The following is a 222,394-nucleotide window of genomic DNA, read 5'->3' as shown; positions in this document are numbered from 1 at the left end:
CCTTTCTGTCCCATCCCTTTTTCCACCGGATGCCGCCCAAATCGCTGGATCGCAACGATTTCCACAGCAGTTTGGACATGGGCAACCTTTCGACCGAAGACGCCGCCGCCACCCTTGCCGCCGCCGTCGCCGCCGCCGTGGCGCGGGGGGCGGAACATTTCCCCGTGCCCGTCACCCGCCTTCTCGTCACTGGGGGCGGACGGCGGAACGCGCGCATCATGGCCGAACTCACCGCCCGCCTGCGGGTTGAGGCGGAACCGATCGAGGCGGCAGGCCTTGATGGCGATATGCTGGAAGCGCAGGCCTTCGCCTATCTCGCCGTCCGCGTCGCGCGCGGCCTGCCCACCTCCGGCCCCGCAACAACCGGCGTCGCCGCGATGGTCGGCGGTGGCAAGGTCAGCAGGCCAGACTGATCTGGCCCCCGTTCCCGCAGTTCGGCGGGGCTCAGCGCTTCAACATCGACCCGGTATAGATCACCAGCGCCGCCCAGATCATCGGGAAGGCCACCGCGCGGGCCGAACCGAATTCCTCGCCAAAGACGAAGACGGCGGTCAGGAAGATCATCGTGGGCGCGATATATTGCAGGATGCCGATGGTCGACAGGCGCAGCAGTTTTGCCCCATTGGCATAGACCATCAGAGGCACCGCCGTCACCACGCCCGCCAACAGCAACAGCCCCGTCAGCCCCGTATCGGCGCCAAAGACCAGCGCCCCCTGCGCCCCTGTCCAGATCAGAAACCCCAGCGCAAGCGGCGTCAGGATCAGCACCTCCAGCATAAAGCCCTGATTGGGGCCAAGCGGCAGGCGCTTTTTCAGATAGGCATAGAACCCCCAGCTGACCGTCAGACCCAGCGCCACCAGCGGCACGCGCCCCGCCTCCCATGTCAGCACGGCGACGGCAGCAGCGGCCAGCGCGATGGCTGCGACTTGTGCCCGGTTCATCCGCTCGCCCAGCAGCACCGCGCCAAGGAAGATGGAGAAGAGCGGGTTGATATAATAGCCCAAGGCGGCCTCCAACGCCTGCCCCGACTGGATCGACCAGACATATATCGCCCAGTTGACCGAGATCAGCCCCGCCGTCAGTGCCGCCATCCCGATCATCCGGGCTGACCGCAACGCCGCCCGCAAATCCGCCGTCCGCCCCAGCCAAATCAGGATCGCCCCCGCCACAGGCACCGACCAGACCACCCGATGCGCCAGCACCTCGAGCACCGGCACCGCCGAAAGGGCCTTCATGTAAAGGGGCAGGAAGCCCCACATCAGATAGGCCGCAATGGCAAGGGCAAGGCCCTTGGGGCTGTCTTCATTCTTCGGGGGCGCGGGGACAGGATCGCTCATGCCGCCTCTGCTAGCCCGTCGCAGTCAAATGCGCCAATGCCGAATTGTGACGGTAGCAATAATGCTGGACTATGACCTGAGATTAACCCATCACATTCGCCGCGCCAGATAGTCCCGCGTGAAGGCGGCATATCCGTCCGCCGTCACGGCAAGATGCGCGCGCATCCGCGCGTGCAGATCGGGCAAGCGGTGGAAAGGCACCGTTGGAGCCACGTGATGTTCCACGTGATAGGGCATGTTCCAGGCCAGAAACCGCACGATCCGGTTGGTGAATGTCGTCCGGGTGTTCAGGAACATATCCGCCACCCTTGGGCAATCGCCATGTTCCGCCAGCAGATACAGCCGAAGGAAAGGCTGGCCTAGCAAGACAGGCACCAGCCAGACCCAAAGCAGAGCATCCGTCCACAGAAACGACAGCGCCCCCAGACCATAGAGCGCCAGCATCCCCCACGCCTCGCGCCGCATCCGGGGCAGGGCGCCCTCTGGCAGATAGGGCGCACGCACCCGGCCAAGGGCAAGGCCCGCAATCAACCGCGCTTCGGATCGCCAATAGGGTATGCCTGACACATGCCAGACCCAACCCGCCCATGACTCGGGCTTGGCCCCCTCAAGTTCGGGGTCCTTGCCTTCAATATTCGTCCAGCGGTGATGAGCCAGATGAAAATAGCGAAACCACAGGAAAGGGAGGAAAAGAAGGAACCCCGACAGATACCCCGCCGCCTCGTTCAGCCAGACCCGCGCAAAGGGCGTCTGATGCGTCGCCTCATGTTCCAGCGTGAACAGAAAGATGATCAGCACACCCTGCACGGGCAACAGCAGCCACCATCCCGGCACGCCCGTCGCAATCAGCGTGCCGCCGGCGATGATCAGCCCCAGATGCAGCGCCAGATGGCGCAGCCCCGCCGCATCGGAACGGGTTGTCAGGTCGGCCTTCACCTCGGAGGGCAACCTTGCCAGCCATGCCTTGTGATCCATACCCTTCCCCCGGAAGCCGACAGGGAAGTTGACGCAAATTCCGCCGCCCGTCACCTGCGCAAAAGGCGCGCAATGCGATCTCTCGCGCCAGATTTCGCCCTACCGCCCGTCGATCATGACTCCCGGCTCCGCCAGTTCGAACCCCTCAAACCGGAACCCCGGCGCGACGCAGCAACTGACCAGCGCCCATCCTGACCTTGCCTCGGCCGCCTGCCACCATCCGGCAGGCACAACCGCCTGCGGGCGTTCCCCTGCCAGCACATCGCCGCCAAGCGCCTGCACCTTCACCGGGCCCGCCACCGTTTCGGCCATAAGCAGATCAAGCGACGCGCCCGCATGCCAAAGCCAGACCTCACCCGCATCGACTCGGTGCCAATGCGACCGCTCCCCCGCCTTCAGCAGGAAATAGATCGCCGTGCCCACCGCGCGCCCCGCAACTTTCGGCCCGGCCCAGGTCTCGCGATACCAGCCGCCTTCGGGATGGGGCGTCAGGTTCAGCGCGGCAATAATCCTTTCTGCATCATCCATGCTTCCCTCCGGCGGCAGACCCTGCCACCATGGGCCAAAGGAGCCGCCATGCAACCCCGTTTCCTTATCATCGGTGCCGGCATCACCGGTGCTGTCCTTGCCCATCGACTTGCGTGCGACGGGGCATCGGTCACGGTGATCGATCAGCAGGCCCCGGCCAGTGCAGCCTCTGGCCGAAGTTTCGGCTGGGTGAATGCCAGCTTCCATCTGTCAGAGGCACATTTCCACCTGCGCCGCGCCGCGATGGAATCACATCGGCGCCTCGCTGAAGATCTGTCGCGATCCTACCAACCCGAAGGGTGCTTGTGGTTCGAAGAAGAGGGTGAGGCCTTTGACCGCCAGCATGACGCGCTTGTCGCGCTGGATTATCCATTACGACTGTTGGATCGCGCCGCCATCTCGGCGCTTGAGCCACGGCTGGCCCACCCTCCGGCCCGTGCGCTGTTCTTTCCTCTCGAATCGGCTGTCGACCTTGCCTTGCTGACGCGCGCCGCTTTCGAGGCGGCGTCATCCCATGGCGCCCATCTGATCTGCGGCCTGACCGTGTCGAGGCTTTTGACCGATGACGGAAGGGTGACCGGCATCCGCACTTCGGCAGGGGATATTGCGGCGGATCATGTGGTGCTTTGCGCCGGAACGGGGACGCCCGCGCTTCTGGCCCCATTGGGCTTGCACCTGCCGATGCTGCATCGCCCCGGCGCGCTTTTGGTCACGCGGCCGCTGCCGCCCCTTTTGCATCATATCCTCGCCACCCCGGATCAGGAGGTGCGGCAGGATCACGAAGGGCGGCTGGTCGCCCCAGCTTCGGCCCATCATCAGGGCGACACGGCCGAGACTCTGCCTTCCCCGCCTGAAATGGAACAGGCCACGCTGATGCGGTTGCGTCACCTCTTTCCCAATGCCTTCATCCGGCCCGACCGCCTGCTGATCTCCGAACGCCCCGTGCCGGGCGATGGGCTGCCAGTGATCGGCGCGGTGCTGCCGGGCTTGTCGATGGCGGTGATGCATTCCGGGGCGACGCTGGCGCCGCTCGTTGCCGAGCTCATGACGCTGGAACTGGGCGGGCAGGGGGAGCAGCCGCTGCTGGCGCCCTTCCGTCCGGCGCGGTTCTTTGGGGCAACAGTGGAGACATAAGGAAAGGCCCCCGCCATGCGACGGGGGCCTTCTCATCAGGTGGCCGTGGCCACAGTTGTGGCCACAGTTTGCTGCACAAAACCCGGCACAAAACAGGGCACAGTCGATTAGCCCTTCAGGATCGACGCGCCCGCATATTCTGCCGTTTCACCCAGCATCTCTTCGATACGGATCAGCTGGTTATATTTCGCCAAACGGTCCGACCGCGACAGCGACCCGGTCTTGATCTGCCCGCAATTCGTGGCGACGGCGAGGTCGGCAATCGTGGCATCCTCCGTCTCGCCGGAACGGTGCGACATGACATTGGTATAGCGCGCACGATGCGCCATCTCGACCGCTTGCAGGGTTTCGGTCAGGGTGCCGATCTGGTTGACCTTCACCAGCATGGAATTGGCGCAACCCTTTGCAATCCCTTCCGAAAGCCGCTTGGGGTTCGTCACGAACAGATCGTCGCCCACCAGTTGGACCTTCGATCCAAGCGTATCGGTCAAAAGCTTCCAACCCGCCCAGTCGTCCTCGGAACAGCCGTCCTCAATGCTGATGATCGGGTAGTCGGCGGCAAGGCCTGCAAGGAAGGCCACGTTTTCTTCGATGGAGAGGGATTTTCCTTCACCCACCATCTCATAGCGGCCGTTCTTGAAGTATTCGGTGGCCGCGCAGTCCAGCGCAAGGAAGATATCCTCGCCGGGGCGATAGCCTGCCTTTTCGATAGATTTCAGAATGAAATCAAGCGCGTCACGGGCAGAGTTCAGGTTAGGCGCAAAGCCACCCTCATCGCCGATACCGGTATTGTGGCCCGCGGCCTGCAGTTCCTTCTTGAGGGTGTGGAACACCTCAGACCCCATGCGCACCGCATCGCGGATATTCTCCGCGCCGACGGGCATGATCATGAATTCCTGAATGTCGATCGGGTTGTCGGCATGTTCCCCGCCATTGATGATATTCATCATAGGCACCGGCAACATCCGGGCAGAAGTGCCTCCAACGTAACGGAAAAGTGGTTGACCCGTCGCCTCTGCTGCAGCCCGCGCAACGGCGAGCGAGACGCCCAGAATGGCATTCGCGCCAAGGCGCGACTTGTTCGGCGTGCCATCCATTTCGATCATGGTGCGGTCGATCCCGACCTGTTCCAGCGCATCGAAGCCGACGATTTCTTCCGCGATCTCGCCATTCACGGCGGCGACCGCCTCTAGCACGCCCTTGCCCTTGTAGCGGGCCTTGTCGCCATCGCGCCGTTCCACCGCCTCATGCGCCCCGGTCGAGGCCCCCGAGGGCACAGCAGCCCGGCCCATAAACCCGCCTTCAAGATGAACATCCACCTCAACGGTGGGGTTGCCGCGGCTGTCAAGAATTTCGCGGGCGTGAATGTCGATGATCGTGCTCATGGGCGGAATGGCCTCCGTGGCAAACGCGTGATGCTCTCGCGCGGGTCTTTACCCCGTGCCGCCCTTCATGGAAAGGGCGCGCTTGCAGGGGGATGCTTAAAGTGGCGGCAGGCAAGCGCCGGTATCGGCAAGCTGTTACGTCCAAGGACCCTAGCGATGGCCACCCGCGTAAATGGTGTTCCCCGTCGCAGCATTGGATGCAGGGGCCAGATGGGCAGAAGTCAGTTCTTTTTTAGCGGAATGCCCAGAAGTTCCAACCGATGGCCGATCAGCTTATAGCCCAGACGCGCCGCAATCTTTTCCTGCAAGGCTTCGATTTCGGGGTCTACAAATTCGATTACATCGCCGGAATTCACATCGATCAGATGGTCGTGGTGATCGCGTTCGGCATCTTCGTACCGCGCGCGCCCATCGCCGAATTCCAGCTTTTCGAGGATGCCCGCCTCTTCGAAAAGCTTCACCGTGCGATAGACCGTCGCAATAGAGATACGCGGATCAATCTTTGCCGAGCGGGCATAAAGCTCTTCGACATCCGGGTGATCGTCGGATTCGTCGATGACGCGGGCGACCACCCGGCGTTGATCTGTCATGCGGAGGCCTTTGGCCTCACAGCGGGCGATGATATCGGCCATCTCCTGCCTCGTTCCTGTTCCCTTTCATGCCGTTTACGTGAATTTCCATGCCCGCATCCAGTGCTAACGATTCGCAAGCTGCTTGTCTTTTCAGCGTGTTGCCCTAGCGACGAGTGGCGGGGCAGTTGACTTCGCCTGACGGCCAACGGAACTGTGGCGCATTGGTCGGGGAGGGGTGGGCTGCATGCGCAAGGAGAGGCTAGATGCCTTCGGTGGGGCGGCGCTTTTGGGGATCACGCTTCTTCTGGCCTTTAACCAGATCATCGTGAAATGGGTGAATGACGGGTTGCAGCCTGTCTTCTTTGCCGGGCTGCGGTCAGTTCTGGCCGTGCTGTTCGTCGGCGCATGGCTTTATTGGCGGGGGAGGCCACCGCAATTGCGGCGCGGCGATCTTGGGGCGGGGCTTCTGATCGGGACGGTGTTTGCGCTGGAATTCCTGTGCTTGTTCCTTGCGCTTGATCTGACGGCGGTCAGTCGCGCGTCCGTCATCTTTTATTCCATGCCGGTCTGGTTCGCGATCATGGCGCATTTCGTGCTGCCGGGGGAGAAGATCACGCCGATCCGAGCGGCGGGTCTGGGGCTGGCCTTCGCGGGCACGGCTTGGGCGATCCTGTCGCGGGCCCCGGACGCGGCGCAGGGCAGTCTTGCGGGCGATCTTTTGGCCTTGGGAGGGGCCTTTGGTTGGGCGGCGACGGCGCTTGTGGCGCGGGCGTCGCGGCTGCGAGAGGCTGGGGCAGAGATGCAGCTTTTTTGGATGGTCCTGGTTTCGGGGCCGATTCTGCTGCTGGCCGCGCCCTTCTTCGGGCCGCTGATCCGCGAGTTGGAGCCTGCGCATATCGGTGGGCTGATCTTTCAATCGTCCCTCGTGGTGGCTGGGGGCTTTATCGGGTGGTTGTGGCTCCTGTCTGTCTATCCAGCGGCGACGGTGGCGAGCTTTTCCTTCCTGACCCCGATCCTTGCCATCCTACTCGGTGTGGTGGTCTATGATGAGTCGCTGACCCTACAGGTGGTCGGTTCCGCCGCGCTGGTTGGGATGGGGATCGTGCTGATCAACCGGCGGCAGAAAGCCGTGAAAGAATCGGCAGCTGCGGGTGGGGCAGGCCGATAACGGCGTCGCCCGCTTTTCACGCATGCCATGAAAGCCCCGCCGCAACCCTAAGCCAAGGCGCGGAAATCCGGGCTTGTCCAAGATTTTTCGGCAGGTTTTCCCCAGAGTTTTCCCCGGAATCTGCCTAGGATCGGCGGCGTCCCGCCGCCCTGTTGCAGGAAAATCGTCAAGCAAAAAATCGCCTGTCAAAGGTTAAAAATGTAATTGATCCTGACGCAGCTTTACGACAGTTTGACGAAGTAAGCGGTGAGGCCACAAGATATAGTGGCGTATCGACAGGCAGGATCTGACCACCACGGAAAAAGGGCATCAACGCTGGTGCCATATTCTTCTGCCCTTGGGCAGTGGGACGGCGCAGCCTTGCCAACCGCACGAGATTTAACACGGATGGGGCGCAGGCCCCGCCAGAATTGGAGACGGGGCAGCAATGAAAATCGAACGCAAATTCACGTCCGAAGCGACCGGTGCCTATGGTGCAATGTCGTTCAGCACGACAACGTCGGAAATCCGCAATCCCGACGGCAAGGTCGTTTTCCGCAACGAGGCGGTTGAGGTTCCGGAGGGCTGGAGCCAGGTTGCCTCGGACGTTCTGGCCCAGAAGTATTTCCGCAAGGCGGGCGTTCCGGCACGGCTGAAGCGCGTGAAGGAAAAGGGCGTGCCGGAGTTTCTGTGGCGGTCGGTGCCCGATGAGGCCGCGCTGGCGGATCTGCCAGAGGGCGATCGTTTCGTAGGCGAAACCTCGGCAAAGCAGGTCTTTGACCGTCTGGCTGGCGCGTGGGCCTATTGGGGCTGGAAGGGCGGCTATTTCACGACCGAAGCCGACGCCCGCGCCTATTATGACGAGATGCGCTTCATGCTGGCCCGCCAGATGGCTGCGCCGAACAGCCCGCAATGGTTCAATACGGGCCTGCACTGGGCCTATGGTATCGACGGCCCGTCGCAAGGGCATTTCTATGTGGATTATCAAACCGGCAAACTGACGAAGTCGGATTCGGCCTATGAACATCCGCAACCGCACGCCTGTTTCATCCAGTCGGTCAGCGATGATCTGGTGAACGAAGGCGGGATCATGGACCTGTGGGTGCGTGAGGCGCGTCTGTTCAAATATGGCTCTGGCACCGGCACCAACTTTTCATCCCTGCGGGGCGAGGGGGAGAAACTGTCGGGCGGCGGCAAGTCGTCTGGCCTGATGGGCTTCCTGAAGATCGGTGACCGCGCGGCGGGGGCGATCAAATCGGGCGGCACGACGCGCCGCGCGGCGAAGATGGTGATCTGCGACATGGATCACCCGGATATCGAGCAGTTCATCAACTGGAAGGTGATTGAAGAGCAGAAGGTCGCCTCTCTTGTCGCGGGCTCGAAAGCGCATGAGCAGAAGCTGAACGAAATTTTCGCCGCCATCCGGCAATGGGACGGGTCGTCCGAAGATGCAGTCGATCCGGCAAAGAACGCCGCGCTGAAGGCGGCGATTCGGTCGGCCAAGAAGGCGATGATCCCCGACACTTATACCAACCGCGTTCTGCAATATGCGCGGCAGGGCTTCACCTCGATCGAATTCCCGACCTATGACACGGATTGGGATAGCGAGGCTTACATCACCGTTTCGGGGCAGAATTCGAACAACTCGGTCCGCGTGACGGATGCCTTCCTCAAGGCCGTGCAGAATGATGAGGATTGGGCCTTGATCCGTCGCACCGACGGCAAGGTATCGAAGACCATCAAGGCGCGCGACCTTTGGGATCAGGTGGGCCATGCCGCATGGGCCTGCGCCGACCCTGGCATCCAGTTCCATGACACGGTGAACGCGTGGCACACCTGCCCGGAGGATGGGCCGATCCGGGGGTCGAACCCCTGTTCGGAATACATGTTCCTTGACGACACGGCCTGCAACCTTGCCTCGATGAACCTGCTGACTTTCTTCAAGGATGGCCGGTTTGACGCGGATGCCTATGTGCATGCAACGCGGCTTTGGACGGTCACGCTGGAAGTTTCGGTGATGATGGCGCAGTTCCCGTCCAAGGAGATTGCCCAACTGTCCTATGACTTCCGCACGCTGGGCCTTGGCTATGCCAATATCGGCGGCCTTTTGATGAATATGGGTCTTGGCTATGACTCGGTCGAGGGCCGCGCACTGTGCGGCGCGTTGACCGCGCTGATGACGGGGATCACCTATGCCACCTCGGCCGAAATGGCTGCGGAACTGGGGGCTTTCCCGGGCTATCAGCGGAACGCCAAGCACATGCTGCGCGTGATCCGCAATCACCGCCGCGCAGCCTATGGCGAGATGTCGGGTTATGAGGCCGTCAACGTCAACCCGGTGGCGCTGGACCACGCGAATTGCCCGGATCAAGCGCTTGTTTCCCTTGCGAAATCGGCTTGGGACGAAGCGCTGGCCCTGGGCGAAAAGCACGGCTATCGCAACGCCCAGACGACGGTGATCGCGCCCACGGGGACCATCGGCCTTGTCATGGATTGCGACACGACGGGGATCGAGCCGGACTTCGCGCTGGTGAAGTTCAAGAAGCTGGCAGGGGGGGGTTATTTCAAGATCATCAACCAGTCTGTCCCTGCAGCGCTGGAAATGCTGGGCTATTCCTCGTCCCAGATCGCCGAAATCGTGGCCTATGCCGTTGGCCATGGGTCCTTGGGCAACTGCCCGGGCATCAACCACACAGCGCTGATCGGCCACGGCTTTGGCCCGCGCGAGTTGGAAAAGATCGAAAGCGCTCTGCCTTCGGCTTTTGACATCCGCTTTGTCTTTAACCAGTGGACGCTGGGGGAAGAGTTCTGCAAGGGCACGCTGGGTATCCCGGCCGAAAAGCTGGCCGATCCGACCTTTGATCTGCTGCGCCATCTTGGGTTCACCAAGGCACAGATCGAAGCGGCGAATGACCATGTCTGCGGGACGATGACGCTGGAAGGCGCGCCTTTCCTGAAGACGGAGCATTACCCGGTCTTCGATTGCGCCAATCCCTGCGGCAAAAAGGGTAAGCGCTTCTTGTCGGTGGAAAGCCATATCCACATGATGGCTGCGGCGCAGTCCTTCATCTCGGGTGCGATTTCCAAGACGATCAACATGCCCAACTCGGCCACGATCGCGGAAACGCTGGCGGCTTATGAACTGTCATGGTCGCTGGGGATCAAGGCAAATGCCCTTTATCGTGACGGGTCCAAGCTGAGCCAGCCGCTGGCTGCGGCGCTGGTCGAGGATGACGAAGAGGCCGAAGAAATTCTCGCCACCGGGTCGGCACAGGAAAAGGCCGCCGTTCTGGCCGAGAAGATCGTCGAGAAGATCGTGGTGAAGGAGATCATCCGCACGCATCGCGAAAAGCTGCCGGAACGCCGGAAGGGCTATACCCAGAAGGCGATCGTGGGGGGCCACAAGGTCTATCTGCGCACCGGGGAATATGGCGATGGCCGTCTGGGCGAGATTTTCATCGACATGCACAAGGAAGGTGCGGGCTTCCGGGCGATGATGAACAACTTCGCCATCGCGGTGTCGGTGGGCCTGCAATATGGCGTGCCGCTGGAAGAGTTTGTGGAAGCCTTCACCTTCACGCGGTTCGAACCGGCGGGGATGGTGCAGGGGAACGATTCGATCAAGAACGCGACCTCGATCCTTGACTATATCTTCCGCGAACTGGCGATCAGTTATCTGGACCGCACCGACCTTGCCCATGTGAAACCGCAGGGCGCGGCCTTTGACGACCTTGGCCGTGGCGATGACGAGGGTAAGCGCAACTTCGGTGAGGTGAGCGATACGGCAGCGTCGAAATCGGTGGAACTGCTGAAGTCGATTTCGTCGACCGGCTATCTGCGCAAGCGCCTGCCACAGGAGCTTGTGGTGTTCCAAGGCGGGATGGGGGCAACGGCCCTTTCGACCGGGACCGATGGCCTTGCCGCGATCAGCGCGATGATGCCCGAAGTGGGCACCTCAACCGCGTTGGGAACCGGGACGGTCAGCATGGATGCCCGCACCAAGGCCAAGATGCAGGGCTATGAAGGCGATCCTTGCGGCGAATGCGGCAACTACACGCTGGTGCGCAACGGGACCTGCATGAAGTGCAACACCTGCGGCGGGACAAGCGGGTGTAGCTGAGGCGGGTTCTAGGAGCTTAGGGTTTGAAAGGGGCGGCATCGGCGACGGTGCCGCCCTTTCCTTTGGGGCATCCCTTGGTCTGCCACCAATCCGCCTTGCCAGCCTGCCCATCCTTGCTGGATCGGTTATACCCTTTGCCATCCGCAACCGGAGGGCGGAACAGATGTCGCGCATCTTTGACCGGGTAACCCTCGCTGCTTCGCTTCTTGCGCCGCATGTGGCGCTGGATTGGACAAGGCCGCGTCGGCGTGGGGCGACCATGATTTCGACGGCCCGGATTGGCGCAGTGTCGGATGTGGTGATCCAGAGTGTTGATCCGCTTGAGGATGCTGGCGATCCCTGTGGTGGCCTGTCGGCCTGGAGCCGTGTGCAGACCGGCGATTTCGATCCCGTTCCCATCCGCTTCTGGGCCTATACGCGCCTGACCGATGCGCAGGCTTGGGCCGGGTTGCGGCAGGCCGTCCATCACCGTCTCCTTGTGCTGGCGCAGGCGCATGTCCTTCTGTCGCGCAGGCCCTTGGACGAGGTGATGTCGGGTCTTCGGTTGACAGATAGCGACAGCGCGCGCCATTCGGTGTCACTTTTGACCGGGCGGGACAGCGTAGCGGGGGATTTGGCCGGGTTGATTGCCGATCTGCATCGCCCGCCAGCAACCGGCCTAGATCGAACTGTAAGGCAAAGTTGACAGTTTATCTGGACGGATTGCTTGTCACGCACTAGCTTTGGCGAGGGGCCAGCCCGGCCCGCAAGCGAGGCGCAGATGCCTGACGGCCCATTTCCCAGTCTTCCCGGCCTTGAGGCCCCGCCTTTGCACGGTGCGGCGCGACCGGGGCTTTGCACCGATTGTGGCGTGTCGCGGATGGGGGATGGCAAGGCCTGCGGAAAGGCCTGCCAATTCATCGCGCCGGACTATCCGGCACGGGAAATTGCTGTGCATGGCCGTGTGGCTGATCCGGGGCAGGGTGAGGAGGGGTTCTTCGGCGTGACGCGGCGGATGCTGCGGGCGCGGATGACCGAACCTTTGCCGGGGGCGCAGTGGACGGGCATCACCACGGCTATTGCGGCGCGGCTTTTGGAATCGGGGGCGGTAACGGCGGTGCTGGCGACGGCGCCGGATCCCGACGATCGCTGGAAGCCGATGCCTGTGATTGTGACTGATCCGGCGGCCCTTGTCGGGGTGCGGGGGATGCGGATGGGCTTTGCGCCGACGCTTGCGCTTCTGGAACCTGCGATGGCGGCGGGGCATCGGCGGATTGCAGTTGTGGGCATTCCTTGCCAGATCCATGCCCTGCGGGTGTTGGAGGCGGAATTGGGGTTGGAGCGGCTTTATGTCATCGGCACGCCCTGTTCGGACAACACGACGACCGAGAATTTCCATCATTTTTTGGCGCAGATCGATCCGCGCCCGGACAGGATCAGCTATCTAGAGTTTCGCGCGGATTATCGGGTGGAATTGCGCTATGACGATGGCCGTGCGACGCGGACGGTGCCCTTCCTGAAACTGCCACTGTCCAAGCTGCCCGCCGATTTCTTTCCAATGACGTGCAAGACCTGTGTCGATTACACCAACCGTCTGGCCGATATCACCGTGGGCTATATGGGCGGGGATGGCGATCAATGGGTGATCGCGCGGAATGCGCGGGGCGAGGAGATGCTGTCGCTGCTGGCCGATCTGCTGACCCTGCGGCCTTTGACGGATAAGGGCAAGCGGCAGGCGGCGGTGAAGGGGTTTCTGGGCAATGTGGCGCGGGCGGCGGGTGGTCTGCCGCTGCGCGCCATGCCCGATTGGGCGCGGCCCATCGCGGCCTTCTTGCAGCCAAGGATCGGGCCGCGCGGATTGGAGTTCGCGCGGGCGCGGGTGGAGATGAAGGCAATCGAGACGGTGCTGCACCTACGCCGCAGCTTTCCGGCGCGGGTCAAGTCCATGGTGCCGGATCATGTCTGGCGACTGGTCGCGCCCTATGGGTTGGAACGGGAGCAGGACGAGGTGCCACATGATGAGCGGTGATCTTGCGGCGCGCTGACGCGCAAGCCTTTCCTGTCGCCTACGCGCAGTTGCGCTTCGGCTCCGCGTGAAGGGGCGTTCGGCCACCTCTTGTCCCGCCTGCAGCGTGCCAATTCACACCTTGAGGGTATTAATGAAGCTGCGTCAGAGGCCGACCATGCGGCGGATGTCCTGCGGGGTGGCCCCGTCGGCGCGGTATTTGACGATGGCACGGGCGTCGTCGCGTTTTGCCAGCCGCTTGCCCTGATCGTCGCGGATCAGGCGGTGGTGGTGGTAAGTCGGGGTGGGTAGGCCGAAGAGGCGTTGGAGGATGACTTGCACAGGCGTGAAGTCGAACAGGTCTTTGCCCCGGATGACATGGCTGATGCCTTGATCGGCGTCGTCAAAGGCAGAGGCGAGGAAATAGGCCACGATATCCTCGCCCTTGCGCGATAGGACGACATCGCCGATCTGGGCCAGGGCGGTGGCACGGTCGATCAGGTGGGTGCCCGCGTGGCGGGGGCCGGTTTCCACGAAAGAAGGGTTTTCTGGCAGGGCGTCGAGTGCGGCGGCAAGGTTCAGGCGCAGCGCATCGCCGGGGCGGCGGTCGGCCATGGGCCGATGGCGGCAGGTGCCGGGATAGACGGCGAAGGCCACGCCTTCCTGCGGGGCGGAAAGAGCCGCGCGGATATCGGCGCGGGTGCAGGAGCAGGGGTAGAGGAGGCCCCGGTCGGCCAGCGGTTCAAGGCGGGCGTTATAGGCGGCGATCTTATCGGATTGGCGGAAGATCGGGCCATCCCATGTGAGGCCAAGCCATGTGAGGTCTTCGACGATCTGCGCCTCCCATTCCGGGCGGCAGCGGTCGAGGTCGGTGTCTTCCATCCGAAGCAGGAACTCCCCCCCGGATGCGCGCGCCATGTCATGGGCGAGGATCGCAGAATAGGCGTGGCCGAGATGCAGGGGGCCGGTTGGCGACGGGGCAAACCGGGTGCGGAAGGTCATTGTGTGGCAAGCCAGTTGCGGAAGCTATCCTTCGCGCGGTCGGTATAGGCCTTGTAGCGGTCCTTGCGGCCCTTGCGCCCGCCCTTTGCATCGATCGGGGGGAAGAGGCCGAAGTTGACGTTCATCGGCTGGAAGGTCTTGGCATCCGCCCCGCCCGTGATGTGGGTGATGAGGGCCCCCATGGCGGTATCAGGGGGCGGGGGCGCAAGGTCGCGGCCAAGGATTTCGGCTGCGGCCATGCGGCCCGCAAGCAGGCCCATGGCGGCGGATTCGACATAGCCTTCGACCCCGGTGACCTGCCCGGCAAAGCGCAAGGACGGGCGGGATTTCAGCCGCATCCTATCATCCAGAAGCGTGGGCGAGTTGATGAAGGTGTTGCGGTGGATGCCGCCAAGGCGCGCGAAAGAGGCATTCTGAAGCCCCGGAATCATTTTAAAGACAGAGGTTTGCGCGCCGTATTTCATCTTGGTTTGAAAGCCCACGATATTGTAGAGCGTGCCAAGCTTGTTGTCGCGCCGCAATTGGACCACGGCATAGGGCTTTACATCCGGGCGATGTGGATTGGTCAGACCAACGGGCTTCATCGGGCCGAAGCGCAGGGTTTCGCGACCGCGTTCGGCCATCACCTCAATCGGGAGGCAGCCATCGAAATAGCCGGCTGTTTCGCCTTCGTGGAACTCGGTCTTTTCGGCGGCCAGCAGGGCGTCGATGAAGGCCTCATATTGGGCCTTGTCCATCGGGCAGTTCATATAGGCGGTTTGTTCTTCCTCTGTCTCGCCCTTGTCATAGCGCGACTGCATCCATGCGACCGACATATCCACGCTTTCGGCATAGACGATGGGGGCGATGGCGTCGAAGAAGGCAAGGTGTTCGGCACCTGTCGCGGCGCGGATGCTTTGTGCCAAGGCGCCGGATGTGAGGGGGCCTGTGGCGATGATCCAGTGGCCGGTCGTGGGAAGGTCGCGGATTTCGCCTTCCTGAATGGTGATCAGGGGGTGGTCGCGCAAGGCGCGGGTCACCGCTTCGGCAAAGGGGTCGCGGTCCACAGCCAGCGCTCCGCCTGCGGGCAGACGATGGGCGCGGGCGGTTTGCATGATGATCCCGTCGGCGGCGCCCATTTCCCAATGGAGAAGGCCCACGGCGTTGCGTTCGTCATCATCAGATCGGAAGGAATTGGAGCAAACCATTTCCGCAAGATGGCCGGTTCGGTGGGCAAAAGTGCCGACCTTGGGGCGCATTTCGTGGATGGTGACGGGCACGCCCATGCGGGCGGCCTGCCATGCGGCCTCGGCCCCGGCCATGCCGCCGCCGATGATGTGGAGTGTCTCGGTCATAGGGCGGATTTAGGGGGTTTGATGGAAATAGAAAAGGGCCGAGGCGGACGCCCCGGCCCTTTGTGTGCGGGATATCTATCAGGCCTTGTCGAGGGCCAGCTTGCCTGGGCCGTGAATGGCGAACATCAGAAGGCCGCCCGCGATGGCGAGGTTCTTCAGGAACATGGCCGCCTGCATCTGATCGGCGAAATTGAAGTGGTAGAGGAGCGCCGCCACCACGCAGAAGGCGGCGGTGGCGAGGGCCACGATCCGGGTCTGGTAGCCGATGATCAAAAGGATGCCGACGGCAAGTTCGAAGATCACCGCAGGCCAAGCGAGGAAGGCGGGAAGGCCGCCTGAGGCGAGATAGCCGGAAAAGCCCGCCACGTCGCCCAGTTTGCCCAAGCCGGCAAGCAGGAAAAGCAGGCCAATGAGGACGCGACCCGCGAGAGGGCCATAGGTGTTGAGTGCTTGCATGATCAGAAGGGTCCTGTCCCTGTGTGTGCTGCCCCGACACAGAACTGCCGGGATGGGAAAGGGCTAACATGAGTCTTTCGCGCACCAAATGGGCAAGGGCGCAAGGGTGATGTGCAACTATGCAGAGATGGCGCGGAGAGCGGCGCGCGTTTCGGCAATATAGGCCGCCTGGTCGGCGGGGGTGAGGCCGAGTTCGGCGAGTTTCAGGAAAAAGCCGGGGGCGGGGAGGCCGCCTGACAGGCGGCCCTCCATCAGGGCGGCGCGTTGGGGGGCGCCTTGGGCGGCATCCTCTTCCATCAGCCGTTCAAGAGCATCTGTCAGATCGGCGACGCGAAGACCCATATCACGGGCCAACGCGCCGTAAGTTATTGTTTTCCCTTGCGCGGCCAGCGTGGCCAGCCGCGCTGCAAGGTCATTCATCGCCCTGTTCGGCCACGCGGGCGACGGAAACGACTTCTTCATCAGCGCCGACATTGAACACCTTCACCCCCCCGGCCGAGCGGGAGCGGAAGCTGATCTGTTCCACCGGCACCCGGATCGATTGGCCGGTGGAGGTGGCGAGCATGATCTGATCCGACATCTCGACGGGGAAGGAGGCGACGAGTTTGCCGCCGCGCATTGCGCCATCCATTGCCTTGACGCCCATGCCGCCCCGGCCCCGGACCGGGTAGCCGTGTGAGGAGGAAAGCTTGCCCGAACCGCCTGCGGTGATCGTGAGGATCAGGTCTTCGGCGGCGGACATTTCGGCGTAGCGTTCGGTGGAAAGCTGGCCGACCGATGTGGTTACGCTTTCTTCATCATCATCGGCCTCGGCATCGTCTTCCACGGCACCGGCCATCAGGCGGCGCTGTTTCAGATAGGCCTCGCGTTCTTCTGGTGTGGCCTCGAAATGGCGGATGATGGCCATGGACACGACCTTGTCGCCCTCCGCCAGACGGATGCCGCGGACACCGGTGGAACCACGGGATTTGAAGACGCGGATATCGGTGGTGGGGAAGCGGATGGCGCGGCCGCCTGCGGTGACGAGCATTACGTCATCGTTTTCATCAGCAATGGCGGCATTCACCAAGCTGACGCCTTCGGGCAGGTTCATCGCGATCTTGCCGTTGCGTTTGACATTGGTGAAATCGGACAGATCGTTCTGGCGCACGTCGCCATCGGAGGTGGCGAAGACGATCTGAAGCTTTTCCCATTCTTCTTCCGGCACATCGACGGGCATCAGGGCCGCGATGGAGACGCCGTTCTGGATGGGCAGGATGTTGACGATGGCCTTGCCCTTAGCGGTGCGGCCTGCCAGCGGCAGGCGCCATGTCTTCATCTTGTAGACCATGCCGTCGGTCGTGAAGAAAAGCAGATGGGTGTGGGTATTGGCGACGAAGAGCGTGGTGACGACGTCATCCTCTTTCGTCTGCATAGAGGCGAGACCCTTGCCGCCCCGGTTCTGGGACCGAAATTCGGCCAGCGGCGTGCGCTTGATATAGCCGCCCGAGGTGATGGTGACGACCATATCTTCGCGTTCGATGAGGTCTTCATCCTCCATATCCCCGGACCAATCCTGAATTTCGGTCCGGCGGGGGACGGCGAAGAGGGCTTTCACCTCGCGCAGCTCGTCCGAGATGATGGTCATTATGCGGTCGCGCGACGACAGGATGTCGAGGTAATCCTTGATCTTGGCGGCGAGTTCTTCGAGTTCGTCGGTCACCTCTTTCACGCCGAGCGCGGTCAGGCGTTGCAGGCGCAGGTCGAGGATGGCGCGGGCCTGTGCTTCGGACAGGTTATAGGTGCCGTCCTCATTCATGGTGTGCGATGGGTCGTCGATCAGGCGGATATAGGCGGCGATGTCGGCGGCGGGCCAGCGGCGGGTCATCAGCTTTTCGCGCGCCTCGGCGGCATCGGCAGAGGCGCGGATGGTGCGGACCACCTCATCCACATTGGAAACGGCGACGGCGAGGCCGCAGAGGATGTGGCTGCGTTCGCGCGCTTTGCGCAGTTCAAAGGCCGTACGGCGGGCGACAACTTCTTCGCGGAAGGTGATGAAATGCGTGAGGAAATCGCGCAAACCGAGTTGTTCCGGGCGGCCGCCATTCAGCGCCAGCATGTTACAGCCGAAGGAGGTTTGCATCGGCGTGAAACGGTAGAGCTGGTTCAAGACGACATCAGGGGTGGCGTCGCGTTTCAGTTCGATCACCACGCGTACGCCGATGCGATCGGATTCGTCGGCAACGCCCGAGATGCCTTCGATCCTTTTCTCGCGCACCATTTCGGCGATTTTCTCGATCATCGACGCCTTGTTCACCTGATAGGGAATCTCGTCGAGGATGATAGCGAAGCGATCCTTACGAATTTCTTCCACCCGCGTTTTGGCACGGATGATGACGCTGCCGCGCCCTTCCAAATAGGCCTTGCGCGCGCCGGAGCGGCCAAGGATCACGCCGCCCGTGGGAAAATCCGGGGCGGGGATGATGTCCATCAGCGCCTCGGTCGAGAGGTCGGGGTTTTCGATAAGCGCAAGGGTGCCGTCAATGACTTCGCCCAAGTTATGGGGCGGGATGTTGGTGGCCATGCCGACCGCGATGCCGCCTGCGCCGTTGACGAGCATGTTGGGAAAACGGGCGGGGAGGACCGTGGGTTCACGGTCCTTGCCATCATAATTGTCCTGAAATTCGACCGTTTCCTTGTCGATATCGGCCAGAAGGAAGGCGGCTGGCTTGTCCATGCGCACTTCGGTGTAGCGCATGGCAGCGGCGGCGTCGCCGTCCATGGAGCCAAAATTCCCTTGTCCATCAAGGAGTTTGAGGGACATGCTGAAGGGCTGCGCCATGCGGACGAGGGCATCGTAGATCGCGCTGTCGCCATGGGGGTGGTATTTCCCCATCGTGTCGCCCACCGGGCGGGCCGATTTGCGATAGGGCTTATCATGCGTGTTGCCGGATTCCTGCATGGCAAAAAGAATGCGGCGGTGGACGGGTTTCAGCCCGTCGCGCAAATCGGGGATGGCGCGGCTGACGATCACGCTCATGGCGTAGTCGAGATAGGCAGTCTTCATCTCATCCGCGATGGAGACCTGGGGGCCGTGCCACGCGGATTTCGGTGCGGAATCGTCTGCGTTTTCAGGGGTTTCCGGGGTATCGTTCACGTGAGCCTCTGACTTCCGGCGCGCGGCCTATATCTTGTTGTCGGCGACCTTACACCATCCTGCATATGGGGTGCAATGCGCGAAGGGCTGGGCAATTGGCAGCATTGTTGTGTGAGTGACAACATATTGAAATCATTGCAAGAAAGTGCGAATCAATGCAGCCTTTCCGCAGGGGGGCAAGCAAGGAGGCGCGCATGGCAACATTGGACGGGCGCAGCGAGACGGAGTTGATGCTGCGGGGATATGGTCTGACGACGGCGGAGTTTTTCTACCGGATGCCAGATTATCGTAATGTTCTCAATACCTTCGTGTGGCAGCACTATGATCTGGCACCGGATTACCCGGAACTGTTCCGGTTCATCGAGTTCTGGCAGGAAAAGATCGAGGGACCGCTGCATTCGGTGCGGTTTACGCATCGGAAAATGATCAGCCCGGGCGAATGGCGGAACGTGGTGGGGGAGTTCCGGCTGCACTGAAAAGGGCTGCAACGGCTGTGCCCTGTTTTGTGCAGCAAACTGTGGGCACGTAGCGCGCGCCTTGTCAGGGTTTTGGTAAGGTGGGGTTTAACCCCACCCTCCGGTAAGTTGTGGGGGGCGGACCCCGGGGGCAGGGCGTTCATAGACGTCAGGCTGCGCGCAGGAGCATCCCGAAGAGGTCGCGCGGGTCGTCTGGGTCGGCGATCATGTCGAGGTCTTCGTAAAGGCCCGTCTCGGCCAGTTTCGACCGGATATAGGTGAGGGCCGAGAAATCCTCGATCGCGAAGCCGACGCTGTCAAAGAGGGTGACCTGCGCCGGGTCCCTGCGGCCGGGGGTGCGACCGGCGATGACTTCCCAGAGTTCGGTCACGGGGTGGTCGGGGGGGAGTTGCTGAATCTCGCCTTCGATGCGGGTCTGGGGTGGGTATTCGACGAAGATGGAGGAGCGCAGCAGGATGTCGCGGTGCAGTTCCGTCTTGCCGGGACAGTCGCCACCCACGCCGTTGATATGAACGCCGCTGCCGACCATGTTGTCGGACAAGATGGTGGCGTTGGTCTTGTCGGCGGTGACGGTGGTGATGATCTGAGCGCCGAGGATGGCGTCTTCGGCCGTGCGGCATTGGGTGATCTTCAGGCCACGGCCCGCAAGGTTCCGGGCGCATTTCGCCGTGGCGGCGGGGTCAATGTCGTAAAGCCTGAGATCGGTGATGCCGCAGACGGATTTGAAGGCCAGCGCCTGAAATTCCGCCTGCGCGCCATTGCCGATCAGGGCCATGGTAGTGGCGCCTTTGGGGGCAAGCCATTTCGCGGCCATGGCGCTTGTGGCTGCTGTCCGCAGGGCGGTGAGGATGGTCATTTCCGACAGAAGGACCGGGTAGCCGGTTTCAACATCGGCCAGAAGGCCGAAAGCGGTGACAGTTTGCAGCCCGCGCTTCATGTTGGAGGGGTGGCCGTTGACATATTTGAACCCGTAGGTTTGTCCGTCCGATGTCGGCATGAGTTCGATCACGCCCACATCGGAATGCGAGGCGATGCGGGGTGTTTTGTCGAATTGGCCCCAGCGGAGGAAATCGGCCTCGATGGCGGCGGCAAGGTCGGTGAGCATCCGTTCCACGCCGATGCGGTGGACGAGTTTCATCATCCGGTCAACGGACACGAAGGGGACGATATTCAGTTTATCTTGGGGGATCAGCATCACAGATGGCCTCTGGTTGGGCGGTCAAAGACCTTGCGACCCATGAGGGAGGCGACGAGGTCGACCATCAGCCGCGCGGTGCGGCCGCGTTCATCAAGGAAAGGGTTCAGTTCCACGAGATCAAGCGAGGTGACGAGGGCGGATTCGTGGAGAAGTTCCATCACCAGATGGGCTTCGCGGAAGGTGGTGCCGCCGGGGACGGTGGTGCCGACGGCGGGGGCGATAGAGGGATCGAGGAAATCCACGTCTAGCGAGACATGCAGCATGCCGCCCGCGTCGCGCACGCGGGTGAGGAAAGCGCGGAGGGGGGCGACGATGCCATTTTCGTCCAAGACGCGCATGTCGTTGATGGCGATGTCATGGGTGAGGAGGGCGGCATGTTCGGCCGGGTCGACCGAGCGGATGCCGTAAAGGCAGATGTTCTGCGGCGGGATCGGGGCCGGGAAGGGGGGGAAGGCGTCGAACCCATCGCGGCCCGCGATATAGGCCACCGGTGTGCCGTGCAGGTTGCCGGAGGTCGTGGTCAGCGGCGTGTGGAAATCGGAATGCGCGTCCAGCCAGAGGAGGAAGAGGGGCCGGCCATTGCGTTTGGCATGGGCGGCGGCACCCGAGACAGAGCCGAGCGCGAGGGAATGATCGCCGCCCATGATGATGGGCAGCCCGCCTTGGGACAGGGCGTCATCGGTGCGGTCGGCGAGCGTTTCCGTCCAGCCGACGGTTTCGGGCAAGGAATGGACGGAAGGGTTGGGGCAGGTGAGGGGTTTGAGGGCGGGGAGGGCCACATCGCCCCAGTCTTCGACACCATGGCCCAGATCGCGGATCGCCTGTGCGATACCCGCCACGCGATAGGCCGAAGGGCCCATCAGGCAGCCGGGATAGCGTTGGCCCGTATCGATGGGGGCGCCGATGAGGATGGTTTTGGACATGCGACTTCTCCTTCGTCGCAAGGGTCTTTCCGGGTTGCGGCAAAATCCAGCGTTGTTATGGTCGATCTGGACAGGGGATTGACCGAAACGGCGGAGAAATTGGCCATGATGGATGAGGTGGATCAGCGGCTGGTGGCGGAGTTGCGCCGGGACGGGCGGGCGGCGCTGTCCGATCTGGCCGATCGCTTGGGGTTGAGCCGGGCAACGGTGCGGGCGCGGATGGAGCGGCTGACGGCGAAGGGCGAGATTGCGGGGTTCACCGTGCTGACGCGGGCGGATGTGAGCGCGTCCCCGGTTCGGGCCTTGATGATGATCGGGATCGAAGGGCGGGGGGGCGAGAAGATCATGGCGCGGTTGGGCGGTCTGCCGCAGGTGCAGGCGGTGCATTCGACGAATGGGCGGTGGGATGTGATCGTGGAATTGGGGACGCAGACCCTGCTGGAGTTGGATGAGACGATCCACCGCATCCGGGCGATGGAAGGGGTGACGGTGTCGGAGACGAACCTTCTTTTATCGACGCGGAAGGCGGGGCGGCGGTAGGGTTGCGGGGGAACCCCCGGCCCCGTCGCCGTGAAGGACGGGGGAGGGGAGGAGGCCCGGTGATGCGGCCTGGCTTGGGTGGTGGCGGGGTGATTTGAGTATTTGGGCCAAGATGAAGGGGCGGGTGGCTTTGCGGCGATCAACCCTTCGTCAGGGGCTGCGACGCGGGGGCGCATCCCCATTGGAGTGGGCGGGATTTGCGCCTATGGTCGGGCCAAGCAATTGGGAGGGGCCGCGATGATCGTGGAGCTTGGGCATTTCGCGCTGATATTGGCGCTGGCGGTGGCCATCATCCAATCAACCGTGCCCCTGATCGGGGCCGAGCGGCGCAATGCGGCATGGATGGCGGTGGGCGATCCGGCGGCGGTGGTGCAGTTCCTGCTGGTGGGCTTTTCCTTTGCGGCGCTGACTTATGCCTTCGTGATGTCTGACTTCTCGCTTTCGCTGGTTGTCAGCAATTCGCACACGCTGAAGCCCATGATCTATAAGATTTCCGGGGTATGGGGGAACCACGAGGGATCGCTGCTGCTGTGGGTCTTGATCCTTGCCTTGTTCGGGGCCTGTGCGGTGTGGTTCGGGGGGAACCTGCCGCCGCAGTTGAAGGCGCGGGTCTTGGCGGTTCAGGGGATGATTGGGGTGGCCTTCCTTCTGTTCATGCTGCTGACATCAAACCCGTTCCTGCGCCTGGCCATTCCGCCGCTCGACGGGCAGGATCTGAACCCGTTGTTGCAGGACCCCGGCCTCGCCTTCCATCCGCCCTTCCTTTATTTGGGCTATGTGGGCCTTTCGATGAGCTTTTCCTTTGCGGTGGCCGCGCTGATCGAGGGGCGGGTGGATGCCGCATGGGGGCGTTGGGTGCGACCTTGGACGCTGGCGGCTTGGGTCTTTTTGACGATCGGCATCGCGCTGGGGTCTTGGTGGGCCTATTACGAGCTTGGCTGGGGCGGGTTCTGGTTCTGGGACCCGGTGGAGAATGCGTCCTTCATGCCATGGCTGATTTCGGCGGCCTTGTTGCATTCGGCCATCGTGGTGGAGAAGCGGGAAAGCCTGAAAGCCTGGACGATCCTTCTGGCCATTCTGGCCTTTGGCTTTTCGCTGGTGGGCACATTCATCGTGCGGTCGGGGGTCATCACCTCGGTCCATGCGTTTGCCAATGACCCGGAACGGGGTGTGTTCATCCTGTTGATCCTTGGCGTCTTCATGGGCGGGGCGCTGACCCTGTTTGCCGCGCGGGCGGGGGTTATGGAGGCGAAGGGTGTGTTCGGCGTGGTCAGCCGCGAAAGCGCCTTGGTGGCCAACAACATCCTGTTGGCCGTGTCAGCCTTTGTGGTGTTCTTTGGGACGATCTGGCCGCTTTTGGCCGAGATGCTGTTTGACCGGAAGTTGAGCGTGGGGGAGCCCTTCTTCAACGCGGCCTTTTCGCCCTTTGTGGTGGCGCTGGCGGTGATCCTGCCTTTGGGCGCAATGATGCCGTGGAAGCGGGGCGATGCGTTGCGGGGGATGCGGCCCCTGTGGCCCGTGCTGGTGCTGGCCTTGTCCTTGGGGGCGCTGGCTTGGGCGATGCAGACGGGGCGTAGCGCCCTTGGTCCGGTGGGTGTGCTGCTGGGGGTCTGGGTTCTGGGCGGCGCGCTGGCGGATTTCTGGACGCGGACGGGGCGCGGGGCCTTTGGGGGCCGGGTGGCGCGGATGGCGCGGCTGCCACGGGCCGATTGGGGGAAGATGGTGGCGCATGGCGGCCTTGGCATCACGATTTTTGCCGTGTCAGCCATGCTGGCCTGGAAGGTGGAGGATATCCGCGTGGTTCAGCCGGGGGAGAGTTTCCCCCTTGGCCCCTATGAGGTGACGCTTGTCGAGGTGCGCGAGGTGGAGGGGCCGAATTACCTATCCACCATGGCCGAGATGCGGGTGACGCAGGACGGTCAAGACGTGGCGCTGCTGTTTCCGGAAAAGCGGGTTTATCCGGTGGCGGGCATGCCAACGACAGAGGCCGCGATTGATTACGGGTTCCTGCGCGACGTCTATCTGGTGATTGGCGACCCGCAGGACAACGGTGGTTGGGCGGTCCGGTCCTATATCGAACCCTTTGCCAATTGGCTGTGGGGCGGGTGCCTTTTAATGGCGCTGGGGGGGGTGCTGAGCCTGTCTGATCGGCGCTATCGCGTGGCGGCGGGGGCGCGGCGCGTGCCTTCGGGGGTGCCTGCGGAATGAGGGCGGTTACTCTTGCGCTGATGCTGGCGGTGGCCTTGCCCGTGGCGGGGCCTGCGCTGGCGGTGCAGCCGCATGAAATGCTGGACGATCCGGCCCTTGAGGCGCGGGCGCGGGCGCTTTCCAAGGGGCTGCGCTGTCTGGTTTGCCGAAACGAGAATATCGATGACAGCGATGCGCAATTGGCCGCAGACCTGCGTGTCCTTTTGCGTGAGAGGTTGGTGGCCGGGGATACGGATGAGGAGGCGGTGGCCTTTCTTGTGGATCGCTATGGCGAATATGTGCTGCTCAATCCCCCGGCGACGGGGGTGAACCTTCTGCTTTGGGTGGCGGGTCCCGCGATGCTTCTGGCGGGGGTTGGGATTGCCTTTGCCACCTTCCGGCGGCGCGGTCAGGTCCGTGCCGAAGAGTTGAGCGAGGCCGAGCGCGCGCGGCTGACGGAAATCCTGAAGGAGTGACGCGCCGTCGGGCTTTTCCTTCCCTGCGGCCCGGATAGGGTGGGCGCAAAGGGGAGGCATGGCATGGCATATGAGACGATCACGGTGGCCGAGGCGGGTGGGGTGGCGACGATCACCCTGAACCGGCCTTCGGTGATGAATGCGCTGTCGTCACGGCTGCGGGGCGAACTTCTGACCGCATGGCGCGAGGTGGAGGCGCGGGCGCGCTGCATTGTGCTGACGGGGGCGGGGCGGGCCTTCTGTTCGGGACAGGATTTGCAGGATGCGATGGCGCTGGGGCAGATGGACCTTGGGCGCGTCCTGGCCGAGGAATATGAGCCGCTTTTGAAAGCGATCTATGATTGCCCGGTGCCGACGATTGCCGCCGTGAATGGGGCGGCGGCGGGAGCAGGGGCAAACCTTGCGCTGGCCTGCGATGTGGTGATCGCCTGCGAAAGCGCCTCATTCATACAGGCCTTTACGCGGATCGGGCTGATCCCTGATGCGGGGGGAACTTATTGGCTGCCACGTCAGGTGGGGATGGCCCGCGCGATGGGGGCGGCGCTGTTTGCCGAAAAGATCAGCGCGGCGCAGGCTGCGGACTGGGGGATGATCTGGGAGGCGGTGCCGGATGAGGGCTTTGCCGCCCATGTGACGGCGCGGGCGGGGGCCTTGGCTGCCGGGCCGACGGTGGCCTATCGGCTGGTCAAGCAGGCGCTGCGGGCGTCGCCGGGGAACGGGTTGGAGGCGCAACTTGCGCTGGAAGCGCGATTGCAGGGCGAGGCGGGGGCGACGGCCGATTTCCGCGAAGGGGTGGCGGCGTTTCTGGAGAAACGCCCGGCGCGGTTCACCGGGGCGTGACACGCAGATAGATTGGATCTTGTGCCGTTTTCGGGTTGTCCTGCCGCCGCCCCAGCCCCACTTTGCAAGGGAACCGGGCGCCGGAAGGGAAACGGATGCGGGATTGGCTGAAAGGTCTGGGGCGGATGCGGTCCTCGCTGGAGGGGAACCGCACGCTGCGGCCCGTGGCGGAATGGCTGCGCGCGCCGTCGATCTGGCATGTCAGCCGCCGCAGCGTGGCGCGCGGGGCGGCGATCGGGCTGTTCAGCGCCTTTGTGCTGCCGGTGGGGCAGGTCTTTCTTGCAGCGCTTATCGCGATCGTGACGCGGGGCAATGTGATTGTGGCCAGTCTGGCCACCCTTGTGACCAACCCCCTTGTGCTGCCTGCGATCTATGTCGCGGCCTGGCGGGTTGGGCGGGAAATCCTTGGCCCTGCGGAGGAAATCCGCGAGGTGCTGGAGGGGGAGCCTGTGGCGGCGGATTTCCTGAGCGGGCTGTCGGATGCATCGCTTTATACCGCGGTCGGGCTTTTGGTCTTTGCCACGGTTTCGGCGGTGATCGGCTATGTGCTGGTGCATGTCGTCTGGTGGGTGACGACCCGGGTCAAGATACGCCAGAGGCGGCGCAGAGCGGTGCAGCGCCGCGCCGCGCGGAGCGAAGTCTGAGGGAATGGTGATTGCCGCGCGGGCGGGGGGCTTGTCAGGCCCCACCCGCGCAGAGGACATCAGGCCCCGCGCGACAGGGCGGCGACGCCAGTGCGGGCCAGTTCGCGCAGGCCAAGGGGGCGCATCAGATCGGCGAAAGCGTCGATCTTTTCCGGCGTGCCGGTGATTTCGAAGACAAAGCTTTCCAGCGTCGAGTCGACGACATTGGCGCGGAAAATCTCGGCCAGACGCAGGGCTTCGATCCGTGCGTCACCCTTGCCTGCGACCTTGAACAGCGCAAGCTCGCGCTGCACGCAGGGGCCTTCCGCCGTCAGGTCATGGACTTCGTAGACGGCAACCAGACGGCCAAGCTGCGCCTCGATCTGGTCGATCACGGCGGGGGTGCCAGAGGTGACGATGGTGATGCGCGAGCGGTGGCCGGTATGATCGACCTCGGCCACGGTGAGGCTGTCGATATTGTAGCCGCGCCCAGAGAAAAGGCCGATGACGCGGGCAAGGACGCCCGGTTCGTTTTCGACGATCACCGCCAGCGTATGGCTTTCGATGACCGTGGCGTTGTGGTCGCGCAGGTCATAGGCGGAATGGCTGGTGGAGCCTTTTTTGATATTGAGCGCGGACATCCGCCACTCCCTTCATTTTCTGTCTAAATTATTTCCCATGCGGGTCCGGGGGCGGGTGAAACCCCCGGTCCGACGCATCACACCAGAACGGCGCCTTTGGCCCCGATGACGCCCTGCGTATCCGCCTCGCCCAGCAGCATTTCATTATGCGGCTTGCCCGAGGGGATCATCGGGAAGCAGTTTTCATGCTTTTCCACGAGGCAGTCAAAGATCACCGGGCCGTCATAGCGGATCATTTCCATGATCGCGTCATCAAGGTCCTTGGGGTGGTCGCATTTGATGCCCTTGCAGCCGAAGGCCTCGGCCAGTTTGACGAAATCAGGCAGGGATTCCGACCAGCTGTGCGAATAGCGTTCGCCATGCAGGAGTTCCTGCCACTGGCGCACCATGCCGAGGCGTTCGTTGTTCAGGATGAACTGCTTGACGGGCGCGCGGAATTGCATCGCGGTGCCCATTTCCTGCATGTTCATGAGCCACGACGCCTCACCCGCCACGTTGATGACCAGTGCCTCAGGATGGGCGATCTGCACGCCGATGGAGGCGGGCAGGCCATAGCCCATGGTGCCAAGCCCGCCCGAGGTCATCCAGCGGTTGGGATCTTCGAACCCAAGGAATTGCGCCGCCCACATCTGGTGCTGACCCACTTCGGTCGTGATGTAGCGATCCATGCCTTTGGTCAGCGCCTCAAGCCGTTGCAGGGCATATTGCGGCTTGATGGTCTTTTCGCTGTTCTTGAAGGACAGGCAATCGACGGCGCGCCATTCGTTGATCTGCTTCCACCACTTGGCAAGGCCGCCCTTGTTGGTCTTGGACCCGCGGGCCTTCCATTGGCGCAGCACCTCTTCCAGCACCAGCGTCACGTCACCGAGGATCGGGACATCGACGCGGATGACCTTGTTGATCGAGGAGGGGTCAATGTCGATATGCGCCTTGCGGGAATGGGGCGAGAAATCCTTGACCCGGCCCGTGATGCGGTCGTCGAAGCGCGCGCCGATATTGATCATCAGGTCGCAGCCATGCATGGCGAGGTTCGCCTCATACAGCCCATGCATGCCAAGCATGCCCAGCCAGTTCTTGCCGGAGGCCGGATAGGAGCCAAGGCCCATCAGGGTGGAGGTGATGGGGAAATCCGTTTCAGCCACCAGTTCGCGCAGGAGCGCACTGGCGCGGGGGCCGGAATTCACAACGCCGCCGCCTGTGTAGAGGATCGGGCGTTCGGCCTGTTCCATCATCTCAACCAGACGGGCGATCTGTTCGGGGTCGCCTTCGCGGCGGGGCTGGTAATGGCTGACGCGGGTCTTTTCCATCGGCGTGTATTCGGCCTGTGCGAATTGCACATCCTTGGGGATGTCGATCAGCACCGGGCCGGGGCGGCCGGAGGTGGCCACATGGAAGGCCTGATGGATGGTTTCCGACAGCTTCGCCGTGTCCTTCACCAACCAGTTATGTTTGGTGCAGGGGCGGGTGATGCCGACGGTGTCGGCTTCTTGGAACCCGTCGGTACCGATCATGAAGGTGGGCACCTGACCCGTCAGAACGACGAGCGGGATCGAATCCATCAGCGCGTCCACCAGACCCGTGACGGCATTGGTGGCACCCGGGCCAGAGGTCACCAGCACGACGCCCGGTTTGCCGGTGGACCGGGCATAACCTTCGGCCATGTGGACCGCGCCCTGTTCGTGGCGCACAAGGATGTGGCGGATGTCGTTCTGCTGGAAGATTTCGTCATAGATCGGCAGCACTGCGCCGCCCGGATAGCCAAAGACCACCTCGACGCCCTGATCCTTGAGCGCCTGCACCACCATCTTCGCGCCGGTCATCTGTTTCGTCATCTGCCATCACCTGTCATTCGGGGCCAAGCCCCCGCCATCGCGCAATAAAAAGCCCCCGGGTTTCGATCCGGGGGCGCATGGGAACCATAGGGTTTGCGTTACCGCCCCATGCGCCAAGACCCTACAAGTACGAGAATGCGGGACATGTCCGTTCCTCTGTTCGTCGCGGCGGACACTAGGGCGGGTGCGCAGGGGCGTCAACCGCAAAAGATGGCCTAAAGTGTCGCTGTGGTGCAAAAAATTGAAACTTCATTTCGTTTGGCGCGCCGTGAGGGCAATAAAAGGAAATCTCTGCGCTGCCGCACAGGGCTATCTGCCAGACTGAGTCGTCTTGCGCGTTGGTTGGCGTGGTGGTTCGGGGTAGATGCTGCCTTGGGGGCGGTTCGCCCCGGATGTAGGAGGGTCACCCATGAAGCTTTACTATTCGCCCGGCGCCTGTTCGCTGGCATCCCATATCGTGCTGGAAGAGGCTGGCGCGACTTATGAGGTGGAACGCGCCGATATCCGTGCCAAGAAAACGGCAGGCGGGGCGGATTTCACCGCGATCAGCCCGCGCGGGGCGGTGCCCGTTCTGGTGCTGGAGGGCGGCGAGGTGCTGACCGAGGGCGTGGCGATCATGCAATATGTGATGGATAGCGCAAAGCCCGGCGCGCTTCCTGCAGTGGGGACCCTGCAAAGGGCGCGGTTGCAGGAGGCGCTGAATTTCATTTCGACCGAGGTGCACAAGACCTATTCCCCCTTCTTCCGCGGGCTGGAGGGGGCCGCGCGCGAGGCGCAGCTGGCGCTCTTGAATGGGCGGCTTGCACTGATCGAAGGGCGGCTGGCGGATGGGCGGGATTACCTGCTGGGGGCGGCGTTTACGCCGGCGGATGCCTATCTCTTCACCGTGACCAATTGGTCGAAGGGGATCGGGCATGATCTTTCCGCCTTCCCGAAACTGGAGGCGCTGCGCGCGCGCATCGCTGCGCGCCCGGCGGTGACGGCGGCCATGAAGGCCGAAGGACTGATCTGAGCGGAAAGGGGGGTGCGGGGGGGCGGTTGCCCCCCCGTTGCCGTCATATCCCGGTCAGGACGATATAGCCACCATAGGCCGCAAGGAGCAGCACACCCGCGATGCGGGGCAGGCCGCCCAGAACGACGGCAAGGATTGTCAGGCCCACGGCGGTGGCGGCGACCCAAGGCATGTCGATTGCGGCAAAGCGCGGATCGGCGGGGATCGGGGTGATCAGAGCGGTGATCCCCAGAATGCTGAAGATGTTGAAAATGTTCGAGCCGACCACGTTGCCCACGGCAATCTCGGTCTGTTTGCGGATGGCGGCGATGGCAGAGGTGGCAAGTTCGGGCAAGGAGGTGCCGACGGCCACGATGGTCAGGCCGATCACCGCCTCGGACACCCCGAAGGCGCGGGCAATTTCGGTGGCGCTGTCCACAAGAAGGCGTGCGCCGATCACGAGGACGACCAGGCCACCCAGCGTCATGGCCCAGGCTTTCCATTGTGGGATATCGCCAAGCGTGGCCTCTTCTTCATCGACCTTGCCCGTCAGGAAGGCGGTGGTCAGGAAGGCGATAAGACCGATGGCAAGGATTGCCCCTTCCATCCGTGTCACCTGACCGTCAAGCAGCATGAACCAGACGGTGGCGGTGGCGGCGAGCATGAAGCCAAGGTCGCGCCAGAGTTTGCGCACCGGGATCAAAAGCGGCGCGATGACAGCGGAGACGCCTAGAATCAGCAGGATATTGGCGATGTTCGAGCCCAGCACATTGCCGATGGCAATGGCGGGTTGTCCGGCCAGCGCGGCCTGAACCGAGACCAGCAATTCCGGGGCGGAGGTGCCGAAACCCACGATGGTGAGGCCGATCACCATGGGCGAGAGGCGGAAATGGCGGGCCACGGCGCTGGCCCCACGGACGAGATATTCGCCGCCAAAGAAGAGGGCGACGAGGCCCACCACAAAAAGGAGATAGGTCATTCTTTTTCCCTGCTGCGGCCGCCAAAGGGGCGGCCCTTGCGCGCCCCCCCTAGGTCGGGTGCGGATTTGCGATGACAAGGGGCAGGGGTGGGAAAAAGCGCATCGTCGAGGCGGATGGACACGCCTGCCGTTGCGCGCCTGCCACTTTGCGGCGTGGTCCGACTGGGTCAGGCGGGCTGGATCAGGTCCCAGCGGTTGCCGAAGGGGTCGCGCCAGATGGCGACGGTGCCGTAGGGTTCATGGCGGGGGGCTTCCTCGAAGACCGCGCCGGCGGTGATCAGGCGGGCGGCGGTGGCCGCGAAATCGTCGGTTTCAAGAAAGAGCCAGACGCGGCCTGCGCCCTGCGCGCCGATGGTGGCCTGTTGTTCGGGGGTGGCGGCACGGGCAAGGACAATGCGGCAGCCGCCCCCCGGCGGTTCCACCGTAACCCAGCGCTTGGTGCCCTGATCGATATCGGCGCTCAGGCGGAAGCCCGCAGCAGTAAAGAAGCGGATGGCGTCGTCATAGTCAGGGACGATGAGGGCGATGGCGCCAAGGCGGGATTGGCCCATCCTTCAGGCGTCGCGGGGAACGCGGGTGTCGGGCAGAGAGATGCGGGCCACCTGTTCCGCGATGGGATCGACCGACAGGGGGTGAAGTTCCGCCCGATGATCGCCGGGCGCCCCGATATCCTGCCAGCGGCCACCCTTGTAAATCTCAAGCGCTGGGAAACTGGCCTTGTAGCCCATCTTGCGGCTGCCCGGCACCCAGTAGCCGAGGTAGACGTAGGGCAGCCCCGCCTCGCGTGCGAGGTCGATATGGTCGAGGATGACATAGGTGCCAAGCGAGAGGTCGGCGAGATCGGGGTCATAAAAGCTGTAGACCATCGAAAGCCCGTCATCGAAGACATCCGTCAGGCAGACGGCGGCCAGCGGACGGCCCGTTTCGCCGGGGCCAGCGGGGCGGCTGTATTCCACCACGCGGGATTTGATCGGCGTTTCCTCGATCATCGCGGCGAATTCGAAGATGTCCATGTCGGCCATCCCGCCATCGGCATGGCGGCGGTCGAGATAGCGCCGGAAAAGCGAAAACTGATCCTCGGTCGCCCAAGGCGAGGTGGCGTTGCGGCGCAGGTCGCCGCCCTTTTTCAGGATGCGACGATGGGTGCGGCGGGGGGCGAAATCGGCCACCCGGATGCGCGCCGACAGGCATGCCGAACATTCCGCGCAGGAGGGGCGGTAAAGCACATTCTGGCTGCGCCGGAAGCCCTGCTTCGACAGGGTGTCGTTCAGTTTCTGCGCATGTTCCCCCTGCAGCGCGGTGAAAAGCTTTCGTTCCATCCGCCCCTCAAGATAGGGGCAGGGTTGCGGAGCCGTCACGTAGAACTGGGGCGCGATGGGGAGGGTGTGGCGCATGGATCGGGATTTATGGTGATAACGTTCAGCGTATCAAGCGGCTTGGCATCCGCCAAGCCGCATTTCGGGCGATTCCGGGGCATTCCTGCGGATTTGACCGGACCTCAGGCGTGGCGATTGATCGCCACGCTGCCCAAGACCATATCGGTCAGGCCTTGCCCGCGCCGGGTGACCAGCATCAGACCCACAGAGAGGATCTGCGGCAGGACGAAGGCCATCGAGAGCGAATAGCCCAAAGTGTGCAGGAAGGCGGTGCCTGCATCGAAGCGCTGGCCGTAGCGATCAAGGAATTCGATCGACATCACCCGCATGCCCCAAGTGGCCGAGCGACCGCTGAGCGTGACCCAGCGGTAGAGGAAGCCCACGGCGAGCCAGACGAGTGGGAAGATGAAAACCGCCGTCAGCGCCGTGAGGAGAAGGACAAGAAGGACGATCGCTGTGACGAAGATCGTGTCGATGATCCATGCCAGTGCGCGCTTGGCCGGGACGCCGGCATAGAATGCGGCATGTCGGTCGGGGTCGGGCAGGGCGTTCAGGCTGTGGTCGGGATACATCTGGCGTGTCCGGTCGGGGATAAAGGGATGAGGTGGCCCCGAAGGGCCACCGGATCAAGGTCTGTGCCGTCAAGCGTTGAGCGCGGGGGGCGATGCCTCGTCATTGCGCGGGCTGCGGGCGCGTTCTTCCATGAAGGCGTCGAACTGCTGTTTGTCCTTCGCTTCGCGCAGGCGGTTCAGGAAACCTTCGAAGGCAGCCTGTTCTTCTTCCAGACGGCGGAGCGTTTCGGCCTTGTAGGCGTCGAAGGCGGTATTGCCCGAGGATTGCTGCACGCGGCTGTTCCAATCGGGGGACCAGGCGGCGCGGCGGGATTTGCGGCAGGACGATCCGAACATGTCTTTGCTCCAACGGTTGGTGACGGTCATATAGACGACGAGGGCAAGGCCCACGGGCCAGAAGAAGATGAAGCCCAGCACCATTGCGGCGATCCAGGCCTTGCGGCCATGGCTGTCAAGCCAGGCTTCGGCCCGGCGGGGCCAGGACAGGAGGCCGCCCGAAATGCGGGGGGCGGCGGCGGGGTAGGTGTTCATCGGCGGTCTCCCTTGTTGCGCGGTGATGTGAATGTCTTTCACATGACGGAAGATGAGGAGGAGGCGGGGCGCATTCAAGAGGGTATGTTAAAATAATTTACATGGAGGTTCCGGGGGCTGGCCGCGGTGATCTCGCGGCGCGCGGGCAAGGGCCCGCGCAAGCCTTTTCTCCGCGCCGCCGCCTTCGGCTTTGGCGCGGGGGGGCGTTGCGCCCCTTTTTGCCCCGCCTGCGGGGGGCCAAGTCACCCCTTGAGGATATTCGAGGACAGAAAATAAGGGGGTAAAGAGGCGTTAGGGTGTCAGTCTTGCAGGCGGCCCATGCGGCCGCCCCGGCGTTTGGCAAGGCGTGGAGCGCGGGAGGGAAGGTCAGCCATGATGGCACCACGTGCCTCATGCGTCAGGCGCGACCAAGCAGAGATTTCCTCGATCGTGCGGTAGCAGCCGACGCAGATGCGTTCCGCGGGATGGATGGTGCAAAGCTTGATGCAAGGCGATTGAACCTCGTCACGCTTCCAAACTTCGTCTTTCAAGACGGCACCCCGTTTCCCAAATGGCCCATACGATCTAGGGCACCTTGCAAGATATAGCCCGCGGCGACGGCGTCGATCACCTCTTTCCGACGTTTTCGCGACGTATCCGCCTCAAGCAGTGCCCTTTCTGCCGCAACTGTGGACAGGCGTTCATCCCAAAACGTGATGGGAAGGTCCGTCAGGCGGGTGAGATTGCGGGCGAAGGCCTGTGTTGCCTGCACGCGCGGACCGCTGGAGCCGTCCATGTTGAGGGGCAGGCCAAGGATGATCCCTGTCACCTCACGCGTGGCAAGAAAGGCGAGGAGGCGGTTGGCGTCTTCGGTGAATTTCACGCGGCGAAGGGTTTCGGCCGGGCTGGCCACGATGCGGCGCAGGTCGGAAATGGCGATGCCGATGGTCTTTTCACCGAAATCCAGCCCGCAGATGGCGCGGTTCGGGGGTAGGGAGGCGATGAAGTCTTCGAGCGTCGCGCAGATCACGGGGTTAGGCCTGCGTTGAGGGCCTGTTCGCGCAAGAAGCTTTGCTGGGACGGGGAGCCTTCGAATTTCGTCAGGGCTTCGGCATAGATTTCCTGCGCGTCCTCCATGCGGTTCAGCACCGCCAGAGAGGAGATGAGACGCGCCCATTCTTCGACCGTGCCGCCTTCGGTGGCAAGGCGTTCGCCCAGTTGCGCGACCATCCCTTCAATCATGGCCTGCCGATCTTCGGTTGACATGTCCTGCGCTGCGGCCATCGCACCGGCATCCGGGCCGGGGAGCGCTGCGGGCAGGGTGAACTGAACGCCCGCCCGCATGGCGACATCTTCGATCTGGGCCCGGATCGGGGCGATCCATGGTGCATCCGCAGGGCCTTCATCGAGGAGGGGACGCCAGAGCGCAAAGGTGCGATCGAAGCGGCCCACTTGCGCGGCCATAAGGCCATAGTAGTAGCGTGCCGTGCCATTGCGGGCATCGAGCGTGAGGGCCCGGGTCAGCTCTGTCTCTGCCTCGGGCGAGACGAGGCCGCCTGCGGCCATGATCATCAGTTCGGCAAGCGCGGCATGGTCGTCGCCTGTGGCCGTGTTGCCCTTGATGCGAAGAAGGTTTTCCATCGCGGCGCGGGCTTCGCCAAGATTGCCAAGGCGCGCTTCATTTGCGGCGAGGAGTTCAAGGCCGCGCGCATCGTCTGGGCGTTCGGCCACCGCTTCGCGCAAGCGATCCATCAGTTCGGCGAATTCCGGTTCGGGCTGCACCGGGGCAGGGCGCGTGGCTGCGGCGGTCAACTCCATCTCGGCCTGAGAGGGGCGGTTGGCGCGCATCTCTTCTGACATGGCAAAACGGGCGGCGAGCGGCAAGTCGGGATAGCCCGGCGCGCCCAGACGCAGATAGAGCCAGTAGCTGCTGCCGATGAGGGCGAGGATCAGGGTCGCGGCAAGGGTGACACCTGCCGTGCTGGCCTTGCGGCTGGCCTGCTGGGCATGGCGGTCCGCGTCCAGAAGGCGGCGCGAGACTTCGGTGCGCAGGCGGTCGGCCTCTTCTGGGGGAAGGGTGCCGCGGGTGAGATCACGGTCAATCTCGGCCAGTTGGTCACGGTAGACCTTGAGGTCGAAATCAGCGGCGGCCGCGATTTCGGCCCGCGCGCGGCGCAGGGCCAAGAGGAATAGGGCGGCCACGGCAAGGCCCATTCCTCCGGCGGCGGCCCAGAAGGCGGCAGTCTCCATCGTGTCTTTCCCGTGTGCAACTTCTGTGGCGGATGTAGCGGCTTGAGGGCTGGATCGGAAGACGGAAACGCGAAAGTGACCTGTGCGACGCCGTCGCAGGCTGGTCATGTCGCATTTTTCCCGATTGTGCCGCTGGAAGGTGGGGCATAAATCGCGCGGCGTTCCAGAAGGGGCGCAGGTTCGCAGCGGGCCACAGGATCGGGGGTTTGCCATGACACGCTATTCGGTTTTCGCCATCGCGCGTGAGGCGCTGCGGCATCACACCGGGTGGGAACGGGCGTGGAAATCGCCAGAGCCCAAGAAGGAATATGATGCCATCATCGTGGGGGCTGGCGGGCATGGTTTGGCCACGGCCTATTACCTTGGCAAGAACCACGGCATTCGCAATGTGGCGATCATCGAAAAGGGCTGGTTGGGGGGCGGCAACACGGGCCGCAACACCACCATCATCCGGTCGAACTATCTTCAGGATTCAAGTGCCGCGATTTATGAGAAATCGCGTTCTCTGTATGAGACGCTGAGTCAGGACCTGAATTACAACGTGATGTTTTCGCCGCGCGGCGTGATGATGCTGGCGCAGACGCATCATGAGGTGCGGGGATATCAGCGCACGGCCCATGCCAATGCCCTGCAAGGGGTGCAGACGGAATTCATCACGCCGCAGCGCGTAAAGGAGTTGTGCCCGATCCTGAATATCGACGGGCCGCGCTATCCGGTGCTGGGGGCGCTGTGGCAGGCGCGCGGGGGCACCGGGCGGCATGATGCGGTGGCGTGGGGCTATGCACGGGCCTGTTCCGACATGGGTATGGACATCATTCAACAATGCGAGGTGAAGGGCGTTCGGTCGGAAAACGGCAAGGTGACGGGGGTCGAGACGACCAAGGGCTTCATCGGTTGCAAGAAGTTGGGCATCGTGGTGGCCGGCCATTCGGGGCAGGTGGCCGATATGGCCGGGTTCCGCCTGCCGGTGGAGGCTGTGGCGCTGCAGGCGCTGGTGTCGGAGCCGATCAAGCCCTGCATGGATATCGTGGTGATGGCCAACACCGTGCATGGCTATATGAGCCAGTCCGACAAGGGCGAAATGGTGATCGGCGGTGGCACGGACGGGTTCAACAACTATACCCAGCGCGGCAGCTTCCATCATATTGAGGAAACGCTGCGGGCGCTGATCGAGACATTCCCGATCATTTCGCGCCTCAAGATGCTGCGGCAATGGGGCGGGATCGTGGATATGACCGGGGACCGGTCGCCCATCATCTCGAAAACCCCGCTGGGCAACTGCTTCATCAATTGCGGCTGGGGGACGGGCGGGTTCAAGGCGATCCCTGGTTCCGGTTGGGCGATGGCGGAGTTGATGGCCAAGGGCGAGCCGGGGCCGCTGGCTGCGGAATTCGACATGTGGCGCTTCAAGGAAGGGCGGTTCATCGACGAGTCGGTGGCCGCCGGGGTGGCGCATTGATGCGGGCGCGCGCAAGGAAGAACGGGGTGCAAAATGCTGCTGCTTGAATGTCCCTATTGCGGCGTGAAGGCCGAAGAGACGGAACTGTCGCCCGGCTATGAGGCGCATCTGAAGCGGTTCGGGCCCGGATCCACGGATGAGGAATTCGAGGCCTATATGTTCGCGCGAAAGAACCCCAAGGGGGTTCATTTCGAACGCTGGCGTCATGCCTATGGCTGCGGGAAGTGGTTCCTTGCCGCCCGTTGCACGGCGACGCTGGAAGTGTTCGGCACCTATCCGGCGCAGGTGGGCGAGCCGCCTGCCGACATCATCGAAAAGATCAAGGCCCGCAGGCCGGACTGGAAGGGTTACAAATGAGCACCCGTCTTGCGAAAGGGGGCCGCCTGATCGACCGATCGGCGGCGATGGAGTTTTCCTTCAACGGCAAGCGGTTGAAGGGGTATCGCGGCGACACGCTGGCGGCGGCACTTTTGGCCAATGACCAGATGCTGGTGGGCCGGTCCTTCAAGTATCACCGCCCGCGCGGGATCGTTGCCGCAGGGCCGGAGGAACCGAACGCGCTTGTCAACCTTGGGTCCGGCGGGCGGTTGGAGCCGAACCAGCGCACGACGGTGACCGAACTTTTCGACGGGCTGGAGGCGACGAGCCAGAACCATTGGCCGTCGTTGGAATTCGACGTGGGCGTGGTGAACAACACGGTCAGCCGGTTCTTGCCCGCGGGCTTCTACTACAAGACCTTCATCCATCCGCGGCCGTTCTGGAAGCACGTCTTCGAACCGGTGATCCGGCATTCGGCCGGTCTGGGCAAGGCGCCTAAAGACCGGGATGCCGACCGCTATGAGCAGGCCTATGCCTTTTGCGATCTGCTGATCGTGGGCGGGGGCATCGCGGGCCTTCAAGCGGCTTTGGTGGCAGGCCGGGCGGGCGCGCGGGTTCTGCTGGTGGAGCAGAACGCCCATTGGGGCGGGCGCGCGCCGGTGGATGGCGATGTGATCGACGGCAAGCCTGCGGGCGAATGGGTCGATGAGGCGGTCATGGCGCTTGAGGGGATGGAGAACGTTACCCTGCGCACGCGCTGCATGGCGGCGGGGGTCTATGACCATGGCTATGTTCTGGCGGATGAAAAGGTCGCCGATCACACGCCCGGCGACGGGCGGCCCAAGCACCGGCTGTGGCGCATCCGGGCGGGCAAGATCCTGACAGCGACGGGGGCGATCGAACGGCCTTTGTCCTTTGCCGGGAACGATATTCCGGGGGTGATGCTGGCCTCGGCGGTGCGGGACTATGTGGTGAACTGGGCGGTGTCGCCGGGGGATCGCACGGTTGTTGTCACGAACAATGACGACGGCTATCGCACGGCGATTGCGCTGCGCGAGGCGGGGTTGGCGGTGCCGGCCATCGTGGATGCGCGGGCCAATCCTGCGGGCGATCTGGTGGCAAAGGCACGCGCCTTGGGCCTGCGGATCGAGGCGGGCCGCGGGATTGCCAAGGTGAAGGGTGGCAAGCGGGTGGCTTCGGTTGCTATCTGCCTTCAGGCAGGCGAGGGCGCGGTGATTGATGAGATCGCTTGTGACGCCGTTGCCATGTCGGGCGGTTGGTCCCCTGTCGTGCATCTCTGGAGCCATTGCGGCGGCAAGCTGGTATGGGATCGGGACAATGCCTGTTTCCGGCCCGATCCGGCGCGGCCCCCGTTGAACCATGATGGCGGCGCGATGGTCATGGCGGCGGGTGCCGCGAACGGTGCGATGAAGGCGGATGCCGCGCTGGCCGATGCGACAGCGCAGGCCGAAGCAGCGCTGGCGGCTGTGGGGATGAAGGCCAAGAAGGCCAAGGCCCCGGTCGCCGAAGCCGTGGCTGAGGGACCGATGGAAGCTGTCTGGATCATGCCGCAGGGGGCTTCGGTCGAGCTGAAGTCAAAGATGTGGCTGGATTACCAGAACGACGTGAAGGTGTCCGACGTGCAGTTGGCTGCGCGTGAAGGCTATGAATCCGTCGAACATACCAAGCGCTATACCACGCTGGGCATGGCGACAGATCAGGGGAAATTGTCTAATATCAATGGCCTTGCGGTTCTTGCTGACGCATTGAATGAAGATATCCCCCAAGTCGGGACGACAACCTTCCGCCCGCCCTACACGCCCGTGACTTTGGGCGCGCTGGCGGGTGAGGCGCGGGGCGAGATATTCCAGCCGCTGCGCCGCACGGCGATGCATGGCTGGCACGAAAAGAATGGCGCCTATTTCGAACCCGTGGGTCTGTGGCGCCGCCCCTATTGCTTCCCCCGCGCGGGAGAGACGCATGAACAGGCGGTTCACCGCGAAGTGGTCAATACCCGCGAACGGTTGGGGCTTTTGGATGCCTCGACCCTTGGCAAGATCATCGTGAAAGGGCCGGATGCGGGGAAATTCCTCGACATGCTTTATACCGGCGTGATGTCGACCTTGCCCGTGGGCAAATGCCGCTACGGCCTGATGTGCAACGAGCAGGGCTTCCTGTCGGATGACGGTGTGGTGGCGCGGATCGATGAAGAGACGTGGCTTTGCCATACGACTTCGGGCGGAGCGGATCGCATCCATGGCTGGATGGAAGACTGGCTGCAATGCGAATGGTGGGATTGGCAGGTCTATACCGCCAATGTGACCGAGCAATATGCGCAGGTCGCCGTTGTTGGGCCGAATGCACGCAAGTTGCTGGAAAAGCTGGGCGGTATGGATGTGTCGAAAGAGGCGCTGCCCTTTATGGGCTGGGCCGATGGCACGCTGGGCGGGTTTGCGGTGCGGGTCTATCGCATCTCATTCTCGGGCGAGTTGTCCTACGAGATCGCGGTGCCGGCGAGCCATGGCGCGGCCTTCTGGGAGGCGCTGCACGAGGCCGGGGCCGAGTTCGGGGCGATGCCCTATGGCACCGAGGCGCTGCATGTGATGCGGGCCGAAAAGGGGTTCATCATGATCGGGGATGAAACGGATGGCACCGTAATCCCGCAAGATTTGAACCTTGACTGGGCGATTTCGAAGAAGAAGGCCGATTTCCTTGGCAAGCGCGGACAACAGCGGAATTTCCTTGCCAGCGCGGATCGCTGGAAACTGGTGGGTTTCGAAACGCTGGACGGCTCGGTGATCCCGGACGGGGCCTATATCGTGGCACCGGGTCGCAATGCGAACGGGCAGGGGAACACGCAGGGGCGCGTGACGTCGACCTATTATTCGCCCACCTTGAAGAAGGGTATCGCGATGGGCCTTCTGTTGCGTGGGCCGGATCGGATGGGCGAGGTGGTGGAGTTCAACACCGTCAAGGGCGGCACCGTGAAGGCAAGGGTCGTTGACCCTGTCTTTTACGACAAAGAAGGGGAGAAGCAGAATGTCTGAACCCGTCAGCGCATTGAACGGTGCGGCATCGGAAGGCTTTGCCACGATCCGTGAGATCGGGCCGCTTGGCATGATCACGCTGCGTTGCAAGGCGGATGTGAAGGCCCTGCCCAAGGCCATCAAGGCGGCGGTGGGGACGGGCGTGCCCGCCCTGCGCCGTGTGGTGGTTGAGGGGGATCGCGCCTGTGGCTGGATGAGCCCGGACGAATATCTGCTGGTCATGCCCTATGTGGACGTGTCTGCATCGCTGTCGGCGATCGCCAAGGCGATGGGCAAAGAGCATCACCTTGCCGTTGACGTGTCAGATGCCCGTGCCGTGTTTCGCATCGAGGGCGCGAAGGCCGAGCAGGTTATGGCCAAGCTTTCTCCCGTAGATTTCGCCGCGTTGGAACCGGGCGAGTTGCGGCGGACACGGGCGGCGCAGGTTGCGGCGGCCTTCTGGAAAGACGGTGAAGGGTATACGCTGGTCTGTTTCCGGTCGGTGGCACGCTATGTCTTTGACCTTCTGGCCAGCAGTGCAACGCCGGGGTCCGAGCTTTTCTGAAGCCGTCGCGCCGTGCAAAGGCCCCGGGGGTTTCCTGCCCCCGGACCCCTGTGGGATATTTATACGGAAAATGAACGGCTTGCCGGGCGTTCTTCAATCTTGGCCGGATTTCATCGGGCGCAATATGCTGCTTTCGGCCTTGACCTTGGCGCGTTGTGCCATCTTATCTGCGGCATTCCGTGAACACGCGAACAGAGAGGATCACTCCCATGGCTTTCACGCTTCCCGACCTTCCCTATGCCCATGATGCGCTTGCCGCACTTGGCATGTCGAAGGAGACGCTGGAATATCACCACGACCTGCACCACAAGGCCTATGTCGACAACGGCAACAAGCTGATCGCCGGGACCGAATGGGAGGCGAAGTCGCTGGAAGAGATCGTCGTCGGCACCTATCAGGCCGGTGCAGTGGCGCAGAACGGCATTTTCAACAATGCCAGCCAGCACTGGAACCATAACCTGTTTTGGGAAGTGATGGGGCCGGGCGAAGACAAGAAGATGCCCGGCAGCCTTGAAAAGGCGCTGGTGGAAGCTTTCGGGTCGGTCGCGAAGTTCAAAGAGGATTTTGCGGCGGCAGGGGCCGGTCAATTCGGGTCGGGCTGGGCTTGGCTGGTGAAGGACAAGGACGGCGCGTTGAAGGTCACCAAGACAGAGAACGGGGTGAACCCGCTTTGCTTTGGTCAGACCGCGCTTCTGGGCTGCGATGTGTGGGAACATTCCTATTACATCGACTTCCGCAACAAGCGCCCGGCCTATCTGACCAACTTCCTTGAAAAGCTGGTGAATTGGGAAGCGGTTGCGGCCAAGCTCTGACCCTTCGCCCGTTGGATTTGGAAGGCCCGTCGCCTGTGTTGCGGCGGGCCTTTTTCTTTGGGCGTGGCGCGGGGGGGGAAAGCCCCGGGGGCGCTTTGCCCCCCGGACCCCCAAAGAGTATTTTTGCCAAGATGAAGGTGCGGCGGCTTGCAGTCGGTTGAGTGGGGTGCAAGGAAGGCGCCGATCGTCGGCGGATGGCGTTCGGGAGGGCGGGCGTGAGCGAGGCGGGCAAGGGCATTTTAGCCATCGTGGCGGCCTGCACGATCTGGGGGCTGGCGACGCTTTACTACAAGGCTTTGGCAGAGGTGCCACCCTTGGAGGTGCTGGCGCATCGCACAGTCTGGACCTTTGTCTTCTTTGGAATCCTATTGGCCTTGCAGGGGCGGTTCGGTGGTGCGGTTACGCTCCTGCGTGGGCCGCTCAGGGGCCGGGTCTGGCTTGCTGCCGGGATCGTTGCGGTGAATTGGGGGTTGTTCATCTGGGCCATACAGACGGGCCATGCGGTTCAGGCGAGCCTTGGATACTACATCTTTCCGTTGGTGTCGGTGGTTCTGGGTGTTTTGGTGCTGGGCGAGCGCTTGACGCGCGGGCAAGGGATGGCGGTCGGTTTGGCGGCAGGGGCGGTTATCCTGTTGACCTATGGTCTGGGGGTGGCGCCTTGGGTGGCGCTGGCGCTGGCCTTCTCATTCGCGCCTTACATGCTGATCAAGAAGCAGATGGCAGCCGCTGCCGCCGTGTCGGTGACGGCTGAGGTGATGCTTTTGCTGCCTTTGGCTGTGCTGTGGCTGGCACTGGCGCATGGGGGCGTGGTGGCAGGGGGCTGGTTCGGACAGGACGCTTTTGTGACTGCGATGCTGCCCTTGTCGGGGCTGATCACCGGGGGGCCGCTGATCCTTTTTTCATGGGGCGCACAGCGGGTTCGCCTCTCGACGCTGGGGTTGGTGCAATATCTGAACCCGACTTTGCAGGCGATTTCGGCCGTTCTGGTCTTTCGTGAGGCCTTCACAGGCTGGCATGTGGCGGCCTTTTCCCTGATCTGGGGGGCGCTTGCCCTTTATTCGCTGGAAGGCTGGCGTCAAGAGAGGGCCTTGCGCAATGCCGTGACAAGTGCGGGTACATCCGGCACGGTGCTGTAGTAATCAAGCATGCTGTTTTCGGCGAAGCCTTCGGCGACGACATGGCGGGCAAGGCTGGCAAGTGGCTGCCAATAACCTTCGGTATCCAGAAGGAAGATCGGCTTTTTGTGCAGGCCGATTTGCCGCCAGGTCAGCACCTCAAAAAACTCGTCCAATGATCCCGCTCCGCCCGGAAGGACCACGATGGCATCCGAGTTCATGAACATCACCTTTTTGCGTTCATGCATGTCTTCCGTGATCACCAGCTGCGACAGGTCGCGCTTGCCCTTTTCGCGCGCCATGAGATGTATCGGGATAACGCCCATGGTGCGCGCGCCAGAGGCTTGGGCAGCGCGTGCCACTTCGCCCATCAGGCCGACATCGCCCGCGCCGTAAACAAGGCGCCACCCTTCGTCGGCGATGGCCTGACCGAAAGCTTTTGCAGCCTCTGCATAAGAAGGGCGGGCACCTGCGCGTGAGCCGCAGAAGACACAGATGGAATGGAAGGCGGACATGGACTTGCTTTCGGGCTATGGGCGGAACGGTTCATCCGTGTTATCGGGCTTGCAGAGTTAAGGGAAGAAGGGGCCGGGAACAGGCCCTGATTTCGGGGAAACGGGATGAAATCTTGGGCGGAAATGGATGCAGCCGGGCGCGGGGGCGTTGTGGCTGTGGTTGGGGCGATTATCGCGCTGCTGTTCTACGGGGCTTGGTCAGTGAACCGCCCACCCGCGGTGGAAGAGGCGGCAGTGACAGCATCTGGGTCGCAGCCTGAGGCCGCGCCTGCGCCTGTCACGACGGAGGCGACGGCGACCAGCGCGGCGGAACCCGCGCCGCAGCCAGAGGAAACGACGGCAGAAGCGGCTGAGTCTGAGGCGGTGGCCGATCCTGCAACCGGGGCCCAGGCATCGGCGCCGGAGACTGTTGCAACCGAGGCTGAGACAGAGGTCGCCGTCACCGAAGCCGCCCCAGACGAAGCTGCCCCTGACGAAGCAGCGGCGGGCGAAACAGCGGCGAATGAGGCCGCGGCGGGGGAAGCGGTGGCCGAACCCGTGACAGAAGTGGCAGACGTGGCGCCTGTGGCGGAAGTTGCTGTTCCTGCCGAAGAGAATGCCGCAGCGGCAGTCGTGGAGGAAGCGGCACCGATCCCGCCGAGCTTTGACCTTGTTCGGGTGGAAAAGGATGGATCTGCGCTGGTGGCTGGGTCGGCCGCAGCCGGATCCACGGTTTCTTTGAGGGTCATTGGCGCGGAACTTGCCGCAGTGCCCGCCGATCCGCAGGGCAAGTTTGTTGCAATGTTCAACCTTGCGCCCAGTGCGGCACCGCGCGTGCTGTCCATGGTCATGCTGCTTGCGGATGGGACAGAGGTGCCGGCAGAGGCGACAGTGGTGATTGGCCCGACCATCGCGCCCGTTGTGGTGGCAGAGGCAGAGGTGCCCGAGGCGCCGACCGAGGCAGCGGAGGCCGCTGCAAGCACGCCAGAGCCTCAGCCCGAGACAGAAGCCCCGGCTGAAGCCGCTCCCGTCGCCGAGGCCCCGGCGGCCTTGCTGGTGACGGATGAAGGGGCGAAAGTGCTGCAATCGGCGGCAGAGATTGCGCCGGAACTCGTGGCCAATGTGACCATCGACACGATCACCTACACCGAGGCAGGTGCGGTGCAATTGGCCGGGCGCGGCACGGCCGGGCGGGTGGTGCGGCTTTACCTTGACAATGCGCAGATGGCCGAAGCGTCGATTTCCGCGGCAGGGGATTGGGCTGTAACGCTCCCTGAGGTGGCACCCGGGGTCTATGTTTTGCGCGCGGATCAGTTGGATGGGGAGGGCAAGGTCACAAGCCGGTTCGAGACGCCCTTCAAGCGGGAGACGGTTGAAGCGCTGGCAGCGGCTGCAGAGGCTGTGGCACCGACGGGCGTAACGCAAGCTGAAGCGGGTGATGGCGGGGCCGATCCGGCCGCAGCTGGGTCTGTGGACGCGGGTGCGAGCAGCGCCGGGCCGACGACTGTCACCGTGCAGCCGGGCTTTACCCTTTGGCGGATCGCAACCGAGAACCTTGGCGCGGGCATCCGCTATGTGCAGGTCTTTGAGGCGAACAAGGACCAGATCCGCGATCCGGACCTGATCTACCCGGGTCAGGTTTTCACGATCCCGGCGGCCGAGTGAACTTGCAGGGACGCACAGAGGGGGCTGCGCCACAGCCTCTGGTGCGTCCCGCCAAAGCGGCTTAGGTAGGGCGTCGAAAGGACGACCCACTATGCGCAAGACACCTGTCCGCACCGCCCAGGATACCGTGGAGAAACCGGCAAGCGGCCTTCACACGATACGGCGGGTGCTGCCCTATCTTTGGCCGGATGGCGAAACATGGGTGAAGCGGCGCGTGGTTGCCGCTTTCCTCATGCTTGTGGCGGCGAAGATCGTTTCAGTCTCGACCCCTTATTTCTACAAACAGGCTGTGGATGCACTGGCGGGTGAGACGCCGGATACTGGCACCTTGCTTGGGCTTACGGCTGTTGGCCTGACGGTGGCCTATGGGATGGCGCGTCTGGGGACGGTGGCTTTTCAGGAATTGCGCGATGCGATCTTTGTGCGCGTGGGGCAGCGGGCGCTGCGAAAGCTGGCGCTGGAGACCTTTACCCATATTCACCGCCTGTCGCTGCGCTATCACATCACGCGCAAGACGGGCGGACTAAGCCGGATCATCGAACGCGGGGTCAAGGGCGTCGACTTCCTTCTGCGCTTCATGCTGTTTTCGATTGGGCCCTTGATCCTTGAACTTGCGATGGTGGCGGTGATCTTCGCCACGGTGTTCGGCCTGTCTTACATGGCCGTCGTCGTCGGGGTGATCACGCTTTATGTCTGGTTCACGCTGGCCGTGACAGAATGGCGGGTGAAAATCCGGCGCGAGATGAACGAGCAGGATACCGATGCGAACCAAAAGGCCATCGACAGCCTGCTGAACTATGAAACGGTAAAGTATTTCAACGCCGAAACCCGCGAGGCGGCGCGCTATGACCACGCGATGCAGCGCTATGAGGCGGCGGCGGTGAAGACGGGGCTGAGCCTGTCTTTCCTGAACGGTGGGCAGGCGCTGTTGATCACGTCGGGGCTGGTGGCCGTGATGGCCATGGCCGCGATGGGGGTGCAGCGTGGCGAATTGACGGTGGGCGATTTCGTCATGGTCAATGCCTATATGATCCAGATCACCATGCCTCTGAACTTCCTTGGCACGGTCTATCGGGAAATCCGGCAGGCACTGGTCGATATGGGCGAGATGTTCGGTCTTTTGGGCCAGCCTGCGGAAGTGGTGGACAAGCCCGGCGCGCCCGCGCTGACCGTGCGGGGCGGCGCGGTGGAGTTTGATCAGGTGGAATTCGGCTATGACGCGGCACGTCCGATCCTGAAGGGGATCAGCTTGAAGGTGCCCGCGGGGCAGCGATATGCGCTGGTCGGGCCATCTGGATCGGGCAAATCGACCATCGGGCGGTTGATGTTCCGGTTCTACGACGTGAACGGGGGGGCAATCCGGATCGACGGGCAGGATTTGCGGGACGTGACGCAAAGTTCAATCCATGCCCAGATCGGGGTTGTGCCGCAGGATACGGTTCTGTTCAACGACACGGTGCGCTACAACATCGCCTATGGCCGCGATAACGCGACCGAGGACGAGATCGTTGCGGCGGCCAAGGCGGCGAAAATCCACGATTTCATCATTTCCCTGCCAGAGGGCTATGAGACGAAGGTCGGCGAACGCGGGCTGAAGCTTTCGGGTGGGGAAAAGCAGCGCGTCGGTATCGCGCGGACGCTTTTGAAAGACCCGCCGATCCTGATCCTTGATGAGGCGACCTCGGCACTGGATACCCAGACAGAGCGGGATATTCAGGACAGTCTGCGCGAGATGGGGCAGGGGCGGACGGTGATCACCATCGCGCATCGCCTGTCGACCATCGCGGATGCCGACCAGATCGTCGTGCTTGAGGCGGGCGTGATTGTAGAGCAGGGGACGCATGAGGATCTGCTGTCGCAGGGCGGCCGGTACGCCGCGATGTGGGCGCGGCAATCCTCCGAAGAGGACGAGACGCTGGCAGCGGAATGATCCTGCCTGACGCGCGCCGAAGGGGGCGGGGCTTGGCAAGCCTTCCCGCTTGCGTGTAAGACGGTGCAAAAGAATGTGGAGCGGCCCGTGAGCAACCCCGACAGCTTTATCGAAGAGGTGACCGAAGAGGTCCGCCGCGACAGGCTGTTTGCCCTGATGCGCAAATATGGCTGGATCGGGGTGCTATTGGTGCTGGCTGTGGTGGGCGGTGCAGGCTGGACCGAATGGCGGCGTGCGCAGGCCGAGGCGCAGGCCGAAGCCTTTGGTGATGCCGTGCTGGATGCCCTTGACCTTGGTGCGCCACAGGATCGGGTTGCTGCCTTAACCGCGACACCGGCGGATGGCGAACAGGCGGCGATCTTGAACCTATTGCTGGCCTCTGATCCGGTTGCGGATCGCGCAGGTGCGATTGCCGCGCTGGAACAGCTGGCCAATGACGCGACGATGCCACCGAGCTATCGGGATCTTGCAGCGCTGCGCAAGGTTGTGATCGCGGGGAGCGAGATGTCGATTTCGGATCGCCGCGCGGTGCTGGATCCGGTGGCCGCGCCGGGGCGGCCCTATCGCACCATGGCCTTGGAACAGATGGCCTATCTTTTGGTGGAAGAGGGCAAGACGGATGAGGCGATTGCCGCGTTGACCGCCCTTTTGAGCGATCAGGAATCGCCGGGTGGTGTGCGGGCGCGGGCGGAACAGATGATCATCGCGCTGGGCGGAGAGGTGGCGCCTGCCACAGTTCCATCTGCCGCGGTGGCCGAGGATGATGCGGGCTGACCGTGCCCCGCAGGGCGGCAAGGAACGACAGATGGGGGCCGGGACTTTGAAGCGCAGCGTTTGGGGAACGATCTCGGGTCTGGCCGTCGTGACGGTGCTGGCCGGGTGCGAGAGGGAACTTATCCTTCCGGGGGAGCGTTTTCCGGTGCGGGCCGATCTGGAGGCCTCGATCCAAGTGGAAGGGGAAGCGGCGCCTGTCGCCCCGCCGGATCGGCCGGAAAACCGGGCGGAGCCGATTTCGCTGCCCGCCGCTGTAAGCAATGCTGATTGGGGGATGCGGGGGGCCTCGGCCAACCATGCGTCGGTGCATGGGGCGCTGTCGCCCGCGCCTGCGCGGGCTTGGTCCGTGTCGATTGGGGCCGGGAACAGCCGAAAGAACCGGGTCAGCGCCGCCCCCGTGGTGGCGGATGGCCGTATCTTCACACTGGATGCGGCATCGGTGGTGCAGGCCACGTCGGCTGCGGGCGCGGTGCTGTGGCGTGCGGACTTGACGGCGACCTTCGACCGGGGCGGTGGTGTTTCCGGTGGTGGTCTGGCGGTAGAGGGCGGGCGCGTCTATGCCGCGACGGCCTATGGCGAATTGGTTGCGTTGGATGCGGCGTCGGGCGGTGTCGTCTGGCGGCAGCGGCTTGATGCCCCGGTGACGGGGGCGCCCGCGGTATCGGGTGGCACGGTCTATGTTTCGGGCCGTGACGGATCGGGTTGGGCGCTTGAGGCCGACAATGGTCGCGTGCGTTGGACGGTGCCGGGGGCTGTTGGTTCGACCGGTGTGGTTGGTTCCGCTGCACCGTCGGTGGGTGAGCAGCTTGTCCTTTTCCCCTTCGCGAATGGATCAATCACAGCAGCGCTGAAAGTGTCGGGTCTGCAGGTCTGGCAAGCACCCGTCACCGGACAACGGGTTGGGCGTGGTTATGCCGGGCTAACGGACATCACGGGGGATGCGGTGGTCCTTGGCGATGTGACCTATGTCGGCACGGCTTCTGGTCGGACGGCCGCGATGGATACCTCGTCTGGGGAACGGATCTGGACGGCCGTGGAAGGCGCGTTGAACCCGCCCTTGGTGGTGGGGGGATCCGTCTTCCTTGTGAATGACGAAAACCGCCTTGTGCGCCTTGATGCAGCGACAGGCGAGGTGATCTGGGCCGTGGATATGCCCTATTTCACAAAGGAAAAACCCAAGCGTCGCATCGCGATCTTCCCGCAATTCGGCCCCGTGCTGGCGGGCGGGCGGCTGGCGGTGGTATCGGGTGACGGGCAGTTGCGGCTGTTCAACCCGGTGGATGGCGCCTTGGTGGGCGGGGCCGAGATTCCGGGCGGGGCATCGGCCCCACCGGCCTTGGCGGGTGGGACGCTGTATGTTGTCTCGGACAATGGACAACTTCACGCTTTCCGTTGACGCAAACCCCGTGTAAGGGGTTCCTCTTCGGAAAACCGGGAGCGGGCGATGAGCTTTACCCTTGCGATTGTGGGGCGGCCCAATGTGGGCAAATCCACGCTGTTCAACCGACTGGTTGGCAAGCGTCTTGCGCTGGTGGATGACCAGCCAGGCGTGACGCGCGACCTGCGTGAAGGGGATGCGAAACTCTTCGACCTGCGCTTTACCGTGATCGACACGGCGGGGCTGGAGGAGGTGACCGATGACAGCCTGCAGGGCAGGATGCGGCGGCTGACCGAACGCGCGGTGGAGATGGCGGATGTTTGCCTTTTCCTGATCGATGGGCGGGTGGGCGTGACGCCTTCGGACGAGGTTTTCGCCGATATCCTGCGTAAAAAGAATGCCCGCGTGATCCTTGGTGTGAACAAGGCCGAAGGGGCGGCAGGGGATAGTGGCGCTTTGGAAGCGTGGAGCCTTGGACTTGGCGAACCTGTCCGACTGTCGGCGGAACATGGTGAAGGGATGGATGACCTTTATCGCATCCTGACCCCCTTCCGCGAGGAGTTTGCCGCGCGTGAGGCCGCCAATACCCCCGAAACGGAAGTGGAAATCGAGGGCGAGATTGGCGAGGATGAGGTTGATCCCGCCGCCCATCGCCCGACCGCCAAGCGCCCCTTGCAGATCGCGGTGATCGGTCGGCCCAATGCAGGAAAATCCACACTTATCAACAAGATCATCGGCGAAGATCGCCTGCTGACGGGGCCGGAGGCCGGGATCACGCGCGATGCGATTTCCGTGCGGGCAGATTGGCAGGGCACGCCGATCCGTATCTTTGACACCGCGGGGATGCGCAAGAAGGCGCGCGTGGTGGAAAAGCTGGAAAAACTGTCGGTCGCGGATGGGCTGCGGGCCGTGCGCTTTGCCGAGGTGGTGGTGGTCCTGCTGGATGTGGAGATCCCCTTCGAAACGCAGGACCTGCGCATTGCGGATTTCGCCGAAACCGAGGGGCGTGCCGTTGTCGTGGCGGTGAACAAGTGGGATTTGGAAGACGAGAAGCAGGAAAAGCTGGCCGAACTCAAAGAGATGTTCGAACGTCTTCTACCTCAGTTGCGCGGGGCGCCTTTGGTGACGGTATCGGCAAAGACGGGGCGGGGTCTGGACCGGCTGCATGATGCCATCTGCCGGGCGCATGACGTTTGGAACAAACGGATCACCACGGCACGGCTGAACAGCTGGCTGGGCGCGATGACCGAGGCGCATCCGCCGCCCGCGCCGGGCGGGCACCGGATCAAGCTGCGTTATATGACGCAGGTAAAGGCGCGGCCCCCGGGCTTCGTGGTGATGTGTTCGCGGCCCGATGAGATGCCGGAAAGCTATAAGCGCTATCTTGTCAATGGGTTGCGCGACCATTTTGAAATGCCGGGCGTGCCGATCCGCATCATGTTTCGCAGCCAATCGGACAAAAACCCATTCAAGGAACGCAAGTTCAATACGCCCTCGCGCCTGCGCAAGCATATCGAAGGGCGGAAGGGGTAATCCAAACCCGGAGCGGCGCTGCATCAGGGCGGCGTCGATTGAGTATTGGGGCCAAGGTGAAATGGCTTAGCGGTTGGCCTTCAACTGTTGCACCAGAGTCAGTGCAAGGGCGGCGATGCCAAGGCCTGCGGCGATCCCCACCGTGGGGTTGAGGCCGGCATTCACCGTAACGATGCCCGCAAGCGCCCAGATCACCGTCAGCCCATAGATTGGCATCGCGGGCTTTTGCCTTTGGACCCAAAGGCTTAAGGCAAGGGTAACAGCAATCATAGCAAGCGCTGAGGCGCTGTCGGAGAGCCAGCCATAGCCCGCGAGGACGACCCCGGTGGAAACTGCGGCGGCGGCAGAGAGCCATCCGGCAAGGATGGCGGTCGGGGCGGAGAGAAGCCAACGGTCGGTCTGTGGATCGGACAGAAGGAAGGCGGCGATGGCGGCGGCGGCCATGACGAGGATCGTCACCGTGGCCGCGATGGGCGCCACGGGCGCGATGGAAAGCCAAGCAGACCCCAGGGCGACGGCAATGATCAAGGGCAGGCGCGTGCGGTCCCATGCCGGATTTTCCGCGCGTTTCCAAAGGCTTGTGACGGCATGCGCGAAAAGCCAGAGGTAGATCACACTCCATATTCCGAAGGCATAGCCTGCGGGCTGGATCGAGGGGCGGGCAATCTGCACCGGGAAGAGGGCCGGGTCATAACCCCGGAAGGGCGGCGTCAGGAAAGGCGCCGCGCCGAAGGCAAGGGTGACAAGAAGGAGGAGGGCGGCGCGCGTCTTCATGCGAGCTGGCCGTCCGCTGTGATGTGGGTCTTGCCACCGAGATAGGGGTGGAGGGCAACAGGCAGGGTGACCGAGCCATCGGCCTGCTGGCCGTTTTCCAAGACCGCGATCAGGGTGCGGCCGACGGCAAGGCCGGACCCGTTAAGCGTATGAACAAATTCGGGTTTTCCGCCGCCCGCGGGCCGGAAACGGGCATTCATTCGGCGGGCCTGAAAGTCCCCGCAGACGGAAACGGAGCTGATCTCGCGATAGCGGTTCTGACCGGGAAGCCAGACTTCGAGATCATGGGTCTTTTGCGCGCCAAAGCCCATGTCGCCCGTGCAGAGGACGATGGTCCGGTAGGGGAGTTCCAGTTTTTCGAGGATGGCTTCGGCGCAGCGGGTCATTCTGTCATGTTCAGCCATGCTCGTGTCGGGGGTGGTGATCGACACCATTTCCACCTTTTCGAACTGGTGCTGACGGAGCATCCCCGTGGTGTCCTTGCCCGCGCTGCCTGCTTCGGACCGGAAGCATTGAGTATGTGCGGTCATGCGGATAGGCAGTTGATTTTCTTCCAGAATATCGCCCGCAACCGTATTCGTCAGGGTGACTTCGGAGGTGGGCACAAGCCACCAGCCATTGGTCGTCTGATAGCTGTCTTCGGCGAATTTGGGCAGTTGGTTGGTGCCATACATGGCGTCTTCCTTCACCAGGACCGGGGTCCAGGTTTCGGTCAGCCCGTGGTCGGTGATGTGGGTGTCGAGCATCAACTGCGCCAAGGCGCGGTGGACGCGGATCACGGCCCCTTTCAGCACCACAAAGCGGGAGCCAGAGAGTTTGGCCGCCGTCTCGAAATCCATCCCCGGCTTCACGGCCGGAATGTCGAAATGTTCCAAGGGCTTGAAGTCAAAAGTTCGGGGCGTGCCCCAACGGCGAAGTTCGACATTCTCTTCTTCATCCCGGCCCTCTGGCACATCGGCATGGGGCAGGTTGGGGATGCGCATCAGCATGTCGCGCAGGGCGGCATCCTGGGCATCCGCCTCGGCCGTAAGGCGGGCGATTTCCGCTTTCTTTTCAGAGACTAAGGCGCGGAGGCGTTCAAACTCGGCATCGTCGCCACGGGCCTTGGCGGCCCCCACGTCCTTGGAGGCGCGGTTCTGGTCGGCGGTGGCGGTTTCGGCGGCGGCGATCTTGGCGCGACGATCGGCATCCAGCGCAAGGATTTCGGGCGAGGCAGGGGACAGGCCACGGCGGCGCAGGCCTTCGTCAAAGGCTGCGGGGTTTTCGCGGATGGCGCGGATATCGTGCATGGGCCTGTCCTTCTGCGGAATGAACGGCGGCAGATATGCCCGTTTTGACGAAGAAGGGAAAGGGGGCGCTAAGCTGTTGATCTGGCTGCAAAGACTGTGCCCTGTTTTGTGCCGGGTTTTGTGCAGCAAAGTGTACATACAAATTTGGAGAGGTATGTGCCGCGCGAATTGGTTAATGGTGCGTGGTTGCACAGGTGGGGGCGATAGGGTGCACCCCCACCCTATGGGCGGAGAGATGCGCGTGCGGAGAGGCTGGTAAATCGGGGGCGGGTTCATATATGGGCCGGGATGGCGGGGTGCGGCGCGGGTGACCGGGCGGCTTCTTGCCTTCCCATGGCCCCGATTATAGGGTGCCCGCAAATTCGCCGGGGCTCTGCCTTGGCCACATCAGACAGTGAGGACGCCACGATGTTCGCAACCCCCGCCTATGCCCAGGCCGCCGGTGCCGGTGCCGGTTCTGCCTTTGCCTCTTTCATCCCTCTGATCCTGATCTTCGCGATCATGTATTTCCTGCTGATCCGTCCGCAGCAGAAGAAGATGAAAGAACATAAGGCGATGGTGGAGGCGCTGCGGCGCGGGGACCAGATCCTGACGCAGGGCGGGATCGTTGGCAAAGTGACCAAGGTGCAGGAGGATGGCCTTCTGGAGGTGGAGATCGCCGAGGGCGTGAAGGTCAAGATCATGCGCCACACCATCGTGCAGGTGATGAGCAAGACCGAACCGGCTGCGGCCTGAGCCGGATCGGACCTGCGTCATGCAATATGTCCCCTTGGTAAAAGCGCCTTTGTGGAAGCGGCTTGTGATCTGGGCGCTGGTTGCGCTGGGGGTGATCCTGTCGGTGCCGAACCTGTTTTACGGGCAGGTGGAGGCGCGCAATGACGCGGCGCTTGCGGTGGAGGCGGCGGGCTTTGCCACGACCGAGCAGCAGGCGGCGCTGGATGCCTGGCCGTCCTGGATGCCGTCGGGTCTGGTGAACCTTGGGCTTGACCTGCGGGGGGGCGCGCATCTGCTGGCCGAGGTGCAGGTCGCGGATGTCTACAAGGCGCGGATGGATGGCTGGTGGCCGGAAGTGCGCGATGCGCTGCGTGAGGTGCGTGATCAGGTGGGCAGCGTGCGGCGGCAGCAGACGCAGCTGCCCTATGAGCTGCGGGTGCAGATCGAGAACCCGGCAGGCATGGCGGCGGCGGTGGATGCGGTGCGGGCGCTGTCGTCCAATATCGTCAGCCTGACGGGTGTGGGGCAGACCGATATCGACGTGACGGCCGAGGGCGATGTGCTGATCGTGCAATTGTCCGAGCCGGAGCGTGAGGCGGTGGATTTGCGGACGATCCAGCAATCCTTGGAGATCATCCGCACGCGGGTTGATCAAGCGGGCACGCGGGAGCCGACGATCCAGCGGCAGGGGGCGGACCGTATCCTGATTCAGGTGCCGGGGATCGGATCGGCGTCGGAGTTGAAGGCGCTGATCGGGACGACGGCGAAGCTGACCTTCAACCCGGTGGTGCGGCGCGGCACGAGCGAGGATCAGGCGCCGGGGCCGGGCAATGTGAGCCTGCCGTCGCTGGACGAGGAAAATGTCTGGTACACGATCGAGGAAGTGCCGGTCGTGTCGGGCGAGGATCTGACCAATGCCAAGGGCGATTTCGACCAGAACGGGCGCCCTGCCGTGGCCTTTCAGTTTGATGCGCGGGGCGCGCGGGCCTTTGGCGATTACACGGCGCAGAATATCGGGGCACCTTTCGCCATCGTATTGGATGGCAAGGTGATCAGCGCGCCGGTGATCCAGAGCCATATTCCGGGCGGGTCGGGGATCATCACCGGGAATTTCACGGTGGAAGAGGCGAACCGTCTGGCAGTTCTGCTGTCGGCGGGTGCTTTGCCTGCCAGCATGATCTTTCTGGAAGAGCGGACGGTCGGGCCGGAACTGGGTCAGGATTCCATCGATGCCGGGCGCGTGGCGGCGGTCATCGCCATGGTGGCGGTCAGTGTGTTCATGATCGCGTCTTATGGGACGTTCGGGGTCTTTGCCGTGCTGTCGCTGGGCCTGAATATGACGATGATCTTCGGCATTCTGTCGGCCATTGGCGGCACGCTGACGCTTCCGGGGATTGCGGGGATCGTGTTGATCATCGGGATGGCGGTGGATGCCAATGTCCTTGTGTTTGAGCGTATCCGCGAGGAATTGCGCAATGCCAAATCGGCGGCGCGGGCGATTGAGATCGGCTATGAGCGGGCGCTTTCGGCCATCATCGACGCGAACCTGACGACGCTGATCACTTCTGCCGTGCTGTTCACGATGGGGGCTGGGCCTGTCCGGGGCTTTGCGGTGACGCTGGCCATCGGGATCGTGACATCGGTCTTCACGGCGCTTTATGTGACGCGGGCGATGGTGGAAACCTGGTATGGGCTGCGAAAGCCCACGACCGTGATCGTGTAAGGAGGGCGACATGGCCTGGCGACTGCGGCTTGCACCGGAAAAGACCAATTTCGATTTCTTTCGCCTGCAATGGATCACCTTTGGCGGGTCGATGGCCCTGATGGTTTTCGCCTTCATCGCTTGGGCGGTGATGGGGTTGAATTTCGGTATCGATTTCAAGGGTGGCACCACGATCCGGACGGAAAGCGCGCAGCCTGTGGATGTGGGGGCCTATCGCGCGGCGCTGTCGGGCCTGCCTTTGGGGGATGTGGCGATCACGGAAGTGTTCGACCCGACCTTTGGGCCGGATCAGAACGTGGCCATGGTGCGCATCGCGGCGCTGGACGCGACCGAGGCGGTGACGCCTGAGACGATCATGGCGGTGGAAGAGGCGCTGCGGACCATCGACCCGGCGATGACCTTTCCCAGTGTGGAAAGTGTGGGGCCAAAGGTTTCGGGCGAGTTGGTCTGGGGATCGATCATCGCGGTCACGCTGACCTCGATTGCGGTGCTGGGCTATATCTGGATGCGGTTCGAATGGCAGTTCGCCTTGGGCGGCGTGCTGGCCTTGCTGCATGACGTGTTCATCACCATCGGCATCTTTGCGCTGTTCCAGATCAAGTTCGATCTGACGATCATCGCGGGCCTGCTGACCATCCTTGGCTATTCGATCAATGACACGGTGGTGGTCTTTGACCGGCTGCGCGAGAATTTGCAGAAATACAAGACCATGCCGCTGCGCGATGTGATGAACCTGTCGGTGAACGAGACGCTGAGCCGGACGCTGATGACATCGGTCACCACGCTGATTGCGGTGGGGATCATGATGGTCTTTGGCGGGGATGTGATCCGGGGGTTCTGTTTCGCCATCTTTATGGGCGTGATTCTTGGCACCTATTCATCGGTCTATGTGGCCAAGAACATCGTTCTGATCATCGGGCTTGATCGCAGCGAGAAACCGAAGAACAAGGGAACCCCGGACGATTTTGCCCATGTGGACGCCTGATGCGGTTGGGTGAAACGGCCGTCTGATGCGAAGACCGGAGGAGGGCGCATGCGCCTGACCGAAATCAGCTATGGCAGCGCGCAGCCCGTCGAGGGCTATGGACCCGGCTTTTTCCGGCTGGGCGGGCATGTGTTGCGCGGGGCCTGCCTGATCACGCCTTGGGATGCGGGGCCTTGGGGTGGGCTGAGCGATACGTCCACGCCTTTGGCGATGGCGGGGCGGATCGATGTGCTGCTGTTGGGGATGGGGGCCGAGATCGGCCATCCGCCGCGCGCCTTTCGTGACGCGATGGAGGCGGCGGGGATCGGGGTCGAGGTGATGTCGTCGCCCGCCGCATGCCGGACCTATAACGTGCTTTTGGGCGAAGGGCGCCGCATTGCAGCGGCGCTTTTGCCCGTGATGCCGCCGGAGGGCGCGGTGTGAGGCGGGGGGACGAAAAGTTTTCTCCGAAAACTTTTCGGGTAAAATCTTCTAGGGAAGATTTTTTCTCCCCGATGCCCGGCGGGGGCATGGGATGGAGATGATCGTCGAGGATCTGGCCGTGGCACGCGGGGGCGTGCCGGTGCTGGAGGGTCTGTCCTTTCGGCTGGCGGCAGGGCAGGCCCTGATCCTGCGGGGGCCGAATGGCGTGGGCAAGACGACGCTTCTGCGCACGCTGGCAGGGCTTCAGCCCGCCTTGGGCGGGCGCGTTTCGCTGCCTGCGGAGAGCCTTGCCTATGCCGCCCATGCCGATGGGTTGAAGGCCGTGCTGAGCGTGGAGGAGAATCTGCGTTTCTGGGCCGCCATTCATGGCACGGGCACAGATGCGGTCGAGGCGGCGCTGGAGGCGATGGACCTGCGGGCCTTGCGGGGCCGGATGGCGGCGAACCTGTCGGCGGGGCAGAAGCGGCGGCTGGGTCTGGCGCGGCTCTTGGTGACGGGGCGGGCGATCTGGCTGCTGGATGAACCCACGGTGTCGCTGGATGCGGGGTCGGTGGCGCTGTTTGGGGCCGTGGTGCGGGCGCATCTGGCGGGCGGGGGCGCGGCGTTGATGGCCACGCATATCGATCTGGGGCTGGCGGAGGCGGGGGTTCTGGACCTTACACCCTTCCGCGCGCGGTCGCCCATGGCGGGCGGGCGCGTTGGGGCCTTTGACGAGGCCTTTGGATGAAGGGGGCGTGCGCTCTTTCCTGCGGCCTTGGCGCGTGCGGCGGCGTCGCGGTTGAGTATTTGGGCCAAGATGAAGCCGGGGGGCGAACATGTGGTCGCTTCTGACGCGGGATTTGCGACTGGCGATGCGGGCGGGCGGCGGGTTCGGGCTGGGTTTGGCCTTTTTCCTTTTGCTGGCCGTGCTGGTGCCTTTGGGTGTGGGGCCGGAGGGGGGCGTGCTGGGGCGGATCGCACCGGGTATCCTATGGGTGGGGGCGTTGCTTTCCTGCCTTCTGTCCTTGGACCGCATCTTTGCGCTGGATTTCGAAGACGGGTCCTTGGACCTGTTGGCGACCAGCCCCATGCCGCTGGAGGCGGTGGTGGCGGTGAAGGCCTTGGCGCATTGGGTGGTGACAGGCTTGCCCTTGACGGCGGTGGCACCTGTGCTGGGCGTGCTGCTTAATCTGCCGGTGGAGGGTTATGGCTGGCTGGTGCTGTCGTTGGCTTTGGGGACGCCCGCGCTTTCGGTGATCGGGGCGTTCGGCGCGGCGCTGGTGGTGGGGGTGAAGCGGGGGGGGCTTTTGCTTTCCTTGCTGGTGCTGCCGCTTTATGTGCCGACGCTGATTTTCGGGGCTGAGGTGGTGAAGCGGGGCGCGGCGGGGCTGGAGGTGGGGGTGCCCCTGCTTCTGCTGGCGGGGATCACGCTGGGGGCGGCGGCGCTGTTGCCCTTTGCGGCGGCTGCGGCAATCCGCGTCAATCTGCGATAGCCGCGCGCGTGATAGTGAATTGAGGCTTTGGGGGCGAGGGTTTAGGGAAGGCGCATGTCGATCTGGGAATATGCCAATCCGAAGAAGTTCATGCAGACATCGGCCTGGGCCCTGCCTTGGGTGATGGGTTTGGCGGTGGTCGCGCTGGTGGCCGGGCTGATCTGGGGGTTCTTCTTCACGCCGGATGATTTCCGGCAAGGGTCTACGGTGAAGATCATCTATCTGCATGTGCCCGCTGCGATGATGGCGATCAATGCTTGGGTGATGATGCTGATCACCAGCCTGATCTGGCTGGTGCGGCGGCATCATGTGAGCGCGCTGGCTGCCAAGGCGGCGGCGCCTGTGGGGCTGACATTCACGGTGATCGCGCTGGTGACCGGAGCCTTCTGGGGGCAGCCGATGTGGGGCACGTGGTGGGCCTGGGACCCGCGGCTGACATCCTTTCTGATCCTGACCTTGTTCTACATGGGCTATATCGCGCTTTGGGAAGCGATTGAGAATCCCGATACCGCGGCGGACCTGACGGCGGTGCTGTGTCTGGTGGGGTCGGTCTTTGCCCTTTTGTCGCGCTATGCGGTGCTGTTCTGGAATCAGGGGCTGCATCAGGGGGCGTCGCTGTCTCTTGATAAGGAGGAGAATGTGGCGGATGTGTTCTGGTTTCCGCTGCTGGTCTGTATTGCGGGGTTCGTGCTGTTGTTCTTGGCGCTGGTTCTGATGCGGACGCGGACCGAGATCAGGGCACGGCGGTTGCAGGCGCTCTTGGCGCGGGAGCGGCTGGCATGATGCCGGATCTGGGGAAATATGCCTTTGCGGTTCTGTCATCCTATGGGGCGTCTCTTGCGCTGCTTGGTCTGATCGTCCTGTTGACGCTGTGGCAGGGGCGGCGGGTGAAGCGGCGACTGGCAGAGGTTGAGGCGCGGGCCGAAACCCGAACGGATGGGGGGCGGGCGGATGGCTAAATGGCTGATGGCGCTGCCGCCGGTGCTGTTTCTGGGCTTGGCGGGGCTGTTTTACACCGGAATGCAGAGGGAAAACCCTGACGAGCTGCAATCGGTCTTTATTGATCGGCAGGCCCCGGCGGTGCCGGGGGCACCCTTGCCGGGCTATGCCTTGCTGACGGATGCCGATCTGCGGACGGGGCAGGTGACGGTGGTGAATTTCTGGGCGAGCTGGTGCCCACCTTGCCGGGCGGAACATCCGGTTCTGCTGGAGATGGCGGCCGATGGCATCCGGGTGGCGGGCATCAATATGCGCGACAAGGCCGAGGATGCGACCGCCTATCTGGAAGAGGAGGGCAATCCCTTCTTTGCATTGGGCTTCGATCCGAACGGGCGGGATCGGGTGGAATGGGGTGTGACCGCGCCGCCCGAGACATTCATCGTGCGGGGGGATGGCACCGTGGCTTTTCGGTTCATCGGTCCGCTTGTGGGCACGGATTACGAGGCTCGGTTCATTCCCGCGCTGAAGGCGGCGCTGGCCGAGGCGACGGGAAGCTGACGCCGGCGACGGTCTTTCGGGGAAAAAAATAGGGGGGGCATGGCCCCCCCTTTTTGATTTCCGGCCCAGAGAGGCCGGAACGGGCAATGCCCCAAGGTAAACGACAGGTTGCCGTCAGAACGAAGACAAGATGAACACAAGAAGAGTGAAGGCAACGAAGAGTTCACCCCAAGGCAGGGTTGCCCCGGATCGAAACAGCGACCGTTCAGGAGGAGGAGCGTGATCGGTTGCTGACATCTGGTTGGACCTGAAGAGAAGGGAAGGAACACTCGTACTCGACGAGATCACCATACCAGAATCGGTACCGGAATCAGCCCGACGATGTGGAAACAATGGGTTTCCAACACCACTCACAGCGCGGAAGGCCCCGTTTCGGGGGCTGCCGCCTTTTGCATGCGGTGTTCATGAACGCGAATTCGGGCAGGAGTTGGGCACAAATGAGAACACCCCGCGGCAAGGCGCGGGGTGTTGCAGATCGTCGGACTTAAGGGAGATCAGGCCGCTGCAAGGTTGCGAAGCACGTAGTGCAGCACGCCGCCATGTTCGACATATTCGATCTCGATCTCGGTATCGATCCGGCATTTGATCTGGATCGTCTTCACGCTGCCATCGGCATAGGTGATGTGGCAAGGCACGGTCGAGAGCGGCTTCAGATCGCCGTCCAGACCTTCGATGCTGACCAGTTCATCGCCTTTCAGACCCAGCGATTTGCGCGTGTCGCCATTCGTGAATTCGAAGGGGATGACGCCCATGCCGACGAGGTTGGAGCGGTGGATGCGTTCAAAGCTTTCCGCGATCACGGCCTTGACGCCCAGAAGCGCCGTGCCTTTGGCCGCCCAGTCGCGCGAGGAGCCTGCACCATATTCGATGCCGCCGAAGATCACCGTGGGCGTGCCCTGTTCCACATAGGCCATGGCGGCGTCGAAGATGGAGGTCTGCGCGCCATCCGGGCCTTTGGTGTAGCCGCCTTCGACGCCATCCAGCATCTCGTTCTTGATGCGGATATTGGCGAAGGTGCCGCGCATCATCACCTCGTGGTTGCCGCGGCGGGCACCGTAGGAGTTGAACTCGGACACCGGGACCTGACGTTCGTTCAGGTATTTCCCGGCCGGGGTCGTGGCCTTGAAGCTGCCTGCGGGCGAGATGTGGTCGGTGGTGATCATGTCACCCAGAAGCGCGAGGATGCGCGCGCCGGAGATGTTCTTGATCGTGCCGGGGGTGGCCGCCATGCCGCGGAAATAGGGCGGGTTCTGGATATAGGTGGACGTGGCGGGCCAATCGTAGGTTTCGGCCTCGGTCACCTGAACGCCTTGCCACTTGGTGTCGCCTTTGAAGACATCGGCGTATTTCTTCAAGAAGGCCTCACGCGTCACGGTGGCGTGGACGAGATCGGCGATTTCCTTGTTGGTGGGCCAGATGTCCTTGAGATAGACGGGCTGGCCGTTCGACCCGGTGCCGAGGGGTTCGGTGGTCAGGTCGATGTTCATGTCGCCCGCCAGCGCATAGGCCACGACGAGCGGCGGCGAGGCGAGGTAGTTGGCGCGCACATCGGGCGAGATGCGGCCTTCGAAGTTGCGGTTGCCCGACAGGACGGCGGTGGCGACGAGGTCACCTTCCGCGATGGCGGCCGAAATCTCGGGTTGCAGCGGGCCGGAATTGCCGATGCAGGTGGTGCAGCCATAGCCCACGAGGTTGAAGCCGACGGCGTCGAGGTCCTCTTGCAGGCCAGCAGCGTTGAGGTATTCGGACACGACCTGCGATCCCGGCGCGAGCGAGGTTTTCACCCAAGGCTTGCGGTTGAGGCCCAAGGCGCGGGCCTTGCGGGCCACCAGACCTGCGCCGATCAGCACATAGGGGTTGGAGGTGTTGGTGCAGGAGGTGATCGAGGCGATCACCACCTTGCCGGAGGAAAGCTTGTAATCCTCGCCCTTCACGGCGACCTCGACGCCCATCGGGCGCTTGAACGAGGCCTCCATTTCTTTGGCGAAAGAGGCTTTCGCGTCGGTCAGCGGCAGATAATCCTGCGGGCGCTTGGGACCCGAAATGGCGGGGACGATTTCCGACATGTCGAGGTGGAGGGTCGAGGTGTAGATCGGATCGTAATCCGGCCCGCGCCACATGCCATTGGCCTTGGCATAGGCTTCGACCAGTGCGATGCGGCCTTCGTCGCGCCCCGTTTGGCGGAGGTAGCGAAGGGTTTCATCATCGATCGGGAAGAAGCCGCAGGTCGCGCCATATTCGGGGGCCATGTTGGCGATGGTGGCACGGTCGGCCAGCGGCAGGTGATCCAGCCCTTCGCCGTAGAATTCCACGAATTTGTTCACCACGCCGTGCTTGCGCAGCATCTGCACCACTTTCAGCACGAGGTCGGTGGCGGTGGTGCCTTCGCGCATGGTGCCCGTCAGCTTGAAGCCCACGACTTCGGGGATCAGCATGGAAACGGGCTGGCCAAGCATCGCGGCCTCGGCCTCGATCCCGCCGACGCCCCAGCCGAGGACGGCAAGGCCGTTGACCATGGTGGTGTGGCTGTCGGTGCCGACGAGCGTGTCGGGATAGGCGACTTCGGCCCCGGTCTGGTCTGTGTCTGTCCAGACGGTCTGGGCAAGGTATTCGAGGTTCACCTGATGGCAGATGCCCGTGCCGGGCGGCACGACGCGGAAGTTGTTAAAGGCCTTCTGGCCCCATTTCAGGAACACGTAGCGTTCCATGTTGCGTTCATATTCGCGGTCCACATTCGCCTGGAAGGCGCGGGGGGTGCCAAATTCGTCGATCATCACCGAATGGTCGATGACGAGGTCGACGGGGACGAGCGGGTTGATCTTGGCCGCCGAGCCTTTCAGCCCGAGGATGCCGTCGCGCATCGCGGCAAGGTCCACGACGGCGGGGACGCCGGTGAAATCCTGCATCAGGACGCGGGCAGGGCGATAGGCGATTTCGCGCGGGTTCTTGCCGCCCAGTTTGGCCCAGTCGCCAAAGGCGCGGATGTCATCAAGGGTGACGGTCTTGCCATCTTCGAAGCGGAGCATGTTTTCCAGCACCACCTTGAGCGCGGCGGGCAGCTTGGAAAAATCGCCCAAACCCGCGGCCTGCGCGGCGGGGATCGAGTAATAGGCGACGGATGCGCCGCCTGCGGAAAGGGTCTGACGGGTCTTTGCGCTGTCATGTCCGACGGTGACGGTCATGGATGCCTCCTGCAAAATGGCTGTCGTCCGGGGGGCCGGAACGGGTGGCGATGCGGTCCCGATGCATCAGGGAATCTTGCGATGCAAGGGGGTCTGCGGTTTTGTATGCAATTGTATGCCGAAAATCCAGCCCTGATTTTCGCGGCGTGGCGGGGCAGGCTGCGGCAGGAAGGCCACGCGAAAGGGTGAAAAGGCGGGGCGGGACACTCGCAAAACCTTGATTGGCGGGGGAGACGTGCTTTTTGTAACAGGGATGAAGAGGAAGACGACCGGGAAGGAACCGATGCGACATTTCGTCAGCGCCCTGTGTGGCGCGACCCTTGCGCTGGCGGTGCCGGCCTTGGCCGAAGAGGCCGCAGGGACAGGTTCGCCCGAGGTTCGCCAGCCGGTGCTGGTGGAGCTTTATACCAGTCAGGGCTGCGCCTCTTGTCCCCCGGCGGATGAGTTTCTGGCGGAACTCGCGGCGCATGAAGAGGTTATCCCCTTGGCGCTGCATGTGGATTACTGGGATTATATCGGCTGGGAGGACAGCTTTGCCCAAGCCGCCTTTACCGAGCGGCAGAAAAGCTATGCCCGCGCGATCAAGAGCCGGATGATCTATACACCGCAGATGATCGTGGGCGGGATTGACCGGGTTGAAGGCAATACGCCCGACGCGGTGGTGCGGTTGATCGGCAAGCATCTGGCGGTGACGCGCACGGTGCATCTGACGCTGGAGCGGCGGGGGGATCAGGTGGTGATCCGGGCCGTGGCAGAGCCGCCTCTGAGCGGTGGGGCAGAGGTGCAATTGGTGCGCTATGTCCCCGAGGCGGTGGTGGAGATCGCGCGGGGCGAGAATGCGGGCAAGACGGTGACCTACCACAATATCGTGACGGAATGGACGAAACTGGCCGATTGGCCGGGGGTGGCGCCTTTGGAATTGACGGCGCAGGCCCCGGGAACGGAGCCAGTGGTGGTGATCGTGCAGGAGCCGGGGCCATCGACAGTGATGGCTGTGGCGCGGTTGAAATAGCGGCTAGGCCTTTCGCCGGGCCTGCGTTTCGCGGTGCCAGACGTAGAGCCCCGCGATCACGATGATCGCGGCGCCGAGCAGGGTCAGGGCGTCGGGCCATTCATCGTAAAGCACGATCCCCCAGCCTGTGGCGAGTATGATCCCTACATAACCGAAAGGCGCGATGGCCCCGGCTTCGGCCAGAGAAAAGGCGCGGATCAGGCAGATCTGGGCGGCGGTGCCAAGGCATCCCACAGTGGCGAAGAGCCACAGATCGCCGGGCGCGATGGGCTGCCAGACGGCAGGCATCAGGGCCGAGGTGACGATGGTGCCAAGAAGCGCACCGTAGAACATGGCGGTCCATGGGCTTTCCGTCATGCCGACCTTGCGGGTGAGCAGGGCCGAAGCCGCGTAGGAGACGGCGCAGGCAAGGGGGAGGAGGGCGGCCGGGGTGAAGACATCCGCGCCGGGGCGGATGATGATCATCGCGCCGATCATCGCGGCAAGGACGCCTGCGATGCGCCGGGGGCCAAGCTTTTCGCCAAGGAAAAGGGCAGCCCCCAGCGTGATCAGGACGGGGTTGATATCGGCAAGCGCCGTCGCCTCGGCGAGGCCAATATAGCTGAGCGAGGCAAAGAAGAAGCCCGTCGCGCCCATCTGGGTGAGGGAGCGCAGCGCGTGAAGTTTCGGGTGGCGCGTGCGCAGGGCGGGGCCGAGTCGGATATTGAGGATCAGGATGACAAGGAACAGCTGGCCCGCAAAGCGCGCCCAGACGACCTGTGCGGTGGGATAGGTCTGCACGAGGCCCTTGGCGAGCGCGTCCATCGCGGTGAAGAGGACGAGTGAGCACAGCATCAGGAGGATGCCGGTGCGGGTCGAGGCTTCGGTCGGGGTCTGCATCGGGCATTCCTAGCTGTGCGCGGACCCTAGGCGTGGGCGGGGGACTGTGCAAGCGGGTGGCAGCGGTGATCTGGCGGCGCGCCGGGGGCTGGCCCCCGATCCTTTCGCTTTCCGCGCGTCCGGCTTTGCCGTCAGGGGGCGTTCTGCCCCCTCTTGTCCCGCCTGTGGAGGGCCAATGCGCCCCCTGAGGATGTTTCAGACAGAAATTGGGGTTCAGCCTTCGTCTTCTTCCTGTTTGAGGGTGAGTTCGCCTGCGGCTTCGAGTTGGCGGATGGCAGTGACAAGGGCGGTATAGGCGGCATCGGCATCTTTCGGGTTGACCTTGCCGCGGGCGGCCATGTCGTCGCGCATTTGTTGCACCATGCGGGGAGAGAGGGCGGCAAGGATCGCCTCGACCACCGGGGCAAGGGCAGGGTCGGCGGTGGCGGCGGCGAAGGCGGTGGTGATCTGGGCCGGGTCTGTGGCGCGCAGGATGCGGGGCAGGTCGCGCGGGGCGACGCGGGCCGGGATATGGGCGAAGGTGAAGATCGCCTTGCGGACCTGTTCGGCGAAGGTGGCATCCCCTTCGTCGAGGCCTGCAAGCACGTCTTCGCGGGTAAGGGTGGGCGAGACGTTGAGGATCGCCCCCATACGGGCCACGGGTCCGTTCTGGAAGGCGCGGGGCGGGCGGGCATCGAGCTGGGCCACGAGGGACAGGCCGATGCGGCGCAGGGTTTCGGGCGCGGTGGCGGCGGTGCGGGACATGGCGAGCGCCACGCGGCGCGCGCGGTCGCCGGGCATTTTGGCAAGGAGGTCGGCAGCGCGGGGGACCGGCAGGCGCGACAGGGCGACGGCGGCGGTTTCGGGTGCCTCATCTGCCAGAAGGGGAAGCAAGTCTTCGGGGGGGAGGGAGGCGATGCGATCCCACGGGTCGGCGCGGGTCTGGCCTGCCGCCATGCGGCGCAGGCGGCTGGCGGCATCGGGGGAGATATGGCCATCGACAAGGGCAAGCGCGCCGGCAAGGCCATCGGGGAAGGTGAGACCGGTGGCATCGAGGGCGGCGAGGAATTCCTCGATCGTGGCCGTCAGGGTGGCGCGGTCGACAAGGCCCATGCGCGCCATCTGTTCGGCAAGGCGCGTCTGATGCTGTTCGGGAAGGTCGGCGAGGGGAAGCGGGATGCCTTCGGACAGGAGAAGGCGGACGATGATTGCCACCTTTTCCAGCGGCGTCGTCGGGCGCGGGACAAGGCGCGGGGCGAAGCCGATCCCGTTTGAGCCTGTGCCGATGGCCGAGGGAGCGGCGAGGAGCGCGTGAGAAACAGGGCTTTCGTCCTGCATGGTATCCCTTCCCGGTTGATCTTTTGGGAAGGGTAGAGGGGGCGGGTTAATCCGGGCTTAGCGCCAGAGGGTCAACCCGCCCGCGCCAATCACGAAGTGGTCTGCGGGATGCAGGTGCCGGTGGCTGCATCGTAGACGGTGCCTTCGATGCAGGAAGAGGCGGAAATCTTGGTCTTTTCGGAATTGCAGCCGCCGCCGGCGAGGGCGAGGGTCGGTGCAAGGGTCAGGGAAAGCGCAATCAGGGTGGTCTTGATCTTCATGGGTCGTCCTTTCTTTCGCGTTGGCTGTGCTGCGGCTGCTTTGGGCAGGGCGACCGGCGGTCGGAAAATCCGCATCCGGTGCGTAGCATGAAGGCTAGCACAGAATCGCGGCGGGCAAGGGCGGAATTTTTCGCCCCTGCGCTGTGACCCCTCACGCTTTCGTGAGGGGTGGGTCAGCTGCCGAAAACGCGGGCGAAGATCGTGTCGACATGTTTGGTGTGATAGCCGAGGTCGAACTTTTCCTCGATCTCTTCGCGGGAGAGGGCGGCGGTGACTTCGGGGTCGGCGAGGAGTTCGGTTTTGAAGTCGGCGCCTTGTTCCCAGACCTTCATCGCGTTGCGTTGGACGAGGCGATAGCTGTCTTCGCGGCTGACGCCTGCCTGCGTTAGCGCGAGGAGGACGCGCTGCGACATGATCAGACCTTTGAATTTGTTCATGTTCTTGAGCATGTTCTCGGGGTAGATCACCAGTTTTTCCACCACGCCTGCAAGGCGGTGAAGCGCGAAGTCGAGGGTGATGGTGGTGTCGGGGCCGATGGCGCGTTCGACGGAGGAATGGGAGATGTCGCGTTCATGCCAGAGCGCCACGTTTTCCAGCGCGGGCGTCACGGACATGCGGACAAGGCGGGCAAGGCCTGTGAGGTTTTCGGTCAGCACTGGGTTGCGTTTATGCGGCATGGCCGAGCTGCCCTTTTGGCCGGGGGAGAAGAATTCCTCTGCCTCCAGCACCTCGGTGCGCTGCATGTGGCGAATCTCGATCGCGATGTTTTCGATGCTGGAGGCGATGACGCCCAGCGTGGCGAAGAACATGGCGTGGCGGTCGCGGGGGATGACTTGGGTGGAGATGGGTTCGGGGGTAAGGCCCATCATCTTGCAAACATGCTCTTCCACCGCCGGGTCGATATTGGCGAAGGTGCCGACCGCGCCGGAGATGGCGCCGGTGGCGATCTCGGCCCGCGCATTCTCGAGGCGGGCGCGGTTGCGGGCCATTTCGGCGTAGAAGCGCGCGAAGGTGAGGCCCATGGTCGTGGGTTCGGCATGGATGCCGTGGCTGCGGCCGATGCGGACCGTGTCCTTGTGTTCATAGGCGCGGGTCTTGAGGGCGGCGAGGACGCGGTCGAGACCTGCCATAAGAAGATCGGCAGCGCGGGTGAGTTGGATGTTCAGCGTGGTGTCGAGGACATCCGACGAAGTCATGCCCTGATGAACGAAGCGCGCCTCGTCATTGCCGATGATTTCGGCGAGGTGGGTCAGGAAGGCGATGACGTCATGTTTGGTGACGGCCTCGATTTCGTCGATCCGGGCGACGTTGAAGGTGACATCCTTGGCCTTCCAGACGGCTTCGGCATTGGCTTTGGGAATGACGCCGAGCGCGGCCTGGGCGTCGCAGGCATGGGCCTCGATCTCGAACCAGATGCGGAAGCGGGTCTGGGGTTCCCAGATGGCGACCATGTCGGGGCGGGAATAACGAGGGATCATCGCGGCGCGGCCTTTGTGCTAGGGTGGCGGGCAAGGGTGAGGCGTGTCGCGCCCCCCTTATGCCGGGATGGGGCGGGTGGCAAGCTTTGGGGAGGTTGGGGTGCGCTGGATCGGGGTCGTGGTGGCGCTGTGGCCGATGGCGGTCGCGGCGGATGGGTGGGAGCGGCTTGACGGTGCGGGCGTGCGGGCCGCGCTGGAGGGGCGGGTGTTGGTCTATGAGAATGGGACCATGCAGGATTTCCGCGCGGATGGCCGGACGCTTTATGGCGCGGAAAGCTGGGGGCGGTGGCGGGTGGAGGGGGACCGCTACTGTTCGGTCTGGCCGCCATCGGACCGTTGGGCCTGTTATGACCTTGAACGGGACGGGGCGAGGCTGCGGTTTCTATCGGATGGCGGGGAGGAGACGGTGGGGGCTTACGGTGATTTGTAAGGAAAAGGCGGGGCCATCCCCGCCTTAGGTGCCGCTTGATGGAAGAGCATTGCCCCCGACCTAGGCCCCCATCAGCGCCTTGTCGAAGGGATAGCTTGTTAAGTTTTCACATCCGGTTTCGGTGATAAGCACCTGATCTTCCAGCTTTATCGAGAAATTTCCACCTTCGGGGCTGACCAGCGCCTCGACGCAGATCGTCATGCCGGGTTCAAGGACGGCATCAAAGGCGCCTTCCATCCAGCCATCGGGATAGGTGACATAGGGCCATTCATCGCAGAGCCCGACGCCGTGCATTTTGCAGGAATATTTCTGTTTCCAATATTGGTCATCCAATTGGTGCCCGCCGAACGTCAGTTCGCGGATCGACACGCCGGGTTTCAGCCGCGCCTGATGGTCGCGGATATGATCCAGCGCGTGGGCATAGGCCGAGATCATCGCATTCGTGGGGCGTTCGTCGCCCACCCACCATGTGCGCGAGATATCGATGCAGAAGCCATAGGCACCGATCAGATCGGTGTCGAAGGCGACAATTTCGTTGTTCTGCACGATGCGCGGCCCGCATTCCTGAAACCAAGGATTGGTGCGGGGGCCTGAGGCAAGAAGGCGGGTTTCGATCCATTCACCGCCACGGCGGATGTTTTCGGCATGCAGCACCGACCAGATGTCATCCTCGGAAATGCCGCCTTTGGGGACATTTTCGCGTGTGAAGGCCTCCATCGCCGCGACCGCGCTTTCGCAGGCATGTGCCGCGCAGCGCATGGCCAGCATATCATCGGGGCCCTTGATGGCGCGGGTGCGTTCGGTGACCTCTTCGCCCTCCATCACCTCAAACCCGATGGCTTCCAAGGCGCGCAGGCCATGCACCATGATCTTGTCCACCGCAAGGCGGCGGTTGGTGCCTGCATGTTCGCGCATCACCTCATCCACCTGTGCGGCGAAGGCCTTTGCGGCAGCCTCGCCCCGGTCGCCGGTGGAGTTGTAAAAGAAGGTCGCGCCGGAGCGGAGTTCCTTGACCAGCGGGTTGAAGGTCACAAGGAAAGGCGAGTTCTTGTATTCCCACATGACCATATGGCCATCGGCGCAGAGAAGGCAGGCGCGGAAGGGGTTGTGGGTGTTCCACAACTGCATGTTGGTCGTGTCGGTGGCGTAGCGGATGTTCAGGGGATCGAACATCAGGAGGCCACCGTAATCGCGGGCATGCAGCGCCTTGACCAGCCGATCCCAGCGGTAATGGCGCATGCGGGCGAGGTCGGGCGGGGTGAGACCTGCCGCCTCCCATTCCTTGAAGGCAAGCTGGGTGGGGCCGATTTCCACCCGGTCATTGTCATTTGGGCTGCCATCGCCAAGGCGCGGGCCGCGGGTCGGGTCGATCTTGCGGCGGTCGGCGTGGTATTGGACGGTCATTGGCGATCCTCCCTTGTCTTCGGGTGATGGTGGCGGGGGGCTGGCGCCTTTGGTTGCCGGGGGGCGACGGGGCGCGTCGGTTTCAGACGCTTGCGGGTCATTTGGCAGGGCGTTAGGCATTGCCTATGCGTGCGCCCGTGCTTCAGGACAGATTGCCTCATGTGCCGTGGCTGGACCCGGCCACCGCCCGCCTGCCGGGGATGCGGCCCTGTGGGGCCGAGGATTGGCTGCGGATGGATGAGGCCTATGCCGGGCAGATGGCCGAGCGGGATTGGTTGATCGCCACACGTCAACCATTGGTCCATGCGCTTTTGCCTGAGGGGCGGGCGGCGGCGGCGGAGCTTTTGGATGCAGCGCTGGAGCTGCTGGCGCGGCGCGCGGGATTTGCCGTGGGGGCGGCGTCTGTGACGCGGCCAGATGGCGTTGTGGTGCCGGTGGATCGGGCCTTTCCCCTGATCACCTTGGGCCGTCTGGTGCAGCAGGACCTGTGCCTGATGCAAAAGCAGGGCGAAGAAAGCGTGCTGACCGGGGCGATCCTGTGCTTTCCGGCAAGCTGGACCTTGGCGCAGAAGATTGGCAAGCCGATGACGGGCATTCATGCCCCGGTGGCGCATTATGACGAGGCCTTGGCGCGAAGGGTGCAGCGGTTGTTTGACATGGTGCGGGTGGGGCAGCCGATGGAGAGGTTCAACGCGCTGGTTTATGATGACCCGACGCTGCACCAGCCCCGGCTAGAGAATGCGCGGCGGCCGCGCCCGGTGGCGCGGACCTATCTGCGATCCGAGCGGCAGGTGGTGTTGCGTCTGCCTGTGACGCAGGCTGTGGTGTTTTCGATCCATACGATCATCGTACCGATGACGGCGTTGGACCCAGAGGCCCTTTCGGCTATGGACGCAGCGGGGATCTGACGGCGGTCAGATCGTCATGCCAACCGGCGTGATCCCGAAGAAATGCGCGATCCCCAGCATCGTGCAGGTCAGCGCCATCACACGGGCAGAGGCGTTCACATCACCGCCGCGCAACAGCGAACAGGTCAGCATGGCGGCCCCCATCGGCAAGTAGACGACCATCAGCGTGACATCCAGCGTCGATGCGGCAAGGCGCATGCGGACGTTTTGCGTCGGGGTTTCCTCGACCGGGTAGAGGGCGGCGCGCACGCGGCTCAGTTCGGGGCCCAGTTCGTGGCTGCGCGTGGCATCGGGGCGCGTGTCATTGGCGGGCTGTGGGGCAGCCGGGCCAGATTGCATGGCGCGGAGGCGTTCGGCCTTGGCGGCGCGGATGGCCATTGCCTTTTCCACGAAGGAGACGGGCATGCCTTCATCCGTTTCGGGGAAGGCGCGGATGGCTTCGGCCGGGGCGGAGCGGCGGGTCATCGGGCGGGGCGTGCCGTTTGACAGATCGGGAAGGCGGTCGAACAGATCATCCACCAGATCGGTGGTGACGGGACCGGCCACCTGATGCCACAGCGTTTCGCGCGGGGCAAAGCGGGCGCGAAGGCGTTCCGCGATAAGACGGCAGAGGCCTTCATAGCGGCGACGGTCGGCGGGGTCATGTTGCCGGTTGGGGCCGGGGCCGACGGAGATCATCAGGCTTGCCGGAAGGCCGACCGCTGCCTCGCCCGTGTAGGACAAGGTAAAGCGCACAGCATCAAGGTCGAGGATGGCGACGTCGTCGCAATCCCAGGTTATGTTGCGCCGTCCTGCACCCGACCGTTCGAGTGCGGCATCCAGTTCCTTGACCAAAAGCGCCAGATTGAGCGCCGGGTCACGATCGAACACGAACTGGGCGATGGTGCTGTCATCGAAAGCCATCGACCAACCCTCCTTTTCCCGTTCTGCCCCCCACGGGCGTCGCGTGTTCTTAAGGATGAAGATGAATTGTGCCGTTTTTCGGATCAGTTTGTGGAAATCGGTCTGATCAGTTGGTGAAGATGCCCAATTGTTGCCCCGATTGACCCCGTTCCGGCGGAAAGCCGCCGATGGGTGGGGCGTTGTGTCGGGAACGAGAACAGAGCAGGCGGCGCAATCATGGGATGAGTCGCGCAGATCTGGATGTTACAAGAAGGGAAGACTGTCGATCGGAATGGCGATGGCCGCCAGCGTTGCCGCCGCCGTGGTAAGGCGCGGGGCGAAGGTGAAGGAGGGGAGGGCCTTGGACAGGGCCTTGGACAGGGCCTTGGACAGGGCCATCGGCAGTGCCATTGGTCGGGCAGCAAGACCTGTGCGCCCGGTCTGACCCGCATTTTGGAAGAGGGCGGAGGCAAGGGCAAGCAAAGGCAAGAGCAGCGCCAGCGCCATGGCATGGATCGGCTTCCGCGCCGGTTTGGCGACGGCGGTGGCCTCTGCCTCGTCAGGGCTGGGGGTGTAAAGGATGTCGCGCAGGTCGCGGAGGCGGTCGCGCAGCGGGTCTTGGATCTGCGGGGCAGGGCGCGGCGTGCGGTTGGCATCCGATGGCGTCAGATGGCGCACGGGGCGGCGCGGCATGGGCACGCCCTCGCCACGGGTGACCACGGTGTCAAGCGCGGCCATGGTCGGGGCGGTTTGGGGGCCTGCGTCGGGCTGCACTGTCGGGGCCGGGGCCACGGCTTCGGGCGCATCATCGTGCCAGAGGTTGCGTTCCACGGGGGAAAGCGTTGCCTCTATCGCAGCAAGACGGGCAAGGGCGCGGGCGCGGCTGCGTTGCAGGCGCGGGTCGACATTCGGCCCGTCAAGCACGCTGTCTTCAAAGACGCCTTCGAAAAGGTCAAAGCTGGGGAGCGAGACAGGGGTTGCCTCATCCGTGCTGCGGGCGGCGGTGAAGCGGAGCGGGCGGCGCGGCGTGACGGGGCGTGCCTCGGCATCTGCTGTGGCATCTGGAATGGACAGGTCAGGGGTGGCCTCGGCCTCTGCCGGGGCGGCGGGCGAGGTGAAATTGCGGGCTGCCTCGGCGCGCAGGTCGGCCAGCGGCGGCACTGGGATCGGCGGCAGATCGCTGGTGGGAAGATGGTCGAAGAAGGCCGGTTGCATGGCGGCGGTAAAGGTTTCGCCATTCTGCCGTTCTGCCTTATGAACGGGGCTGGACCCGGATTTGGCGACGGCGTCCTGCCGCCCGTCGCGCAGGGCGGTTGCGCCCATCAGACTGGCGGGGAGGGAGCGACGGATCGAGGCAAACTCGGGCACCGAAACGAAAGAGGCATCGCAATCAAGCATGGCAGCATTCCCCTGTTGTTTGGGGAAGGCAAACACCGAATCGTGTCCATAATTTGGCCTTTCTGTGGACCGGTTCGCGGCAATACCTGTATTTGTTGGGATCTGAGAGCGATTTAGTGTTCGTTAATGTCAAGAAACCGCCCGTTCGTCGCCCCCCCACTATGTCGGAAAAAAGTAAAGGGCCGCAGATTGCGGCCCTTTTGCGATGATTGTGGCGGCCAATCCGGGGATCAGCAGCTGTAATACATCTGGTATTCCACCGGATGCGGTGTGTGTTCGAAGGCGTAGACCTCTTCCCACTTGAGCGCCATGTAGCCTTCCAGCTGGTCCTTGGTGAACACGTCGCCTGCGAGCAGGAATTCGTGGTCCTTTTCCAACTCTTCCAGCGCCTCGCGGAGCGACCCGCAGACGGTGGGGATGGCGGCCAGTTCTTCCGGCGGCAGATCGTAAAGGTCCTTGTCCGAAGCCGGACCCGGATCGATCTTGTTCTTGATGCCGTCAAGACCAGCCATCAGCAGCGCCGAGAAGGCCAGATAGGGGTTGGCCGACGGATCGGGGAAGCGAGCCTCGACGCGCTTGGCCTTGGGCGATTCCGTCCACGGAATACGGACGCAGCCCGAGCGGTTGCGGGCGGAATAGGCGCGCAGAACCGGGGCTTCGAAGCCGGGGATCAGACGCTTGTAGCTGTTGGTCGAGGGGTTGGTGATCGCGTTCAGCGCCTTGGCATGCTTCAGGATGCCGCCGATGAAATAGAGCGCTTCTTGCGAGAGGTCGGCATATTTGTCGCCCGCGAAGAGCGGCTTGCCGTCCTTCCAGATCGACATGTTGACGTGCATCCCCGAGCCGTTGTCGCCCTTGATGGGCTTGGGCATGAAGGTCACGGTCTTGCCATAGGCGGCCGCAACGTTGTGGATGACGTATTTGTATTTCTGGATGTTGTCGGCCTGCTGGGTCAGCCCACCGAAGATCATGCCGAGTTCGTGCTGGCAGGTGGCCACTTCGTGGTGGTGCTTGTCCACCTTCATGCCCATCCGCTTCATCGTCGAGAGCATCTCGCCGCGGATATCCTGCGCCTCATCGATCGGGTTCACCGGGAAGTAGCCGCCTTTGAAATTGGCGCGGTGGGCGAGGTTGCCCCCTTCCATGACGGTGTCGGTGTTCCAAGCGGCGGCTTCGGCGTCGATCTGGTAGGCCACCTTGTTCGGCGACACGGAATAGCGCACGTCGTCGAAGATGAAGAATTCGGCCTCGGGGCCGAAATAGGCCGCATCGCCGATGCCGGAGGATTTCAGATAGGCCTCGGCCTTGGCGGCGGTGCCGCGCGGGTCACGGCTATAAGCCTCGCCCGTATCGGGTTCGACGACGTTGCAATGCACGCACATCGTCTTTTCGGCATAGAACGGGTCGATATAGACCGAACCCGCATCGGGGATGAGCTTCATGTCGGACTGGTCGATCGACTTCCAGCCAGCGATGGACGAGCCGTCGAACATGAAGCCTTCTTCGAAGAAGTCCTCATCCACGAGGTCGGCCACGAGGGTGACGTGCTGAAGCTTGCCCTTCGGGTCGGTGAAGCGGATGTCGACATATTCGACCTCCTCGTCCTTCATCAGCTTCAGAGCATTCTTAACTGCGCTCATCATGATGCCTTTCGGTTGGTGTGTTGCAGTGGCCTGCCCGCGCGGATGCGGGCGGGTATTCGTGTGACCGCGCCCTTAGACGGCGTCGTCGCCGGTTTCACCGGTGCGGATGCGGATCGCTTGTTCGATGGGCGAGACGAAGATCTTGCCGTCGCCGATCTTGTCGGTGCGGGCTGCGGAAACGATCGCCTCGACGGCGGCGTCGACCATGTCGTCGGTAAGGACGACCTCGATCTTCACCTTGGGCAGGAAGTCGACGACATATTCGGCGCCACGGTAAAGTTCCGTATGGCCCTTCTGGCGGCCGAAGCCTTTGACCTCGGTGACGGAGAGGCCCTGAATGCCGGCTTCCTGAAGGGCTTCCTTCACCTCGTCCAGCTTGAACGGCTTGATGATCGCCTCGATCTTTTTCATGGGCCGACTCTCCCCCCGCGTGGCTTGCCAATGACCTCTCACCATGTTCGCATGGGGGCGACAATTGCAGGCCGTTTGGATGAGACGCTTCGCCACGGGTTTCGGAGTATTGTGATTAAATTTTAAGCAATCTGACGCTCGTTTGGGCGATTTGCGAACGAAATGGGCGGGAAAATGACCGAATTGCTTACCTCTGCTCAAATGCGCGCCATCGAAGCCGCCGCGATTGCCGGCGGCGCGGTGACCGGGCTGGCGCTGATGGAACGCGCCGGGCGGGGCGTGGTGGAGGCGATCTTTGCGGAATGGCCGGATTTGCGGGCGGGGTCTTTCCGGGCGGTGGTGCTGTGCGGGCCGGGCAACAATGGCGGCGACGGGTTCGTGGTGGCGCGGCTGTTGAAGGAATGGGGATGGGAGGTGGAGGTTTTCCTTCACGGCGACCCAGAGCGGATGCCTGCGGATGCACGGGTGAATTACGGGCGGTGGGTGGAGATGGGGGAGGTTCGGCCCCTGTCGGCGTTGCGGGGCGCTGACGCGTCGCTTGCTGCCTTTGGGCCGGATTTGTTTGTCGACGCGCTGTTTGGCACGGGACTGTCGCGGCTGTTGGATGACCAACTTGTGGATATTCAGGAAAAGGTGTCGCTCGGGTGGGATGCGCGCGGGGCAATTCCGCGTTGGGTGGCGGTGGATGTGCCGTCTGGGCTTTGCGCCGATAGCGGGCGGAGTTTGGGGTGCCGTCTGCCCTGCGACCTGACGGTGACCTTCCATGCGCGCAAGCGCGGGCATGTTCTAGCAGAGGGGCCGCATTTCTGTGGTGTGGTGCGGGTCGTCGATATCGGGCTTGAAGGTGCCGGGGGCGGGGATGTGGTCGAGATCACTGCGCCAGGTCTTGGGCTGGGGAAGGGCGGTGGGCACAAGTTCCTTTATGGTCATGCCTTCGTTCTTGGCGGCGCTTCTGGTCGTGGTGGCGCGGCGCGGCTGGCGGCGCGGGGGGCGTTGCGGATGGGGGCGGGGCTGGTGAGTGTGGGCTGTCCGGGGGAGGCCTTGGTCGAGAACGCGGCGCGGCTGGATGCCGTTATGTTGCGGGTTGTGGAGGAGGGGGCTGATCTGGCGCGGGTGCTCGAGGATGGGCGGATCAGGGCTTTGTGCCTTGGGCCGGGGCTGGGGACCGGGGCGCGGGAGGCGGGATTGGTGGCTGCAGCGCTGGGGATCGGGGGCCACGTGGCCAGCGGCGGTGAGGATGTTGTGGGAGGTTCCGGGTCCGGCCCAGGACGCGGTTTGGTTCTGGATGCGGATGCGCTGACGATCCTTGCTCGGGATGGGGACCTGTTCGGGGCGCTGCATGGCGCTTGCGTGCTGACGCCGCATGGCGGGGAGTTTGCGCGGCTTTTCCCCGATATTGCGGAGCGACTGGCCACCCCTGCGGTGGCGGGGCCTGCCTATTCCAAGGTGGATGCGACGCGCGAGGCTGCGGTGCGGGCGGGCTGTGTGATCCTGTTCAAGGGGGCAGATACGGTGATTGCCGCGCCGGATGGGCGATGCGCGGTGCATGCGGCGGCCTATGATCGGGCGGCGCCCTGGCTGGCGACGGCAGGGGCGGGCGATGTGCTGGCGGGGTTCATCGCCGGGCTGATGGCGCGGGGGTATTCCCCTTTCGATGCGGCCTGCGCGGGCGCGTGGCTGCATGTGGAATGCGCGCTGGACTTCGGGCCGGGGCTGATTGCCGAGGACCTGCCCGACATCCTGCCGAATGTCTTTCGGCGGCTGGGGCTTTAAGGGGGCGATTTTTGGCACAAAAATCGCGTCGGAATTTGTCGCAAATTCCGCTTTGGGGCGGTGGCGCGGGGTCCGTTTCCTGTGTCAGGAAACGGCTCGAAATCTGCGTCAGATTTCGCTGGCATTTTCCTCTCGCATCCCCCTTGGGGCTTTGCTAGAAGGGCGCGGAATTTTCAGGGCGCGTGCGGGCCGGACCTGAGGGGACGGACGGGCGCGTTTTGGGCAGTTTGCGGGCGTGGCGGAATTGGCAGACGCACCGGATTTAGGTTCCGGCGCCTTACGGCGTGGGGGTTCAAGTCCCTTCGCCCGCACCAGGGATGAGATGAGAAGGACGAAAGAATGCAGGTCACCGAGACCCTGAACGAAGGTCTGAAGCGCGCCTACACCATCACGGTGACGGCGGCCGAGCTGGACGCGAAAGTGCAGGAAAAGCTGGTCGAGGCGCAGCCCGAGATCGAGATGAAGGGTTTCCGCAAGGGCAAGGTGCCGCTGGCGATTCTGAAAAAGCAGTTCGGGCAGCGTCTGCTGGGCGATGCGATGCAGGATGCCATTGACGGCGCGATGAAGGATCACTTTGACAAGACCGGTGATCGCCCCGCGCTGCAACCCGAAGTGAAGATGGTCGATGGCGAAACCTGGGCCGAGGGCAAGGATGTCATCGTTGAGATGTCCTATGAGGCGCTGCCGCCGATCCCGGATCTGGATTCGGGCAAGATCGTGCTGGAAAAGCTGGTCGTGAAGGCGGCTGACGCCGATATCGAAGAGGCGCTGGCCAATCTTGCGGGCAATGCCAAGAATTTCGAAGACCGCAAGAAGGGCGCGAAGGCCAAGGATGGCGACCAGATCGTGATCGACTTCAAAGGGTCGGTCGATGGCGAGCTGTTCGAGGGTGGCTCGGCGGAGGATTATCCGCTCGTCCTCGGCTCCAATTCCTTTATCCCCGGTTTCGAGGATCAGTTGGTCGGTGCCAAGGTGGGCGACGAGGTTTCGGTCAATGTGACCTTCCCCGAGGAATATGGTGCCAAGCATCTGGCCGGGAAGGCCGCTGTCTTTGCCTGCACCGTGAAAGCGGTGAAAGAACCGAAGCCGGCTGAGATCGATGACGAATTGGCCAAGAAATACGGGGCGGAAGACCTTGCCGCGCTGAAGGGCCAGATCGCCGAGCGTCTGGAATCGGAATACAAGGGCGCGTCGCGCGCCGTGATGAAGCGGGCGCTTCTGGATCAGCTGGACGGGATGGTGAAGTTCGACCTGCCCGCGCGTCTGGTTGAGGCGGAAGCCGCGCAGATCGCGCATCAGCTGTGGCATGAGGAAAACCCGCATGAGCACGGCCACAACCACGGCAATATCGAACCGACGGACGAGCATAAAACGCTGGCCGAGCGTCGGGTGCGTCTGGGCCTGCTGCTGGCCGAGATTGGCCGCAAGGCCGAAGTGACGGTGACGGATGCGGAAATGACGCAGGCCGTGCTGGCGCAGGCCCGCAACTATCCGGGGCAGGAGCGCGCCTATTTCGAATTCGTTCAGAAGAACCAGCAGGTGCAGCAGCAGCTGCGCGCGCCGATCTTTGAAGACAAGGTCGTTGATCACATCGTGGCAGGCGCCAAGGTGACCGAGAAGGAGGTTGCCAAGGACGAGTTGCAGAAGGCCATCGAGGCGCTGGACGAAATGTAAGGTTTTCCCGTTTCGGGAAGGCGGGAAGGGCCGGGGCGATACCCCGGCCCTTTTACTTTTTCAGGGACTCGCGCCAGAGGATGTAGAGACCCGCACCCACGATGATGGCGATGCCAGCCCAATCGCTGCCATTGGGCCAATCCTGCCAGAACACCCAGCCATAGATCACCGACCAGATAAGGCCGGTATATTCAAATGGGGTCACGACCGAGGCTTCGGCCACGCGATAGGCCTGTGTCAGCAGTGTAAGGCCCACGGCGGCGATGACGCCACAGGCCATCATCAGCATCAGGTCATAGCCCGACGGCATGACCCAGCCGCGCAGAAGGAAGGCGAGGGAGGGGTGGGCGTCGCCCTCCCATGCGCCGGGGCCGAAGATCGCGGACAGGATCAGCGCGCCGAGGAGGAAAACCCCATTGCCCCAGAAGGCCAGGGCGGAGGCGGTTTCGGTGCTGCCCAGACGCCGTGCGGCGATCATTGAGATGGCATAGGTGAGGCCGGCAAGGACGGGCAGCAGCGCCGCCCAGTCAAAGAGCGCGCTGCCGGGGCGGACCATGATCAGAACGCCCGCGAAACCCGCCATCAGGGCGATCCAGCGGCGGGGTCCGACCTTTTCGGCCAGAAAGAAGACCGACAGGATCGTGATGAACAGCGGGGCCGAGAAATAAAGCGCCACCGTGGTGGCCATCGGCAGGGCCGCGAGGGCAAGGTAATAGCAGGTATAGGCAAGAAACATCACCACACCGCGCCAGATCATGGCGCGCGTGCCGGGGGTGAAAAGGCTGCGCAGCCCGCCTTCCCAATGCACGAGGATCAGCAGGAAGGGGATCGCGGTGAGCGAGCGCAACAGCATCGCCTGATGCAGCGGATAGGCCCCGGAGAGCAGTTTCAGGATCAGGTCCTGAATGGAAAAGACGGCGATGCCCGCGACGAGGAAGGCGATGCCTTTCGCGGTCTGGCCGGGGAGGGGCTGGGCGATGGTGGAGGTCATTCCTGCAAGCTAGGGCCGTGCGGCGGCGAGGGCTGCTGTGCGGGCGACATGGGCATGTCGTAGGTGGCAGTCAGAGCGCGGCGAGACGGGCTGCCGTTGAGGGCATGCGGGGGAGGCTGGCGTCAAAACGCATCTGCCAATTCGGGCCGCGAGAGCGTGCATCCTTCCACGTATTGGGCGGGTCATCTGGACCGTCTTCGGCAAGGACGCGGATTAGAAATGACGTCAGACCAATTGACGCGGCCGCTCCTATCCTCGCGCGGGGGCGCCCCGGAAATCGCGGCGATCTGTTCTTCCCAGAGAGAAGAGATCGGGTCCAGAACGACGGCATGGGCGAGGTGGCTGTGTCGGTCCATCCTACGATGGGCAACAAACGATTTGTGGTGGTGTCCAAGGCATGTCGTTTCCCGCCAAGGACTATGTCCAACAACAGCTCGTGTTTGTTGTGCAGACTTGAATAACAGAAAAACCGCGCAGGTTGCCCTGCGCGGTTTCTATTGGTTTGATGTCGAAGGACGCTTACGCGTCTTCGGAGGCCGCACCGCCGATATCGTCGAAAAGTTCGGCGATTTCGAAATCGGCTGCGGCATCGGCTTCTGCCGCCAGTTCCTGGATCGACTTGCCCGAGGCTTGCAGTTCGGCCTCTTCGGTCGAACGGGCCACGTTCAGAGTGATACGGACGGTCACTTCGGGGTGCAGCACGACGCTGACGCTGTGCAGGCCCAGATCCTTGATCGGACGGTCCAGCACGACCTGCGCGCGGTTCACGGTGAAGCCTGCGGCGGTGGCGGCATCGGCGGCGTCACGGGTGGTGACAGAGCCGTAAAGCGCGCCCGCGTCGGAGGCAGAACGAATCACCACGAAGGCCTGACCGTCGAGCTTGGTTGCGACGGCATCGGCTTCCTTCTTGGTCTCGAGGTTTTGGGCCTCGAGCTGGGCCTTTTTGGCCTCGAAGGATTTGATGTTCGCCTCATTGGCGCGGAGCGCCTTGCCCTGCGGCAGGAGGAAGTTGCGGGCGTAGCCGTCCTTGACGTTCACGACTTCGCCCATCTGGCCAAGTTTGGCCACGCGCTGAAGGAGGATGACTTGCATGTGGGTCTCTCCTTACTTCACGGCGTAGGGAAGGAGCGCGAGGAAGCGGGCGCGCTTGATCGCCTGCGCCAGTTCACGCTGCTTCTTTGCCGAGACGGCGGTGATGCGGGACGGAACGATCTTGCCACGCTCGGAAATGTAGCGCTGCAGGAGACGGACGTCCTTGTAGTCGATCGCAGGAGCATTGTCGCCCGAGAAGGGGCAGACCTTGCGGCGGCGGAAAAACGGTTTGTTCGCCATGGTTTATGGTCCTTTCCTGGGCCTGATCAACGACGGAAGCCGCCACGGTCGCCCGTGCGTTCCGGACGGTCGCCGAAGCTGCGTTCGCGGCGTTCGCCACCGCCAAAGCCGCCTTCGGACCGTTCGCCACGGTCGCGGTCGTCACGCTTTTGCATTTGGACCGAGGGGCCTTCGCTGTGCTTTTCGACCTTGATGGTCAGCACGCGCATGACATCGTCATGCAGGCGCATCAGACGCTCCATCTCTTGCACGGCGGCAGAGGGGGCATCGGAACGCAGGAAAGCGTAATGGCCCTTGCGGTTCTTGTTGATCTTGTAGGCCATCGTCTTGACGCCCCAGTACTCCGACTCGACGACCTTGCCGCCATTGTCTGCGAGAACCGTGGAGAAATGTTCGATAAGGCCTTCGGCCTGCGCGTTGGAAAGGTCTTGGCGCGCGATGAAGACATGCTCGTAAAGAGCCATGTGCACTCCAGTTCTGACAAGGCGCATTTCATAGGGCGGGCGTTTGGCCTTTCCGCTGCCCGTCCACGAGAGGCTGCGCCGGTTCGTGTGAATGCGGAAAGGATGCGGCCTTATACAGAAAGGGCGCAGGAGTGCAAGGGTTCGCGGGGGAGTGGGGCGGGCGATTTCTGGCGCAGAAATCGCGGAAAATTCTGACACAGAATTTTGCGGGCGCTGCCCGCGAGGCGCGAAATCTTTACCGGCCTTCGTGGTGGTCACATGTCGGAAAACGGCCTAGCGCGCGGAGGCGGGCAGGCCGAAGAGGCGGTCGAAGACCCATGTGAAGGCCCAAGTGTAGATCAGGAAGGCGATGATGAGGGCGGCTTCGTAAGACAGGGCCTGAAGGAGGGTGACGGAGAACCACCACATCGTGAGAGGCAGCAAGAAGAGGACAAGCCCTGCCTCGAAGAGGAGGGCATGCGCCGTGCGGCGGGCAAGGCTGCGGCCTTTGACGGATTGGCGGGCTTCCCATGCCTCAAACCCCGCGTTGAAGGTGACGTTCCAAAGCATGGCGACGGTGGAAGCAAGGACGGAGAAGACGAGGCTGCTGCCCGCAGTGGTTTCTGCCATCAGGAGCAGGAGGATTGTGGAGAGCAGCACGCCGCCGGCTTCGAAGCTGGTGGCGTAGATCACGCGGCGCAGGCGGGGGTGATGGTGCAGGGCCATGTTGTCGGTGTGGCATGGCGGGGGGAAGGCGGCAAGAGGGCGAAAGGGGGGGGACGGTACTGGGATGCGCCCCCCCGTGATCCGACGTCAGACGCGATAGGCCAGCCGCAGGCCGCCCCAGTGGCGGCCCTGCACGAAGATCGGGGCCGAGACATCCTTCATCAGGGCAAAGGTGCCGCCGCCCATGTCGCGGCGGTAGGATTGGAGCAGGAAGGGTTTGGTGTTGCGGCCTGCGGCAAGACCCACGCGATCGTTAAAGATCCGGCGGTTGCGGCAATTGGCAGCGTTCCATGTGGGGTCGCCCGCGCGCTGCGGTTGCGAGAATTTGCGGTTATGGGTGGGCAGGTAGCCATTCACATCCACCGCCGCGCAAAAGACGACGGCCGGGGAGAGGTTCAGCAGCGGTTCTTGAATCGCGGGAAGCAGTCGGTCGGTCACCGGGGTGAAGGCGGCCATGATCTGCGCGGGATCGGTGCCGGGGATGGGGCGATAGCCGTGATCGAAAAGATCGCGGAGGGAGACACGGCCTGCCTCAACCTCGGCCGTGAAGGTGGCGGAGATTTCGGCGGCGGCGCTGCGAACGGCCTCGATATATGGTGTGTCCACGGTTTCCACGCCTAGGCGCGCGGTCGATGACACCAGGCGTTCGCTGGCATTGACGAGGTCGCCAAGGCTGCCCTTGGCGGCGGATAGGCGGCCTGCGGCCTGCGTCACGCCTGCGCCGATGCCATGGAACCCATCTTCGGTCGCGGCAACAAGGCCAGTGGCGGTTTCGGTCGTTTCGGTGATCTGATCCTGACGGTCGGCGATGGCGAGGACGGCTGCGTCAATATCGGTCATCACGCGCGAGACATGATCCGCCTCGCGCCGGACCTTGGCGGCGCGGTCAGCGGCGGCGCGACCGGAGTCGGCGAAGGCGGTGATTTCGCGGGTCAGGTCGGCAAGGTTGCCTTCGATTGTCCGCGTGGCCTCTTGCGTGCGACCGGAAAGCTGTTTGACCTCTTGCGCGACGACCATGAAGCCGCGTCCGGCGGCACCGGCACGCGCCGCCTCGATCGAGGCGTTGAGGGCGAGGAGGTTGGTGGTGCGGGCGATGGCGTCGATATCGCCAGCGGCGCGGGCGACCTTGGTCAGTGCGGTGGTAAGCGCCTCGATCCTTTCGCCGAAAAGGGCCACCTGATTGGCAAGTGCGGTGACATCGGTGAGGGCTGCGTCAATGCGTGTTTGACCGGAGGCGACGGTATTGCGCGCCTCAACCGTGGCGGCAAGCGCGCTGCGGGCGGCATCGCGGATGGCGTCATTGCCGCGGGCCAGAGATTCCGACAGGCCGCGCAGGTCGCGCAGGGTTTCCACCTGGCTATGCATAAGTTTGTCGACATCGTCGACCGCGCCTGACACATCGGCGAGCGAGACGGAGAGCGTCCCCACTTCGACCGCGATATCCTTGATGACGGCGATTTCCAAACCGCCGCCCGGGCCGGATTTGGACTGAAGATGCGTTTCTGGGGGCACTGTGACAGGGAGGGAGCCATGCTCTGCTTCAAGCGGCATTTCGGCGTTGGACACGTCTTTCATGGTAACCTTACATGGGCTGGAGGGCGGCCGACTGTTGGGCCCGGCCGTCAATGCTCATAACGACGATAGCGGCATTTGATTTACCGTTGGTTGAGATGCCTGCAGAGATTGTGCCAGCTTTGGGCCGCTCCGCAGTTATTGCACCGACGGGGCGCTTTGGGTAAGCGGGCCGGGGGCCGGGTGGGCCGAACGATCAGGGAGGGCGGGCGATGAGCCGTGCATTCGTGTTTCCGGGGCAGGGGGCGCAGACCATCGGGATGGGGCGGGCCTTGGCCGAGGCCTATCCTGCGGCGCGGGCCGTCTTTGACGAGGTGGATGCGGCGCTGGGCGAAAAGCTTTCAGCGCTGATCTGGGAGGGCGATATTGCCGAATTGACGCTGACGCAGAATGCCCAGCCTGCGCTGATGGCCACCTCGATCGCGGCGCTGCGGGCACTGGAGGCGGAAGGGATCACGGTGGCGTCGCATGCGGCCTTTGTCGCCGGCCACAGCCTTGGGGAATATTCGGCGTTGTGCGCGGCGGGGGCGTTGAGCCTTTCGGACACGGCGCGGCTGTTGCGCATCAGGGGGCGCGCGATGCAAGAGGCGGTGCCGGTGGGCGTGGGGGCGATGGCGGCGCTGCTTGGCCTTGATTTCGAGGCGGCGGTGGCGGTGGCGGCAGAGGCCGCGCAGGGCGAGGTTTGTCAGGCGGCCAATGACAATGACCCCGCGCAGGTTGTGGTTTCGGGCCATAAGGCGGCGGTGGAGCGGGCAGTGGAGATCGCCAAGGCCAAGGGGGCGAAACGGGCGCTGCTGCTGCCGGTGAGCGCGCCTTTCCATTGCGCGCTGATGCAGCCTGCGGCGCGGGTGATGGCCGAGGCGCTGGCCGCTGTGGTGGTCGAAAAGCCTGCGGTGCCGGTGGTGGTGAATGTGCGGGCCGAGGCGGTGACGGAACCGGACCGCATCCGCGATCTGTTGGTCGCGCAGGTGACGGGATCGGTGCGTTGGCGCGAATCCGTGATCTGGATGGAAGGCGCGGGGGTCGGTGAATTCTGGGAGATTGGCGCGGGGAAGGCGCTGTCTGGGATGATCAAGCGGATCGTTTCGGGTGAGGTCACCTTGCGCGCGGTGGGCACGCCTGAGGATGTGGCGGCGGTGAAGGGCTGATCGGGCTGCAAAGCGGAGCCGCGTGCCGCGGCACGCCTATCCTTTCGCCTTTGCATGCGCTCCGGCTCGGGTCCGGGGGCCTGCGCGGCCCCCGCGGCGACGCGAAGGGGCGGCGCTTTTCCCTGCGGGAAATTTGGAGGCAGAACATGGATGGCGACAGCGTTGAGGTCGAGGGGTTCGGGGTATTGCCTTGCCTTGCCTTTGGGTCCGAGGGGATGCAGGAGCGGCTGGCGGCGCTGGTGATTGCGGGGCGCAAGCGCGCGACGGTCTGGGATGGACGGGAAGAGAACCCGACCGAACCGGGGATGCGCTGGGCGGTGATGGCCGGCGGGCGGGCCGTGGCGGTGATCGAGACGGTGGCTGTCGGGCGGCGGCGGTTTGACGAGGTTGATGCGGATTTCGCCGCGCTGGAGGGCGAGGGCGATGGATCGCTGGCCTTCTGGCAGGCGGCGCATGAGGCATATTTCCGCAAGGCGGGTTTCTATACGCCGGAGATGGCGCTGTGGTGGGAGGAATTCCGTCTGGTTGCCGTAACGGATGCGGCCTTTGCCGCAGAGGCAGCAGGGCATGTGGCGGCGGAAGAGGCGGAGGCGCGCGCCATGTTGGCGGGGCGGGCGTGACGGGTGGCGCGGCGGGCGGGATGCTGCTAGGAGAGCGCGCGGGAATTTGGTGAGAGGGCGGACGATGTTCGATCTGACGGGGAAGGCGGCGCTGGTCACCGGCGCTTCGGGGGGGATCGGGGCCGAGATCGCGCGGGCGCTGCACGCAGCCGGCGCCACGGTCGGGCTTTCTGGCACACGGGTGGAGCCCTTGGAGGCGCTGGCCGCCGAACTGGGGAGCCGTGCGCATGTCCTGCCGTGCAACCTGTCGGTCGCGGAAGAGGTCGAGGGTTTGGTGAAGCGGGCCGCCGAGGCGATGGGGTCAGTGGATGTCCTTGTAAACAATGCCGGAATCACGCGGGATGGCCTTGTGATGCGGATGTCGGACGAGGATTGGGCGAGCGTTCTGGACGTGAACCTGACCGCGACCTTCCGGCTGTGCCGGGCCGCCGTGCGGGGGATGATGAAGGCCCGCTGGGGGCGGATCGTGAATATCGGGTCGGTGGTCGGCACCACCGGGAATGGCGGGCAGGTCAATTATTCGGCGGCCAAGGCCGGTCTTCTGGGCCTGTCGAAATCGCTGGCCGCAGAAGTGGCGAGCCGGGGGATCACCGTGAACGTGGTGGCACCGGGCTTCATCGCCACAGCCATGACCGACAAGCTGAACGAAGAGCAAAAGGCGCGTATCCTGACCGCCGTGCCGGCGGGGCGGATGGGCGCTCCGGAAGAGATTGCGGCGGCGGTGCTGTATCTGGCATCGCAGGAAGCGGCCTATGTGACCGGTGCCACCTTGCATGTGAATGGCGGGATGGACATGGTCTAAGGATCGTGCGCGCCAAAGCGCCATGGAAAGCGTTTGCCTTGCGGGAACGCCCTTGGTATAGGCGCGGCGAAAGGCCCGGGCGAAACCCGGCCGACCCGCCCGAAATGGCGGGGAAGGTGCCCTTCGGGGTAGGGACAAGGGACGGGCGCGCCCGCCACGGAAAAGAGGAAGAGACATGAGCGACATCGCTGCACGCGTGAAGAAGATCGTCGTCGAGCATCTGGGCGTCGAAGAGGACAAGGTGACCGAGAACGCCTCGTTCATCGATGACCTGGGCGCGGATTCGCTTGATACGGTCGAGCTGGTCATGGCTTTCGAGGAAGAGTTCGGGATCGAGATCCCGGATGACGCGGCCGAGACCATCCAGACCTTCGGCGATGCGGTGAAGTTCATCTCGGAAGCCGCCTGATCCACGCATCAGGACTGCTATGACGGGCGTCCCGCAAGGGGTGCCCGTTTTCTTTTGCGTCTCTTGGCAAGCGCTTGTGACGGCAGGTTAATCCGGGGGCGGGGCTGGACAGGGACTGTGCCCTGTTTTGTGCCGTCTTCTGTGCCGCAAACTGTGGCCACGCGCGGTGGGTTTTCGGGGCGTTAAGGATAACCTGCGGGTGGTGCGCGTTATGGTAGTGCGGGTTATGCATAAGTGTAAGTTATGGGTTGGCGTAAGGCCGACCGGGGAATTGTGAACGGCTCTTTCGAGCGGTGATGCGCGGCGTGGATGGCGGCGGGGACGGGGGGCTGTCTGCCCGTCATGACGCGTGGGGCGCCTTTCGCACGGATATCCTTAATCAGAAAATGCAGGGGGGGGCGGATGGAAGGGACGAAAGGGCCTTCTGTGTCAGGGGGACGTGGGTTGTGAGCTTGATGCTGCGCGGCGGTTGATGCGCGGATGATGCAAGGGTGCCACGTGTGGCGCGGGCGGGTCTTTTTGGCGGGGTGGGATTCGGCCGACGGTAAGGTGTGTGGGACTGTGCCGCTTTAGGACAGCCTCCACTCCAGCAGCGGGAGGCGGCGGCCGGGGATGGCGTCGGAGGGGGCGGTGCCGATCTGAACCGCGCCTTGCGATCGGTAGAAGGCGGCGGCGTTGGGGTCTGACAGAACGCGCAGGCGGTGCGCGCCCTCGGCCCTTGCGGTGAGGCGTGCGTGCTGCAACAGCGCCGTGCCGTGGCCTTGGCCCATCGCGGGGGGATCGACGAAGAGGAGGGCGAGATCGATCAGGCCTGTTGCATCGGGTAAGCTTAGCGCCATCACGCCGAGGGGGCGGGGGTCGCCGTCATGGGAGACCCAGACACGGCCCGCAGCAAAAAGGTCGGGGGGAATGGCCAGATGCGGCGCTGCAAGCGCCATGAAGGTGGCATCATAGCCCCAATGCGCCTTGGAACGGATGGCAAGCGCGGTGAGGGCGGCAGCTTCATCAGGGCGGGCGGGGCGGATCGGCATCGCAACAGTCTGTCGGGGGTGGCGGGACTTGGCAAGCGACCCCCTTCTAAGAGAGGGCCCGTGTTGCACGGGCCTGCCCCCCCGTGTATCACCCCTGCGGAAAGCTTTCATCGCGCGGAGGGGCGGCATGCGTCGGGTCGTAGTCACGGGTCTGGGGATGGTCACGCCTTTGGCTTGCGGGGTCGAAGAGACCTGGAGCCGCTTGCTGGCCGGGAAGTCGGGTGCGGGGCCGATCACGCGCTTTGATGCGTCGAATGTCGTCACGCAATATGCCTGCGAGATTCCTTTTGGCGATGGCACGGACGGCACCTTTAATCCGGATGACTGGATGGAGCCGAAAGACCGCCGGAAGGTGGATGATTTCATCCTGTATGGGATGGCGGCGGCGGAGCAGGCGGTGCGGGATTCGGGCTGGATGCCCGAGGAGGAAGAGGGCCGTTTGCGGACGGGCGTGATGATCGGGTCGGGGATCGGGGGGTTGACCTCGATTGCGGAAACGGCGGTCCTGATCAAGGAGAAGGGGCCCAAGCGCGTGTCGCCCTTCTTTATTCCCGGCGCGCTGATCAACCTGATTTCGGGGCAGGTGTCGATCCGCTTTGGCTTTAAGGGGCCGAACCATGCGGTGGTGACGGCCTGTTCGACCGGGGCGCATGCCATCGGGGATGCGGCGCGGCTGATCCAATGGGGCGATGCCGATGTGATGGTGGCAGGCGGGGCGGAAAGCCCGATCAGCGAGATCGGGATTGCCGGGTTCAATGCCTGCAAGGCGCTGTCGACGAAGCGGGCGGATGACCCGACCAAGGCATCGCGCCCCTATGATGCGGATCGCGACGGGTTCGTGATGGGCGAGGGGGCGGGGGTTGTCGTCCTTGAGGAATACGAACATGCCAAGGCGCGCGGGGCGAAGATTTATGCCGAGGTGCTGGGCTATGGCCTGTCGGGCGATGCCTATCACATCACCGCGCCCTCTGAGGATGGCGATGGTGGCTTCCGGTCGATGTCTGCCGCGTTGAAGCGGGCGGGGCTGCGGCCGGATCAGGTGGATTACATCAACGCCCATGGCACCAGCACCATGGCGGATACGATCGAACTGGGCGCGGTGGAGCGGTTGTTGGGCGATGCGGCGGCGGGGGCGACGATGTCTTCGACGAAGTCGAGCATCGGGCATCTGTTGGGGGCTGCGGGCGCGGTGGAGGCGATTTTCTGCGTGCTGGCGATCCGCGATCAGGTGGCACCGCCGACGATCAATCTGGATAATCCGGCGGTTCAGCCGAAGCTGGACCTTGCGCCGAATGCGGCGGTCAAGCGGAAGATCGACGTGGCGCTGTCCAACTCGTTTGGTTTTGGCGGGACGAATGCCAGCCTTGTGCTGGGGCGGGTGGCGGGCTGATGTGGCGGTCCATCGCGTCGAATGCGCTGACGCTGTTCATCGTTGTCTTGGTGCTGGCGGCGGGGCTGCTGGCCTGGGGGCGGGAGCAGTTCGGCGGGCCGGGGCCTTTGGAGCAGGCGATCTGTTTCCGGGTGGAGCGGGGGGATTCCTTGTCCGCCGTCAGCCGCGCCTTGGAAGAGCAGGGCGCGGTGAGCGATGCGCGCATCTTCCGCATCGGGGCGGATTATTCGGGCAAGGCGGATGATCTGAAATTCGGGTCCTACCTCGTGCTGCCGGGGGCAAGCATGGCGCAGGTTCTGGAGGCGATCACGGTGGGCGGGCAATCGACCTGCGGGCGCGAGGTGAATTTCCGCATCTCGGTCGCGCGGGCCGAGGTGGTGCTGCGCCAGTTGGACCCGGCGACGAACCGCTATGTGGAAGTGGTGGCCTTTGATCCGGCAACCGAGGCGGCACCTGCGGAATATGTGGCGGTGGCCGAGGCGGATGATATCCGCTGGCGGGTGACGCTGGCCGAAGGGGTGACAAGCTGGCAGGTGGTGGATGCGCTGCGGCGGGCAGAGTTCATGTCGGGCGAGATTGCCGAAGTGCCACCCGAAGGGACGCTGGCGCCCGACAGCTATGAGGTGACGCGGGGCGCGGATCGGGCGGCCTTGTTGGCCCTGATGGCCGAGCGGCAGGCGGCGACCTTGGCCGAGCTTTGGGCGAACCGGGTGGAGGGGTTGCCCTATGACACGCCGGAAGAGGCGTTGATCATGGCGTCGATCATCGAAAAGGAAACGAGCGTGCCAGAGGAACGGCGGCGCGTGTCGGCGGTCTTTGTGAACCGGCTGGAGCAGGGGATGCGGCTGCAGACGGACCCGACGGTGATTTATGGGGTGACGCGGGGCGAGGGTGTGCTGGGGCGCGGGCTGCGGCAGAGCGAGCTGCGGCGGGAGACGCCGTGGAACACCTATGTGATCGACGGCCTGCCGCCGACGCCGATTGCCAATCCGGGGCGGTTGTCCATCGCTGCGGCGCTGGACCCGGAGGAGAGCGATTACCTTTACTTCGTGGCCGATGGCACGGGCGGGCATGCCTTTGCGCGCACGCTGGCCGAGCATAACGAAAACGTCGCCCGCTGGCGCGCGATTGAGCGGGAACGGGGTGAGGCAGAGGCGTCGGGCGTGCAGGATTGATCCTGCGGCTTGGCCGAATGGTTAATGCGCGGTTAACGGTGCGCGCGGTAAGCCTTTGATACCAATGGGGAAAAAGCTTGACCTGGCGCGCGGTCCGGCGTATAGATTGTTGCATGATGGCACAGGTGGGCAAGCGGCACGGGGGTAACCCCGGCGCCGCTTTTCCTTTTCCGCCGTTCGGGGTGACAGGGGGCGGGCCGTTCAATGCAGGAACGAGATGGGCGGGCCGCCGGACGGCAGGGCACCGAGGCGCTGGACCACGCGCTGGGGGTGATGGACCGGGCCGCGCGGGATCTGGCCACGGCTTTGGCCGGGGTGATGGCGAACCATGGGGATGGCGCGGGGCGGGCACGGCGGGCCGTGATCGAATTGCAGATGGCCCTTGGGGTTGTTCTAGAAGAGAGGGTGAGAGTTGACAGGCTTCGCAACGAAGTGGCCGGTGTCGTCGGAGGGCGTGCCCTCGACCTCGATGCTGCGCGGGTTGAGATCGGGCGCCGTCTGGCTCGCCTCCGCGACGCCGGAAATGGTGAATGAGTTTCTGCACGGGTTGAGCGAGGCGGCCTTTCTGGCGCTGCCTTGGCTGTTCGAATTCTGGGCGCTGCCGCATCAGATCGCGCCGGATGGCGCGTGGCGGACATGGGTGATCATGGGGGGGCGTGGCGCGGGCAAGACGCGCGCCGGGGCGGAATGGGTGCGCGGGCAGGTCGAGGGCGCAGGCCCCGCCGATCCGGGCCGCGCGCGGCGTGTGGCCTTGGTGGGTGAGACGGTCGATCAGGTGCGCGAGGTGATGATCTTTGGCGAAAGCGGGATCATGAATTGCGCGCCGCCCGACCGCAGGCCCGCATGGGAGGCCGGGCGCAAGCGGCTGGTCTGGCCGAATGGGGCCTTGGCGCAGGTGGTTTCTGCGCATGATCCCGAAAGCCTGCGGGGGCCGCAATTCGATGCGGCCTGGGCCGATGAATATGGCTGTCCGGCGATTGACCGGGGAACGAACCAGCCCAACCTGTTCTACGACCCCGCCTCGTCGGAATCGGCGGTGCCGCGGGCATCAAGCGGGCAGCGCGACGATCTGATCCAGATGCAATATGTGCGCGCCTTCAATGCCCATTGGGCCGAAGCGGACGCCAATCCCATATCGCCGCTTTATGGGGGGCGGATGGTGGATATGGGGCATGCCTATCTTTGGGCCTGGGATGCGCGGCCCTATCCGGCCTTTCCGTTGCGGTCGGATGTGTGGACGGATGGGCCGAACTATCAGCTTGGCCATTGGCTGAACGGGCGGGCGACGGCCCAGCCCATGGATGCCGTGATCTGCGAGATCATGGAGCGGGCTGGAATGGCGATGCCGGATGTGACGGGAATGCATGGCCTGGTGCGGGGCTATACATTGACCGATGTGGGGACGGCGCGTTCGGCCATGCAGCCGCTTTTGCTGGCGGGAGGGGTGGATGCGTTGGAGCGGGAGGGTGTCATCCAGTTCCGGTCGCGCAGCGCGAAGGTGGCCGCCGTTCTGGATAAGGCGCGGTTGGTTGCGGATGAGGATGGCGATCTGACCCTGCGCCGCGCGGCAGAGGCAGAGGCCACAGCGCGGCTGCGACTGACCCATGCCGATGCCGAGGGAGACTATCAACGGCTGGTGGTGGAGGCAAAGCGCAGCAGCGATGCCGGAGCCCCGACGATGGATCAGGAGACGCCTGTCGCCCTGTTGCCGGATGAGGCGCGCCATATGGCGGAGCGCTGGCTGTCTGAGGTGCGGGTGGGGCGCGAGGTGGCGGAATTCGTGCTGCCCCGGTCGCGCATCGATCTGGGCGTGGGCGATGTGGTGGCGCTGGCCGGGCAGCGCTGGCGGATCGACCGGATGGAACAGGGCGAGGCGTTGAAGGTAGAGGCGGTGCGAGTGGAGCGCGGCCTTTACCTGCCGGGGCCGGACGGTGGGCTGGGCAGCCGAGTGACGCCTTTCGTGCCGGATGTCCCGGTGGAAGCGGTGTTCATGGACCTGCCATTGATGTCGGGGGATGAGGTCGCGCATGCGCCGCATCTTGCAGTGGCGGCCGATCCTTGGCCGATCCGGGTTGCGGCATGGTCTTCGCTGGATGGGGAAAGCTTTGACCTGAACCGTATCCTTGGGGCGGCGGCGGTGATGGGGGAAAGCCAGAATGCGATGGCCGCTGCGCAAAGCGGATTGTGGGATCGCGGTGCCCCCCTTGTGGTGCGGCTGTCCGGCGGGCAGGTCGCGGGGCGCGCGCCCGATGCGGTGCTGAACGGGGCCAATCTGGCGGCCATCGGCGATGGGCGTGTGGACGGATGGGAACTGTTTCAATTCGCCGGGGCCGAGATGGTGGGGCCGGAGACATGGGCCCTTTCCACGCGCCTGCGGGGGCAGGCGGGGACGGAGGCGGCGATGCCCGCCTTTTGGCCTGCCGGAAGCCGGGTTGTCATCATGTCGGGGGCGGAGGCGCAGCTTGAAATGCCCTTGGCGGCGCGTGGGTTGGAGCGGGTGTGGCGCGTCGGATCGGCGCTGCGTGGGGTGGAGGATGCCGATGCGGTGGAGCAGCGGCTGGCCTTTGCGGGGTTGGGCTTGCGACCCTATGCCGTGGCGCATCTGCGGGCGAGGGCGACGGCAGAAGGCCTGCTGCTGACATGGATCAGGCGGACACGGATCGACGGGGATAGCTGGGCCTCGGTCGATGTGCCTTTGGGCGAGGAGCGCGAGGCCTATCTGGTGCAGGTCTGGCGTGGCGGCGATCTTGTTCGGCAGCTGGAGGTGCAGGTGCCGGAATGGGCCTATCCTGCGGCGTGGCTTCTGGAGGATGGGCCGGGACTGCGGGTCGCGGTGGCGCAGCTGTCGCAGGCCTTTGGTCCGGGGCCGTTCCGGGTGCTGGAGCTGCCCTGATGCGGCGGGTGCTGATCGGGGATGTTCTGGCCTTGGCCGCGCGGATCGGAGGCCTGACCGAGGCCGAGGTGGAGAGCCGCATCGCCGAGGCGCATGCAGCGCATCGTTTCGCCCGACGTATGGGGCGGATGCATCCCGATTGGGGCAATGGCAGCCTGATGTCGCGGTTGGGTCCGGGGGTGTTTCCGGTTGGTTTGGACAGGGCGGCATTGACGGCGCTGGGTGCTGCGTCCTTGGCGCTGGCGCGGTGGAAGGCGAGACGATGGTTGGCCTGTCCAGCGGCGTGCCTATATGATATGGCGTTGCTGAACGATGGAGGGCGCGTCATGGCCGAAGTGAAGGCGAAAGTCACCACGGTTGATCCGGTCTGGTCGCGAGTCTGCGACGAGGCGCGCGAGGCGATTGCGGCCGAGCCGCTTTTGGGTGGGTTGATCCATTCGAGCCTTCTGCACCATTCCAGCATGGAACGCGCGCTGGCTTATCGGTTTTCGCTGAAGCTGGCGTCCGGCGAGATGAGCGAGCAGATCCTGCGCGAGATTGCGGATCGCGCCTATGACAGCGACCCGGAATTGGGGGCGTCGGCGCGGGCGGACCTGATGGCGGTCTATGACCGTGATCCGGCCTGCCATCGGTTCATCCAGCCCATCCTGTTCTTCAAGGGCTATCAGGCGGTGCAGGCCTATCGGATCGGGCATTGGCTGTGGACGCAGGGCCGCAAGGACCTTGCCTATTTCGTGCAGATGCGGGTGTCTGAGGTGTTCGGCGTGGACATCCATCCGGCGGCGCGGGTGGGCAAGGGTCTGATGATCGACCACGCCCATTCCATCGTGATCGGCGAGACGGCGGTGGTGGGCGACAATGTGTCGATGCTGCATTCCGTGACGCTGGGCGGCACGGGCAAGGAAGATGGCGACCGTCACCCGAAGATCGGCAATGGCGTGCTGATCGGGGCGGGGGCGAAGGTTCTGGGGAATATCACGATCGGCAATTGCTCGCGCATCGCGGCGGGGTCTGTGGTGTTGCAAGACATTCCGCCGATGAAGACGGTGGCCGGGGTTCCGGCCAAGATTGTGGGCGAGGCGGGCTGTTCGCAGCCCGCTGTGTCGATGGATCACAAGCTGACGGGTTGCGTTAACTGCGACTGATAGTGTGAATAGAAAAGCCCCCGGAAGCGGTTGCTTCCGGGGGCTTTTTCATTTCCAGACCCGGCTTAGGCCAGCATGGCCATCGGGTTTTCCAAATTGTCCACGATGGCCTGCATAAGTTGCGCACCAAGCGCGCCGTCGATGACGCGGTGATCGACAGAAAGCGTCATGGACATGACCGTGGCCACGCCGATGCTGCCATCCTTCATGACCACCGGCTTTTTGATCCCGGCACCTACGGCAAGGATCGCGCCATGGGGCGGGTTGATGACGGCATCGAAATTCTCGATCCCCATCATGCCGAGGTTCGAGATGGCGAAGCTGCCGCCCTGATATTCATGGGGGGCGAGTTTCTTCGTCTTGGCGCGCGTGGCGAGGTCTTTCATTTCGGCCGACAAGGTCGAGAGCGACTTTTGATCGGCATCCTTGAGGACGGGGGTGAAGAGGCCCCCTTCCACAGCGACGGCCACGGCCACGTCCGACGGTTTCAGCTTCAGCATCCGGTCGCCCGCCCAGACGGCATTGGCATCGGGCACAGCCTGAAGCGCAAGCGCGCAGGCCTTGATGATGAAGTCGTTGACCGACAGTTTCACGCCGCGGGTTTCAAGCTGCTTGTTCAGCTGTTCGCGGAAGGCCATCAGGGCATCGAGACGCACCTCACGCCGCAGGTAGAAATGCGGGATGGTCTGCTTGGCCTCGGTCAGACGTGCGGCGATGGTGCGGCGCATGCCATCAAGCGGCACTTCGGTGAAGGCCCGGCCCTGATACATCTTCAGCACGGTTTCCGCAGCCGGGCCCGTGGGCATTGCGGCGGGGGCTGCTGCCGGGGCGGAAGCTGCGGCAGGGGCCGCGACCGGGGCAGGGGCTGCGGCGGGTTTCGCGCCTTCGACATCAGCCTTCACGATACGGCCATGCGGGCCGGAGCCTTGCACTTGCGTCAGGTCGATGCCCTTTTCCGCCGCGATGCGACGGGCCAGCGGCGAGGCGAAGACGCGCGCACCGCCAACCTTGGGCGCGGCGGGGGCCGGGGCGGCGGCTGCGACCGGTGCGGCAGCAGGAGCGGCTGCCGTGGCAGGGGCTGCCGCCTTGGCCGGGGCAGGAGCGGCATCGGCGGATTCGCCTTCCTCCACCAGAACCGCGATGGGGGTGTTGACCTTTACGCCTGCGGTGCCCTCAGTCACGAGGATGCGGCCAACGATGCCTTCATCCACGGCCTCGAATTCCATCGTGGCCTTGTCGGTTTCAATCTCGGCGAGGATTTGGCCGGATGTGACGGTGTCGCCTTCCTTGACCAGCCATTTCGCAAGCGTGCCTTCCTCCATCGTCGGAGAGAGGGCGGGCATCAGGATTTCGGTTGCCATGTTCCCCTCCCTTACCGGTAGCAGACGGATTTGACGGCGGCGACCACTTCGGCGGTCGTCGTGAGCGCGAGCTTTTCGAGGTTTGCGGCATAGGGCATCGGCACGTCTTTCCCTGTGCAGTTCACCACCGGCGCGTCGAGGTGATCGAAGGCGCGCTGCATGATGGTGGCGGCGATATGGTTGCCGATGGAGCCGACGGGGAAGCCTTCCTCGACCGTGACGCAGCGGTTGGTCTTCATCACGGAAGCCAGCACTGTGTCATAGTCGATGGGGCGCAGGGTGCGGAGGTTGATCACCTCGGCGCTGATGCCGTCTTTCGCCAGTTCGTCAGCGGCTTGCAGCGCATAGGTCAGGCCGATGCCGAAGGAGACGATGGTGACATCGCTGCCCGCGCGCAGGATCGAGGCCTTGCCGAAGGGGATGGTGAAATCGCCCTCGGCCGGGACTTCGAAAGAGCGGCCATAGAGGATTTCGTTTTCAAGGAAGATGACCGGGTTCGGATCGCGGATCGCGGTCTTCAAGAGGCCCTTCGCATCAGCCGCCGAATAGGGCATGGCGACCTTGATGCCGGGGATGGCGGCATACCATGCGGCGTAGTCTTGGCTGTGCTGGGCCGCGACGCGTGCGGCGGCGCCGTTCGGGCCACGGAAGACCATCGGGCTGCCCATCTGACCGCCGGACATGTAGAGCGTTTTGGCGGCAGAGTTGATGATATGGTCGATGGCCTGCATCGCGAAGTTGAAGGTCATGAATTCGACGATGGGCCGCAATCCGCCCCAGCTTGCGCCGACGGCGATACCGGCAAAGCCATGTTCGGTGATGGGCGTATCGACCACGCGGCGGGCACCGAATTCATCCAAGAGCCCTTGGGAAATCTTGTAGGCACCTTGATATTCGCCAACCTCTTCGCCCATCAGGAAGACCGATGGATCGGCGCGCATCTCTTCGGCCATCGCCTCGCGCAAGGCCTCACGCACTGTCATGGTCTTGGTCGGCACGCCTTCGGGCAGGTCGGAATGGGGCCAGCCCTGTGCGGCGGTGGGTGCGGCGATGGGGGCGGACGGGGCGGCGGCCTGTGCGGCGACAGGGGAGGCCGCGGCTGCGGTTGCAGGTGCGGCGGCGGGCGCAGGGGCCGCGTCCGCGGATTCGCCTTCTTCGACCAGAACGGCGATCGGCGTATTCACCTTCACGCTGGCAGTGCCTTCGGCGACCAGCAGTTTCCCGATGATCCCTTCATCGACGGCCTCGAATTCCATCGTGGCCTTGTCGGTTTCAATCTCGGCGATGATCTGGCCGGATTTGACGGTATCGCCTTCCTTGACCAGCCATTTGGCCAAGGTGCCCTCCTCCATCGTCGGGGAAAGCGCGGGCATCAGAACTTGTGTTGCCATGTGTTGGTCCCCCCTTACGCGTAGATATCGGTCCAGAGCTCTTCCAGCGGAGGCTCTGGGCTGTCTTTGGCGAATTCGGCGCTTTCGTTCACAAGCGCCTTGATTTCCTTGTCGATGGCCTTGAGGTCGTCATCCGAGGCAAGGCCGCCTTGCAGGAGAAGATCGCGCACATGTTCGATGGCGTCTTTCTCGCTTCGCATCTTTTCCACCTCTTCCCGGGTCCGATACTTCGCCGGGTCGGACATGGAATGGCCGCGATAGCGATAGGTCATCATTTCAAGGATATAGGGGCCGTTGCCCGCCCGGCAGTGCGCCACGGCCTTTTCGCCCGCAGCCTTGACCGCCAGCACATCCATCCCATCGACCTGTTCGCCCGGGATGCCATAGGCAAGGCCACGACCGAAGAGGGTGGTGGATTTGGTGGAGCGCTTCACGCTTGTGCCCATGGCGTATTGGTTGTTCTCGATCACGAAGATCACGGGAAGCGACCAAAGCTCGGCCATGTTGTAGGTTTCGTAGACTTGGCCCTGATTGGCGGCACCGTCGCCGAAATAGGCGAAGGTGACGTTGTCATTGCCAAGGTATTTGTCGGCAAAGGCAAGACCCGCGCCGAGCGGGACCTGCGCGCCCACGATCCCGTGGCCGCCGTAGAAGTGGCGCTCTTTCGAGAACATGTGCATGGAGCCGCCCTTGCCTTTGGAATAGCCACCGATGCGGCCTGTCAGTTCGGCCATGACACCTTTGGCATCCATCCCGCAGGCGAGCATATGCCCATGATCACGGTATGACGTGATGCGCTTGTCGCCTTCCTTCGAAGCGGCCTCAAGGCCGACGACGACGGCCTCTTGCCCGATATAGAGGTGGCAAAAACCGCCGATCAGGCCCATGCCATAAAGCTGGCCCGCCTTTTCTTCGAAGCGGCGGATGAGAAGCATCTCGCGGTAGTATTTCAGAAGGTCTTCCTTCGACACGTTCGGTCGATCGGCTGGCTTCTTCGCGGCCATCGGCGGTGTCCTCCCCTGGCAGGCTGCAAAAGTAGTTCAACGTTAAACGACCTATACGCCATCGGGGATTGTTGGGTCAAAGCAAAAACGCCGCCCCGGAATGGGGGCGGCGCATGGCTGCCATGCAGCAGAGGAAAGGGTTGATCGGGAGGGCAGGGCCGTTCCGGCCCTGGTTTACTGGATCACGATCTCGTCGGCGCGGACATAGCCCAGCACGCTGCGGGCCTGTTCATCCAGAAGATCGATGTCGAGGAAATCATCCGACAGCCGCTTGGTGCGGTTCTGCATTTCGGCAAGTTCGGTGGCAAGGCGGTCGCGTTCGGCGCGCAGGCCGTCTTTTTCGGCGGCGATTTCGACCTGACGGAAAACACCGTAATCCCCCTGCACGGCAGCAAAGGTGAAATAGCTGCCCAATGTGCAGGCGATCAGGACATAGACCATAGCGCCAAGAGAGGGGCGCGTGGAGGATGGGTTCATCTGCTTTGCCTCAGTTGCCCCTCTGAAGGGGGCTTTGCGATAGTTAACCGCAAAGGCCCAGCTGGACCAAGGGGAAGCGAAGCAGATGCCATAACGCGACGCGGCAGATGGGGCATCCGTGCCACAGCATAGACAAAGGCCGCGCTTGCGGGCGCGGCCTTTGTCCTGCGTGAAGGGAGGGTTCAGCCGCGCCCTTTGTAGATATCGATCAGCTTGGCGAGCATGGCCAGCGCATCGGCGCGCGGGCGCTGGAAGCTGTTCCTGCCGATGATCGAGCCGTTGCCGCCGCCGTCGCGGATGGCGCGGGCGTCGTCATAGACCGCATCCTCGCCCTTGGCTGCACCGCCGGAGAAGACGACGATGCGACGGCCCGCAAAGCAGGCGTCGACGATGTGGCGCACGCGGGCGGCCATGGTCGATCCGTCGATCTGCTGTTTCAGATAGACTTTCTTCGCCTCGTCCTGTTCCAGATGGTCGGTCGGCAGTTTGACCTTGATGATATGCGCGCCCAGCATGGCGGCGATATGGGCGGCATAGGCGGTGACGTCGAAGGCGGTTTCACCTTCCTTCGACAGCGCCTCGCCGCGCGGATAGGACCAGATCACCGTGGCGATGCCGCAGGCGGCGGCTTCGGCGCGGAGTTCCTTGATCTCTTCATACATATCCAGCGCCATGTCGGACCCCGGATAGATCGTGAAACCGATGGCCGAGCAGCCAAGCCGCAGCGCATCCTGCACCGAGGCGACCACCGCCTGATTCTTGCCCGCCGTGTTCGACATCAGGCTATTGGCGTGGTTCATCTTGAGGATCGTTGGGATCTGGCCGGCGAAGGTGTCGGCCCCTGCTTCGAGGTTGGCAAGCGGCGCGGCATAAGCGGAAAGGCCTGCGTCGATGGCGAGTTGATAGTGGTAATGCGGGTCATAGCCTGCCGCATTCACCGCAAAGGACCGGGCCGGGCCGTGTTCAAAGCCCTGATCGACCGGAAGAATGATCATCTTGCCGGTTCCGCCCAGCTTCCCCTCCATCAGCATGCGGGCGAGATTCGCCTTCACGCCGGGGGTTTCGCCTTCGTATTGGCTTAGGATCTTCTGGACGGTCTTGGTGGCGCGCATGATCGGTCATCCCTTTGGGTCGGAACACGGGTTTTTTCCGCTTTAGGCAAGCGGAGCGGGCATTACAAACAGGTTAGCGCAACCAGATGGTGGGTGGCTGCGCTTTTTTCCGGGTCATTGCATCAGGGCCGATACGCCGGGCAATTCCTTGCCTTCCATCCATTCGAGGAAGGCCCCGCCTGCGGTGGAGATGAAGGTGAAGTCGGCGGCGGCACCTGCGGCATTGAGGGCGGCAACCGTATCGCCCCCGCCCGCGACGGAGACGAGCTTGCCCGCTCGGGTCAGCGCAGCGGCCACCTTGGCGGCGGCATTGGTGGCGGCGTCGAAGGGGGTGATTTCGAAGGCACCGAGGGGGCCGTTCCAGATGAGGGTCTTGGACGCCTCGAACACTGCCGTCAGGGCGGCGACGGTGGCGGGGCCTGCATCAAGGATCATGGCATCGGCAGGGCAGGCGGTGGCGGCGACGGTTTCGCTGGCGGCACCGGCCTTGAATTCGCGGGCGACCACGACATCGACGGGCAGGTGGATGGTGCAGCCTGCGGCCTTGGCCTTGCCCAGAATTTCGCGCGCGGTGTCGGCCATGTCGCGTTCGGCGAGCGACTTGCCGACCTCAACCCCTTGGGCGACGAGGAAGGTATTGGCCATGCCGCCGCCGATCACGAGGTGATCGACCTTGGTGACAAGGTTGCCAAGAAGGTCGAGCTTGGTCGACACCTTGGCCCCACCAACAACGGCCACGACGGGCCGGACCGGAGTGCCGAGGGCGGCATCAAGGGCCTTGAGTTCGGCCTCCATCAACCGACCTGCGGCGGCAGGCAGAAGGTGCGCGATTCCGGCGGTTGAGGCATGGGCGCGGTGCGCGGCGGAAAAGGCATCGTTGACATAGATATCGCCCAGCGCAGCCAGATCGGCGGCCAAGGCGGGGTCATTCTTTTCTTCACCCGCGTGGAAACGGGTATTTTCCAGAAGGACGACATCGCCGAGTTCCGCCGCCGCTATGGCCGCTTGGGCAGGTGCGCCAATGCAATCTTCGCCGAAGACCACCTTGCGCGACAAGGCGGCGGCAAGGGCGGGCTGGACATGGCGCAGGCTCATCTCAGGCACGATTTTGCCTTTTGGGCGGTCGAAATGGGCCAGCAGCACGGGCTTGCCACCACGGGCGATGATGTCTTCCACGGTGGGCACGATCTTTTCGATACGGGTCGCGTCGGTGACGCGGCCTGCCTCCATCGGCACGTTGATATCGACGCGCAAAAGCACGGTCTTTCCTGCGAGTGCCACGTCATCAAGCGTCTTCCAGCCCATTGCTGCCTCCATCACCGGGGTCGTGCCCCTCTTTCCGCCGCTTCGGCCCGCCCGTCAACCGTGCCGCAGGGGGGGAATGCCATTCGCCCTTCCCTTGCCGCCCTTGCAACAGTAGGTTCCCGGCCAGACAAAACCGGAAGGACAGCCCTATGGCCGACATCAAGGATCCCGAAAACACGATCATCCTGACGCTGAAGGACGGCGAAGTGGTGATCGAGCTTCTTACCGATATCGCCCCGAAACATTGCGAGCGCATGAAGGTTCTGGCCCGCGAAAAGGCCTATGACAATGTGGCCTTCCACCGTGTGATCGACGGCTTCATGGCGCAGACGGGCGACGTGGAAAACGGGAATATGGAGAAGGATTTCAACCTGCGTCGTGCGGGAACGGGTGGGTCGTCCTATGACGATCTTCCGGCGGAGTTCAGCCGTATCCCGCATGATCGCGGCACCTTGGGTGCGGCGCGGTCGGCCAATCCGAACAGCGCCAACAGCCAGTTCTTCATCAACTTCACCGACAACCATTTCCTGAATGGGCAATACACGGTCTATGGCCGCGTGATTTCGGGGATGGCGCATGTGGACAAGATCACGCGGGGCGAGCCGCCAGCGACTCCCGATCGCATGATCACGGTAAGGGTGGCGGCCGATGTTCTCTGATCGCGTCATTGTTGCCGGGCTGTTTGCCGTTGGTTTGGCTGTGGTTGGCGGCTTTGCCCTGAGCCAAAGCGCTGTGGCGCAGGATGTGGTCGATGGGCCGGGTCCGAATCTGGTGATCGAGGTGGCGGGGTCTGTGACGGGGACTGTCGTGATCGACATGGCCTCGGATGTGGCGCCGAACCATGTGGCCCAGATCACCCAACTTGCCAAAGATGGGGCTTATGACGGCGTCGTGTTCCATCGGGTAATCGACGGGTTCATGGCCCAAACGGGCGATGTGGAATTTGGCAGACAGGGCGGCGATCTGTCGATGGCGGGGATGGGCGGGTCGGCCATGCCCGATCTGGCGGCTGAGTTTTCCTCGATGCCCTTTGATCGGGGCGTTGTGGGCATGGCGCGGTCGATGAACCCCAACAGCGCGAACAGCCAGTTCTTCATCATGTTCGCCCCTGCACCTCATCTGGACGGGCAATATACCGTTGTCGGCCATGTCGTGTCGGGGATGGATGTGGTGGATGCGATCAAGAAGGGCGATCAGGCCGCGAATGGCGCAGTGGATGCACCTGATTACATGGCCAGCGTGACCGTGATCGAATAAGGGCGCGCCCTTTTCGGAAAAGCAAAAGGCCCTGCCGGATGGCAGGGCCTTTCTTCTGATGGGGGGTCCTCAGGCGCGGGCGCGGCGGCCGCCACGGCGGCCACTGGCGGCCTGCGAGGCGGCGGCGGAGGCTTCGGCAAAGCTCAGCCCGCCTTCGACGGCTTCAAGCACTTTGGCAAAACGAATCCATTCGCCGCCGTTCGGATCGTGATTCATCAGGAAGTTTGCAGCGCGGATCGCTTCCATTTCCTGCTGACGCACCGGGTTCATGATGGCGCTGGTCATGCCTGCGCCGATGGCCATGGGCAGGAAGGCCCCGTTGATCCCGTGGCGGTGCGGCAGGCCAAAGCTGATATTCGACGCACCGCAGGTGGTGTTGACGCCCAGTTCGTCACGCAGGCGGCGGACAAGGGCAAAGACCTGCTGACCGGCCGAGGCCATGGCACCAACCGGCATGACCAGCGGATCGACCACGATGTCATGTGCCGGGATGCCGAAATCGGCGGCGCGTTCGACGATCTTCTTGGCCACGGCAAAGCGGACATCCGGGTCGGGCGAGATGCCGGTGTCATCGTTCGAGATGGCGACGACGGGGACGTTGTACTTCTTGACCAGCGGCAGGACGAGTTCGAGGCGCTCTTCCTCACCCGTGACCGAGTTCAGCAGGGGACGGCCTTCGCAGGCGGCAAGGCCTGCCTCCAGTGCGGCGGGGACCGACGAGTCGATGCAAAGCGGCACGTCGACCGTTTGCTGAACGATTTCGATCAGCGCCTTCATCAGCGGGGGTTCGACAAAGTTGTTGTCGGCATAGCGCGGGTCTTCGGCCATCTTGTTGGTGAAGACGGCACCAGAGTTCACGTCGAGCACGGTTGCGCCACAGGCGACCTGTTCCAACGCGTCCTTGATGACGGTGTCGTAATTCCCGGCTTCAAGTTCGGCGGCAAGTTTCTTGCGGCCTGTCGGGTTGATGCGTTCACCGATTACGCAGAAGGGTTCATCAAAGCCGATGATGACGGTTTTCGTTTTGGATTCGAGGACGGTACGGGTCATCGGGGAACCTTTTTTCAAGCGTTGGCCGGACGGCCCGAGGCGCCGCCGTTTTCGGTGGTCCAGGTGGCATTGGTCTTGATGCCGCCGAGGGGGAAGAAGTGGACGGATTCGATCCCGAAATCCGGGTTCTTGGCCTTGTGCGCCGCCAGCGCCCCCACGAATTCGGTGGGTTCATAGGGCAGCAGAAGCTTGGTCACATCCATCGCCCGCTTTTGCAGGACGCGCAGGGACGGGCCGACGCCGCAGGCGATGGCGAATTTGATCAGCGTCTGGAGTTTTGCGGGGCCTGCGACGCCGATATGGACGGGCAGGGCGATCCCTTCCGTCTTGAGCCGATCCACCCAAGCGATGACGGGGTCGGCCTCAAAGCAGAACTGGGTGGCCATGGCCATCTTGGCATCGGTGCGTTCGGCGAAGGCGGATTTCCAGCGCGCAGCTTCCATCACCATGCGGTCCGACCCATCGGGATCGATATCCTTGTTGCCCTCGGGGTGGCCCGCCACATGCAGACGTTCGAACCCGTCAAAGGCACCCGATTCCAGAAGCTGCATGGAGGTGTGGAAATCGCCCACGGGCTGTGCCACGCCCCCGGCAAGGATGAGGCCCTGCTTCACATCCGCCTCGCCCTTGTAGCGGGCGACCCAATCCTGAAGCGTGGCTTTGTCCTTGATGATGCGCGCCGGGAAATGCGGCATCACGGGGAAGCCTTCGGCATTCAGGCGCTTGGCGGTGGCGACCATGTCTTCGATCGGGGTGCCATCGATATGGGCGATGTAGACGCGGGTGCCTTCGGGCAGGATATCGCGGAGGTTTTCCACCTTTTCGGCGGTGCGCGGCATCACCTCGATGGAGAAGCCCTTGAGGAAGGCCTCCAACTCGGAGGGCGCAGTGGCGACAGGGGCAGTGGCTTCGCGACGGAAGTTGAACAGGGCCATCAGGCTCTCCCTCAGGGTCATGGTGTCAGGCTTTCGCCCAACCCTCGGCGTCAATCAGCGCTTTGAGGCGCGCGGTGTCGTATTCGGCTTCCAGCCGCGCCGCTTCGGTCTTGGCGATCTCGTCCTGATCACCCTCAACTTCATACGGTGCGGCTTTGCGCCATTCGGCGAGGTAGCTGTCGGTGTCGCGCGCGCCCACTTTCATGGCGCAGCGGTCGATGGCCTGTTCGAACCGTTCCGTCAGTTGCACCTTGGACCCACGCCGCCCCTTGCCCACGATGACCTGGGCTGGGATGTCGCGCCAATAGACGATGGTGACTTCGGGCATTCGATTCCCTCGCGTTGTGTTGACCCCGTTGATAGCGCCGATCCCCGACAGCCGATGTCGGTTTTCGACATGGTGCGCGCGGAAGGCGACCCGGCCTTCCGGCCAAGCGGAGATAGCGCAAATGCGCCACGCCTGCGACGGGGGCGGTGGGAAAACGGCCTGAAAAGTTTTCATGCAAATCATGAGGCGATGCGAAAGCGTCATCGGACTGTCACCTGTGCTTGCCTTGGGGGGTGAAAGGCGGCTACCATCGGGTCAACCACAGATGGAGGGCGGTTATGACGCCCGAGCGTCCCCGGAGGGCGGACGCGATCCCGCAGCGCAAGGCTGCGCCCGAGGGCGTGTCGCCTGCGGTCGAACCGTCGCCCTCCTTTCCGCTGGGGGCGGGCACGCTTTATGCGGCGCTCGACCTTGGCACGAACAGTTGCCGGATGCTGATTGCCCAACCGAAGGGCAGTCAGTTTCAGGTTGTGGACAGTTTTTCAAAGACTGTCCAATTGGGTGTGGGGCTTGAAGCCTCGGGCCGGTTATCGCGCGCCTCCATGGGGCGCACGGTCCAAGCCTTGCGCATCTGCCAGAAAAAGATCGAAAAACACGGCGTCCGGCGCATGCGGTTGGTGGCGACAGAGGCCTGCCGCCGCGCCCGTAACGCGAAAGAATTCATCCGGCAGGTGCGGCGCGAAACAGGGCTCTCGCTGGAAATCATCGCGCCCGAGGAAGAGGCGCGGCTGGCCGTCATCTCTTGCGCGCCGCTGGTTAGCCCGCGGACAGAGCAGCTTTTGGTCGTGGATATCGGAGGCGGATCGACGGAGTTGGTCTGGATCGACCTGTCTGCCGTGCCGCCAGAAGAACGCGCGCGGTCGATCATGCGGCTGCATCGCGGGTTTCAGCCGCAGGGGGAACAGGCGGCGCGGGTGGTGGACTGGATTTCGGTGCCGCTTGGGGTGGCCACGCTGAAGGACCAGTTCGGTGATGTGGAGGATGACGCCGCGCGCTTTGCTTTGATGTCGTGGTTCTTCGAGGAGAACCTTGCAAGCTTTTCCCCCTATAACGCCCAACAGGCGCGGGACGGGTTTCAGATCATCGGCACCAGCGGGACAGTCACGACGGTGGCGGCCAGCTATCTCAATCTGCGCCGTTATGACCGCACGAAGGTGGACGGGTTGCAGATGACCTCGGACCAGATCGATCTGGTGATCCGGGAATATCTTCAGCTCGGCCCGGAAGGGCGGCGTACCGATCCGCGTATCGGGCGGGACCGGCATGCCTTGATCATGTCGGGGGCGGCTATCCTTCAGGCCCTGATGCGGATATGGCCGACGGATCGCCTTTCGGTGGCCGATCGGGGCCTGCGCGAAGGGCTGCTTTATGCACAGATGAGCGCGGATGGCGTTCTGGAAGATGGGCCTTATGCATGACGACTGGCAAGAACACATCGGGGCGCGGTCAGCGCGAATTGCGGGTCCGGGTGAAGACGGCGAAGGGGCGGAAGCTGTCTTCGACGCTGTGGCTCGAACGGCAGTTGAATGATCCTTACGTGCAGCGGGCCAAGAAGGAAGGCTATCGCGGGCGCGCGGCCTTCAAGATTTTGGAGTTGGATGACAAATACGGCTTTCTAAAGCCGGGCGCGCGGGTCGTGGACCTTGGTTGCGCGCCGGGCGGGTGGTGCCAGGTTGCGGTGGTGCGGGTGAATGCGCTGGGGCAGAATCCGAAGAAACCCGTGGGAACGGTGCTGGGCGTCGACTTGCAAGAGGTGGAGCCGATCCCGGGGGCAGAGCTGCACCAGTTGGATTTCCTGTCGGATGACGCGGATGACAAGGTCAAGGGCTGGCTTGGTGGTCGCGCCGATGTGGTGATGAGCGACATGGCCGCGGCGGCCTCGGGGCATAAGGCGACGGACCATTTGCGCATCGTGGCCTTGGTCGAGGCTGCGCTGGCCTTTGCCTTCGATGTGCTGGAGGACGGGGGCACCTTCGTGGCCAAGGTTCTGGCCGGAGGGGCGGAGAATGAGATGCAGGCGATGCTGAAGCGGAATTTCCGCAAGGTGGCGAATGTGAAGCCGCCTGCCAGCCGGTCGGACAGTTCCGAGAAATTCGTTGTCGCGATGGGTTTCCGCGGGCGCGAGAGCGATCCGAGCAGCAGCGAGGCCTAAGCCTTTTCGGGATCTTTCGTGTGAAAAATCTAAGGCGTGAGCATTCTTCGTAGGAAGGCGCTTCGCCCTAACCGGTCAACCGCCCCAATGGCGCACAGGGCCGCAATCCATATGGACAAAGTTCGACCGAGAATAGCGACCGACGCCGCCCGAAGCGCAAGCCTCTGCCGCGCGGGCCATCTGGCCGACCGAGCGGGATTTCAGGCGAAGGTCAGCAGCCTGCCCCTTCATGTGCAGCGAATTGCGCGCCACGCCGCGGGATTTGGACCGGAGCATGGCATTGGTCGCCGGGCTGCGATATCCCGACAGCAGCATATAGGGTTCCGACACATCCATCAGGTTGTGCGCCGCCGCCATGATATCGATCGTACGGGCATCGATGTTGGTGCGGTCATTCGACCGCCAATCGCGCATGAAGTGATTGATTTCTTTCAAAACTTCCGGGATGTATTCGCCTTCGATCCAATAGATCGTGTCAAGGCTTTCGCCCGTGCGGCCTGAATACATGCGGATGCGGCGAATATCGCCCGCCCCGCGCAAAAGGCCGAAGGCGTTGGAATAGGTCGGTGCCGCTGCCACAACAGTTGCCGCAAAGACACCCAGCAATCCCCGCCGCGTGACCCCAAGTCCGTTCGAATTTGCCATTCTGACGTCTGTCCCCGGTAAGTCGTCGCCGCCTTTTCACAGCAGCTTTCGTGCCACTTTTTCCCCAAGCGCCACGAAGTTATGGCACAGGTCGATTCGTCGCCCAAGCGTGGATTGACGCTTTCGAGGGCAGTCTGCGCCCAATCGGCAAATTTTCGCTGAACGGGCCAAGTGCGCTGGATGGAGGCCGCTCGCCCTAGGGTTGCCGGATTTCGAACATGGTAACGACATCGGCATGGTTTCCCGTGGGAAGCTGATGGACTCCCCGGTTCGAATCGAACAAATTGCGAGATATCAAGGATTTTACGAATTTTGAGGTTCGTGATGCGTGGTGATGGCTTGGGTTGGACGCGGGGCCGCAAGGTTGGGGCCGCGGTGGTGCTATCGCTGACCCTTGGCCTTTCACCTGTGGCGGCGCAAGAGGCACCGGCGCCGTTCGCGCAGGCCGTGGCTGTGGCCCTTGGCGGCGATCAGGTGCTTTCGTCCTATTACGCTGCACGCGACCATCGCACGCTTTGGACGGGTCCGCAGGATGCAGCACGGCGCGCGGCCCTATTTTCCGCCTTGGATGGGGCGGCTGCGCATGGCTTGCCCATAGCGCGGTATGATGCGGCGGCATTGCGCGCGGCTTTTGCTGCAGCGGTGACCGAAGGGGATCGCGGGCGGCTAGAGGTGCGGATGACTCGCGCCTTCCTGACCTATGCGTCTGATGTGGCGACGGGGGTGTTGGACCCCGAAAAGGCCGATCCGGGTATTCATCGCACGGTCACCCGCCTTGACCCGCTTGCGTTGCTGGCCGTGGTCGAGGCGGGGGATGCGCAGAAATTGCTGCGCGAGTTGCCGCCCGATGCGCCAGAATATGCGCGCCTGATGAAAGAAAAGCTGCAGATCGAAAGCCAGATCGCCAAGGGTGGCTGGGGGGAAGCGCTGCCTCTTGCGCCGCTGCAGCCGGGGGCGGAGGGGGCCAATGTGGTGCGGCTGCGCGACCGTTTGGTTGCGATGGGATATCTGCGCCATTCGGTGACAGCGGTCTATGATCGTGAGGTGCAGGCCGCGGTGCAGCGTTTTCAGATCGATCATGGGCTGACCGCCGATGGCGAGGCCGATGTGGAGACGCTGGCCGAGATCAACGTCACGCCGGAAGAGCGGGTGAAATCCATCGTCGTGGCCATGGAACGGCTGCGCTGGATGCACGATGTGGAACGCGGCGCGCGGCATATTTGGGTGAATCTGCCGGATTTCACGGCCAAGATCGTGGATCATGGCAAGGTCACCTTCCAGACCCGGTCGGTAATCGGAAAGAACGTGCCCGATCAGCGCAGCCCGGAATTTTCGGATGAAATGGATCACATGGTCATCAACCCGTCTTGGGGGGTGCCACGGTCCATCATCGTGAAGGAATATCTGCCGCTGTTGCAGCGCAACCCGAATGCCGTCAGCCATCTTCAGGTGATTGACCGCAACGGGCGCGTCGTGCCGCGCGGGGCGGTGAATTTTGCGTCCTATTCGGCGCGCAGCTTTCCTTTTGGGCTGCGCCAGCCTCCCTCGGACGGTAATGCCTTGGGGAAGGTGAAGTTCATGTTCCCCAACCCCTATAACATCTATCTGCATGACACGCCCGCGAAGGACCTGTTCGATCACGAGGTGCGCGCCTACAGCCATGGCTGCATTCGCCTGGGTGACCCCTTCGACTTTGCCTATGCATTGCTTGCCGCGCAAAGCGACGATCCGAAGGGACTGTTCCATGCCCATCTGGACAGCGATCGCGAAACCGTTGTTCGGTTCGAGGAAAAGCTGCCTGTGCATCTGGTCTATTTCACGGCTTGGCCCACGGCGAAGGGTGAGATGACCTATCGGCGCGATATCTATGGGCGGGACGCCCGGATATTCGAGGCGCTGACCGAGGCCGGGGTGGCTTTGGTCGACGTTCAGGGGTAATCCCTTGGGCAGAATGCCCGACCGGAGACCTTTATCATGGCCCACACGATCCGCGATATCGCAGCAGCCCTTGGCGCTGAAGCGGTGGGTGATCTTGATATTGTGGTGGGCCGCGCGGCAGAGCCGCAGATGGCGGGGCCGGATGCACTTGCACTTGCGATGGACCCAAAATACGCGCCGGGTCTGGCGAAAGGGCAGGCGCGGGCTGCGCTTTTATGGCCGGGGGCGGATTGGCAGGGTCTGGGCCTAAAGGCCGCGATCTTTGCGCCGCGCGGACGGCTGGCGATGGCGGGGCTGAGCGTGATGATGGACCCCGGTCCGATGATTGCGCCGGGTCTCCATCCGATGACGGTGATCGATCCTTCGGCAGAAATCGGCGAAGGCGCGGCGATTGGACCTTTTGTCACCATTGGTGCGGGGGTGATGATCGGGAAAGGCGCGCGGATCGCATCGCATGTGTCCATCGCGGAAGGGGTGCGGATCGGGGCGGATGCCCTGATCCTGCAAGGCGCGCGGATCGGTGCGGGGGTCACCATCGGGGATCGGTTCATCTGCCAGCCCGGTGCAGTCGTGGGCGCTGATGGATTTTCATTCGTGACGCCCGAAAAATCAGGGGTCGAGGAAATCCGCGAAACATTGGGTGAGAGGACAGGGTTCACAGCCCAAAGCTGGACCCGGATTCATTCGCTTGGGGCGGTCACATTGGGTGATGATGTGGAATTGGGGGCCAATGTCTGCATTGATCGGGGCACCATACGCGATACGGTGATCGGGTCGGGGACCAAGCTCGATAACCTTGTGCATATTGGGCATAATGTGCAGGTCGGGCGGGATTGCCTGTTGTGCGGTCAGGTGGGCATCGCCGGATCGGCCCGGATCGGTGATCGGGTGGTGATGGGCGGGCAATGCGGGGTAAATGACAATATCTTTGTGGGCAATGACGTGATTGCAGGCGGTGCAACGAAGATTTTCACCAATGCACCGGCGGGACGGGTTCTTTTGGGCTATCCGGCCGTGAAGATGGAAACGCATGTTGAGATGCAAAAGGCCCTGCGGCGCTTGCCGCGCCTTGCCGCCCGCGTGGTGGAATTAGAGCGGATCGTGCTTGCCCCGCGCCCGGATCAGTCCGGGGAAGAAGACGCGTAGGAGGCGGCGATGGAGGTGCGCGACAGAGTTATCGCGATCATCGCCGAAAAGGCGGTGCTGGCCCCTGCGGATGTGACGATGCAGAGCAGTCTGTCAGAGTTGGGCGTCGATTCCTTGGCCATGGTCGAAGCCATCTTCGCGATGGAAGAGGTCTTTGACATTTCCATCCCCTTCAACGCCAACGACCCGAATGAGGGGCGTTTCGACATCTCGACCGTGGGAAGCATCGTGGCTGCGGTAGAGGAACTTCTGGCGCAGAAAGTTACATGAGGCGCGTGGTTGTGACCGGCGCGGGGACGGTGAATGCACTGGCCCATGATGTCTCGGGCACGCTTGCCGCCTTGGCGGCGGGGCGATGCGGCATTGCCCCGTTGCAGATGCAGGATGTGGAACGGCTGTCCGTGCGTATCGGGGCCGCAGTTACCGGATGGGATGCGGCGCAGCATTTGACGCGGGCGCAATTGGCTTCGACCGACCGTTTCGCGCAATTTGCGCTGGTGGCGGCGGCGCAGGCGATGGCGCAATCGGGGCTGGAGGTTGGTCAGGGCCATGATTGTGGTGCGATCATCGGAACCTCTGGCGGTGGTCTTGGCACATCGGACGCCGCCTATCGCGCGGTCTATGCCGAGGGAAAGAACCGCGTCGCACCCCTGACAGTGCCGAAGCTGATGCCCAATGCGGCGGCAGGGCAGATGTCGATGGCGTATGGACTGCGCGGGCCGGTCTTTGCCTTGTCCTCGGCTTGTGCCAGCGGCAATCACGCCATCGGATTGGCCTGTCACCTGATCCGTAGCGGTGCTGCGCGGGCGATGCTGGCTGGTGGGGCAGAGGCAATGCTGTGCTTTGGCGGGATCAAGGCATGGGAAGGGCTGCGCGTCATGTCTGAACGCGCCTGCCGACCGTTCAGCCTGACGCGGGACGGCATGGTGCAGGGCGAGGGGGCGGCGGTCTTCGTTCTGGAAGAACGCGAAGCGGCCTTGGCGCGGGGGGCGCCCATCCTTGCCGAGGTGATCGGTTTTGCCATGACTTCGGATGCAGGCGATCTGGTTGCGCCTTCTCAGTCGGGGGCAGAGCAGGCGATGCGCGCGGCTTTGGCCGATGCCGGGATTTCCCCGGAGACGGTGGGATATATCAACGCCCATGGCACCGGAACGGCGGCAAATGACCGGACAGAGGCCGCCGCGATCCGTGCAGTCTTTGGCACTGCCCCACCGCCTGTGAGTTCGACCAAAGCGATGCATGGGCATGCCATGGGCGCGACGGGGGCGATTGAGGTTTTGGCCTGTCTTTTGGCGTTGCAGGATGGGGTGCTGCCGCCGACCATTGGGTTCGAAGCGCAGGATCCTGATTGCGATCTGGATGTGGTGCCCAATGTGGCGCGGAAGGCCGAGGTTGGGGTGGCCGTGTCGAACAGCTTTGCCTTCGGAGGGCTGAATGCGGTGCTGGTCTTGGCTCGGCCTTAGGCCGGCATGAGAAAGGCGCGCCAAGCCAACGGCGCGCCATCCCTGATTTACGGAAAGTCGTGAGTTATGGCGCCGGGGCCTCTTCGGCAAGGGTGGCTTTCACGGCCTCAAACCCAGCGGTGAAACCTGCCAGCGACACGTCAAGCGAAACGGTCTGATCCGGCGCGACGGCGGGCACGATTGTCAGCACGGCCTTGTTGCCTTTGCGGAAGGCTTCCACCTCTTCGGCGGTGAAGCCCACGCGTGCAACGCAGCCAACCTGCGAGCAGAAGGTGAAGGGATAGATCTTGGGCTGCGCCGCATCGATGCCAAGGCGCAGGCCCTGCGTCAGCAAGGTTTCCAGCGGGACGATGATGGTCGCGCCTGCCGCCGCCTCGCCGCCTTCGGGCAATGAGAAGAGGCCGATCTCGGCAACAGAGGTGCCCTGACCGTCTTTCAAAAGTTGATAAAGCTGGCAAGGTTCAGCGCCACTTTCGACGCGGATGCAGCGTAGTTCCCAATCGCTGAAAGCTTCTTTCACATAGGTGGACCCCGGACCTTCAGCCGGGCTTTGGCCCATCGACAGGCCCTCAGGGGATGCGGCATCGGCCACCGGGGCATCGGTGGTTTCCTGCGCCAAGGCAAGGCTGCCGCCAAGCAGCGTCAGACCAAGCGTAAGGGCAAAGGATGCGCTACGGGGAAGAGAGAGCAATGACATAGGTCCAACCTCATGTGATTTGAGGCGGGCCTTAGCATGACGGGGGCAAACTGTCAGGCCCCATTCGCGTGATGGGCAAGGCTTGGCGCAGCGACTGGGAGGAGAGGACAGGCGCAAAAGAAAAGGGCCGGTTGCCCGGCCCTTCGCTATATTATTTTTTGCTCCCTGTCGGACTGGCCGACTTCATGACGGGACGCTAAGCGGGATTGCGTGGCCCGTCAACAGGGAATCTGAACAACTCTTTGCCTGAAAACATTGGGGAATTTTCGTCCTTTCGGTCAAAACTTTAACACGCGCTGACGCCCCATTGATCTTTGAAGGCTAAGGGGGCGGCTTTGGGTGCCGGAAGGCTGGAAAGCCCGAACGAAGCATGTATCTTGCGACTATGGGGCCGTTGCAGCGAGGGTGGCGGTACAGGTGGGAAGGGGTATCACATGACGGATCAGCCAAGCATCTTTGTGGGGGGCGGAGGTGATGCCTATGCTTTGCCACAACAGCTTTTGCTGAAATATGCCAATCGTCATGGGCTCATTGCGGGTGCGACGGGGACGGGCAAGACGGTGACGTTGCAGATTTTGGCCGAAGGGTTTTCGGCGGCGGGCGTGCCAGTGTTCATGGCGGATGTGAAGGGTGATCTGTCCGGTCTGGCGGCAGCAGGGACCGATGCGCATAAACTGCATACGCCCTTCATGGAGCGGGCGGCCAAGATCGGACTTCAGCTGACCTATCGCAGTTTTCCAGTCACCTTCTGGGATATGTTTGGCGAAAAGGGCCATCCCATCCGGGCGACCGTTGCGGAGATGGGGCCGTTGCTTCTGTCGCGCCTTCTGGAACTGAGCGAGGCGCAGGAAGGCGTTCTGAATGTGGCCTTCCGGTTGGCGGATGAAGAGGGTCTGCCGCTGTTGGATATGAAAGACCTTCAGGCGCTGCTGGTTTTTATCGGTGAGAATTCCGAGGCAATATCCACCCGCTATGGCCTTGTCGCGACGGCATCCATTGGGGCAATCCAGCGGCGGTTGCTGGTGCTGGAAAACGAAGGAGGCGCGAAGTTCTTTGGCGAACCAGCGCTGGACCTTGGCGACCTGATGCTTGTGGATGCGAGTGGGGCTGGGCGGATCAATATCCTTGCGGCTGACCGTTTGATGAATTCGCCCCGGCTTTATGCGACCTTCCTGCTGTGGCTTTTGTCCGAACTGTTCGAAACGCTGCCTGAAGTGGGAGACCCGGAAAAGCCCAAGCTCGTTTTCTTTTTCGATGAGGCGCATCTTCTGTTTTCTGACGCGCCCAAAGCGCTGATTTCGAAGGTAGAGCAAGTGGCGCGGCTGATCCGCTCTAAGGGGGTTGGGGTTTATTTCATCACCCAAAACCCGGCTGATGTGCCGGAAAACATCCTTGGGCAGTTGGGCAACCGGGTGCAGCACGCGCTGCGCGCTTTCACGGCCAAGGATCAAAAGGATCTGCGGCTTGCGGCCGAAACCTATCGGCCCAACCCGCGTTTTGCCACGGAAGAGGCGATACGCGATGTCGGCACGGGCGAGGCGGTGACCTCGATGCTAGAAAACAAGGGCATTCCGGGCATTGTGGAGCGGACGCTGATCCGCCCGCCCAGCAGTCAGTTAGGGCCGATCGATCCGGCCTTACGGGCGCAGTTGATGGTGCAATCACCTCTGAAGGGGAAATACGACACGGTTGTCGACCGCGAGAGCGCCTATGAAAAGCTGCGTGCGCGGGCCGAGGCTGCGGCCCGTGCTGCAGGCGAAGCGGCCACGCCCGCGCCTTCCCCTTGGGATCGCGCCGCATCCTCAGAGAAGGATGACGGCTATCGCCGCGCCCGCCGCTATGATCCGGACCAAGAAGAGGCACCCGCCGCGCGCCGCACCACAAGCAGCCGAAGCGATTCCATCGGCACCGCCTTCGCCAAGAGTTTTGCCCGGCAATTGGGGACGAAGTCGGGTCAGGCGGTGGTGCGAGGTATCCTTGGGTCGTTGTTCCGCAGCCGCTAATGTGCCTGCGCGCGTTCTATTGCGCGCAGCCTCAGGCGTGTAATGCGGTTTTCGCGCTTTTGGACCACTTCGAAGCGGAAGCCGTGGAAGATGAAGGCCTGCCCCTCTGCTGGGATCATCTGCGCCTCGTGGATCACAAGGCCGGCGATGGTGTTGGCCTCGTCATCGGGCAAGGTCCAATCCATCGCACGATTCAGGTCTCGGATCGTCATGGCCCCATCGACGATGTAATCGCCGCCTTCGACCTGAGACAGGCCGCCATCCTTGGCCACAACATCGAATTCGTCGGTAATTTCGCCAACGATCTCTTCAAGGATGTCTTCCAGCGTGATCAATCCTTGGAGCGCGCCATATTCATCCACCACCAAGGCGAAATGGGTGCGCCGTTTCAGGAATTCGCGCATCTGTTCGTCAAGCGTCGTCGTCTCGGGGATGAAATAGGGTTTCATGGCAACCTTGACGATATCGAGATCGGAGAGGTTGCCGATATTGCCCTCACCATCGCCGCGCACCAGACGATCCACCTCGCGCAGAAGGTCCTTGGCATGGATGACGCCAAGGATGTTGTCATCGCTTTCGCGGAAGATCGGCAGGCGGGTATAGGGGGAGGCCAGCGCCTGTGTCAGAATCTTTTCGGGCGTGTCATCGGCATTGATCATCTCGATCTGCCGACGGTGGCGCATGATTTCATCCACCGTGCGATGGGTCAGGTCGAGCGCGCCGAGAAGGCGGTCGCGCGCATCCTTTTCCACTGCGCCTTCGGAATGGCCCAAGGCGATGGTTCCCGCGATCTCTTCGCGCATCGCTGTTAGACGGCCCTCTTCATTGCCGGTGACGCCGAAACTCCGCAGGATCACCCGGACAAGAGCGCGCACGATGGTGATGACAGGCGAGAAGACGATGATCATCAACCGGATCACCGGTGCAACCCGGCTGGCCACAGGTTCGGGGAAGGTGATGGCCAAGGTCTTGGGGAGCACCTCGCCAAAGACGAGAACCAGCGCCGTCATCACCAAGGTGGCCAAGGCGACGCCCGAATCCCCGAAGAGCCGGGTGAACAGCGCAGTGGCAAGCGAGGCGGCAAGGATATTGACGATGTTATTGCCCAGAAGAAGCGCCCCGATCATGCGTTCGCTGTCTTCGGTCACCCCCATTGCTATGGCGGCACCGCGCGACCCCTTATCGGCCTGCGCCTTGAGCTTGCCGCGGGACGATGCCGTTAGCGCCGTTTCCGACCCGGAAAAGAAGGCCGAAGTGCAAAGCAGCACAAGGATTGCCAGTGCCGTGATCCAGAAGGCGGCATCGAGTGTCATGGAAGGTCCGTTTCTTGTTGCGCGGGCATCATGGTCAAGGATGACGGCAGGCTCAAGCCTTAGGCGATACGCGGGCGAGGGGGTGATGTTCCAGCACCAGTTCCTTGAGGTGTTCGTCAAGGACATGGGTGTAAATTTCTGTCGTGGCCACATCGGCATGGCCCAGCAAAGTCTGGATGACGCGCAGATCGGCCCCGCCTGCCAGAAGATGGGTGGCGAAGGCATGGCGCAGGATATGGGGGGTCACGCGCGATGGGGACAGGCCCGCCTGCACGGCCATGTCCTTAACCAGTAGATGGAAATGCTGCCGCGTCAGATGCCCCGCACTGCCCGATCCGGGAAAAAGGTGGCGAGAGGGGGGGCGACCCTTGCGGCGCGCGGCGTCTTCCATCCGGTCCCAAGTGGCCAGCCATTCGGCAAGCGCGGCGCGGGCGGGGGCGGAAAGGGGAACCATGCGTTCCTTGCCGCCTTTTCCGCGGACAAGGATCATGCGCGGGTCTCCACGGACGGCGGCCACAGGCAGCGACACAAGTTCGGAAACCCGCAAGCCAGTGGCGTAAAGAAGTTCCATAAGACAGCGGTTGCGCAGTCGGTCTTCGGGGCTGCGGCCCAGATCGCGGGCGGCGGCGAGAAGGCGGTCCACCTCTGCCTCTGTTAACGTCTTCGGCAGCCGCTGGGTCGCCCCCGGCCCCTTGATGCGCAAGGCGGGGTTGTCGTCGCGCCAGCCTTCTTCATGCGCGAAGCGATAGAGTTGGCGCAAGGCGGACAAGCGGCGGGCGCGGGTGGATTTCGAAAGGCCCTCTGCCTCGCAGGACACGATATAGGCTTCCACATCCGCGCGCGAGGCGGTGGCGAAATCCTTTCCTTGCCGAGCCAGCCATCCCATCGCATCGGACAGATCACGCCCATAGGCCAGCCTTGTGTTACGCGCGGCATCGCGTTCGGCTGCGGCGGCTTCGAGAAAGGTGGAAATCCATTGGCTGTCTGCACGCGGGGCCACGGTCATCCCCGCCGTTCCAGCAGGACGAGTTCAAGCGCGGCGCGTCGGGCAGCCTTTTCCATGCCGACCTCACGCAGAAGGGACAGGCCATCGGTCACCCCGTCCAGATCGCCCTGCACACCACGTTCGATTTTTTCGACGGCAATCAAGATCGCCTCGCCGATCCGGCCTTCATTCACGAGTTGGCGCAGGTCCGACTCGATGGCATGGCCAAGGAAGGCAGGGGCTATGGCACGGGCAAGGCTGTCTGGCGGGGTCAGACCGACCAAGTTGCCCTTGGCCAGCGCAACGAGAAACGCCTCGCGCGGGTTGGTGGGCTTGTGGTTTGCGGCGACTGAGTCGAATTCGGGCGACAAAAGCCCCACGGCGAAGGCAATCGCTCCGGCTTCACCGGTGAAGGGGATCGATGAGAGGCGGCGGCCATAAAGATCGGCGAAGGGCACCTCAAGCTCTTGGTCCGTCATTAAGGCCCAGATTTCAGGCAGGATGCGGGCGATGGCATCCTGATCGCCCTTGTTCAAAGCGGCCTCGAAGCGTTGAAAGGCGGAAACGCGATCCCAAACCCCACCCGACGCAGCGGCACGGCGTTCTGTATAAAGCCCAAGCAGGACATTGGGCGAAATGGCCCCGGCACGGGCCAGACGTTCGGCCGCCTCGACCTGCGACTTCCATCCGGCCTGAGGGCGCAATTCGGCATGGGCGAAGGCGATGGGAAGGGTCATGGTCGGTAGTGGTTCGCCAATCGCCTCGAACATCCGCCACGCGAGGGGCGTCACCCGTGCGGGGCTGGGCAGGGGCGGTTCCCCTTCGAAGAGATCAGGGTCGAGAAAGCGCGACAGAAGCGCGTCCTCTTCATCGGTGATATAGCCCAAAGCCTGCCCGGTGCGCAGCGTCAGCGCAGCGGCATTCCAGTCGCCCGAGCGTGCCAGGCAAAAGATGCGGGCGGGGAATGTGGGGGCAAGGCCCGGCGATTCCACCATGATGCGGCATCCCCGGTCTTCTTCCCCGGTCAGCAGGGCGACGTCAAAGCTGCGCCGGAAAAGACCGGGGTCGCGGCTCCCTGCCGCATCCAGCAAGGCCCGCGCCTGATCAAGGGCGCCCATATCAAGAAGCTTGTCCACCCGTGCGGTCAGCAATATCGCGGCTGTCCCGGCATCGGCGGGAGGAAGCGATTCCGCCAGAAGAACAGTCAGCAAAAGGCCGCGCAGCGCAGGCAAGCTGTCAACACGTTCCGCAGTCAGAAGTGCCGCGATATCTTTTGCCCGACCCGGCCCCCAGAGATTGGCGGGCAGACCCGTCACCTTGGGCGGCAACAGACCCACGGCATCGGCGGATGGCGCGCCGATCACAGTGACATTGACCGATCCTTGTGTGACGCCCGTCGTGGACGTTGGCCGTGCTGGATCAACGGGCTGGGGGGCTGGCAGGGCCACGGATTGCGAAAGCCAGTCGATCGCGGATAGGGGCTCTTCCGCCTGCAAGGGTTGGGGCACCAAAAGGGCAAGCCCCAGAAGGATCGCGATAGGGCGTGCCTCAATCGGCATTCAGCGTCACCGGAACCTTCACTTCACCCTGATCGGGGCTAAGATCGGCGATATAGGCAAAGCCCGTCAATCCGATGATGCCCAGGATCGCCAGAACGAAGATGGCCTTGATGATGCGACCCATGCGCCTTGCCTCGTTTATTATTGCCGCCGCTTTACGCGACGCTTGATCTTTGCAGCCGTCCGGTCGGGCAACCCGCATTCCTGCCGCCACCCGCCCGGCTTGCCACGATTATATATGGCTTTCGTGGCGAGTTCACGCCATTGAAGGAGAAAGGATGTGACTGTGGACGGGCGGAAATGCGCCGGACACGCAAAGGTGAAGCAGGCATCGGGGCATGCGGCGGCTTAAGAAGACGGTTGTGATGGTGGGGATGATGGGGGCGGGTAAAACCGCCGTCGGCACGGCGGTGGCCCGCGCCTTGTCTGTTCCCTTCCTTGATTCGGACGAAGAGATCGTCAAAGCCGCCCAACGCAGCATCGCCGAGATTTTCGAACGCGACGGCGAGGCGTTTTTCCGTGCCCGTGAAACAGAGGTTCTGGCGCGGCTTCTGCGCGGCGCGCCTTGTATCCTTTCCACCGGGGGCGGGGCCTTTCTGTCCGAAACCAACCGGAAACTTGTGCAAGAGGCGGGGGTTTCGGTTTGGTTGCGGGCTGATCTAGACCTTTTGTGGCAGCGGGTCCGGCATAAGACGACGCGGCCCTTGCTGCGCACGTCCAATCCGCGCGACACCCTGCGTCAGCTTTACGAGGCGCGCGTGCCGGTCTACAGCCTTGCCGAAATCGTGGTGGACAGCGCAGCCGATCTGTCAATCGATGACATGGCGGCCAAGGTTGTCGCGGCCTTGGCGCTGCGCAAGGATGTTCTGGAAGGGGAATGACGATGGCGCTGGATGTGGTTCCGGTCGCACTTGGTGCGCGGTCCTATGAGGTGCGAGTCGGTCCCGGCCTGATTGACCGTGCCGGGGCTGAAATCGCCCCTCTTTTGGCGCGCAAACGTGCGGCGGTCATCACCGATGAAAACGTGGCCAAGTTGCATCTGCCGCGTCTGGTTGCAGCCCTTGAGGCAGAGGGAATTGCCGTGGCAACCCTTGTCCTTCCGGCGGGTGAGGCCACGAAAAGCTGGCCGCATTTTTCGCGCGCTGTCGAATGGTTGCTGGAACAAAGGATTGAACGGCGCGACATCGTGGTGGCCTTGGGTGGTGGCGTTATCGGCGATTTGGTGGGTTTTGCGGCGGCTGTGCTGCGGCGTGGCGTGCGGTTCGTGCAGATCCCGACCAGCTTGCTTGCGCAGGTCGACAGTTCTGTCGGTGGCAAGACCGGGATCAACACGGCACAGGGAAAGAATCTGGTTGGGGCCTTTCACCAGCCCTCGCTGGTTCTGGCTGACATCGGCGTGTTGGACAGCCTGCCACGCCGCGACTTTCTTGCTGGCTACGGAGAGGTCGTAAAATACGGATTGCTCGGAGATTCCGCATTCTTCGAATGGCTGGAACGGGCAGGACCCGGCCTTGCCACGACGCCTGATGATCTGCAACGGGCAGTGCGTCGTTCGGTCGAGATGAAGGCCGGAATCGTAGAACGAGACGAGACCGAGGAAGGCGAGCGTGCGCTTTTGAACCTTGGCCACACCTTCTGCCATGCGCTTGAAAAGGCGACAGGCTACTCGGACCGTTTGCTTCATGGCGAAGGCGTCGCCATCGGCTGTGCGCTGGCTTTCGAATTGTCTCAAAGGCTTGGCCTGTGTTCGCAAGAGGCACCAAGCCGGGTGCGTGCGCATTTGCGGGCGATGGGGATGAAGGTGGACTTGGCCGATATTCAAGGCGATCTGCCCAATACGGCCGAGCTTGTCCGTCTCATGGGGCAGGATAAGAAGGTGATCGATGGGCGGCTGCGGTTCATTCTTGCCGAGGGGATCGGGGCGGCCTTTGTGGCCGAGGATGTGCCCCTGGACGTGGTGACAACGCTTTTGGATGATGCCTTGGGGCAGCGCCGCTAGAGGCAGGCAAGCACTGGCTGCCCAAGCGGTTTGGGCTAAATGCCAACAAGCAGGTAAGACGGGGGAGCGACCGTTGCGCATCGTCGTGATGCTTTTGGCGGTGATCGCCGCTTGTCTTTCGATCTGGTCGCTTGAGGCGGGGCGCAACGGCCTGACAATTGGGCCCTTTCCCATCGCCGATGGGCCACCCGCAACCCTCTATGAACCGCAAGGGCAGGCTGCAGCGCCCGTTGTCGTGATTGCCCACGGCTTTGCAGGTTCGCGGCAGTTGATGGAGGCTTATGCCCTGACGCTGTCGCGGGCGGGATACCTTGTGGTCAGCTATGATCTTACAGGCCATGGGCGTAACCCCCGGCCGATGACGGGGGATGTGACCTCGATCGATGGGACGACCCGGCTTTTGGTGGAAGAGGTTCGGCAGGTGGCGAAGGCGGCCCTGAGGCATCCCCGTGCCGATGGGCGACTGGCCTATCTTGGGCATTCGATGGCCTCGGACATCATCATTCGCGCCGCGGCGGATGAGCCGAAACCGGATGCCATCGTCGCGATCTCTGCCTTTTCTTTGGCGGTGACAGAGGATTTTCCAGCCAATCTCTTGTTGGTGACGGGGGCATGGGAAGACGGGCTTGCCGATGCCGCGCAAGCGATGCTGCGCCTTGCCGATCCGACGGCGGCATTGGGCCAGACGGTGGGTGATCCGGCCATGGGAAATGGGCGGCGCGCGGTTCTTGCGCCGGGGGTGGAACATGTGGGTGTTCTTTATTCCGCCCCCGCGCAACAAGAGGCGGTAGAGTGGCTGAATGCCACTTTTGGCTTGCAGGAGAAGGCGGAACCAGCCCCGCGCGGGCTATGGATCATGCTGTTGCTTGTGGCCATGGCGGCATTGGCTTGGCCGATGGCGCGGCTGCTGCCAAAGGGTCCGGCGCAGAGCCGGGTGGGTCTTCGCCCATTTCTTTGGGCTACTGGATTTCCACTGCTGGTGGTGCCTTTGGCTCTGGCGCCCCTGCGAACACAGGTTTTGCCTGTTCTCGTGGCGGATTACCTTGTCTTGCATTTTGCAGCCTATGGCATGCTTGGTCTGCTTGCCCTTTGGCGCAACGGACTGCTGCGGGGGCAGTTCCCGCCGCGGGTTTGGCCGCTGGCGGCAGCGGTTGCCGTCTTTGCCATAGCGGTGATCGGGGGCATGCTGGATCGGTATGTCGCCTCGTTCCTTCCCAACGCAGGGCGGCTGGTGATTATCGCCGGTTTGGCCTTGGGGACGGTTCCCTATCTTGTCAGCGACGCGATCCTGACCGAGGGCGGTCGGGCGCCCCTTTGGCGGGTGCTGGCGGCGCGGGGCGGGTTCTTGGTATCGCTGATGGGCGCGGTGGCCCTGAACTTCGACCGTCTGATGTTTCTGTTGATCATTCTGCCGATCATCCTGCTGTTCTTCGTGATTTTTGGCACGATGGCAGGCTGGATCGGGCGGCGGACGGGGTTGCCGGCCATCGCGGGCATCGGATTCGGGCTACTGCTTGCGTGGGCGCTTGGGGTGACTTTCCCGCTTTTTGCCTGAAGGTGCAGGGGGTCCGTGCCGCGGCGGGCAGAGGAGAAGGCCAGAGAGCAACCACCTGACCATTGCGGAAAAATCGGCGCGATTTCTGATGATTGGCTGGGGCGCTAGGATTCGAACCTAGGTATGGCGGTACCAAAAACCGCTGCCTTACCACTTGGCGACGCCCCAACCGTGCGGCGGTGTTTAGCGAAGGCTTTGGAGGGGTGCAAGGGGGGATGCGGAAAAATCAGGGGCGATTGCGGGGCACGTTGTGAGGCGATAGGGAGAGCCATGCAAGAGGCCGATATCATCATCTTGGGCGCCGGGGCGGCGGGCATGTTTGCCGCGATCGAGGCGGGGCGGCGGGGGCGTCGTGTCGTGGTGATCGATCACGCCAAGGCGGCGGGGGAAAAGATCCGCATTTCTGGCGGGGGCCGCTGCAATTTTACCAATACAGGGATCGCGGTTGACCGATTTCTGGGACGAAATCCGCGATTTGCGCTTTCGGCGCTGCGGCGGTTCACGGCGCAGGATTTCATCGCGCGGGTCGATGCGGCGGGAATCGCATGGCATGAAAAGACGTTAGGCCAACTGTTCTGCGATGGATCTTCCAAGGAAATCATCGCGTTACTTTTGAATGACTTACGCCGCGCCGGGGTTGATCTGTGGCTGTCCTGCACAGTGGGCGAGGTGCGGCGGGACGGCGGGGGGCGGTTCGTCGTGGAGACGGGGCGCGGGCCTTTGCGGGCGGGGGCCTTGATGGTTGCAACAGGGGGAAAGTCGATCCCAAAGATGGGAGCCACCGGATTGGGCTATCGCTTGGCCGAACAATTCGGTCTGCCCGTGACCGAAACACGGCCAGCCTTGGTTCCTTTTACCTTTGCAGAACAAGAGCTTGCATGGATGGCGCCGCTTGCCGGTGTGGCGGTTCCGGGGCGCGTTGGGTGCGGGAAGACACGCTTTGACGAGGCAATTCTATTCACGCATCGGGGCCTTTCGGGGCCGGCCGTTTTGCAGATTTCATCCTATTGGCGGGAGGGTGAGGCGATCCAAGTGAACCTTGCGCCGGGGCAGGATGTGACGAATTTTCTGGCGGCGGAGAAGAAGGCGAATGGGCGGATGGCGCTGCGGACGGCGCTTGGAAAGCTGTTGCCGGAGAAGCTGGCGCGGCTGGTGGAGGCGCAGGCAGGTGTCGATAAGCCTTTGGCAGAAATAGGAAAACCGCAGCTTGACGAGATCGGACGGCGGGTGACGGAGTGGTCATTGCGGCCGGTGGGGACCGAGGGCTATCGGACGGCGGAAGTGACGCTGGGCGGTGTGGATACCGATGCGCTGGACGCGCGGACGATGGAGGCCAAGGGCGTGCCCGGCCTTTATTTCATTGGGGAAGTTGTCGATATCACCGGCTGGTTGGGAGGGTATAATTTCCAATGGGCCTGGTCTTCGGGATGGGTGGCGGGACAGGCCGCCTGACCCTGCAACGGTTGTGCCCTGTTTTGTGCCGGATTTTGTGCAGCAAACTGTGGGCACGGAGCGCGCGCTGAGGCAGGGATTGGTAAGGCAGAGTTAATCCCGCACCGCCGCCTGACCCTGCAACGGCTGAGCCCTGTTTTGTGCCGGATTTTGTGCAGCAAATTGTGGGCACGGAGCGCGCGCTGGGGCAGGGTTTTGGTAAGGCGGGGTGAACCCCGCCCTGTGGGGCCTGGGTCTTCAGATGCGGATCGGGTCGGCCTTGGCGAGACGGTCGAAGGCCATCAGACTTTCGACAAGCGCGGGCATCTGCGACAGCGGGATCATGTTCGGGCCGTCGGACGGGGCGGTATCCGGGGCCTCATGCGTTTCGATGAAGACGCCTGCGATCCCCAAAGAGACAGCGGCCCGTGCCATCACCGGGGCGAATTCGCGCTGCCCGCCCGATGAGCCGCCCTGACCGCCCGGCTGCTGCACCGAATGGGTGGCGTCCATGATGACGGGCCAGCCCGTGCGGGCCATGCGGGGCAGGGCGCGCATATCGGCGACGAGTGTGTTGTAGCCAAAGCTGGTGCCACGCTCCGTCAGAAGGATGCGGTCGTTTCCGGTGGAGGCCACCTTGTCGGCGACATTGTCCATATCCCAGGGCGCGAGGAACTGGCCCTTCTTGATATTGACCACGGCCCCGGTTTCCCCTGCCGCAAGAAGAAGGTCGGTCTGGCGGCAAAGGAAGGCCGGGATCTGGATCACATCGACGACCTGCGCCGCCAAACGGGCCTGATCAGGATCATGGATATCGGTCAGGACCGGCATGCCCATGGCGCGCACGGCCTGCAACACCTGCAACCCGGCGTCGATCCCCATCCCGCGCTTGCCCTTGAGCGAGGTGCGGTTGGCTTTGTCATAGCTGGCCTTGAACACATATTGCGCGCCGGCCTTGGCGCAGGCCTCGGCCATCGTGCCTGCGATCATCTGGGCATGGTCAAGGCTTTCAAGCTGGCACGGGCCAGCGATGACGAGAAGCGGGCTGTCATTGCTGACGGACAGCCCGCCGATCTGGACGTTCTTCATCTTGTTCCTCAGGCCGAGACCTGTTCGCGCAGGATTGCGGCGGTCATCGACAGGAGCAGGTATATACCGGCAAAAATCAGCATGGCCACCACCGTGTTTTCGAATGCGCGGGGATAGGTCGCCTCGTCCGGGGCCACGGGGGCCACCGACAAGGAGATGTAGCGGGCCTGTCGGTTCGCCTCGATCCGCGCGGTTTCCATGGCCTGAAGTGCCTCGGCCAGCATCATCTGGCGGGTTTCGGCATCGGCCTCGGCCAGTGCCAGTTCGGACTGCACACGGGCAAGGGATTGGCCGCTGGCGTCATCTTCGGTCAGGCGGGCGCGCAGGGTGGCGATTTCGGTTTCAAGCGTCGCGATGCGGCGCTTGAGCGGGTCCATCCGGGCCTGATTGGGGGTGGCGTTCGCCTCCATCTGCGCCAGCGACAGCTTGTCGGAGGTCAGTTGCCCTTCGAGCTGTCCGATCTGGCTGGTGATGAGGCTGACCTCAACCTCGGAGGAGAGGACCTTGAAGGTTTCTTGCAATTGCACGGCGCGCGTGCGGGCGTCACGCAGCGCTGTCTCTGCTTCGGAATAGCTTTCACGGGCGCCGCGCATCGCATCTTCGCGCAGGCGTTGGGTGAGTTGGTCGACCTGTTCTTCGGCATAGCCGATCAGGGCGCGCGAGAAGCGGACAGAGGTTTCGGCATCGGGGGCGATCACCTCCATCCGGATGATGCCTTCGGTCGGGTCGTAGGACACGCGGACGTTGCGCTTGTAGATCTTGTAGGCCGCTTCGTTTGTGGCATCGGGTTCGAGCCGTTGGATCGGGTCCATTTCCGGAGCCTCGAACACCTGGCGGAAGCCGATATCCTGATCAAGCCGCAGCATGGCATCGCGCGATTGCAGATAGCCCTGCACGGTGATGGAATCCTGCATATTCGCCATGGGCGTGTTCATCAGCCCGCCCATCGTGGTGCCTGTGCCGCTGGGCGGTTGGGCGACCTGAATGACGAATTCGGTATTGGTGGCGTAAAGCGGCGTGGCCACGCGGTAGTAATAGAAGCCTGCAAGGAAGGTGGGCAGGAAGACGAAGAAGAAGAGCCGCGCCATCAGGAGCAGCGACCGGCGGCGGCGGCGGCGCATCAGATCCTGCTGCATCCTCATCAGTTCGGCGGCGTGGTTCACCTCTTCGCCGACATTGGCGGGCATCTTGGTGGGTTTGATCGTCTGCGGCAGGCGCTGGCCTGCCGGGACGGGCATCAACGATCCGCCTGAAGCGCCCGGCATCGCCTCATCCTCGGCGACGATATCGACGACGGGATTGGGGCGGAAGGGATCAAGCCCGGCCTGACGCAAGAGGCGGACGGCATCGAAATCGGAGGTGGCGGGCAGGCCGTATTTCTGGGCCATCCGGCGGGCAAGGCGCAATTGGCGACCCGTCAGGCCTTCGCGGCGGATCGCATCAAGATCGGCGCTTGCGGTGGCGCCGGCCATGGACGAGGCGGCGGTGGGGCCTGTTTCGGCATCGTCATCGGCGGTGGCGGCAGTCGGGAAGGGCGTGGGGCCAAAGCCATCTTCGGTTTGGGCAAAGAGCGCCTCATCCGGCCGCTGCGGGCGGGGAGGGGGCGCGCCGAGGGCAGAGCTATCGGAGGGCTGGCTGTGCGCGGCTGCGGTCTCGGTCACAAGGCGTGGCACGGGACGTGGAGCAGCGTCTTCGGCGACCGGATCGGGCCGCCGCGTATTGTACCGCTTAACCTTGAGTTTCATAATCATACAGCCGTTTTGCTTCTTCCAACGTATCGAACACGGTCAGGCGGCCGTTTTTAAGGACTGCCGCCTGTTTGCAGAATTTTTCCAGCGTCGAGGCCTGATGGGAGACGACGATCACGGTGGCCTCTTGCAGCCTTTGACGCAGGACGGCGCCGGCTTTGCGGTTGAATTCGGCATCGGTGCTGGCGGGCATGCCTTCATCGATGAGGTAGATGTCGAATTCAAGCGCAAGCAGGAGCGCGAAGGAGAACCGGCTGCGCATCCCTGAGGAATAGGTGCCGACGGGCATGTCGAAATATTCGCCGATATCGCAAAGCCAGCGGCAGAAGCTTTCGACATAGTCCGGATCAAGGCCGTAAAGGCGCGCGATGTAGCGGGCGTTTTCCGTTGCGCTGTGGCGGCTGATCACGCCGCCCATGAAGCCCAAGGGAAAGGAGATGCGCGAGGAGCGGCGTATGGTGCCTTCATCCGGCTGTTCGAGGCCCGCCATCATGTTGATGATCGTGGTCTTGCCCGCGCCATTCGATGCGAGGATGCCGAGGGAATTGCCAAGTTCGACCCGAAACGTCGCCTGATTCAGAATGATCTTCCGTGTGCGGCCTGTCCAGAAGGACTTCGAGACGTTTTCGAACTCGATCATAGCTGCCCTTTGCGAAAGCCGCGTTTCGGATCGGAGGCTGCCGACCGCCGCGGGACGCCTCACTTGTTACCCTTGTAGCGGCTAGCTGCCCTTTGGGGCGACATTATGTCGGAATTCACCGTCCTCTGACAATGGGCCAAGGAATCCTTTCACTGTTTCGCTAACGTTGCATGAAGCGCGCCAAGAGCAGCGCGAGGGGAGCGGCCAAGAGCGAGAGGGCGAGGCCAAGGCGCGCCGCCTCGGCCATGGCGCCACCGGGCAGCGCGCTGTCAAGCGCGAGGACGGGGGCGGTAAAGCCGATGCCCGAGATGACGGCCACAAGGACAATATCGCGGATGCGCACGCCTGCGGGCATGGGCAGGCGGAAGAGGCGCGCAGCGAGCAGGGCGCCCGCAACAAGGCCTGCGGGTTTGCCCACCCACATGGCGGCAAGGACCGAGGCGGTGGTGGGGCCGAACGCGGCGAGGTCCACCCCGCCACGTGTGATCCCGAAGAGGAAGAGGACGACCGACAGGGGGCGCACCATGAGATGGGCCAGACGGTTGAGCGGGTCTGTCAGAAACTCTTCCGCCTCGGCAAACAGGCCGAAGGCGCGGTCGGCATGGGGGATGGCGGGGATGATCGGCAAAAGGCCAAGCGCACCGGGCAGGCCCGCCGCCACGACGCCAAACCAACTTGCTGCGCCGGCCAGAAGATAGGGCCAGAGCGCAAGGCCCCGGCGACGGGCGAGTTCGGTCGCCCCTTGCCCGACAAAGCGGCCATGAAAGCGCCAGACGGCGAAGGAGGCGGCAAGGGGCAGGGCCAGCCACAGAAGTTGCAGCCCGGCATAGGGATAGACGAGACCGAGAAGGGTGATGCCGATGACATTTGACGCGATGGTCAGCAAGAGCAGCAGATGCAGCGCCGGATGGCCCGCGCCAAAGACGGCCCGCCCCACGACATAGCCGATAACGATGTCCGATCCGATGGGCAGCGGCCAGCCCGTCCCGGCGGGCACCCATTCGCTTGTGGCATAAAGCGCCGTATGCAGCCACCAGAGCGCCACCGCACCCAAAGCCGCCCCAAGCGCCGCACCCATCGGCAAAAGCGCGCGCCGCCCAGCCAAGGCCCCGCGAGAAAGGATCAGCGCTTCCCACAACTCCTTGCCGACGAAGAACAAAAAGAAGGCCATCAACAGGTCCGAGGCCACGAACATCGGTGTCACGACAAGGTCGTCGCCCGCGATCCATGCCGGTTTGGCAAGATCAAGCAGGCGGAATTCCACCGCATCGTAATAGGTTGCGGGCGAGAGGTTCACCCAAAGCGTCGCAATCCCGACGCCGCCCAAAAGCGCCCAAGCAAAACGTCGCACGAAAGGGGATACGCGGTACATTCTCGCAGCTCCCGTGGCAGCGGGCCATGCGTTGGGCCTATGCGCAGCCGGGGCCTGCTGCAAGATATGTGAAGCAGGGTTGGGGCGGGGTGTTGCCTCGGCGCCATGACGGCCCCATCCTTTGCCCGCCCGTTTTGCGCCGCCCCGGACCCCGATCGAACCAACCATGACCAACGCCCTTTCTGCCGCAGCGCTTGCCGAACAGATCCGCGCTTGCAGGATTTGTGCCGACCGCTTTGCCGCGACGGCGACCGCGCATGCGCCGCGGCCTGTCGTCTGGTTCCGCCCCGGCGCGCGGCTGTTGATCGCGGGGCAGGCGCCGGGGGCGCGGGTGCATGCCTCGGGTCGGCCCTTTTCCGATGCGTCGGGGGATCGGCTGCGGGCGTGGTGCGGGTTGTCGGAGGCCGAGTTCTATGACCAGACGCGCGTGGCCATCGCGCCGATGGCCTTTTGCTTTCCGGGCTACGACGGCAAGGGGGCGGATCTGCCGCCACCTCCGATTTGCGCGCGGACATGGCGGGACAGGGTGGTGGCCTCGTTGCCGGAGGTGCGGCTGACGCTGGCCATTGGCGGGGCGGCGCAGGGCTGGCATTTGGGCAAGGGGCCGGTTGCGGGGCGCGTGGCAGACTGGCGCAGCCATGCGGAACAGGGCGTCTGGCCCTTGCCGCATCCGTCTTGGCGCAATACCGGGTGGCTGAAGCGCAACCCGTGGTTTGAGGCGGAGGTGGTTCCCGCCCTGCGCCACCGCATCCGCGCCCTGATGGAGGATACCGTATGACGCCCCTAGACGCCGCCCATGCCGCGATGGAACGAGACGGGGCCGATGAGGCGGATCGCCTGCGGTTCTTCGGCTGTCTGGCGGATGGGGAGTTCTTTTTGCTTTTGGAGGAAGAGGCGGTGGGGAGCGATCTGAAACCCCGCATCTTTCCGCTGGAGGATGGCCCCGTCGTCCTGATCTTTGATCTGGAAGAGCGGATGGCCGAATTCACCGGGGGCATCGCGCCCTATGCGGCCCTGCCGGGACGGGTGATCGCGCAGGTTCTGGCGGGGCAGGGCGTGGGGTTGGGCGTCAATCTGGGCGTGGCACCATCGCAGATGATCCTGCCGCCTGAGGCTTTGGAATGGTTGTCGGGGATGCTGGAGACCGCCCCGGAAGAGGTGGAGGCGCGGCCTGTGGCCTTTTACGCGCCGGGGGATTTGCCGGAACGGCTGATCGAGGCAGTGACGGGGAAGCTCGCGCGGGCGGGGGGGTTGGCTGCGGCGGCCTTTCTGGTGGCGGTGCGCTATCAGGGGGGCGCGAAGGGGCATCTGATGGCCTTCATCGATGCCGCAGAGGGGGCCGAGGCCGCGCTTGCGCGCGCCATCCGCGAGGCGCTGGCCTTTTCGGGGGTGGAGGCGGGGATGATCGACGTGGTCTTTCTGGTTGGCAGCGATCCCGTGGCGGGGCAGGTGGCGCGGGTGGGGCGGCAGTTTGATCTGCCCGTGCCGGTGCGGCCCGAACGGCCCGCACCCGCGGCGCCCGGAACCGATCCGGCGCGTCCGCCGAAGCTGCGTTGAATGGGGTAATATAATACCGATTTTGTAACATATTGTTTTGGCGTCATTATTTGTTTTCCGTGACACTTGACCCGATGCAGCCCTTACGCGATAAGCCGCCATCCGAGATTCCGGGGGTTCGCCCCCGCTTCAATTCACAGGGTTCGAGATGAAAACCTTCACGGCTACGCCGGCGGACATCGAGAAGAAGTGGATCCTGATCGATGCCGAGGGCATCGTTCTGGGCCGCCTCGCCACGATCGTCGCCAATATCCTGCGCGGCAAGAACAAGCCGACCTTCACCCCCCATATGGACATGGGTGACAATGTCATCGTGATCAACGCCGACAAGATCCAGATGACCGGCAACAAGCGCAACGACAAGGTCTATTACTGGCACACCGGGCATCCGGGCGGCATCAAGAGCCGCACCGCCCGTCAGGTGCTGGAGGGCAACCACCCCGAGCGTGTGGTGATCAAGGCCGTCGAACGGATGATCACCCGCAACCGTCTGGGCCGTCAGCAGATGACCAACCTGCGCGTCTATGCGGGTGCCGCCCATCCGCACGAAGCCCAGCAGCCCACCGTTCTGGACCTGAAGGCCCTGAACCCGAAGAACACGCGGAGCGCCTGATCATGGCCGACATCAAATCTCTCGACGATCTGAAATCGGCCGTTGCCGGGTCCGCCGCGCCCGCCGCTGCAGAAGCCGCTGCGCCCAAGGCACCCGTGCGCGATGCGCTGGGTCGGTCCTATGCCACGGGCAAGCGCAAGGATGCGGTCGCCCGCGTCTGGGTGAAGCCGGGTTCGGGCAAGGTTGTGGTGAATGGCAAGGAGATGGCGGCCTATTTCGCGCGTCCCGTGCTGCAGATGATCCTGAAGCAGCCCTTCCAGATCGCCAATGTGGAAGGCCAGTTCGACGTGTACGCCACGGTGGCGGGCGGCGGTCTTTCCGGTCAGGCCGGGGCGGTGAAGCACGGCATCTCGAAAGCGCTGCAGCTTTATGAACCGAGCCTGCGCCCCGCGCTGAAGGCCGCAGGGTTCCTGACCCGCGACAGCCGCGTGGTGGAACGGAAGAAATACGGCAAGCGCAAGGCGCGTCGGTCCTTCCAGTTCTCCAAGCGCTGATCTGGTTGTCTTTTGTGGAAGGCCCGCCCTTGTGGCGGGCCTTTTGCTTTGTCGGGGTTTCGGCACAATGTGCATCTGCGCACAGGTTTGGCGCAGAGGGCCGAAACGGTGCCTTGGTCACCTGCCTTTCACCGTCGCGTGACTGGCTATTGGCAATAAAGATTAACTTTCGCTGGGTTTGCGGTGGGTTTTGAGGCCAAAACGGGGGTATCATTAAGTTTCATTCACAAGGCCCAAATCTGCGTGAGACGGTGCGATTTTCTTGTGATTTTTCAAAGACAAGGCGAAGTGCCATCTCTGTCTCACCGGGGCGAAACGGGACCCGTTGCCCAGATCGGGCAAGAAACACCCTGAACCACTGTTGAAAGAGAGACATATCATGAAAAAGCTTCTTCTCGCCTCTGCCCTGATGGCTGCTGCGTCGACGGCCTCTTTTGCGATGAACATGGATGCGGAACTGCCGCTGTCGATCAAGATCGAAGCGCGCGCTTTGGTGCCGAATGCCGATCTGGACAACCTGACCGAAGCCCAAGCCTTGGCCATCGCGAATGCGGTCCACGGCGATCAGGGGGATGCGGCGGCGCAGATCCGGTCGATTCTGATCAACGGCTGATCAGGTCCTTGAATGCAGATGTGGAAGGCGGCGGGTCTTGGCCCGCCGCTTTCTTATTGTGCGGCCAAAAAAGAAGGCCGGGGCGAACCCGGCCAAGTCAGGGGAGCGGTGGCGGGGGGGATCAGTCCCGCCAAAAGGGTTTCGTGCCCTCAGACTGCGCCTGATCGGGCGTGAGGCCGATATCGCGGAGGATGTGGTCATCGAGCCGGGTTAGGGCGCTGCGGCTGTTACGACGCTGTTCCCACGCAGCCAAAAGCAGCGCGACCGACACGAGCAGACGCGACAGCGGCGGCAGGCTGGTGGGGATGGCGCGGGGCAGGGCGCGGGCGGTCATTTTCAGCATCCTTTTTTGTATTGATACAAAGTGTCTGTGTTGCTATGAATTATTGATACAATAGACAAAGCGCCCCGGCCAGAGGAACATTGTGACTGACACAATATGGAAGCCCGACCTTGCGGCCTATCCCGGCCCTAAATATCTGGCCCTGTCGCGCGCCCTGCGTGAGGCGATCCGGTCGGGCGAATTGGCCGAAGGGGCGCAGCTGCCCACCGTGCGCGATCTGGCTTGGGGGCTTGGGGTCACGCCGGGGACGGTGTCGCGGGCTTATGCGCTGGCCACGCAAGAGGGGTTGCTTGCGGCGACGGTGGGGCGCGGCACCTTTGTTGCGGCCCGCGCGCCGCGCCTTGGCCCGACCCAGCCCCTGCTTTTGGAGCGGGAACCCGATCAGATCAACGGGCGGATCGACTTGCGCGCGCCGCGCCTGCCGGATGTGGGGCAGATGCAGGCCTTTGCCGAGGCGCTGCGCGACAGTCTGGCGAATTTGACCGATGACTGGATCGACTATCCGACCCAGCGGGGGGAACTTCCCTTGCGGCGTGCCCTGTGCGATTGGCTGGCGGATCGCAATCTGGGCAAGATCGACCTTGACGATATCGCACTGACGGCGGGGGGGCAGAATGCCATCAGCCTGATTTTCCTGTGCTGTCTGCGTGGGGATCGGCCTGTCGTTCTGACCGAGGAACTGGCCTATCCCGGCTTTCGCCATGCCGCGCGTCTGGCGCGGGCCGAGGTGGTGGGGGTCGAGACGGATGACCGCGGCATGATCCCCGAAGCGCTGGAGGCGGCCTGTCGGCGACACGGGGCGCAAGTCCTGTGCCTGACGACCGAGGCGCAGAACCCCACGACGGCGCGGCTGACGCCGGAGCGGCGGGAACGGATCGTCGCGATTGCCCGGCATTTTGATCTGCAGATCATCGAGGATGATTGCTACACGCTGTCCGATAGCGAATGGCCGTCCCTGCGGGCGCTTGCGCCAGAACGGGTCTGGCATGTGGGCAGCCTGTCGAAGACCGTCTCGGCGGCGCTGCGTTTTGGCTATATCGTCTGCCCGTCGGGGATGGGGGAAACGGGGCGGTTGACGGCGCAGCATGCGTTTTTCGCGCTGGCCAAGCCGGTCAGCGAATTGTGCCTGCATCTGTTCGAAACCGGGGCCGCGCAGGAGATCCGCCGCAAGGTGAGCGAGGATCTGGATGCCCGGATCAGGATCATGGTGAACCATCTGGGGCGGTTCGATCTGCTGTGGCAGCCGGGATTGCGCTTTGCCTTTTTGAACCTGCCGATGGGGTGGCGGGCATCGACCTTTACCCGGATGGCCGAGGCGGAGGGAGTTCTGGTGCGGTCGGCGGATGAATATGCCCTGATCCACGGGCGCGCGCCCCATGCGGTGCGGATCGCCTTGGCCGGAAACATATCGGAAGAGCGGTTCGCACTGGCGATGGAGAAGTTGGCGGGGCTCTTGTCGCGCCCGCCTTATGACCCGCCCGCCGTGTGATTGCGGCGGGATTGTGGCAAGTTTGCGAAGGGCTTTGCCACAATCCACCTGTAAAGGGGCCATTCTGTGGCGCGAAAGTCCCGAATTTCGCGATTGTGTGGGGATTGATCCTGTCTTGCTTGACCCAAGGCGGTCGCGTGCCGATCTTTACAATTAATAATCGAGCAACTCACAAATGGACCCGAAAATGGGACAACAGGCATTCTTTCATGCGCCGCATGGTGGCGCGGATTTCCTTGGTATCCGGCAATCGCGTTCGGGCGCGACAGAGATCGTCTATGACGACGGGGTCGCCCGCCGCATGGTCTGGCGCGTTGCGGGCAAGCCGCAGGACGGCAAGCTGTCGGATGCGCTGCGCACGGCGGTGGGGTCGCTGCGGGTGCTGCCGACGCTGTATGATGAGTTGAAGAAACGGTCGATTTCGATCGAGCGTGTGGGGGGCTGATCCCCGGCCCGCCCGGACCAGCCATCCTTCGAAATAATCTGCTTGAAATTCAGGCATCTGCAATGCAATTGACCGGCCGGCGCGCGTTCGTCGGCCGGTGTCACTTGCGCTGCGGCTTTTGTTGCGGCTAAATTTGATCAAAGTCCAAGAAACACGTGCCAACAGGGGGCATGATGGCAACCAGCACAGGCAAGGTCGGCCAAGGCCGATCAGAGGCGGCCAATGGCTTGCTTCTTGTAAGCCCGACCTTGATCTATGCGGTGTTGCTGCTTGCGGCGCCGCTTTTGACGGTGGTGATTTATTCGCTTTCGTTGGAAGAGGGCGGGTTCGGGATCGACAATTACGCAACCGTCTGGTCGGACCGGATCAACCAGTTGCTGATCATGCGGTCCTTGACGGTTTCCTTCTCGGTCACGCTGGTGACGGTGCTTTTGGCCTATCCGGTGGCCTATTTCGTCAGCTTTTACGTGAAGCCTGAGCGCAAGTCGCTGTGGCTGTTCCTGATCACCATCCCGTTCTGGACGAGCTATCTGATCCGCGTGTTCCTGTGGAAGGTGATCCTTGGCTATAACGGCGTGATCAATTCGGGCCTGATGTCCATTGGGCTGATTGATGAACCTTTGCAGGCCATCAACTATAACGTGCCCGCGCTGGTGATGACGCTGGCCCATGCCTATGCGCCTTTTGCCATCCTGCCCATCTTCGTGGCGTTGGAGAAGATCGACCGCTCCTTCCTTGAGGCAGGGCGCGATCTGGGGGAAAGCCAGTTCATGACCTTTATCCGCGTGACGCTGCCCCTGTCGATGCCGGGGGTGATTGCGGCGGTGCTGATCGTGTTCATCCCGACGGTGGGCGATTACGTGACGCCCGACCTGATCGGGGGCGGCAAGCTGCCGATGATCGCGAACCGGATCGAGAGCACGCTTTTGAAACAGAACAACCGTGAGCTGGGGTCGGCCATCGCGGTGACGGCGATGCTGGTCGTGGCCTTGGTGAGCGTGGTCTTCCTGCTGCTGAACCGCCGTTTCCTGAGGGGTGCGAAATGAAATCGCCCGGTTTTCGCGCCTATACGATCGGTTATCTGATCTTTCTTTACGCGCCCATCGTCCTGTTGCCGATGTTTGCCTTTAACGACAGCCGCGTGATCGCCTTCCCTTTGCAAGGCTTTACCACGGCCTGGTTCAAGGAGATGTGGGAGGATACGACGCTTTGGAATGCGGTGCGGAATTCCGCCATCATCGCGATTTCGGTTGCTGTCCTGTCCACCACGCTGGGGCTGTTTGCGGCGCGGGCGTCGACACGGTTCAACTTTCCGGTCAAGACGGGGATCATGGGGCTGATCATGCTGCCGCTTGTGCTGCCCGAAATGATCGTTGCCATGTCGATGCTGGTGGTGCTGCTGGCGGTGGGGATCGAATTGTCGATCTTTACCATCATCCTTGGCCATGTGCTGATCTGCACGCCCTTTGCCGTGGCGATCCTGTCTTCGGCCTTTCAATCGCTGGATCGGTCGCTGGAAGAGGCGGCCTATGATCTGGGGGAGACGCCGCTTTCCACCTTTTGGCTGATCATCCTGCCTTTGGTCATGCCGGGGATCATCTCATCCCTTCTGATCTGTTTCACGATCAGTCTGGACGAATTCATCATCGCCTATTTCCTTGGCGGGAACGAGACGGTGCTGTCGGTCTATATCTATGGCCAGTTCCGTTTCCCGGCCAAGGTGCCCGCAATCATGGCGCTGGGGACGATCCTTGTTCTTCTGTCTATCACCCTTCTTGCAATCGCTGAATACTTCCGCCGCCGCGGCATCGCGAAGTCGGGCGGCAAGGATACCGGAGGCTTCTTGTGACCCAGTCCGACGCAATGATCGAGTTCCGGGACGTCCATAAATATTACGGCGATTATCACGCGCTGCGCGGGATCACCGGGACGATCCGGCCGGGGGAGTTCTTTTCGCTGCTGGGTCCGTCGGGCTGTGGCAAGACCACGCTTTTGCGCACCATTGCGGGGTTTGAGGATATCTCGTCCGGGGCGGTGCTGGTGGATGGGCGCGATATGGCGGGGGTGCCTGCGAACAAGCGGCCCACCAATATGGTGTTCCAGTCCTATGCCATCTTCCCCCATCTGTCGGTGGAAGAGAATGTGGGCTTTGGCCTGCGTCGCGACCCGCGTTCAAAAGAAGACAAGGCCCGCGCCGTGGGCGAGGCGCTGGAGATGGTCGGGCTAAAGGGCTATGGCAAGCGGGCGGCGCATGCGCTTTCGGGCGGGCAGCGGCAGCGCGTGGCGCTGGCGCGGGCGCTGATCCTGAAGCCGAAGGTGTTGCTGTTGGATGAGCCGCTTTCCGCGCTGGACAAGAAGATGCGCGAGCAGATGCAGGTTGAACTGATCAAGCTGCAGCGGCAGGTCGGCATCACCTTCATTCTGGTCACCCATGATCAGGAAGAGGCGCTGGTCATGTCGGACCGGATCGCCGTGATGTTCGAGGGTGAGATTGCCCAGCTGGCCGATCCTGAAACGCTCTATCGTCGCCCGAACAGCCGGAAGGTGGCGGATTTCATCGGGACGATGAATTTCCTGCCCGCCAAGGTGCTGGAGGAAGGGGCCGATGCGGTGGAGATTGATGCGGCAGGCTTTGGCCGCATCCATATCGAGGCGCGGCAGGTGATGGGCGGGGCCACGGCAGAAGGCGCGACCGTGGGGTTCCGGCCCGAGACGCTGACCATCCTCTATGATGGCAGTGCCGCGACAGACCGCGAAAGCATGGCGACGATCGAAGAGGTCGTCTATTTCGGTGACATGACCTATTACGACGTGAAGATCGATGGGACGGAAAGCCCAGTGCGCATTTCGATGCGCAACGTCTTTGGGCGGCCCGTGCTGGATCGTGGCGCGCGGGCGCGGGTGGGGTGGTCACCGGGGGCTTTGGTTCTGTTCCGGTAAGGTGGGGTCAACCCCACCCTATGGATCGGGTCAGCGGTCAGGGGGCAGAAGGCCCAAGCCGCGCAGATAGATGCCGATCCCGCTTTCCAGCAGGTCTTCGGGGGTGAAGGGCGATTTCGCGCCCGGCGCGCCGCGCATGTAGAGTTCGACCACGCCATGGGACATGGCCCAGATATGGGCCGAGAACATGGTGGCCGGGGGGCGGCGGTCGGGGGGCATTTGTTCGGACAGTTTTTCGGCCGCTTTCTCGATCACCGCGCGCGCTTTGCCCGCGACAAGGGCAAGGTCGGGATGCGCGTTGAAGGACAGGCCGCTTTCAAACATTGCCATGTAATGGCCGGGATATTTGCGCGCGAAGGCAAGATAGGCGCGACCCGTCGCCTCAAACGCCGCAAGGGCAGAGGGTTGGCCATCGGCATAGGCGAATTCCATCAGCGCGGCGAAGATGTCATAGCCTTGGCGCGCAACCTCGGCGATCAGATCGTCGCGGCCTGCGAAATGGCGATAGACAGCGGCGGGGGTGACATCGGCGCGTTTTGCCGCCTCGGACAGGGTAAAGCCTGAGGGGCCGCGTTCGGCAATAAGGACAAGTGCCGCTTCGACCAAAGCCTGCCGCAGATTGCCGTGGTGATAGCCGTGCTTCATTTCATCCTTTCGGGCGCAAGTCAGGCCCGCCGCAGATCGCCGCATCCGGCGCGCCGATCAGGGTATCGTCCTTGCCCGTATAATCGACCGCGCGCAGCACGGTCTGGATCGCCGCAATGCGCGCGCGCTTTTTGTCATCCGACAGGATCACCGTCCAGGGCGCAAAGTCGAAATGGCTGCGCTGCATGGTTTCGTCAATGGCGGCGCAGTAATCATCCCATTTGCCAAGGCCCTGAATATCGATGGGCGAGAGTTTCCACTGTTTCAGCGGGTCCTGTTCGCGGGCGAGGAAACGGCGGAGTTGTTCGGCGCGGCCCACTTCGAGCCAGAGCTTCACGAGGGTGAAGCCTTCATCCACGAGCATATGTTCAAACTCGGGAAGTTGGCGGAAGAAGGTTTCGCGCTGCGCGGGCGTGCAGAAGCCGAAAACATGTTCCACCATGGCGCGATTATACCAGCTGCGGTCGAACATCGCCATTTCGCCAGCGGCGGGCAGCCAATCGACATAGCGCTGGAAATACCAGCTTGCCGCTTCGCGGTCGGAGGGTTTTGAGAGCGCCACGACATTGCACACACGCGGGTTCAGGTTTTCGCGCATCACGTCGATGGTGCCGCCTTTTCCTGCCGCGTCGCGCCCTTCGAAGATGACGATGACGCGTTTGCCGGATGCCTTGATATCGGCTTGCATGCGGACGAGTTGGCGTTGCAGGGCCCCCATCGTGGCGTCGTAATCCTTGCGCTTCATCTCCTCGGCGTAAGGATAGCCGGGGGTAAGGAGGTCATCCTTCCCGGCGCTTTCGATGGCCTTGCGGATGGCCTTGGGGGCATCCTTGCGGAAATAGCGGCTGATCGCGCCGTCAAAGGGCAGGTCGGTCATGATGTCCTCGCAACTGTTACCCCGCCAGTATGGCGATGGGCGGGGTTAGCGCAATCCGGCACGGGCGGCGGCGCGGTTGATGGCGGCGATGACCTCATCGGGGTGGGTGTGATGCGGCATATGGCCAGCGCCGTCGATCAGGACGAGGTTGCCATTGGGCAGAAGGCGCGACAGCGGCAGGGCGTGGATCGTGGCGGGAACGACCGTATCGGCAGTGCCGTGCAGGATTTCGACGGGAATATCTAGTCGCGGATAGGCGTCCGACATCCGCACGACATGGGGGCGCAGGTTCGTCACCTGCGCGGCGTTCACGCGCAGCGTGTCGCGCCGCATCGTCAGGGGGGCGCCGACGTAATCGGTATAGCCGGGCGGGGGGGCATCGGGGGCGAATATGCCCGCGACCACCGCCTCGGTCTGTTTGGGGCCGGCAAAGGCCGTGATGGCGGGGATGACGGTGGCGGCACCAAGCCTGCTGCCCGTGATTGCGTAATAAGGGCCAAGACCACCGGGCCACGGCATCGTCGCCCCCGACAGGATCACCGCCCCCGCGACATTCGCTGTATCGGTAAGCGCCCAGGCCAGAGCGACCGATCCACCGTAGGAATGGCCAAGGATAATGGGGCGGCGGATGTCGAGCTGGGCGGCGGCCCTTTGCAAGAGCGCGGCTTGCATCATGGGGCTTATGCCATCCGGCCCCAGATCATCGGACCAGCCCAGACCGGGACGATCAAAGGCGATGACGCGGTAATCCTGCGCCAGACGGTCAACAAGTCCGAAGGTGAAATCCCGCGTGTTGCCGCTGGCCCCATGGATCAGGATCAGATCCGGCCCGCTGCCCTGCACATGGGCATGGACCTGTTTGCCATCCACTTCGATCAGTTGCCCCGTCGGGGGATAGGCTGCCTCGGCCGCAGATTCGCGCGCTGTGGCGCGGCGGTCCGTCACGACGGCGCAGCCGCCGATGACGGTTGCAGCAAGGAAGAGGCTAAGTGCCAATCTCGGCGATCTCATAGGGCGTGGACTGGTAAATCTCGTTTATCCAGTTGCCATATAGAAGATGGGCGTGGCTTCTCCAGCGATTGAGGGGGGGCATCGCGGGGTTGTCATCGGGATAGTAGTTCAGGGGCACGTTGATGGGCGTGCCATTGGCCACGTCACGGTCATATTCCTGTTTGAGCGTGCCGCTGTCATATTCGAAATGGTTGAAGATATAGAGCGCGCGGTGACCCGGGTCTTCGACCAGACAAGGGCCAACCTCTTCCGACCCCAGAAGCGTGCGCAGGGCGGGGCGGGCGTCAATCTCGGCCTGCCGCATTTCGGTCCAGCGGGAAACCGGGATGACGAAATCATCGGAAAAGCCGCGCAGATAGGGCGAGGTGGGCGCAAGGTTGCGGTGGCGGAAGCAGCCGAAGGCCTTTTTCGCTAACATGTGCTTTTCCACGCCGTGGAAGTGGTTGATCATTGCCATCCCGCCCCAGCAGACGCCGAAGGTGGATTGAACATGGGTTTGCGTCCAGTCGAAGACTTCGCACAACTCATCCCAATAGGTGACCTCTTCGAAGGCCAGATGTTCGATGGGCGCGCCGGTGATGATGAGGCCGTCGAACTTTTCATCCTTCACGTCCTGAAAGGGGCGGTAGAAGGTTTCCATATGTTCGGCGGCGGTATTGCGCGTCTGATGTTCGGTCATGCGGATCAGATGCAGGTCAATCTGCAAGGGCGTGGCCCCGATCAGGCGGGCGAACTGGTTTTCGGTCTGAATCTTCTTGGGCATCAGGTTCAAAAGCCCGATGCGCAGGGGGCGGATATCCTGCCGCGCCGCCCGTTCGGGCGACATGACCATGACGCCTTCGTTCCGCAGAACGTCATAGGCGGGCAGGGTCTCGGGCAGGGTGATGGGCATGGGTAAACTCGTCTGTTCAATCAGGCGGCGTATCTAGGCGCTGTCGGCGCGGCGATCAAGCGGGGGTGGTATCCAGCGCCTTTGCAATCAGGTCGTCGAACTGGGCGGCATCCTTGACCATCGCCACCTCTTCGGCGGTGACGGTGACACCCCATTTGGCCATGGCGGCATAGCGCGGTTGCCGATGGGCCAGCAGGCGGGCATAGCCAAAGCGGAGGAAGGCGTCGGGATCGACCTGATCTTCGGGCTTGCCTTCCTGCGCCAAATATTCGGCCCAGAGCGTGGCAAGGAAGTCGGGCTGGTAATAGATCGGCTTTGGCGCCTTGTCGAAACGGCGGATGAGGGCGTCGCGATGCGCCTCGCCGCCCTTGATCCAGACCATGAGCAGCTGGCTGGAGAGGGCGGTCATCACCGGATCGGCGGGATCGGTGGCATCGACCACCTCGCAGATCGACCCGCCGCTGTCGCAGACAAAGTTGGAATAGCCATAGATATCGCGCGCCCGGTCGATGAAGCGGAGCGTGTCGTGCAGCGCCGCGATCTCGGCCTCGCGGTGCTGGGCTTGACGGGTGCAATATTCGGCGAAGGGCACGCCGCCCTGCGCGGGATTGCCGGGCTTGCCCAGATAGGTGGAGAGGGGGGCGAGATTGTCGAAAGTGATGTTGGAGGCGATATAGACGCTGTCCGTCATTAGGAGTTCGCGCAGGAGCGGGACCTTCATCGCCTCGCGCTTGAAGTTGTCGGCGATGTATTCGCCCATGTAGCGCGTGCCGATGCGGTAATCGACGGAGTAGTGAAACCAGCCGCCCGCATCGCGCAGAAGGTTGGAGAGGTGGGTCTTGCCAAGGCCGGACATGCCGAACAGAAGGACGCGCTTTTCCCGCGCCGCCCGGAAGTCTGCCCCGTTTCGGTAGATCATCGTCCGCTCTCCCATCCTGTTCGTGCGTGATAGCGAAGCAGGGCGGGGATTTCACGCGGAAAAGCAAAAGGCCCCGCATCAGGGATGCGGGGCCTTTGATGCGATTTCGTGGGATCAGAAGGACCAACCAACCTTCACGCCAACACCAAGTGCCGAATTGCCGGTCATGCTCGCGCGAGCCACATCGGGAGTGCCGGTTTCCGGCTGCGCATCGCCCAGCTTGGTGTAGTTCACACCGAAGGACACCTTCATGTTCTCATGCGAATAGATGCCGCCAACGGTCAGACCGATACGGCCGTCAGTCGGGGCGAGCGGAGAAACGAGGTTATCCGTTCCCTTGCCTTCATACGAGACAGACACGCTGCCGGCCCAAGTTTCGTTGAAGCGACGCCCGATACCAAGCGAGTATGTGACGCTGTCTTCCAGATCGATAAGACCGCCACCTGCCAATCCGACGAATGCCGTCGGGTCGACGCGGAAGGCCGACCAATCAACCCAACGGATCTGTCCGAAAAGCAAAGTGTCCTCGGCGATGCCGGACTGGAAGTCGAGGTTCACAGATTGCGGCAGGGTTACATTTGTTACCGATTGTGGGGCGATTTGCGCTGCGCCAAGCCTTTCGGTCGTCAGGAAGTCATGCTTGACCTCGGAATTGTAGGTCAGCGCGACGCGAAGCGCGATATCCGGGATTTCGTAGGCCACACCGACAAGGTAGCCGGGCGCGACATCAGACCCTAGGGTCACGTTATAGGTGCTCAAGCCAGCATAGGCCGCTCCTTGCAAGCGGATGAAGCCATCGCTCTTGGTTGCTCGCAGACCGGCGTGAACCGACACGCGGTCGTTGAACTTGTAGCGCAGGATACCCGTCAACTGGGTCGAGGTTGCTTCGGCGTTTGTTCCGCCCAGAGCGGCGGATGTCGCTGAGTAAAGAACGTCGGCCCCAAATGGCTGGTCAAGGTTCAGCGCAAAAGAAAGCTGATCATTGATGTCGTATTTGTAGCTAAAGGCCAATTGCGTGTAGTCGCTGGCAACATCGCCCGTGGCACCGCCGCCGAAGAGAGCGACGTCGTTGCCTGACACTTCGGGTTTGACCGCCCCGAAAGACAGTTCAACATAACGACCCTTCTCAAACAAAGCGCCCAGACCTTGACCGGACCGATCGATACCGCCTGCCTGCGCCGTCAGGGTTCCGACCACCAGCGCGGTGGTTGCCCCCAGCATTGTTTTCATCATGACCATAATCCCTCTACTCCTCCCACGCTCATCCCCAATGAGCTACAATCATTAAAAGTAGGTGCAGGCGAAATTACGGTCAATTCATGACGCCGCGTCACGGATTTGTGACCTGCACAACTGTTGCACGCTTGCGCGTTTCGGCGCGGATATTGGCCCAATTTCCCAGAAAGATAATGGCCGCGCCCAGAAGAACGTAAGGATCAAGCGGTTCGGCATAGATCAGTATCCCGACGGCTGCGATCACGGGAAGGCGTGCGAAATCGATGGGGATCACATAGCTGGCCGGGGCGAGGGACAGCGCCGTGGTCAGGCAAAGATGGGCCAACACACCGCAAAAGCCGATGAGCATCAGCCAAGGCAGGGTCTGGCCTGTGGGAAGGTGGATCACCCCGTCAAAGCCCGCCATGCCAAGCCCGAAAATGCCTTGCATCAGCGTCAGCCAGAACAGGATGGAGACGATGCTTTCGCGCTGGGTCAGTTTTTTCGTCAGGATGCCCGTCACGGCAAAGCAGAGCGCGCTGCCTGCCGCCGCCAGAACGCCAGGATCAAGGGCTGCGAAATCCGGGCGCGCGACCAGCAGGATGCCGATGAACCCCATGGCGGCGGCGAAGAGACGGGCGCGGGTCAGCTTTTCCCCCAAGAAAAGCGGCGAAAGCAGGATCACCCAGATGGGCGAGGTAAACTCAAGCGCGAAAACCTGCGCCAGCGGGATCATTGTCAGCGCCCAGAACCACAGGTTTTGCCCCGTGAAATGCACCAGATTGCGCAACAGATGTTCGCCCAAACGGTTGCGGCGGATTTCGGCCAGACGGCCCAGCGCGGCCCCTATGGCAAGGACAAGGCAAAAGCCCACCACGGAGCGCCAAAGCATGATTTCAAAGGTATCATGCTGGCCCGAGACCGCGCGCCCCGCGATGGCCATCGCGGTGAAGGAAAAGATCGAGCCGGTCATCCAGACCGCGGCGGCGATGGGGCGATGCGTTGTCATGGCGGGACAGTTCCCGCCCACAAAGAGAAAGTCCAGCCCCCGCGCTTGGGTCTATTCGTCTTCGTCGTCGGGGCTGTAGCAGAAGATCAGGCAGGCTGTGGCCAATGGCAAGGCAATGAACAGCTTCAGAAGCGTAAGGTCATGCCGCCCCGCAATGAGGGACATCAGGGCCAGCACCGCCGTCACAATCAGGACCAAGGGGGCCAAGACAAGGCGCAGCCAAGGCCAGCGGGCCAAGCCGCGCCGCATGCGCGCGCCCCATTTCCCGATGGGAGAGGCAAGGCGCGCGACCATTCCGATAATCGCGTCAGTCATTTGTCCGGGTCAGTAACCTAAGCATTCCACCCTGCTTACGGGTCGATTGTGGCAGATTTTCGGAAGGATGGAACCGGCGACTGGCCGTTTGTCTATGGCTGATGCGCCTTCGGTATGGGCAAGGCCATGGTCATTCGGCGATGCAGAAGGGGTAGGCCTGCCGGTTTCATGGCGGATCTTTCCCTAGCCACGGGGCAGGACGATGGCGCGAATCTCTCCGGGGCGGGCGGGGTTGGCGATGGCCTCGGCGGCCTCTTCCAACGGGAGCGTGCGGGAGATCAGGGGGGCGATCTGCAATTTGCCTTGGGCGATCATCGCCGCCGCGCGGTCTTGGGTGAATGGGTTGATGAAGGAGGACAGGAACTGCACCTCGCGGAAAAGCAGGTCGAAGGGTTCGATCTGCACCTTTTGTCCGGCAGGGAGGACACCGAGGATCACCACGCGCCCGCCGTCGCGCGTCAGGCGGGGTGCGGCCTCGACCGTGTCGCTGACGCCTGCGCATTCCACCACCAGATCGGCGCCTTTGGGCCAAAGCTTGCGCGCCTCATCTTCGGTGCCGGCCGTCACCACCGCGCCAAGCCGCCGCCCCAGCGCCTGTTTCGCGGATTGGCGGGTGAGCAGCATCACCTCGGCCCCCGCCAAGGCGCAGAGTTGCAGCGCGAGCATGCCGATGACGCCACCGCCAAGGATCATCACCCGTTCGCCGGGCATGGGCGCGCCGATATCGATGCCGTGGATCGTGCAGGCAAGCGGTTCGCAAAAGGCCCCGTGCAGCGGATCAAGGTCGGGGGGCAGAAGATGCGCCTTATGCGCGGGGAAGGCGCAGAATTCGGCAAAGCCTCCGTCACGGCCAAGGCCCGTGGCCACGTTGTTCTGACACAGGTTCACCCGCCCGCGACGGCAGGCCGGGCAATGGCCGCACCATGTGTTCGGGTCGCAGGTCACGCGCGCGCCTTCGGGAAGTGTCACGCCTTCGCCGCAGTCCACGACGATGCCTGCGAATTCATGGCCCAGAGTGAGCGGCGGTTTTGACGGAAACTCGCCATGCAGAAGATGGCGGTCGGTGCCACAGATGCCGCAGGCCTCGACCCGGATCAGCACCTCGCCGGGGCCGGGCTTTGGCACGGGCACATCGGCGGTGCGGATATCGTTGACGGCGAAAAGACGGGTGGCGCGCATGGTTGACCCCTTTGGCTTGGCGAAGCGTCCTTCATCCCTGGCCTGTCGGTCAATCCCCTGCGCGATAAGGGGGGGCGGCGGAAGGCATCATGGTCGGCGGATCGGGGGAAAGCTGCCGGGGGGGAGGTCTTCGCCGCGCGCGAGCCGTTCGACTGTGTCTTCAAGACGTCTGATCTGCTGGGCCTGCATGAGCGTTATTTCCACCAGCGCATCCAAGATGCGATCCTTGACCGGGCCGGGGTCGGGGGCGGGTCTTGGCGTGCCCTTGCCCTTGGTGCGCGGATCAAAGCCGCAGACCGCGGCGACGCGGTCGAAGAAGGCCGCGTTTTCCGCAACGACCTGCGGCGTTTCGCTGTAATCAAGACAGGCGGCGATGACGTCGTCCAGCCGCGCGACCTTGTCCAGATTGGGCAGGACAAGCCGGTTAAAGCGTTCTGGAAGTACGGTCGCCTTGAAGGCATCGTTGAAAAGCGCGCGAAGGATGATTTCCGCGTCTTCGGCGCGTTCAAGTTCCCGGTCTGGCGAAGGGGGCAGGCGAAGGCCGATGGCGGCCGAGAAATCGGCCACCACATCAGGGGCATCGTCATAGCTGCGCAGTTCAAGAAGTTCGGGGGATTGTTCGTGCCACTCCAGAATGCCCCGATACCAGCTGACCAGCCGACGCGCTTTTTCTGGATAGGGCCGCACCCGCCCTGGCGAGAGCTTGTGTCGCACGCCCCATTGCACAAAGGCCGAGGGCAGCCAGTCGATCGGGTTGCGGACATAGGCGATGACGCGGACCGAAACGCCCAGTTCCCGAATGCGATCCACCATTGGCCTGAGAAGGATGGCCTTGCCGGCCAAAGCCTCGTTCGAGAGGATGAAGGTGTCCACGCCATCGACGGCATGGCGCTGCTTCATATGTGAGACAAGAATATCGCCCGCCGTGCGGATCGTTTCGGCATCCTGCGTGAAGAATTCCGTCTGATTGTTCAGGGCCTTGACGCGCGGATCGACCATGTCCAGCCACATGCCAAGGTAATGGGCGCGTTGCGCGCGCAGGGCATCGGTGCTGTTGGCCAGCCGTTTCTGGATGGAGGAGGTGCCGGTCTTGCCCATGCCGACATGCAGGATCAGCCTCATGCCTTGGCCCCAGTGGGTTCAGGCCGGATTGCCCGCAGGGCGGCACCTGTGCCGGGGCAGGCGGCAGGGCCGATCAATTCGGCCGGATCGGGAAGGGACATAGGACACTCGATACTCTGGTTCACATTGGAGAAAGGCTACTCTTTCCAAAGGGCAGACGGCAAGGCCGCGCGGCCTTTTGGAGACGGGGCGTCAGTCGCGCAAGTCCTCCACCCGGAAGTCGCGCAGGATGCTGCGGGTGGCGTCGAACCACGGGCTGCTGCGTGTGCGGGCCTGATGGGCGTCAAAGGCGGTGCGGTCGCGAAAGCTTTCCATCACGTCGAAGATCATCGGATCGTCGGTGTCGTCGATGGTGAAGGACAGGCAGCCCGCCTCGGCGCGGGTGGCCGCGATATGGGTGGCGCGATGCGCCAGCACGGCATCCCGTTCGGCGGGGGTCATGCAGACCAATCTTCCCGACAGCCGGATCATTCCAGTTCGATCGTGCCGGGCGGTTTCGAGGTGCAGTCGTAGAAGACGCGATTGATGCCCTGCACTTCGTTGATGATGCGCGTGGCGGTTTCGCCGAGGAAATCATGGGTGAAGGGGTAGTAATCCGCCGTCATTCCATCGACCGAGGTGACGGCGCGCAGCGCGAGCGCATAGTCATAAGTGCGTCCGTCGCCCATCACACCCACGGTGCGCATGGGCAAGATGGCGGCGAAGGCCTGCCAGATATCGTCGTAAAGCCCGTGCTTCCTGATCTGGTCGATATAGACAGCATCGGCGCGGCGCAGGATATCCAGCTTTTCGCGCGTAATCTCGCCGGGGCAGCGAATGGCAAGGCCGGGGCCGGGGAAGGGATGGCGCCCAATGAATTGATCGGGCAGGCCCAGTTCGCGGCCCAGTGCGCGGACCTCATCCTTGAACAGTTCGCGCAGGGGTTCGACGAGTTTCATCCCCATCTTTTCCGGCAGGCCGCCCACGTTGTGATGCGACTTGATCGTGACCGAGGGGCCACCACTGAACGACACGCTTTCGATCACATCCGGGTAGAGCGTGCCTTGCGCAAGGAAGGTGGCACCGCCCACGGACTTGGCGTGCTTTTCAAACACCTCGATGAAGAGGCGGCCAATGGTTTTGCGTTTCACTTCCGGGTCTGAAACGCCTTCAAGGGCGCCCAGGAAGAGGTCGGACTCATCGGCATGGATGAGCGGCATATTGTAATGGTCGCGGAACATGGTCACGACCTGTTCCGCCTCGCCCAGACGCAGAAGGCCGTGGTCGACGAAGACGCAGGTGAGTTGCTCCCCGATCGCCTCATGGATCAGGACGGCGGCGACGGAACTGTCCACGCCGCCCGAAAGGCCGCAGATGACCTTTTGGTCGCCCACCTGTTCGCGGATCTTGCGGATGGCCTCTTCGCGATAGGCGCCCATCGTCCAATCGCCTTTGAAGCCCGCGAGTCGGACGAAGTTTTCATAGAGTTTCGCGCCCTTGGGGGTGTGATGCACCTCGGGGTGGAACTGCACGGCGTAGAAATGCCGTTCCGGGTTTGCCGTGATGGCGAAAGGGGCATTGGGCGAAGTGCCAAGCACCTGAAAGCCCGGCGCGATTTCAGAGACATGGTCGCCATGGGACATCCAGACCTGTTCCCGCCCGCCATGGCCATCATCGGTATCGAACCAGCCCGACAGGATCGGGTGCGTGGTGGGCGTGGGCGTCACATAGGCGCGGCCGAATTCGGCGGTGCCGTGGCCGCGTTCCACCTTGCCGCCCAGGCAATGCATCATGACCTGCTGGCCGTAGCAGATGCCAAGGATCGGCACGCCCAAGTTGAAAACGCCTGCGGGTGGCATCGGCGCGCCCTCGGCGAAGACCGAGGCGGGGCCGCCCGAAAAGATCACCGCCTTGGGGGCGAACGTGGCCAGGAAAGCGTCGTCCACCTTGTTGAAGGGATGGATCTCGCAATAGACGTTCAACTCACGCAGGCGACGCGCGATCAGCTGCGTCACTTGGCTGCCGAAGTCGATGATCAGAAGGCGGTCATGGGTGCTTTGGGTCATGCGTTCGCGTAGCCTTTGCGCCCGGATTTCGCAAGGGGGGCTTGGGGAGATCGCAGGGGGTTCTCTCCCGTGGTGACCGGTTCTTGAACCGGTGGCAAACCAGTCGGCCCCCCTGACCATTTCAGCCAAGATGAAGCCATGGGCAGCGGCGGGGGATCGTGTCGCGGATGATCGCCGCGCATGTCGCTTTTCAACCGCAAGCGCCGCATTCATCCGGCGAGGGGCGGGGCTTTGGGCGCATAAGCAGGCAAAACATTCCGCCCCTTCGCGCGGCGGTAGCCATGGAGAGAGAGATGAGCGACGCGGATGTTGCAATGGCCGGGGCAGGGCGCAGGGCGCGGGGCGGCGGCGGTTCGGCCCGGCGCGCGGAACGCACGGCGGTCAGCCTTGAGACGGCGAAATTCATCCAGCGCAACATCCCGAATTTCGAGATTCTGAACGAAGAGGCGCTTGAGATCATCGAATGGAATGCCGAAACCGTTCTGGAAGAGATCGGCGTCAATTTCGTGGAAAACCCCGAGGCGCTGAAGCGCTGGAAGGATGCAGGCGCGGATGTGCAGGGCGAGCGTGTCCGCATTCCGCGCGGGTTGGCGCGGGCGCTTTGTGCTTCGGCCCCGTCGAGCTATACCCAGCACGCCCGTAACCCGGCGCGGAATGTGGAGATCGGGGGCAAGTCGCTGGTATTGGCCCCGGTCTATGGCCCGCCCTTCGTGCGCGACATGGAAGGCGGCCGCCGCTATGCGACGATCGAGGATTTCCGCAATTTCGTGAAGCTGGGCTATATGTCCAAATGGCTGCACCATTCGGGCGGTACGGTTTGCGAACCGACCGACGTGGCGGTGAACAAGCGCCATCTCGACATGCTGCTGGCGCATATGACTCTGTCGGACAAGCCCTATATGGGGTCGGTGACCGAACCCAGCCGGGCGGCGGATTCGGTTGAGATGTCGAAGATCCTCTTCGGGTCTGATTTCGTCGATCAGAACACGGTGATGACGAGCCTGATCAACATCAACAGCCCGCTGACCTTTGACGGGATCATGATGGGCGCGTTGGAGGTTTATGCCCGCGCCAATCAGGCGGCGATCGTGTCTCCCTTTATCGTCGGGGGCGCGATGGCCCCGGTGACGGTGGCGGGCACCCTGACGCAGGTTCTGGCCGAAGTTCTGGCGGGCGTGGCCTATAGCCAGCTGATCCGCAAGGGCGCGCCGGTGATCTTTGGGGCTTTCGTCACCTCGATCGACATGAATTCGGGCGCGCCGACCTTTGGCACGCCGGAAGCTGCGCATATCACCTATGGGGCGGGTCAACTCGCCCGTCGTTTGAACCTGCCCTATCGGTCGGGTGGGTCTTTCTGCGGATCGAAGCTGCCGGATGCGCAGGCGGCCTATGAGACGGCGAACAGCCTGAACATGGCGCTTTTGGCGGGCGTGAATTTCATGCTGCATGCCTGTGGCTGGCTGGAGGGGGGCCTCGTGTCCTCGTACGAGAAATTCGTGATGGATGCCGATCAGCTGGGCACGCTGCACCATCTGGCGCAGGGCATCATCATGGATAAGAACGGGCAGGGGATGGACGCGATCCGTGAAGTTGGCCCCGGCGGGCATTACCTTGGCTGCGAACATACGCAGGCGAATTTCAAATCGGCCTTCTGGCGGTCGGACCTGCTGGATTACAAGCCGTTTGAAACCTGGGCCGAGGAAGGCGCACGCGACACGATGCAATTGGCAAGCGAGCGGGTGAAGAAGCAGCTGAACGATTATCAGCAGCCCGCGCTGGATGACGGCGTCCGCGAGGCGCTGGAGGATTACGTGGCCCGGAAGAAGGCGTCGATGCCGGATGCGTTCATCTGATCTTTGACGGGCATGGCTTTGGGGGGCGTTCCTGACGGGGGCGCCCCTTTTCCTATTCTGCCCGAAGGGCGCGTTCGGAAAGAAGCGCGATCAGCACCTCCACATGCCGCAGGCAGGACCAGCCCGGATCATTGGCGCGGCGGGCTGTTTCCATGCGTTCTTCCAGAGCGGCCAGAACCTCTGTCACATCGGCCTTGGGGATGCCCGGACCAATCAGGCGCGGCAGGTCGCGTTGGCGGCGGTAATCATCCATCCCGTGGCGTGCCGCCGTGATCAGAAGGCGAGGGCGGCGGGTGCCAGGGGTGTTGGGCGTACTCTCTGTAGCGGGGCGGGTGAGGGCGGCGGCGGCGGGCATGGCATCCTCCTGACATGAAGGGGCCAGATTAGGGGGCGGCCTTGTGGTGTTGCGTGTTTCGCGGGGTCAGCGCGCGCTCCTGTCAGGTTTGATTGACGAATTGACTGTCAACATTGGATTTGTCCGCCCGAATTAACCTTTGGGTAACCAATTTCCCGCTTGGGTTGAATCGTGAGGGCCGTTGCGGTCTTGGCGCGGGCAGAAAGACGATGATGCAGCAGACCAGAACCCGTTCCGTGACCGAAACCCTGCCACCTTGGTTGCCCGAGTCCTTTCGGCATTATCTTGACCACACGGCTGCGGGCAGCAGCCTGCGCGCCTTGGCGCGGCGCGATGGCGTGTCGGCCTCGACCGTGCTGCGACAGGTGCGCCTGTGCGAGATGCGGCGAGACGATCCCCTTGTCGATGCCGCGCTGGAAAGCCTTGAGCAAGTGGTTGTCGCCGAGGGAACGGGGCCATTCCCAACCGAGGACGAGGATATCATGACAGCCCCCCTTCGCACCGATCCGATGCCGCAGGATGCGGCGACCCTTGCCGCCGAGGCGCGGCGCGTGCTGCGCCGTCTGGCCGAGCCGGGGGCAATCTTGGCCGTTTCAACCGATATGGAGCGGGCGGTCGTCTTGCGCCCCGAAGCGGGGGGCGGGCAGACGCGGCTTTGCACCGTGGCGCGCAGTGTGGCGCAGGCCTTTGCCCTGAAGGATTGGGTGGCTTGCGACCGTCCGGGGCGACTTTCGGCCTATGCGATCACGGCCACGGGGCGGGCCGCGTTGCGGCGGCTTTTGTCGGAAGATGAGATGCGGGCCGGTGGCGTGCGCGAGGCGCAATTCATCTATGCCGATCAGCATCGGGTCATGGAAACGCGCGACGAAGACGGGGCCGATGGCCCGCGCCGCATCCGCTATAATGCCGCCGAAAGCCCGGTCTGCGCCCTTGGGCGGAAGTTGGATCGGGACGGCAAGCCCTATCTGAGCCACGATCTGGTGCGTGTGGCCGAACGGCTGCGCGAGGATTTCGAATTGGCGCAGATGGGGCCGCGCGTGGCGCAAAATTGGGAACGCTTTCTGACGGCGGGGGATCGCGGCGGATATGGCACCGGGCCGAGCCTTGCCGAGGGGCCACGCGCGGCGCGGGACCGGGTGGCCGATGCGCTGCGCGATCTTGGCCCCGGCTTGGGGGATGTGGTGCTGCGCGTGTGCTGCTTTTTGGAAGGGATCGAGACGACGGAACGCCATCTGGGATGGGCGGCGCGGTCTGGCAAGATCGTCTTGCGTATCGCGCTGGAACGGTTGAAGCGGCATTACGACGAACAGGGAACCCGCGCGCGCATCGGCTAGTGGCCTGCGTCGCGCGCAAGAGCCTTGCGCCCGCTGCAAGGCGGCGCGGCAGGGCGTCCTGTTGCGCCGGGGGGGCGAAGCGCGTATTTCAGGGACATTCCTTGGGAGGACATCCTGTTGCGCGACCTCAAGCTTCCTGATCAGCGTCACCCCGAAAAGGCGCATCGGCCAGATAATGAACAGCCGAAGAAGCCCGCTTGGATCCGCGTGAAGGCCCCGACGTCGGAAGGCTATAAGAAGACGCGGGACATCCTGAAGGAGAAAAAGTTGGTGACGGTCTGCGAAGAGGCGGGCTGTCCCAATGTGGGGGAGTGCTGGTCGCAGGGCCATGCCACCATGATGATCATGGGCGAGATTTGCACCCGTGGTTGCACCTTCTGCAATGTGGCGACGGGCAAGCCGCAGGCGCTGGATGCCTTTGAACCGGGGCGGGTGGCCCATGCGGTGGAACAGCTTGGGCTGAAGCATGTGGTGATCACCTCGGTCGACCGGGATGATCTGGAGGATGGCGGGGCGGAGCATTTCGCCCAGACGATCCGCGCGATCCGCCATCGCGCGCCCGACACGACGATTGAGATTCTGACGCCGGATTTCCTGAAATGCCCGCCAAGCGCGCTTGAAACCGTGGTCGAGGCGCGGCCGGATGTGTTCAACCACAATCTGGAAACGGTGCCGGGCCTTTACCCAGAGGTGCGGCCCGGTGCGCGCTATTTCCATTCCCTGCGCCTGTTGCAGAAGGTCAAGGAGATGGACCCTGGCATGTTCACCAAATCGGGGATCATGGTGGGGCTGGGCGAGGATCGGCAGGCCGTGTTGCAGGTGATGGATGACATGCGGGCGGCGGATGTGGATTTCCTGACCATTGGCCAATATCTGCAACCGACGCCAAAACATCACCGCGTGGCGCGGTTCGTGACGCCGGATGAGTTCAAGGGATATGAGACGGCGGCCTATGGCAAAGGGTTCCTGATGGTATCGGCCACGCCTCTGACGCGGTCGTCCTATCATGCGGGGGATGATTTCGATCGGCTGCGCGCCGCGCGTTTCGCCAAGCTGGGGCGGGCATAAAAAAGGCGGGTAAACCCCGCCTTTTCAATATGTTCGCGCGCGATCTTCGATCAGAACTTGAAGCCGACTGAGGCGTCAATCGTCATGCTGGTGTTGTTGCCATCGGCGGCGCCGAACTGGGCATAGGCCCCGTTGTTAAAGCCATATTCCGCCTCGATCCCGATCATGTTGTTGTTGACCGTGCCATCTTCGGTCCGCAGATGCCCGCGCAGGGTCAGCGCATCATTCACCGCCACGCCCACATAGGCGACGGCGGCATCGGTTGACCCGACGATCCGCTGGCTGATCAGGTAAAGCCCCATGTCGAATTGCCCGGTCTTATGCGCCGCGCCAAGGGTGATGCCCAGATTGCCATCTTCGCCTTCCAGAACGCCTTCGATCTGGCTGTCGATCCCGGCCTGATATTCGCCCGCCACCTGCCAATGCAGGCCAGACCGATGGGTGACCTTGTGCAGCGACGCGCCATAGCGCAATTGACCCGCATCCATGGTGAAGCGCGCGCCGTAAAGCGCTTCGTTCAGTGACTTTGCCAAGCCAGTCGCAACCGAGGTGGTGCGCGCCTCAAACCCGATCTGCTGTTCCCGGATACCGGCGAAATCGGGGATATCGACCAAGGCATCGGCCACCGGTTGGGGTGCGCCGACGGCGACTTCTCCCATGCCCAACCCGAAGGTCAGGGCAAAGAAGGGCAGGGCCGTATCCGGCCCGGTTGACAGGTTTTCATCAATCTCGGCCCCCAGTTCAAAGCCGAAGGGGCCTTCGTAGCGCAACATAAGATCAGCGCTGGCCAAAGAGTTGGAGGCGCTGTTGCGGCGGGTATGTTCGAATTCGACATCCCCCGAAAAGCTGAGTTGTTCCATCCCCTGTGCGATAAGGGGTAGGGGTGCAAATGTCATCAGCAGCGCGATGGCGCCGCCTGCAAGCCTGTTCATTGGTCACACCATACTGCTCTGTTTTTTTTAAGACCTACCATGTATGGGGGTCTTCTGCAATCACAAGGCGGTCGGCGGATGGCGAACACTATCGGGCGTGGTCACTCGGCGGCGGGCAGCCGTTTCAGATAGGCCGCCACCGCCCTGCGGTCATCATCAGGCAGTTTGGCCATATTCGACACGACATGGGCCATATGTCCGCCTGCGCTGTCGAATTCGGGGGTGAAGCCTGTGGTCAGATAGGTGACGATCTCGCCCGTCGACCATGTCAGCTTGGCGGGGGTGATATTGGGGATGGTGCCTTCGCCCGATGGATTGGGCGCGCCTGCCAGCCAGCGCCCGGTGTCCATCCCGCCCAGCGCGTTGCGGGGCGTGTGGCATTCGCCGCAATGGGCGAGTGCCTCGACAATCTCACGTCCACGGGTTTCTTCGGGGGATAGATCGCCGGACAGCACCCAATCTTCGTTCAGGAACAGCAGTTTCCAGACCCCGACACTGCGCCGGATGTTGAAGGGAAAGCCCATGTCATGCGGCTGGCTTGCCACGTCGGAAGGGGGCAGGGTTTGCATATAGGCGTGGATGTCAGCCACATCCTGCGGCTGCATCTTGGCGTAAGAGGCATAGGGCAGGGCCGGGTAGTAATGCGCGCCATCAGGGGAAACCCCGCGCATCAAGGCATTACCAAGGTCGGCCACGCCCCACCCGCCGATCCCTTGTTCGGAAGGCGAGATGTTGGGGGCAATGAAGGTGCCGAAATCCGACGGGAAGCGCTGCCCGCCCGCCAGCACCAGTTCCGCATCACCCGTCGCCCCCGGTGCTGCGTGGCAAGAGGCGCAGCCTGCGGCGGTAAACACCAATTCCCCCCGCGCGGGATCGCCCGTCAGCCCGTCAAAGGTGGCGGCAGGCAGGGGATCGGGCGCGGTCAGCATCCACCCCCCCGCAGCACCGCCGAGGAAAAGGATGGCAAGGGCGGGAAGAAGGCGCATGATCCGGTCTCCGTCATCAGGAAATACCGGATCAGCCTAGCCGCCCTGCTGCCGTCCGACCAGTGACGAAGTCGCGAAGGGACCTAGGGCTTGATCTTCTGTGGCGTCAGCCATTCCGGCCAGCCGAACATCCATTCATAGCCGAAGATCAAAAGACAAAGGGCGATCACCCCGAACACCAGCTTGACCCGTTGGGGCGATGGCGGGTTGCGCGCCCATTGTGCCATCCGGATCAGCCATATCGGATTCATCCCGTCACCCCGTAAACCGTACCTTGCCGATATAGGGAAGGTTGCGATTGCGCTGCGCAAAATCAATCCCGTAGCCCACGACAAATTCATCAGGGATTTCGAACCCCGTCCACGTCGCCTTGATATCCACCTCTCGGCGCGACGGTTTGTCGAGCAGGGCGCATACCTCCAGCCGTGCGGGTTCGCGGCTGAGAAGCAGGTTCTTCACATGGTGGAGCGTGAAGCCCGTATCGACGATATCCTCCACCACCAGCACATCGCGGCCAGCGATTTCGCCGCGCAGGTCTTTCAGGATGCGCACTTCGCGGCTGGAATGCATGGCATCGCCATAAGACGAAGCTTCAAGGAAATCGACCTCCACGGGAAGGTCAATCTCGCGCACGAGGTCTGCGATAAAGACGAAGGACCCGCGCAAAAGGCCCACGACCACAAGCTTGTCGGTGCCTGCATAATGCGCCGTGATCTGGGCGGCGAGGGCTTCTACCCGGGCCGCGATCGCCTTGGCGCTGATCATCTGGTCTATGACATATGGCCGCTCTGGCATGCCCCACCCCTTGATTTCCCCGTCCCGTCTAACCAATACGGGGGACGGTGTCACGAAAGTCGCGCAGCCTATGCCCACGCATCACGAAATCAAACGCCTGCCTTACACGGCGCAGCAGATGTATGACCTTGTGGCCGATGTCGCGTCCTATCCGAAATTCCTGCCGTGGAATTCCGCCGCCCGTATCCGGTCGCGCAAACCCATGCCGGACGGGTCAGAGGTGATGGAAGCCGACCTCGTCATTTCGTTCAAGGTGTTTCGCGAAAGGTTCGGCAGCCGCGTGACCCTGTGGCCCGCCGCGCGAAAGATCGACACGATCTATATCGAAGGCCCGTTCAAGCATATGAAATCCACTTGGGCCTTCCGCGATGTCGATGGCGGCTGCGAGGTGGAGTTCTTCGTCGATTTCGAATTCCGCAACGCGATCCTGCAAGGGATCATCGGCGTGGTCTTCAACGATGCGATGCAGCGCGTGGTGCGCGCCTTCGAACGGCGCGCGGCGGAATTGCACGGGCCGAAGGTTTAGGGCGACGGAAAGCTTCGGCTGCGGCGTTCAGGGGAACAGTCCCGATCGCCAGTTGGAGCGTCGCCATGTTCCGTCTTGTCCTCTCCCTCCTCCTGCTTTTGGCGCTGCCAGTCGCGGCGGAAACCGTGCCTCTGGGGGATCGGTTCTACCGGATCGACCTGCCGCAAGCCCCGGCCGGTGCGCCTTTGATCGTGGCCCTGCATGGCGGCGGGGGTGGCGCGGATCAGTTCGCGCGAAATTCGGGGCTTTCGGCGCCGGCCAACGGACAGGGATATGCCGTCATTTATCCCGAAGGGACGGGGCGGGCGGCGACGTGGAATGCGGGCTATTGCTGCGGGCAGGCGCAGCGGCGGCGCGTGGATGATCTGGCCTTTCTCGATGCGGTGATTGCCGATGCCATTCGGCGCTTCGGGCTGAACCCGGCGCGGGTCTATCTGACGGGCATGTCAAACGGTGCGATGATGGCCGAAACCTATGCCGCCCAGCGCCCCGGAAAGGTGCGGGCGGTGGCGGGTGTGGCGGGCACTCTGGATACGGCGCGGGTCACGCCCAAGGGCCCGGTCCCGCTTTTGCACATCCATGGCAGGGCGGATGACCGGGTGCCTTATGCGGGCGGCATGGGCAAGGGCCTGCGCGCAAGCTTTGCCTCTGTTGCTTCGGTCGAGGCGGCGTTCCTTGCGCCCTTCCAGATGCTCGCCCGCACCGAACGGGTGATTGATCGGGCTGAGGATGGGATGCGCGTTGTGGAAAGAAACTATGCCGACAATGCCGGGGTCACCCAGATCCGCATCCTCACGATCGAAGGCGGTGGCCATGCTTGGCCCGGCAGCCGCCGCGCCCCCCGCCAAGGCGGCACGCGCGACATCACCGCCAATGCCGAAATCCTGCGCTTTTTCGCCGAACATCCCTAAAGCGGCGGGCTTCATCTTGGCGAAAAATACTCCGGGGTCCGGGGCAGGGCCCCGGGGGATGCGCCTGGGCGCGCGGTGTCAGGTCAAGGCCCGCGCCATCAACACCAGCGCATGGTCCACCGTGGCGCGGCGGACCTCGGCGCGGCCCAAGGGGCCGAAATCGACCGTCTCGACCAGTGTGGCCTTGCCCGCCTGCGCCAGCCCGAAACAGACGCGCCCCTCTGGCTTGAACTCTGATCCGCCGGGGCCTGCGATGCCGGTCACGGAAACCGCCAGCGTGGCAGTTGAGGCGGCAAGCGCGCCCTCTGCCATTTGGCGTGCGACCTCTTCGGACACGGCGCCCACAGCTTCCAGCGTCTCTTGCCGGACACCCAGCACCTCGACCTTTGCCGCGTTGGAATAGGTGACGAAGCCCCGGTCAAAGACATCCGACGATCCGGCCACATCGGTCAGGGCGCCTGCGATCAGCCCGCCCGTGCAACTTTCGGCGGTGGCGATCTTTACCCCCCAATAGCGGGCCGCTTGCAAGACCTCTGCCGCTGTCGCCATGCCTGTCACCCCATCAGAAACCCATGGGCGATGCCCGCCGCGATGACCACGCCGATCCCGGCAAAGATCCCGGCCCAGATGTCATCCAGCATCACGCCCGCCGCATCGCCCCGCGCATCGGCGCGACCGACGAGCCAAGGTTTCCAGATGTCGAAAAGCCGGAACAGAAGGAAGGCTGCGACCCAACCGGGATAGGGCATCCAGCCGTCAAAATCGCGCATCCAAAAGGCGAAGGACGGGAAGAGGAGGGCGATCCACTGTCCCGCCACTTCGTCGATCACCACTTCAGACGGGTCTTCCCCCGGCCCGCAGACCGCCTTGCAGGCGGCAAAGCCTGCCACCAGCACCGCAGCCGTGGCCAAGGCCAGCCCCGGAAAGCCTGTGTATCGGTCGATCACCAGCCCAAGGGCCAGTGCGGCCGCCGACCCCCAAGTTCCCGGCGCGGGGCGCATCAGGCCCAGGCCGAAGACCGTGGCAACCCATCTCATGCCTTCACCAGACAGGCGGTGGCCAGCGCGGCAATGCCCTCTTCCCGCCCGGTGAAGCCAAGGCGTTCAGAGGTGGTGGCCTTCACGCTGACCCGGTCTGCATCCACGCCCATGATCCCGGCCAGCGTCGCCTGCATGGAAGCGGCGTGGGGGCCGATCTTGGGGCGTTCACAGACAAGCGTCACGTCGCAGTTGCCAAGCTCATAGCCCTGTGCGCGCATCAGGTCGGCCGCGTGGCGGAGGAAGATATCGCTCGCTGCCCCTTTCCATTGCGGGTCGGACGGCGGGAAATGCCGCCCGATATCGCCCATGGCCAGCGCGCCATAGATCGCGTCCGTCAGGGCATGCATCCCCACATCCGCATCGGAATGGCCCAGAAGCGCGCGGTGATGCGGCACCTTCACGCCGCACAGCCAGACATGATCGCCTTCCGTGAAGGCGTGCACGTCATAGCCATTGCCCAAGCGCACATCCATCCTTCGCCCTTTCAGGATCGCCTCGGCCCGCGCGAAATCGCCGGGAAAGGTCAGTTTCAGATTGGTTTCCTCGCCCTCGACGATGGCGACGTCAAGCCCTGCGGCACGCGCCACCTCGACATCATCCGCTGCCAATCCCACATGGCTGCGATGCGCGGCAAGAATCGCGTCGAAGCGAAAGCCTTGCGGTGTCTGTGCGCGCCAAAGCCCGGCGCGGTCTTGCGTGCCTGCCACAAGGCCGTCTGCCCCGCGCCAAAGCGCATCGGTCACGGGCAGGGCGGGGGCCGCGCCGGGATGGGTGTCAAGCGCGGCCAGAACGCGTGCGATGACGGCGGCGGACACCAAAGGCCGCGCGCCATCATGGATCAGCACGCGCTGGATGCCCGCGCCATCAAGCGACAAGAGCGCGTTGCGGACGGATGAATCGCGGGACGGGCCGCCTTCAACCAGATCACAGCCCTGCGCCACGGCCTCGGCCTGTGCGCGGTCATCGGGATGGATGGTGACAGTGATGCGGTCCACCTTGCCCCGGAATGCGTCAATCGTATGGGCCAGAACGGGCCGCCCGGCCAGCATCTGCCATTGCTTGGGCACATCGCCCCCGGCGCGGCTGCCACGCCCTGCGGCGACGATGACGGCTGCCGTTCCCATGGTTTGTGCGACTCCTCTCCACGCGCGGCTTGCGCTTTGGTCCTTCCTAGGCCACACCGCGCCGCCTGACAATCTGGCGCGCCTTCGGGCAAACATGCCTAAAAATTGTGCAACGCCAGTTTTTCAGACATAACGGCGCTTAACGCGCTTGGCTTTGCCGCCATTCGACCCCTAACACCAACCTATCTGCACAAGGAACAGGCAATTGGCCCTCTGCCTCGGACCCCAGACAATCGCGCCGCCCGTGCTTCTTGCACCTTTGGCGGGCATCACCGATCTGCCTTATCGCCGTCTGGTCGCGCGGTTCGGGGCGGGGCTGGTGGTTTCTGAGATGGTGGCCAGCCAAGAGGTGGTGCAGGCCCAGCCCGAAGCACGGGCGCGGGCCGAGTTGGGGTTGGAGGAGCAGGCAACCTCTGTGCAGCTTGCCGGGCGTGACCCCTATTGGATGGGCGAGGCGGCACGGCTGATGGAGGCGAATGGGGCTCGCATCATCGACATCAACATGGGGTGCCCATCGAAACGGGTGACGACGGGCCTTTGTGGATCGGCGCTGCTGCGTGATCTGGACCTTGCGCTGGAGTTGATCGAAAGCGTGGTGAAGGCGGTGACCCTGCCTGTGACGCTGAAAACCCGGCTGGGCTGGGATGAACGGCTGCTGAACGCGCCAGAGCTTGCCCGGCGGGCGGAAGGCGCGGGCGTGCGGATGATCGTGATCCATGGTCGCACGCGGTGCCAGTTCTATAAGGGGGCCGCCGATTGGGCCGCCATTGCGCGGGTGAAAGAGGCGGTGTCGATCCCGGTCATTGCCAATGGCGATATCGTGGATGGGGCGACGGCGCGGCAGGCGCTGACCCTTTCTGGCGCCGATGGTGTGATGGTGGGGCGCGGTGCGCAGGGTGCGCCGTGGCGGTTGGCCGAGATTGCGCATGCGCTTTATGGCACGCCTGCGCCGGTGATCCCCGAAGGAGCGGCGCTGGCCGATCTGGTGGCCGAACATTATGAGGCCATGCTGTCATTCTATGGCCCGTCGCTTGGCCTGCGCTGCGCGCGCAAGCATCTGGGATGGTATCTGGATGGTGTTGAGGGCGATGCCCCGCGCCATGCCATCCTGACGGCGGATGATCCGGCGCAGGTGCTGCGGCTGATCCGGTCGGCCTTTGCCGATAGTGGACGAAGACGGGTGGCCGCATGACGCCATACCGCACGCCATACCCGGTGCCGGGTGTCGTCTGGGCCTCGCTGCCGCTGCCTGCGCTGCTGATCGGCCCCGACAACCGGATCGCCGAGGTCAATCCGGCGGGCGAGATTTTTCTGAATGTTTCTTCTAAATCCCTGATGGGGCAGCCTGCCTTTGATCGCCTGTCGATTGATGCCCCGATGGATGAGGCCTTGGCGCGGGCGCGGGTGAACCAGTCGCCCTTGTTCATCAATGATGTGGATGTGACGACGGGCGAGCGCGCGCCGATCCAGTGCAATATCCAAGTCGCGCCGATGCATGACAATGCCGAGGTGATCCTTCTGATCATCTCGCCACGCGATGTGGCCGACCGGCTGGGTCGCGCGATGCAGGTGAAATCGGCGGCCAAATCGGCCATCGGCATGGCCGAGATGCTGGCCCATGAAATCAAGAACCCTTTGGCGGGGATTTCGGGCGCCGCGCAGCTGATCGGGATGAACCTGCCGCCCGAGGATCGGGAATTGGCCGATCTGATCGTCGAGGAAACGCGGCGCATCGTGAAATTGCTGGAACAGGTGGAGCAGTTCGGAAATCTGCGTCCGCCGGACCGTCGGGCCGTGAACATCCATGATGCGCTGGATCGGGCGCGGAAATCGGCCATGGTGGGCTTTGCCGCCCATATGCAGATCGTGGAAGATTACGACCCGTCGCTGCCGCCGACCTATGCCGATCCCGATCAGCTGATGCAGGTTTTCCTGAACCTGATCAAGAACGCGGCCGAAGCCTGCCAAAGGGCGGGTGAAGGGACGACGATCCGCCTGCATACCTTTTACGATCTGTCACTGCGTATCCGGGGCAAGGATGGCCGCCCCGCCGCGCTGCCTTTGCAGATCGAGATCATCGATGACGGCCCCGGCATTCCGCCGGAGATTGCTGCCGATATTTTCGAACCCTTCGTGTCGGGCCGTGAAAACGGCACGGGGCTGGGGCTCGCGCTCGTTTCAAAAATCATTTCCGACCATGAGGGATGGATTTCCGTAGACTCGGTGCCGGGCCGCACCGTGTTCCGCGTGTCCCTTCCCATGGTGCCGAAGGACAAGAAGGAGAAAGCCTGATGGATGGGACCGTCCTCGTTGCCGATGACGACCGTACGATCCGCACTGTTCTGACGCAGGCCCTGACGCGGGCGGGCTGCAAGGTTCATGCGACCTCGTCCCTGATGACGTTGATGCGCTGGGTTGAAGAGGGGAAGGGCGATCTGGTCATTTCGGATGTCATCATGCCCGATGGTAACGGGCTGGATGCGCTGCCGCGCATTTCCAAGATGCGGCCCGGTCTGCCCGTCATCGTGATTTCCGCCCAGAACACGATCATGACGGCCATTCAGGCCGCCGAGGCAGAGGCTTTTGACTACCTTCCCAAACCCTTTGACCTGCCCGATCTGATGAAGCGGTCGGCCCGCGCGCTGGAACAGAAGCGGCGCGCCCCCGCGCGTGCCGTTCAGCCGCGCGAGGCGGGGGATGACCTGCCGCTGGTGGGGCGGACGGCGGCGATGCAGGCGCTGTATCGTCTTGTGGCGCGGGTGATGAATACCGACCTTGCCGTTCTGGTCACCGGGGAATCGGGCACCGGGAAAAGCCTGATCGCCAAGGCCATCCATGATTTTTCGGACCGTCGGTCGCAACCTTTCGTGGTGGCGCAGGCGTCTGATCTGGCGGGGATGGATGGTCCTTCGGCGCTGATGGCGCGGGCGCGGGGCGGCAGTCTGGTCTTTGACGAGATCGCCGATTACGACGACGACATGCAGGCGCGGATCGTTCGGATGCTGGACCTTGCGGGGGATAATGCACCCCGCATCATGGCCACCTCGCAAAGCGATCTTTCGGCGCGGATGGAAGGCGGGCAGTTCCGGCAAGACCTGTTCTATCGCCTGTCGGGCGTGACGCTGCATGTGCCCGCCCTGCGGGAACGGGTGGATGACATCCCGCTTTTGGCCGAACATTTCCTTGCGCGGGGGGAACGCGATTATGGCAGCCTGCGGCGTCTGTCCAATGATGCGCGCGACCTGATCCGCGCCTATTCCTGGCCGGGCAATGTGCGGCAATTGGAAAACACGCTGCGGCGGTTGATGGTCACCTCCTCGGAGACAGAGATCACCAAGGCCGAGGTGGATGCTGTGCTGGGCAATCAGCCAACGATGGAACCCCTGAAAGGTGGGGGCGAGGGCGAGAAGCTGTCGGCATCCGTCGCGCGGCATCTGAAGCGGTATTTCGATCTGCATGGCGGGCAATTGCCCCCGGCAGGTGTCTATCAGCGCATCCTGCGCGAGGTGGAGATGCCGCTGATCGAGATCGCGCTGGATGCGACGGCGGGCAATCAAGCGAAATGCGCCGACCTTCTGGGCATCAATCGCAATACTTTGCGCAAGAAGATCACCGATCTCGATATCCGCGTGACACGCCGCCGCAAGCTGATGTAAAACCGCAACATCAAGCGTGTTTCCCGTGCCGCAACGCGTGGGAAGCCACAAGATGTGGATAGCGGGGGAAATGTCCCCTCGGGATGAAGGGGTCATTCGGCGTGCATCGCAGCGTCGGCAGCAACACATGGGCGCGATTCACCCGCCTGCGGCGACAGCGGCAGGTGCAGAACGCCATGACCTTCGGTCTTGTCTTTCTGGGCCCCCTGTTGGCCGTGGCGACCTTCCTTGCCCTTGGCCCCCTGTCGCAGGGCGGCAATTCGCCTGCGCTGCGGCTGATCCTGCTGGCGGACCTTGTCTATATCCTTGTTGTAGCGACGCTGGTCCTTGCCCGTGTCGCCCGTATGGTGGCCGACAGGCGCAGCAAATCGGCCGGGTCGCGGCTGCATATGCGGTTGACCGTGGTCTTTGCCGTGGTGGCCCTGATCCCTACCGTGCTTGTTGCGGTCTTTGCCGTCATCACGGTGAATTTCGGCCTTGAAGGGTGGTTTTCGGATCGGGTCAGATCGGTCGTCGGGTCATCGCTATCGGCGGCCGAGGCTTATGAGCAGGAACATCGGCAAGACCTGATCACAGATGCCGAGTCCTTGGCGCGCGAGATCAACCTGTTCAAACAGTCGAATTTCTTCGTCCAAGATACGCAGATGCGCCCGGTGCTGACGCAAGCGCAGGCGACGATCCAGCGGGGGCTGAAAGAGGCCTATCTGGTGGACGGCGCGGGCGAGTTGATGACGCGGGGGGAACGGTCCTACCTTTTCGATTTCGAACCGCCCTCGCCTGAGGATCTGGAACGCGCAAGGGCCGGGGAAACGGTTCTTATTCAGGATTGGGGCAATAACGAGTTTCGCGCGCTGGTCCATTTGGATGCCTTTGCGGACCGCTATCTTTACGTGTCGCGCACGGTGGATGGGTCGATCCTGTCGCTGCTGGATGGCACGCGGGAAACCGTGGCACTTTATCACCAGCTGGAATCCGAACGCGGGCGGCTTTTGTTCGAATTCGGGCTTCTTTACCTTGGCTTTGCGCTGATCCTGATCCTTGCTGCCGTCTGGTTGGGCCTGTGGTTTGCCGAGCGGCTTGCGCGCCCGGTGGGCCGTCTGGCCGAGGCGGCGGAACAGGTGGGCGAAGGCAATCTTGATGTTCAGGTCCGCGAAGAAGACGGGGATGACGAAATCGCTTCCTTGGGACGTTCCTTCAACCGCATGACGCGGCAGCTGAAAGGGCAGCGCGAGGCTTTGGTGACATCCCACAGCCAGACCGAGGCGCGGCGGCGGCTGTTTGATTCCGTCTTGTCCAATGTCACCGCAGGGGTGATCGGCCTGAATTCGGACGGGCGGATCGATTTTGCCAACCGTGCGGCGGAACGCTTACTCGATATGGGGGCGGGGGCGGACATGCCGCTTGCGGTGGCGGTGCCGGAGTTTGGGCCGCTTTTTGAACGCCTGTTGGAAAGCGGCGGCCCTGCCGCGCAGGAAGAGGTGCGGCTGACCCGCAAGGGCAAGCTGGAAAGCCTTTTGGTGCGCATGTCGGAACGGCGGAATGAAGAAGGCGGGCTGGAAGGCTATGTGGTGGCCTTTGACGATGTGACCGATCTGGTCAGTGCCCAGCGGATGGCCGCTTGGGGCGATGTGGCGCGCCGCATCGCGCATGAGATCAAGAACCCGCTGACGCCCATCGCGCTGTCTGCCGAACGCATCAAGCGCAAGTTCCGCCCGCAGGTCACGGAACCCGACGATCTGGACCAATATACCGATGTGATTGTACGCCAGACCAACGACCTGCGCCGTATCGTGGATGAATTTTCCAAGTTCGCCCGCATGCCCGAACCCGACCGACGCGAGAATGATCTGACCGCGCTGGTGCGCGACGCCGCGCTGTTGCAGGAAAGCGGGCAGCCGGGCGTGACCTTTGTCACAGCCTTTCCGAATGAGCCTGTCATGTTGGACCTTGACGCCACCATGATTTCGCAGGCCTTGACAAACCTAATCAAGAACGCTGGCGAAGCGATTGAATCCTTTCATGAAAAGGGTGCGCCTGCCGGGCATCGGCCAGAGATACGCATCTCCTTCACCGTCGAACCCGATGCCGCCATCATCCGCATCATGGACAATGGCATCGGCCTGCCGCCCGACCGCGCGCGACTGTTCGAACCTTATGTGACGACCCGCGAAAAGGGCACGGGCCTTGGTCTGCCCATCGTCAAGAAGATCATCGAGGAACATGGCGGCACGCTTGCGCTCCTTGATGCGCCTATATTCGAAGGCAACGAAAGACCCGGGGCGATGGCGGAAATCCGTCTGCCGCGCGCCCCGAAAGTACGTACCCGTAAACCCGCGGCACTGGCCGCACAGGGGGGATAGAGCATGAGCAGCATCCTTATTGTCGATGATGAAAAAGACATCCGCGAACTGATCGCCGATATCCTGAAGGACGAGGGCTTTACCGTTCGTCTGGCAGGAAATTCCGATGATTGCATGGCCGAGATCAACAGCGAGCCGCCCGCGCTGATGATCCTTGATATCTGGCTGAAGGATAGCCGGATGGACGGGATCGACATTCTGAAAACCGTCAAGCGGGACAACCCGGATGTGCCCGTGGTCATCATCTCGGGCCACGGGAATATCGAGATCGCTGTCGCCGCGATCAAGCAAGGCGCATATGACTTCATCGAAAAGCCCTTCAACATCGATCAGTTGATGGTGGTGGTCAGCCGGGCCATGGAAACCTCACGCCTGCGGCGGGAAAACAGCGAATTGCGCCGCAAGGATGTGACCTCGGCCGAGATGTTGGGGTCAAGTCCGGCCTTCAAGGCTTTGAAATCGCAGCTTGAAAAGGTGACGAAGTCGAACGGGCGCGTGATGCTGACGGGGCCCGCCGGTTCGGGTAAGGAAATGGCCGCGCGTTTTATCCACGCCCATTCCAACCGCGCCAGCGCGCCTTTTGTTTCGGTGTCCTCTGCCACCATCGAACCGGAACGGATGGAAGAGGTGCTGTTCGGGCGCGAAACGTCGGAACGCGGGGTGGAAAAGGGCCTTTTGGAACAGGCCCATGGCGGGGTCGTCTACTTTGACGAAGTGGCCGACATGCCGCTTGGCACCCAGTCCAAGATCCTGCGCGTGCTGGTGGAACAGCAATTCACCCGCGCGGGGGGAACCGACAAGGTGCGCGTCGATCTGAGGGTCGTCTCTTCCACCACCCGCGATCTGCGGGCCGAGATTGCGGCGGGCCGTTTCCGGCAAGAACTATATGATCGGCTGAATGTTGTGCCGATCACGGTGCCCAGCCTTGAGGAACGGCGCGAGGATATCCCCGATCTGACGCGACATTTCATTGATATGTTCCACCGGTCGCAAGGTTTGCCGCTGCGGTCCCTGTCGGGTGAGGCAGAGGCCCTTTTGCAAACCATGGCATGGCCCGGAAATGTGCGGCAGTTGCGCAATGTGATCGAACGCGTTCTCATCCTTGGCGATGGCACGGGGCCGATCGACCCGCGCGAATTGCCCGGGCAGGATGCGCCCGAAGGCGATACGGGGCGTCTGGTTCTTGGCGGGGCCATGGCCACGCTGCCCTTGCGCGAGGCGCGCGAGGTGTTTGAACGGGAATATCTGCTGACCCAGATCAACCGTTTTGGCGGCAATATCAGCCGCACGGCAAGCTTTGTGGGCATGGAACGCAGTGCGCTGCATCGCAAGCTGAAATCGCTGGGCGTCGTGACCACGTCAAAGGCCGGGGGGCGCATGGCCCGTCTGGATGAGGATATGGACGAGGATGAGGGCGAGGAGGTGTGATCAGCCCGGCCTCTGCCCCCGCCATTGACCACCCGCCCCCCATCTGCCAATCAAGGCGGGCGATGAACCGGAGGCAGGCATGAAGGTGATCATCTGCGGGGCAGGGCAGGTGGGTTGGCAGATTGCCCGCCAGCTGTCGGGGGAACGCAATGACGTGACCCTTGTCGACATGAACGCCGATCTTGTGCGTCGTGCCACCGATACGCTGGATGTGCAGGGGGTTGTGGGCTTTGCCTCCTATCCCGACGTCTTGGAAAAGGCGGGCGCGCGGGATGCCGACATGATCATCGCCGCCACCCATTCCGATGAGGTGAACATGGTGGCCTGCGAGGTTGCCCATGCCATTTTTTCGATCCCGCGCAAGATCGCGCGGCTGCGGGCGCAATCTTATCTGGATGCGATCTATTCCGATCTTTACCGCCGCGATCACCTGCCCATCGACGTGGTGATCAGCCCCGAACGCGAGGTGGCAGAGGCCGCGCTGCAACGCCTTGCCGCGCCTGCGACCTTTGACACCGAAAGCTTCATGCTGGGTCGGGCCCAGCTTTTGGGTATCCAACTGGATGAGGATTGCCCCGTCCTTGACACGCCGCTTCGGCAGTTGAACGAGTTGTTTTCCACCCTGCGCGCTATCGTGGTGGGGGTGCGGCGCGAAGGGCGGCTGTTCGCCCCGGAACCGGGCGATCAGCTTTTCGCGCAGGATCAGATTTATGTCTTCACCCATTCCGAAGATGTGAACCGCACGCTGGAAATCTTTGGAAAGCAAACGAAAAAGCAGGAACGTGTGGTCATCATCGGTGGCGGCAATGTGGGCCTTGGCGTGGCGCGCGCTTTGGAAACCCGCACTGACCGCATCCGTGCCAAGATCATCGAAAAGAACCGCGCCCGCGCAGAACGTGCCGCCGATAGCCTTGAACGGACCATCGTTCTGAATGGCGACGGGATGGATATGGATATCCTTCTTGAGGCCGCGATTGACCGCGCCGATGCAGTTTTGGCCGTCACCGATGACGACAAGACGAACCTTCTGGTCGCGGTGCGCGCGAAACAGGCGGGTTGCCCCATGTCGATCGCCTTGGTGAACGACCCCACGCTTGCACCCCTGATGGGGCCTTTGGACATTGATGCCTATATCAACCCGCGTGCGACCACCGTGTCGTCGATCTTGCGCCATATCCGGCACGGCAAGGTGCGCGCCATCTATTCGCTGGGCGATGCCGAGGCCGAGATGATCGAGGCGCAGGTGCTGTCCACCTCTCCCCTCGCTGGCCGCTTGATCCGCGAGATCGAATTTCCCGAAGGCGTTTTGGTCGGCGCCTTGATGAAGGGCGACAAGGTGGTGAAGCCGACGGGGGATACCCGCATCGAATCGGGCGACATCATCGCCCTCTTCGCCATGGCCAAGGACGTGCGCGAGGTTGAACGCCTCTTGCAGGTCTCGATCGATTTCTTCTGATGCTGCGGCGGCTTTGGGAACTGCCGCTGCTGGTCCTCTTGATGGGGATTACGGCCCTGTCGATGCTGCTGCCCGCCGCCCATGCCGTCATCCTGCGCGACCATCCCACAGGGCGGGCCTTCTTTTACGCTGCAATCATCCTGTTCATTCTGACGGCGATGATCGGTCTGGCGACCGTCAACCGCCGCGCAAGGAACCCGGCGCGGGCCAATCTGGTGGCCCTTGTCGCCGCCTACGCGGTGCTGCCCGTGATGATGGCCATTCCCTTCGTGCAGGCCATTCCTGACACCAGCCTTGTGAATGCCTGGTTCGAGATGGTGTCCTCTTTCACCACCACGGGCATGACGATTTACGAACCCGCGCGACTGCCTGCGTCCCTCCATCTATGGCGGGCGCAGGTGGGGTGGATGGGGGGGTTCTTCATCCTTGTCGCCGCCGTGGCCATCCTTGCCCCCATGACCTTGGGCGGGATCGAGGTGTTGTCGGGCCGCGTGCCGGGGCGGGGGGCCGAGGGTCTTTCGCAGATCACGGCAACAGCCGATCCCGCGCGGCGCGTGGCGCAACAGGCGGCGGTGATCCTGCCGGTCTATGCCGGGGTGACCATCGCGCTTTGGGTGGCACTTCTGATGGCGGGCGAGCCGAATTTCCCGGCCCTGATCCATGCGATGTCCACCGTTTCGACATCGGGCATCAGCCCCGGCGATGGGCTGGCGGCATCGGGGCACAATTTCTGGGGCGAGTTTGCGATCTTTCTGGTGCTTTTTGCCGGGATCACGCGGCGCCTCTGGCCCGGGTCACTGGTGCAGGGCAGCGACGGAACCCTGCCGCGCGATCCTGAACTGCGGCTGGCCTTGGTCCTGTTGTTTGTCGTGCCGCTCCTTCTGTTCCTGCGCCATTGGCTTGCGGCGACAGAAGGGGGGGTGGATGAGGGCACGTTGATCTCTGCGCTGCATGCCTTGTGGGGGGCGGTCTTTACCACGCTGTCTTTCCTGACGACGACGGGCTTCACCTCGGCCGATTGGACGGCGGCGCAGAACTGGTCGGGGCTTGAAACGCCGGGCCTTATCCTTGCCGGGCTTGCCATCTTTGGTGGCGGCATTGCCACCACGGCGGGCGGGGTAAAGCTGTTGCGCGTCTACGCCCTGTTTCGACATGGCCAACGCGAGTTGGAAAAGCTGATCCATCCCAATTCCGTGGGCGGCGCGGGCCAGACCGCGCGCCGTCTGCGTCGGGAAGGGGCCTATCTGGCATGGATCTTCTTCATGCTGTTTGCGCTTTCGATTGCCGTCGCCGTAGCGGCCCTTGCTTTGGCGGGGATTGATTTCGAACCCGCGCTGATCCTGACGCTGGGCGCCCTGACCACGACAGGCCCGCTGACCGAGGTGGCAGGGGCGGCCCCCATCGCGCTTGCCCCTTTGTCGATGGCGGCGAAAGGCATTATCGCGCTGACCATGGTCGTGGGGCGGTTGGAACTTCTGGCGATTCTTGTTCTTTTGACCCCCGATGGATGGCGCCGCTGACCCCGTGGGAAAGGCGGCGTGACAGGGCGGTAACACATGTCTGGAACACTGTTTTTTGGCTGGAAACTGTCTGCATCCCGTTACATACTTTCCAGACCGGACCATGACCCGTATCGAGGGAGCGGGAAATCCGGCTGCGCATACAAGACCATAACAAAGGCAAAGACAAAAAATGGCCGGCGATAAACAGAATTTGCAGGACGCTTTTCTCAATCACGTGCGGAAGGCAAAGGTTCCCGTCACGATTTTTCTGATCAATGGGGTGAAATTGCAGGGTGTGATCACCTGGTTTGATAATTTCTGCGTGCTTTTGCGCCGGGATGGCCAGTCGCAGCTTGTTTACAAGCATGCGATTTCCACCATCATGCCGGGCGCTCCGATCAACCTCTATGAAGGCGAAGACTGATTTCCGATCAGCCGGATGAGGAGGAGGATGCCGATCTGCCCCTTTTGAAGGGGCGGGAGTCGCGCGACCGTTCCACCGCCGTTCCCTCGACCCGCGCCTATGTTCTGCATCCTGATATCCGGCACGAGGGACGCCGCCGGCTTCCCGAACATGGGCTGGCCGAGGCGGTGAGCCTTGCTGCCGCGCTCCCCGATCTGGAGGTGCTGGGGGCTGAGGTGGTGCGCCTGCCGCGCGTCCATCCCGGCATGTTGTTCGGGTCGGGGAAGGTTGCGGAACTGAAGGCGAAATTTGCCGAATTGCAGGTTGAGCTTGTCCTTGTCGATGGCCCCGTTTCCCCAATCCAGCAGCGCAATCTGGAAAAGGAATGGGGGCTGAAACTCCTCGACCGCACCTCACTGATCCTTGAGATTTTTGCCGACCGGGCGCGCACCCGCGAAGGTGTCTTGCAGGTGGAGCTTGCGGCGCTGTCCTATCAGCGATCCCGCCTTGTTCGGGCTTGGACGCACCTTGAACGGCAAAGGGGCGGCTTCGGTTTCGTTGGCGGCCCCGGCGAGACGCAGATCGAAAGTGACCGCCGCGCGATCGACGATCAGGTGATCCGGTTAAAGCGGCAGCTCGACAAGGTGGTGAAGACGCGGGAATTGCACCGTGCGGCGCGGCGCAAGGTGCCGTTCCCCATCGTGGCGCTGGTGGGCTATACCAATGCCGGCAAGAGCACGCTGTTCAACCGCGCCACGGGGGCCGAGGTTCTGGCCAAGGACATGCTCTTTGCCACGCTGGACCCGACGATGCGCGGCATCACCCTGCCATCGGGGCGCAAGATCATCCTGTCCGATACGGTGGGATTCATCTCCGACCTGCCCACGCAGCTGGTTGCCGCCTTTCGCGCCACGCTGGAAGAGGTGCTGGAAGCAGACCTCATCTTGCATGTGCGCGACATCGCGCATCCCGAAACCAATGAACAGGCCGCTGATGTGGCCGAGATTTTGCAATCCCTTGGTGTCGGCCCCACCACCCCGCAATTCGAGATCTGGAACAAGCTTGACCTCGTCGATGCCAGCCAGCGCGAGGCGCTGACGGTGCAGGCCGAAACGCGCGAGGGCGTCTTTCCTGTCTCGGCCCTGACCGGCGAAGGTGTGTCCCGGCTGTTGGACGCGATCTCGGCTGCCTTTGACGAAGAAAAGACCGAACGACTGCTGGCCGTGCCTTTCACCGATGGCCGCCGCCGGGCTTGGCTGCATGCGGAAGGGGTGGTGCTTTCGGAAACCCCCACAGAGACGGGTTTCGCCGTCACAGTCCGTTGGACCGCACGGCAGGAAAAGCGCTACCGCGATCTGGGCTGATCCCAAACGGTCATCCGTTTCTGCTTCATCTTGGCCCGAAATACTCCGGGGGTCCGGGGGCTGGCCCCCGGTCCGCGATCAGCAGCCCGATGCCCGGCCTGCCAGAATATCGGGCAACCGCCCCTCAACCCAGCGCGCAAGGCCCCGCACCAGACCCGCCGCCTCTTCGCCGATCTCGGTTAGGGAATAGTCCACATGCGGGGGTACCACCTCATGCGCCACGCGCCGCACCATGCCATGTGCCTCAAGCGCTTGCAGGGTTTGGGACAGCATCCGCTCGCTCACATCGCCCAATTCACGGCGCAGTTGCGAAAAGCGCAAGGTACGCCCGGCCAGCGCCACAAGGACCAGTGCGCCCCAGCGGCTGGTGAGCAAGCCCAGCACCTGCCGCGAGGGGCAGAGCGGGTGCAACACATTCGGTTCCATGCCGGGCTGTGGGGCGGGATAGTCTTTCATGCCAAGGGGCCTATTCGGGACAGATGGGCTGTGCAGGAATGCGGTATACTAACCAAATTGTAAGTACTTCCTTTTCGTAAGTAAAGACGGCATCTCCCTTCCATCGCAATATGGAATGGAGATCGCCATGACCCTCGCCCTGACCGGAGCCACTGGCCAATTGGGCCACCTTGCCATTGCCGCGCTGAAGGCGCGCGGCCATGCCCCCGTTGCGCTGGTGCGCGATCCGGCCAAAGCCGCCGATCTTGGCGTCGAAGCCCGCGCCTTCGATTACAAGAACGCCGCCACACTTGTCCCGGCTCTGACGGGGGTGACGACGCTTGTCCTGATCTCATCCAACGATTTCGACGACCGGACGGGTCAGCATCGCAATGTGATTGATGCCGCGCGGGCGGCGGGCGTTGGGCGCATCCTGTATACCTCGCTTCTGAAGGCCGACACCTCGCCCATGCTGCTGGCCGCCGATCATAAGGCGACGGAAGAGGCGATCCGCGCCTCGGGCCTTCCCTTCACCCTGTTGCGCAACGGCTGGTATATCGAAAACCACACCGCCAGCCTTGGCGGAGCCATCGCGGCGGGTGCCTTGATCGGGGCGGCGGGAGAGGGCCGTTTCTCGGCTGCCGCACGCGCCGATTATGCCGAGGCCATCGCTGTGACAGCCGCAGGGGACGGGCATCACGGGAAGGTTTATGAACTGGCAGGGGATGGGGCCTATAGCTATGCCGACCTCGCGGCAGAGGTCACGCGCCAGACGGGCAAGGCGATCCCCTATAACGATTTACCGTCTGCGGCCTATGCGGGCATCCTGCAAAGCTTTGGCCTTCCCGAAGGCTTTGCGCATGTTCTGGCCGATAGCGATGTGCAGGCCGGGCAGGGCGCGCTTTACGATGACAGCCGCACCCTTTCGCGCCTGATCGGGCGACCGACCACGCCCATGGCCGATATGGTGGCCAAGGCGCTGGCTTAAGGCGCGCGCAGGGGATCAGGCCGCGCGCTTTGGCACGATCCCCTGCGACACCACGCCTGTATCCATCAGCTTGCCGATTTGGCCGGACCCAAGGCCAAGGACATCGCCCAAAATCTCTTCCGTATGTTCACCAAGGACCGGGGCCGGGGCTGGGCCCATCCGTTCCAGATCGGAAAAGCTGATGGGCGATCCCGGCACGGGCAGCATCCCCACGCCGGGCTGGTGGATCATCGACACCATGGGATTGTCGGGCGAAAGGTCAGGGTCCTGATGCACGGCTTCGGCAAAGCTGCGGAAGATCGACCATGTCAGGCCCGCCGCATCGAAAAGCGGCCCCACCTCATCCAGCCGCCGCGCCGCGAACCAAGGGGCAAAGAGCGCGGTGATTTCCTTTCGGGCCAGCCAGCGGTCGCCTTCCTTGGACAGGTCCAGCGCCATGCGTTGGCCCAGATGGGCGACCTGCTGATCCAGACCCAGCAGCTTGACCAACCCGCGCCATTGCCGATCGGTCAGGCCGATCACCATCACCCGGCGCCCGCAGGCCAGCACAAAATCCTGCCCATAGGCGCCGTAAAGGCTGTTCCCGGCCTTGGGGCGATCCACGCCATTCGCCAGAACCTCGCCCACGATCCCCAGATTGGCGAGCATGGCCGAGGCCACATCCTTGAGCGCCAGTTCCGCCAATTGCCCGCGACCAGTGCGCAGCCGGTGGCGTTCGGCGGCCAGCAGGGCGTTCACCACCATGCCCCCCGCGATGCAATCCCATGCCGGCAGGACATGGGCCACAGGTTCGGTCGACCCTTCTGCCCCCGTGGCCATGGGAAAGCCCAGCGACGGGTTCACTGTGTAATCGACCGCAGGCTCCCCCCGCCTTGTGCCTGTCAGGCTGACCATGATCAGATCTTCGCGCCGTGCCTGAAGCGCGGGGTAATCCATCCAGCCGCGCACCCGCAGGTTCGTGAGGAACATCCCTGCATCCGGCCCCGGGGCGCAGATGAGATCGGTGATGATCTCTTGCCCCGCGGGCTGGGTCATATCTACGGCAAGCGACCGCTTGCCCTTGTTCAGCCCCGCCCAAAAGAGGCTGGTGCCATCCCGCGTCACGGGCCAGCGATGGGCGTCCAATCCCCCTTGCGGGCGGTCAAAGCGGATCACATCCGCCCCCATCTGCGCCAGCGTCATCCCCGCCAAGGGCACCGCCACGAAGGCCGATCCCTCTATCACCCGCATTCCCGCCAGCACGCCTGCCATCGCTTAGCCCTCCCAAGCCAATTCGGCCTGCATGCAGACCAGCCCATCCCCGTTCACTGTTGCCAGCCCATCGCCAAGGCCCTGCAAAGAGAGCCTGTCGAAATGAAAGGCAGGGCGCACGCCCCTGAACCTATAGCCCTGCGGCACAGCCCCGTTGCGCCGCGCACGCCCTGCCTCCATCAGCAACATGGCCTGCAAGGGGCCATGCACCACCAGACCGGGGTATTTCTCGACCCCTGTCGCGTAAGGCAGATCGAAATGGATTCGATGCGCGTTGAAGGTCAGGGCCGAGAAGCGGAAAAGCCGCACCTCATCCACCGCCACATCCTTGCGCCAATCGGGTTCGGGGGCAGTTACCGGGGGCGGCGGGGTGAAACGGTCGGGCATGGCGATGAAGACGATGTCTTGTTCTTCCTCGATGGCCAAACCCGCCGCGCCATGCACATCATGCCGCACGGTGACAAAAACCATGTGCCCCGTAGATCCCGTCTTTTCCGAAACTTTCGTGATTTCCGAACGGCGGAACATTTCTTCCCCGATTGTGAGAGGCGCGTGGAACCGCAGCCGCCCCCCTGCCCACATCCGCCGTTCCAGTGGCACAGGCGGCAGAAAACCCCCGCGCGCGGGATGCCCATCGGGGCCAAGCTCGGCCATCGGGGCCTCGGGCGTCCAGCCCATCCAATGCCAGAGGGGCGGCAGCATCGCGCCATCGACAGCCGCGATTTCAACCCCCAGCGTGGCTGCCATCTGCCGCGCCTGACGGGCGCTGATCCTGTCATGGGCCTCTTCGACCCGACCCAACCATGGGTCGAATGCGCTGGTCATCTTTATTCCCTGATCCCTGCCGTCGCGTAATTTTATTGCGCAATGATGTTGCGCGTGCCGCAAAGGTCAAGGGTTGCAGGGTCGTAGATGCGGGCGGCGGGCGACCTTGTCGCAGCTTGGCGCCTTAGTCCGCAGGCGTCAGCACCGTCACGCCCACCGCCGCCGCCCGCGCCAAAGCGGGGTCAAGCGACATGGGCACATATTCGCCCCGACGCCACAATTCCCCCAGATCGTCGTAAAATCGGCTGAGCGGGTGGCCCGATTGCCCGGTGGAACTGATGAAGACCGAAGAATCCGGGTCCGCGAAATCATAGACCCCACGATAGCCCGCGCCATGCACGTTCAGGAAAGGGTCGGGGCCTTCGCCCTTGGTCTTGCCGCGCAGAAGCGTATGGTCATCGCCGCTTGTCGATTGGCGAATATTCACGAAATAGCGCAGCAAAGGGATATTCCCCAGCACCGGATGGTCATGCGTGGCCTGATGCGCGTCGCCCCAGCGCCAGCTTTCAGGGTTTGGCCCATAGGTTTCCACCAGCCCCAGCAAAGCTTCGTCCAGCGCGATGCGGGCAAGGTCCGTGCAGCTTTCCACCGCCGCCGATTGCACCACGTCGCACCAGACGCCTGCCCCATCCACATTGCGGAAGACCCGTTCCAGAAACACGGGTTGAATATGGCTGAAGGCATCGGCCAAAGGCCCCATCTCGTCGCGGATCAGCCGCTCTTGCAGGGCACGCACCCAAGCCTGATAGATGAGTGGTTCTGGCAGATGCTCGCTCATCTCGCCATTCCAGGCGGCCAGGATTTCCAGCGCGCGCTGGCGCAGGCGTTCGGGGGTGCCTTCGGGCGCGGCCTCGCCCGTGAACCAAAGATCCGCCCCGATCAGGGGCAGCAGGGACCGCGCCGTGAAACTGACCGTATCCAGCTGCGCTTCGATGAAACTCTCGCGGGTATGCACCTCGCGCGCTTTCATCAGGGTCAGCCAGCGCTGAATGCGTTGCGTGTCGCCCCAATCAAAGCTGACATGTTCGGGAAAGGGGCGGTCCACCGTTTTGTTATTGGTATTGCCCAGAAGGCCCGAGATCGGGTTCGCCTCACGCGGGTTCTTTTCATAGGGCAGGATACCTTGCCAGCGGTTCGTGGCGATCCAGCCGGGTGAGGGCATGCGCCCTTGGCTTTGATGCGCCGGGTCGCGCGCGGGCATGGCCCCCACGAGTTGCAGCGCGATGCCGCGCTGATCGGCCAGCATCACGTTTTGCGCCGGGGCCACGAAGAGGCGGCCCGCCTCCATCGCCTCGGTCACGCTGCCGGCTTGCATGGTGCGAATGGCTGCCGTCATCGAGGTGTCGGCGCCGGTCAGAGCTGTCCATGCCAAAGACACCACATGCCCCGGCGGTGTGACGGAGGCGAGATCGTAATGGCTGCCCGGCAGGACGGGGCCGTTATCCGTCCAGCGCAGGGTGATGGTGACGGGGGCCGCGTCCTTGACCGTGATGATAGAGCGGCGGGTGATGAAATCCTTCCACCCGTCGGGCGTGCGGTATTGTTCGGGGTTTTCGGGGTTCACCTCTTCGATAAAGAGGTCTTGGTCATCAAGGTAGCTGGAGGTGAGGCCCCATCCCAGATTTTCGGACCGGCCCAGCAGGACGGCGGGAATGCCGGGGATCGTTCCGCCGATGACGCCGCCGGTCGAAAGCTCCAGCCGTGCCAGATACCAGACGGTGGGCGCGGTGAACCCCAGATGCGGGTCATTGGCCAAAAGCGTGCCGCCCGCCGCCGACCGTGACGGGGCCGCCGCCCATGAATTCGACGCCCCCGCCAATTCCCGCGACGGAAAGGGCGAGAGCGGATCGGTCGAGGCATGCTGCAACGGGGCCATCCCCCCTGGGGCGCCCGGCACGATGCTCGCATAATCGGGAAGCGCCATGATGCCCTGACCCGGAACATCGGGCAGAATGTCCCTAAGCCGCGTCTCGGGCAGCACGAGCGAGACGCGCGCGCGCAACACCTCTGTCTCGATCTGGCCGGAAAGTTGCAGCGCCATCAGTTTCAGGATGGCGATGGAATCCGCCGGTTGCCAGGCTGCGATTTCGTTTGAGAAAAGAAAGAACTCCGGCGCGCCGCGTCCGCGCGCATCCTTGTTCACCTGTGCGATCCAGGCGTTTACGCCACGGGCATAGGCCTCGAGCGCCTGTGTGGTGGCGTCGTCCTGCACCTCGGCCGATTGCAGGGCGAGGGTGTAGAGGTCATAGCGGCGCAGAAGTTCGTCGATCTTCAGCGTGCGTTCGCCAAAGACTTCTGAAAGCCGCCCCTGCGCCGTGCGACGCAACATGGTCATTTGCCAAAGCCGATCCTGCGCATGGGCAAAGCCAAGCGCGAAAAAGACATCCTGATCGGTTGCCCCGAAAATATGCGGCACATTGTCATTGTTGCGCACGATCTCGACCGGGGCGGAGATGCCGCCGATGTCAAAGGCTTCGCTGTAATCGGGAATGGAGCGCGACAGGAAATAGTAAAGGATGACAAGGGCGAGAAGCGTCAGCGCGATCAGCCCCGTGAGCAGGCGCAACATCCAGCGGAAGACGGTGAACATTCTGGCCCTGTGCTTTGGGACGGGAAACGCATGGCTTCCTAGTCGATCAACGGCCAAAGGGCAATGCGGGCAGGGGAGGTGGGGTAGGTAGGATGGGCAGAATTGCCCATCCTACGCGGGGATCACGGGATGATCCGCGTGTATTTCACGCCTGCCAGCGTTGCCCCGGCGATCAGGCCCTGCTGGCCAAAGACCAGCGCGACCACGGGATCGATCTCGGTCGTCTGTTTGCCGATGCTCGCCCCCTGTTCGGGCGTGGCATATTTCAGGTCGGCACTGGCCGCCCAACCGGATGAGGCGCGGAATTCGGCCAAGGCCCCATCCGTCATGAAGAACAGGGCATGAGCATATTGCTGCGCCCCGATCTGGAGCCCATAGCTCGCCTTGGTGGAGGAGTAGTAATCCACCGTCACATCGCGGATCTGCAAGGCACCGCGGCCATAGGCGCCGCCAACGAAGAATCCTGCCTCGGTGATCAGCGGCATATAAAGAACGCCCGTGGCCCGCGAGGCAAGGTCGCGCGTGCCGGGATAGCGTTGAAAGAGAAAGCTTTTTGTCGCCTCGACCCGCGCATCGATCTGCTGCGCTCCGTTCGATCCGACGCCATTTCCGCAGGCCGCCGTCAAAAGGACGCTTGCCCCGGCCCCGGCGAGAACAGCCCGTCTTGTCAATCGTTCCATGATACCGCCCTTTCTTGCCTCTGGCGGGATTCTGATGTGATCCCGCTCGGGGAAAAGGATACCGGTTTTGGCAGGGGCTGTCATGCCCTTGCGGCAAAGATGGCAAAGGCTTGCCGGGGCCGTGCTGTCCTTTCCTGCGGCGCGGCGCTTCTGGCGGGCTGGGCAAGGGTGCTGGGCAGGGGGGACAGCCTGGCCCCCGCAGCACGTGCCGCGCCTCATTCCCCGAGGATAGTTTTCGACAAAAAGCGGATCAAGGCGTTGGGGGATCAGCCCCAGGTCCAGCCAGACCGGAGTTTGCGGGCAGCCTCTGGGGCGAAATAGGTCAAGATGCCGTCGCAGCCTGCCCGTTTGAAGCCCATCAGGCTTTCCATCATGGCCTTTTCGCCGTCGATCCAGCCACGCTCCGCCGCGCCCTTGATCATCGCATATTCGCCCGAAACCTGATAGGCATAGGTCGGTGCGCCAAAGGCGTCCTTTACCCGGCGGCAGATGTCGAGATAGGGCATCCCCGGTTTGATCATCACCATATCGGCCCCTTCGCGCAGGTCGCGTTCGATCAGACGCAGCGCCTCATCGCTATTGGCGGGGTTCATCTGGTAGGTCTTCTTGTCGCCCTTCAATGCGCCGGACGCCCCCACCGCATCGCGGAACGGGCCGTAAAAGGCGGAGGCATATTTCGCCGCATAGGAGAGGATCGCCACATCCTTATGACCCGCCGCTTCCAGCGCCGCGCGCATTGCGCCGATCCGGCCATCCATCATGTCCGAAGGGCCAAGGATATCTGCCCCGCACTCTGCCTGCACCAAAGCCATGCGGACCAAGGCCTCGATCGTTTCATCGTTCAGGATGACACCATCCTTGACCAGACCGTCATGGCCATTGGCGTTATAGGGATCAAGCGCCACATCTGTCATCACCGCAATCTCGGGCACCGCCGCCTTGATGGCGCGGATGGCGCGGTTGGCCAGATTGTCGGGATTCCACGCCTCTTCGCAGGCTTCGGTCTTGAGGGCGGGATCGGTATAGGGAAACAGGCAGATTGCCGGGATGCCAAGGCCCGCCGCCATTTCGGCGGCTTCGACAATCAGGTCGACGCTCAGCCGTTCCAAACCCGGCATAGAGGCGATGGGTTCCCGCATGCCTTCACCATCGCGCACGAAGACGGGCCAGATCAGATCGCCCACAGCCAACAGCGTTTCCTGTGACAGCGCCCGCAGGGCAGGGGTCCGGCGCAGCCTGCGGAAACGGGTGGCAGGCACGGGGGCAGAGATCGGGCGCATCGGCTTCTCCGGCATTCGGTGCGGCATGAGCGGCCGCAAAGGGCGCGACACAGCGGTCGCAGGATGTTGATCGGGGGGCTTGCACCCCCGCCCCTTGCCTGCCAGAGAAAGGGGCGCGCCTCAAGCCGTCTGAAAGTCGGAAATGGGCGCTTGGGGCTGGACGGCACGGGGACGTTACGGGTGGATTGGTACAGGACGATCTTCGAAGTGATCGATATGCGGTCCTTCTCGAACCTGTGGTTCTGGATTGGTCTGGCCGTGATGTGGTCTACCGTCAGCCATTTTGTCGTCGGGGTTCCGCATGATCTGATCCGCCGCGCCGAACGCGAAGGTGGCACGGCCTTGGCCGATGCCGAGGCTTTGGCCCAGATCTACACCCGCCGCATCCTGTTCATTGCGCGGCAGGGGGGGATTTTCCTTGTGACCTTTGCCTGTTTCGTCAATGCCGGTCTGGTGACGCTGGCGGTCTTTTACCAGATGGAATTCGCGCAGGCCGTGCTGTGCCTGTTCATTCCGTTGCAGATCGTCAGCCTGATGACACTCCGCGTCTGTCGCATCATTGAAACAGACGGGCTGGAGGGGCTGCGCCTGATGTCCCGATTGCGCCGGCATCGCGTCTTGGTGCAGGTGATCGGGATGTTTTCGCTGTTTTTCACCAGTATGTTCGGCATGTATCAGAACCTGACGCTGGGCGTCTTTGGCTGATCCTGCAAAAGGCGTTGACGCCGCCGCCCTTGCGGTTAAGTCACGCGGCATGCTGACACCGACCCCCATCCTCCTTGGCGGCGCGCCCGAAGGATATGATGCTCGCCTCCTCGCCCGCGAGTTGGAGAAGGGCGCGCCCATTCTGCACATCGCGCGCGACGACAAACGGGCCGAGGCGATGGCAGCGGCCCTTGCCGTCATGGCACCCGACGCGGTGGTCTTCGATTTTCCGGCTTGGGATTGTCTGCCTTATGACCGCGTCTCGCCCAATCCTGGCTTGTCGGCCCGCCGCATGGCGACGCTGGCCGCGTTGGCCGAAGGCATAAAGGGGCCCTTCGTCCTTTTGGCCACGCTGAACGCTGCAACACAGCGCCTGCCTGCGCGGGATCTGATCCGCGCTTCGGCCTTTTCGGCGCGGGTGGGGGATCGGGTGGATGAGGGGCGACTGAAGCTCTTTCTCGCCCGGATGGGGTTTTCGCCGACCTCTACCGTGGCCGAACCGGGGGATTACGCCATCCGGGGCGGGATCGTGGATCTTTGGCCGCCGGGCAGCCGGACGCCGATCCGGCTGGATTTCTTTGGCGATGTTCTGGACGGCGCGCGCCGCTTTGACCCGGAAACCCAGCGCACAACCGAAAAGCTGTCCGCCTTCGACCTTGCGCCAATGTCCGAGGTCATTCTGGACGAGGCGGCGATCACCCGATTCCGGCAGAATTACCGGCTGGAATTCGGGGCAGGCGGGTCGGATGACCCGCTTTACGAGGCTGTGAGCGCCGGTCGCAAGCATCAGGGAATGGAGCATTGGCTGCCCTTCTTCCATGATCGGCTGGAGACGATCTTCGATTATCTGCCGGGGGCCACGGTCATGCTGGATGACCAGATCACCCCCGCCCGGCTTGCCCGGTGGGAAGGGATCGAAGACCAATATGACGCCCGGCGCGAGGCGATGGGGGCCAAGGGGCGGCTGGACAGCGTCTATAAGCCTTGCGCGCCGGGGCTTTTGTATCTGGACGATGCGGCATGGCAGGCAGCCACAGCCCCGCATCGGGTGATCCAGCTTTCGCCCAATCCGCAGTCGCCGGGGCCGGGCGTTCTGGATGCGGGCGGGCGTCTGGGGCGCAATTTCGTGCCAGAACGTCAGCAGGAAAGCATAAGCCTTTTCGGGGCTTTGGCGGCGCATCTTAAGGAATTGCTGCAAGATCGGCAGGTCATCATCGCCTCATGGTCCGAAGGGGCGCGGGAGCGATTGGAAGGGCTTCTTTCCGATCAGGGCGTGGCGGGGGCGCGGCGTATCCGCGACCTGCGCGAGGTGCCCGAAGGCAAGGGCGGTCTTTTCCTGATGGTCTGGGCGCTGGAGGCGGGCTTTACTGCCCCCGGCCTTGCCGTGATTTCAGAACAGGATGTGCTGGGCGACCGTCTGGTGGCCAAGCCCAAGCGCAGGCGCAAGGCTGAAAACTTCCTGCGCGAGGTGGACAGCCTGACCCCCGGCGATCTGGTCGTCCATGTGGAACATGGCGTGGGCCGCTATCTGGGGATCGAGACGATCACCGCGCTTGGCGCACCCCATGCCTGCGTGGCGTTGGAATATGCCGAAGGGGCAAAGCTATATCTGCCCGTTGAAAATATCGAACTCCTGTCGCGCTATGGCCATGAGGAAGGCTTGCTTGATCGCCTTGGCGGCGGCGCATGGCAGGCCAAGAAGGCCAAGCTCAAGGAACGTATCCGCGAGATTGCGGATCGCCTGATGCGCATCGCCGCCGAACGCGCCCTGCGCCACGCGCCGATCCTTGAGGCCCCGCATTCCCTGTGGGAGGCCTTTGCCGCCCGCTTCCCGTGGCAGGAAACCGATGACCAGCTGGCCGCCATCGCCGATGTGGTGGCCGATCTGGAATCGGGCCGCCCGATGGACCGTCTTGTCGTAGGCGATGTAGGCTTCGGCAAGACCGAGGTCGCCATGCGTGCGGCCTTCGTGGCAGCGCTGGCGGGCATGCAGGTGGCCGTGGTCTGCCCCACCACGCTGCTGGCGCGTCAGCATTACCGCAGCTTTGCCGAACGCTTCCGGGGATTCCCGATCAATGTGAAACCCCTGTCGCGCTTCGTTTCCGCCAAAGAGGCCAAGGCCACGCGCGAAGGGCTGGCCAATGGCACCGTCGATATCTGCGTGGGAACGCATGCCCTTTTGGCCAAGGATATCCGGTTCAAATCCCTTGGCCTTCTGATCATCGACGAAGAACAGCATTTTGGCGTCGCCCATAAGGAACGGCTGAAAGAGATGCGGTCGGAAATCCACGTCCTGACCCTGACCGCGACGCCGATCCCGCGCACGCTGCAACTTTCGCTCACGGGGGTGCGGGACTTGTCGATCATCGCCACCCCCCCGGTCGACCGTCTGGCGATCCGCACCTATGTTTCGGAATTCGACCCCGTGACCCTGCGCGAGGCGCTTTTGCGCGAACGCTATCGCGGCGGGCAAAGCTTTATCGTCGTCCCCCGCATCGCCGACCTGCCGGAGATTGAGGATTTCCTGAAAACCCACGTGCCTGAGGCAAGTTACATCATCGCCCATGGCCAGCTTGCGGCGGGCGATCTGGACGAACGGATGAACGAATTCTACGACGGCAAATATGACGTGCTCTTGTCGACGACCATTGTGGAATCCGGCCTCGACATTCCCACCGCCAATACGATGATCATCCACCGGGCCGATATGTTCGGCTTAAGCCAGTTGTATCAGATCCGCGGCCGCGTGGGCCGCGCCAAGACGCGCGCCTATTGCTTCCTGACAACACGCCCCCGCGCGCCGCTGACCCCACAGGCGATGAAGCGGCTGCGGCTGCTTGGGTCCCTCGACAGCCTTGGCGCAGGGTTCAACCTGGCCTCCCATGACCTTGATCTGCGCGGGGCCGGGAACCTTTTGGGCGAAGAACAGTCAGGCCATATCAAGGAAGTTGGGTATGAGCTTTACCAGCAGATGCTGGAGGAAACGATTGCCAAGCTGAAATCCGGCGAACTCGCAGGCCCTGCCGCGCTGGATGATCAATGGGCACCACAGATCAACCTTGGCGTCCCGGTCCTGATCCCCGAGGAATATGTTCCCGACCTCGACATCCGACTTGGGCTTTACCGCCGCCTGACCAGCCTGACAACGAAGGTAGAGCTGGAGGGCTTCGCTGCCGAAATGATCGACCGTTTCGGTCCCCTGCCGAAAGAGGTGAACACGCTTCTTTTGATCATGCGGATCAAGTCGATGTGCAAACGCGCCGGGATCAGCCGTCTGGATGCCGGGCCGAAAGGGGCCACGGTGCAGTTCCACAACGACAAATTTGCCAATCCGGCGGGGCTGGTGGATTTCATCAAGGCCGATCCGGCGGCACGGGTGCAGGGCAACAAGATCGTTCTCTTGCGCGAGTGGAAGACGGAAGGCGACCGGATCAAGGGGGCCTTCGCGATTGCCAAGGATCTGGCCGAGAAAGTGGTGAAGCCCAAGGCTTAAGATGGGCAATATTGCCCGTTCTACCGCGGGATCATCCGCATCAACCCCCAGCCCGCCGCCGCAAAGACGGCCACACCGCCCATCAGGGGATAGGCCGTCCCGTCGAACATCAGCCCAACCGGGACTGCAAGCACGACCGAGGCCACCGTCGCAATCGCCCCGATCACGCTGGCCGCCATCCCTGCCACATGGCCCACGGGTTCCAGCCCCAGCGCATTGAGGTTGCCGATGGTCAGCCCGATCATGAAGAACACCCCTGTCGTCCACAGAAGATGCGCCGGAAAGGCCAACGCCGGGGGCCAGATGCCCCCCGCCTTGGCCACCAGCATCACGGTGGAAAACACCACCTGCGCGCCCAGCGACATACTGATCATCCGCCGCATCCCCAGCCGCACCACCAGCTTTGCGTTGATCAGTGACGCGGTCCCCGACAGCAGCGCGATCAGCGCGAACCAGATCGGGAAACGCTCTCCTTCGTCATAGACCTGATCAAGGATCGGCTGGGTGGCTGACAGCGTCGCGAAAAGGCAGGCAAAAACCAGCGTCTGCACCGCGATCGACACGACCACGACGCGGTGCGACAGCACCTCAACGAAAGCCGCCTTCAGCGTGCTTACCTGCAGGGGCCGCCGCATCGCCTTTGGCATGGTTTCCGGCTGGCGCAGCCAGAACCACAGCATGGACAGGGCCGAAAAGGCGACAAAGGCAAGGAAAATCCCCCGCCAGCCCGCCACCCAGATGATCCCTTGCCCGATGAAAGGGGCAATGGCGGGCACCAGCGTGAAGATCATCATCGCAAAGCTGACGACCCGCGCCATCTCGCGCCCTTTGTAAAGGTCGCGCACCAGCGCCAGCGACACCACCCGCGGACCCGCCGAGCCGAGGCCCTGCAACAGCCGCGCCAGCAAGACCCCTTCCAGCGTCGGTGCCGCATAGGCCACCAGCGCTGCCGCACAGTAAAGCGCAGCCCCGGCAAGGATCACGGGCTTGCGCCCAAAGGCATCCGACAACGGCCCGGCCAAAAGCGTGCCGATCCCCATGCCAAGAACGAAGGAGGTCAGGATCAGCTGCGCCGCATTCGGCGAATCCGGCGAAAGCTCTGCCGCGATCTGGGGCAGGGCGGGCAGCATCGCATCGATGGAAAAGGCGATGGTGGCGAAAAGGGCCGCGATCAGGATGATGAATTCCGTCTGCCCCATGCGGGGTGCGGTGCTTGTATGGGGAACCTGTGTCATGCCGCCGCCTTATCACGCACCATCAGGGCCGGATAGCGCAGCAAGCGCACAAAGCCGGGATCGTTCCTGCACAGAGCGTGCCTTCTGCGCCTTGGGCAGGCCTAGTCTTCCGGCCCGTCCTGCACAGCGAGTTTTTCGACCAATTCATCGATGATCTGCTGCCAGACTTCCACCGGCTGCGCGCCCGACACGACATAGGCCTGGGCGATCAGAAAGGTCGGCACCGCCGTCACGCCCTTGCGCCGTGCGTCAGTGTCACGGGCGGCAATATCCTCGGCATCCGCATCGCTGGCCAAAAGCCGCGCCACCGCCACGGCATCCATCCCCACGTCGCCTGCAAGACGCGCCAGCGTGGCGTGATCCCCGATATCCTCGCCATCGCGCCAATGCGCGCGGAACAGCCGCGCCACCATCGGCGTCTGCCGCCCTTCGATCCCTGCCCAATGAATCAGACGATGGGCATCCAGCGTGTTGGGCAGGCGGGTGACCTTATCCATGTTGATTTCGGCCCCCGCCTTCTTGGCATGGTCAACCACCTGCAACATGGCCTGAATGGCCCGCTGCTTGCCACCGAACTTGGCCGCCAGATACTCCACCTGATCGACGCCGCCCTTGGGCATGTCGGGGTTCAACTGGAACGGATGCCATTCGATGCGGAACGGGTGGTTGGGCCTGCTCTCCAGCGCCCGGTCAAGGTTCGTCTTGCCAATCAGGCACCACGGGCAGACCGGATCGGAAAAGATATCAAGGCGGATCATGGCGTCCCTTTCGGCAACAGGCCCTGAAGGGCGCGACGGTTCAGCTTGTTGTTGGCAGATCGCGGCAAGGCGTCAAGCCGGACCCAAAGCCGCGGCTGTTTCCAGCGTGCAAGACAGGCCTCGGCATGGGCGGCAAGCTCTGCATCCGGGATTGGCTGGTCGCTCAGGTAGAAGCAGCCGATCACCCGCACCCCCGCCTTCACCTCCACCTCCGTCACCGCGCAGTCCTTGATGCCGGGACAGGTGGCCATGGCCGCCTCAACCTCCAGGGGCGATACGCGAAAGCCGCCCGCATTCATCAGATCATCTGCGCGACCGCGATAGATCACCGCGCCGTCATGCGTCATCTCGGCCAGATCGCCGGTCAGGAACCAATCCCCTCGCATCCGCGCCTCAGTAGCAGCCGCATCCCCCATGTAGCCCAGCATCAAGCCCGGATCGGACCGATGCACGGCCAGCGTGCCCACTGCGCCCCGCGCGACGGGCTGGCCGTCTTCGCCCAGCACCGCCAGGCGCCGCCCCGGCTGCACCCATCCCGCCGTTCTCGGTGCCTGTGGTCGATCCGGGCAGCCGGACAGATAGGTCGATACTTCTGTCATCCCAAGCGCTTCATGCACGGGCCGGCCCGTCGCACCCTCCCACGCCGCGCGCAGGTCAGGCGCCATCGCCTCGCCCGCGCTCAGCCCATGCCGCAGCTTGGGCAAGGCCGGCATCGGCCCGCGCAGCATTTGCCGATACACGCCCGGTGCCGCGGCAAAGACCGTCACATCAAAGCGTTTCATCAACAGGGGCAGCGCCATGACCTCCACCCCAGCCGCCGGGATCAGGGCAACGGCCCCCACCGTCCACGGGTCCATCAGCCCGGTGCCCAGCGTATAGGTCCAGTTGAAAGCCCCCGCATGCAGCACACGGTCCCCGTCGGTGATGCCCTCCCAGCCCTGATGCATCATCCCCCGCGCCCAGATCGCGCGATGCGCATGGCCCACCGCCTGTGCCCGGCCTGAGGTGCCCGAGGTGAACACGGCATAGCCCAGACGATCAGGATCGCCCATGTTCCAATCGCAAGGGGGCAGCGCTTCCCATCCCAGAACCTGCTTCGCCGTCACCACAGGGCAAGGCAACGGATCGGGCAGCGCAACCCCTTCGCCCGCCACGATCAGCGCAGGCGCAATCACCCCCGCCATCCGCGAAATCTCGGCCCCCGTCAGCGCGGCCGAGCTTGGCACAGGCACCAGCCCCGCTGCGATGGCCCCAAGGAAGGCCACGGGAAAGGCCACCTCATTGCCCAGCCGCAACAGCACCCGGTCCCCCGGCTGCAAGCCTTGCGCAAGAAACCCCGTCCCGCAGCCGCGCACCGCCGCCATCAGGCGGGCATAGCTCCATCTCTCCGCCCCTTTGGGCGAGACGATCTGCAAGGCCATCCGGTCGGGAAAACGGGTAGAGGATGCCTCCAGCACATGCCGCGCCATGTTGAAAGGCGCGGGGCAGGGCGGCCATGGGGAAAGATCGATCTCAGACAGCATGCTTTCTCTCTAGCCGCCCACGCCGCCGTTGCAAGCGCACCTGTGACCAAGTAATCCCCGGCCATGGCCGGAACCGATCCCAAATCCCTGATCCGCATTGCCCGTGAAAACGGCGGAGAGGCGCATGTCGCCCCCCTGAACCTTGGCGAAAGGGTGCGCGATCTGCGCAAGGCGCGCGGCTGGACGCTGGAACAGGCGGCCACGCAGGCGGGGCTGGCGCGGTCGACCCTGTCCAAGATCGAAAATGGCCAGATGTCGCCCACCTATGAGGCGTTGAAGAAACTGGCCGAAGGCCTGTCGATCTCTGTCCCACAGCTGTTCACACCGCCGTCAAAGGCACAGGTGTCGGGCCGGATGTCGGTGACGAAACAGGGCGAAGGGCAGGGGCATGCGACGGCGACCTATGAACATGAATTGCTTGCGGGGCAGTTGACGCGCAAGCAGATGCTGCCCTACCGCGCCCGCATCCGCGCGCGGGATGTCGAAGAATTCGATGGCTGGGTGCGCCATGACGGCGAGGAATTCCTTTATGTTCTGACCGGGGTCGTCCGGCTCTACACCGAATTCTACGAACCCGTGGACCTGCGGCGCGGTGACAGCGCCTACTATGATGCCTCGATGGGGCATAACGTTATCAGCCTATCGGAAGAGGATGCGACGATCCTTTGGGTGACATCGCTGGTCTGAAACAGCGTTTCCTGACGCAGGAAACGTCACAAAGTCTGACGCAGACTTTGCCGCCCTTCGGGCGAACCGGCCCCGGATGAGGTGGGAACCAGCCCAAAGGGCCACGGAATTTGCGTCAAATTCCGTCGCGATTTCCGCGCCGGAAATCGCCCCCGCGAAAAGAAAAGGCCGGGCATTCCCGCCCGGCCCCTTGCACCCTGCCCAGATGGGCGTTCCTAGAACAGATTACCCACCGCCCGCGCGCCCGAGGAAATATCCTGCCCCGCGCCTTCAATGGTCGCGCAGCCCGCCAAGGCGGCCAGAACGGCAAAAAGCACCACTGTCTTTCTCATCCTCTGCTCCTTAGTCCTCATACCACCAGACCTCAGGCTGAAAGCCCGGCCAATCGCCATAAAGCGGCAGGCGGTCGGGGAATTTCAACTCCTTCCGATGCGCAAGGCGCGAGACATCCGAATACCAGATCGGGATGACATAGCGCCCGCTCGTCAGGATGCGGTCCAAGGCCTGCACCGCGGCAATGAAATCGTCCTGACTGCGCGCCGCAACCATGGTGGCGATCATCGCCTCGGCGGCAGGCGAATTCATGCCCATCCAATTGCGCGTGCCGGGTTCCGTCACGCCTTTCGACCCCCAGTAAAGCGTCTGCTCATTCCCCGGCGACAGCGACAGGGACCGGATGTAATGGGTCATGTCGAAATCGTAATTCGTGGTGCGCTCCTTGTATTGCGCCGAATCGATGGTCGTGAGCCGTGCCTCGATCCCCAACCGCTTTAGCCCTTCGACATAGATCGTGGCCGCGTTGATGGTGTCGGTCGCGCCGTTCACCAGCACGATTTCAAAGCTGAAGGGCTCGCCCGCCGCGTTCTTCAACACGCCGTCCTGTACCGACCATCCCGCCTCTTCCAAAAGGGCCGTCGCCCTGCGGATCGCGCCCCGGTTCGCCTCGGACCCGTCGCCCACGGGCAGGGTATAGCCCTCCATCGCGCCGGGAAGAAGCTCGGCCCGGAAGGGTTCGAGGAATTCCGCCACGCGACCCTCGGCAGGCGCACCGGGTGTCATGCCAAGGGGGGAGTTGGAGAAATAGCTCTGGATGCGCGGCGGGATGCTGCCGTTCAGCGTCCTGTTGATCAGTTCGAAATTGAAGGCCGTGATCAGCGCCTCGCGCACGCGCCAATCCTGAAAGATCGGCCGGCGGGTGTTGAAAACGAAACCTTCGATCCCCGACGGGCGCGAATGCGGGATGATGGATTTGACCACATCGCCCGACGTCACCGCCGGGAAATCATATTGCTGATCCCATTTCACCGGGTTGGTTTCGCGCCAGCTGGTGATTTCGCCCGCTTTGAACGCCTCGAAAACCACGCCCGCATCGCCGAAATAGTCATAGCGGATTTCGTCCAGATTGTGCTGGCCCCGGTTAAAGGCCAGATCCGCCCCCCACCAATCGGGGTTCTTGCGATAGGTGATGTAGCGCCCGGCCTCGAATTCCGCGACCACGTAAGGACCCGATCCGATCACGGGGTCCAAAGATGAGACGGTGAAATCGCGCCCCTCCCATTGCGCTTTCTTCAGAATCGGCCGCAGCCCAAGGATCAGCGGCAATTCGCGATCCTCGGTATTGAAGGTAAAGCGGATGCCACGCTCGCCGATCTTTTCAACCGTCGCCACCTTGCCATAAGCGGCAGCATAGCGCGGCTGGCCCTTGGTCCCCAGCGTTTCGAACGACCAGATCACATCCTCGACCGTGACCGGGCTGCCGTCCGAGAATCGCGCCTCGGGCCGCAGGGTGAATTCGACGAACGTCCGGGCGTCATCCGTCACCACCGATTCGGCCAATAGGCCGTAAAGGGTGAAGGGTTCGTCATAGGATCGGCCCAGCAGCGTTTCGATCGTATGCGCACTGATCCCCGCCGGGGCGATGCCGTTCACGATGAACGGGTTGAGCGAGTCAAACCCCCCGCTTTCTCCGAAAACGATCCGCCCGCCCTTGGGCGCATCCGGGTTTGCATAGGGCAGGGACACAAAATCCGGGGGAAGAGCGGGCTTTCCATACATAGCTATGCCATGGGTATCCGCCCCCGCCCCAAGGGGAATCGCTACTACGGCCATCGCCGCCAGCACCGCCTTAAGACCTTTGAAATTCACTGTTCCCATTCCCTCGACACTCCCGGCCGGTTCGTTTTTTCTGGACCGGAGCCTAGACCCGCTTGCCTGCCTTTTCAAACTTTTAGCTTGGATACCGGCAACAGGGCGCGTATATAGGGGTCACTGCTCGATAGGTTTCTTGCCTGTATGAAACCTGCCTCAATAACTTAACGCCGGCCTCTGGCCGGCGTTTTTTTATGCTTCACGCCCGCGCGATGCCGATGCATCAGGGCTGGATTTCGCCCCCGCAGCAGGCATACCCTTCGCAGATGCAGCAAAGGGGGGCCAAAATGGACCTGAAGGGCAAAACCGCGATCATCACCGGATCGAATTCCGGCATAGGGCTTGGCGTGGCCGTCGAACTCGCCAAGGCCGGGGCGGATATCGTCATCAACAGCTTTACCGACCGCCCCGAGGACCATGCTTTGGCCGCGCAACTGTCCGCAGACCATGGCGTGACCGCGCGCTACATCGCCGCCGACATGTCCAAGGCCGAAGACTGTCGCGCCTTGGTCGAAAGCGCCGGGGGCTGCGATATCCTTGTGAACAATGCAGGGATCCAACATGTCGCCCCGGTCGAGGATTTCCCGGTTGAAAAGTGGAACCAGATTCTTGCCATCAACCTGTCTTCCGCCTTCCACACCACGGCGGTTGCCCTGCCGGGCATGCGGGCGCGGGGCTGGGGGCGCATTGTCAACATCGCCTCGGCCCATGGTCTGACGGCAAGCCCTTTCAAATCGGCCTATATCGCCGCCAAACATGGGGTCGTGGGCCTGTCCAAGACGGTCGCGCTGGAAACAGCGGGGCAGGGGATCACCTGCAATGCCATCTGCCCCGGCTATGTCCTGACCCCCTTGGTCGAGGCGCAGATCCCCGACCAGATGAAGGTGCATAACATGGACCGCGATACCGTGATCCGCGAGGTAATGCTTCTGCGCCAACCCTCGCGCCAATTTGCAACGACCGAACAGATCGGCGGGACGGTGCTCTACCTCTGCTCTCCGCATGCCGATCAGGTCACGGGCACCACGATCAGCGTGGATGGCGGGTGGACGGCGCTGTGATCCCAAAATCTTCGAAGATTCTCACTAATTGCTTCGAAGAAATTTGTCCGCCAGGGCCATGGGCATGACGCGCCTTAACCTGGCCCTGCAAGGCGGCGGCGCGCATGGCGCCTTTACCTGGGGCGTCCTTGACAGGCTGCTTGAGGATGAAACGCTCGACATCGCCGCCCTGTCGGGCACCTCGGCCGGGGCGCTGAATGCGGCGGCCCTCAAGGCCGGGATGATTGCGGGCGGGCGGCAGGGCGCGAAGGACAGCCTTGCCGCGCTGTGGATGCAGGTCGCCAATCTGGGCGATTTCCGCATGATCCGCTGGATGCAGCCGCTTTGGACCGCCTCGCGCGCCTGGACCGACGTGGTCGAGGCTGCCTTTCCCGTGTCACCCCAAGGGCTTGCTGCCCAGCTTTGGTCCCCCTACGGCTGGGGTCCGTTCTGGGAAAACCCGCTGGAACCCGTGGTGCGGCGGCTGGATTTCAGCCAAGTCTGCCATGGCGAAGGCCCGCGCCTCTATGTCGGCGCAACCAATGTCCGCACGGGGCGCATCCGCATCTTCGAAGGGGATGACCTGACGCCGGATGCGCTTTTGGCTTCGGCTTGTTTGCCCACCGTCTTTCAGGCCGTCACCATTGAGGGCGACGCCTATTGGGATGGCGGCTATTCCGGCAATCCCGCCCTTTTCCCGCTTTATGCCCCCGATCTGCCCGATGATATCGTCATCGTCTCGATCAACCCATGGCTGCGGGATGCCGTGCCGATGTCGCCGCTGGATATTCAGAACCGCATCAACGAAATCAGCTTTCATGCCGCCCTTCTGGGCGAGTTGCGCGCCATCAAATTCGTCAAACGCCTGATCGCCGAAGGCCGAATGGAACGCGGGCAGATGAAGGACGTGCTTTTACACCTGATCGCAGATGACGGGCTGATGACCGAGCTTTCCGCCGGGACAAAGCTTTCCCCCGATCCGGGCCTTGTCATGCGGCTGCATCAGGCCGGACGCAAGGCGGCAGAGACCTTCCTTGCCACCCACCGCGCCGATCTGGGCGAACGCGCCAGCCTTGATCTGAACCGGCTGCTCGGCTGAGTTATTTGGAAATCAGCGGCTCTTTCACCGCCGGATAGACCAAGCCACCCGACACGACCAGTTTCGCCGCCTCATCCGGTTTCATATCAAGGAAGATCACCGTCTCACGCGGGACATAGATCAGCACGCCGGATGTCAGCGGGGTCAGCGCGACGAAAACGGCGATCATGTCGCCGGGCAGTTTGGCCGCAATCTCGCCCTTTGGCGAAGAGGCGACAAGCCCCACCGCCCAGACACCGGGGCGGGGGAATTCCACCAGACAGGTCCGGTCAAAGGTCTTTTCCTTCTGGGCAAAGACCGTTTCGGTGATCTGCTTCAACCCGCCATAGACCGAACGCACCACTGGAACGCGGTCGACCAGCAGTTCCGCCTGACCCATCAGCGTCCGGCCCAGAAAGCCACGCGCCATCCAGCCGATCAGCACGGTAAAGACGAGGAAGACCGCAACCCCCACACCGCGCAGGGGAAAGGTGACATCCGGCCCAAAGACCCGATGCACCAGCGCCTCGGGCTGATAGGCCGACGGGATCAGCGGGAGGATCCAGCCATCCAGCCAACCCACCACTGACCAGATCAGCCAAAGGGTCAACCCCGTGGGCAGAACGACGACCAATCCTGTCAGAAAGCTCGCCCTCAGCGCGCCAAGCAGGCTGCGCCGCGGCGGTTGTGTTTCGCTCATTTTTGCCCCGGTTCCCTTGTTCCCGACAATCTAGGAAGAGCTGGGCGCTCGCACAACCGGAACCTTCACACCCCGCGCGCTAAGGCCCCGGCAATCGCGGCCCCAAGACGGGCATTGTTCAGAACAAGGGCGATATTGGCATCAAGCGACCGCCCCTCGGTCAATTCAAAGATGCGTTGCAAAAGGAAAGGCGTCACGGCCTTTGCCGCGATGCCCCGCGCCGCCGCTTCGGACAGGGCTTGCTCCACCACCGGCATGATTTCGGCCCGCGCGATCTCTGCCTCAACCGGGATCGGATTGGCCACGAGTTGCCCGCCCGGCACACCCAGCGCCGCGCGCATCCGCGCCGCCGCCGCGATGTCTTCGGCCCGGTCCATCCGGAGTGGCGCTTTCAACCCGCTGTCGCGCGACCAGAAGGCGGGAAAGGCATCTTGCCCGAAGGCGATCACCGGCACGCCTGCCGTTTCCAGCCATTCCAGCGTCTTGGGTAGATCGAGAATGGCCTTCGCCCCCGCCGCCACAACCGTGACGGCTGTCTGAGCCAATTCCGGCAGGTCGGCGGAAATGTCAAAACTCGTTTCCGCCCCGCGATGCACGCCGCCAATGCCCCCCGTGGCAAAGACCGAAATCCCCGCCAGCCGCGCGCAGATCATGGTGGCGGCCACTGTGGTCGCCCCCGTGCCGCCTGTGGCCAAACAGGCGGCAAGGTCCGCGCGGGACAGCTTTGCCACCCCCTGCGCCTGCGCCAAGGCCTGAAGCTCGGCCTCCGTCAACCCGATGTGAATGCGTCCACCCATCACAGCCATCGTGGCAGGCACCGCGCCATGGGCGCGCACCTCTGCCTCCACCCGCTGCGCGGTTTCAAGATTTTCGGGCCACGGCATCCCATGGGTGATGATGGTCGATTCGAGCGCCACCACCGGCGCACCATCCCGCAAGGCCCGCGCCACATCGGGCGCCAAGGTCAGGGCATCCATGTCATTCTCCGTTATGCAGATCGCGCGCAATCGGGGGGCCGCAGCGATAATCGCGGAACATCACGCGGAACCGCGCGCGTTCCGGCGAACAGGCCATGATCCCCACCTTGGCGGGCAGACCCGCGGGCATATAACCCAATCGGGCAAGGAACCAGCCGCCCTCAGGCCGCGCCACATCCACCCGCACCGCATCACCATGACGGCTGAGGCGCAGGCGGACAGAGGCCGGATCAAAGGGCAGGGGCATCGTCGCCCAATCGGACCGCAGATTGGTGATCACGGTGGAAAAGACGGGCTGGCCGTCATTCACCTCCACCCCGCATTTGATCCAATGCTGATCCGACAAAAGCATCATCAGCCCCGCCTGATCATAAAGCGCGCGGTATTTGCCCGCGATGGTCACTTCCGCCGTGAAATCGCCTTGCACCGATTCCCACAGGAAATGCCCGTTATGGCGGATGAAGCCGTAAAATGTTTCGCGCCAGAAATCCGTCTTCTCACCCGTGACAACTTCGATACCGCCGGGGACCTCCATCGCCTCTGGGGGCGGGTTCAGCCATGTCATCCGCGAGAACCGGCTCATGCCGGGGCCTCCCCACTCACATAGATGGCGGCCGCGCGGATTGCGGCGGCCAAAGCCGCCGACCGATCCGCGCCCCGCCGTTCGGAAACGATATGCGCCGCCATGAAAGTATCGCCCGCGCCGGTGACCCGCGTCACCATCACCTGCGGTGGGTGATCGACGATGACACCCACGCCTTGCGTCCCTTCCGCACAGGCCCGCCCGCCATCGGTGACCAGAACCCGCGCCGCCCCACGCGCCAAAAGCCCTTCCGCCGCCGCCCCCGCGCTGTCATAGGCCTCATGCCCGATCAACCGCGCCTCTTCCAGATTGACATAGAGCACCGCCCGCCCGTGGGACATTAGCGGGATAAGACGTTCCGCCTTGCCGGGGCTGGCAGGCGCCACCCGCAGATCGGCCGCCGCAAACAGGGGCGATGCCGCGATCTCGGCCAGAAGATGCACCGTCAGGTTTCCGTCCAGCGCGATCATCCCGGCCCAAGGCGCCCCTTCGGACCCAAGGCTTCCATCCGCCAAGGGCCGCAGGATCTTGTCTCCCGCCGCCTCAAGCGAATGGGCATCCGCAATCGCGGCGATCAACCCATTCGCCCCTTCGACAGCCATATATTGATCCGTGGGCAGGTCGTCCGACCGATAGGCAAAACCTGTCTCCACCCCCAGTCGCCCGCAAGCGGCGACCAGTTCATCCCCTGCCGCATCCCGACCAATCGCCGTCAGCACCGCAGGCCGCAGGCCCAGCCGCGCCAGCGTCATGGCGATGTTCATCGCCACGCCCCCCGGCAACCGCGTGATCCGCCCCGGCACGTCTGACCCCTGCCGCATGACGATGGCCGAACGGCCAATGATGTCCCAAAGGACCGAGCCTATGCAAAGGATGTCAGGGCGCGCGCTCATGCCACCATCTAGAGGCGAAGGGCAGGGGCTTTCAACCCACCCCATCCCGCCAGGCCCCACCAAAATCTCCCCAGTTTCTTGGCACAGAACCACCCAGAACCCGCATATTTGCCAAGGGCGCTTGCATCCCCCGCCAAAACCCCCTAAAGGCACGCGCACTTCACAGGCTTCGCTTGGGCTTGGCGGGGAGAAATCCCGTCCTGTCCGCCGGTTGCCCCACAAGGGGTAAGACAGCGATGCCAAGGGCTAAACCGGAAAGGAATAGGACATGGCTCTTCCCGAGTTCTCCATGCGTCAGCTGCTTGAAGCTGGCGTTCACTACGGCCACCAGACCGCGCGCTGGAACCCCAAGATGGGCGAATACATCTATGGGGATCGCAATGGCATCCACATCATCGACCTGACCCAGACCGTTCCCATGCTGGAACAGGCGCTGAAGGTCGTGCGCGACACCGTCGCCAAGAACGGCCGCATCCTCTTTGTCGGCACCAAGCGTCAGGCCCAGAAGCCGATCGCCGAAGCCGCCGAAAAATGCGCCCAGTTCTACATGAACCACCGCTGGCTGGGCGGCACGCTGACCAACTGGAAGACCGTCTCCCAGTCGATCCAGCGCCTGAAGCAGATCGATGAGCTGATGGCCAATGGCGCCGAAGGCCTGACCAAGAAAGAACGTCTGAACATGGAGCGTGAGCAGTCCAAGCTGCAGGCCTCCTTGGGCGGTATCCGTGAAATGGGCGGCACCCCGGACCTGATCTTCATCATCGACGTGGGTAAAGAAGACCTCGCCATCCTCGAGGCGCAAAAGCTTGGCATCCCGGTCGTGGCCGTGGTTGACACCAACTGCTCGCCCAAAGGCGTGGATTACGTGATCCCCGGCAACGACGACGCGGCCCGCGCCATCGCGCTGTACTGCGACCTCGTCGCTCGCGCGGCGCTTGATGGCATGTCGGCGCAGCTCGGCGCTGCTGGCATCGACCTTGGTGCGCTGGAAACCGCGCCCGAGGAAGAGGCGATCGCCGAGGCCTGATCCTCTGTCACGCCGCATTTACCCGGGGGGGATACTTCCCGGGTCACTCTCGATTTTCAGGAGTCTGACATGACGATCACCGCAAGCATGGTGAAGGAACTGCGCGATTCGACCGGCGCAGGTATGATGGATGCCAAGAAGGCGTTGACCGAAACCAATGGCGACATGGAAGCCGCGGTTGACTGGCTGCGCACCAAGGGCCTTGCCAAAGCCGCCAAAAAGGCCGACCGCGTCGCCGCCGAAGGTCTTGTTGGCGTCACCGTCTCGGGCGGCAAGGGCGTCGCGGTTGAAGTGAACTCGGAAACCGACTTTGTCGGCAAGAACGCCGATTTCCAGAACCTCGTCCGTGGCATCACCACCGCCGCCCTTGGCGCGGCTGATCTTGACGCGCTCAAGGCGGCCAACCTGAACGGCAAGTCGGTCGAAGCCTCGCTCACCGATGCCATCGCCACCATCGGCGAAAACATGACCCTGCGCCGCATGGCCGCCGTGGAAGGCGACAGCGTTGCCGCCTATATCCACACCGCCGCCGCCGATGGCCTTGGTCGGATCGGCGTGCTGGTCGCGCTGAAAGGCGCCGATAACGGCATTGGCAAGCAGATCGCGATGCATATCGCCGCCACCTCGCCCATGTCGCTCTCTGAGGCGGATATGGATGCCGAAGTCGTAGCCCGCGAACTGGCCGTGCAGACTGCCAAGGCGATGGAAGAAAACGCCGCCTCGGCCAAGCCGAAGCCCGAAGCCGTGATCCAGAACAACATCATCCCGGGCCGGATGAAGAAGTTCTTCGAAGAATCGACCCTTCTGAACCAGAAGTTCGTCATCAATCCCGATGTGACCGTCGCCCAAGCCGCGAAAGAGGCCGGGGTAGAGGTTGTCTCCTTCGTCCGCATGGCCGTCGGTGAAGGCATCGAAAAAGAGAAAGAGGATTTCGCCGCCGAAGTCGCCAAGGCGCTTCAGGGCTGATCTTTCCGCCTTCGGTCAAAGAAAGGCCCGCCTCAGAAATGAGGCGGGCCTTTTCCTTTGCCATAACTTCGGGCTGCCCAAAGAAAAACGGTGCAGCCTTGCAGCTGCACCGTATCACCGCGCGTCTGGCCATGGGGATCAAGCAACAGACACGCCAACCATCACCATCAGGGCGGCGGGAAATTTCCGCCCCTCCGGACAAACACCCTTCTCTCTGGGGCGAGATAGGGGCAATCGCCAACCGGATGCGGTCAAATCGTTCCGTTCATCCGACAGGCCGCCCCACCCGGCCTAGGCCATTGGTATAGGGGCGTAGCGTCATATGACCATCCTGCGCGGCGTCAGAACAGTCAGGGAATCCCTACCTCGCCGCTGTGGCCGGGGGCAGGCTGCGTGATTTCCCGTCCTTCTGGAAAACCATGTTCAAGAGCGCAGCTTTGGCCACAGCCTGCGCCGTCGTTTCCACATCCAGCGCCTGCCGGGCCAGCCGAAGATGCTTTTCCACCATAGCGGGCGAAACCCCCATCAAGACCGCCACATCCTGCGTCGTCTTGCCATCAGCCACCCATTCCAGCGCCTCACGCTGGCGCTGCGTCAGCGGGCGCCGACGGTTCGCGCCGGGCAGGTTGACGATCTTGAGATGCATCATATTCGCCACGGCAAGGATCTCTTCCCGCCGCTCTGACCAGATCGCTTCGACCGCGGCATGATCCAGCCCCTCATCCGCGATCATCCCCAGCGCCCCTTTGGCCCGGGTCGAGGTTTCGGGAAAGCTCACCGTGATTCCGGCGCGGATGCCCATGGCAAGGTTTTGCTTCACCGCTGCAACCTCGTCTTGGGACAATTCACCCCGCGCCATCGCTTCGCCCACCCAGGTCCAGGTGCAGGCCCCCGTATTCTCCTGCGCCCAGCGAAAAGCAGGTGTCCGCGCATAAAGCCCGCCCGCAAAATACCGCCGTGCATATTCCGGGTCTGCCGTGGTCAGAAACACCACATCCTCCGGATGGCCGATCGTCTTATCGGTTAGAAAGCGCGTATAGCCATAATTGACCCTGCCAAAGCCGAGCCGGGCGAAATAGCCCGTCGCGGCTTGCCACGCCGGTCCCACGGACGTGGCCTCGGCAATCCGCGCCAAAAGCGGAAGTACCTCGCTCACCTTCTCATCCCCTCACCGCGCCAAGGCTTCGATCAGGCGCGGGTTGTTCTTGTCCCCGTTCCTGTCTAACCACGCAGGCGCGCCGCTGTCAAAACCTGTGGTGCCGAGTCGGAGGAAGCACATGCAGGCGGATGTCGTCATCATCGGCGGGGGCGTCATGGGGGCATCCGTGGCCTTCTGGCTGACCCGAATGCAACCGGGCTTGTCGGTGGTCGTCGTGGAACGCGACCCGACCTTCGCCCGCGCCTCGACCGCCTTGGCAGCCGCCGGAATCCGGCAACAATTCACCAATCCGGTGAATGTGGAAATCTCGCGCTTTGGCATCGCTTTTGTGAAGGCGTTTCAGGCCCATCTCGGCCATGACGTGGGCATCCCCGATCTAGGCCTGCGGGAAAACGGCTATCTCTTCCTCGCCTCTACACCCGAAGGCCTCGCCACGCTGACAGAGGTTGCCGCGATGCAGCGCGACCATGGCGCGGCCACCCAGATCTGGACGCCCGACCAAACCGCTGCGCGCTTTCCCTGGCTCAATACCGAAGACCTTGCAGGGGCCAGTTTCGGCCCGCGGGACGAAGGGTTCTTCGACAATATGGGTCTTTTGAACGGCTTCCGCGCCGCCGCCCGCGCCCAAGGCGCGCGCTTCCTGACGGATGACGTCACGGGGATCACCACCACCGCAGGCCGGGTGACGGGGGTCACGCTGGGGCAGGGGGTGCATGTCACCTGCGCCGCCGCAGTGAATGCCGCAGGCCCGGCTGCCGCGCAGGTGATGCGCATGGCAGGCCTCGACATCGCCATTGAACCCCGCAAGCGCACGGTCTTTGTGATCGACGCCCCCAACGCCCGCCACCCCGATGCGCCATTGATGATCGATCGCGATTACTGGATCCGGCCCGAGCATCGGCAATGGATCACCGCCACCGTTCCAGCAACGGACGGCCCCTGCGATCCGCAGGATTTCGACCCCGATCTGCATCTGTGGGAAGAGGTGATCTGGCCCGCCCTCTGGCACCGCGCGCCGGGCTTCGACGCGGTAAAGGTCATCCGCCACTGGACCGGGCATTACGAATATAATGCGTTGGACCAGAACGCCGTCCTTGGCCCGCATCCCGATCTGCCGAACCTCTATTTGATCAACGGGTTTTCCGGCCATGGCCTTCAACAAGCGCCTGCGGCGGGCAGGGGGGTGGCCGAGCATATCCTGACGGGAGGCTGGCAAAGCCTTGATCTGTCAGACCTTTCCGTCACCCGGATGATCGAGGGCCGCCCCTTCGCCGAACGCGCCATCGTGTAGGATGGTCGATACCGTCGATCCTAGACGGCAGCCTCCGCCGCCGCCCGGATGGCCCTGATATTCGCACCATAAGGCGCCGGATCTGCCACCGATCCGCCCTTGAAAACCGCCGACCCCGCAACCAGCACATCCGCACCTGCCGCCGCAACCAAAGGCGCGGTTTCCACGGTCACGCCGCCATCAATCTCAATATGGATGGGCCGGTCGCCAATCACGGCACGCAAGGAACGCACCTTATCCACTTGGGAATGAATGAATTTCTGCCCTCCGAAACCCGGATTGACCGTCATCACGCAGATCAGATCGACCATGTCGAGAAGATGCGCCACTGCATCGATCCCAGTTCCGGGGTTCAGTGCAAGACCCGCCTTTTTCCCTGTGTTTCGAATGGCTTGCAGGGTCCGGTGAATGTGCGGCCCGGCCTCCAGATGCGCGGTGATGACATCTGCACCGGCCTGCGCATAGGCCTCGATATAGGGGTCCACCGGCGCAATCATCAGATGCACATCCATCACACCCCGGATATGCGGGCGGATCGCCGCGCACATGGCAGGCCCAAAGGTCAGGTTCGGCACAAAATGACCATCCATCACATCCACATGCACCCAGTCCGCGCCTTGATCTTCGATGGCGCGGCACTCGGCCCCGAAATTCGCGAAATCCGCCGATAGGATGGATGGGGCAATCTTGATCGCGCGCGAGAATTCCATGGGCCAGCCTCCGATGCCAAAAGGGCGATGCGGGCCTTCTATCGCAAGCCATCGTATGATGCCAGCGCGATACCGCCACATGTCGTATATGACATAATATTGATTATAGGATAATTGGAGATTGCCAAACAGACCGACGACAAAGGCCCCTACACCGCAATGATCTAAGGAAACTGGCGCACCCGACAGGATTCGAACCTGTGACCTCTGCCTTCGGAGGGCAGCACTCTATCCAGCTGAGCTACGGGTGCGCGCTTGGCCTTGCCTTACCGAAAGCGCGCGGCACTTGCAACCGCTATCCCGCGCCGATCAGCCGTTGAACAACTCGTTCGCAAGCTCCAGCGCCGAAACCAGCGCATCAACTTCCTCGACCGTGTTGTAAAGGCCAAAGGACGCGCGGCACGTCGCGCCCACGCCCATATGGTCCATCAACGGCATGGCACAATGCGTGCCCGCCCGCACCGCCACCCCCCGCTTGTCGAGGATGGTCGAAATGTCATGCGCATGCGCCGCCCCGGCCATGGTGAAGGAAAAGATCGCACCCTTCGTGTCGGAATTTCCCTGCACATTCAGCCAGTTGATCCCCGCAAGCCGCGCGTGCGCATAGTCGCGAAGGCTGCGTTCATGGGCGGCGATATTCTCCATCCCCAGACCCATCATGAATTCCAGCGCCACGCCCAGACCGATCTGCGCCACGATGGACGGCGTGCCCGCCTCAAACTTCATCGGTGGGTCATTATAGGTCACCGCATCACGCGATACCTCGCGGATCATGTCGCCGCCGCCAAGGAAGGGCCGCATCTCCTCCATCCGCTCGCGGCGGATGAAGATCGCGCCGGAACCGCTTGGACCATAAAGCTTATGGCCCGTGATCGCATAGAAATCGCAACCGATGGCCCGCACGTCCACCGGCATATGCACCGCGGCTTGGCTTCCATCCACCAGCACCGGCACACCCTTTTCGCGCGCAGCCCTACAGATCGCCGCCACATCCACCACCGTGCCCAGCACGTTGGACATATGCGTCACCGCCACCAGTTTCGTGCGCGGCCCGATCGCATCGATCACCGCCTGCGGGTCAAGATCGCCCTTGGCGTCGCATTCCACCCATTTCAGCACCACCCCCTGCCGTTCGCGCAGGAAATGCCATGGCACGATATTGGCGTGATGCTCCATGATCGACAGAACGATCTCATCCCCTGCCTGCAACCGCGGCGCGGCCCAGGCGTAAGAGACAAGGTTGATCCCTTCTGTCGTGCCGGAATTGAAAACGATCTCCTCCGGATCGGCGTTCAGGAACCGTCCGACGATGCCACGAACCGCCTCATACTTTTCCGTGGCAAGATTTGAAAGATAGTGCAAGCCTCTGTGAACATTGGCATATTCCATCGCATAGGCCTGCGTCACCGCATCGATCACCGCGCGTGGTTTCTGCGCGCTGGCACCATTGTCCAGATAGACCAGCGGCTTGCCATTCACCTGCCGTGACAGGATCGGGAATTCCGCGCGCACGGCTTGAACGTCATAGGTCACAGCCCTACCCCCAGCGCCATCATCAGAATGCTCAGCGCGAAGACCGCGCCGACGAAGGTCAGGATCACGCCCAGAAAAACAAGGCCAAGCGATTTGAACCCATGCATCTCGGCCACGAAATTGACCAAGAGCCACAGGAACAGCAGCACCCCGCCGATTTCCACCACCGGGGCCAAGGGCGGCACCACCAGCATCAAAAGGATCTGCACCACCACCAGCAGCAGTTGCAGGAACTGCAACCACGCGACAAGGATCAGCGCATCGGCAAATTCGCCCTTCCCGCCCCGCCAGCGGCCCACGGAATGCGCAAGCCCCGCCGTGATCATCATCCCTACGGTCACCATCCCGGCCCAGACCAGCGGTCCCACCGGGCGCAGCGCCTCGCCATCCGGCCCGACGCTGGGCGGCAGCATCGCGCCCAGCACCTGCATCAGCAGCGCCGACAGCGTCGCCATCAACAGCAACGCCGACCATCGCCCCGACATCGGCAGGGGCAGCCGCATCACCGCCTGCGCCGCCGCGCGTGGTTGCGTCAGCGTCAGCCGGACCAGCGCCGACAGGTCTGCAAAGTTCAGCGTCATGCCTTTTCCGCCTCGATCGTCATGCTGACCCACAGGTACAGGAAACCCGCCAGAACCAGAAGGCCCACCACCGTCGCAGCCGGGCCCGTCCCGATGAAACCGCTGACCAACCCGTTTAACAGCGCCAGAGGCGACAGCACCAGCAGCGCCCAGAACAGCGCCAGCCGCGCCCCGTACCACGTCCCCCTGCCCCCAAAGACCCGCGCCACCAGATGCGCCAGCGCCGCCAACGCATACATGAACAGGGGCGCGATAAAGACCCAGCCCATCAGCGCCCCCCCCATCCGCGCGTCCAGCGGCACTTCAGGGTTCAAAAAGGCCTCGCGCGACAGACGCGGCCATTGCGCCACAAAAAACAGAAGGCAGGCCCCCATCAGCACGGCCAGGGCGCGATCCTCGCGCACCCCCTGCCCCAGCTTTTGCCGGATCAGCCCGCGCGGATCGCGCCAGCCCCGCAGGATATCCAGCGTGATGGCCATCCTAGTGTTCGTGGCGCGCCAGCCACCCCTCCAGCCGCGACCGGATATCCTCGGCAATCGCCTCATCCTCGATCTCGGCAATCGCCTCGGCAAGGAAGGCCAGCACCAGCAGGGATTGGGCCACCCGTTCCGGCACCCCACGCGACCGCAGATAGAAAAGCGCGGTTTCGTCAATGGCGCCGCTGGTGGACCCGTGGCTGCATTTCACGTCATCGGCATAGATTTCCAGTTCCGGCTTGGCCAGAAACTGGCTGTCCTCGTCCAGAAGCAGCGATTGCGAAATCTGATAGCCATCCGTCTTCTGCGCGCCGGGCTTCACAAGGATCTTGCCTTGGAACACGCCCACCGCGCCGTTCTTCAAGACCTTCTTGAACACCTGACGGCTTTCGCAGCGTTCCGCCGCATGGGTCACGAAGACCGTGTCATCATGGTGGAAGGCCCCATCGCCGACGGCTGCGCCCGCGACATGGGCCACGGCCTCATCCCCTGCCAGTTCGATCACCGCCTCATTGCGGGTCAGAACGCCATTCGCCGTCAGGGTAAAGGATTTGAACACAGCCCCTGCCCCAAGCCGCGCAAAGATATGCGTCACCGCCCGGCGTTCATGGTCACGCCCCTGTGCGCGCACATGGTGGAACCGGCCGCCATCGGCCACCTCCACCTCCATCACCTTGGAAAAGCGCGCCGCTGCCGGGCCGTTCTCCAGAATGGTGATTTCGGCCCCGGACTCCACCTTCACGCAATGATGCAGGATCGCATCCGAAACCTCTGATTCATGGACATAAATCAAAGAAACCGGCCTTGCCGCCTGCCCGGTGACCCGGATCAGAAGCCCATCCGTCGCAAAAGCGGAATTCAGCGCCGCTAAGGGCCGCTGCACCGGCATCTGCCCCCGCGCCTCCAGAACGCCATAGACATCGCGCGCCCAATGGATATGGGCGCCCCCGGCGCGGGAAAGACGCTCGATCTCTACCCCGGCCAGTTTCAGATCATCTGACGCCGCTTCATCGAAGACGCCATCACGAAAGACGATCTTTACCCGGTCGATCCCGCCGAAAATCGGGCTTTCATCGCTGGCATCGAACACCTTCGCCGCCGGGGCCTCCACCGCTGTCAGGCTGCTGGGGTCTGTATAGCGCCAATATTCATCCCGCCGAACGGGCAGACCCATCGCCGACAGGCGCGCCAAAGCCTCGCCCCGTGCAGCCCCAAGCCATCCGTCGCGCGCAAAGGACAGCCCCGCGATCCTCGCGGCAAGCGCGTCCTGCTTTGCCTGCGGCAGCGCCATCACTGCACCTCCGCCAGAATGTCGGCATAGCCGTTATGCTCCACCTCCAGCGCCAGTTCCGGCCCGCCCGTCTTGATGATCCGGCCAGCCGCCATGATGTGCACCACATCGGGTTTGATATGGTCCAGCAGACGCTGATAATGGGTGATCACCAAGAACGCCCGCCCCTCGTCGCGCAGGGCATTCACCCCGTCAGAGACCAGTTTCATCGCGTCCACGTCAAGGCCGGAATCCGTCTCGTCCAGAATGCACATCTTGGGTTCCAGCATGGCCATCTGGAGAATTTCGTTGCGCTTCTTTTCGCCGCCCGAAAAGCCCACATTGACGGGCCGTTTCAGCATTTCGGCATCAATCTTCAACTTCTTCGCCTTTTCGCGCACGACTTTCAGGAAATCGCCCGCGCTCATTTCCTCTTCGCCACGCGCCTTTCGCTGCGCATTCACTGCCGTGCGCAGAAAGGTCATGTTGCCCACGCCAGGAATTTCCACCGGATATTGGAAGGCAAGGAACAGCCCCGATGCCGCCCGCTCTTCGGGTTCCATCTCCAGCAGTTCCTCGCCCTCAAGCGTGGCGCTGCCTTCGGTCACCTCATAGCCTTCGCGGCCTGCCAGCACATAGGACAGGGTCGACTTGCCCGATCCGTTCGGCCCCATGATGGCATGCACCTCGCCGGCCTTTACCGTCAGGTCGACGCCCTTGAGGATCTGCTTATCCTCTTCCTCAAGCTTCACATGCAGGTTCTTGATCTCAAGCATCGCAGGCCCCGTTCTAAATGCCAAAGGGGGCCGTCGCCGCGCGACGCCCCCGGTTGTTGTCTGGCCGCCCAAGCGGCCCGTGTTGATGAACGGGCGCGTGGCCCGTCAGAAAAGATTGACCGACGCCATGGTCACGACAAAGACGCCCGCCCCGCAGGTCACCAAGGCCAAAAACATCGGCAAAAACCGCGATTTGCGCGGCTTCTTGCGAAACGCGCCCGGCGGCAGGGCCAGCGCCTCTTCGTTGCCCACAAACAGCGTCCGGTTGGTATGCAACCCGCCCGCCTGAATACGCGCCACGCGATTGGCGAAATCCGCTTTGGGATCGAAAGACAGCATTTGGTCGAGGGCCATGAAATTCACCAGCATAGGTTGCACATGGCGTGCACCCTGCCCGCGAACCTTGTCCGCAGTTGGAAAAGATCATGGCATTCCCAAGCATTGCGTCAAACCGCCCGTCAGCCCAACCGTACAGCCGTGCCGCTGGCCGACACCATCAGCATCTGGCCGATCACTTCGTAATCCAGATCGACCCCGACCACCGCATTGGCCCCCTTGGCCCGCGCGGCCTCTTGCATCTCATGCAGCGCGGTTTCGCGCGCATCGGCCAGCTTTGCCTCATAGGCACCTGACCGACCCCCGATGATATCGGTGATCCCGGCAAACAGGTCGCGCACGATATTGGCCCCCATGATCGCCTCGCCCGTCACGATGCCAAGGTAATCCGCGATCTGATAGCCTTCCACCGAAGGCGTGGTCGTCACGATCATCCGTCACTCTCCCGACAAAAATCTTCGAAGATTTTTGACTACCCCACCGACCCTTCAAGGCTGATCGCCACAAGGCTCTGGGCTTCCAGCGCAAACTCCATCGGCAGTGCCTGAAGCACCTCTTTGCAGAAGCCGTTCACCACCAGCGCGACCGCCTCTTCCTCATCCATCCCGCGCGACCGGCAATAGAACAGCTGGTCTTCGTCCACCTTGGACGTGGTCGCCTCATGCTCCACGCGCGACGAGTTGTTCTTCACCTCAATGTAAGGCACCGTATGCGCCCCGCATTTGTCGCCGATCAGCAGGCTGTCGCATTGCGTATAGTTGCGCGAATTCGTGGCCTTCGGGTGCATGCTGACAAGCCCCCGATAGGTATTCTGCGCCCGACCCGCCGAAATCCCCTTGGAGACGATCCGCGATTTCGTGTTCTTGCCCAGATGCACCATCTTGGTGCCGGTATCCGCCTGCTGGGCATTGTTGGCGATGGCGATGGAGTAGAACTCGCCTTGGCTGTCATCGCCGCGCAGGATGCAGGACGGGTATTTCCATGTGATCGCCGACCCCGTTTCAACTTGGGTCCACATCACCTTGGACCGTGCCCCCCGGCAATCGGCCCGCTTGGTGACAAAGTTGTAGATGCCACCCCGGCCTTCCTCATCGCCGGGATACCAGTTCTGCACGGTCGAATATTTCACCTCGGCATCCTCAAGGATGACAATCTCAACCACCGCCGCATGCAGCTGGTGGGTGTCCCGCTTCGGCGCGGTGCAGCCCTCCAGATATGAGACGTAAGATCCTTTTTCGGCAACGATCAGCGTCCGCTCGAACTGCCCCGTATTCTCGGCATTGATGCGGAAATAGGTGCTCAGCTCCATCGGGCAGCGCACACCTTCGGGGATATAGACGAAGGACCCGTCCGAAAATACGGCGCTGTTCAAAGTGGCAAAGAAATTGTCCGATTGCGGCACAACCGACCCCAGATATTTCTTCACCAGCTCCGGATGCTCACGCACCGCCTCGCTGATCGAACAAAAGATCACGCCCGCCTTGGCCAGTTCCGCCTTGAAAGTGGTGCCCACGGACACGGAATCGAACACCGCATCCACCGCGACTTTCCGCTCGCCCTCGGGTGCCTCGACCCCTGCCAGCAGCGCCTGCTCCTTCAAAGGGATGCCCAGCTTGGCATAGGTCGCCAAAAGCTTCGGGTCCACCTCATCCAGCGACTTCGGCTTGACGGCCATGCTCTTGGGTTTGGCGTAGTAATACTGGTCCTGATAGTCGATTTCCGGGTAATTCAGCATCGCCCAGCGGGGCTCTTCCATCTTCACCCAGCGCCGATAGGCCGCAAGACGCCAGTCCAGCATCCATTCGGGTTCGCCGTTCTTTTCGGAAATCAGCCGGACGATATCCTCCGACAGGCCTTTCGGCGCATATTCCGTCTCGATCTCGGTTTCCCAGCCGTATTTGTATTTCCCGGCCATGGCCTGCACGGTTTCGATCGTCTCACGATCGACGCCATCGCGGATGCTTGCGTCCTTCAGTGCGGCTTCGGTCATCGGTCCATCTCCACGGCGGGGCAAGCGCCCCGGTCTTTCCACGTCATGCAGCCCGGCTCAGGGCCTTGCGATACTGCGCCGACCAAACATCGGCAAAGCGCAGCACCTCTTCTTTCGTCACACCCGGCCCCAGCGATACGCGGATCGCCTGTGCCGCCTGCGCCTCGTCATGGCCCATCGCCAGCAACACGCGGCTTGGCCGCACCTTGCCCGACGAACAGGCCGATCCCGCCGAAATGGCGTAACCGGCAAGGTCCATCGCCATCACCTGCGTCTCGCCCTTCCAGCCGGGCGCGATCAGGCACAGCGTGTTGGGCAGCCGAGGCATATCATTCCCGACGGAAATAGTATTGTTTGCCACCGAGGACAATGCGCTTTCTAGAATATTTCTAAGTTCGGCCACCTCGTCCCAGACCCCATCGGCCAGATCGCGCGCCGCCGCCTCGGCCGCCGCGCCCATACCGGCGATGCCGATGATATTCTCGGTCCCGGCCCGCCGCCCCATCTCTTGCCCGCCCCCGGTCAGCGCGGGGGTCACCTCCACCCCATCCCGCAAGATCAACGCGCCAATCCCCTTTGGCCCGCCGAACTTATGGGCCGACACCACCGCCATCTCCGCCCCGCTCCAGGCAAAGGAAAACGGCACCTTCCCCACCGCCTGCACGATATCCAGCATCAGGGGCGCGCCATCCTCGCGCGCAGACGGCTCGGCAATCACCCCTGTCTCATTATTGGCATAACCCCAGCCTATGGCCCGGCTGCCCTCCCCATCGCGCCGCTGCGACCAAAGGCAATCATGCGCCGTAGGGTCAACCTCCACCCGCGCCACCGGCAACCGGCCCAGCACCGCCGCCGCTTCTGTTGCCCCAGAGGTGAACACCACTTCCGCTGGCTTGCAGCCAACCGCCGCCGCCACCTGCGCCCGTGCGCGCTCCACCAGCGCCCGCGCCGCGCGCCCTTCGGCATGCACCGATGACGGGTTCCCCACCACATCCATCGCGGCAATCATGGCCGCCCGCGCCTCGCCCCGCAAAGGCGCCGTCGCGTTCCAGTCCAGATAGACCCTAGACCCCATGGTTCACCTTGGCCCAAATACTTAATTCCGACGACCGCCCCGGCGGAACGCCACAGGACTGGTCACGCATCTTCATCCACCACCCGGAACAGCGCAGGCACCGCGGGGCAAGGCGTCATCTGGTTGCGGATCACATCCGAAAGCCGGGTTTGGTGCAAAAACACATAGACATGCGCGCTCAACCCCTCCCACAGCCGATTGGTCAGGCTCTGCGCCTTGGTCCCCGACAGCCCGCCGGACACGCCCGCCCCCGTATGCAGCGCATCGACCGTCTCTTCCACCGCCTCCAGAACATCCGACACGCGGATCGCATCGGGGCTGCGCGCAAGCCGATAGCCGCCCCCCGGTCCCCGCACCGCCTCCACAAGCCCTGCGCGGCGCAGCTTGACAAACAACTGCTCCAGATAGGGCAAGCTGATATCCTGCCGCTTCGCCACCTCGGCCAGCGACACCAGATCATCGCCTTTCGCCAGCGCCAAATCGGCCAGCGCCACCATCGCATAACGCCCCTTGGTCGAGAGTTTCATGGCGACACCCCTCCAAAAACATTGACGCGGGGTTTTCGGCCCATTACCTCCAGACCGACCCCGAACCGCGCCCTGAGGGCCGCGCTTTGGAATGGTTCTAAATTGTCCGAGCGAAGCCGTCAACAATCGCTCAAGGAAAGACAGGCGCGACACGCATGCCCGAAGTGATTTTCGCAGGCCCCGAAGGCCGTCTCGAAGGCCGTTACCATCCCCAGAAAGACCGTGACGCGCCCATAGCCATCGTGCTGCATCCGCATCCGCAATATGGCGGCACGATGAACAACAAGGTCGTCTATAACCTGCATTACGCCTTCTACAATCTGGGCTTCACGGTCCTGCGCTTCAACTTCCGGGGCGTGGGCCGCAGCCAGGGCGAATATGACCAAGGCATCGGCGAACTTTCCGATGCGGCCTCGGCGCTGGATTACCTGCAATCGATGAACCAGAACGCGAAACATTGCTGGGTCGCGGGCTTTTCCTTCGGTGCATGGATCGGGATGCAGCTTCTGATGCGCCGCCCGGAAATCACAGGCTTCATCTCGGTCGCGCCACCCGCGAACCTTTACGACTTCTCCTTCCTCGCCCCCTGCCCCTCCTCGGGCCTGATCATCAACGGCTCTGCCGACCGTGTCGCCCCGCCCAAGGACACCAAGCAATTGGTGAACAAATTGCACGAACAAAAGGGCATCACGATCACCCACAAGGAAATCGAAGGCGCGGATCACTTCTTCAAGGATGAAGAGGCGCATATGAAACCGATGATCGACACGGTCAGCGAATATGTCCGCCGCCGCCTGACCGAAGGCTCTCGCTGATGCGCGTGATCGAGGAACTTGCCGATGCGCTCGCCAAGGATGTCCTTGAGGCGCAGGGTGAACTTGGTGATGATCGGTTTTACGAAAAGATGTCCAAGGTGCTGGGTGAATTGTCGCCCACCACGCAAGAGGCCTTCATGACCGCTGTCCGCGTTCGGCTGGCCGAAAAGCGCGGGCGCGATTTCCTTGCCCGCTCGCTGGCCGCCAAACGGTCTGGCACCGCCGCGCCCGCCGCCCCACGCGGGGCCGATAGCGGCCATTGATGACGCCCGACGACCGCCTCGCCGCGCAATTCGCCTTTCTGAACGAGGCGGACCGCCTGAAGTCCGTCCTCCGCGCCACCACGCTTTGCGATGGCTCACGCCGCGAAAATTCCGGCGAACACAGCTGGCACCTTGCGCTCTATGCCCTGACCCTCGCCGATCAGGCCGAACCGGGGGTCGATATCACCCGCGTCATCCAGATGCTCCTGCTCCACGACCTTGTGGAAATTGACGTGGGCGATGTCCCCATTCATTCCGCCAATGGCAAAGCCCATGCCTCGACCGAGACGCAAGAGGCCGAACAGCGCGCCGCCGACCGCATCTTCGGCCTGCTGCCGCCCGACCTCGCCACCCGGTTCCGCGCCCTCTGGGATGAATTCGAGGCCGCCGAAACACCCGATGCCCGTTTCGCCAAAAGCCTCGACCGCGTGCAGCCCGTCATGGCCAATCTGCAATCGGGCGGTGGGACATGGATCACCTATAACGTGACGCTGGATCAGCTCGATACCCGCGTCGGGTCCAAAGTCGCGCGCGGTGCCCCTGCCCTTTGGGATTGGGTCCGCGCCAAGGTCGCCCCCTTTTTCGCCTAACCCCACTCCTCCGGCATCACAGCAGGGTCCAAGCGTGGCCCAAAGGGGCGCAGCGGCACAGGGCGATAGCCGTGCAACCGCCACCTTTCACGCGCCAGATCAGAAATAGCGCTCAGCGAGGGCGGCGGTGCCCGATCCGCCGCATTCCGCGACAGCATCCGCGCCACCGGGCTGTGTGACGGCGGGTGATTGTCCAAAGGCGCATCGATCTGCACCCCCGCCTGAGCCGCTGCCTTCATTGCAGGCGAAACCTGCATCCCCGCCGCCTCGGCCCCCTCCACGATCCACAACAGCGCCGCATTCGACAGGCCCCGGATCGGCCCGCCGCCGCCCACGCCGCCATGCGTGCCCGGAAACCATTCCTGCCGATAGGGCCGCTCCCCCTCGCCCGCATTCAGATCGGTCAGGTTCTCCCATAGCGTCGGGGGAAAGGTCTTGCGCCGCTCGTCAATCGCCACGGCATGACGCGCCGCTTTCACCATGCTCGACAGCCGCAAGTCGTGGAATTTGTATTTCCCGTTGAAAAATCCCGCCAAGCCCGCGAACTGGTCCGGCACACCCAGCGCCCCCACCGTGTCCCACACCCCCAGATAATCCACCGCCAGCATCGCCACCGGGCCGGGCCGGACCATTCGGTCCGTCTCGCTGGTGGCCAGCATCGGCGAATAGGCGGCGCGAAATCGCAAAGGATCAGGCGCATCCGGGTGCGATCCTGGCGCACGGCGGCGATAGCGCTCCATCGCCTCGCCGATCCGGCCCTTCGTCGCCTCCACAGGCAACCCGCAGGTCCGCAACAGCCCCGCCAGCGACCGCGCCATATAGGCCCCGCGCGAAAAGCCGAACAGAAACAGCCGATCCCCCGGCCGATACTCTTCCGCCACCTCGCGATAGGCCGCCTCCAGCCGCGCGTTCAGACCCCAGCCGAAGGCACCCCCCGTCACCCGATCCACTGCCGTCTCGATGATCCCGGCCTTTTCCCGCCGCGTCCCGACCCCCGGCAAATAGATCGCCCGCTGCACCACCCCGTCCGTTGTCACGGGCGGCACGTTCTTCGACAGGATCGCGACATTCGTGGGCTCTGCCGCGTCCAGATGGTTCCAGGTCCCATCACAAAAAATCGCAATATGCTTCATTACCAACCCTTCAACACCCTCTCCTGAACGATCAACCGCAGGGAGAGTTCCGTCAACCCTCGCTTCCGGCCCGCGACATTTCGGTATGCCGTTGCATACAAATCTTCCCAAAGCCCGCGTTTTGCTCTATGCACCGCCGCAGCCGAATCCATTTTCCGAAAGGGCCAAGGGCATGACCAAGATCAAGGTGGCAAACCCCGTCGTCGAACTCGACGGCGACGAGATGACCCGGATCATCTGGGACTTCATCAAGAAAAAGCTGATCCTGCCCTATCTGGATGTCGATCTGCACTATTACGATCTGGGGATCGAAGAGCGCGACCGCACCAATGACCAGATCACCATCGACGCGGCTCACGCGATCCAAAAACACGGCGTCGGCGTGAAATGCGCCACCATCACCCCCGATGAACAGCGGGTGGAGGAGTTCGGGCTCAAGCAGATGTGGAAATCCCCCAACGGGACCATCCGCAACATCCTTGGCGGTGTGATCTTCCGCGAACCGATCATCTGCAAGAACGTTCCCCGCCTTGTCCCCGGCTGGACCCAGCCCATCGTCGTGGGCCGCCACGCCTTTGGCGACCAGTATCGCGCGACCGATTTCCGCTTCCCCGGCAAGGGCAAGCTCACGCTGAAATTCGTGGGCGACGACGGCGAGGTGATTGAGCGTGAAGTGTTCAACGCCCCCGGCTCTGGCGTCGTGATGGGGATGTATAACCTCGACGAGTCGATCATCGACTTCGCCCGGTCCTCCATGAACTACGGCCTCATGAAGGGCTGGCCTGTCTACCTCTCCACCAAGAACACGATCCTCAAGGCCTATGACGGTCGCTTCAAGGACCTCTTCGCCAAGGTCTATGCCGAAGAGTTCGAAGACAAGTTCAAGGCGGCAGGCATCCATTACGAACACCGCCTGATCGACGACATGGTGGCCTCGGCGCTGAAATGGTCGGGCGGCTATGTCTGGGCCTGCAAAAACTATGATGGCGACGTGCAATCCGACACCGTGGCGCAGGGCTTCGGCTCGCTGGGTCTCATGACCTCGGTCCTCATGACCCCCGATGGCAAGATCGTCGAGGCCGAGGCCGCCCACGGCACCGTCACCCGCCACTACCGCGAACACCAGAAGGGCAAGCAGACCTCGACCAACTCCATCGCGTCGATCTACGCTTGGACGGGCGGCCTGAAGCACCGCGCCAAGCTGGATGGCAATGACGCCCTGATGACCTTTGCCACCACGCTGGAACGGGTGACGGTGCAGACGGTCGAAGATGGCTGGATGACCAAGGACCTCGCCCTCCTTGTCGGCCCCGATCAGAAATGGCTCACCACGATGGGCTATCTGGAAAAGGTGGACGAATATCTGAACAAGGCGCTGGCGGGTTAACGCACCGCACGCTCTGTGCCCACAGTTTGCTGCACAGTTTGCGGCACAAAACAGGGCACAAAAGATACGGGGCCGGATCGCAGGATCCGGCCCTTTTTCATCACCACCGCAGCGGGATCATCGGTGCTTCCGGCAAGGGGCTGCCCCGGGGTGGCAACCCGATATCGCGCCGCAGATGATCGCTCAGCCGGTCGGTCGCATCGGCCTCGACGGGGGCAAAAACCGCCCCGATCAGCGACCGCAGCGCCACCGCCATGACGCGGCCAGCGCCATGTTCGGCGATGGCCTGATGGATGGAATGGGGCATCGCCTGCCCCTTGGTCAGTGTCTGGTCCATGTCCTGTCCCGGCCCCTGCCGCGCAGGGAATCCGGCTCCTGTTGAAGGTTGGGTTGGGGCGGGATGCGGGCGCGTGCGACCGGGTTCAGACCCGGTGAAAACGGCCAATCATCCTGCGATGTCAGAGGGTTGTCGCGCCTTCTTCAGGCAAGGCGCAATATGGGCGAAAGGACGCTAGCCGCGCCCATAGCGGGCAAAGCCCCGCAGCCCGAAGATCCCGCCACGCCGTGACGATCCAGCAATGTTCACCATCACGCCCTCCATCTTTTGCGTTGCGGATAGGTGTCGGTACCCCGACTCAGCCGCCTCTGGCAATCCCCCCATGCCCCCGATCCGCCCGCGCTGATGCACCCCCGCCACAGCCTGTGCATAGGTCAGCATGCTTGACCCTATAAAGGTCACATGCTATGACCCATTCACCCCACCCGAAGGTGCCCCATGACCGACCCCAGCCGCCATTCCGTCTTTGAGGACATCCAAGGCATCGCCTTCGGCATCATCATGGCCGCCCTCGGCATCCACATCCTCACCCATATGGGCTTCGCCACAGGCCAGACGACAGGCCTTGCCGTCTTGATAGCTTACACAGGCAACCTTCCGTTTTCCTTGATCTATTTTGCGATCAACCTGCCCTTTCTCGGCTTGGGCTGGTGGTATCTTGGCCGCCGCTTCGCGCTGAAAACCCTGATCTCTACCGCCGCGCTTTCCATCCTGATCGACATCCTGCCGCGCTGGATGATCCTTGGCCCGATGGCCCCCGCCTTCGCCGCACTTCTCTTTGGCATCCTCTTCGGCATCGCCGCCCTCGCCGTCGTCCGCCATGGCGGCAGCTTCGGCGGCTTCGCCATCCCCGCTCTGATCCTGCAAGACCGCCTCGGCATCCGCGCGGGATACACGCAACTGGCTGTTGATATTGTTATTTTTTCCGCCGCCGCCCTGATCCTGCCGACCGAAACCCTGCTTTGGTCCTTCCTTGGCGCAGCCACCTACTCCCTCTTCCTAGCCATCAACCACCGTCGCGACCGCTACATCGCCGCCTGACGGCCCTAGCCAACAGCCAACAAACGCTGTAAGGCCCTCGCAACCGCAGAAAACCCGAAAGAGATCTCCCCGATGGAGCTTCGCAACATCGCCATCATCGCGCATGTCGACCATGGCAAAACCACCCTCGTCGACGAGCTGCTGAAACAGTCCGGTTCTTTCCGCGACAATCAGGCCGTGTCCGAAAGGGCCATGGATTCCAATGACATCGAACGCGAACGCGGGATCACGATCCTGGCGAAATGCACCTCGGTGGAACATGGGTCCACCCGCATCAACATCGTCGACACGCCCGGCCACGCCGATTTCGGCGGCGAGGTGGAACGGATTCTGAACATGGTCGATGGCGTGGTCCTGCTGGTCGATGCCGCCGAAGGCCCGATGCCGCAGACAAAATTCGTCACGTCCAAGGCGCTGGCCCTTGGGTTGCGGCCCATTGTCGTGCTGAACAAGGTCGACAAGCCGGATGCCGAGCCCGACCGCGCCCTTAACGAAGTCTTTGATCTGTTCGCCAATCTTGGGGCGGATGACGATCAGCTTGATTTCCCCTATCTCTATGCCTCTGGCCGCGCCGGTTGGGCCGATGACAGCCTCGATGGCCCGCGCAAGGACCTTACGGCGCTGTTTGACCTTATCGTTCGCCATGTGCCGGCACCCAAACAGATCGCGCGCCAGTCCGAACCCTTCTCGATGTTGGCGACCACGCTCTCGGCCGATCCCTTCATCGGCCGCATCCTGACGGGCCGCGTCGAATCCGGTCGCCTAAAGGTTGGTGAAACGTTAAAGGCCCTCGCCCGTACGGGGGACCGGATCGAACAGTTCCGCGTGACCAAGGTTCTGGCCTTCCGCGGCCTGACCCAAACCGCAATCGATGAGGCGGTGGCGGGTGACATCGTCACCCTCGCCGGCATGACCAAGGCCACCGTGGCCGATACCCTCTGCGCGCTTGAGGTGGACACCGCCCTTCCTGCGCAACCCATTGATCCGCCTACGATTACCGTCACCTTCGGCATCAATGACAGCCCGCTTGCAGGGCGCGACGGCACCAAGGTGCAATCCCGCGTCATCCGTGACCGCCTGATGAAAGAGGCCGAAACCAACGTCGCCATCAAGGTCGCCGACACCCCCGGTGGCGAGGCCTTCGAAGTGTCGGGTCGCGGCGAACTTCAGATGGGCGTCTTGATCGAAAACATGCGCCGCGAAGGGTTTGAACTTTCCATTTCCCGCCCCCGCGTGATCTTCAAGGAAGAAAACGGCGTGCGTATGGAACCGGTGGAAGAGGTCATCGTCGATGTTGACGACGAATATTCCGGCGCGGTCATCGACAAACTGACTGGTGAACGCAAAGGCGATCTCGTCGAGATGAAGCCCGCAGGGGCCGGCAAGACGCGGATCATCGCGCATGTCCCTTCGCGCGGGCTGATCGGCTATCACGGCCAGTTCCTGACCGATACGCGCGGCACTGGCGTCCTGAACCGCATCTTCCACGGCTGGGTGCCCCATAAGGGCCCGATCCAGGGCCGCCGCCAAGGTGTTCTGATCTCGATGGAAAACGGCGTTTCTGTCGCCTATGCGCTGTGGAACCTTGAAGATCGCGGCCGCATGTTCATCGGCCCGCAGGAAAACGTCTATGAAGGCATGATCATCGGCGAACACAGCCGGGATAATGATCTTGAGGTGAACCCCCTCAAGGGCAAGAAGCTGACCAACGTCCGCGCCTCTGGCACGGATGAGGCAGTGCGCCTGACCCCCCATATCAAGTTCAGCCTTGAAGAGGCCATCGCCTATATCGACGATGACGAACTTGTTGAAGTCACACCGAAAATCATCCGCCTCCGCAAGCGCGTCCTTGATCCGCATGAACGCAAGCGGCAGGCGAAATCCGCCTGATCTAGGGATGGGTGGCGCGGAACTCGCCGCGCGCCCATTTCAGGAAACCGGCGATCCTTGGGTCAGACCCGGACTGACCCTCGGCCACCGCCCAGATATCGCAAGGCGGGGCCGGTGGACCATCCAAGGGCAACAGCCGCGCGTCATTGGCGGCAAGGTCCTGCGGCAAAAGCGCAATGCCAAGGCCTGCGACACAGGCCTCCATCATCGTCGGTACATTGGGCGACAAGAGCGAGACATTTCCCCCCAATCGCGCCAGCCAACGATAGCTTTCCACATCCGCAAGCGCGCGGGACGCGCGGATAACCCCTTGACCATCAAGCGTTTCCAACCGCCCACGGATACGATGCTGCGCCACATAGGATGGCGCCGCATAAAGCGCCATGTCCAAGGTCCCAAGCAACTGCCCCGTGCTGCGTTCGGGGGCCGTGGCCATGGGGGCCAGCATCACGTCATAAACATCAGGATCAAGGCCATAGACATCGTCATGCACCGAAACCTCGGCTGAACTATCCGCCCGCATCGCCCAGACCGGCAAGGATGGCGCAAGGAACAACCGCGACAGCATCTCGCAACTGGCAATCCGTAAAGGCGGCGGCGCATCGGTCAACCGCGCCTTGACCTTGTCATAAATCGCCGCCATCTCGCGCGCTGCCGCCACCATATCCTGTCCGCGCGCATTCGGGGTCATCCGGCCCATCTCGTCACGCTGAAAGATCGGCTGACCGTTCGCCTCGATCGCGGCCAGTCGGCGCGACATTGTCGATTGGCTGATCCCGGCAAGACGGGCCGCGCCAGACAGGCTCCCCGCATCCGTGATCAACAGAATATCTCTCAGGTCATTCCAATCCGGAAAAGGCACGGCCATGCCCAGAACTCCCCCCGCCTCAAAAATCTTTTGGCACTCGGAACTCTTGGCACCCCTTGCACGACCCAAGAAAAAAAGTGGCGCAAGGCAATGAACCTTAACGCCCCCGAAGGTTCCGTCAACACGCCTTTCGTGGAAATGGTCCGTCAGGCGGCCAGCTTGATCCCCTCTGGCGCAAAGGGACGGATCGTCACCCCTGCCCCGTCAAAGGTGCAGAAGCTGCCCGCCGGCACTTCGATCCAGTCGCCTTCATCCTGTTCCAAGGGTTCAGACACCACCGCCCGTCCCTGCCGCCGATCCGACCAGCGATGATAAAGCGTTGGCGCATGCGCATCCGTCGCATAGCGCACGGCATGCAGCCGCACCCCATCCGACAGCGCTGCCGTCAGCCGCAGATGGGGCAGCGTGCCCTTCTCGCGCGCAAGCGCGATCACCCGCCCCGCCGCCCGTTGCATGGCCCCTTGCGGATCCTCCTCCAGCCCCTCGGCCAGCGCGATCAAAAACAGCGCCTCGCTATCCGTGGCACCCTTGCGGTGGGGGTAAAGATCCTCGCGGATCATCATATCGGCATCCCTGCGAAAGGCATCATAGCCCCCGATCTGCCCATTATGCATGAAACTCCACCGCCCCACCGTGAAGGGATGGCAATTGTTCCGGCTGGTCGCCGTCCCGGTTGACGCGCGCACATGGGCAAGGAAAAGCCCCGATTTGACCTGCGCCGTCAGGCTGCGCAGATTGGGGTCCGACCACGCGGGTAGAACATCACGGTAAAGCCCCGGTTCAGGACGCTCGCCATACCACGCCAAGCCAAAGCCATCGGCATTGATGGCCGTATGACATTGCGTTGCGCAATGGCTTTGATGGATCAGGGAATGGCCGGGGCGGCTCACGATCTCTTCCAAAAAGATCGGCGCCCCCACATAGGCAGCCCAGCGGCACATCAGATGCACCCCCGGAAGGTCAGGAAAAGGAACATGCTCCGCCTCGGATTCTTGTTTTCCGTGACACTAACATGAAAACGGCCCCCGAAGGGGCCATTTTATCAAAGGACGGCATCACTCGATTTCTTCGACGACCATCAAGTCGCGCAGACTGGCCCCCTTCGCATGGGCCAGCGCCGCCTGATAGGCGGGCGAGTTGTAGCATTCAACCGCCTTTTCAAGGCTGGGGAACCGGGCCACCACGTTGCGCGCGCGGTCATTGCCTTCCAGTTGCACATAGCGCCCGCCACGGGCCAGAAAAACGCCGCCATGCGCCGCGATGGCAGGACCTGCCTCCTTGGCGTAGCGGCCATAGGCCTCGGCATCCGTCACATGCACATGGGCAATCCAAAGAGCTGTCGGCATTGCTTATCCTCCGATCACGGCTTCCGCCGCCTTGATGGCCGCATCCGCCTGCCCGATATCCGCGCCGCCCGCTTGCGCCATGTCAGGCCGCCCGCCGCCGCCCTTGCCGCCCATCGCCTCTGCCGCCGCTTTCACCAAAGCCACCGCCGAAATCCGTGCCGTCAGGTCCGCCGTCACCCCCGCGGCGACTGCAGGTTTTGCCCCGGTATCCGCGATCAAAAGCACCGCGCCCGATCCGATCCGTGCCTTCATCTCATCGATCAGCGCAGGCAGGTCCTTGCCCGAAACGCCCGACAGGACTTGCGCCAAGAATTTCACGCCAGCCACCTCTTTGGCCTCTGGCCCGCCCTTGGCGCCACCACCCATCGCCAGCTCGCGCCGCAGCTGCGCCACCTCGTTCTGCAACGCCCGCCGCTCCTCGGCCAGCGCCTTCACGCGGTCCACAACGTCGAAGACCGGGGTCTTCAACGCCGTTGCGATCTCGGCCAAACGCGCATCCTGCACCCGCAGATGCTCCAGCGCCGCTGCCCCCGTCAGCGCCTCGATCCGGCGCACGCCCGCCGAAGAGGCCGAGTCACCGAGCAGGACAAAGGCCCCGATATCCCCGGTCCGCGCCACATGGGTGCCGCCGCAAAGTTCCAGAGAGTAGGTCTTGCCATCCGCGCCCTTGGCCGAGCCTTCAAGCACGCCCATCGACACGACACGGACCTCATCGCCATATTTCTCGCCAAACAGCGCCTGCGCCCCGATGGCGCGCGCATCGTCGGGCGTCATGATCCGCGTCTCTACGGGGCTGTTCTGGCGGACGAACTGGTTCACCTCTGCCTCGACCTGCGCCAGTTCCGCCCCCGAAAGGGCCGTCGAATGGCTGAAATCGAAACGCAGCCTGTCGGGCGCGTTCAAGCTGCCCTTCTGCGCCACATGATCCCCCAGCGCGCGGCGCAACGCCTCGTGCAACAGGTGCGTGGCGGAATGGTTGGCGCGGATGGCCGACCGCCGTCCATGCTCCACCTCCAGCTTAGCAGGCTGGCCCTTCAGGATCGACCCTTCCACCACCTCGGCGATGTGGATGAACACCCCCGCGGCCTTCTTCGTATCGGTCACATGGGCAAGGCCAGTATTCGTCCGCACCCAGCCCGAATCCCCCACCTGACCACCGGATTCGCCATAGAAGGGCGTCTGGTTCACCACGATCTGAACCGTGCTGCCCGACTCGGCCGCGCCAATGGCCGCCCCATCCGTGACCAAAGCCAGAACCACGCCTTCGGCCGTTTCGGTGTCATAGCCAAGGAATTCCGTTGCGCCATGCGCCTCGGCCAGTTCGAACCAGATCTTGGCATCCTTTGCCTCACCCGTGCCCGACCATGCCGCCCGCGCCTTTGCGCGCTGTTCGGCCATCGCCGCCTCGAACCCCTGCACATCTACCGCACGGCCCTTTTCGCGCAGCGCATCCTGCGTCAGGTCAAGTGGGAAGCCATAAGTGTCATAGAGTTTAAAGGCCGCGCCCCCCGGCAGTTCAGCCCCTTCCGGCAGACGCCCCAATTCCTCATCCAGCAGGCGCAAACCACGGTCCAGCGTCTGTTTGAACTTCGTCTCTTCCAGCCGCAGTGTTTCCTCAATCAAGGCCTGCGCGCGGGCCAGTTCCGGATAGGCCCCGCCCATCTGCCGTACCAGAGCCGGCACCAGCTTGAACATCACCGGGTCCTGCGCGCCCAGCATATGCGCATGCCGCATCGCCCGCCGCATGATACGGCGCAGCACATAGCCGCGCCCCTCATTCGACGGCATTACCCCATCCGCAATCAGGAAAGACACCGACCGCAGGTGATCAGCGATCACCCGATGGCTGGTCTTGCCCGGGCCATCTGGGTCTTGGCTGGTGGCATGGGCCGATGCCTCGATCAACGACCGCATAAGGTCGGTGTCGTAATTGTCATGCTTGCCCTGCAACAGGGCCCCGATCCGTTCCAGACCCATGCCGGTGTCGATGGACTGCATGTCCAAGGGGCGCAACGTGCCATCTGCGAACTGTTCGTTCTGCATGAAAACGTTGTTCCAGATTTCGATGAACCGGTCGCCATCCTCATCCGCGCTGCCCGGAGGGCCGCCCCAGATATGGTCGCCATGGTCATAGAAAATCTCGGTGCAAGGCCCGCAGGGGCCCGTCGGGCCCATCCGCCAGAAATTGTCATCGCTCGCGATGTGGATGATCCGGTGGTCTTCCAGACCCGCCACCTTCTTCCAGATGCCCGCCGCCTCGTCATCCGTGTGATAGACCGTGACACAAAGCTTCTTTGGGTCGATGCCGAAATCCTTGGTCAGCAATTCCCAGGAAAAGGCGATGGCTTCGGCTTTGAAATAGTCGCCAAAGCTGAAATTCCCCAGCATTTCAAAGAAGGTATGGTGCCGGGCGGTATAGCCGACATTGTCCAGGTCATTATGTTTGCCGCCCGCGCGAACGCATTTCTGTGCCGTCGTGGCGCGCTTGTAATCCCGCGTCTCGACCCCGGTGAAACAGTTCTTGAACTGCACCATCCCCGAATTGGCAAACATCAGCGTCGGGTCATTGCGCGGGATCAGGGGCGATGACTCCACCACCCGGTGCCCATTACGCTGGAAGAAGTCGAGGAAGGTCGATCGGATATCGTTCAGCGACGCCATGCTGGAAAGGCCCTTTCAAAGGCGGAAAACCCGTTTCGGACCCCACTTAGCCCCCGAACCCGCCCCTGTCCACAGCCTGAGCCGCAGGCCATGAAAAAAGGCCGGGCCCTTGCGGCCCCGGCCTCGCGTCTGGTCGACTTTCGCGCGGGATTACATGTCCAGCACGTCATCCTCACCGGCCCCGCCGGGGGCGGCGAAATCCAGCCCATTCGCGGCCCGGATCTTGTCTTCGATATCGGCTGCAAGGCTTGGGTTCTGCTTCAGGAACAGTTTCGCATTCTCGCGCCCCTGCCCGATCCGCTCGTCCCCATAGGAATACCAAGCGCCTGATTTCTCCACGACCCCGGCCTTTACGCCGATATCGATCAACTCGCCCAGTTTCGAGATGCCTTCGCCATACATTATGTCAAATTCCACCTCGCGGAAGGGAGGTGCGACCTTGTTCTTCACCACCTTCACGCGGGTCGAATTGCCGATCACCTCGTCCTTGTCCTTGATCGATCCCACACGGCGGATATCCATCCGCACGCTGGCATAGAATTTCAGCGCATTGCCCCCCGTCGTCGTTTCCGGGCTGCCAAACATCACGCCGATCTTCATGCGGATCTGGTTGATGAAGATCACCATGCAATTCGACCGACCAATGCTCGCCGTCAGCTTGCGCATGGCTTGGCTCATCAGGCGGGCTTGGCTGCCCATCTGCATGTCGCCCATATCGCCCTCGATTTCCGACTTGGGCGTCAGCGCAGCCACCGAATCGACCACGATCAAGCTTACCGCGCCCGACCGCACCAGCGTGTCGACGATCTCCAGCGCCTGTTCACCCGTGTCGGGCTGCGAAATCAGCAGCTCGTCCAGATTGACGCCAAGCTTCTTGGCATATTGCGGGTCCAGCGCGTGTTCGGCATCGACAAAGGCGCAGACCCCGCCCTTTTTCTGTTCTTCTGCAACCACATGCAGCGTCAGCGTGGTCTTGCCCGACGATTCCGGTCCGAAAATTTCGATGATCCGCCCCTTGGGCAGGCCGCCAATCCCCAGCGCAATATCAAGGCCCAGCGATCCGGTGGAGGTCGCCTCAATCTCCATCACCGGGCTGTCCTTGCCCAGCTTCATGATCGACCCTTTGCCGAACTGCCGTTCGATCTGTGCCAGAGCGCTTTCCAGCGCCTTCTGCTTGTCCATTTCGCGCTTCCCGTTCAAGTCGAGGAGGTTCGCCACCGCCATGTCCGTCTCCTTATTTCACAGCCGCGACCGGGCGGCAATTGCTGCGCATGTTCCCCAAGTGTTCTCGTTCTTATGAGCACAAAAAGAGAACAATTCAATGAAAATCGACCGAATCCAGTCTAGGCCGTGAAAGTTAAGGCAGGGTTTACGGCGCTACCCTTCTCTACGCCCATTGTGTAGAAGGGCGGCGTCGATGAAATAGGTGCCCCATGCTGGTTTTCTGGGAACAAAAGCTTGTCATCCTTGCCACGCCCAAGACGGGGTCGACGGCGATACAGGCGTCGCTCGAATCGATGGCCACCATGGCCATCCAGCGGCCCCCGGTTCTGAAGCATACCAGCGTGGCGCGTTATCATCGCTTCATCGCGCCCTATCTCGAAGCGGCGTCCGGCTCCAGCTTTACAGTGGTGGCCCTAATGCGCGAACCGCGCGATTGGTTGGGGTCGTGGTTCCGCTATCGCCAACGCGATGACATTCCTGATCAGGCCCGTTCCACCTTGGGCATGGATTTCGATGCCTTTGTTCGGGGATGGTGCGATTTCCCGCAGCCCGCCTTTGCGGCCGTGGGCTCGCAGGCCCGTTTCCTTGCGCCCAAGGGCGAGAAGGGCCTTGATCATCTGTTCCGCTATGAAGAGATCGACCAATTCGTGACCTTCCTCGAAGACCGTTTGGACTGCGAAATC

General features: G+C 63.1%; 217 protein-coding genes, 3 tRNA genes and 1 pseudogene (2 of these 221 running past the window's edge). 102 read left to right on the top strand and 119 right to left on the bottom strand.

The annotated features are described in order from the left end of the window. Positions 1-413, top strand: partial view of an anhydro-N-acetylmuramic acid kinase gene (locus tag QF092_RS04985; protein WP_281468201.1) — the 3' portion only. The gene continues 682 nt to the left of window position 1, outside the view; only the last 413 of its 1,095 coding nucleotides appear in the window; its start codon lies off the left edge, out of view; it ends in the stop codon at positions 411-413. A gap of 31 nt (positions 414-444) precedes the next feature. Here QF092_RS04985 and rarD (QF092_RS04980) read toward each other — a convergent pair whose 3' ends face one another. The 3 genes from rarD (QF092_RS04980) to QF092_RS04970 all read right to left on the bottom strand — a co-directional run bounded on the left by rarD (QF092_RS04980) (position 445) and on the right by QF092_RS04970 (position 2,841). Next, positions 445-1,338 (bottom strand): EamA family transporter RarD, encoded by an 894-nt coding sequence (gene rarD / locus QF092_RS04980; protein WP_281468199.1) that lies wholly within the window; start codon positions 1,336-1,338, stop codon positions 445-447. 90 nt (positions 1,339-1,428) lie between these two features. After that, positions 1,429-2,313, bottom strand: a complete 885-nt coding sequence (locus QF092_RS04975) for a fatty acid desaturase (protein WP_281468197.1) — start codon at positions 2,311-2,313, stop codon at positions 1,429-1,431. Positions 2,314-2,412: 99 nt separating this feature from the next. Beyond that, positions 2,413-2,841 carry a cupin domain-containing protein gene (locus QF092_RS04970; RefSeq protein ID WP_281468195.1) on the bottom strand — a complete coding sequence of 143 codons (429 nt, stop codon included), beginning with the start codon at positions 2,839-2,841 and terminating at the stop codon, positions 2,413-2,415. Positions 2,842-2,889: 48 nt separating this feature from the next. Between QF092_RS04970 and QF092_RS04965 the strand changes: the two genes are divergently transcribed. Further along, positions 2,890-3,975, top strand: coding sequence for an NAD(P)/FAD-dependent oxidoreductase (locus tag QF092_RS04965; protein WP_281468193.1), 1,086 nt, complete (start codon positions 2,890-2,892; stop codon positions 3,973-3,975). 107 nt (positions 3,976-4,082) lie between these two features. Here the strand turns inward: QF092_RS04965 and eno are convergent, their stop codons facing one another. After that, positions 4,083-5,360 carry a phosphopyruvate hydratase gene (gene eno / locus QF092_RS04960; RefSeq protein WP_281468191.1) on the bottom strand — a complete coding sequence of 426 codons (1,278 nt, stop codon included), beginning with the start codon at positions 5,358-5,360 and terminating at the stop codon, positions 4,083-4,085. 221 nt (positions 5,361-5,581) lie between these two features. After that, complete coding sequence (locus QF092_RS04955) at positions 5,582-5,992, bottom strand: Fur family transcriptional regulator (RefSeq protein ID WP_281468189.1); 411 nt, start codon at positions 5,990-5,992, stop codon at positions 5,582-5,584. A 184-nt stretch (positions 5,993-6,176) separates the two neighbouring features. Between QF092_RS04955 and QF092_RS04950 the strand changes: the two genes are divergently transcribed. The 4 genes from QF092_RS04950 (at position 6,177) to QF092_RS04935 (ending at position 13,207) form a co-directional block, all read left to right on the top strand. Further along, positions 6,177-7,100: a DMT family transporter gene (locus tag QF092_RS04950; RefSeq protein WP_281468187.1), complete on the top strand. Its 924-nt coding sequence runs from the start codon at positions 6,177-6,179 to the stop codon at positions 7,098-7,100. A gap of 427 nt (positions 7,101-7,527) precedes the next feature. Beyond that, positions 7,528-11,199 (top strand): vitamin B12-dependent ribonucleotide reductase, encoded by a 3,672-nt coding sequence (locus QF092_RS04945; RefSeq protein WP_281468186.1) that lies wholly within the window; start codon positions 7,528-7,530, stop codon positions 11,197-11,199. A gap of 163 nt (positions 11,200-11,362) precedes the next feature. Continuing rightward, a complete protein-coding gene (locus QF092_RS04940; protein ID WP_281468184.1) occupies positions 11,363-11,884 on the top strand; it encodes a hypothetical protein in 522 nt (173 codons plus the stop codon). 75 nt (positions 11,885-11,959) lie between these two features. Then, positions 11,960-13,207 (top strand): Coenzyme F420 hydrogenase/dehydrogenase, beta subunit C-terminal domain, encoded by a 1,248-nt coding sequence (locus QF092_RS04935; RefSeq protein WP_281468181.1) that lies wholly within the window; start codon positions 11,960-11,962, stop codon positions 13,205-13,207. A 141-nt stretch (positions 13,208-13,348) separates the two neighbouring features. Here QF092_RS04935 and gluQRS read toward each other — a convergent pair whose 3' ends face one another. From gluQRS to gyrA, 5 genes are all read right to left on the bottom strand, one after another. After that, positions 13,349-14,185: a tRNA glutamyl-Q(34) synthetase GluQRS gene (gluQRS, locus tag QF092_RS04930; RefSeq protein ID WP_281468179.1), complete on the bottom strand. Its 837-nt coding sequence runs from the start codon at positions 14,183-14,185 to the stop codon at positions 13,349-13,351. Further along, a complete protein-coding gene (gene trmFO, locus QF092_RS04925) occupies positions 14,182-15,519 on the bottom strand; it encodes a methylenetetrahydrofolate--tRNA-(uracil(54)-C(5))-methyltransferase (FADH(2)-oxidizing) TrmFO (protein WP_281468177.1) in 1,338 nt (445 codons plus the stop codon). Before trmFO ends, gluQRS begins: the two co-directional genes overlap by 4 nt. A gap of 78 nt (positions 15,520-15,597) precedes the next feature. After that, positions 15,598-15,975: a DoxX family protein gene (locus tag QF092_RS04920; RefSeq protein WP_281468175.1), complete on the bottom strand. Its 378-nt coding sequence runs from the start codon at positions 15,973-15,975 to the stop codon at positions 15,598-15,600. A gap of 117 nt (positions 15,976-16,092) precedes the next feature. Beyond that, the gene (locus QF092_RS04915; RefSeq protein WP_281468173.1) at positions 16,093-16,395 is read right to left on the bottom strand and encodes a hypothetical protein; all 303 of its coding nucleotides are present in this window, start codon (positions 16,393-16,395) and stop codon (positions 16,093-16,095) included. Next, positions 16,388-19,111 (bottom strand): DNA gyrase subunit A, encoded by a 2,724-nt coding sequence (gene gyrA, locus QF092_RS04910; protein WP_420026496.1) that lies wholly within the window; start codon positions 19,109-19,111, stop codon positions 16,388-16,390. The genes QF092_RS04915 and gyrA overlap by 8 nt, the downstream gene beginning before the upstream one ends. A 194-nt stretch (positions 19,112-19,305) precedes the next feature. Between gyrA and QF092_RS04905 the strand changes: the two genes are divergently transcribed. Continuing rightward, positions 19,306-19,587: an usg protein gene (locus tag QF092_RS04905; RefSeq protein WP_281468169.1), complete on the top strand. Its 282-nt coding sequence runs from the start codon at positions 19,306-19,308 to the stop codon at positions 19,585-19,587. 148 nt (positions 19,588-19,735) lie between these two features. Here the strand turns inward: QF092_RS04905 and QF092_RS04900 are convergent, their stop codons facing one another. Then, positions 19,736-20,782, bottom strand: a complete 1,047-nt coding sequence (locus QF092_RS04900) for an ornithine cyclodeaminase (RefSeq protein WP_281468167.1) — start codon at positions 20,780-20,782, stop codon at positions 19,736-19,738. Continuing rightward, the gene (gene rocF / locus QF092_RS04895; RefSeq protein ID WP_281468165.1) at positions 20,782-21,708 is read right to left on the bottom strand and encodes an arginase; all 927 of its coding nucleotides are present in this window, start codon (positions 21,706-21,708) and stop codon (positions 20,782-20,784) included. The genes QF092_RS04900 and rocF overlap by 1 nt, the downstream gene beginning before the upstream one ends. Before the next feature lie 108 nt (positions 21,709-21,816). Between rocF and QF092_RS04890 the strand changes: the two genes are divergently transcribed. The 5 genes from QF092_RS04890 (at position 21,817) to QF092_RS04870 (ending at position 26,395) form a co-directional block, all read left to right on the top strand. Further along, positions 21,817-22,248, top strand: coding sequence for an Lrp/AsnC family transcriptional regulator (locus tag QF092_RS04890; protein ID WP_281469773.1), 432 nt, complete (start codon positions 21,817-21,819; stop codon positions 22,246-22,248). 237 nt (positions 22,249-22,485) lie between these two features. Continuing rightward, positions 22,486-24,456, top strand: coding sequence for a heme lyase CcmF/NrfE family subunit (locus QF092_RS04885; RefSeq protein ID WP_281468163.1), 1,971 nt, complete (start codon positions 22,486-22,488; stop codon positions 24,454-24,456). Then, entirely contained in the window at positions 24,453-24,911 is a 459-nt protein-coding gene (locus QF092_RS04880; protein ID WP_281468161.1) for a cytochrome c-type biogenesis protein, read from the top strand. Before QF092_RS04885 ends, QF092_RS04880 begins: the two co-directional genes overlap by 4 nt. A gap of 63 nt (positions 24,912-24,974) precedes the next feature. Further along, positions 24,975-25,751, top strand: coding sequence for an enoyl-CoA hydratase-related protein (locus QF092_RS04875; protein WP_281468160.1), 777 nt, complete (start codon positions 24,975-24,977; stop codon positions 25,749-25,751). Between the two features lie 95 nt (positions 25,752-25,846). Then, a complete protein-coding gene (locus tag QF092_RS04870; protein WP_281468158.1) occupies positions 25,847-26,395 on the top strand; it encodes a DUF2062 domain-containing protein in 549 nt (182 codons plus the stop codon). Positions 26,396-26,454: 59 nt separating this feature from the next. Here QF092_RS04870 and ilvN read toward each other — a convergent pair whose 3' ends face one another. Together ilvN and QF092_RS04860 are read right to left on the bottom strand one after the other, a co-directional pair. Continuing rightward, positions 26,455-27,015, bottom strand: coding sequence for an acetolactate synthase small subunit (gene ilvN / locus QF092_RS04865; protein WP_281468156.1), 561 nt, complete (start codon positions 27,013-27,015; stop codon positions 26,455-26,457). Positions 27,016-27,092: 77 nt separating this feature from the next. Beyond that, positions 27,093-28,847, bottom strand: a complete 1,755-nt coding sequence (locus QF092_RS04860) for an acetolactate synthase 3 large subunit (RefSeq protein WP_281468154.1) — start codon at positions 28,845-28,847, stop codon at positions 27,093-27,095. Between the two features lie 409 nt (positions 28,848-29,256). Between QF092_RS04860 and QF092_RS04855 the strand changes: the two genes are divergently transcribed. Beyond that, entirely contained in the window at positions 29,257-29,859 is a 603-nt protein-coding gene (locus tag QF092_RS04855) for a glutathione binding-like protein (RefSeq protein WP_281468152.1), read from the top strand. A gap of 43 nt (positions 29,860-29,902) precedes the next feature. On the opposite strand, the gene QF092_RS04850 is transcribed toward QF092_RS04855, so the two are convergent. The 8 genes from QF092_RS04850 to ccmI all read right to left on the bottom strand — a co-directional run bounded on the left by QF092_RS04850 (position 29,903) and on the right by ccmI (position 35,525). Then, a complete protein-coding gene (locus QF092_RS04850) occupies positions 29,903-30,817 on the bottom strand; it encodes a calcium/sodium antiporter (RefSeq protein WP_281468150.1) in 915 nt (304 codons plus the stop codon). A 167-nt stretch (positions 30,818-30,984) separates the two neighbouring features. Continuing rightward, a complete protein-coding gene (locus QF092_RS04845; RefSeq protein ID WP_281468148.1) occupies positions 30,985-31,368 on the bottom strand; it encodes a VOC family protein in 384 nt (127 codons plus the stop codon). Positions 31,369-31,371: 3 nt separating this feature from the next. Next, a complete protein-coding gene (locus QF092_RS04840) occupies positions 31,372-32,211 on the bottom strand; it encodes an arginyltransferase (RefSeq protein WP_281468146.1) in 840 nt (279 codons plus the stop codon). A 104-nt stretch (positions 32,212-32,315) separates the two neighbouring features. Next, positions 32,316-32,765, bottom strand: a complete 450-nt coding sequence (locus QF092_RS04835; protein WP_281468144.1) for an RDD family protein — start codon at positions 32,763-32,765, stop codon at positions 32,316-32,318. A 69-nt stretch (positions 32,766-32,834) separates the two neighbouring features. After that, a complete protein-coding gene (locus QF092_RS04830) occupies positions 32,835-33,296 on the bottom strand; it encodes a DUF2852 domain-containing protein (RefSeq protein ID WP_281468142.1) in 462 nt (153 codons plus the stop codon). Between the two features lie 299 nt (positions 33,297-33,595). Then, positions 33,596-33,826 carry a DUF1289 domain-containing protein gene (locus QF092_RS04825; protein ID WP_281468140.1) on the bottom strand — a complete coding sequence of 77 codons (231 nt, stop codon included), beginning with the start codon at positions 33,824-33,826 and terminating at the stop codon, positions 33,596-33,598. Continuing rightward, entirely contained in the window at positions 33,823-34,305 is a 483-nt protein-coding gene (gene ruvX / locus QF092_RS04820; RefSeq protein WP_281468137.1) for a Holliday junction resolvase RuvX, read from the bottom strand. The genes QF092_RS04825 and ruvX overlap by 4 nt, the downstream gene beginning before the upstream one ends. Beyond that, positions 34,302-35,525, bottom strand: a complete 1,224-nt coding sequence (gene ccmI / locus QF092_RS04815; protein WP_281468135.1) for a c-type cytochrome biogenesis protein CcmI — start codon at positions 35,523-35,525, stop codon at positions 34,302-34,304. The genes ruvX and ccmI overlap by 4 nt, the downstream gene beginning before the upstream one ends. A gap of 211 nt (positions 35,526-35,736) precedes the next feature. Here ccmI and QF092_RS04810 point away from each other — a divergent pair, with 211 nt between their 5' ends. From QF092_RS04810 to rarD (QF092_RS04785), 6 genes are all read left to right on the top strand, one after another. Continuing rightward, complete coding sequence (locus tag QF092_RS04810) at positions 35,737-36,984, top strand: sarcosine oxidase subunit beta family protein (protein ID WP_281468133.1); 1,248 nt, start codon at positions 35,737-35,739, stop codon at positions 36,982-36,984. A 33-nt stretch (positions 36,985-37,017) separates the two neighbouring features. Next, the gene (locus tag QF092_RS04805; RefSeq protein ID WP_281468131.1) at positions 37,018-37,341 is read left to right on the top strand and encodes a sarcosine oxidase subunit delta; all 324 of its coding nucleotides are present in this window, start codon (positions 37,018-37,020) and stop codon (positions 37,339-37,341) included. After that, a complete protein-coding gene (locus tag QF092_RS04800) occupies positions 37,338-40,349 on the top strand; it encodes a sarcosine oxidase subunit alpha family protein (RefSeq protein ID WP_281468129.1) in 3,012 nt (1,003 codons plus the stop codon). Before QF092_RS04805 ends, QF092_RS04800 begins: the two co-directional genes overlap by 4 nt. Further along, complete coding sequence (locus tag QF092_RS04795) at positions 40,342-40,893, top strand: sarcosine oxidase subunit gamma (protein WP_281468127.1); 552 nt, start codon at positions 40,342-40,344, stop codon at positions 40,891-40,893. Before QF092_RS04800 ends, QF092_RS04795 begins: the two co-directional genes overlap by 8 nt. Before the next feature lie 209 nt (positions 40,894-41,102). After that, the gene (locus QF092_RS04790; RefSeq protein WP_281468124.1) at positions 41,103-41,705 is read left to right on the top strand and encodes a superoxide dismutase; all 603 of its coding nucleotides are present in this window, start codon (positions 41,103-41,105) and stop codon (positions 41,703-41,705) included. Positions 41,706-41,920: 215 nt separating this feature from the next. Next, the gene (gene rarD / locus QF092_RS04785) at positions 41,921-42,841 is read left to right on the top strand and encodes an EamA family transporter RarD (RefSeq protein WP_281468122.1); all 921 of its coding nucleotides are present in this window, start codon (positions 41,921-41,923) and stop codon (positions 42,839-42,841) included. Here rarD (QF092_RS04785) and QF092_RS04780 read toward each other — a convergent pair. Further along, complete coding sequence (locus QF092_RS04780) at positions 42,781-43,335, bottom strand: LOG family protein (protein WP_281468120.1); 555 nt, start codon at positions 43,333-43,335, stop codon at positions 42,781-42,783. The genes rarD (QF092_RS04785) and QF092_RS04780 overlap by 61 nt on opposite strands. A 105-nt stretch (positions 43,336-43,440) precedes the next feature. Here QF092_RS04780 and QF092_RS04775 point away from each other — a divergent pair, with 105 nt between their 5' ends. From QF092_RS04775 to der, 5 genes are all read left to right on the top strand, one after another. Beyond that, positions 43,441-44,979 (top strand): LysM peptidoglycan-binding domain-containing protein, encoded by a 1,539-nt coding sequence (locus QF092_RS04775; RefSeq protein WP_281468118.1) that lies wholly within the window; start codon positions 43,441-43,443, stop codon positions 44,977-44,979. A 91-nt stretch (positions 44,980-45,070) separates the two neighbouring features. Next, on the top strand, positions 45,071-46,909 hold the full coding sequence (locus QF092_RS04770) for an ABCB family ABC transporter ATP-binding protein/permease (protein ID WP_281468116.1): 1,839 nt from the start codon (positions 45,071-45,073) through the stop codon (positions 46,907-46,909). An 87-nt stretch (positions 46,910-46,996) separates the two neighbouring features. Beyond that, positions 46,997-47,683, top strand: a complete 687-nt coding sequence (locus QF092_RS04765) for a tetratricopeptide repeat protein (protein ID WP_281468115.1) — start codon at positions 46,997-46,999, stop codon at positions 47,681-47,683. A gap of 31 nt (positions 47,684-47,714) precedes the next feature. Next, positions 47,715-49,079, top strand: coding sequence for an outer membrane protein assembly factor BamB family protein (locus QF092_RS04760; RefSeq protein ID WP_281468113.1), 1,365 nt, complete (start codon positions 47,715-47,717; stop codon positions 49,077-49,079). A 48-nt stretch (positions 49,080-49,127) separates the two neighbouring features. Then, positions 49,128-50,594 carry a ribosome biogenesis GTPase Der gene (der, locus tag QF092_RS04755; protein ID WP_281468111.1) on the top strand — a complete coding sequence of 489 codons (1,467 nt, stop codon included), beginning with the start codon at positions 49,128-49,130 and terminating at the stop codon, positions 50,592-50,594. A gap of 66 nt (positions 50,595-50,660) precedes the next feature. Here the strand turns inward: der and QF092_RS04750 are convergent, their stop codons facing one another. Both QF092_RS04750 and serS read right to left on the bottom strand, forming a co-directional pair. Continuing rightward, complete coding sequence (locus tag QF092_RS04750) at positions 50,661-51,368, bottom strand: hypothetical protein (protein ID WP_281468109.1); 708 nt, start codon at positions 51,366-51,368, stop codon at positions 50,661-50,663. Next, positions 51,365-52,657, bottom strand: a complete 1,293-nt coding sequence (gene serS / locus QF092_RS04745) for a serine--tRNA ligase (RefSeq protein WP_281468107.1) — start codon at positions 52,655-52,657, stop codon at positions 51,365-51,367. The genes QF092_RS04750 and serS overlap by 4 nt, the downstream gene beginning before the upstream one ends. Positions 52,658-53,065: 408 nt before the next feature. On the opposite strand from serS, the gene yajC reads away from it, so the two are divergent. From yajC to QF092_RS04700, 9 genes are all read left to right on the top strand, one after another. After that, positions 53,066-53,392 carry a preprotein translocase subunit YajC gene (yajC, locus tag QF092_RS04740; protein WP_281468106.1) on the top strand — a complete coding sequence of 109 codons (327 nt, stop codon included), beginning with the start codon at positions 53,066-53,068 and terminating at the stop codon, positions 53,390-53,392. Between the two features lie 34 nt (positions 53,393-53,426). Next, positions 53,427-55,094 (top strand): protein translocase subunit SecD, encoded by a 1,668-nt coding sequence (secD, locus tag QF092_RS04735; protein ID WP_281469771.1) that lies wholly within the window; start codon positions 53,427-53,429, stop codon positions 55,092-55,094. Positions 55,095-55,104: 10 nt separating this feature from the next. Continuing rightward, on the top strand, positions 55,105-56,079 hold the full coding sequence (gene secF, locus QF092_RS04730; protein ID WP_281468104.1) for a protein translocase subunit SecF: 975 nt from the start codon (positions 55,105-55,107) through the stop codon (positions 56,077-56,079). 48 nt (positions 56,080-56,127) lie between these two features. Next, positions 56,128-56,502, top strand: a complete 375-nt coding sequence (locus QF092_RS04725; RefSeq protein WP_281468102.1) for an Mth938-like domain-containing protein — start codon at positions 56,128-56,130, stop codon at positions 56,500-56,502. A 91-nt stretch (positions 56,503-56,593) separates the two neighbouring features. Continuing rightward, on the top strand, positions 56,594-57,229 hold the full coding sequence (gene ccmA, locus QF092_RS04720) for a heme ABC exporter ATP-binding protein CcmA (RefSeq protein WP_281468100.1): 636 nt from the start codon (positions 56,594-56,596) through the stop codon (positions 57,227-57,229). A gap of 88 nt (positions 57,230-57,317) precedes the next feature. Continuing rightward, positions 57,318-57,974, top strand: coding sequence for a heme exporter protein CcmB (ccmB, locus tag QF092_RS04715; protein ID WP_281468099.1), 657 nt, complete (start codon positions 57,318-57,320; stop codon positions 57,972-57,974). A gap of 54 nt (positions 57,975-58,028) precedes the next feature. Continuing rightward, a complete protein-coding gene (locus tag QF092_RS04710; RefSeq protein WP_281468097.1) occupies positions 58,029-58,757 on the top strand; it encodes a heme ABC transporter permease in 729 nt (242 codons plus the stop codon). Then, the gene (gene ccmD / locus QF092_RS04705; protein WP_281468095.1) at positions 58,754-58,933 is read left to right on the top strand and encodes a heme exporter protein CcmD; all 180 of its coding nucleotides are present in this window, start codon (positions 58,754-58,756) and stop codon (positions 58,931-58,933) included. The genes QF092_RS04710 and ccmD overlap by 4 nt, the downstream gene beginning before the upstream one ends. Beyond that, on the top strand, positions 58,926-59,471 hold the full coding sequence (locus QF092_RS04700) for a DsbE family thiol:disulfide interchange protein (protein WP_281468093.1): 546 nt from the start codon (positions 58,926-58,928) through the stop codon (positions 59,469-59,471). Before ccmD ends, QF092_RS04700 begins: the two co-directional genes overlap by 8 nt. Before the next feature lie 494 nt (positions 59,472-59,965). Here QF092_RS04700 and acnA read toward each other — a convergent pair whose 3' ends face one another. Next, positions 59,966-62,653, bottom strand: coding sequence for an aconitate hydratase AcnA (gene acnA, locus QF092_RS04695; protein WP_281468091.1), 2,688 nt, complete (start codon positions 62,651-62,653; stop codon positions 59,966-59,968). A gap of 283 nt (positions 62,654-62,936) precedes the next feature. Between acnA and QF092_RS04690 the strand changes: the two genes are divergently transcribed. Further along, positions 62,937-63,665, top strand: coding sequence for a DUF1223 domain-containing protein (locus tag QF092_RS04690; RefSeq protein ID WP_281468089.1), 729 nt, complete (start codon positions 62,937-62,939; stop codon positions 63,663-63,665). A gap of 3 nt (positions 63,666-63,668) precedes the next feature. Here QF092_RS04690 and QF092_RS04685 read toward each other — a convergent pair whose 3' ends face one another. From QF092_RS04685 to purB, 4 genes are all read right to left on the bottom strand, one after another. Continuing rightward, on the bottom strand, positions 63,669-64,544 hold the full coding sequence (locus QF092_RS04685) for a DMT family transporter (RefSeq protein WP_281468087.1): 876 nt from the start codon (positions 64,542-64,544) through the stop codon (positions 63,669-63,671). Positions 64,545-64,757: 213 nt separating this feature from the next. Beyond that, positions 64,758-65,861, bottom strand: coding sequence for a FliG C-terminal domain-containing protein (locus QF092_RS04680; protein ID WP_281468085.1), 1,104 nt, complete (start codon positions 65,859-65,861; stop codon positions 64,758-64,760). A gap of 89 nt (positions 65,862-65,950) precedes the next feature. Then, positions 65,951-66,121: an adenylosuccinate lyase gene (locus QF092_RS04675; protein ID WP_281468083.1), complete on the bottom strand. Its 171-nt coding sequence runs from the start codon at positions 66,119-66,121 to the stop codon at positions 65,951-65,953. 173 nt (positions 66,122-66,294) lie between these two features. Then, positions 66,295-67,599, bottom strand: coding sequence for an adenylosuccinate lyase (purB, locus tag QF092_RS04670; RefSeq protein ID WP_281468081.1), 1,305 nt, complete (start codon positions 67,597-67,599; stop codon positions 66,295-66,297). A gap of 43 nt (positions 67,600-67,642) precedes the next feature. Here purB and QF092_RS04665 point away from each other — a divergent pair, with 43 nt between their 5' ends. Beyond that, entirely contained in the window at positions 67,643-68,029 is a 387-nt protein-coding gene (locus QF092_RS04665) for a hypothetical protein (RefSeq protein ID WP_281468079.1), read from the top strand. A 60-nt stretch (positions 68,030-68,089) separates the two neighbouring features. Here QF092_RS04665 and dddP read toward each other — a convergent pair whose 3' ends face one another. Further along, a complete protein-coding gene (gene dddP, locus QF092_RS04660) occupies positions 68,090-69,433 on the bottom strand; it encodes a dimethylsulfonioproprionate lyase DddP (protein WP_281468077.1) in 1,344 nt (447 codons plus the stop codon). Positions 69,434-69,558: 125 nt separating this feature from the next. Between dddP and QF092_RS04655 the strand changes: the two genes are divergently transcribed. Further along, complete coding sequence (locus QF092_RS04655) at positions 69,559-70,341, top strand: heme-dependent oxidative N-demethylase family protein (protein ID WP_281468075.1); 783 nt, start codon at positions 69,559-69,561, stop codon at positions 70,339-70,341. Positions 70,342-70,347: 6 nt separating this feature from the next. On the opposite strand, the gene QF092_RS04650 is transcribed toward QF092_RS04655, so the two are convergent. The 4 genes from QF092_RS04650 to QF092_RS04635 form a co-directional block, all read right to left on the bottom strand. Next, positions 70,348-71,244: a hypothetical protein gene (locus tag QF092_RS04650; protein ID WP_281468073.1), complete on the bottom strand. Its 897-nt coding sequence runs from the start codon at positions 71,242-71,244 to the stop codon at positions 70,348-70,350. Positions 71,245-71,487: 243 nt separating this feature from the next. Continuing rightward, entirely contained in the window at positions 71,488-72,621 is a 1,134-nt protein-coding gene (locus QF092_RS04645; RefSeq protein WP_281468071.1) for a hypothetical protein, read from the bottom strand. Between the two features lie 230 nt (positions 72,622-72,851). Next, the gene (gene glnA / locus QF092_RS04640; protein ID WP_281468069.1) at positions 72,852-74,261 is read right to left on the bottom strand and encodes a type I glutamate--ammonia ligase; all 1,410 of its coding nucleotides are present in this window, start codon (positions 74,259-74,261) and stop codon (positions 72,852-72,854) included. A 75-nt stretch (positions 74,262-74,336) separates the two neighbouring features. Next, positions 74,337-74,675, bottom strand: coding sequence for a P-II family nitrogen regulator (locus QF092_RS04635; RefSeq protein ID WP_281468067.1), 339 nt, complete (start codon positions 74,673-74,675; stop codon positions 74,337-74,339). A 174-nt stretch (positions 74,676-74,849) separates the two neighbouring features. On the opposite strand from QF092_RS04635, the gene QF092_RS04630 reads away from it, so the two are divergent. The 3 genes from QF092_RS04630 to tig all read left to right on the top strand — a co-directional run bounded on the left by QF092_RS04630 (position 74,850) and on the right by tig (position 78,122). Beyond that, positions 74,850-76,448 (top strand): NAD(P)H-hydrate dehydratase, encoded by a 1,599-nt coding sequence (locus QF092_RS04630; protein WP_281468066.1) that lies wholly within the window; start codon positions 74,850-74,852, stop codon positions 76,446-76,448. 229 nt (positions 76,449-76,677) lie between these two features. Further along, positions 76,678-76,762 (top strand) — tRNA-Leu (locus tag QF092_RS04625). Positions 76,763-76,787: 25 nt separating this feature from the next. Further along, positions 76,788-78,122, top strand: a complete 1,335-nt coding sequence (gene tig / locus QF092_RS04620; protein WP_281468064.1) for a trigger factor — start codon at positions 76,788-76,790, stop codon at positions 78,120-78,122. A gap of 52 nt (positions 78,123-78,174) precedes the next feature. On the opposite strand, the gene QF092_RS04615 is transcribed toward tig, so the two are convergent. From QF092_RS04615 to QF092_RS04590, 6 genes are all read right to left on the bottom strand, one after another. After that, positions 78,175-79,113, bottom strand: a complete 939-nt coding sequence (locus QF092_RS04615; protein WP_281468062.1) for a DMT family transporter — start codon at positions 79,111-79,113, stop codon at positions 78,175-78,177. A gap of 519 nt (positions 79,114-79,632) precedes the next feature. Beyond that, the gene (gene rplI / locus QF092_RS04610) at positions 79,633-80,205 is read right to left on the bottom strand and encodes a 50S ribosomal protein L9 (protein WP_281468060.1); all 573 of its coding nucleotides are present in this window, start codon (positions 80,203-80,205) and stop codon (positions 79,633-79,635) included. A gap of 12 nt (positions 80,206-80,217) precedes the next feature. Further along, complete coding sequence (gene rpsR, locus QF092_RS04605; RefSeq protein WP_023666208.1) at positions 80,218-80,445, bottom strand: 30S ribosomal protein S18; 228 nt, start codon at positions 80,443-80,445, stop codon at positions 80,218-80,220. A 26-nt stretch (positions 80,446-80,471) separates the two neighbouring features. Next, complete coding sequence (rpsF, locus tag QF092_RS04600) at positions 80,472-80,909, bottom strand: 30S ribosomal protein S6 (RefSeq protein WP_281468055.1); 438 nt, start codon at positions 80,907-80,909, stop codon at positions 80,472-80,474. A gap of 273 nt (positions 80,910-81,182) precedes the next feature. Further along, positions 81,183-81,614, bottom strand: coding sequence for a PACE efflux transporter (locus QF092_RS04595; RefSeq protein ID WP_281468052.1), 432 nt, complete (start codon positions 81,612-81,614; stop codon positions 81,183-81,185). An 87-nt stretch (positions 81,615-81,701) separates the two neighbouring features. Then, positions 81,702-83,189: a methyl-accepting chemotaxis protein gene (locus QF092_RS04590; protein ID WP_281468050.1), complete on the bottom strand. Its 1,488-nt coding sequence runs from the start codon at positions 83,187-83,189 to the stop codon at positions 81,702-81,704. Between the two features lie 209 nt (positions 83,190-83,398). On the opposite strand from QF092_RS04590, the gene fabD reads away from it, so the two are divergent. From fabD to QF092_RS04570, 4 genes are all read left to right on the top strand, one after another. Continuing rightward, positions 83,399-84,334, top strand: a complete 936-nt coding sequence (gene fabD / locus QF092_RS04585; RefSeq protein WP_281468048.1) for an ACP S-malonyltransferase — start codon at positions 83,399-83,401, stop codon at positions 84,332-84,334. 146 nt (positions 84,335-84,480) lie between these two features. Then, the gene (locus tag QF092_RS04580) at positions 84,481-84,954 is read left to right on the top strand and encodes an ASCH domain-containing protein (RefSeq protein ID WP_281468046.1); all 474 of its coding nucleotides are present in this window, start codon (positions 84,481-84,483) and stop codon (positions 84,952-84,954) included. Positions 84,955-85,018: 64 nt separating this feature from the next. Continuing rightward, positions 85,019-85,756: a 3-oxoacyl-[acyl-carrier-protein] reductase gene (gene fabG, locus QF092_RS04575; protein WP_281468045.1), complete on the top strand. Its 738-nt coding sequence runs from the start codon at positions 85,019-85,021 to the stop codon at positions 85,754-85,756. A 175-nt stretch (positions 85,757-85,931) separates the two neighbouring features. Next, entirely contained in the window at positions 85,932-86,165 is a 234-nt protein-coding gene (locus QF092_RS04570) for an acyl carrier protein (protein ID WP_023666215.1), read from the top strand. Between the two features lie 569 nt (positions 86,166-86,734). Here the strand turns inward: QF092_RS04570 and QF092_RS04565 are convergent. Then, on the bottom strand, positions 86,735-87,196 hold the full coding sequence (locus QF092_RS04565) for a GNAT family N-acetyltransferase (RefSeq protein WP_281468042.1): 462 nt from the start codon (positions 87,194-87,196) through the stop codon (positions 86,735-86,737). A 127-nt stretch (positions 87,197-87,323) separates the two neighbouring features. Between QF092_RS04565 and fabF the strand changes: the two genes are divergently transcribed. The 6 genes and pseudogenes from fabF to cysE all read left to right on the top strand — a co-directional run bounded on the left by fabF (position 87,324) and on the right by cysE (position 93,799). Next, positions 87,324-88,586, top strand: a complete 1,263-nt coding sequence (gene fabF / locus QF092_RS04560) for a beta-ketoacyl-ACP synthase II (RefSeq protein ID WP_281468040.1) — start codon at positions 87,324-87,326, stop codon at positions 88,584-88,586. After that, the gene (gene mltG / locus QF092_RS04555) at positions 88,586-89,761 is read left to right on the top strand and encodes an endolytic transglycosylase MltG (protein WP_281468038.1); all 1,176 of its coding nucleotides are present in this window, start codon (positions 88,586-88,588) and stop codon (positions 89,759-89,761) included. Before fabF ends, mltG begins: the two co-directional genes overlap by 1 nt. Before the next feature lie 204 nt (positions 89,762-89,965). Then, positions 89,966-90,295: a hypothetical protein gene (locus QF092_RS04550; protein WP_281468036.1), complete on the top strand. Its 330-nt coding sequence runs from the start codon at positions 89,966-89,968 to the stop codon at positions 90,293-90,295. After that, positions 90,216-92,654, top strand: a complete 2,439-nt coding sequence (locus QF092_RS04545) for a baseplate megatron protein TIM-barrel domain-containing protein (RefSeq protein ID WP_281468035.1) — start codon at positions 90,216-90,218, stop codon at positions 92,652-92,654. The genes QF092_RS04550 and QF092_RS04545 overlap by 80 nt, the downstream gene beginning before the upstream one ends. Next, positions 92,540-92,809: pseudogene (locus tag QF092_RS20010) on the top strand (DUF7742 family protein); the annotation flags it as partial. The gene QF092_RS04545 and the pseudogene QF092_RS20010, both read left to right, overlap by 115 nt. A gap of 171 nt (positions 92,810-92,980) precedes the next feature. Next, positions 92,981-93,799, top strand: a complete 819-nt coding sequence (gene cysE, locus QF092_RS04540) for a serine O-acetyltransferase (RefSeq protein ID WP_281469769.1) — start codon at positions 92,981-92,983, stop codon at positions 93,797-93,799. A 65-nt stretch (positions 93,800-93,864) separates the two neighbouring features. On the opposite strand, the gene QF092_RS04535 is transcribed toward cysE, so the two are convergent. From QF092_RS04535 to QF092_RS04510, 6 genes are all read right to left on the bottom strand, one after another. Then, positions 93,865-95,160 carry a pyruvate dehydrogenase complex dihydrolipoamide acetyltransferase gene (locus QF092_RS04535; RefSeq protein ID WP_281468033.1) on the bottom strand — a complete coding sequence of 432 codons (1,296 nt, stop codon included), beginning with the start codon at positions 95,158-95,160 and terminating at the stop codon, positions 93,865-93,867. Between the two features lie 11 nt (positions 95,161-95,171). Beyond that, positions 95,172-96,551 (bottom strand): pyruvate dehydrogenase complex E1 component subunit beta, encoded by a 1,380-nt coding sequence (locus QF092_RS04530; protein WP_281468031.1) that lies wholly within the window; start codon positions 96,549-96,551, stop codon positions 95,172-95,174. Positions 96,552-96,565: 14 nt separating this feature from the next. Next, positions 96,566-97,555, bottom strand: coding sequence for a pyruvate dehydrogenase (acetyl-transferring) E1 component subunit alpha (pdhA, locus tag QF092_RS04525; RefSeq protein WP_281468029.1), 990 nt, complete (start codon positions 97,553-97,555; stop codon positions 96,566-96,568). Positions 97,556-97,729: 174 nt separating this feature from the next. Then, positions 97,730-98,032: an FtsB family cell division protein gene (locus QF092_RS04520; protein ID WP_281468028.1), complete on the bottom strand. Its 303-nt coding sequence runs from the start codon at positions 98,030-98,032 to the stop codon at positions 97,730-97,732. A gap of 182 nt (positions 98,033-98,214) precedes the next feature. Further along, positions 98,215-99,144, bottom strand: a complete 930-nt coding sequence (locus tag QF092_RS04515) for a class I fructose-bisphosphate aldolase (RefSeq protein ID WP_281468026.1) — start codon at positions 99,142-99,144, stop codon at positions 98,215-98,217. A 114-nt stretch (positions 99,145-99,258) separates the two neighbouring features. Continuing rightward, a complete protein-coding gene (locus QF092_RS04510; RefSeq protein WP_281468023.1) occupies positions 99,259-100,449 on the bottom strand; it encodes a phosphoglycerate kinase in 1,191 nt (396 codons plus the stop codon). Positions 100,450-100,598: 149 nt separating this feature from the next. On the opposite strand from QF092_RS04510, the gene QF092_RS04505 reads away from it, so the two are divergent. Together QF092_RS04505 and QF092_RS04500 are read left to right on the top strand one after the other, a co-directional pair. Beyond that, complete coding sequence (locus tag QF092_RS04505; protein ID WP_281468021.1) at positions 100,599-101,108, top strand: peptidylprolyl isomerase; 510 nt, start codon at positions 100,599-100,601, stop codon at positions 101,106-101,108. After that, entirely contained in the window at positions 101,098-101,706 is a 609-nt protein-coding gene (locus QF092_RS04500; RefSeq protein WP_281468019.1) for a peptidylprolyl isomerase, read from the top strand. Before QF092_RS04505 ends, QF092_RS04500 begins: the two co-directional genes overlap by 11 nt. Positions 101,707-101,775: 69 nt before the next feature. On the opposite strand, the gene QF092_RS04495 is transcribed toward QF092_RS04500, so the two are convergent. Genes QF092_RS04495 through QF092_RS04485 form a run of 3 tightly spaced genes read right to left on the bottom strand, consistent with a single transcriptional unit; the run spans position 101,776 to position 104,019 of the window. Continuing rightward, positions 101,776-102,756: a methyltetrahydrofolate cobalamin methyltransferase gene (locus QF092_RS04495; protein ID WP_281468018.1), complete on the bottom strand. Its 981-nt coding sequence runs from the start codon at positions 102,754-102,756 to the stop codon at positions 101,776-101,778. A gap of 14 nt (positions 102,757-102,770) precedes the next feature. Continuing rightward, positions 102,771-103,691 (bottom strand): methylenetetrahydrofolate reductase, encoded by a 921-nt coding sequence (locus QF092_RS04490; protein WP_281469767.1) that lies wholly within the window; start codon positions 103,689-103,691, stop codon positions 102,771-102,773. A gap of 25 nt (positions 103,692-103,716) precedes the next feature. Further along, a complete protein-coding gene (locus tag QF092_RS04485) occupies positions 103,717-104,019 on the bottom strand; it encodes a virulence factor (protein WP_281468015.1) in 303 nt (100 codons plus the stop codon). Positions 104,020-104,297: 278 nt separating this feature from the next. Between QF092_RS04485 and QF092_RS04480 the strand changes: the two genes are divergently transcribed. Together QF092_RS04480 and QF092_RS04475 are read left to right on the top strand one after the other, a co-directional pair. Beyond that, positions 104,298-105,437 carry a Ppx/GppA phosphatase family protein gene (locus tag QF092_RS04480; protein ID WP_281468014.1) on the top strand — a complete coding sequence of 380 codons (1,140 nt, stop codon included), beginning with the start codon at positions 104,298-104,300 and terminating at the stop codon, positions 105,435-105,437. Then, the gene (locus QF092_RS04475; protein ID WP_281468012.1) at positions 105,434-106,171 is read left to right on the top strand and encodes an RlmE family RNA methyltransferase; all 738 of its coding nucleotides are present in this window, start codon (positions 105,434-105,436) and stop codon (positions 106,169-106,171) included. The genes QF092_RS04480 and QF092_RS04475 overlap by 4 nt, the downstream gene beginning before the upstream one ends. 75 nt (positions 106,172-106,246) lie before the next feature. Here QF092_RS04475 and mepK read toward each other — a convergent pair whose 3' ends face one another. Further along, positions 106,247-106,816: a peptidoglycan L,D-endopeptidase MepK gene (gene mepK, locus QF092_RS04470; protein ID WP_281468010.1), complete on the bottom strand. Its 570-nt coding sequence runs from the start codon at positions 106,814-106,816 to the stop codon at positions 106,247-106,249. A 324-nt stretch (positions 106,817-107,140) separates the two neighbouring features. Between mepK and QF092_RS04465 the strand changes: the two genes are divergently transcribed. Genes QF092_RS04465 through QF092_RS04450 form a run of 4 tightly spaced genes read left to right on the top strand, consistent with a single transcriptional unit; the run spans position 107,141 to position 111,363 of the window. Then, a complete protein-coding gene (locus QF092_RS04465) occupies positions 107,141-108,754 on the top strand; it encodes a L,D-transpeptidase family protein (protein WP_281468008.1) in 1,614 nt (537 codons plus the stop codon). Between the two features lie 36 nt (positions 108,755-108,790). Beyond that, positions 108,791-109,900, top strand: coding sequence for a UDP-3-O-(3-hydroxymyristoyl)glucosamine N-acyltransferase (locus QF092_RS04460; RefSeq protein ID WP_281468007.1), 1,110 nt, complete (start codon positions 108,791-108,793; stop codon positions 109,898-109,900). Positions 109,901-109,909: 9 nt separating this feature from the next. Then, on the top strand, positions 109,910-110,170 hold the full coding sequence (locus QF092_RS04455) for an acyl carrier protein (protein ID WP_281468005.1): 261 nt from the start codon (positions 109,910-109,912) through the stop codon (positions 110,168-110,170). Further along, positions 110,167-111,363 (top strand): beta-ketoacyl-[acyl-carrier-protein] synthase family protein, encoded by a 1,197-nt coding sequence (locus QF092_RS04450; RefSeq protein ID WP_281468003.1) that lies wholly within the window; start codon positions 110,167-110,169, stop codon positions 111,361-111,363. Before QF092_RS04455 ends, QF092_RS04450 begins: the two co-directional genes overlap by 4 nt. Positions 111,364-111,427: 64 nt before the next feature. Here QF092_RS04450 and QF092_RS04445 read toward each other — a convergent pair whose 3' ends face one another. Beyond that, positions 111,428-112,060: an invasion associated locus B family protein gene (locus QF092_RS04445; protein ID WP_281468001.1), complete on the bottom strand. Its 633-nt coding sequence runs from the start codon at positions 112,058-112,060 to the stop codon at positions 111,428-111,430. A 434-nt stretch (positions 112,061-112,494) separates the two neighbouring features. On the opposite strand from QF092_RS04445, the gene QF092_RS04440 reads away from it, so the two are divergent. Further along, on the top strand, positions 112,495-114,063 hold the full coding sequence (locus QF092_RS04440; protein ID WP_281467999.1) for a helicase HerA-like domain-containing protein: 1,569 nt from the start codon (positions 112,495-112,497) through the stop codon (positions 114,061-114,063). Here the strand turns inward: QF092_RS04440 and QF092_RS04435 are convergent. The 4 genes from QF092_RS04435 to QF092_RS04420 are packed head-to-tail and all read right to left on the bottom strand — an operon-like array spanning position 114,060 to position 118,044. Beyond that, positions 114,060-115,376: an HlyC/CorC family transporter gene (locus QF092_RS04435; protein ID WP_281467997.1), complete on the bottom strand. Its 1,317-nt coding sequence runs from the start codon at positions 115,374-115,376 to the stop codon at positions 114,060-114,062. The two genes, QF092_RS04440 and QF092_RS04435, sit on opposite strands and share 4 nt — an antisense overlap. A gap of 52 nt (positions 115,377-115,428) precedes the next feature. Then, positions 115,429-116,382: a site-specific tyrosine recombinase XerD gene (locus tag QF092_RS04430; RefSeq protein ID WP_281467995.1), complete on the bottom strand. Its 954-nt coding sequence runs from the start codon at positions 116,380-116,382 to the stop codon at positions 115,429-115,431. Beyond that, positions 116,379-117,920, bottom strand: coding sequence for a hypothetical protein (locus QF092_RS04425; protein ID WP_281467994.1), 1,542 nt, complete (start codon positions 117,918-117,920; stop codon positions 116,379-116,381). Before QF092_RS04425 ends, QF092_RS04430 begins: the two co-directional genes overlap by 4 nt. Continuing rightward, a complete protein-coding gene (locus QF092_RS04420) occupies positions 117,910-118,044 on the bottom strand; it encodes a hypothetical protein (RefSeq protein ID WP_281467992.1) in 135 nt (44 codons plus the stop codon). The genes QF092_RS04425 and QF092_RS04420 overlap by 11 nt, the downstream gene beginning before the upstream one ends. A 214-nt stretch (positions 118,045-118,258) precedes the next feature. Between QF092_RS04420 and QF092_RS04415 the strand changes: the two genes are divergently transcribed. From QF092_RS04415 to QF092_RS04405, 3 genes are all read left to right on the top strand, one after another. After that, positions 118,259-118,801: a shikimate kinase gene (locus tag QF092_RS04415; protein WP_281467990.1), complete on the top strand. Its 543-nt coding sequence runs from the start codon at positions 118,259-118,261 to the stop codon at positions 118,799-118,801. 2 nt (positions 118,802-118,803) lie between these two features. Then, positions 118,804-119,919 (top strand): 3-dehydroquinate synthase, encoded by a 1,116-nt coding sequence (gene aroB, locus QF092_RS04410; protein WP_281469766.1) that lies wholly within the window; start codon positions 118,804-118,806, stop codon positions 119,917-119,919. Positions 119,920-119,992: 73 nt separating this feature from the next. Next, the gene (locus QF092_RS04405; RefSeq protein WP_281467988.1) at positions 119,993-121,474 is read left to right on the top strand and encodes an alpha/beta hydrolase; all 1,482 of its coding nucleotides are present in this window, start codon (positions 119,993-119,995) and stop codon (positions 121,472-121,474) included. Positions 121,475-121,567: 93 nt separating this feature from the next. Here the strand turns inward: QF092_RS04405 and QF092_RS04400 are convergent. Next, a tRNA-Gln gene (locus QF092_RS04400) sits at positions 121,568-121,642 on the bottom strand. A 102-nt stretch (positions 121,643-121,744) separates the two neighbouring features. On the opposite strand from QF092_RS04400, the gene QF092_RS04395 reads away from it, so the two are divergent. After that, positions 121,745-122,926, top strand: coding sequence for a BaiN/RdsA family NAD(P)/FAD-dependent oxidoreductase (locus QF092_RS04395; RefSeq protein ID WP_281467986.1), 1,182 nt, complete (start codon positions 121,745-121,747; stop codon positions 122,924-122,926). Positions 122,927-123,163: 237 nt separating this feature from the next. Here the strand turns inward: QF092_RS04395 and kdsA are convergent, their stop codons facing one another. From kdsA to QF092_RS04375, 4 genes are all read right to left on the bottom strand, one after another. Continuing rightward, positions 123,164-123,994 (bottom strand): 3-deoxy-8-phosphooctulonate synthase, encoded by an 831-nt coding sequence (gene kdsA, locus QF092_RS04390; protein WP_281467984.1) that lies wholly within the window; start codon positions 123,992-123,994, stop codon positions 123,164-123,166. Positions 123,995-124,002: 8 nt separating this feature from the next. After that, positions 124,003-125,739, bottom strand: coding sequence for a capsule biosynthesis protein (locus QF092_RS04385; protein ID WP_281467982.1), 1,737 nt, complete (start codon positions 125,737-125,739; stop codon positions 124,003-124,005). Then, positions 125,723-126,382 carry an ABC transporter ATP-binding protein gene (locus QF092_RS04380; RefSeq protein ID WP_281467980.1) on the bottom strand — a complete coding sequence of 220 codons (660 nt, stop codon included), beginning with the start codon at positions 126,380-126,382 and terminating at the stop codon, positions 125,723-125,725. The genes QF092_RS04385 and QF092_RS04380 overlap by 17 nt, the downstream gene beginning before the upstream one ends. Before the next feature lie 160 nt (positions 126,383-126,542). Continuing rightward, positions 126,543-127,754: a Na+/H+ antiporter NhaA gene (locus QF092_RS04375; RefSeq protein WP_281467979.1), complete on the bottom strand. Its 1,212-nt coding sequence runs from the start codon at positions 127,752-127,754 to the stop codon at positions 126,543-126,545. 166 nt (positions 127,755-127,920) lie between these two features. On the opposite strand from QF092_RS04375, the gene QF092_RS04370 reads away from it, so the two are divergent. From QF092_RS04370 to QF092_RS04350, 5 genes are all read left to right on the top strand, one after another. Continuing rightward, entirely contained in the window at positions 127,921-128,532 is a 612-nt protein-coding gene (locus QF092_RS04370) for a uracil-DNA glycosylase family protein (protein ID WP_281467976.1), read from the top strand. Further along, the gene (locus tag QF092_RS04365) at positions 128,529-129,311 is read left to right on the top strand and encodes an SseB family protein (protein WP_281467974.1); all 783 of its coding nucleotides are present in this window, start codon (positions 128,529-128,531) and stop codon (positions 129,309-129,311) included. The genes QF092_RS04370 and QF092_RS04365 overlap by 4 nt, the downstream gene beginning before the upstream one ends. A gap of 148 nt (positions 129,312-129,459) precedes the next feature. Further along, positions 129,460-129,924: a 50S ribosomal protein L13 gene (gene rplM, locus QF092_RS04360; protein WP_281467972.1), complete on the top strand. Its 465-nt coding sequence runs from the start codon at positions 129,460-129,462 to the stop codon at positions 129,922-129,924. Positions 129,925-129,926: 2 nt separating this feature from the next. Then, on the top strand, positions 129,927-130,418 hold the full coding sequence (rpsI, locus tag QF092_RS04355; RefSeq protein ID WP_281467971.1) for a 30S ribosomal protein S9: 492 nt from the start codon (positions 129,927-129,929) through the stop codon (positions 130,416-130,418). A gap of 379 nt (positions 130,419-130,797) precedes the next feature. Next, positions 130,798-131,031, top strand: coding sequence for a hypothetical protein (locus QF092_RS04350; RefSeq protein ID WP_281467968.1), 234 nt, complete (start codon positions 130,798-130,800; stop codon positions 131,029-131,031). 121 nt (positions 131,032-131,152) lie between these two features. On the opposite strand, the gene QF092_RS04345 is transcribed toward QF092_RS04350, so the two are convergent. Continuing rightward, entirely contained in the window at positions 131,153-131,374 is a 222-nt protein-coding gene (locus QF092_RS04345; protein ID WP_281467966.1) for a DUF1127 domain-containing protein, read from the bottom strand. 82 nt (positions 131,375-131,456) lie between these two features. Between QF092_RS04345 and QF092_RS04340 the strand changes: the two genes are divergently transcribed. The 5 genes from QF092_RS04340 to QF092_RS04320 all read left to right on the top strand — a co-directional run bounded on the left by QF092_RS04340 (position 131,457) and on the right by QF092_RS04320 (position 136,248). Continuing rightward, positions 131,457-132,863 carry an aminotransferase-like domain-containing protein gene (locus QF092_RS04340; RefSeq protein WP_281467964.1) on the top strand — a complete coding sequence of 469 codons (1,407 nt, stop codon included), beginning with the start codon at positions 131,457-131,459 and terminating at the stop codon, positions 132,861-132,863. Positions 132,864-133,050: 187 nt separating this feature from the next. After that, positions 133,051-133,308 (top strand): hypothetical protein, encoded by a 258-nt coding sequence (locus QF092_RS04335; protein ID WP_281467962.1) that lies wholly within the window; start codon positions 133,051-133,053, stop codon positions 133,306-133,308. A gap of 173 nt (positions 133,309-133,481) precedes the next feature. Continuing rightward, complete coding sequence (locus tag QF092_RS04330; protein ID WP_281467960.1) at positions 133,482-134,354, top strand: ABC transporter permease; 873 nt, start codon at positions 133,482-133,484, stop codon at positions 134,352-134,354. Then, positions 134,351-135,157 (top strand): ABC transporter permease, encoded by an 807-nt coding sequence (locus tag QF092_RS04325; RefSeq protein ID WP_281467958.1) that lies wholly within the window; start codon positions 134,351-134,353, stop codon positions 135,155-135,157. Before QF092_RS04330 ends, QF092_RS04325 begins: the two co-directional genes overlap by 4 nt. 14 nt (positions 135,158-135,171) lie before the next feature. Further along, positions 135,172-136,248, top strand: a complete 1,077-nt coding sequence (locus QF092_RS04320; protein ID WP_281469764.1) for an ABC transporter ATP-binding protein — start codon at positions 135,172-135,174, stop codon at positions 136,246-136,248. Positions 136,249-136,278: 30 nt separating this feature from the next. Here the strand turns inward: QF092_RS04320 and QF092_RS04315 are convergent, their stop codons facing one another. The 12 genes from QF092_RS04315 to guaA all read right to left on the bottom strand — a co-directional run bounded on the left by QF092_RS04315 (position 136,279) and on the right by guaA (position 147,477). Further along, a complete protein-coding gene (locus QF092_RS04315; RefSeq protein ID WP_281467956.1) occupies positions 136,279-136,893 on the bottom strand; it encodes a TetR/AcrR family transcriptional regulator in 615 nt (204 codons plus the stop codon). A 1-nt stretch (position 136,894) separates the two neighbouring features. Further along, the gene (gene ppk2, locus QF092_RS04310; RefSeq protein WP_281467954.1) at positions 136,895-137,770 is read right to left on the bottom strand and encodes a polyphosphate kinase 2; all 876 of its coding nucleotides are present in this window, start codon (positions 137,768-137,770) and stop codon (positions 136,895-136,897) included. A gap of 45 nt (positions 137,771-137,815) precedes the next feature. Then, the gene (locus tag QF092_RS04305; RefSeq protein ID WP_281467951.1) at positions 137,816-138,781 is read right to left on the bottom strand and encodes an alpha/beta fold hydrolase; all 966 of its coding nucleotides are present in this window, start codon (positions 138,779-138,781) and stop codon (positions 137,816-137,818) included. Then, a complete protein-coding gene (metA, locus tag QF092_RS04300; RefSeq protein ID WP_281467949.1) occupies positions 138,756-139,673 on the bottom strand; it encodes a homoserine O-acetyltransferase MetA in 918 nt (305 codons plus the stop codon). The genes QF092_RS04305 and metA overlap by 26 nt, the downstream gene beginning before the upstream one ends. 55 nt (positions 139,674-139,728) lie before the next feature. Continuing rightward, on the bottom strand, positions 139,729-140,592 hold the full coding sequence (locus QF092_RS04295; RefSeq protein ID WP_281467947.1) for an ATPase: 864 nt from the start codon (positions 140,590-140,592) through the stop codon (positions 139,729-139,731). 114 nt (positions 140,593-140,706) lie between these two features. After that, positions 140,707-141,825 carry an OmpP1/FadL family transporter gene (locus tag QF092_RS04290; protein ID WP_337250653.1) on the bottom strand — a complete coding sequence of 373 codons (1,119 nt, stop codon included), beginning with the start codon at positions 141,823-141,825 and terminating at the stop codon, positions 140,707-140,709. 97 nt (positions 141,826-141,922) lie between these two features. Then, positions 141,923-142,816 carry a DMT family transporter gene (locus tag QF092_RS04285; protein WP_281467945.1) on the bottom strand — a complete coding sequence of 298 codons (894 nt, stop codon included), beginning with the start codon at positions 142,814-142,816 and terminating at the stop codon, positions 141,923-141,925. Between the two features lie 51 nt (positions 142,817-142,867). Next, positions 142,868-143,131 carry a hypothetical protein gene (locus QF092_RS04280; protein WP_281467944.1) on the bottom strand — a complete coding sequence of 88 codons (264 nt, stop codon included), beginning with the start codon at positions 143,129-143,131 and terminating at the stop codon, positions 142,868-142,870. Positions 143,132-143,314: 183 nt separating this feature from the next. Continuing rightward, entirely contained in the window at positions 143,315-144,310 is a 996-nt protein-coding gene (locus QF092_RS04275) for a zinc-dependent alcohol dehydrogenase family protein (RefSeq protein WP_281467942.1), read from the bottom strand. A gap of 87 nt (positions 144,311-144,397) precedes the next feature. After that, entirely contained in the window at positions 144,398-145,432 is a 1,035-nt protein-coding gene (locus tag QF092_RS04270; protein WP_281467940.1) for a hypothetical protein, read from the bottom strand. 192 nt (positions 145,433-145,624) lie between these two features. Next, positions 145,625-145,873 carry a putative quinol monooxygenase gene (locus QF092_RS04265; protein ID WP_281467938.1) on the bottom strand — a complete coding sequence of 83 codons (249 nt, stop codon included), beginning with the start codon at positions 145,871-145,873 and terminating at the stop codon, positions 145,625-145,627. Positions 145,874-145,899: 26 nt separating this feature from the next. Beyond that, entirely contained in the window at positions 145,900-147,477 is a 1,578-nt protein-coding gene (gene guaA, locus QF092_RS04260; RefSeq protein WP_281467936.1) for a glutamine-hydrolyzing GMP synthase, read from the bottom strand. Between the two features lie 293 nt (positions 147,478-147,770). Between guaA and QF092_RS04255 the strand changes: the two genes are divergently transcribed. Continuing rightward, on the top strand, positions 147,771-149,330 hold the full coding sequence (locus QF092_RS04255; RefSeq protein WP_281467934.1) for a trimethylamine methyltransferase family protein: 1,560 nt from the start codon (positions 147,771-147,773) through the stop codon (positions 149,328-149,330). 52 nt (positions 149,331-149,382) lie between these two features. On the opposite strand, the gene QF092_RS04250 is transcribed toward QF092_RS04255, so the two are convergent. Beyond that, entirely contained in the window at positions 149,383-149,685 is a 303-nt protein-coding gene (locus tag QF092_RS04250; RefSeq protein WP_281467931.1) for a DUF6477 family protein, read from the bottom strand. A gap of 212 nt (positions 149,686-149,897) precedes the next feature. On the opposite strand from QF092_RS04250, the gene QF092_RS04245 reads away from it, so the two are divergent. After that, the gene (locus QF092_RS04245) at positions 149,898-151,019 is read left to right on the top strand and encodes a DUF6456 domain-containing protein (protein ID WP_281469760.1); all 1,122 of its coding nucleotides are present in this window, start codon (positions 149,898-149,900) and stop codon (positions 151,017-151,019) included. 117 nt (positions 151,020-151,136) lie between these two features. Further along, positions 151,137-152,087, top strand: coding sequence for a lipoyl synthase (gene lipA / locus QF092_RS04240; protein ID WP_281467929.1), 951 nt, complete (start codon positions 151,137-151,139; stop codon positions 152,085-152,087). Between the two features lie 50 nt (positions 152,088-152,137). Here the strand turns inward: lipA and QF092_RS04235 are convergent, their stop codons facing one another. The 4 genes from QF092_RS04235 to hpt all read right to left on the bottom strand — a co-directional run bounded on the left by QF092_RS04235 (position 152,138) and on the right by hpt (position 154,800). After that, complete coding sequence (locus tag QF092_RS04235) at positions 152,138-153,019, bottom strand: hypothetical protein (protein ID WP_281467927.1); 882 nt, start codon at positions 153,017-153,019, stop codon at positions 152,138-152,140. Between the two features lie 101 nt (positions 153,020-153,120). Further along, complete coding sequence (locus tag QF092_RS04230; RefSeq protein ID WP_281467925.1) at positions 153,121-154,005, bottom strand: c-type cytochrome; 885 nt, start codon at positions 154,003-154,005, stop codon at positions 153,121-153,123. Between the two features lie 83 nt (positions 154,006-154,088). Beyond that, the gene (locus QF092_RS04225) at positions 154,089-154,256 is read right to left on the bottom strand and encodes a hypothetical protein (protein WP_281467924.1); all 168 of its coding nucleotides are present in this window, start codon (positions 154,254-154,256) and stop codon (positions 154,089-154,091) included. Positions 154,257-154,260: 4 nt separating this feature from the next. Further along, positions 154,261-154,800, bottom strand: a complete 540-nt coding sequence (gene hpt, locus QF092_RS04220) for a hypoxanthine phosphoribosyltransferase (RefSeq protein ID WP_281467923.1) — start codon at positions 154,798-154,800, stop codon at positions 154,261-154,263. A gap of 70 nt (positions 154,801-154,870) precedes the next feature. Between hpt and QF092_RS04215 the strand changes: the two genes are divergently transcribed. After that, positions 154,871-155,326 carry a type II toxin-antitoxin system RatA family toxin gene (locus tag QF092_RS04215; protein ID WP_281467921.1) on the top strand — a complete coding sequence of 152 codons (456 nt, stop codon included), beginning with the start codon at positions 154,871-154,873 and terminating at the stop codon, positions 155,324-155,326. A 65-nt stretch (positions 155,327-155,391) separates the two neighbouring features. Further along, on the top strand, positions 155,392-156,237 hold the full coding sequence (locus QF092_RS04210; protein WP_281467919.1) for a CE1 family esterase: 846 nt from the start codon (positions 155,392-155,394) through the stop codon (positions 156,235-156,237). Between the two features lie 78 nt (positions 156,238-156,315). On the opposite strand, the gene QF092_RS04205 is transcribed toward QF092_RS04210, so the two are convergent. Genes QF092_RS04205 through QF092_RS04195 form a run of 3 tightly spaced genes read right to left on the bottom strand, consistent with a single transcriptional unit; the run spans position 156,316 to position 158,401 of the window. Further along, positions 156,316-156,786, bottom strand: coding sequence for a CinA family protein (locus QF092_RS04205; RefSeq protein WP_281467917.1), 471 nt, complete (start codon positions 156,784-156,786; stop codon positions 156,316-156,318). A 5-nt stretch (positions 156,787-156,791) separates the two neighbouring features. Further along, on the bottom strand, positions 156,792-157,274 hold the full coding sequence (locus QF092_RS04200) for a phosphatidylglycerophosphatase A family protein (protein ID WP_281467915.1): 483 nt from the start codon (positions 157,272-157,274) through the stop codon (positions 156,792-156,794). Beyond that, a complete protein-coding gene (locus QF092_RS04195; protein ID WP_281467914.1) occupies positions 157,271-158,401 on the bottom strand; it encodes a bifunctional 2-C-methyl-D-erythritol 4-phosphate cytidylyltransferase/2-C-methyl-D-erythritol 2,4-cyclodiphosphate synthase in 1,131 nt (376 codons plus the stop codon). Before QF092_RS04195 ends, QF092_RS04200 begins: the two co-directional genes overlap by 4 nt. 205 nt (positions 158,402-158,606) lie before the next feature. Between QF092_RS04195 and dusB the strand changes: the two genes are divergently transcribed. The 9 genes from dusB (at position 158,607) to hflX (ending at position 170,570) form a co-directional block, all read left to right on the top strand. After that, complete coding sequence (gene dusB / locus QF092_RS04190; RefSeq protein WP_281467912.1) at positions 158,607-159,593, top strand: tRNA dihydrouridine synthase DusB; 987 nt, start codon at positions 158,607-158,609, stop codon at positions 159,591-159,593. Continuing rightward, on the top strand, positions 159,590-160,693 hold the full coding sequence (locus QF092_RS04185; protein WP_281467910.1) for a two-component system sensor histidine kinase NtrB: 1,104 nt from the start codon (positions 159,590-159,592) through the stop codon (positions 160,691-160,693). Before dusB ends, QF092_RS04185 begins: the two co-directional genes overlap by 4 nt. Then, positions 160,693-162,057 (top strand): response regulator, encoded by a 1,365-nt coding sequence (locus QF092_RS04180; protein ID WP_281467908.1) that lies wholly within the window; start codon positions 160,693-160,695, stop codon positions 162,055-162,057. Before QF092_RS04185 ends, QF092_RS04180 begins: the two co-directional genes overlap by 1 nt. An 83-nt stretch (positions 162,058-162,140) precedes the next feature. Next, a complete protein-coding gene (locus tag QF092_RS04175; RefSeq protein WP_420026495.1) occupies positions 162,141-164,417 on the top strand; it encodes a sensor histidine kinase NtrY-like in 2,277 nt (758 codons plus the stop codon). Positions 164,418-164,420: 3 nt separating this feature from the next. Then, a complete protein-coding gene (ntrX, locus tag QF092_RS04170) occupies positions 164,421-165,845 on the top strand; it encodes a nitrogen assimilation response regulator NtrX (RefSeq protein ID WP_281467905.1) in 1,425 nt (474 codons plus the stop codon). A gap of 79 nt (positions 165,846-165,924) precedes the next feature. Then, a complete protein-coding gene (gene trkA / locus QF092_RS04165) occupies positions 165,925-167,301 on the top strand; it encodes a Trk system potassium transporter TrkA (RefSeq protein WP_281467903.1) in 1,377 nt (458 codons plus the stop codon). Beyond that, complete coding sequence (locus QF092_RS04160) at positions 167,301-168,821, top strand: potassium transporter TrkG (protein ID WP_281467900.1); 1,521 nt, start codon at positions 167,301-167,303, stop codon at positions 168,819-168,821. The genes trkA and QF092_RS04160 overlap by 1 nt, the downstream gene beginning before the upstream one ends. Positions 168,822-168,993: 172 nt before the next feature. Continuing rightward, a complete protein-coding gene (gene hfq, locus QF092_RS04155) occupies positions 168,994-169,227 on the top strand; it encodes an RNA chaperone Hfq (protein ID WP_023664101.1) in 234 nt (77 codons plus the stop codon). Between the two features lie 44 nt (positions 169,228-169,271). Further along, entirely contained in the window at positions 169,272-170,570 is a 1,299-nt protein-coding gene (hflX, locus tag QF092_RS04150; RefSeq protein ID WP_281467896.1) for a GTPase HflX, read from the top strand. 78 nt (positions 170,571-170,648) lie between these two features. On the opposite strand, the gene QF092_RS04145 is transcribed toward hflX, so the two are convergent. Next, positions 170,649-171,026 (bottom strand): winged helix-turn-helix transcriptional regulator, encoded by a 378-nt coding sequence (locus QF092_RS04145; protein ID WP_281467894.1) that lies wholly within the window; start codon positions 171,024-171,026, stop codon positions 170,649-170,651. A 127-nt stretch (positions 171,027-171,153) separates the two neighbouring features. On the opposite strand from QF092_RS04145, the gene QF092_RS04140 reads away from it, so the two are divergent. Continuing rightward, a complete protein-coding gene (locus QF092_RS04140) occupies positions 171,154-171,993 on the top strand; it encodes an NAD(P)H-binding protein (protein WP_281467892.1) in 840 nt (279 codons plus the stop codon). Between the two features lie 15 nt (positions 171,994-172,008). On the opposite strand, the gene QF092_RS04135 is transcribed toward QF092_RS04140, so the two are convergent. The 5 genes from QF092_RS04135 to hemB form a co-directional block, all read right to left on the bottom strand. Beyond that, a complete protein-coding gene (locus tag QF092_RS04135) occupies positions 172,009-173,244 on the bottom strand; it encodes a CoA transferase (RefSeq protein ID WP_281467890.1) in 1,236 nt (411 codons plus the stop codon). A 3-nt stretch (positions 173,245-173,247) separates the two neighbouring features. Then, positions 173,248-174,069, bottom strand: a complete 822-nt coding sequence (locus QF092_RS04130) for an HTD2 family dehydratase (RefSeq protein WP_281467888.1) — start codon at positions 174,067-174,069, stop codon at positions 173,248-173,250. Positions 174,070-174,193: 124 nt separating this feature from the next. Then, positions 174,194-176,659: a penicillin acylase family protein gene (locus QF092_RS04125; RefSeq protein ID WP_281467887.1), complete on the bottom strand. Its 2,466-nt coding sequence runs from the start codon at positions 176,657-176,659 to the stop codon at positions 174,194-174,196. 122 nt (positions 176,660-176,781) lie between these two features. After that, complete coding sequence (locus tag QF092_RS04120; RefSeq protein WP_281467884.1) at positions 176,782-177,339, bottom strand: lipid-binding SYLF domain-containing protein; 558 nt, start codon at positions 177,337-177,339, stop codon at positions 176,782-176,784. A gap of 266 nt (positions 177,340-177,605) precedes the next feature. Then, positions 177,606-178,619, bottom strand: coding sequence for a porphobilinogen synthase (gene hemB, locus QF092_RS04115; RefSeq protein WP_281469758.1), 1,014 nt, complete (start codon positions 178,617-178,619; stop codon positions 177,606-177,608). A gap of 150 nt (positions 178,620-178,769) precedes the next feature. Here hemB and QF092_RS04110 point away from each other — a divergent pair, with 150 nt between their 5' ends. Continuing rightward, positions 178,770-179,324 carry a component of SufBCD complex gene (locus QF092_RS04110; RefSeq protein ID WP_337250652.1) on the top strand — a complete coding sequence of 185 codons (555 nt, stop codon included), beginning with the start codon at positions 178,770-178,772 and terminating at the stop codon, positions 179,322-179,324. Positions 179,325-179,373: 49 nt separating this feature from the next. Beyond that, positions 179,374-182,817 carry a transcription-repair coupling factor gene (gene mfd / locus QF092_RS04105; protein WP_281467883.1) on the top strand — a complete coding sequence of 1,148 codons (3,444 nt, stop codon included), beginning with the start codon at positions 179,374-179,376 and terminating at the stop codon, positions 182,815-182,817. 20 nt (positions 182,818-182,837) lie between these two features. On the opposite strand, the gene QF092_RS04100 is transcribed toward mfd, so the two are convergent. The 3 genes from QF092_RS04100 to QF092_RS04090 all read right to left on the bottom strand — a co-directional run bounded on the left by QF092_RS04100 (position 182,838) and on the right by QF092_RS04090 (position 186,333). Then, complete coding sequence (locus QF092_RS04100) at positions 182,838-184,052, bottom strand: multidrug effflux MFS transporter (RefSeq protein ID WP_281467881.1); 1,215 nt, start codon at positions 184,050-184,052, stop codon at positions 182,838-182,840. Between the two features lie 101 nt (positions 184,053-184,153). Then, a complete protein-coding gene (locus QF092_RS04095; protein WP_281467879.1) occupies positions 184,154-184,810 on the bottom strand; it encodes a DsbA family oxidoreductase in 657 nt (218 codons plus the stop codon). Next, on the bottom strand, positions 184,807-186,333 hold the full coding sequence (locus QF092_RS04090) for a class I adenylate-forming enzyme family protein (protein WP_281467877.1): 1,527 nt from the start codon (positions 186,331-186,333) through the stop codon (positions 184,807-184,809). The genes QF092_RS04095 and QF092_RS04090 overlap by 4 nt, the downstream gene beginning before the upstream one ends. 63 nt (positions 186,334-186,396) lie before the next feature. Here QF092_RS04090 and QF092_RS04085 point away from each other — a divergent pair, with 63 nt between their 5' ends. After that, a complete protein-coding gene (locus QF092_RS04085; protein ID WP_281467875.1) occupies positions 186,397-187,020 on the top strand; it encodes a helix-turn-helix domain-containing protein in 624 nt (207 codons plus the stop codon). A 215-nt stretch (positions 187,021-187,235) separates the two neighbouring features. Here QF092_RS04085 and QF092_RS04080 read toward each other — a convergent pair whose 3' ends face one another. After that, positions 187,236-187,352: an entericidin EcnA/B family protein gene (locus tag QF092_RS04080; protein WP_281467873.1), complete on the bottom strand. Its 117-nt coding sequence runs from the start codon at positions 187,350-187,352 to the stop codon at positions 187,236-187,238. A gap of 10 nt (positions 187,353-187,362) precedes the next feature. Then, the gene (locus tag QF092_RS04075) at positions 187,363-189,174 is read right to left on the bottom strand and encodes an extracellular solute-binding protein (RefSeq protein ID WP_420026494.1); all 1,812 of its coding nucleotides are present in this window, start codon (positions 189,172-189,174) and stop codon (positions 187,363-187,365) included. Positions 189,175-189,455: 281 nt separating this feature from the next. Between QF092_RS04075 and QF092_RS04070 the strand changes: the two genes are divergently transcribed. After that, positions 189,456-190,229, top strand: a complete 774-nt coding sequence (locus tag QF092_RS04070; protein WP_281467870.1) for a 3-hydroxybutyrate dehydrogenase — start codon at positions 189,456-189,458, stop codon at positions 190,227-190,229. Positions 190,230-190,293: 64 nt separating this feature from the next. Next, on the top strand, positions 190,294-191,307 hold the full coding sequence (locus tag QF092_RS04065; protein ID WP_281467868.1) for a patatin-like phospholipase family protein: 1,014 nt from the start codon (positions 190,294-190,296) through the stop codon (positions 191,305-191,307). Position 191,308: 1 nt separating this feature from the next. Here QF092_RS04065 and QF092_RS04060 read toward each other — a convergent pair whose 3' ends face one another. The 4 genes from QF092_RS04060 to QF092_RS04045 all read right to left on the bottom strand — a co-directional run bounded on the left by QF092_RS04060 (position 191,309) and on the right by QF092_RS04045 (position 194,439). Further along, the gene (locus tag QF092_RS04060; RefSeq protein ID WP_281467866.1) at positions 191,309-191,986 is read right to left on the bottom strand and encodes a DUF502 domain-containing protein; all 678 of its coding nucleotides are present in this window, start codon (positions 191,984-191,986) and stop codon (positions 191,309-191,311) included. Positions 191,987-192,051: 65 nt separating this feature from the next. Further along, positions 192,052-192,963: a pseudouridine-5'-phosphate glycosidase gene (locus QF092_RS04055; protein ID WP_281467864.1), complete on the bottom strand. Its 912-nt coding sequence runs from the start codon at positions 192,961-192,963 to the stop codon at positions 192,052-192,054. Between the two features lies 1 nt (position 192,964). Further along, positions 192,965-193,546: a DUF1349 domain-containing protein gene (locus tag QF092_RS04050; protein WP_281467863.1), complete on the bottom strand. Its 582-nt coding sequence runs from the start codon at positions 193,544-193,546 to the stop codon at positions 192,965-192,967. Continuing rightward, complete coding sequence (locus QF092_RS04045) at positions 193,543-194,439, bottom strand: PfkB family carbohydrate kinase (protein WP_281467861.1); 897 nt, start codon at positions 194,437-194,439, stop codon at positions 193,543-193,545. Before QF092_RS04045 ends, QF092_RS04050 begins: the two co-directional genes overlap by 4 nt. A gap of 268 nt (positions 194,440-194,707) precedes the next feature. Here QF092_RS04045 and rpsB point away from each other — a divergent pair, with 268 nt between their 5' ends. Together rpsB and tsf are read left to right on the top strand one after the other, a co-directional pair. Then, positions 194,708-195,466 carry a 30S ribosomal protein S2 gene (gene rpsB / locus QF092_RS04040; RefSeq protein WP_281467860.1) on the top strand — a complete coding sequence of 253 codons (759 nt, stop codon included), beginning with the start codon at positions 194,708-194,710 and terminating at the stop codon, positions 195,464-195,466. 69 nt (positions 195,467-195,535) lie between these two features. Next, the gene (tsf, locus tag QF092_RS04035; protein WP_281467859.1) at positions 195,536-196,432 is read left to right on the top strand and encodes a translation elongation factor Ts; all 897 of its coding nucleotides are present in this window, start codon (positions 195,536-195,538) and stop codon (positions 196,430-196,432) included. Between the two features lie 361 nt (positions 196,433-196,793). Here the strand turns inward: tsf and QF092_RS04030 are convergent, their stop codons facing one another. After that, positions 196,794-197,588, bottom strand: coding sequence for a helix-turn-helix transcriptional regulator (locus tag QF092_RS04030; RefSeq protein ID WP_281467857.1), 795 nt, complete (start codon positions 197,586-197,588; stop codon positions 196,794-196,796). Positions 197,589-197,709: 121 nt separating this feature from the next. Between QF092_RS04030 and QF092_RS04025 the strand changes: the two genes are divergently transcribed. Then, complete coding sequence (locus QF092_RS04025) at positions 197,710-198,882, top strand: NAD(P)/FAD-dependent oxidoreductase (RefSeq protein WP_281467854.1); 1,173 nt, start codon at positions 197,710-197,712, stop codon at positions 198,880-198,882. Between the two features lie 20 nt (positions 198,883-198,902). Here the strand turns inward: QF092_RS04025 and rpe are convergent, their stop codons facing one another. The 12 genes from rpe to iscR all read right to left on the bottom strand — a co-directional run bounded on the left by rpe (position 198,903) and on the right by iscR (position 208,156). Next, positions 198,903-199,592 (bottom strand): ribulose-phosphate 3-epimerase, encoded by a 690-nt coding sequence (gene rpe / locus QF092_RS04020; RefSeq protein WP_281467852.1) that lies wholly within the window; start codon positions 199,590-199,592, stop codon positions 198,903-198,905. Positions 199,593-199,766: 174 nt separating this feature from the next. Then, positions 199,767-199,843, bottom strand: a tRNA-Arg gene (locus tag QF092_RS04015). A gap of 58 nt (positions 199,844-199,901) precedes the next feature. Next, entirely contained in the window at positions 199,902-201,125 is a 1,224-nt protein-coding gene (locus tag QF092_RS04010; RefSeq protein ID WP_281467849.1) for a cysteine desulfurase, read from the bottom strand. Further along, on the bottom strand, positions 201,122-201,706 hold the full coding sequence (locus QF092_RS04005; RefSeq protein ID WP_281467848.1) for a Yip1 family protein: 585 nt from the start codon (positions 201,704-201,706) through the stop codon (positions 201,122-201,124). Before QF092_RS04005 ends, QF092_RS04010 begins: the two co-directional genes overlap by 4 nt. After that, complete coding sequence (locus tag QF092_RS04000; protein ID WP_281467846.1) at positions 201,703-202,185, bottom strand: YIP1 family protein; 483 nt, start codon at positions 202,183-202,185, stop codon at positions 201,703-201,705. Before QF092_RS04000 ends, QF092_RS04005 begins: the two co-directional genes overlap by 4 nt. Before the next feature lies 1 nt (position 202,186). Next, the gene (sufD, locus tag QF092_RS03995; RefSeq protein ID WP_281467844.1) at positions 202,187-203,473 is read right to left on the bottom strand and encodes a Fe-S cluster assembly protein SufD; all 1,287 of its coding nucleotides are present in this window, start codon (positions 203,471-203,473) and stop codon (positions 202,187-202,189) included. After that, positions 203,473-204,228: a Fe-S cluster assembly ATPase SufC gene (sufC, locus tag QF092_RS03990; protein WP_281467842.1), complete on the bottom strand. Its 756-nt coding sequence runs from the start codon at positions 204,226-204,228 to the stop codon at positions 203,473-203,475. Before sufC ends, sufD begins: the two co-directional genes overlap by 1 nt. A 105-nt stretch (positions 204,229-204,333) precedes the next feature. After that, a complete protein-coding gene (locus QF092_RS03985) occupies positions 204,334-204,582 on the bottom strand; it encodes a hypothetical protein (RefSeq protein WP_281467840.1) in 249 nt (82 codons plus the stop codon). A gap of 104 nt (positions 204,583-204,686) precedes the next feature. Then, positions 204,687-204,998: a YbjQ family protein gene (locus tag QF092_RS03980; RefSeq protein WP_281467839.1), complete on the bottom strand. Its 312-nt coding sequence runs from the start codon at positions 204,996-204,998 to the stop codon at positions 204,687-204,689. 38 nt (positions 204,999-205,036) lie between these two features. Beyond that, positions 205,037-206,554: a Fe-S cluster assembly protein SufB gene (sufB, locus tag QF092_RS03975; RefSeq protein WP_281467837.1), complete on the bottom strand. Its 1,518-nt coding sequence runs from the start codon at positions 206,552-206,554 to the stop codon at positions 205,037-205,039. Between the two features lie 43 nt (positions 206,555-206,597). Continuing rightward, complete coding sequence (locus QF092_RS03970; RefSeq protein WP_281467835.1) at positions 206,598-207,629, bottom strand: cysteine desulfurase family protein; 1,032 nt, start codon at positions 207,627-207,629, stop codon at positions 206,598-206,600. Between the two features lie 62 nt (positions 207,630-207,691). After that, a complete protein-coding gene (iscR, locus tag QF092_RS03965; protein ID WP_281467834.1) occupies positions 207,692-208,156 on the bottom strand; it encodes a Fe-S cluster assembly transcriptional regulator IscR in 465 nt (154 codons plus the stop codon). Between the two features lie 155 nt (positions 208,157-208,311). Between iscR and QF092_RS03960 the strand changes: the two genes are divergently transcribed. Genes QF092_RS03960 through QF092_RS03950 form a run of 3 tightly spaced genes read left to right on the top strand, consistent with a single transcriptional unit; the run spans position 208,312 to position 209,824 of the window. Then, on the top strand, positions 208,312-208,971 hold the full coding sequence (locus tag QF092_RS03960; RefSeq protein WP_281467832.1) for an alpha/beta hydrolase: 660 nt from the start codon (positions 208,312-208,314) through the stop codon (positions 208,969-208,971). Further along, complete coding sequence (locus QF092_RS03955; protein WP_281467830.1) at positions 208,971-209,234, top strand: hypothetical protein; 264 nt, start codon at positions 208,971-208,973, stop codon at positions 209,232-209,234. Before QF092_RS03960 ends, QF092_RS03955 begins: the two co-directional genes overlap by 1 nt. After that, positions 209,234-209,824 (top strand): HD domain-containing protein, encoded by a 591-nt coding sequence (locus QF092_RS03950; RefSeq protein WP_281467828.1) that lies wholly within the window; start codon positions 209,234-209,236, stop codon positions 209,822-209,824. The genes QF092_RS03955 and QF092_RS03950 overlap by 1 nt, the downstream gene beginning before the upstream one ends. Here QF092_RS03950 and QF092_RS03945 read toward each other — a convergent pair. Continuing rightward, on the bottom strand, positions 209,821-210,957 hold the full coding sequence (locus QF092_RS03945) for a DUF2235 domain-containing protein (protein WP_281467826.1): 1,137 nt from the start codon (positions 210,955-210,957) through the stop codon (positions 209,821-209,823). The two genes, QF092_RS03950 and QF092_RS03945, sit on opposite strands and share 4 nt — an antisense overlap. Before the next feature lie 172 nt (positions 210,958-211,129). On the opposite strand from QF092_RS03945, the gene QF092_RS03940 reads away from it, so the two are divergent. Continuing rightward, positions 211,130-212,344 (top strand): NADP-dependent isocitrate dehydrogenase, encoded by a 1,215-nt coding sequence (locus tag QF092_RS03940; protein WP_281467824.1) that lies wholly within the window; start codon positions 211,130-211,132, stop codon positions 212,342-212,344. Between the two features lie 100 nt (positions 212,345-212,444). Here the strand turns inward: QF092_RS03940 and QF092_RS03935 are convergent, their stop codons facing one another. Further along, positions 212,445-212,681, bottom strand: a complete 237-nt coding sequence (locus QF092_RS03935) for a hypothetical protein (protein WP_281467822.1) — start codon at positions 212,679-212,681, stop codon at positions 212,445-212,447. Between the two features lie 174 nt (positions 212,682-212,855). Then, on the bottom strand, positions 212,856-213,062 hold the full coding sequence (locus tag QF092_RS03930) for a hypothetical protein (RefSeq protein WP_281467820.1): 207 nt from the start codon (positions 213,060-213,062) through the stop codon (positions 212,856-212,858). Positions 213,063-213,119: 57 nt separating this feature from the next. Here QF092_RS03930 and QF092_RS03925 point away from each other — a divergent pair, with 57 nt between their 5' ends. Further along, the gene (locus QF092_RS03925; RefSeq protein ID WP_281467818.1) at positions 213,120-213,722 is read left to right on the top strand and encodes a YitT family protein; all 603 of its coding nucleotides are present in this window, start codon (positions 213,120-213,122) and stop codon (positions 213,720-213,722) included. 72 nt (positions 213,723-213,794) lie between these two features. Beyond that, positions 213,795-215,612 carry a translational GTPase TypA gene (gene typA / locus QF092_RS03920; RefSeq protein WP_281467816.1) on the top strand — a complete coding sequence of 606 codons (1,818 nt, stop codon included), beginning with the start codon at positions 213,795-213,797 and terminating at the stop codon, positions 215,610-215,612. A 1-nt stretch (position 215,613) separates the two neighbouring features. Here the strand turns inward: typA and QF092_RS03915 are convergent, their stop codons facing one another. The 5 genes from QF092_RS03915 to recA form a co-directional block, all read right to left on the bottom strand. Further along, the gene (locus QF092_RS03915) at positions 215,614-216,480 is read right to left on the bottom strand and encodes a LysR family transcriptional regulator (RefSeq protein ID WP_281467814.1); all 867 of its coding nucleotides are present in this window, start codon (positions 216,478-216,480) and stop codon (positions 215,614-215,616) included. 146 nt (positions 216,481-216,626) lie between these two features. Beyond that, positions 216,627-217,421, bottom strand: a complete 795-nt coding sequence (locus QF092_RS03910) for a class II glutamine amidotransferase (protein WP_281467812.1) — start codon at positions 217,419-217,421, stop codon at positions 216,627-216,629. Between the two features lie 114 nt (positions 217,422-217,535). Beyond that, positions 217,536-217,826 carry a DUF1330 domain-containing protein gene (locus QF092_RS03905; RefSeq protein ID WP_125323858.1) on the bottom strand — a complete coding sequence of 97 codons (291 nt, stop codon included), beginning with the start codon at positions 217,824-217,826 and terminating at the stop codon, positions 217,536-217,538. 3 nt (positions 217,827-217,829) lie between these two features. Further along, a complete protein-coding gene (gene alaS / locus QF092_RS03900; protein WP_281467809.1) occupies positions 217,830-220,487 on the bottom strand; it encodes an alanine--tRNA ligase in 2,658 nt (885 codons plus the stop codon). A 150-nt stretch (positions 220,488-220,637) separates the two neighbouring features. Next, on the bottom strand, positions 220,638-221,711 hold the full coding sequence (gene recA / locus QF092_RS03895; protein WP_281467808.1) for a recombinase RecA: 1,074 nt from the start codon (positions 221,709-221,711) through the stop codon (positions 220,638-220,640). A gap of 209 nt (positions 221,712-221,920) precedes the next feature. Between recA and QF092_RS03890 the strand changes: the two genes are divergently transcribed. Next, positions 221,921-222,394, top strand: partial view of a hypothetical protein gene (locus tag QF092_RS03890; protein ID WP_281467807.1) — the 5' portion only. It continues 129 nt past the right edge of the window; the window shows 474 of its 603 coding nt (coding positions 1-474); it begins with the start codon at positions 221,921-221,923; its stop codon lies off the right edge, out of view.

Origin of the sequence: Fuscovulum ytuae (assembly GCF_029953595.1) — a bacterium.
Lineage (GTDB): Bacteria > Pseudomonadota > Alphaproteobacteria > Rhodobacterales > Rhodobacteraceae > Paragemmobacter > Paragemmobacter ytuae.
This window is presented reverse-complemented; position numbering and strand designations above follow the sequence as displayed.

Excerpts from the sequence above, each read along its gene's own strand:
- rarD (WP_281468199.1), bottom strand. The coding sequence starts at position 1,338 with ATGAGCGATCCTGTCCCCGCGCCCCCGAAGAATGAAGACAGCCCCAAG.
- QF092_RS04975 (WP_281468197.1), bottom strand. The coding sequence starts at position 2,313 with ATGGATCACAAGGCATGGCTGGCAAGGTTGCCCTCCGAGGTGAAGGCC.
- QF092_RS04970 (WP_281468195.1), bottom strand. The coding sequence starts at position 2,841 with ATGGATGATGCAGAAAGGATTATTGCCGCGCTGAACCTGACGCCCCAT.
- QF092_RS04965 (WP_281468193.1), top strand. The coding sequence starts at position 2,890 with ATGCAACCCCGTTTCCTTATCATCGGTGCCGGCATCACCGGTGCTGTC.
- eno (WP_281468191.1), bottom strand. The coding sequence starts at position 5,360 with ATGAGCACGATCATCGACATTCACGCCCGCGAAATTCTTGACAGCCGC.
- QF092_RS04955 (WP_281468189.1), bottom strand. The coding sequence starts at position 5,992 with ATGGCCGATATCATCGCCCGCTGTGAGGCCAAAGGCCTCCGCATGACA.
- QF092_RS04950 (WP_281468187.1), top strand. The coding sequence starts at position 6,177 with ATGCGCAAGGAGAGGCTAGATGCCTTCGGTGGGGCGGCGCTTTTGGGG.
- QF092_RS04945 (WP_281468186.1), top strand. The coding sequence starts at position 7,528 with ATGAAAATCGAACGCAAATTCACGTCCGAAGCGACCGGTGCCTATGGT.
- QF092_RS04940 (WP_281468184.1), top strand. The coding sequence starts at position 11,363 with ATGTCGCGCATCTTTGACCGGGTAACCCTCGCTGCTTCGCTTCTTGCG.
- QF092_RS04935 (WP_281468181.1), top strand. The coding sequence starts at position 11,960 with ATGCCTGACGGCCCATTTCCCAGTCTTCCCGGCCTTGAGGCCCCGCCT.
- gluQRS (WP_281468179.1), bottom strand. The coding sequence starts at position 14,185 with ATGACCTTCCGCACCCGGTTTGCCCCGTCGCCAACCGGCCCCCTGCAT.
- trmFO (WP_281468177.1), bottom strand. The coding sequence starts at position 15,519 with ATGACCGAGACACTCCACATCATCGGCGGCGGCATGGCCGGGGCCGAG.
- QF092_RS04920 (WP_281468175.1), bottom strand. The coding sequence starts at position 15,975 with ATGCAAGCACTCAACACCTATGGCCCTCTCGCGGGTCGCGTCCTCATT.
- QF092_RS04915 (WP_281468173.1), bottom strand. The coding sequence starts at position 16,395 with ATGAATGACCTTGCAGCGCGGCTGGCCACGCTGGCCGCGCAAGGGAAA.
- QF092_RS04905 (WP_281468169.1), top strand. The coding sequence starts at position 19,306 with ATGGCAACATTGGACGGGCGCAGCGAGACGGAGTTGATGCTGCGGGGA.
- QF092_RS04900 (WP_281468167.1), bottom strand. The coding sequence starts at position 20,782 with ATGCTGATCCCCCAAGATAAACTGAATATCGTCCCCTTCGTGTCCGTT.
- rocF (WP_281468165.1), bottom strand. The coding sequence starts at position 21,708 with ATGTCCAAAACCATCCTCATCGGCGCCCCCATCGATACGGGCCAACGC.
- QF092_RS04890 (WP_281469773.1), top strand. The coding sequence starts at position 21,817 with ATGGATGAGGTGGATCAGCGGCTGGTGGCGGAGTTGCGCCGGGACGGG.
- QF092_RS04885 (WP_281468163.1), top strand. The coding sequence starts at position 22,486 with ATGATCGTGGAGCTTGGGCATTTCGCGCTGATATTGGCGCTGGCGGTG.
- QF092_RS04880 (WP_281468161.1), top strand. The coding sequence starts at position 24,453 with ATGAGGGCGGTTACTCTTGCGCTGATGCTGGCGGTGGCCTTGCCCGTG.
- QF092_RS04875 (WP_281468160.1), top strand. The coding sequence starts at position 24,975 with ATGGCATATGAGACGATCACGGTGGCCGAGGCGGGTGGGGTGGCGACG.
- QF092_RS04870 (WP_281468158.1), top strand. The coding sequence starts at position 25,847 with ATGCGGGATTGGCTGAAAGGTCTGGGGCGGATGCGGTCCTCGCTGGAG.
- ilvN (WP_281468156.1), bottom strand. The coding sequence starts at position 27,015 with ATGTCCGCGCTCAATATCAAAAAAGGCTCCACCAGCCATTCCGCCTAT.
- QF092_RS04860 (WP_281468154.1), bottom strand. The coding sequence starts at position 28,847 with ATGACGAAACAGATGACCGGCGCGAAGATGGTGGTGCAGGCGCTCAAG.
- QF092_RS04855 (WP_281468152.1), top strand. The coding sequence starts at position 29,257 with ATGAAGCTTTACTATTCGCCCGGCGCCTGTTCGCTGGCATCCCATATC.
- QF092_RS04850 (WP_281468150.1), bottom strand. The coding sequence starts at position 30,817 with ATGACCTATCTCCTTTTTGTGGTGGGCCTCGTCGCCCTCTTCTTTGGC.
- QF092_RS04845 (WP_281468148.1), bottom strand. The coding sequence starts at position 31,368 with ATGGGCCAATCCCGCCTTGGCGCCATCGCCCTCATCGTCCCTGACTAT.
- QF092_RS04840 (WP_281468146.1), bottom strand. The coding sequence starts at position 32,211 with ATGCGCCACACCCTCCCCATCGCGCCCCAGTTCTACGTGACGGCTCCG.
- QF092_RS04835 (WP_281468144.1), bottom strand. The coding sequence starts at position 32,765 with ATGTATCCCGACCACAGCCTGAACGCCCTGCCCGACCCCGACCGACAT.
- QF092_RS04830 (WP_281468142.1), bottom strand. The coding sequence starts at position 33,296 with ATGAACACCTACCCCGCCGCCGCCCCCCGCATTTCGGGCGGCCTCCTG.
- ccmI (WP_281468135.1), bottom strand. The coding sequence starts at position 35,525 with ATGGAGACTGCCGCCTTCTGGGCCGCCGCCGGAGGAATGGGCCTTGCC.
- QF092_RS04810 (WP_281468133.1), top strand. The coding sequence starts at position 35,737 with ATGACACGCTATTCGGTTTTCGCCATCGCGCGTGAGGCGCTGCGGCAT.
- QF092_RS04805 (WP_281468131.1), top strand. The coding sequence starts at position 37,018 with ATGCTGCTGCTTGAATGTCCCTATTGCGGCGTGAAGGCCGAAGAGACG.
- QF092_RS04800 (WP_281468129.1), top strand. The coding sequence starts at position 37,338 with ATGAGCACCCGTCTTGCGAAAGGGGGCCGCCTGATCGACCGATCGGCG.
- QF092_RS04795 (WP_281468127.1), top strand. The coding sequence starts at position 40,342 with ATGTCTGAACCCGTCAGCGCATTGAACGGTGCGGCATCGGAAGGCTTT.
- QF092_RS04790 (WP_281468124.1), top strand. The coding sequence starts at position 41,103 with ATGGCTTTCACGCTTCCCGACCTTCCCTATGCCCATGATGCGCTTGCC.
- QF092_RS04780 (WP_281468120.1), bottom strand. The coding sequence starts at position 43,335 with ATGTCCGCCTTCCATTCCATCTGTGTCTTCTGCGGCTCACGCGCAGGT.
- QF092_RS04775 (WP_281468118.1), top strand. The coding sequence starts at position 43,441 with ATGAAATCTTGGGCGGAAATGGATGCAGCCGGGCGCGGGGGCGTTGTG.
- QF092_RS04770 (WP_281468116.1), top strand. The coding sequence starts at position 45,071 with ATGCGCAAGACACCTGTCCGCACCGCCCAGGATACCGTGGAGAAACCG.
- QF092_RS04760 (WP_281468113.1), top strand. The coding sequence starts at position 47,715 with ATGGGGGCCGGGACTTTGAAGCGCAGCGTTTGGGGAACGATCTCGGGT.
- der (WP_281468111.1), top strand. The coding sequence starts at position 49,128 with ATGAGCTTTACCCTTGCGATTGTGGGGCGGCCCAATGTGGGCAAATCC.
- QF092_RS04750 (WP_281468109.1), bottom strand. The coding sequence starts at position 51,368 with ATGAAGACGCGCGCCGCCCTCCTCCTTCTTGTCACCCTTGCCTTCGGC.
- serS (WP_281468107.1), bottom strand. The coding sequence starts at position 52,657 with ATGCACGATATCCGCGCCATCCGCGAAAACCCCGCAGCCTTTGACGAA.
- yajC (WP_281468106.1), top strand. The coding sequence starts at position 53,066 with ATGTTCGCAACCCCCGCCTATGCCCAGGCCGCCGGTGCCGGTGCCGGT.
- secF (WP_281468104.1), top strand. The coding sequence starts at position 55,105 with ATGGCCTGGCGACTGCGGCTTGCACCGGAAAAGACCAATTTCGATTTC.
- QF092_RS04725 (WP_281468102.1), top strand. The coding sequence starts at position 56,128 with ATGCGCCTGACCGAAATCAGCTATGGCAGCGCGCAGCCCGTCGAGGGC.
- ccmA (WP_281468100.1), top strand. The coding sequence starts at position 56,594 with ATGGAGATGATCGTCGAGGATCTGGCCGTGGCACGCGGGGGCGTGCCG.
- ccmB (WP_281468099.1), top strand. The coding sequence starts at position 57,318 with ATGTGGTCGCTTCTGACGCGGGATTTGCGACTGGCGATGCGGGCGGGC.
- QF092_RS04710 (WP_281468097.1), top strand. The coding sequence starts at position 58,029 with ATGTCGATCTGGGAATATGCCAATCCGAAGAAGTTCATGCAGACATCG.
- ccmD (WP_281468095.1), top strand. The coding sequence starts at position 58,754 with ATGATGCCGGATCTGGGGAAATATGCCTTTGCGGTTCTGTCATCCTAT.
- QF092_RS04700 (WP_281468093.1), top strand. The coding sequence starts at position 58,926 with ATGGCTAAATGGCTGATGGCGCTGCCGCCGGTGCTGTTTCTGGGCTTG.
- acnA (WP_281468091.1), bottom strand. The coding sequence starts at position 62,653 with ATGACCGTCACCGTCGGACATGACAGCGCAAAGACCCGTCAGACCCTT.
- QF092_RS04690 (WP_281468089.1), top strand. The coding sequence starts at position 62,937 with ATGCGACATTTCGTCAGCGCCCTGTGTGGCGCGACCCTTGCGCTGGCG.
- QF092_RS04685 (WP_281468087.1), bottom strand. The coding sequence starts at position 64,544 with ATGCAGACCCCGACCGAAGCCTCGACCCGCACCGGCATCCTCCTGATG.
- QF092_RS04680 (WP_281468085.1), bottom strand. The coding sequence starts at position 65,861 with ATGCAGGACGAAAGCCCTGTTTCTCACGCGCTCCTCGCCGCTCCCTCG.
- QF092_RS04675 (WP_281468083.1), bottom strand. The coding sequence starts at position 66,121 with ATGAAGATCAAGACCACCCTGATTGCGCTTTCCCTGACCCTTGCACCG.
- purB (WP_281468081.1), bottom strand. The coding sequence starts at position 67,599 with ATGATCCCTCGTTATTCCCGCCCCGACATGGTCGCCATCTGGGAACCC.
- dddP (WP_281468077.1), bottom strand. The coding sequence starts at position 69,433 with ATGACCGTCCAATACCACGCCGACCGCCGCAAGATCGACCCGACCCGC.
- QF092_RS04655 (WP_281468075.1), top strand. The coding sequence starts at position 69,559 with ATGCGTGCGCCCGTGCTTCAGGACAGATTGCCTCATGTGCCGTGGCTG.
- QF092_RS04650 (WP_281468073.1), bottom strand. The coding sequence starts at position 71,244 with ATGGCTTTCGATGACAGCACCATCGCCCAGTTCGTGTTCGATCGTGAC.
- QF092_RS04645 (WP_281468071.1), bottom strand. The coding sequence starts at position 72,621 with ATGCTTGATTGCGATGCCTCTTTCGTTTCGGTGCCCGAGTTTGCCTCG.
- glnA (WP_281468069.1), bottom strand. The coding sequence starts at position 74,261 with ATGAGCGCAGTTAAGAATGCTCTGAAGCTGATGAAGGACGAGGAGGTC.
- QF092_RS04635 (WP_281468067.1), bottom strand. The coding sequence starts at position 74,675 with ATGAAAAAGATCGAGGCGATCATCAAGCCGTTCAAGCTGGACGAGGTG.
- QF092_RS04630 (WP_281468066.1), top strand. The coding sequence starts at position 74,850 with ATGACCGAATTGCTTACCTCTGCTCAAATGCGCGCCATCGAAGCCGCC.
- tig (WP_281468064.1), top strand. The coding sequence starts at position 76,788 with ATGCAGGTCACCGAGACCCTGAACGAAGGTCTGAAGCGCGCCTACACC.
- QF092_RS04615 (WP_281468062.1), bottom strand. The coding sequence starts at position 79,113 with ATGACCTCCACCATCGCCCAGCCCCTCCCCGGCCAGACCGCGAAAGGC.
- rplI (WP_281468060.1), bottom strand. The coding sequence starts at position 80,205 with ATGCAAGTCATCCTCCTTCAGCGCGTGGCCAAACTTGGCCAGATGGGC.
- rpsR (WP_023666208.1), bottom strand. The coding sequence starts at position 80,445 with ATGGCGAACAAACCGTTTTTCCGCCGCCGCAAGGTCTGCCCCTTCTCG.
- rpsF (WP_281468055.1), bottom strand. The coding sequence starts at position 80,909 with ATGGCTCTTTACGAGCATGTCTTCATCGCGCGCCAAGACCTTTCCAAC.
- QF092_RS04595 (WP_281468052.1), bottom strand. The coding sequence starts at position 81,614 with ATGGCCCTGCACCATCACCCCCGCCTGCGCCGCGTGATCTACGCCACC.
- QF092_RS04590 (WP_281468050.1), bottom strand. The coding sequence starts at position 83,189 with ATGAAAGACGTGTCCAACGCCGAAATGCCGCTTGAAGCAGAGCATGGC.
- fabD (WP_281468048.1), top strand. The coding sequence starts at position 83,399 with ATGAGCCGTGCATTCGTGTTTCCGGGGCAGGGGGCGCAGACCATCGGG.
- QF092_RS04580 (WP_281468046.1), top strand. The coding sequence starts at position 84,481 with ATGGATGGCGACAGCGTTGAGGTCGAGGGGTTCGGGGTATTGCCTTGC.
- fabG (WP_281468045.1), top strand. The coding sequence starts at position 85,019 with ATGTTCGATCTGACGGGGAAGGCGGCGCTGGTCACCGGCGCTTCGGGG.
- QF092_RS04570 (WP_023666215.1), top strand. The coding sequence starts at position 85,932 with ATGAGCGACATCGCTGCACGCGTGAAGAAGATCGTCGTCGAGCATCTG.
- QF092_RS04565 (WP_281468042.1), bottom strand. The coding sequence starts at position 87,196 with ATGCCGATCCGCCCCGCCCGCCCTGATGAAGCTGCCGCCCTCACCGCG.
- fabF (WP_281468040.1), top strand. The coding sequence starts at position 87,324 with ATGCGTCGGGTCGTAGTCACGGGTCTGGGGATGGTCACGCCTTTGGCT.
- mltG (WP_281468038.1), top strand. The coding sequence starts at position 88,586 with ATGTGGCGGTCCATCGCGTCGAATGCGCTGACGCTGTTCATCGTTGTC.
- QF092_RS04550 (WP_281468036.1), top strand. The coding sequence starts at position 89,966 with ATGCAGGAACGAGATGGGCGGGCCGCCGGACGGCAGGGCACCGAGGCG.
- cysE (WP_281469769.1), top strand. The coding sequence starts at position 92,981 with ATGGCCGAAGTGAAGGCGAAAGTCACCACGGTTGATCCGGTCTGGTCG.
- QF092_RS04535 (WP_281468033.1), bottom strand. The coding sequence starts at position 95,160 with ATGGCAACCGAAATCCTGATGCCCGCCCTCTCTCCGACGATGGAGGAA.
- QF092_RS04530 (WP_281468031.1), bottom strand. The coding sequence starts at position 96,551 with ATGGCAACACAAGTTCTGATGCCCGCGCTTTCCCCGACGATGGAGGAG.
- pdhA (WP_281468029.1), bottom strand. The coding sequence starts at position 97,555 with ATGGCCGCGAAGAAGCCAGCCGATCGACCGAACGTGTCGAAGGAAGAC.
- QF092_RS04520 (WP_281468028.1), bottom strand. The coding sequence starts at position 98,032 with ATGAACCCATCCTCCACGCGCCCCTCTCTTGGCGCTATGGTCTATGTC.
- QF092_RS04515 (WP_281468026.1), bottom strand. The coding sequence starts at position 99,144 with ATGCGCGCCACCAAGACCGTCCAGAAGATCCTAAGCCAATACGAAGGC.
- QF092_RS04510 (WP_281468023.1), bottom strand. The coding sequence starts at position 100,449 with ATGGGCTGGAAGACGCTTGATGACGTGGCACTCGCAGGAAAGACCGTG.
- QF092_RS04505 (WP_281468021.1), top strand. The coding sequence starts at position 100,599 with ATGGCCGACATCAAGGATCCCGAAAACACGATCATCCTGACGCTGAAG.
- QF092_RS04500 (WP_281468019.1), top strand. The coding sequence starts at position 101,098 with ATGTTCTCTGATCGCGTCATTGTTGCCGGGCTGTTTGCCGTTGGTTTG.
- QF092_RS04495 (WP_281468018.1), bottom strand. The coding sequence starts at position 102,756 with ATGACCCGTACCGTCCTCGAATCCAAAACGAAAACCGTCATCATCGGC.
- QF092_RS04490 (WP_281469767.1), bottom strand. The coding sequence starts at position 103,691 with ATGGCCCTGTTCAACTTCCGTCGCGAAGCCACTGCCCCTGTCGCCACT.
- QF092_RS04485 (WP_281468015.1), bottom strand. The coding sequence starts at position 104,019 with ATGCCCGAAGTCACCATCGTCTATTGGCGCGACATCCCAGCCCAGGTC.
- QF092_RS04480 (WP_281468014.1), top strand. The coding sequence starts at position 104,298 with ATGACGCCCGAGCGTCCCCGGAGGGCGGACGCGATCCCGCAGCGCAAG.
- QF092_RS04475 (WP_281468012.1), top strand. The coding sequence starts at position 105,434 with ATGACGACTGGCAAGAACACATCGGGGCGCGGTCAGCGCGAATTGCGG.
- mepK (WP_281468010.1), bottom strand. The coding sequence starts at position 106,816 with ATGGCAAATTCGAACGGACTTGGGGTCACGCGGCGGGGATTGCTGGGT.
- QF092_RS04465 (WP_281468008.1), top strand. The coding sequence starts at position 107,141 with ATGCGTGGTGATGGCTTGGGTTGGACGCGGGGCCGCAAGGTTGGGGCC.
- QF092_RS04460 (WP_281468007.1), top strand. The coding sequence starts at position 108,791 with ATGGCCCACACGATCCGCGATATCGCAGCAGCCCTTGGCGCTGAAGCG.
- QF092_RS04455 (WP_281468005.1), top strand. The coding sequence starts at position 109,910 with ATGGAGGTGCGCGACAGAGTTATCGCGATCATCGCCGAAAAGGCGGTG.
- QF092_RS04450 (WP_281468003.1), top strand. The coding sequence starts at position 110,167 with ATGAGGCGCGTGGTTGTGACCGGCGCGGGGACGGTGAATGCACTGGCC.
- QF092_RS04445 (WP_281468001.1), bottom strand. The coding sequence starts at position 112,060 with ATGTCATTGCTCTCTCTTCCCCGTAGCGCATCCTTTGCCCTTACGCTT.
- QF092_RS04440 (WP_281467999.1), top strand. The coding sequence starts at position 112,495 with ATGACGGATCAGCCAAGCATCTTTGTGGGGGGCGGAGGTGATGCCTAT.
- QF092_RS04435 (WP_281467997.1), bottom strand. The coding sequence starts at position 115,376 with ATGACACTCGATGCCGCCTTCTGGATCACGGCACTGGCAATCCTTGTG.
- QF092_RS04430 (WP_281467995.1), bottom strand. The coding sequence starts at position 116,382 with ATGACCGTGGCCCCGCGTGCAGACAGCCAATGGATTTCCACCTTTCTC.
- QF092_RS04425 (WP_281467994.1), bottom strand. The coding sequence starts at position 117,920 with ATGCCGATTGAGGCACGCCCTATCGCGATCCTTCTGGGGCTTGCCCTT.
- QF092_RS04420 (WP_281467992.1), bottom strand. The coding sequence starts at position 118,044 with ATGGGTCGCATCATCAAGGCCATCTTCGTTCTGGCGATCCTGGGCATC.
- QF092_RS04415 (WP_281467990.1), top strand. The coding sequence starts at position 118,259 with ATGCGGCGGCTTAAGAAGACGGTTGTGATGGTGGGGATGATGGGGGCG.
- aroB (WP_281469766.1), top strand. The coding sequence starts at position 118,804 with ATGGCGCTGGATGTGGTTCCGGTCGCACTTGGTGCGCGGTCCTATGAG.
- QF092_RS04395 (WP_281467986.1), top strand. The coding sequence starts at position 121,745 with ATGCAAGAGGCCGATATCATCATCTTGGGCGCCGGGGCGGCGGGCATG.
- kdsA (WP_281467984.1), bottom strand. The coding sequence starts at position 123,994 with ATGAAGAACGTCCAGATCGGCGGGCTGTCCGTCAGCAATGACAGCCCG.
- QF092_RS04385 (WP_281467982.1), bottom strand. The coding sequence starts at position 125,739 with ATGAAACTCAAGGTTAAGCGGTACAATACGCGGCGGCCCGATCCGGTC.
- QF092_RS04380 (WP_281467980.1), bottom strand. The coding sequence starts at position 126,382 with ATGATCGAGTTCGAAAACGTCTCGAAGTCCTTCTGGACAGGCCGCACA.
- QF092_RS04375 (WP_281467979.1), bottom strand. The coding sequence starts at position 127,754 with ATGTACCGCGTATCCCCTTTCGTGCGACGTTTTGCTTGGGCGCTTTTG.
- QF092_RS04370 (WP_281467976.1), top strand. The coding sequence starts at position 127,921 with ATGACCAACGCCCTTTCTGCCGCAGCGCTTGCCGAACAGATCCGCGCT.
- QF092_RS04365 (WP_281467974.1), top strand. The coding sequence starts at position 128,529 with ATGACGCCCCTAGACGCCGCCCATGCCGCGATGGAACGAGACGGGGCC.
- rplM (WP_281467972.1), top strand. The coding sequence starts at position 129,460 with ATGAAAACCTTCACGGCTACGCCGGCGGACATCGAGAAGAAGTGGATC.
- rpsI (WP_281467971.1), top strand. The coding sequence starts at position 129,927 with ATGGCCGACATCAAATCTCTCGACGATCTGAAATCGGCCGTTGCCGGG.
- QF092_RS04350 (WP_281467968.1), top strand. The coding sequence starts at position 130,798 with ATGAAAAAGCTTCTTCTCGCCTCTGCCCTGATGGCTGCTGCGTCGACG.
- QF092_RS04345 (WP_281467966.1), bottom strand. The coding sequence starts at position 131,374 with ATGCTGAAAATGACCGCCCGCGCCCTGCCCCGCGCCATCCCCACCAGC.
- QF092_RS04335 (WP_281467962.1), top strand. The coding sequence starts at position 133,051 with ATGGGACAACAGGCATTCTTTCATGCGCCGCATGGTGGCGCGGATTTC.
- QF092_RS04330 (WP_281467960.1), top strand. The coding sequence starts at position 133,482 with ATGGCAACCAGCACAGGCAAGGTCGGCCAAGGCCGATCAGAGGCGGCC.
- QF092_RS04325 (WP_281467958.1), top strand. The coding sequence starts at position 134,351 with ATGAAATCGCCCGGTTTTCGCGCCTATACGATCGGTTATCTGATCTTT.
- QF092_RS04320 (WP_281469764.1), top strand. The coding sequence starts at position 135,172 with ATGATCGAGTTCCGGGACGTCCATAAATATTACGGCGATTATCACGCG.
- QF092_RS04315 (WP_281467956.1), bottom strand. The coding sequence starts at position 136,893 with ATGAAGCACGGCTATCACCACGGCAATCTGCGGCAGGCTTTGGTCGAA.
- ppk2 (WP_281467954.1), bottom strand. The coding sequence starts at position 137,770 with ATGACCGACCTGCCCTTTGACGGCGCGATCAGCCGCTATTTCCGCAAG.
- QF092_RS04305 (WP_281467951.1), bottom strand. The coding sequence starts at position 138,781 with ATGAGATCGCCGAGATTGGCACTTAGCCTCTTCCTTGCTGCAACCGTC.
- metA (WP_281467949.1), bottom strand. The coding sequence starts at position 139,673 with ATGCCCATCACCCTGCCCGAGACCCTGCCCGCCTATGACGTTCTGCGG.
- QF092_RS04295 (WP_281467947.1), bottom strand. The coding sequence starts at position 140,592 with ATGATCTACCGAAACGGGGCAGACTTCCGGGCGGCGCGGGAAAAGCGC.
- QF092_RS04290 (WP_337250653.1), bottom strand. The coding sequence starts at position 141,825 with ATGATGAAAACAATGCTGGGGGCAACCACCGCGCTGGTGGTCGGAACC.
- QF092_RS04285 (WP_281467945.1), bottom strand. The coding sequence starts at position 142,816 with ATGACAACGCATCGCCCCATCGCCGCCGCGGTCTGGATGACCGGCTCG.
- QF092_RS04280 (WP_281467944.1), bottom strand. The coding sequence starts at position 143,131 with ATGACTGACGCGATTATCGGAATGGTCGCGCGCCTTGCCTCTCCCATC.
- QF092_RS04275 (WP_281467942.1), bottom strand. The coding sequence starts at position 144,310 with ATGCGCGCCACCCGTCTTTTCGCCGTCAACGATATCCGCACCGCCGAT.
- QF092_RS04270 (WP_281467940.1), bottom strand. The coding sequence starts at position 145,432 with ATGAGGCTGATCCTGCATGTCGGCATGGGCAAGACCGGCACCTCCTCC.
- QF092_RS04265 (WP_281467938.1), bottom strand. The coding sequence starts at position 145,873 with ATGACCCCCGCCGAACGGGATGCCGTGCTGGCGCATCGCGCCACCCAT.
- guaA (WP_281467936.1), bottom strand. The coding sequence starts at position 147,477 with ATGACCCAAAGCACCCATGACCGCCTTCTGATCATCGACTTCGGCAGC.
- QF092_RS04255 (WP_281467934.1), top strand. The coding sequence starts at position 147,771 with ATGAGCGACGCGGATGTTGCAATGGCCGGGGCAGGGCGCAGGGCGCGG.
- QF092_RS04250 (WP_281467931.1), bottom strand. The coding sequence starts at position 149,685 with ATGCCCGCCGCCGCCGCCCTCACCCGCCCCGCTACAGAGAGTACGCCC.
- QF092_RS04245 (WP_281469760.1), top strand. The coding sequence starts at position 149,898 with ATGCAGCAGACCAGAACCCGTTCCGTGACCGAAACCCTGCCACCTTGG.
- QF092_RS04235 (WP_281467927.1), bottom strand. The coding sequence starts at position 153,019 with ATGAACAGGCTTGCAGGCGGCGCCATCGCGCTGCTGATGACATTTGCA.
- QF092_RS04230 (WP_281467925.1), bottom strand. The coding sequence starts at position 154,005 with ATGCGCCTTCTTCCCGCCCTTGCCATCCTTTTCCTCGGCGGTGCTGCG.
- QF092_RS04225 (WP_281467924.1), bottom strand. The coding sequence starts at position 154,256 with ATGAATCCGATATGGCTGATCCGGATGGCACAATGGGCGCGCAACCCG.
- hpt (WP_281467923.1), bottom strand. The coding sequence starts at position 154,800 with ATGCCAGAGCGGCCATATGTCATAGACCAGATGATCAGCGCCAAGGCG.
- QF092_RS04215 (WP_281467921.1), top strand. The coding sequence starts at position 154,871 with ATGCCCACGCATCACGAAATCAAACGCCTGCCTTACACGGCGCAGCAG.
- QF092_RS04210 (WP_281467919.1), top strand. The coding sequence starts at position 155,392 with ATGTTCCGTCTTGTCCTCTCCCTCCTCCTGCTTTTGGCGCTGCCAGTC.
- QF092_RS04205 (WP_281467917.1), bottom strand. The coding sequence starts at position 156,786 with ATGGCGACAGCGGCAGAGGTCTTGCAAGCGGCCCGCTATTGGGGGGTA.
- QF092_RS04200 (WP_281467915.1), bottom strand. The coding sequence starts at position 157,274 with ATGAGATGGGTTGCCACGGTCTTCGGCCTGGGCCTGATGCGCCCCGCG.
- QF092_RS04195 (WP_281467914.1), bottom strand. The coding sequence starts at position 158,401 with ATGGGAACGGCAGCCGTCATCGTCGCCGCAGGGCGTGGCAGCCGCGCC.
- QF092_RS04185 (WP_281467910.1), top strand. The coding sequence starts at position 159,590 with ATGACGCCATACCGCACGCCATACCCGGTGCCGGGTGTCGTCTGGGCC.
- QF092_RS04180 (WP_281467908.1), top strand. The coding sequence starts at position 160,693 with ATGGATGGGACCGTCCTCGTTGCCGATGACGACCGTACGATCCGCACT.
- QF092_RS04175 (WP_420026495.1), top strand. The coding sequence starts at position 162,141 with ATGAAGGGGTCATTCGGCGTGCATCGCAGCGTCGGCAGCAACACATGG.
- ntrX (WP_281467905.1), top strand. The coding sequence starts at position 164,421 with ATGAGCAGCATCCTTATTGTCGATGATGAAAAAGACATCCGCGAACTG.
- trkA (WP_281467903.1), top strand. The coding sequence starts at position 165,925 with ATGAAGGTGATCATCTGCGGGGCAGGGCAGGTGGGTTGGCAGATTGCC.
- QF092_RS04160 (WP_281467900.1), top strand. The coding sequence starts at position 167,301 with ATGCTGCGGCGGCTTTGGGAACTGCCGCTGCTGGTCCTCTTGATGGGG.
- hfq (WP_023664101.1), top strand. The coding sequence starts at position 168,994 with ATGGCCGGCGATAAACAGAATTTGCAGGACGCTTTTCTCAATCACGTG.
- QF092_RS04145 (WP_281467894.1), bottom strand. The coding sequence starts at position 171,026 with ATGAAAGACTATCCCGCCCCACAGCCCGGCATGGAACCGAATGTGTTG.
- QF092_RS04140 (WP_281467892.1), top strand. The coding sequence starts at position 171,154 with ATGACCCTCGCCCTGACCGGAGCCACTGGCCAATTGGGCCACCTTGCC.
- QF092_RS04135 (WP_281467890.1), bottom strand. The coding sequence starts at position 173,244 with ATGGCAGGCGTGCTGGCGGGAATGCGGGTGATAGAGGGATCGGCCTTC.
- QF092_RS04130 (WP_281467888.1), bottom strand. The coding sequence starts at position 174,069 with ATGACCAGCGCATTCGACCCATGGTTGGGTCGGGTCGAAGAGGCCCAT.
- QF092_RS04125 (WP_281467887.1), bottom strand. The coding sequence starts at position 176,659 with ATGTTCACCGTCTTCCGCTGGATGTTGCGCCTGCTCACGGGGCTGATC.
- QF092_RS04120 (WP_281467884.1), bottom strand. The coding sequence starts at position 177,339 with ATGGAACGATTGACAAGACGGGCTGTTCTCGCCGGGGCCGGGGCAAGC.
- hemB (WP_281469758.1), bottom strand. The coding sequence starts at position 178,619 with ATGCGCCCGATCTCTGCCCCCGTGCCTGCCACCCGTTTCCGCAGGCTG.
- mfd (WP_281467883.1), top strand. The coding sequence starts at position 179,374 with ATGCTGACACCGACCCCCATCCTCCTTGGCGGCGCGCCCGAAGGATAT.
- QF092_RS04100 (WP_281467881.1), bottom strand. The coding sequence starts at position 184,052 with ATGACACAGGTTCCCCATACAAGCACCGCACCCCGCATGGGGCAGACG.
- QF092_RS04095 (WP_281467879.1), bottom strand. The coding sequence starts at position 184,810 with ATGATCCGCCTTGATATCTTTTCCGATCCGGTCTGCCCGTGGTGCCTG.
- QF092_RS04090 (WP_281467877.1), bottom strand. The coding sequence starts at position 186,333 with ATGCTGTCTGAGATCGATCTTTCCCCATGGCCGCCCTGCCCCGCGCCT.
- QF092_RS04085 (WP_281467875.1), top strand. The coding sequence starts at position 186,397 with ATGGCCGGAACCGATCCCAAATCCCTGATCCGCATTGCCCGTGAAAAC.
- QF092_RS04080 (WP_281467873.1), bottom strand. The coding sequence starts at position 187,352 with ATGAGAAAGACAGTGGTGCTTTTTGCCGTTCTGGCCGCCTTGGCGGGC.
- QF092_RS04075 (WP_420026494.1), bottom strand. The coding sequence starts at position 189,174 with ATGGGAACAGTGAATTTCAAAGGTCTTAAGGCGGTGCTGGCGGCGATG.
- QF092_RS04070 (WP_281467870.1), top strand. The coding sequence starts at position 189,456 with ATGGACCTGAAGGGCAAAACCGCGATCATCACCGGATCGAATTCCGGC.
- QF092_RS04065 (WP_281467868.1), top strand. The coding sequence starts at position 190,294 with ATGACGCGCCTTAACCTGGCCCTGCAAGGCGGCGGCGCGCATGGCGCC.
- QF092_RS04060 (WP_281467866.1), bottom strand. The coding sequence starts at position 191,986 with ATGAGCGAAACACAACCGCCGCGGCGCAGCCTGCTTGGCGCGCTGAGG.
- QF092_RS04055 (WP_281467864.1), bottom strand. The coding sequence starts at position 192,963 with ATGGATGCCCTGACCTTGGCGCCCGATGTGGCGCGGGCCTTGCGGGAT.
- QF092_RS04050 (WP_281467863.1), bottom strand. The coding sequence starts at position 193,546 with ATGAGCCGGTTCTCGCGGATGACATGGCTGAACCCGCCCCCAGAGGCG.
- QF092_RS04045 (WP_281467861.1), bottom strand. The coding sequence starts at position 194,439 with ATGAGCGCGCGCCCTGACATCCTTTGCATAGGCTCGGTCCTTTGGGAC.
- rpsB (WP_281467860.1), top strand. The coding sequence starts at position 194,708 with ATGGCTCTTCCCGAGTTCTCCATGCGTCAGCTGCTTGAAGCTGGCGTT.
- tsf (WP_281467859.1), top strand. The coding sequence starts at position 195,536 with ATGACGATCACCGCAAGCATGGTGAAGGAACTGCGCGATTCGACCGGC.
- QF092_RS04025 (WP_281467854.1), top strand. The coding sequence starts at position 197,710 with ATGCAGGCGGATGTCGTCATCATCGGCGGGGGCGTCATGGGGGCATCC.
- rpe (WP_281467852.1), bottom strand. The coding sequence starts at position 199,592 with ATGGAATTCTCGCGCGCGATCAAGATTGCCCCATCCATCCTATCGGCG.
- QF092_RS04005 (WP_281467848.1), bottom strand. The coding sequence starts at position 201,706 with ATGACGCTGAACTTTGCAGACCTGTCGGCGCTGGTCCGGCTGACGCTG.
- QF092_RS04000 (WP_281467846.1), bottom strand. The coding sequence starts at position 202,185 with ATGGCCATCACGCTGGATATCCTGCGGGGCTGGCGCGATCCGCGCGGG.
- sufD (WP_281467844.1), bottom strand. The coding sequence starts at position 203,473 with ATGGCGCTGCCGCAGGCAAAGCAGGACGCGCTTGCCGCGAGGATCGCG.
- sufC (WP_281467842.1), bottom strand. The coding sequence starts at position 204,228 with ATGCTTGAGATCAAGAACCTGCATGTGAAGCTTGAGGAAGAGGATAAG.
- QF092_RS03985 (WP_281467840.1), bottom strand. The coding sequence starts at position 204,582 with ATGGCCCTCGACCAAATGCTGTCTTTCGATCCCAAAGCGGATTTCGCC.
- QF092_RS03980 (WP_281467839.1), bottom strand. The coding sequence starts at position 204,998 with ATGATCGTGACGACCACGCCTTCGGTGGAAGGCTATCAGATCGCGGAT.
- sufB (WP_281467837.1), bottom strand. The coding sequence starts at position 206,554 with ATGACCGAAGCCGCACTGAAGGACGCAAGCATCCGCGATGGCGTCGAT.
- QF092_RS03970 (WP_281467835.1), bottom strand. The coding sequence starts at position 207,629 with ATGGGGTCTAGGGTCTATCTGGACTGGAACGCGACGGCGCCTTTGCGG.
- iscR (WP_281467834.1), bottom strand. The coding sequence starts at position 208,156 with ATGAAACTCTCGACCAAGGGGCGTTATGCGATGGTGGCGCTGGCCGAT.
- QF092_RS03960 (WP_281467832.1), top strand. The coding sequence starts at position 208,312 with ATGCCCGAAGTGATTTTCGCAGGCCCCGAAGGCCGTCTCGAAGGCCGT.
- QF092_RS03955 (WP_281467830.1), top strand. The coding sequence starts at position 208,971 with ATGCGCGTGATCGAGGAACTTGCCGATGCGCTCGCCAAGGATGTCCTT.
- QF092_RS03950 (WP_281467828.1), top strand. The coding sequence starts at position 209,234 with ATGACGCCCGACGACCGCCTCGCCGCGCAATTCGCCTTTCTGAACGAG.
- QF092_RS03945 (WP_281467826.1), bottom strand. The coding sequence starts at position 210,957 with ATGAAGCATATTGCGATTTTTTGTGATGGGACCTGGAACCATCTGGAC.
- QF092_RS03940 (WP_281467824.1), top strand. The coding sequence starts at position 211,130 with ATGACCAAGATCAAGGTGGCAAACCCCGTCGTCGAACTCGACGGCGAC.
- QF092_RS03935 (WP_281467822.1), bottom strand. The coding sequence starts at position 212,681 with ATGGACCAGACACTGACCAAGGGGCAGGCGATGCCCCATTCCATCCAT.
- QF092_RS03930 (WP_281467820.1), bottom strand. The coding sequence starts at position 213,062 with ATGCTGACCTATGCACAGGCTGTGGCGGGGGTGCATCAGCGCGGGCGG.
- QF092_RS03925 (WP_281467818.1), top strand. The coding sequence starts at position 213,120 with ATGACCGACCCCAGCCGCCATTCCGTCTTTGAGGACATCCAAGGCATC.
- typA (WP_281467816.1), top strand. The coding sequence starts at position 213,795 with ATGGAGCTTCGCAACATCGCCATCATCGCGCATGTCGACCATGGCAAA.
- QF092_RS03915 (WP_281467814.1), bottom strand. The coding sequence starts at position 216,480 with ATGGCCGTGCCTTTTCCGGATTGGAATGACCTGAGAGATATTCTGTTG.
- QF092_RS03910 (WP_281467812.1), bottom strand. The coding sequence starts at position 217,421 with ATGTGCCGCTGGGCTGCCTATGTGGGGGCGCCGATCTTTTTGGAAGAG.
- QF092_RS03905 (WP_125323858.1), bottom strand. The coding sequence starts at position 217,826 with ATGCCGACAGCTCTTTGGATTGCCCATGTGCATGTGACGGATGCCGAG.
- alaS (WP_281467809.1), bottom strand. The coding sequence starts at position 220,487 with ATGGCGTCGCTGAACGATATCCGATCGACCTTCCTCGACTTCTTCCAG.
- recA (WP_281467808.1), bottom strand. The coding sequence starts at position 221,711 with ATGGCGGTGGCGAACCTCCTCGACTTGAACGGGAAGCGCGAAATGGAC.